General features: G+C 62.3%; 212 protein-coding genes, 8 tRNA genes, 7 pseudogenes and 1 riboswitch (1 of these 228 running past the window's edge). Of the genes and pseudogenes, 82 read left to right on the top strand and 145 right to left on the bottom strand.

Annotated features, from left to right (window positions below; genetic code table 11):
* Positions 1–365: 365 nt before the first annotated feature.
* The 13 genes from NUH87_RS25550 to NUH87_RS25490 form a co-directional block, all read right to left on the bottom strand.
* Complete coding sequence (locus tag NUH87_RS25550; protein ID WP_338523157.1) at positions 366–1,154, bottom strand: TatD family hydrolase; 789 nt, start codon at positions 1,152–1,154, stop codon at positions 366–368.
* A 13-nt stretch (positions 1,155–1,167) separates the two neighbouring features.
* Positions 1,168–1,524: a PilZ domain-containing protein gene (locus tag NUH87_RS25545; RefSeq protein ID WP_338523156.1), complete on the bottom strand. Its 357-nt coding sequence runs from the start codon at positions 1,522–1,524 to the stop codon at positions 1,168–1,170.
* Between the two features lie 43 nt (positions 1,525–1,567).
* A complete protein-coding gene (locus tag NUH87_RS25540) occupies positions 1,568–2,554 on the bottom strand; it encodes a DNA polymerase III subunit delta' (RefSeq protein ID WP_338523155.1) in 987 nt (328 codons plus the stop codon).
* Complete coding sequence (tmk, locus tag NUH87_RS25535; RefSeq protein WP_338523154.1) at positions 2,547–3,179, bottom strand: dTMP kinase; 633 nt, start codon at positions 3,177–3,179, stop codon at positions 2,547–2,549. The genes NUH87_RS25540 and tmk overlap by 8 nt, the downstream gene beginning before the upstream one ends.
* A gap of 19 nt (positions 3,180–3,198) precedes the next feature.
* A complete protein-coding gene (gene mltG, locus NUH87_RS25530) occupies positions 3,199–4,422 on the bottom strand; it encodes an endolytic transglycosylase MltG (protein ID WP_040065389.1) in 1,224 nt (407 codons plus the stop codon).
* Position 4,423: 1 nt separating this feature from the next.
* Positions 4,424–5,239 carry an aminodeoxychorismate lyase gene (gene pabC, locus NUH87_RS25525; RefSeq protein ID WP_338523153.1) on the bottom strand — a complete coding sequence of 272 codons (816 nt, stop codon included), beginning with the start codon at positions 5,237–5,239 and terminating at the stop codon, positions 4,424–4,426.
* Positions 5,239–6,483, bottom strand: coding sequence for a beta-ketoacyl-ACP synthase II (gene fabF / locus NUH87_RS25520; RefSeq protein ID WP_040065393.1), 1,245 nt, complete (start codon positions 6,481–6,483; stop codon positions 5,239–5,241). Before fabF ends, pabC begins: the two co-directional genes overlap by 1 nt.
* A 111-nt stretch (positions 6,484–6,594) precedes the next feature.
* On the bottom strand, positions 6,595–6,831 hold the full coding sequence (acpP, locus tag NUH87_RS25515) for an acyl carrier protein (RefSeq protein ID WP_004884578.1): 237 nt from the start codon (positions 6,829–6,831) through the stop codon (positions 6,595–6,597).
* Between the two features lie 197 nt (positions 6,832–7,028).
* Positions 7,029–7,769 carry a 3-oxoacyl-ACP reductase FabG gene (fabG, locus tag NUH87_RS25510; RefSeq protein WP_338523152.1) on the bottom strand — a complete coding sequence of 247 codons (741 nt, stop codon included), beginning with the start codon at positions 7,767–7,769 and terminating at the stop codon, positions 7,029–7,031.
* A 16-nt stretch (positions 7,770–7,785) separates the two neighbouring features.
* Positions 7,786–8,724, bottom strand: coding sequence for an ACP S-malonyltransferase (gene fabD / locus NUH87_RS25505; protein ID WP_040065399.1), 939 nt, complete (start codon positions 8,722–8,724; stop codon positions 7,786–7,788).
* A gap of 127 nt (positions 8,725–8,851) precedes the next feature.
* The gene (gene plsX, locus NUH87_RS25500) at positions 8,852–9,862 is read right to left on the bottom strand and encodes a phosphate acyltransferase PlsX (protein ID WP_338523151.1); all 1,011 of its coding nucleotides are present in this window, start codon (positions 9,860–9,862) and stop codon (positions 8,852–8,854) included.
* Between the two features lie 3 nt (positions 9,863–9,865).
* Positions 9,866–10,048 (bottom strand): 50S ribosomal protein L32, encoded by a 183-nt coding sequence (gene rpmF, locus NUH87_RS25495; RefSeq protein WP_003179396.1) that lies wholly within the window; start codon positions 10,046–10,048, stop codon positions 9,866–9,868.
* Positions 10,049–10,061: 13 nt separating this feature from the next.
* Positions 10,062–10,589, bottom strand: coding sequence for a YceD family protein (locus tag NUH87_RS25490; protein ID WP_040065402.1), 528 nt, complete (start codon positions 10,587–10,589; stop codon positions 10,062–10,064).
* A gap of 106 nt (positions 10,590–10,695) precedes the next feature.
* Between NUH87_RS25490 and NUH87_RS25485 the strand changes: the two genes are divergently transcribed.
* Positions 10,696–11,274 carry a nucleoside triphosphate pyrophosphatase gene (locus NUH87_RS25485; RefSeq protein ID WP_338523150.1) on the top strand — a complete coding sequence of 193 codons (579 nt, stop codon included), beginning with the start codon at positions 10,696–10,698 and terminating at the stop codon, positions 11,272–11,274.
* Between the two features lie 52 nt (positions 11,275–11,326).
* On the opposite strand, the gene sppA is transcribed toward NUH87_RS25485, so the two are convergent.
* The 3 genes from sppA to rluC are packed head-to-tail and all read right to left on the bottom strand — an operon-like array spanning position 11,327 to position 13,945.
* Positions 11,327–12,316: a signal peptide peptidase SppA gene (gene sppA, locus NUH87_RS25480; protein WP_338523149.1), complete on the bottom strand. Its 990-nt coding sequence runs from the start codon at positions 12,314–12,316 to the stop codon at positions 11,327–11,329.
* Positions 12,317–12,336: 20 nt separating this feature from the next.
* A complete protein-coding gene (locus NUH87_RS25475; protein ID WP_338523148.1) occupies positions 12,337–12,999 on the bottom strand; it encodes an HAD-IA family hydrolase in 663 nt (220 codons plus the stop codon).
* Positions 12,989–13,945: a 23S rRNA pseudouridine(955/2504/2580) synthase RluC gene (rluC, locus tag NUH87_RS25470; RefSeq protein ID WP_338523147.1), complete on the bottom strand. Its 957-nt coding sequence runs from the start codon at positions 13,943–13,945 to the stop codon at positions 12,989–12,991. Before rluC ends, NUH87_RS25475 begins: the two co-directional genes overlap by 11 nt.
* Before the next feature lie 713 nt (positions 13,946–14,658).
* Between rluC and rne the strand changes: the two genes are divergently transcribed.
* Positions 14,659–17,973, top strand: a complete 3,315-nt coding sequence (rne, locus tag NUH87_RS25465; protein WP_338523146.1) for a ribonuclease E — start codon at positions 14,659–14,661, stop codon at positions 17,971–17,973.
* An 89-nt stretch (positions 17,974–18,062) separates the two neighbouring features.
* On the opposite strand, the gene NUH87_RS25460 is transcribed toward rne, so the two are convergent.
* The 10 genes and pseudogenes from NUH87_RS25460 to NUH87_RS25415 form a co-directional block, all read right to left on the bottom strand.
* Positions 18,063–18,662: a nucleotidyltransferase family protein gene (locus tag NUH87_RS25460; protein WP_338523145.1), complete on the bottom strand. Its 600-nt coding sequence runs from the start codon at positions 18,660–18,662 to the stop codon at positions 18,063–18,065.
* Positions 18,655–19,641, bottom strand: a complete 987-nt coding sequence (locus NUH87_RS25455; protein ID WP_338523144.1) for an XdhC family protein — start codon at positions 19,639–19,641, stop codon at positions 18,655–18,657. Before NUH87_RS25455 ends, NUH87_RS25460 begins: the two co-directional genes overlap by 8 nt.
* A gap of 288 nt (positions 19,642–19,929) precedes the next feature.
* A complete protein-coding gene (gene murB / locus NUH87_RS25450; RefSeq protein ID WP_338523143.1) occupies positions 19,930–20,949 on the bottom strand; it encodes a UDP-N-acetylmuramate dehydrogenase in 1,020 nt (339 codons plus the stop codon).
* Complete coding sequence (locus tag NUH87_RS25445) at positions 20,946–21,410, bottom strand: low molecular weight protein-tyrosine-phosphatase (RefSeq protein ID WP_338523142.1); 465 nt, start codon at positions 21,408–21,410, stop codon at positions 20,946–20,948. The genes murB and NUH87_RS25445 overlap by 4 nt, the downstream gene beginning before the upstream one ends.
* On the bottom strand, positions 21,410–22,174 hold the full coding sequence (kdsB, locus tag NUH87_RS25440) for a 3-deoxy-manno-octulosonate cytidylyltransferase (RefSeq protein WP_040065420.1): 765 nt from the start codon (positions 22,172–22,174) through the stop codon (positions 21,410–21,412). The genes NUH87_RS25445 and kdsB overlap by 1 nt, the downstream gene beginning before the upstream one ends.
* Positions 22,171–22,356, bottom strand: a complete 186-nt coding sequence (locus NUH87_RS25435) for a Trm112 family protein (RefSeq protein ID WP_007931663.1) — start codon at positions 22,354–22,356, stop codon at positions 22,171–22,173. The genes kdsB and NUH87_RS25435 overlap by 4 nt, the downstream gene beginning before the upstream one ends.
* 25 nt (positions 22,357–22,381) lie before the next feature.
* The gene (lpxK, locus tag NUH87_RS25430; RefSeq protein WP_338523141.1) at positions 22,382–23,392 is read right to left on the bottom strand and encodes a tetraacyldisaccharide 4'-kinase; all 1,011 of its coding nucleotides are present in this window, start codon (positions 23,390–23,392) and stop codon (positions 22,382–22,384) included.
* Entirely contained in the window at positions 23,392–23,820 is a 429-nt protein-coding gene (locus NUH87_RS25425; protein ID WP_040065422.1) for an ExbD/TolR family protein, read from the bottom strand. Before NUH87_RS25425 ends, lpxK begins: the two co-directional genes overlap by 1 nt.
* A pseudogene (locus tag NUH87_RS25420) lies at positions 23,817–24,451 on the bottom strand (MotA/TolQ/ExbB proton channel family protein). The gene NUH87_RS25425 and the pseudogene NUH87_RS25420 overlap by 4 nt, the downstream one beginning before the upstream one ends.
* A 116-nt stretch (positions 24,452–24,567) precedes the next feature.
* Positions 24,568–26,784 carry a DNA internalization-related competence protein ComEC/Rec2 gene (locus NUH87_RS25415; RefSeq protein WP_338523140.1) on the bottom strand — a complete coding sequence of 739 codons (2,217 nt, stop codon included), beginning with the start codon at positions 26,782–26,784 and terminating at the stop codon, positions 24,568–24,570.
* 136 nt (positions 26,785–26,920) lie between these two features.
* Between NUH87_RS25415 and NUH87_RS25410 the strand changes: the two genes are divergently transcribed.
* The gene (locus tag NUH87_RS25410) at positions 26,921–27,442 is read left to right on the top strand and encodes a DUF2062 domain-containing protein (RefSeq protein ID WP_040065425.1); all 522 of its coding nucleotides are present in this window, start codon (positions 26,921–26,923) and stop codon (positions 27,440–27,442) included.
* 6 nt (positions 27,443–27,448) lie between these two features.
* On the opposite strand, the gene NUH87_RS25405 is transcribed toward NUH87_RS25410, so the two are convergent.
* The 3 genes from NUH87_RS25405 to NUH87_RS25395 form a co-directional block, all read right to left on the bottom strand.
* Entirely contained in the window at positions 27,449–28,228 is a 780-nt protein-coding gene (locus NUH87_RS25405) for an ABC transporter permease (RefSeq protein ID WP_040065426.1), read from the bottom strand.
* Entirely contained in the window at positions 28,225–29,157 is a 933-nt protein-coding gene (locus NUH87_RS25400) for an ABC transporter ATP-binding protein (protein ID WP_040065427.1), read from the bottom strand. The genes NUH87_RS25405 and NUH87_RS25400 overlap by 4 nt, the downstream gene beginning before the upstream one ends.
* Positions 29,158–29,290: 133 nt before the next feature.
* On the bottom strand, positions 29,291–29,914 hold the full coding sequence (locus NUH87_RS25395; protein ID WP_338523139.1) for a glutathione S-transferase: 624 nt from the start codon (positions 29,912–29,914) through the stop codon (positions 29,291–29,293).
* Between the two features lie 153 nt (positions 29,915–30,067).
* Between NUH87_RS25395 and NUH87_RS25390 the strand changes: the two genes are divergently transcribed.
* Entirely contained in the window at positions 30,068–32,515 is a 2,448-nt protein-coding gene (locus NUH87_RS25390) for an acyl-CoA dehydrogenase (protein ID WP_338523138.1), read from the top strand.
* 78 nt (positions 32,516–32,593) lie between these two features.
* Positions 32,594–33,001 (top strand): PA2817 family protein, encoded by a 408-nt coding sequence (locus NUH87_RS25385; protein ID WP_040065430.1) that lies wholly within the window; start codon positions 32,594–32,596, stop codon positions 32,999–33,001.
* Between the two features lie 27 nt (positions 33,002–33,028).
* Here NUH87_RS25385 and NUH87_RS25380 read toward each other — a convergent pair whose 3' ends face one another.
* The gene (locus tag NUH87_RS25380; protein WP_338523137.1) at positions 33,029–33,964 is read right to left on the bottom strand and encodes a LysR family transcriptional regulator; all 936 of its coding nucleotides are present in this window, start codon (positions 33,962–33,964) and stop codon (positions 33,029–33,031) included.
* A gap of 113 nt (positions 33,965–34,077) precedes the next feature.
* Here NUH87_RS25380 and NUH87_RS25375 point away from each other — a divergent pair, with 113 nt between their 5' ends.
* Both NUH87_RS25375 and NUH87_RS25370 read left to right on the top strand, forming a co-directional pair.
* Positions 34,078–34,716 (top strand): LysE family translocator, encoded by a 639-nt coding sequence (locus NUH87_RS25375; protein WP_338523136.1) that lies wholly within the window; start codon positions 34,078–34,080, stop codon positions 34,714–34,716.
* 178 nt (positions 34,717–34,894) lie between these two features.
* Positions 34,895–36,634: a dipeptidase gene (locus tag NUH87_RS25370; RefSeq protein ID WP_338523135.1), complete on the top strand. Its 1,740-nt coding sequence runs from the start codon at positions 34,895–34,897 to the stop codon at positions 36,632–36,634.
* Positions 36,635–36,759: 125 nt separating this feature from the next.
* Here NUH87_RS25370 and NUH87_RS25365 read toward each other — a convergent pair.
* From NUH87_RS25365 to NUH87_RS25350, 4 genes are all read right to left on the bottom strand, one after another.
* Positions 36,760–36,835: transfer RNA gene (locus tag NUH87_RS25365), tRNA-Gly, on the bottom strand.
* 3 nt (positions 36,836–36,838) lie between these two features.
* Positions 36,839–36,914 (bottom strand) — tRNA-Glu (locus tag NUH87_RS25360).
* Positions 36,915–37,019: 105 nt separating this feature from the next.
* Positions 37,020–37,095: transfer RNA gene (locus NUH87_RS25355), tRNA-Gly, on the bottom strand.
* 2 nt (positions 37,096–37,097) lie between these two features.
* A tRNA-Glu gene (locus NUH87_RS25350) sits at positions 37,098–37,173 on the bottom strand.
* Positions 37,174–37,518: 345 nt separating this feature from the next.
* On the opposite strand from NUH87_RS25350, the gene NUH87_RS25345 reads away from it, so the two are divergent.
* Positions 37,519–38,271: a hypothetical protein gene (locus tag NUH87_RS25345; RefSeq protein ID WP_338523134.1), complete on the top strand. Its 753-nt coding sequence runs from the start codon at positions 37,519–37,521 to the stop codon at positions 38,269–38,271.
* 66 nt (positions 38,272–38,337) lie between these two features.
* Here the strand turns inward: NUH87_RS25345 and NUH87_RS25340 are convergent, their stop codons facing one another.
* Positions 38,338–38,682, bottom strand: coding sequence for a YggL family protein (locus NUH87_RS25340; protein WP_338523133.1), 345 nt, complete (start codon positions 38,680–38,682; stop codon positions 38,338–38,340).
* Positions 38,683–38,912: 230 nt separating this feature from the next.
* On the opposite strand from NUH87_RS25340, the gene dacB reads away from it, so the two are divergent.
* Positions 38,913–40,367, top strand: coding sequence for a D-alanyl-D-alanine carboxypeptidase/D-alanyl-D-alanine endopeptidase (gene dacB / locus NUH87_RS25335; protein WP_338523132.1), 1,455 nt, complete (start codon positions 38,913–38,915; stop codon positions 40,365–40,367).
* 38 nt (positions 40,368–40,405) lie between these two features.
* On the opposite strand, the gene rlmKL is transcribed toward dacB, so the two are convergent.
* Positions 40,406–42,679 (bottom strand): bifunctional 23S rRNA (guanine(2069)-N(7))-methyltransferase RlmK/23S rRNA (guanine(2445)-N(2))-methyltransferase RlmL, encoded by a 2,274-nt coding sequence (rlmKL, locus tag NUH87_RS25330; protein ID WP_338523131.1) that lies wholly within the window; start codon positions 42,677–42,679, stop codon positions 40,406–40,408.
* 620 nt (positions 42,680–43,299) lie between these two features.
* Between rlmKL and rmf the strand changes: the two genes are divergently transcribed.
* Positions 43,300–43,515 carry a ribosome modulation factor gene (rmf, locus tag NUH87_RS25325; RefSeq protein ID WP_002553055.1) on the top strand — a complete coding sequence of 72 codons (216 nt, stop codon included), beginning with the start codon at positions 43,300–43,302 and terminating at the stop codon, positions 43,513–43,515.
* Positions 43,516–43,626: 111 nt separating this feature from the next.
* Here the strand turns inward: rmf and NUH87_RS25320 are convergent, their stop codons facing one another.
* The 13 genes from NUH87_RS25320 to ppsA all read right to left on the bottom strand — a co-directional run bounded on the left by NUH87_RS25320 (position 43,627) and on the right by ppsA (position 55,419).
* Positions 43,627–44,649, bottom strand: a complete 1,023-nt coding sequence (locus tag NUH87_RS25320; RefSeq protein ID WP_338523130.1) for a quinone-dependent dihydroorotate dehydrogenase — start codon at positions 44,647–44,649, stop codon at positions 43,627–43,629.
* Positions 44,650–44,736: 87 nt separating this feature from the next.
* On the bottom strand, positions 44,737–45,243 hold the full coding sequence (locus NUH87_RS25315) for a winged helix-turn-helix domain-containing protein (protein ID WP_338523129.1): 507 nt from the start codon (positions 45,241–45,243) through the stop codon (positions 44,737–44,739).
* 287 nt (positions 45,244–45,530) lie between these two features.
* On the bottom strand, positions 45,531–45,824 hold the full coding sequence (locus NUH87_RS25310) for an acyl carrier protein (protein WP_040065441.1): 294 nt from the start codon (positions 45,822–45,824) through the stop codon (positions 45,531–45,533).
* A 31-nt stretch (positions 45,825–45,855) separates the two neighbouring features.
* Entirely contained in the window at positions 45,856–46,275 is a 420-nt protein-coding gene (locus NUH87_RS25305; protein ID WP_338523128.1) for a SycD/LcrH family type III secretion system chaperone, read from the bottom strand.
* A 44-nt stretch (positions 46,276–46,319) separates the two neighbouring features.
* Positions 46,320–47,129: a helix-turn-helix domain-containing protein gene (locus tag NUH87_RS25300; protein ID WP_338523127.1), complete on the bottom strand. Its 810-nt coding sequence runs from the start codon at positions 47,127–47,129 to the stop codon at positions 46,320–46,322.
* 122 nt (positions 47,130–47,251) lie between these two features.
* Positions 47,252–48,232, bottom strand: a complete 981-nt coding sequence (locus NUH87_RS25295) for an OmpA family protein (protein ID WP_040065442.1) — start codon at positions 48,230–48,232, stop codon at positions 47,252–47,254.
* Positions 48,233–48,339: 107 nt separating this feature from the next.
* Positions 48,340–48,930, bottom strand: a complete 591-nt coding sequence (gene sigX / locus NUH87_RS25290; protein ID WP_157015878.1) for an RNA polymerase sigma factor SigX — start codon at positions 48,928–48,930, stop codon at positions 48,340–48,342.
* Positions 48,931–49,023: 93 nt separating this feature from the next.
* Positions 49,024–49,848: a mechanosensitive ion channel family protein gene (locus NUH87_RS25285; protein WP_040065444.1), complete on the bottom strand. Its 825-nt coding sequence runs from the start codon at positions 49,846–49,848 to the stop codon at positions 49,024–49,026.
* A gap of 2 nt (positions 49,849–49,850) precedes the next feature.
* Positions 49,851–50,102, bottom strand: a complete 252-nt coding sequence (locus NUH87_RS25280; protein WP_422393881.1) for a CrfX protein — start codon at positions 50,100–50,102, stop codon at positions 49,851–49,853.
* A gap of 58 nt (positions 50,103–50,160) precedes the next feature.
* Complete coding sequence (locus NUH87_RS25275) at positions 50,161–51,156, bottom strand: zinc transporter ZntB (RefSeq protein ID WP_338523125.1); 996 nt, start codon at positions 51,154–51,156, stop codon at positions 50,161–50,163.
* 25 nt (positions 51,157–51,181) lie between these two features.
* Entirely contained in the window at positions 51,182–51,673 is a 492-nt protein-coding gene (gene rraA / locus NUH87_RS25270) for a ribonuclease E activity regulator RraA (protein WP_040065447.1), read from the bottom strand.
* A 155-nt stretch (positions 51,674–51,828) separates the two neighbouring features.
* Positions 51,829–52,818, bottom strand: a complete 990-nt coding sequence (locus NUH87_RS25265; protein ID WP_338523124.1) for an alpha/beta fold hydrolase — start codon at positions 52,816–52,818, stop codon at positions 51,829–51,831.
* A gap of 225 nt (positions 52,819–53,043) precedes the next feature.
* Positions 53,044–55,419 carry a phosphoenolpyruvate synthase gene (gene ppsA / locus NUH87_RS25260; protein WP_338523123.1) on the bottom strand — a complete coding sequence of 792 codons (2,376 nt, stop codon included), beginning with the start codon at positions 55,417–55,419 and terminating at the stop codon, positions 53,044–53,046.
* Positions 55,420–55,595: 176 nt separating this feature from the next.
* Between ppsA and ppsR the strand changes: the two genes are divergently transcribed.
* A complete protein-coding gene (ppsR, locus tag NUH87_RS25255) occupies positions 55,596–56,414 on the top strand; it encodes a posphoenolpyruvate synthetase regulatory kinase/phosphorylase PpsR (RefSeq protein ID WP_040065450.1) in 819 nt (272 codons plus the stop codon).
* A gap of 154 nt (positions 56,415–56,568) precedes the next feature.
* Here the strand turns inward: ppsR and prpD are convergent, their stop codons facing one another.
* The 6 genes from prpD to NUH87_RS25225 all read right to left on the bottom strand — a co-directional run bounded on the left by prpD (position 56,569) and on the right by NUH87_RS25225 (position 64,834).
* Positions 56,569–58,053, bottom strand: a complete 1,485-nt coding sequence (prpD, locus tag NUH87_RS25250; protein WP_338523122.1) for a 2-methylcitrate dehydratase — start codon at positions 58,051–58,053, stop codon at positions 56,569–56,571.
* Between the two features lie 7 nt (positions 58,054–58,060).
* A complete protein-coding gene (prpF, locus tag NUH87_RS25245) occupies positions 58,061–59,245 on the bottom strand; it encodes a 2-methylaconitate cis-trans isomerase PrpF (protein WP_338523121.1) in 1,185 nt (394 codons plus the stop codon).
* A gap of 50 nt (positions 59,246–59,295) precedes the next feature.
* The gene (gene acnD / locus NUH87_RS25240; protein WP_338523120.1) at positions 59,296–61,890 is read right to left on the bottom strand and encodes a Fe/S-dependent 2-methylisocitrate dehydratase AcnD; all 2,595 of its coding nucleotides are present in this window, start codon (positions 61,888–61,890) and stop codon (positions 59,296–59,298) included.
* Between the two features lie 141 nt (positions 61,891–62,031).
* Positions 62,032–63,159 (bottom strand): bifunctional 2-methylcitrate synthase/citrate synthase, encoded by a 1,128-nt coding sequence (gene prpC, locus NUH87_RS25235; RefSeq protein WP_338523119.1) that lies wholly within the window; start codon positions 63,157–63,159, stop codon positions 62,032–62,034.
* A 56-nt stretch (positions 63,160–63,215) separates the two neighbouring features.
* A complete protein-coding gene (gene prpB, locus NUH87_RS25230) occupies positions 63,216–64,115 on the bottom strand; it encodes a methylisocitrate lyase (protein WP_040065454.1) in 900 nt (299 codons plus the stop codon).
* Positions 64,112–64,834 (bottom strand): GntR family transcriptional regulator, encoded by a 723-nt coding sequence (locus tag NUH87_RS25225; RefSeq protein ID WP_338523118.1) that lies wholly within the window; start codon positions 64,832–64,834, stop codon positions 64,112–64,114. The genes prpB and NUH87_RS25225 overlap by 4 nt, the downstream gene beginning before the upstream one ends.
* Before the next feature lie 306 nt (positions 64,835–65,140).
* Between NUH87_RS25225 and NUH87_RS25220 the strand changes: the two genes are divergently transcribed.
* From NUH87_RS25220 to NUH87_RS25200, 5 genes are all read left to right on the top strand, one after another.
* Positions 65,141–65,680, top strand: coding sequence for an ATP-dependent zinc protease (locus NUH87_RS25220; protein ID WP_338523117.1), 540 nt, complete (start codon positions 65,141–65,143; stop codon positions 65,678–65,680).
* A gap of 5 nt (positions 65,681–65,685) precedes the next feature.
* Positions 65,686–67,218: an inactive transglutaminase family protein gene (locus NUH87_RS25215; RefSeq protein WP_338523116.1), complete on the top strand. Its 1,533-nt coding sequence runs from the start codon at positions 65,686–65,688 to the stop codon at positions 67,216–67,218.
* Entirely contained in the window at positions 67,218–68,252 is a 1,035-nt protein-coding gene (locus tag NUH87_RS25210) for an alpha-L-glutamate ligase-like protein (protein ID WP_338523115.1), read from the top strand. The genes NUH87_RS25215 and NUH87_RS25210 overlap by 1 nt, the downstream gene beginning before the upstream one ends.
* 60 nt (positions 68,253–68,312) lie before the next feature.
* The gene (pabB, locus tag NUH87_RS25205) at positions 68,313–69,656 is read left to right on the top strand and encodes an aminodeoxychorismate synthase component I (RefSeq protein ID WP_338526934.1); all 1,344 of its coding nucleotides are present in this window, start codon (positions 68,313–68,315) and stop codon (positions 69,654–69,656) included.
* A gap of 62 nt (positions 69,657–69,718) precedes the next feature.
* Positions 69,719–70,453, top strand: coding sequence for a phosphoadenylyl-sulfate reductase (locus NUH87_RS25200; RefSeq protein ID WP_040065463.1), 735 nt, complete (start codon positions 69,719–69,721; stop codon positions 70,451–70,453).
* 74 nt (positions 70,454–70,527) lie between these two features.
* On the opposite strand, the gene cysB is transcribed toward NUH87_RS25200, so the two are convergent.
* From cysB to NUH87_RS25180, 4 genes are all read right to left on the bottom strand, one after another.
* Positions 70,528–71,502: an HTH-type transcriptional regulator CysB gene (cysB, locus tag NUH87_RS25195; RefSeq protein ID WP_040065465.1), complete on the bottom strand. Its 975-nt coding sequence runs from the start codon at positions 71,500–71,502 to the stop codon at positions 70,528–70,530.
* A 112-nt stretch (positions 71,503–71,614) separates the two neighbouring features.
* A complete protein-coding gene (locus NUH87_RS25190) occupies positions 71,615–72,115 on the bottom strand; it encodes a universal stress protein (RefSeq protein WP_338523114.1) in 501 nt (166 codons plus the stop codon).
* 126 nt (positions 72,116–72,241) lie between these two features.
* Positions 72,242–73,201, bottom strand: a complete 960-nt coding sequence (locus tag NUH87_RS25185) for a putative 2-dehydropantoate 2-reductase (RefSeq protein WP_338523113.1) — start codon at positions 73,199–73,201, stop codon at positions 72,242–72,244.
* Complete coding sequence (locus NUH87_RS25180) at positions 73,198–73,584, bottom strand: thioredoxin family protein (protein WP_338523112.1); 387 nt, start codon at positions 73,582–73,584, stop codon at positions 73,198–73,200. The genes NUH87_RS25185 and NUH87_RS25180 overlap by 4 nt, the downstream gene beginning before the upstream one ends.
* On the opposite strand from NUH87_RS25180, the gene NUH87_RS25175 reads away from it, so the two are divergent.
* Together NUH87_RS25175 and NUH87_RS25170 are read left to right on the top strand one after the other, a co-directional pair.
* The gene (locus NUH87_RS25175; protein ID WP_338523111.1) at positions 73,583–74,029 is read left to right on the top strand and encodes a PilZ domain-containing protein; all 447 of its coding nucleotides are present in this window, start codon (positions 73,583–73,585) and stop codon (positions 74,027–74,029) included. The two genes, NUH87_RS25180 and NUH87_RS25175, sit on opposite strands and share 2 nt — an antisense overlap.
* A 131-nt stretch (positions 74,030–74,160) precedes the next feature.
* Entirely contained in the window at positions 74,161–75,237 is a 1,077-nt protein-coding gene (locus tag NUH87_RS25170; protein WP_338523110.1) for a 3-deoxy-7-phosphoheptulonate synthase, read from the top strand.
* Between the two features lie 58 nt (positions 75,238–75,295).
* On the opposite strand, the gene NUH87_RS25165 is transcribed toward NUH87_RS25170, so the two are convergent.
* A complete protein-coding gene (locus NUH87_RS25165; protein ID WP_040065473.1) occupies positions 75,296–75,577 on the bottom strand; it encodes a GNAT family N-acetyltransferase in 282 nt (93 codons plus the stop codon).
* Positions 75,578–76,249: 672 nt separating this feature from the next.
* On the opposite strand from NUH87_RS25165, the gene oprI reads away from it, so the two are divergent.
* The gene (gene oprI / locus NUH87_RS25160) at positions 76,250–76,501 is read left to right on the top strand and encodes an outer membrane lipoprotei OprI (RefSeq protein WP_040065561.1); all 252 of its coding nucleotides are present in this window, start codon (positions 76,250–76,252) and stop codon (positions 76,499–76,501) included.
* Positions 76,502–76,772: 271 nt separating this feature from the next.
* Here the strand turns inward: oprI and NUH87_RS25155 are convergent, their stop codons facing one another.
* The 3 genes from NUH87_RS25155 to NUH87_RS25145 form a co-directional block, all read right to left on the bottom strand.
* The gene (locus tag NUH87_RS25155; RefSeq protein ID WP_040065474.1) at positions 76,773–77,741 is read right to left on the bottom strand and encodes a L,D-transpeptidase family protein; all 969 of its coding nucleotides are present in this window, start codon (positions 77,739–77,741) and stop codon (positions 76,773–76,775) included.
* 148 nt (positions 77,742–77,889) lie between these two features.
* Positions 77,890–78,183 carry a hypothetical protein gene (locus NUH87_RS25150; protein WP_191485136.1) on the bottom strand — a complete coding sequence of 98 codons (294 nt, stop codon included), beginning with the start codon at positions 78,181–78,183 and terminating at the stop codon, positions 77,890–77,892.
* A 55-nt stretch (positions 78,184–78,238) separates the two neighbouring features.
* On the bottom strand, positions 78,239–78,844 hold the full coding sequence (locus NUH87_RS25145; protein ID WP_338523109.1) for an arylesterase: 606 nt from the start codon (positions 78,842–78,844) through the stop codon (positions 78,239–78,241).
* 10 nt (positions 78,845–78,854) lie between these two features.
* Here NUH87_RS25145 and NUH87_RS25140 point away from each other — a divergent pair, with 10 nt between their 5' ends.
* The 3 genes from NUH87_RS25140 to greB are packed head-to-tail and all read left to right on the top strand — an operon-like array spanning position 78,855 to position 82,575.
* Entirely contained in the window at positions 78,855–79,538 is a 684-nt protein-coding gene (locus NUH87_RS25140) for an ABC transporter ATP-binding protein (protein ID WP_338523108.1), read from the top strand.
* On the top strand, positions 79,538–82,042 hold the full coding sequence (locus NUH87_RS25135; protein WP_338523107.1) for an ABC transporter permease: 2,505 nt from the start codon (positions 79,538–79,540) through the stop codon (positions 82,040–82,042). The genes NUH87_RS25140 and NUH87_RS25135 overlap by 1 nt, the downstream gene beginning before the upstream one ends.
* Positions 82,043–82,077: 35 nt before the next feature.
* Positions 82,078–82,575: a transcription elongation factor GreB gene (greB, locus tag NUH87_RS25130; protein WP_040065479.1), complete on the top strand. Its 498-nt coding sequence runs from the start codon at positions 82,078–82,080 to the stop codon at positions 82,573–82,575.
* On the opposite strand, the pseudogene NUH87_RS25125 reads toward greB, so the two are convergent.
* The 5 genes and pseudogenes from NUH87_RS25125 to NUH87_RS25105 all read right to left on the bottom strand — a co-directional run bounded on the left by NUH87_RS25125 (position 82,566) and on the right by NUH87_RS25105 (position 86,907).
* A pseudogene (locus NUH87_RS25125) lies at positions 82,566–83,464 on the bottom strand (LysR family transcriptional regulator). The gene greB and the pseudogene NUH87_RS25125 sit on opposite strands and share 10 nt — an antisense overlap.
* A 31-nt stretch (positions 83,465–83,495) precedes the next feature.
* Complete coding sequence (locus NUH87_RS25120) at positions 83,496–84,233, bottom strand: cysteine hydrolase family protein (protein ID WP_338523106.1); 738 nt, start codon at positions 84,231–84,233, stop codon at positions 83,496–83,498.
* Between the two features lie 152 nt (positions 84,234–84,385).
* Positions 84,386–84,694: a hypothetical protein gene (locus NUH87_RS25115; RefSeq protein ID WP_040065482.1), complete on the bottom strand. Its 309-nt coding sequence runs from the start codon at positions 84,692–84,694 to the stop codon at positions 84,386–84,388.
* 251 nt (positions 84,695–84,945) lie between these two features.
* On the bottom strand, positions 84,946–85,383 hold the full coding sequence (locus NUH87_RS25110; RefSeq protein WP_338523105.1) for a DoxX family protein: 438 nt from the start codon (positions 85,381–85,383) through the stop codon (positions 84,946–84,948).
* 102 nt (positions 85,384–85,485) lie between these two features.
* A complete protein-coding gene (locus tag NUH87_RS25105; protein ID WP_338523104.1) occupies positions 85,486–86,907 on the bottom strand; it encodes a transglycosylase SLT domain-containing protein in 1,422 nt (473 codons plus the stop codon).
* A 237-nt stretch (positions 86,908–87,144) separates the two neighbouring features.
* Here NUH87_RS25105 and NUH87_RS25100 point away from each other — a divergent pair, with 237 nt between their 5' ends.
* The 3 genes from NUH87_RS25100 (at position 87,145) to NUH87_RS25090 (ending at position 89,850) form a co-directional block, all read left to right on the top strand.
* A complete protein-coding gene (locus tag NUH87_RS25100; RefSeq protein ID WP_338523103.1) occupies positions 87,145–87,951 on the top strand; it encodes a TatD family hydrolase in 807 nt (268 codons plus the stop codon).
* A 97-nt stretch (positions 87,952–88,048) separates the two neighbouring features.
* Positions 88,049–89,527 carry a methyl-accepting chemotaxis protein gene (locus NUH87_RS25095; protein ID WP_338523102.1) on the top strand — a complete coding sequence of 493 codons (1,479 nt, stop codon included), beginning with the start codon at positions 88,049–88,051 and terminating at the stop codon, positions 89,525–89,527.
* Positions 89,528–89,610: 83 nt separating this feature from the next.
* A complete protein-coding gene (locus NUH87_RS25090; protein ID WP_338523101.1) occupies positions 89,611–89,850 on the top strand; it encodes a terminase in 240 nt (79 codons plus the stop codon).
* Between the two features lie 37 nt (positions 89,851–89,887).
* On the opposite strand, the pseudogene NUH87_RS25085 reads toward NUH87_RS25090, so the two are convergent.
* From NUH87_RS25085 to NUH87_RS25060, 6 genes and pseudogenes are all read right to left on the bottom strand, one after another.
* Positions 89,888–90,684, bottom strand: a pseudogene (locus tag NUH87_RS25085) (acyl-CoA thioesterase).
* A gap of 102 nt (positions 90,685–90,786) precedes the next feature.
* Entirely contained in the window at positions 90,787–91,551 is a 765-nt protein-coding gene (locus NUH87_RS25080; RefSeq protein WP_338523100.1) for a CHAD domain-containing protein, read from the bottom strand.
* A 7-nt stretch (positions 91,552–91,558) separates the two neighbouring features.
* Positions 91,559–93,529, bottom strand: coding sequence for a DUF3488 and transglutaminase-like domain-containing protein (locus NUH87_RS25075; RefSeq protein WP_338523099.1), 1,971 nt, complete (start codon positions 93,527–93,529; stop codon positions 91,559–91,561).
* The gene (locus NUH87_RS25070) at positions 93,526–94,509 is read right to left on the bottom strand and encodes a DUF58 domain-containing protein (protein WP_422393880.1); all 984 of its coding nucleotides are present in this window, start codon (positions 94,507–94,509) and stop codon (positions 93,526–93,528) included. The genes NUH87_RS25075 and NUH87_RS25070 overlap by 4 nt, the downstream gene beginning before the upstream one ends.
* On the bottom strand, positions 94,479–95,396 hold the full coding sequence (locus tag NUH87_RS25065) for an AAA family ATPase (protein ID WP_040065499.1): 918 nt from the start codon (positions 95,394–95,396) through the stop codon (positions 94,479–94,481). Before NUH87_RS25065 ends, NUH87_RS25070 begins: the two co-directional genes overlap by 31 nt.
* A gap of 69 nt (positions 95,397–95,465) precedes the next feature.
* The gene (locus NUH87_RS25060; RefSeq protein WP_040065500.1) at positions 95,466–95,744 is read right to left on the bottom strand and encodes a hypothetical protein; all 279 of its coding nucleotides are present in this window, start codon (positions 95,742–95,744) and stop codon (positions 95,466–95,468) included.
* A gap of 208 nt (positions 95,745–95,952) precedes the next feature.
* Here NUH87_RS25060 and NUH87_RS25055 point away from each other — a divergent pair.
* Positions 95,953–96,992, top strand: a pseudogene (locus NUH87_RS25055) (patatin-like phospholipase family protein).
* Here NUH87_RS25055 and NUH87_RS25050 read toward each other — a convergent pair.
* The 6 genes from NUH87_RS25050 to kdpF form a co-directional block, all read right to left on the bottom strand.
* The gene (locus NUH87_RS25050; protein ID WP_040065566.1) at positions 96,989–97,684 is read right to left on the bottom strand and encodes a response regulator; all 696 of its coding nucleotides are present in this window, start codon (positions 97,682–97,684) and stop codon (positions 96,989–96,991) included. The pseudogene NUH87_RS25055 and the gene NUH87_RS25050 overlap by 4 nt on opposite strands.
* Positions 97,685–97,720: 36 nt before the next feature.
* The gene (locus NUH87_RS25045) at positions 97,721–100,372 is read right to left on the bottom strand and encodes a sensor histidine kinase KdpD (RefSeq protein ID WP_338523097.1); all 2,652 of its coding nucleotides are present in this window, start codon (positions 100,370–100,372) and stop codon (positions 97,721–97,723) included.
* A 143-nt stretch (positions 100,373–100,515) separates the two neighbouring features.
* Positions 100,516–101,067, bottom strand: coding sequence for a potassium-transporting ATPase subunit KdpC (kdpC, locus tag NUH87_RS25040; protein WP_040065568.1), 552 nt, complete (start codon positions 101,065–101,067; stop codon positions 100,516–100,518).
* Between the two features lie 70 nt (positions 101,068–101,137).
* On the bottom strand, positions 101,138–103,186 hold the full coding sequence (gene kdpB, locus NUH87_RS25035) for a potassium-transporting ATPase subunit KdpB (RefSeq protein WP_422393958.1): 2,049 nt from the start codon (positions 103,184–103,186) through the stop codon (positions 101,138–101,140).
* Positions 103,187–103,202: 16 nt separating this feature from the next.
* Positions 103,203–104,897: a potassium-transporting ATPase subunit KdpA gene (gene kdpA / locus NUH87_RS25030; RefSeq protein ID WP_338523095.1), complete on the bottom strand. Its 1,695-nt coding sequence runs from the start codon at positions 104,895–104,897 to the stop codon at positions 103,203–103,205.
* Between the two features lie 11 nt (positions 104,898–104,908).
* Positions 104,909–104,998 carry a K(+)-transporting ATPase subunit F gene (gene kdpF, locus NUH87_RS25025; RefSeq protein WP_017128001.1) on the bottom strand — a complete coding sequence of 30 codons (90 nt, stop codon included), beginning with the start codon at positions 104,996–104,998 and terminating at the stop codon, positions 104,909–104,911.
* Between the two features lie 351 nt (positions 104,999–105,349).
* Here kdpF and NUH87_RS25020 point away from each other — a divergent pair, with 351 nt between their 5' ends.
* The 3 genes from NUH87_RS25020 to xopAW all read left to right on the top strand — a co-directional run bounded on the left by NUH87_RS25020 (position 105,350) and on the right by xopAW (position 108,179).
* Positions 105,350–106,114, top strand: a complete 765-nt coding sequence (locus tag NUH87_RS25020) for a response regulator (RefSeq protein WP_040065506.1) — start codon at positions 105,350–105,352, stop codon at positions 106,112–106,114.
* Positions 106,114–107,160, top strand: a complete 1,047-nt coding sequence (locus NUH87_RS25015; RefSeq protein ID WP_338523094.1) for a sensor histidine kinase — start codon at positions 106,114–106,116, stop codon at positions 107,158–107,160. Before NUH87_RS25020 ends, NUH87_RS25015 begins: the two co-directional genes overlap by 1 nt.
* 113 nt (positions 107,161–107,273) lie before the next feature.
* Positions 107,274–108,179, top strand: a complete 906-nt coding sequence (gene xopAW, locus NUH87_RS25010) for a XopAW family type III secretion system calcium-binding effector (protein WP_338523093.1) — start codon at positions 107,274–107,276, stop codon at positions 108,177–108,179.
* Positions 108,180–108,284: 105 nt separating this feature from the next.
* On the opposite strand, the gene NUH87_RS25005 is transcribed toward xopAW, so the two are convergent.
* From NUH87_RS25005 to NUH87_RS24985, 5 genes are all read right to left on the bottom strand, one after another.
* A complete protein-coding gene (locus NUH87_RS25005) occupies positions 108,285–109,328 on the bottom strand; it encodes an AI-2E family transporter (RefSeq protein WP_338523092.1) in 1,044 nt (347 codons plus the stop codon).
* Between the two features lie 125 nt (positions 109,329–109,453).
* The gene (locus NUH87_RS25000) at positions 109,454–110,272 is read right to left on the bottom strand and encodes a DUF4892 domain-containing protein (protein ID WP_338526932.1); all 819 of its coding nucleotides are present in this window, start codon (positions 110,270–110,272) and stop codon (positions 109,454–109,456) included.
* 147 nt (positions 110,273–110,419) lie between these two features.
* Positions 110,420–111,274 carry an alpha/beta hydrolase gene (locus NUH87_RS24995; protein WP_338523091.1) on the bottom strand — a complete coding sequence of 285 codons (855 nt, stop codon included), beginning with the start codon at positions 111,272–111,274 and terminating at the stop codon, positions 110,420–110,422.
* On the bottom strand, positions 111,271–112,080 hold the full coding sequence (locus tag NUH87_RS24990; protein ID WP_338523090.1) for an alpha/beta hydrolase: 810 nt from the start codon (positions 112,078–112,080) through the stop codon (positions 111,271–111,273). The genes NUH87_RS24995 and NUH87_RS24990 overlap by 4 nt, the downstream gene beginning before the upstream one ends.
* 104 nt (positions 112,081–112,184) lie before the next feature.
* The gene (locus tag NUH87_RS24985; protein ID WP_338523089.1) at positions 112,185–112,628 is read right to left on the bottom strand and encodes a hotdog fold thioesterase; all 444 of its coding nucleotides are present in this window, start codon (positions 112,626–112,628) and stop codon (positions 112,185–112,187) included.
* Positions 112,629–112,897: 269 nt separating this feature from the next.
* Between NUH87_RS24985 and NUH87_RS24980 the strand changes: the two genes are divergently transcribed.
* Both NUH87_RS24980 and NUH87_RS24975 read left to right on the top strand, forming a co-directional pair.
* Positions 112,898–113,290, top strand: coding sequence for a hypothetical protein (locus NUH87_RS24980; RefSeq protein ID WP_338523088.1), 393 nt, complete (start codon positions 112,898–112,900; stop codon positions 113,288–113,290).
* Entirely contained in the window at positions 113,236–113,715 is a 480-nt protein-coding gene (locus NUH87_RS24975) for a pentapeptide repeat-containing protein (protein ID WP_338523087.1), read from the top strand. The genes NUH87_RS24980 and NUH87_RS24975 overlap by 55 nt, the downstream gene beginning before the upstream one ends.
* A gap of 3 nt (positions 113,716–113,718) precedes the next feature.
* Here the strand turns inward: NUH87_RS24975 and sixA are convergent, their stop codons facing one another.
* From sixA to NUH87_RS24960, 3 genes and pseudogenes are all read right to left on the bottom strand, one after another.
* Complete coding sequence (gene sixA, locus NUH87_RS24970) at positions 113,719–114,171, bottom strand: phosphohistidine phosphatase SixA (protein WP_338523086.1); 453 nt, start codon at positions 114,169–114,171, stop codon at positions 113,719–113,721.
* Complete coding sequence (locus tag NUH87_RS24965; RefSeq protein WP_338523085.1) at positions 114,168–114,503, bottom strand: DUF4389 domain-containing protein; 336 nt, start codon at positions 114,501–114,503, stop codon at positions 114,168–114,170. Before NUH87_RS24965 ends, sixA begins: the two co-directional genes overlap by 4 nt.
* Before the next feature lie 24 nt (positions 114,504–114,527).
* Positions 114,528–115,552 (bottom strand): annotated as a pseudogene (locus NUH87_RS24960) (NAD(P)H-dependent glycerol-3-phosphate dehydrogenase).
* Positions 115,553–115,722: 170 nt separating this feature from the next.
* Between NUH87_RS24960 and NUH87_RS24955 the strand changes: the two are divergent.
* From NUH87_RS24955 to NUH87_RS24925, 7 genes are all read left to right on the top strand, one after another.
* Positions 115,723–117,879, top strand: coding sequence for a TonB-dependent receptor plug domain-containing protein (locus NUH87_RS24955; RefSeq protein WP_422393879.1), 2,157 nt, complete (start codon positions 115,723–115,725; stop codon positions 117,877–117,879).
* A gap of 2 nt (positions 117,880–117,881) precedes the next feature.
* On the top strand, positions 117,882–118,814 hold the full coding sequence (locus tag NUH87_RS24950) for an ABC transporter substrate-binding protein (protein WP_422393878.1): 933 nt from the start codon (positions 117,882–117,884) through the stop codon (positions 118,812–118,814).
* Positions 118,811–120,706, top strand: a complete 1,896-nt coding sequence (locus NUH87_RS24945) for an ATP-binding protein (protein ID WP_338523082.1) — start codon at positions 118,811–118,813, stop codon at positions 120,704–120,706. The genes NUH87_RS24950 and NUH87_RS24945 overlap by 4 nt, the downstream gene beginning before the upstream one ends.
* Before the next feature lie 236 nt (positions 120,707–120,942).
* On the top strand, positions 120,943–121,458 hold the full coding sequence (fabA, locus tag NUH87_RS24940) for a 3-hydroxyacyl-[acyl-carrier-protein] dehydratase FabA (protein WP_040065317.1): 516 nt from the start codon (positions 120,943–120,945) through the stop codon (positions 121,456–121,458).
* A gap of 11 nt (positions 121,459–121,469) precedes the next feature.
* Positions 121,470–122,690 carry a beta-ketoacyl-ACP synthase I gene (gene fabB / locus NUH87_RS24935; protein ID WP_040065310.1) on the top strand — a complete coding sequence of 407 codons (1,221 nt, stop codon included), beginning with the start codon at positions 121,470–121,472 and terminating at the stop codon, positions 122,688–122,690.
* Between the two features lie 175 nt (positions 122,691–122,865).
* Positions 122,866–123,282, top strand: coding sequence for an OsmC family protein (locus tag NUH87_RS24930; RefSeq protein WP_338523081.1), 417 nt, complete (start codon positions 122,866–122,868; stop codon positions 123,280–123,282).
* Between the two features lie 59 nt (positions 123,283–123,341).
* Positions 123,342–124,232, top strand: a complete 891-nt coding sequence (locus NUH87_RS24925) for a pirin family protein (RefSeq protein WP_338523080.1) — start codon at positions 123,342–123,344, stop codon at positions 124,230–124,232.
* 43 nt (positions 124,233–124,275) lie between these two features.
* Here NUH87_RS24925 and NUH87_RS24920 read toward each other — a convergent pair whose 3' ends face one another.
* The 4 genes from NUH87_RS24920 to NUH87_RS24905 form a co-directional block, all read right to left on the bottom strand.
* Positions 124,276–125,004: a dienelactone hydrolase family protein gene (locus tag NUH87_RS24920; RefSeq protein WP_338523079.1), complete on the bottom strand. Its 729-nt coding sequence runs from the start codon at positions 125,002–125,004 to the stop codon at positions 124,276–124,278.
* 65 nt (positions 125,005–125,069) lie between these two features.
* Positions 125,070–126,974, bottom strand: a complete 1,905-nt coding sequence (gene htpG, locus NUH87_RS24915; protein WP_338523078.1) for a molecular chaperone HtpG — start codon at positions 126,972–126,974, stop codon at positions 125,070–125,072.
* A gap of 88 nt (positions 126,975–127,062) precedes the next feature.
* A complete protein-coding gene (locus NUH87_RS24910; RefSeq protein ID WP_338523077.1) occupies positions 127,063–127,518 on the bottom strand; it encodes a PaaI family thioesterase in 456 nt (151 codons plus the stop codon).
* Positions 127,515–127,991 (bottom strand): PaaI family thioesterase, encoded by a 477-nt coding sequence (locus tag NUH87_RS24905; RefSeq protein WP_338523076.1) that lies wholly within the window; start codon positions 127,989–127,991, stop codon positions 127,515–127,517. The genes NUH87_RS24910 and NUH87_RS24905 overlap by 4 nt, the downstream gene beginning before the upstream one ends.
* 167 nt (positions 127,992–128,158) lie before the next feature.
* On the opposite strand from NUH87_RS24905, the gene NUH87_RS24900 reads away from it, so the two are divergent.
* Entirely contained in the window at positions 128,159–128,410 is a 252-nt protein-coding gene (locus NUH87_RS24900; RefSeq protein WP_338523075.1) for a hypothetical protein, read from the top strand.
* Positions 128,411–128,511: 101 nt separating this feature from the next.
* Here the strand turns inward: NUH87_RS24900 and brnQ are convergent, their stop codons facing one another.
* The 10 genes from brnQ to sdhC all read right to left on the bottom strand — a co-directional run bounded on the left by brnQ (position 128,512) and on the right by sdhC (position 141,549).
* Entirely contained in the window at positions 128,512–129,825 is a 1,314-nt protein-coding gene (gene brnQ, locus NUH87_RS24895) for a branched-chain amino acid transport system II carrier protein (protein ID WP_040065302.1), read from the bottom strand.
* Between the two features lie 293 nt (positions 129,826–130,118).
* Positions 130,119–131,000, bottom strand: coding sequence for a succinate--CoA ligase subunit alpha (gene sucD, locus NUH87_RS24890; protein ID WP_040065301.1), 882 nt, complete (start codon positions 130,998–131,000; stop codon positions 130,119–130,121).
* Positions 131,000–132,166, bottom strand: a complete 1,167-nt coding sequence (sucC, locus tag NUH87_RS24885) for an ADP-forming succinate--CoA ligase subunit beta (protein ID WP_040065299.1) — start codon at positions 132,164–132,166, stop codon at positions 131,000–131,002. The genes sucD and sucC overlap by 1 nt, the downstream gene beginning before the upstream one ends.
* A gap of 197 nt (positions 132,167–132,363) precedes the next feature.
* Positions 132,364–133,803 carry a dihydrolipoyl dehydrogenase gene (gene lpdA, locus NUH87_RS24880; protein WP_040065297.1) on the bottom strand — a complete coding sequence of 480 codons (1,440 nt, stop codon included), beginning with the start codon at positions 133,801–133,803 and terminating at the stop codon, positions 132,364–132,366.
* Positions 133,804–133,915: 112 nt separating this feature from the next.
* Positions 133,916–135,139 carry a 2-oxoglutarate dehydrogenase complex dihydrolipoyllysine-residue succinyltransferase gene (gene odhB, locus NUH87_RS24875; RefSeq protein ID WP_338523074.1) on the bottom strand — a complete coding sequence of 408 codons (1,224 nt, stop codon included), beginning with the start codon at positions 135,137–135,139 and terminating at the stop codon, positions 133,916–133,918.
* A gap of 42 nt (positions 135,140–135,181) precedes the next feature.
* The gene (locus NUH87_RS24870) at positions 135,182–138,013 is read right to left on the bottom strand and encodes a 2-oxoglutarate dehydrogenase E1 component (protein WP_338523073.1); all 2,832 of its coding nucleotides are present in this window, start codon (positions 138,011–138,013) and stop codon (positions 135,182–135,184) included.
* Positions 138,014–138,319: 306 nt separating this feature from the next.
* Complete coding sequence (locus NUH87_RS24865; RefSeq protein WP_338523072.1) at positions 138,320–139,024, bottom strand: succinate dehydrogenase iron-sulfur subunit; 705 nt, start codon at positions 139,022–139,024, stop codon at positions 138,320–138,322.
* Between the two features lie 12 nt (positions 139,025–139,036).
* Complete coding sequence (gene sdhA / locus NUH87_RS24860) at positions 139,037–140,809, bottom strand: succinate dehydrogenase flavoprotein subunit (protein ID WP_338523071.1); 1,773 nt, start codon at positions 140,807–140,809, stop codon at positions 139,037–139,039.
* A gap of 3 nt (positions 140,810–140,812) precedes the next feature.
* Positions 140,813–141,181: a succinate dehydrogenase, hydrophobic membrane anchor protein gene (sdhD, locus tag NUH87_RS24855; protein ID WP_103498762.1), complete on the bottom strand. Its 369-nt coding sequence runs from the start codon at positions 141,179–141,181 to the stop codon at positions 140,813–140,815.
* Complete coding sequence (sdhC, locus tag NUH87_RS24850; RefSeq protein WP_338523070.1) at positions 141,175–141,549, bottom strand: succinate dehydrogenase, cytochrome b556 subunit; 375 nt, start codon at positions 141,547–141,549, stop codon at positions 141,175–141,177. Before sdhC ends, sdhD begins: the two co-directional genes overlap by 7 nt.
* Before the next feature lie 363 nt (positions 141,550–141,912).
* Here sdhC and gltA point away from each other — a divergent pair, with 363 nt between their 5' ends.
* Positions 141,913–143,202 carry a citrate synthase gene (gene gltA, locus NUH87_RS24845; RefSeq protein ID WP_338523069.1) on the top strand — a complete coding sequence of 430 codons (1,290 nt, stop codon included), beginning with the start codon at positions 141,913–141,915 and terminating at the stop codon, positions 143,200–143,202.
* 154 nt (positions 143,203–143,356) lie between these two features.
* On the opposite strand, the gene NUH87_RS24840 is transcribed toward gltA, so the two are convergent.
* From NUH87_RS24840 to NUH87_RS24830, 3 genes are all read right to left on the bottom strand, one after another.
* The gene (locus NUH87_RS24840; protein ID WP_338523068.1) at positions 143,357–145,015 is read right to left on the bottom strand and encodes a cation acetate symporter; all 1,659 of its coding nucleotides are present in this window, start codon (positions 145,013–145,015) and stop codon (positions 143,357–143,359) included.
* Entirely contained in the window at positions 145,012–145,323 is a 312-nt protein-coding gene (locus NUH87_RS24835; protein ID WP_040065279.1) for a DUF485 domain-containing protein, read from the bottom strand. The genes NUH87_RS24840 and NUH87_RS24835 overlap by 4 nt, the downstream gene beginning before the upstream one ends.
* Before the next feature lie 230 nt (positions 145,324–145,553).
* Positions 145,554–146,402, bottom strand: coding sequence for a glycine betaine ABC transporter substrate-binding protein (locus NUH87_RS24830; protein ID WP_338523067.1), 849 nt, complete (start codon positions 146,400–146,402; stop codon positions 145,554–145,556).
* Positions 146,403–146,733: 331 nt separating this feature from the next.
* Between NUH87_RS24830 and NUH87_RS24825 the strand changes: the two genes are divergently transcribed.
* On the top strand, positions 146,734–148,326 hold the full coding sequence (locus tag NUH87_RS24825) for a beta (1-6) glucans synthase (protein WP_338523066.1): 1,593 nt from the start codon (positions 146,734–146,736) through the stop codon (positions 148,324–148,326).
* Between the two features lie 110 nt (positions 148,327–148,436).
* Here the strand turns inward: NUH87_RS24825 and NUH87_RS24820 are convergent, their stop codons facing one another.
* Positions 148,437–148,796, bottom strand: a complete 360-nt coding sequence (locus NUH87_RS24820) for a hypothetical protein (protein WP_338523065.1) — start codon at positions 148,794–148,796, stop codon at positions 148,437–148,439.
* A 236-nt stretch (positions 148,797–149,032) separates the two neighbouring features.
* Between NUH87_RS24820 and NUH87_RS24815 the strand changes: the two genes are divergently transcribed.
* The 3 genes from NUH87_RS24815 to NUH87_RS24805 all read left to right on the top strand — a co-directional run bounded on the left by NUH87_RS24815 (position 149,033) and on the right by NUH87_RS24805 (position 151,985).
* Complete coding sequence (locus tag NUH87_RS24815) at positions 149,033–150,331, top strand: serine/threonine protein kinase (RefSeq protein WP_338523064.1); 1,299 nt, start codon at positions 149,033–149,035, stop codon at positions 150,329–150,331.
* Entirely contained in the window at positions 150,324–151,112 is a 789-nt protein-coding gene (locus NUH87_RS24810; RefSeq protein WP_338523063.1) for a VacJ family lipoprotein, read from the top strand. Before NUH87_RS24815 ends, NUH87_RS24810 begins: the two co-directional genes overlap by 8 nt.
* 63 nt (positions 151,113–151,175) lie before the next feature.
* A complete protein-coding gene (locus NUH87_RS24805) occupies positions 151,176–151,985 on the top strand; it encodes a Cof-type HAD-IIB family hydrolase (RefSeq protein ID WP_338523062.1) in 810 nt (269 codons plus the stop codon).
* A 16-nt stretch (positions 151,986–152,001) separates the two neighbouring features.
* Here NUH87_RS24805 and NUH87_RS24800 read toward each other — a convergent pair.
* A pseudogene (locus NUH87_RS24800) lies at positions 152,002–153,179 on the bottom strand (patatin-like phospholipase family protein).
* A gap of 71 nt (positions 153,180–153,250) precedes the next feature.
* Positions 153,251–154,183 carry a lipid A biosynthesis lauroyl acyltransferase gene (locus NUH87_RS24795; RefSeq protein ID WP_338523061.1) on the bottom strand — a complete coding sequence of 311 codons (933 nt, stop codon included), beginning with the start codon at positions 154,181–154,183 and terminating at the stop codon, positions 153,251–153,253.
* A 121-nt stretch (positions 154,184–154,304) separates the two neighbouring features.
* Between NUH87_RS24795 and minC the strand changes: the two genes are divergently transcribed.
* The 7 genes from minC to NUH87_RS24760 all read left to right on the top strand — a co-directional run bounded on the left by minC (position 154,305) and on the right by NUH87_RS24760 (position 161,132).
* Complete coding sequence (gene minC / locus NUH87_RS24790; RefSeq protein WP_338523060.1) at positions 154,305–155,042, top strand: septum site-determining protein MinC; 738 nt, start codon at positions 154,305–154,307, stop codon at positions 155,040–155,042.
* 204 nt (positions 155,043–155,246) lie between these two features.
* A complete protein-coding gene (gene minD / locus NUH87_RS24785) occupies positions 155,247–156,059 on the top strand; it encodes a septum site-determining protein MinD (protein WP_040065266.1) in 813 nt (270 codons plus the stop codon).
* 3 nt (positions 156,060–156,062) lie between these two features.
* Positions 156,063–156,317, top strand: a complete 255-nt coding sequence (minE, locus tag NUH87_RS24780) for a cell division topological specificity factor MinE (protein ID WP_040065264.1) — start codon at positions 156,063–156,065, stop codon at positions 156,315–156,317.
* Between the two features lie 180 nt (positions 156,318–156,497).
* Positions 156,498–157,133: an RluA family pseudouridine synthase gene (locus NUH87_RS24775; protein ID WP_338523059.1), complete on the top strand. Its 636-nt coding sequence runs from the start codon at positions 156,498–156,500 to the stop codon at positions 157,131–157,133.
* 59 nt (positions 157,134–157,192) lie between these two features.
* The gene (locus tag NUH87_RS24770; protein ID WP_338523058.1) at positions 157,193–158,482 is read left to right on the top strand and encodes a M18 family aminopeptidase; all 1,290 of its coding nucleotides are present in this window, start codon (positions 157,193–157,195) and stop codon (positions 158,480–158,482) included.
* Between the two features lie 238 nt (positions 158,483–158,720).
* Complete coding sequence (locus tag NUH87_RS24765; RefSeq protein ID WP_338523057.1) at positions 158,721–158,897, top strand: hypothetical protein; 177 nt, start codon at positions 158,721–158,723, stop codon at positions 158,895–158,897.
* A gap of 63 nt (positions 158,898–158,960) precedes the next feature.
* Positions 158,961–161,132: a mechanosensitive ion channel family protein gene (locus NUH87_RS24760; protein WP_338526930.1), complete on the top strand. Its 2,172-nt coding sequence runs from the start codon at positions 158,961–158,963 to the stop codon at positions 161,130–161,132.
* Between the two features lie 53 nt (positions 161,133–161,185).
* On the opposite strand, the gene phnR is transcribed toward NUH87_RS24760, so the two are convergent.
* Positions 161,186–161,899, bottom strand: coding sequence for a phosphonate utilization transcriptional regulator PhnR (gene phnR, locus NUH87_RS24755; protein WP_040065256.1), 714 nt, complete (start codon positions 161,897–161,899; stop codon positions 161,186–161,188).
* Between the two features lie 386 nt (positions 161,900–162,285).
* Between phnR and NUH87_RS24750 the strand changes: the two genes are divergently transcribed.
* The 6 genes from NUH87_RS24750 (at position 162,286) to NUH87_RS24725 (ending at position 167,661) form a co-directional block, all read left to right on the top strand.
* Positions 162,286–163,353 (top strand): ABC transporter substrate-binding protein, encoded by a 1,068-nt coding sequence (locus NUH87_RS24750; RefSeq protein WP_040065253.1) that lies wholly within the window; start codon positions 162,286–162,288, stop codon positions 163,351–163,353.
* Positions 163,354–163,551: 198 nt separating this feature from the next.
* The gene (locus tag NUH87_RS24745) at positions 163,552–164,358 is read left to right on the top strand and encodes an alkaline phosphatase family protein (protein ID WP_338523056.1); all 807 of its coding nucleotides are present in this window, start codon (positions 163,552–163,554) and stop codon (positions 164,356–164,358) included.
* Entirely contained in the window at positions 164,355–165,200 is an 846-nt protein-coding gene (locus tag NUH87_RS24740; RefSeq protein WP_338523055.1) for an ABC transporter permease subunit, read from the top strand. The genes NUH87_RS24745 and NUH87_RS24740 overlap by 4 nt, the downstream gene beginning before the upstream one ends.
* Complete coding sequence (locus NUH87_RS24735; protein ID WP_338523054.1) at positions 165,187–165,987, top strand: ABC transporter permease; 801 nt, start codon at positions 165,187–165,189, stop codon at positions 165,985–165,987. Before NUH87_RS24740 ends, NUH87_RS24735 begins: the two co-directional genes overlap by 14 nt.
* Entirely contained in the window at positions 165,984–166,973 is a 990-nt protein-coding gene (locus tag NUH87_RS24730) for an ABC transporter ATP-binding protein (protein ID WP_040065245.1), read from the top strand. Before NUH87_RS24735 ends, NUH87_RS24730 begins: the two co-directional genes overlap by 4 nt.
* A gap of 34 nt (positions 166,974–167,007) precedes the next feature.
* Complete coding sequence (locus NUH87_RS24725; protein WP_040065243.1) at positions 167,008–167,661, top strand: HAD family hydrolase; 654 nt, start codon at positions 167,008–167,010, stop codon at positions 167,659–167,661.
* Between the two features lie 105 nt (positions 167,662–167,766).
* Here the strand turns inward: NUH87_RS24725 and NUH87_RS24720 are convergent, their stop codons facing one another.
* Entirely contained in the window at positions 167,767–168,729 is a 963-nt protein-coding gene (locus NUH87_RS24720; protein ID WP_040065241.1) for a zinc-binding dehydrogenase, read from the bottom strand.
* Positions 168,730–168,912: 183 nt separating this feature from the next.
* On the opposite strand from NUH87_RS24720, the gene NUH87_RS24715 reads away from it, so the two are divergent.
* Both NUH87_RS24715 and NUH87_RS24710 read left to right on the top strand, forming a co-directional pair.
* Positions 168,913–170,997, top strand: a complete 2,085-nt coding sequence (locus NUH87_RS24715) for a carboxy terminal-processing peptidase (RefSeq protein ID WP_338523053.1) — start codon at positions 168,913–168,915, stop codon at positions 170,995–170,997.
* Positions 170,998–171,133: 136 nt separating this feature from the next.
* Positions 171,134–172,909, top strand: a complete 1,776-nt coding sequence (locus NUH87_RS24710; protein WP_338523052.1) for a bifunctional diguanylate cyclase/phosphodiesterase — start codon at positions 171,134–171,136, stop codon at positions 172,907–172,909.
* Between the two features lie 41 nt (positions 172,910–172,950).
* On the opposite strand, the gene NUH87_RS24705 is transcribed toward NUH87_RS24710, so the two are convergent.
* From NUH87_RS24705 to NUH87_RS24690, 4 genes are all read right to left on the bottom strand, one after another.
* Positions 172,951–173,322 (bottom strand): hypothetical protein, encoded by a 372-nt coding sequence (locus NUH87_RS24705; protein WP_040065236.1) that lies wholly within the window; start codon positions 173,320–173,322, stop codon positions 172,951–172,953.
* Positions 173,319–173,660, bottom strand: coding sequence for a helix-turn-helix transcriptional regulator (locus NUH87_RS24700; RefSeq protein ID WP_338523051.1), 342 nt, complete (start codon positions 173,658–173,660; stop codon positions 173,319–173,321). Before NUH87_RS24700 ends, NUH87_RS24705 begins: the two co-directional genes overlap by 4 nt.
* A gap of 112 nt (positions 173,661–173,772) precedes the next feature.
* Positions 173,773–174,228 carry a YkvA family protein gene (locus NUH87_RS24695; protein ID WP_338523049.1) on the bottom strand — a complete coding sequence of 152 codons (456 nt, stop codon included), beginning with the start codon at positions 174,226–174,228 and terminating at the stop codon, positions 173,773–173,775.
* A 308-nt stretch (positions 174,229–174,536) separates the two neighbouring features.
* Positions 174,537–175,250, bottom strand: a complete 714-nt coding sequence (locus NUH87_RS24690; protein WP_040065233.1) for an FKBP-type peptidyl-prolyl cis-trans isomerase — start codon at positions 175,248–175,250, stop codon at positions 174,537–174,539.
* 267 nt (positions 175,251–175,517) lie between these two features.
* Here NUH87_RS24690 and NUH87_RS24685 point away from each other — a divergent pair, with 267 nt between their 5' ends.
* Together NUH87_RS24685 and NUH87_RS24680 are read left to right on the top strand one after the other, a co-directional pair.
* The gene (locus NUH87_RS24685; RefSeq protein ID WP_338523048.1) at positions 175,518–177,323 is read left to right on the top strand and encodes a di-heme-cytochrome C peroxidase; all 1,806 of its coding nucleotides are present in this window, start codon (positions 175,518–175,520) and stop codon (positions 177,321–177,323) included.
* Positions 177,324–177,360: 37 nt separating this feature from the next.
* Positions 177,361–178,497, top strand: a complete 1,137-nt coding sequence (locus NUH87_RS24680; RefSeq protein WP_338523047.1) for a catalase family protein — start codon at positions 177,361–177,363, stop codon at positions 178,495–178,497.
* 79 nt (positions 178,498–178,576) lie between these two features.
* On the opposite strand, the gene NUH87_RS24675 is transcribed toward NUH87_RS24680, so the two are convergent.
* The 4 genes from NUH87_RS24675 to NUH87_RS24660 form a co-directional block, all read right to left on the bottom strand.
* A tRNA-Asp gene (locus NUH87_RS24675) sits at positions 178,577–178,653 on the bottom strand.
* A gap of 18 nt (positions 178,654–178,671) precedes the next feature.
* Positions 178,672–178,747: transfer RNA gene (locus tag NUH87_RS24670), tRNA-Val, on the bottom strand.
* 166 nt (positions 178,748–178,913) lie between these two features.
* Positions 178,914–178,990 (bottom strand) — tRNA-Asp (locus NUH87_RS24665).
* A gap of 19 nt (positions 178,991–179,009) precedes the next feature.
* Positions 179,010–179,085 (bottom strand) — tRNA-Val (locus NUH87_RS24660).
* 160 nt (positions 179,086–179,245) lie between these two features.
* Between NUH87_RS24660 and rdgC the strand changes: the two genes are divergently transcribed.
* The 3 genes from rdgC to sugE all read left to right on the top strand — a co-directional run bounded on the left by rdgC (position 179,246) and on the right by sugE (position 181,804).
* A complete protein-coding gene (gene rdgC, locus NUH87_RS24655) occupies positions 179,246–180,166 on the top strand; it encodes a recombination-associated protein RdgC (RefSeq protein WP_040070175.1) in 921 nt (306 codons plus the stop codon).
* Between the two features lie 239 nt (positions 180,167–180,405).
* Positions 180,406–181,371 carry a bile acid:sodium symporter family protein gene (locus NUH87_RS24650; RefSeq protein ID WP_338523046.1) on the top strand — a complete coding sequence of 322 codons (966 nt, stop codon included), beginning with the start codon at positions 180,406–180,408 and terminating at the stop codon, positions 181,369–181,371.
* Positions 181,372–181,486: 115 nt separating this feature from the next.
* On the top strand, positions 181,487–181,804 hold the full coding sequence (gene sugE, locus NUH87_RS24645; protein ID WP_040070173.1) for a quaternary ammonium compound efflux SMR transporter SugE: 318 nt from the start codon (positions 181,487–181,489) through the stop codon (positions 181,802–181,804).
* Positions 181,805–181,825: 21 nt separating this feature from the next.
* Here sugE and NUH87_RS24640 read toward each other — a convergent pair whose 3' ends face one another.
* The 4 genes from NUH87_RS24640 to NUH87_RS24625 form a co-directional block, all read right to left on the bottom strand.
* Positions 181,826–183,703 carry an MFS transporter gene (locus NUH87_RS24640; RefSeq protein WP_338523045.1) on the bottom strand — a complete coding sequence of 626 codons (1,878 nt, stop codon included), beginning with the start codon at positions 183,701–183,703 and terminating at the stop codon, positions 181,826–181,828.
* Between the two features lie 91 nt (positions 183,704–183,794).
* A complete protein-coding gene (locus NUH87_RS24635) occupies positions 183,795–184,937 on the bottom strand; it encodes a TDT family transporter (RefSeq protein ID WP_338523044.1) in 1,143 nt (380 codons plus the stop codon).
* A gap of 104 nt (positions 184,938–185,041) precedes the next feature.
* Positions 185,042–185,353 carry a cupin domain-containing protein gene (locus tag NUH87_RS24630; RefSeq protein WP_338523043.1) on the bottom strand — a complete coding sequence of 104 codons (312 nt, stop codon included), beginning with the start codon at positions 185,351–185,353 and terminating at the stop codon, positions 185,042–185,044.
* Positions 185,350–185,976: a cysteine hydrolase family protein gene (locus NUH87_RS24625; protein WP_338523042.1), complete on the bottom strand. Its 627-nt coding sequence runs from the start codon at positions 185,974–185,976 to the stop codon at positions 185,350–185,352. Before NUH87_RS24625 ends, NUH87_RS24630 begins: the two co-directional genes overlap by 4 nt.
* Before the next feature lie 124 nt (positions 185,977–186,100).
* Here NUH87_RS24625 and NUH87_RS24620 point away from each other — a divergent pair, with 124 nt between their 5' ends.
* Positions 186,101–187,063 (top strand): GlxA family transcriptional regulator, encoded by a 963-nt coding sequence (locus NUH87_RS24620; protein WP_338523041.1) that lies wholly within the window; start codon positions 186,101–186,103, stop codon positions 187,061–187,063.
* Here NUH87_RS24620 and NUH87_RS24615 read toward each other — a convergent pair.
* Together NUH87_RS24615 and NUH87_RS24610 are read right to left on the bottom strand one after the other, a co-directional pair.
* On the bottom strand, positions 186,999–187,769 hold the full coding sequence (locus NUH87_RS24615) for a hypothetical protein (protein ID WP_338523040.1): 771 nt from the start codon (positions 187,767–187,769) through the stop codon (positions 186,999–187,001). The two genes, NUH87_RS24620 and NUH87_RS24615, sit on opposite strands and share 65 nt — an antisense overlap.
* An 89-nt stretch (positions 187,770–187,858) precedes the next feature.
* Entirely contained in the window at positions 187,859–189,055 is a 1,197-nt protein-coding gene (locus NUH87_RS24610; protein WP_338523039.1) for an MFS transporter, read from the bottom strand.
* 90 nt (positions 189,056–189,145) lie between these two features.
* On the opposite strand from NUH87_RS24610, the gene NUH87_RS24605 reads away from it, so the two are divergent.
* On the top strand, positions 189,146–189,685 hold the full coding sequence (locus tag NUH87_RS24605; RefSeq protein WP_338523038.1) for a TetR/AcrR family transcriptional regulator: 540 nt from the start codon (positions 189,146–189,148) through the stop codon (positions 189,683–189,685).
* A gap of 123 nt (positions 189,686–189,808) precedes the next feature.
* The gene (locus NUH87_RS24600) at positions 189,809–193,279 is read left to right on the top strand and encodes a NahK/ErcS family hybrid sensor histidine kinase/response regulator (protein ID WP_338523037.1); all 3,471 of its coding nucleotides are present in this window, start codon (positions 189,809–189,811) and stop codon (positions 193,277–193,279) included.
* 148 nt (positions 193,280–193,427) lie between these two features.
* Here NUH87_RS24600 and rmuC read toward each other — a convergent pair whose 3' ends face one another.
* Positions 193,428–194,792, bottom strand: a complete 1,365-nt coding sequence (rmuC, locus tag NUH87_RS24595) for a DNA recombination protein RmuC (protein WP_338526928.1) — start codon at positions 194,790–194,792, stop codon at positions 193,428–193,430.
* Between the two features lie 1,184 nt (positions 194,793–195,976).
* On the opposite strand from rmuC, the gene NUH87_RS24590 reads away from it, so the two are divergent.
* From NUH87_RS24590 to NUH87_RS24580, 3 genes are all read left to right on the top strand, one after another.
* Positions 195,977–196,201, top strand: coding sequence for a hypothetical protein (locus NUH87_RS24590; protein WP_040070161.1), 225 nt, complete (start codon positions 195,977–195,979; stop codon positions 196,199–196,201).
* Between the two features lie 291 nt (positions 196,202–196,492).
* A complete protein-coding gene (locus tag NUH87_RS24585; protein WP_040070160.1) occupies positions 196,493–196,975 on the top strand; it encodes a hypothetical protein in 483 nt (160 codons plus the stop codon).
* A gap of 144 nt (positions 196,976–197,119) precedes the next feature.
* Entirely contained in the window at positions 197,120–198,400 is a 1,281-nt protein-coding gene (locus NUH87_RS24580; RefSeq protein WP_338523036.1) for an OmpP1/FadL family transporter, read from the top strand.
* Between the two features lie 97 nt (positions 198,401–198,497).
* On the opposite strand, the gene NUH87_RS24575 is transcribed toward NUH87_RS24580, so the two are convergent.
* The 14 genes from NUH87_RS24575 to NUH87_RS24510 form a co-directional block, all read right to left on the bottom strand.
* Positions 198,498–198,620: a hypothetical protein gene (locus tag NUH87_RS24575; RefSeq protein ID WP_338523035.1), complete on the bottom strand. Its 123-nt coding sequence runs from the start codon at positions 198,618–198,620 to the stop codon at positions 198,498–198,500.
* Positions 198,617–199,816: an MFS transporter gene (locus tag NUH87_RS24570; RefSeq protein ID WP_167337451.1), complete on the bottom strand. Its 1,200-nt coding sequence runs from the start codon at positions 199,814–199,816 to the stop codon at positions 198,617–198,619. The genes NUH87_RS24575 and NUH87_RS24570 overlap by 4 nt, the downstream gene beginning before the upstream one ends.
* Before the next feature lie 61 nt (positions 199,817–199,877).
* Positions 199,878–200,291: a MarR family winged helix-turn-helix transcriptional regulator gene (locus tag NUH87_RS24565; protein ID WP_040070157.1), complete on the bottom strand. Its 414-nt coding sequence runs from the start codon at positions 200,289–200,291 to the stop codon at positions 199,878–199,880.
* A gap of 202 nt (positions 200,292–200,493) precedes the next feature.
* The gene (locus NUH87_RS24560) at positions 200,494–201,231 is read right to left on the bottom strand and encodes an adenosylcobinamide-GDP ribazoletransferase (RefSeq protein WP_338523034.1); all 738 of its coding nucleotides are present in this window, start codon (positions 201,229–201,231) and stop codon (positions 200,494–200,496) included.
* The gene (gene cobC / locus NUH87_RS24555; RefSeq protein ID WP_338523033.1) at positions 201,228–201,803 is read right to left on the bottom strand and encodes an alpha-ribazole phosphatase family protein; all 576 of its coding nucleotides are present in this window, start codon (positions 201,801–201,803) and stop codon (positions 201,228–201,230) included. The genes NUH87_RS24560 and cobC overlap by 4 nt, the downstream gene beginning before the upstream one ends.
* Entirely contained in the window at positions 201,800–202,855 is a 1,056-nt protein-coding gene (gene cobT, locus NUH87_RS24550; protein ID WP_338523032.1) for a nicotinate-nucleotide--dimethylbenzimidazole phosphoribosyltransferase, read from the bottom strand. The genes cobC and cobT overlap by 4 nt, the downstream gene beginning before the upstream one ends.
* The gene (gene cobU / locus NUH87_RS24545) at positions 202,852–203,373 is read right to left on the bottom strand and encodes a bifunctional adenosylcobinamide kinase/adenosylcobinamide-phosphate guanylyltransferase (RefSeq protein ID WP_338523031.1); all 522 of its coding nucleotides are present in this window, start codon (positions 203,371–203,373) and stop codon (positions 202,852–202,854) included. The genes cobT and cobU overlap by 4 nt, the downstream gene beginning before the upstream one ends.
* A 15-nt stretch (positions 203,374–203,388) precedes the next feature.
* Positions 203,389–204,843, bottom strand: a complete 1,455-nt coding sequence (locus NUH87_RS24540) for a cobyric acid synthase (protein ID WP_040070152.1) — start codon at positions 204,841–204,843, stop codon at positions 203,389–203,391.
* On the bottom strand, positions 204,840–205,832 hold the full coding sequence (gene cobD / locus NUH87_RS24535) for a threonine-phosphate decarboxylase CobD (RefSeq protein WP_338523030.1): 993 nt from the start codon (positions 205,830–205,832) through the stop codon (positions 204,840–204,842). Before cobD ends, NUH87_RS24540 begins: the two co-directional genes overlap by 4 nt.
* Positions 205,825–206,733, bottom strand: a complete 909-nt coding sequence (gene cbiB / locus NUH87_RS24530) for an adenosylcobinamide-phosphate synthase CbiB (protein WP_040070150.1) — start codon at positions 206,731–206,733, stop codon at positions 205,825–205,827. Before cbiB ends, cobD begins: the two co-directional genes overlap by 8 nt.
* Positions 206,730–207,380, bottom strand: a complete 651-nt coding sequence (gene bluB / locus NUH87_RS24525; RefSeq protein WP_338523029.1) for a 5,6-dimethylbenzimidazole synthase — start codon at positions 207,378–207,380, stop codon at positions 206,730–206,732. Before bluB ends, cbiB begins: the two co-directional genes overlap by 4 nt.
* On the bottom strand, positions 207,377–208,735 hold the full coding sequence (locus tag NUH87_RS24520; RefSeq protein WP_338523028.1) for a cobyrinate a,c-diamide synthase: 1,359 nt from the start codon (positions 208,733–208,735) through the stop codon (positions 207,377–207,379). The genes bluB and NUH87_RS24520 overlap by 4 nt, the downstream gene beginning before the upstream one ends.
* Positions 208,732–209,343, bottom strand: a complete 612-nt coding sequence (gene cobO / locus NUH87_RS24515) for a cob(I)yrinic acid a,c-diamide adenosyltransferase (RefSeq protein WP_338523027.1) — start codon at positions 209,341–209,343, stop codon at positions 208,732–208,734. Before cobO ends, NUH87_RS24520 begins: the two co-directional genes overlap by 4 nt.
* Positions 209,344–209,426: 83 nt before the next feature.
* Positions 209,427–209,647: riboswitch (cobalamin riboswitch) on the bottom strand.
* A gap of 128 nt (positions 209,648–209,775) precedes the next feature.
* Positions 209,776–209,949, bottom strand: a complete 174-nt coding sequence (locus tag NUH87_RS24510) for a hypothetical protein (RefSeq protein WP_338523026.1) — start codon at positions 209,947–209,949, stop codon at positions 209,776–209,778.
* 352 nt (positions 209,950–210,301) lie between these two features.
* On the opposite strand from NUH87_RS24510, the gene NUH87_RS24505 reads away from it, so the two are divergent.
* The 10 genes and pseudogenes from NUH87_RS24505 to NUH87_RS24455 all read left to right on the top strand — a co-directional run bounded on the left by NUH87_RS24505 (position 210,302) and on the right by NUH87_RS24455 (position 219,506).
* Positions 210,302–211,051: a HalD/BesD family halogenase gene (locus NUH87_RS24505; RefSeq protein WP_338523025.1), complete on the top strand. Its 750-nt coding sequence runs from the start codon at positions 210,302–210,304 to the stop codon at positions 211,049–211,051.
* Positions 211,052–211,074: 23 nt separating this feature from the next.
* On the top strand, positions 211,075–211,533 hold the full coding sequence (locus NUH87_RS24500) for a VOC family protein (RefSeq protein ID WP_338523024.1): 459 nt from the start codon (positions 211,075–211,077) through the stop codon (positions 211,531–211,533).
* Positions 211,534–211,976, top strand: a pseudogene (locus NUH87_RS24495) (DUF3291 domain-containing protein). It begins immediately after the preceding gene.
* An 11-nt stretch (positions 211,977–211,987) separates the two neighbouring features.
* Positions 211,988–212,866, top strand: a complete 879-nt coding sequence (locus tag NUH87_RS24485) for an iron-containing redox enzyme family protein (protein ID WP_338523021.1) — start codon at positions 211,988–211,990, stop codon at positions 212,864–212,866.
* The gene (locus NUH87_RS24480; RefSeq protein WP_338523020.1) at positions 212,863–214,095 is read left to right on the top strand and encodes an ATP-grasp domain-containing protein; all 1,233 of its coding nucleotides are present in this window, start codon (positions 212,863–212,865) and stop codon (positions 214,093–214,095) included. Before NUH87_RS24485 ends, NUH87_RS24480 begins: the two co-directional genes overlap by 4 nt.
* A 74-nt stretch (positions 214,096–214,169) precedes the next feature.
* Positions 214,170–215,438 carry a cation:proton antiporter gene (locus tag NUH87_RS24475; protein ID WP_338523019.1) on the top strand — a complete coding sequence of 423 codons (1,269 nt, stop codon included), beginning with the start codon at positions 214,170–214,172 and terminating at the stop codon, positions 215,436–215,438.
* Between the two features lie 72 nt (positions 215,439–215,510).
* Positions 215,511–216,368 carry a DMT family transporter gene (locus tag NUH87_RS24470; protein WP_338523018.1) on the top strand — a complete coding sequence of 286 codons (858 nt, stop codon included), beginning with the start codon at positions 215,511–215,513 and terminating at the stop codon, positions 216,366–216,368.
* 135 nt (positions 216,369–216,503) lie between these two features.
* On the top strand, positions 216,504–217,412 hold the full coding sequence (locus NUH87_RS24465) for a LysR family transcriptional regulator (protein ID WP_338523017.1): 909 nt from the start codon (positions 216,504–216,506) through the stop codon (positions 217,410–217,412).
* A gap of 335 nt (positions 217,413–217,747) precedes the next feature.
* Positions 217,748–218,737, top strand: a complete 990-nt coding sequence (locus NUH87_RS24460; protein WP_338523016.1) for a DUF6896 domain-containing protein — start codon at positions 217,748–217,750, stop codon at positions 218,735–218,737.
* Positions 218,738–218,927: 190 nt separating this feature from the next.
* Positions 218,928–219,506, top strand: a complete 579-nt coding sequence (locus NUH87_RS24455) for a hypothetical protein (protein WP_338523015.1) — start codon at positions 218,928–218,930, stop codon at positions 219,504–219,506.
* Between the two features lie 151 nt (positions 219,507–219,657).
* Here NUH87_RS24455 and NUH87_RS24450 read toward each other — a convergent pair whose 3' ends face one another.
* From NUH87_RS24450 to NUH87_RS24425, 6 genes are all read right to left on the bottom strand, one after another.
* Complete coding sequence (locus NUH87_RS24450) at positions 219,658–220,320, bottom strand: class I SAM-dependent methyltransferase (RefSeq protein ID WP_338523014.1); 663 nt, start codon at positions 220,318–220,320, stop codon at positions 219,658–219,660.
* A gap of 24 nt (positions 220,321–220,344) precedes the next feature.
* On the bottom strand, positions 220,345–220,881 hold the full coding sequence (locus NUH87_RS24445) for a C40 family peptidase (RefSeq protein WP_338523013.1): 537 nt from the start codon (positions 220,879–220,881) through the stop codon (positions 220,345–220,347).
* Positions 220,882–221,114: 233 nt separating this feature from the next.
* Positions 221,115–221,750, bottom strand: a complete 636-nt coding sequence (locus NUH87_RS24440) for a C40 family peptidase (protein WP_338523012.1) — start codon at positions 221,748–221,750, stop codon at positions 221,115–221,117.
* A 210-nt stretch (positions 221,751–221,960) separates the two neighbouring features.
* Positions 221,961–222,665, bottom strand: a complete 705-nt coding sequence (gene hda, locus NUH87_RS24435; RefSeq protein WP_017127762.1) for a DnaA regulatory inactivator Hda — start codon at positions 222,663–222,665, stop codon at positions 221,961–221,963.
* A 124-nt stretch (positions 222,666–222,789) separates the two neighbouring features.
* Positions 222,790–223,863, bottom strand: a complete 1,074-nt coding sequence (locus NUH87_RS24430) for an AI-2E family transporter (protein WP_338523011.1) — start codon at positions 223,861–223,863, stop codon at positions 222,790–222,792.
* A gap of 49 nt (positions 223,864–223,912) precedes the next feature.
* A complete protein-coding gene (locus tag NUH87_RS24425; RefSeq protein WP_338523010.1) occupies positions 223,913–224,977 on the bottom strand; it encodes a DUF2066 domain-containing protein in 1,065 nt (354 codons plus the stop codon).
* A gap of 376 nt (positions 224,978–225,353) precedes the next feature.
* Here NUH87_RS24425 and purM point away from each other — a divergent pair, with 376 nt between their 5' ends.
* Both purM and purN read left to right on the top strand, forming a co-directional pair.
* Positions 225,354–226,412, top strand: a complete 1,059-nt coding sequence (gene purM / locus NUH87_RS24420) for a phosphoribosylformylglycinamidine cyclo-ligase (RefSeq protein WP_040070142.1) — start codon at positions 225,354–225,356, stop codon at positions 226,410–226,412.
* A gap of 11 nt (positions 226,413–226,423) precedes the next feature.
* A protein-coding gene (purN, locus tag NUH87_RS24415) for a phosphoribosylglycinamide formyltransferase (RefSeq protein WP_338526924.1) crosses the window boundary here: on the top strand, positions 226,424–226,905 show its 5' portion. Its footprint extends 169 nt past the window's final position; the window shows 482 of its 651 coding nt (coding positions 1–482); it begins with the start codon at positions 226,424–226,426; its stop codon lies beyond the right edge, outside the window.

Below are 226,905 nucleotides of genomic sequence, written 5' to 3'. Positions count from 1 at the left end.
CGCGCCAAATTGCACGAATCATCCAAGGCCTTTCGTTTTCACTGACGACGAATCAGCCCGCGCCGGTCAGAAAGACTTCGTTCAAGTCACGGATCGTCGCACTAGACGGCCGCGAAAAGCGCCCGGGCGCGATGAGAACTCAACAGAAGCGCTTGTATTCCAAATCTGTTTAAAAAATGAGCAGTGGTAACTGGACGTCGGGCAATCCTGACCAATACTTGAACTGTCGGCGTGACATCTCCCCCAAGTGGCGCGCCGATAAAGGTGCCGAAGGACCGTGTGCCTTTGTTTTACTCCTAATGGTCTTAACCCGGATTCCCCCCCCAGAACCCGGGTTTTTTTTGACCACTTTTTGACCCGTCAGCTCAGTCGCGGCGTACGTGGGCCAGCGGAAACAGGCGCTTGAAGTTGTCGGTGGTCTGTTCGGCGAACTGCTCGTACGGCACCCCGCGCAACATCGCCAGGTAATCGGCGACATCGCGCACGTACTGCGGCAGGTTCGGCTTGCCACGATGGGGAATCGGCGCCAGGTACGGCGAATCGGTTTCCACCAGCAGGCGATCGGCCGGCACTTGCCGGGCCACATCGCGCAAGGCGTCGGCATTGCGGAAGGTCACGATGCCCGACAGGGAAATATAGAAGCCCAGGTCCAGCGCGGCCTTGGCCATCTCCCAATCCTCGGTGAAACAATGCAGCACCCCGGCCTGGGGCAGTTGTGCCTCGCGCAGCAGCGCCAGGGTATCGGCGCGCGCCCCCCGGGTGTGGACGATCACCGGCTTGCCGGTCTGCCCGGCCGCTTGCAGATGCAGGCGGAAGGACGCCTGCTGCAGTTCGGCCGCTTCCGGCTCGTAGTGATAGTCAAGGCCGGTTTCACCGATGGCCACGACCTTTGGATGCTCGAGCTCGCGCAGCAACCAGTCGAGGGCCGGCGCGGCGTCGGGCTTGATGTCCAGCGGGTGGACGCCGACCGAACAATCGACATCGGCATAACGCTCGGCCAGGGCCTTCACGTCGGCGGCATTGTCGGCACTCACCCCGATACACAGGAAGTGCCCGACACCGCGCTGGCGCGCCGCGTCTAGCGCCGCATCCAGGGAGCCCGAATGTTCGGCGAGATCAAGACGGTCGAGGTGGCAATGGGAATCTACAAGCATAAAAAGGCAACAACTACATCGTATGGGTGGGACGGTCGGACTTCAGGGCGCCGGCCAGGTGGGTTTCGATCTTGCTGCGGGCGGTGTTGTCGCCGTCGTTGAATTGCACGCCGACACCTGCCGCGCGGTTGCCCTGGGCCCCCTTCGGCGTGATCCAGGCGACCCTGCCGGCGACCGGGATCTTTTCCGGCTCGTCCATCAGGTTGAGCAACATGAACACCTCGTCGCCCAGCTTGTAGCTTTTGGAGGTGGGGATGAACAGGCCACCATTCTTGATAAAGGGCATATAGGCCGCATACAGCACGGACTTGTCCTTGATGGTCAGGGACAGGATGCCGTTGCGCGGGCCGGGACCAATGGGTTCGTTCATACTCGCTCCGGTCATGCAGATAGCCGATTCTAGGCCCATCGCCTCAGTGTTGGGTAGGTAAAGCTGCCCATTGCACCAACAGCGCCTCGAGCAACAGCACCCGGTTGAGGTTGGCCTTGCCCAGCACCTTCTGGCGCTGGGCGAGAATCCAGTCCTGGATCGACAGGACCTTGTCCCGGGCGGTTTTCTGCGCCAGGTATTGCACCACTTTGCGCATGTCGCCCAGACCCAGGCCGGCCTCGTCCTCGGTCAGTTGATAGCGCAGGATCAAATTCGACCAATCGCAGAACCAGTCGAACAGCAACAGCAACGGGATGGCATTCCAACCCTCTGCCAGTTGGGTGGCCGATTGCTGCTGCTTGAGCAATTTCTTCACCCCATCGACCACCTGCGCCCGCTGTTCGAGAACACCCTGTTCCTTGAGACTGACCGCGGCCAGGGGCGAGCCCGCCGCCAGGGTCAGCAATTCGACACGTTCTTCTTCGCTGCTGCCCGGCAAGGCACCGGCCAGCCATTGCAGGCTCATGGCCTCGCTCGGCAGCGGACAGGCCTGTTGCACGCAACGGCTGCGGATGGTCGGCAGCAAACGGCTGGACTGATGGCTGACCAGCAACAGGAAGGTATCGCCGGAAGGCTCCTCAAGGCTCTTGAGCAAGGCGTTGGCGGCGTTGATGTTCATCGACTCCACCGGCTCGATGAGCACCACCTTGCGCCCGCCCAGTTGCGCGGTCTGGACCACGAAGCCGACCAGATCGCGCACCTGGTCGACCTTGATCGCCTTGTCGGCCTCTTCCGGCTCCAGGATGTAGTTGTCCGGATGGCTGCCTGCGGCCAGCAACAGACAGGACTTGCAGTGCCCACAGGCCTCGAGGTGTTCCGGGCTCTTGCACAGCAGCAGGGCCATCAGCCGTTCGGCCAGGGCGCGCTTGCCGATGCCCGCCGGCCCATGGAGCAGGTAGGCGTGGGCATGCTGGGTGCGCCCGGCCAGTTGTTGCCAGAGGCCGTCCTGCCAGGGATAGGCTTCAGCCACGGTGCCGCTCCAGGATTTCCGGCAGCAGGCGGTCGAGGGACTGTTGCACCTGGGCCAACGGCTGGGCCGCATCCACCAGGCGATAGCGCGACGGATCGGCTTCGGCGCGCTTGAGGTAGGTGCTGCGCACGGCGTCGAAGAACACCCGGCCTTCCTGCTCGAAACGATCCAGCCGCCCACGGGCGCTGGCCCGGGACAGACCGACTTCCACCGGCAGGTCGAAGACCAGGGTCAGGTCCGGACGCAGTTCGCCCTGGACAAAGTTTTCCAGGGTGGCGATACGCTCCCCGGACAGGCCGCGACCGCCGCCCTGGTAGGCATAGGTGGCATCGGTAAAACGGTCGCACAGCACCACGGCGCCACGGGCCAGGGCCGGGCGGATCACCGTGGCCAGATGCTGGGCCCGCGCGGCGAAGACCAGCAGCAGCTCGGTGTCGGCACACATGGCTTCATCGCTGGTCGCCAGCAGCAGTTCGCGGATCCGCTCGGCCAGCGGCGTGCCGCCGGGCTCGCGGGTCAGCAGCACATCGATGCCGCGAGCCCGCAGGCACTCGGCCAGGTAGTCGCGGTTGGTGCTTTTGCCGGCGCCTTCCGGGCCTTCCAGGGTGATAAACAAGCCAGTCACGGGCAGTCCTTATTCAGGTTCATTGCGAGTCTTTCGCCTCGGCGTCGGTTGGCGCCGGTGCCGCGGGTGCAGGTGCGACGGTCGGCTCCGGGGCCGGTGCGGCGGCGGGTGCAGGCGCCGTCTCGGGCACGCCGACAGCCGGGGTCTGCACCGGCGCCGGGCCAGGTGCAGAGGCAGCCGCCGGAGCCGGTGTAGCCGCTGGAGCCGCCGTCGGCGCGGGGCTGGAGCGGTAGTCGGCCCGGCGCTTGAGCTGGAACTCGCGCACGGCGTTGTTATGCGAGTCCAGGTCGTCGGAGAAGACATGGCTGCCGTCGCCGCGCGCGACAAAGTACAGGCTGTTGCCCGGCACCGGGTTCAACGCGGCATGGATCGACTCGCGCCCGACCATGGCAATCGGGGTCGGCGGCAGGCCGGCGTTCACATAAGTATTGTAGGGCGTTGCTTCACGCAGGTGGGCACGGGTGAGCTTGCCGGTGTAGCGCTCGCCCAGGCCGTAGATCACCGTCGGGTCGGTCTGCAACAGCATGCCCTGCTGCATCCGCCGGACAAACACGCCGGCAATCAACCCACGCTCCTGGGGCACGCCGGTTTCCTTCTCCACCAGCGAGGCCATGATCAGGGCCTGGTAAGGCTCGGTATAGGGTGCATCGGCGGAACGTTTCTGCCACTCCTGGGCCAGGACGCTATCCAGGCGCTCGTAGGCCTTCTCCAGCAGCTCGGCATCGGTCATGCCGCGCACGAAGCGGTAGGTGTCCGGGAAGAAGCGGCCTTCGGCGAAGACATCCTTGTGCCCCAGCTTGGTCATGACTTCGCTGTCACTGAGGCCGGTCAGGGTCTGCTGGAGCTTTTCGGTCTTGGCCAGGGCACTGCGTACCTGGCGGAAATTCCAGCCTTCGACCAGGGTCAGGCTGTACTGCACCACTTCGCCACGCTGCCACAGGGCCAACAACCCGCGCACGTCCATGCCGGGAGTGAGTCGGTACTCGCCACTGTGGAACGGCACGCCGGCCGAATTGAAGCGCCAGTAGAGGCGCAGCCAGAAGGCGTCCTTGAGCAGGCCATCGGCCTCAAGGCGATTGAAGGTACCGCTCGGTGTCGCACCGGCCGGTACGTCCAGCAGTTGTTCCTGCGCCAGGTTGAGGGGTTGCTCCAGCGCCGAATGCAGTTTCCAGGCAGAACCGCCCAGCGACAAACCGCCCAGCACCAGAACGGATTGCAGCAGCACCAAGAATTTACGTCTCAATTCAAACTTCCAATAGCGCGCGAGCAATACTTTGCAGTTTACGGGTGAGCGGGCCAACCGACCAGCTCAGGTCGGCAAAAGCCCGGACGGGCCAGACGCCATAGACGCTGTTACAGAGAAAGACTTCATCAGCTTGCCGGAGTTGCTCCAGGCTGATATCGGAAATATCGACAGGGATCGCCAGCGCTTTCGCCTCTTCCAGCAGTTGCGCGCGCATCACCCCCGCCACGCCGCAACGACTCAGATCGGCGGTGAAGAGCACACCCTGATGCACCAGGAACAGATTGCTGAACACCCCTTCGATCACCCGACCCGAGGTGTCGAGCATCAAGCCTTCGGCATGCTCGGCATCCTGCCACTCGGCACGGGCCAGGACCTGCTCCAGGCGATTGAGATGCTTGAGCCCGGCCAGCAAGGGCTGTTCGGACAAACGCGTGGCACAGGGAAAAAGACGGATACCTTGTTGCTGGTACGCCTGTGGATAACTCGACGGCGGGTTGCCTTGCAGGATACGCCGCGCCGAGGCATCCGCCGACGCCGCGTAGCCACGCTGGCTATCGCCACGGGTGAGGATCAGCTTGAGCACGCCCTCCCCCAATGCGGCGCTGTAGGCGAGCAGCTCGCGGCGAATCAACGGGTGATCCGCCACGATGCCCAGGCGCCGACAGCCGTCCGCCAGGCGTTGCAGGTGCCGCTCCAGCAGCACCGGCTGGCCGGCTTTCACGGCGAGGGTCTCGAACAGACCGTCGCCGTAGGCCAGGCCACGGTCCTTGATGGACAACGCATCGCCCGGCTGGCCGTCGACCCAGCTGTCCATCACTCGGCGAACCGGCGGAACACCAGGGAGCCGTTGGTACCGCCAAAGCCGAAGGAGTTGGACAGCACCACGTCGATGGGCATGCGCCGGGCTTCGTGGGGCACGAAATCCAGGTCGCAGCCTTCACCGGGCTCGTCGAGGTTGATGGTCGGCGGCGCCACCTGGTCGGCAATGGCCAGCACACTGAAAATCGCCTCGACGGCACCGGCGGCACCCAACAGGTGGCCGGTCATCGATTTGGTGGAGCTGACCGCCAGCTTGTAGGCGTGCTCGCCGAACACCTGCTTGATCGCCTGGGCTTCGGCCAGGTCGCCGGCCGGAGTCGAAGTGCCGTGGGCATTGATATATTGCACCTGGTCCAGGTTCAGCTTCGCATCGCGCATCGCGTTGGCAATGCAGCGCGCGGCACCGGCGCCGTCCTCGGGTGGCGAGGTCATGTGATAGGCGTCGCCACTCATGCCGAAGCCGATCAGCTCGGCGTAGATGGTGGCGCCACGAGCCTTGGCGTGCTCCAGCTCTTCGAGCACCAGGGCACCGGCACCGTCGGACAGCACGAAGCCGTCACGGCCCTGGTCCCAGGGACGGCTGGCACGGGTTGGCTCGTCGTTGCGCGTGGACAACGCACGGGATGCGCCGAAACCGCCCATGCCGAGGCCGCAGGCAGCCATTTCGGCGCCGCCGGCAATCATCACATCGGCTTCATCGTAGGCAATATTGCGCGCGGCCATGCCGATGCAATGGGTGCCGGTGGTGCACGCCGTGGCGATGGCATAGTTCGGCCCCTGGGCACCCAGGTGGATGGACAGGAAACCGGAAATCATATTGATGATCGAACCGGGGACGAAGAACGGCGAAATGCGCCGTGGCCCCTGGTCGTGCAGCGTGCGGCAGGTTTGCTCGATATTGGTCAGACCGCCAATACCCGAACCCATGGCCACGCCGATGCGCTCACGGTTGGCATCGGTGACTTCGAGGCCGGCGTTGCGCACCGCCTGGAAACCGGCTGCCAGGCCGTATTGAATGAACAGGTCGAGTTTGCGGGCTTCTTTGGCCGACAAGTATTCTTCGACGTTGAAGCCTTTTACCGAGCCGCCAAAACGGGTGGTATAGGCAGAAAGGTCCGTGTGTTCGATCAGACCAATGCCACTGCGGCCAGCCAGAATGCCTTGCCAGGTACTCGGAACATCGGTACCCAATGGCGACAGCATCCCCATACCGGTGACTACGACGCGTCTACGCGACACAGCACTCTCCTTTATCCTGTTGACGACACTTTGCCTCACACCTAAAGAAAAAACCGCACGCCGTAATGGCAGTGCGGTTTTTCCATGACAGCAGGCAACGATTACAAACGATTAGGCCTGATGGCTGTTAACGTAATCGATAGCGGCTTGTACGGTGGTGATTTTTTCAGCTTCTTCGTCAGGGATTTCGGTCTCGAATTCCTCTTCCAGAGCCATCACAAGCTCAACGGTGTCAAGGGAGTCGGCACCCAGGTCTTCAACGAACGAAGCAGTGTTGACCACTTCTTCTTCCTTGACGCCCAGTTGCTCGGCAACGATTTTCTTGACGCGTTCTTCGATGGTGCTCATACCTTGTTTTCACTCCTAATGGAAAAATTCAGGCAGCTGGCCGGTGGGTAAGTGTATAGAAAGGCTTTTCAGCTTTTCAACCGAAAGCTTCAGCCTTCGTCCCCCCTTTGCCCCCTGCCCGTCAATAAGTTGCAGCTTTATAACGGATTTTAGACCGCTCGTATGACATTTTTTTGAAGCAATCCGTCACATTTGAATCACATGTACATCCCGCCGTTCACCGGGATTGTAGCCCCAGTCACGTAAGCCGCACCGTCCGAGGCCAGAAAAGCGACCACTTGCGCAATCTCTTGAGCCTGGCCCAGACGGCCCAGCGGAATCTGCGTCAGCAAGGCTTCACGCTGCGCCTCGGGCAATTCGCGGGTCATATCGGTGTCGATGAACCCTGGGGCCACCGAGTTTACCGTAATCGAGCGCGAACCGACTTCACGCGCCAGCGCGCGGCTGAAACCTTCCAGGCCGGCCTTGGCTGCCGCGTAGTTTACTTGGCCTGCGTTGCCCATGGCACCCACAACCGAACCAATATTGATGATTCGGCCCCAACGCGCCTTGGTCATGCCGCGCAGAACGCCCTTGGACAGGCGGAACAGGCTGTTGAGGTTGGTATCGACCACGTCGTACCACTCGTCGTCTTTCATCCGCATCATCAGGTTATCGCGGGTGATACCGGCATTATTGACCAGAATCGCCGGCGCACCGAACTGCTCGGTGATGCTGGCCAGTACCGCGGCAACGGATTCATCGCTGGTTACATTAAGTTCCAGGCCGGTGCCCTGAATCCCGTGCTCCTTGAGGGTTGCGGCAATACGCTCGGCGCCCGAGGCCGAGGTCGCGGTGCCGACGACCACGGCGCCGAGACGCCCCAGCTCGAGGGCGATGGCTTGGCCGATGCCACGGCTGGCGCCGGTGACCAGTGCAACTTTACCTTGCAGACTCATGCAGGCTTCTCCTGATTCAGGCCCGCGCCGCGCGCGTGGCGGCGAAGGCATCCGGGGTATTGAGGTTGGACGTGTTGACGCCATCGGCGCAACGCTTGTTCAGGCCGGCCAGCACCTTGCCAGGGCCGCACTCGACCAGTTCGGTGGCACCGTTGGCCGCCAGGCACTGGACCGACTCGACCCAGCGCACCGGCTTGTAGAGTTGTTCCAGCAGGTCGCGCTTGAGGGTCGCGAGGTCAGCGGCCACCTGGGCGCTGACGTTCTGCACCAGCGGGATCTGCGGGGCCTGCCAGTCGATGGCGGCGATGGACTCGGCAAAGCGCTCGGCGGCCGGACGCATCAGCTCGCAATGGGACGGTACGCTGACCGGCAGCGGCAGGGCACGCTTGGCGCCCTTGGCCTTGCAGGCTTCCATGGCGCGCTCGACGGCCGCCTTGGCGCCGGCGATCACCACCTGGCCCGGCGAGTTGAAGTTCACCGCGCTCACCACTTCGCCCTGGGCGGAGTCGGCGCAGGCGGCAACCACATCGGCATCGTCCAGCCCGAGGATCGCCGCCATGGCGCCCTGCCCGGCCGGCACCGCTTCCTGCATCAACTGGCCACGACGCTCCACCAGCTTCACCGCATCGCCCAGGCTCAGGCTGCCGGCGGCGACCAGCGCGCTGTACTCGCCCAGGCTGTGCCCGGCGACATAGGCCGGACGCGCACCGCCCTCGGCCAGCCACAGGCGCCACAAGGCAATGGAGGCCGTGAGGATGGCCGGCTGGGTCTTGTCGGTCTGGTTGAGCTGCTCTTCCGGCCCCTGCTGGGTCAGTGCCCAGAGGTCATAGCCCAGGGCATCAGAGGCTTCTTTGAAGGTCTCCAGGATCAGCGGGTATTGCGCGCCCAACTCGGCCAGCATGCCGAGGGACTGCGAGCCCTGCCCTGGAAAGACGAATGCGAGGGATGTAGACATGTAACAAGCCCCTAATGATCTTGTCGTCGAAGAATTGACGTCCCGCCTTGGCGGACGCAAGAAACTGTCAGTTTGGATGGCTGATCGAACTGAGCGGTCACATTTAAGCATTCCCGCGGGAAAACGCCTAAAGCAATAGATCCTCCAGGCGACCGTGAAGGCGCTCGGGGAGGTTTTCCTGGATCTCGATCAAGGCCCGGGCAATCGCACTCTGGAAACCCTCGGCCCCGGCGGAGCCGTGGCTCTTGATGACAATCCCCTGCAGGCCGAGAAAGCTCGCGCCGTTGTGCCGCGCCGGAGTGAGATCGGCCTTGAGGCGCTTGAACAACGGCAAGGCCAGGGCACCGACCAGCCGCGAAGCCAGGTTCTGCCGGAACAGCGTCTCGATCCGCGTGGCGATCATGGTCGCCAGGCCTTCGCTGGACTTGAGCAGGATGTTGCCGACAAAACCGTCGCACACCACCACATCGGCCTCGCCGCGATACAGCCCGTCGCCTTCGATGAAGCCGATGTAGTTCAGCCCCCGCGCCTGTTGCAACAGATTCGCCGCCAGCTTGACCTGCTGGTTGCCCTTGATGTCCTCGGTGCCGACATTGAGCAAGGCAACCCGGGGCCGAACCACGCCGAGGGCCTCGGCGGCCACCGCGCCCATCACGGCGAACTGGAACAGGTGCTCGGCACTGCAATCGACATTCGCCCCCAGGTCCAGCAACTGGCAATAGCCACGCTGGGTCGGGATGGCCGCGACCATGGCCGGACGATCGATGCCCGGCAACGTCTTGAGCACATACCGCGACAAGGCCATCAAGGCCCCGGTATTACCGGCACTGACACAGGCCTGGACCTTGCCGTCACGCAGCAACTGCAAGGCCACGCGCATCGACGAATCCGGCTTGCCACGCAGGGCCTGGGACGGACGCTCGTCCATGGTGATGACTTCGGCGGCAGGGGTAATGGTCAGGCGCGCGCGATCCACAGCCGGATGGCTGGCGATCAGGGGTTCAAGCTGGGAAGGTTGACCGACAAGGGTCAGGTGCAGCGAGGGCGTGGCGGACAGGCAGGCAATACTGGCCTGGACAATGCTGCGGGGACCGAAGTCCCCGCCCATTGCGTCGATCGCGATGATCTGAGCGGACAAGATTTACTCGTCAGCGCCCTTGTCGATCACTTTACGGCCACGGTATACGCCTTCTGGCGATACGTGGTGACGCAGGTGAACTTCACCGGTGGTCTTTTCCACGGACAGGGTGCTAGCCTCGAGAGCATCGTGGGAACGACGCATGTCACGGGCAGAGCGGGATTTTTTGTTCTGCTGAACAGCCATAATTGATTAACTCCTAAACGTTTGGGTCACGCTTTAACTGCGCCAATACACTGAACGGGTTGGACCGCGTTACCTCGTCCTCGCTCGGTTCGGGCTCATCGAGCCCCGCCGGCTGCTGGCATTCTTCCGGATGATGAGCAGGCACAATGGGCAAGGCGAGCAGAAGCTCTTCCTCGATCAATGCCTGCAGATCCAAAGGATCTTCGCCCAGTTCCAGCACGTCATAACCTTTCGGTAACGACTGGGTATTCGCACCCTCCTTCACCACAGCGTAACTGCATTCGCTGTGGATCGGCAGGGTGACCAGCTCAAGACAACGCTGGCAAACCATTTTGACTTCGGTGTCGATAAAGCTGTGAATCGTCACAGTTTTACGTTCATCTCGTTCAAAAACGAATTTAGCCTGCACCGTACCGACAGTGTCGGAAAGCGAGTCGCAGAGTCTCTCCAAATCGGCCAGCAGCAGTTCACCTTGAAGGGTGGTGCCACGATCAGCCAATTTGCGCGGGTCAACGTGAGGTGGAATCGGGTCATTCAACATAGGCGCAGCATTCTAGGGATGCCCCCCGCCACTGTCAAAGGAAATTAGGCCCTGTCCGTCAGCAGGAGAGCCGACTAGAATCGACGGCCTTCTTCAGGAGAACCGCATGCTGCCCCTGTTACTTGCCTCAAGCTCCGCCTATCGGCGGGAATTGCTGACCCGCCTGCGCCTGCCCTTCACCTGTGCCGCGCCGGATATCGACGAAAGCCAACGCCCGGGCGAAGCAGCCATCGAGCTGGTCAAACGCCTGGCCGAGGAAAAGGCCCGGGCACTGGCCGCCAGCCATCCGGCGCACCTGATCATCGGCTCGGACCAGGTCGCGGTACTCGGCGACCGGATACTCGGCAAGCCCCACGGCTTCGAGAAGGCCCGCGAACAGCTGCTGGCCGCCAGCGGCACCCGCGTGAGCTTCCTGACCGGACTGGCCCTGCTCAACAGCCGGACCGGGACCTGCCAGGTGGACTGCATCCCCTTCACCGTGCAGATGCGCCATCTGGATGTCGCCCGTATCGAACGCTACCTGCATGCCGAGCAGCCCTACGACTGCGCCGGCAGCTTCAAGGCCGAGGGACTCGGGGTCAGCCTGTTCCAGGGCACGGAGGGGCCGGATGCCACCAGCCTGATCGGACTGCCGCTGATTCGCCTGGTGGATATGTTGCTGGCCGAGGGCGTGCAGATTCCGTAAAGTCAATAAAAAACCGGTCGCTCGCGACCGGTTTTTCAATGCTACGCAAGCATCAGCGCAAGGTCGGCCCCTGGAAGCCCATCCACATCGCCAACTGCTCCGCGACACTGGCACCGAGCTTTTTCGAGAAACGATCGAAAGGCGACTCCTGGACAGTAAAGTCCACCAGCTCCTTCTCGCCGATCACATCCCGCGCCACCGAACTGGCACTGCCCAGGCCGTCCACCAGCCCCAGCGGCAACGCCTGCTCGCCGGACCAGACCAACCCCGAGAACAACTCGGGATGCTCCTTGTCCTTCAGGCGATCACCACGACCTTTCTTCACGCTGGCGATGAACTGGTTGTGGGTGGTGTCCAACACCCCCTGCCAGAACCGGGTCTCATCGGCCTTCTGCGGCTGGAACGGATCGAGAAACGCCTTGTGCTCCCCCGAGGAGTAGGCACGACGCTCCACGCCCAGTTTCTCCATGGTGCCGACAAAACCGTAGCCGGCCGCCGTCACACCGATGGAGCCGACCAGGCTGGACTTGTCGGCATAGATCTCATCCGCCGCGCTGGCGATGTAGTAGGCACCGGAAGCACCGAGATCGGAAATCACCGCATACACCTTGGTATCCGGGTGCAGGCCCCGCAAACGACGAATCTCGTCATACACATAACCCGACTGCACCGGACTGCCGCCCGGGCTGTTGATCCGCAGGATGATCGCCTTGACCTTCGGATCCTCGAAGGCGCTGCGCAGACTGCCGACAATATTGTCGGCGCTGGCCGACTCCTTGTCCGCAATCACCCCGCGCACCTCGATCAGCGCGGTGTAGCGGGCACCATGACCGGCACTCTTTTCCTTGCCGATCAGCGGCGAGAGCATCACCAGCGCGCCAAACAGATACAAAAAGGTCAACAGCTTGAAGAAAATCCCCCAACGCCGCGAACGACGCTGCTCCTGCACACCGGCCAGCAAGGTCTTTTCCAGCAGCTTCCAGCTCTTGTCGTCACCCGGCTCGGCATTCGCCTTTGGCGGCGCGCTCCATTCATCAGACATGCGTACTCACCCCAACGAATTCAATTGACCCGGCCATCGAGCCAGGCATGCAACTGTGGAAAACTGTCAATCGCCAAGCGCGGCTCGAACTCCCGCAGCTCATCCAGCGACAAGGCACCATAACCCACCGCCACTGAATCCATGCCAGCATTGCGCGCCATTTGCAAATCGAACGCCGAGTCCCCGACCATCAAGGCCTGGGAAGCCGGGACAGCGCAATGGGCGAGAATCTGCTCCAGCATCAGCGGGTGCGGCTTGCTGGCGGTTTCATCGGCGGCGCGGGTGATATCGAAATAATCCAGCCAGCCATGGGCCTTCAACACCCGGTCGAGCCCGCGACGGGCCTTGCCGGTCGCCACCGCCAGTTGATAGCCCGCGGCACGAAACGCCTCCAGCGACTGCACCACGCCCGGAAACAGCGGCGAAGGCACCGCCTCGAGGGCAATATAGCTGTCGGCATAGTGCTGACGAAAGACAATCAGCTCATCGTCGGTGATCGCCGGGTACAAGGTGCGAATCGCCTCCGGCAAGCCGAGACCGATAATGCCCTTGACCGCCCTTTCATCGCGCAGGGCGAACCCCGAACGAGCGGCGGCCACCCCCATCGCCTCGACAATCCGACCAATGGAGTCGGCCAGGGTGCCGTCCCAATCGAAAATCAGCAGCTTGTATTCAGACCGCACTCAGTCGCTCCACCGTCTTGGCCCACATTTCATCCACCGGCGCCTGCAACTTCAACTCGCCACCATCCGGCAGCGGCACGGTCAGCATGTAGGCGTGCAGAAACAGACGCTTGCCACCCAGGTCACGAATTTCCTTGGTGAAGTCGTCATCGCCATACTTGCTGTCACCGGCGATGCAATGCCCGGCGTGCAGGGTGTGTACGCGAATCTGGTGGGTACGGCCGGTCACCGGCTTGGCCTCGACCATGGTCGCGAAATCACCGAAACGGCGTAGCACCTTGAATACCGTGAGCGCCTCCTTGCCCTCTTCGTTGACCTCGACCATGCGCTCGCCGGAACGCAGGTTGCTCTTGAGCAAGGGTGCGCGCACCTGCTTGACGGAGGTGGCCCAGTTGCCGCGCACCAGGGCCATGTAGCGCTTGTCGACGCCATCGCCGCGCAGCGCTTCGTGCAGATGGCGCAACATGCTGCGCTTCTTGGCGATCATCAGCAGGCCGGAGGTGTCGCGGTCCAGGCGATGGACCAGCTCCAGCTCCTTGGCGTCCGGGCGCAACTGCCGGAAGGCCTCGATCACGCCGTAGTTCAGGCCGCTGCCGCCGTGCACGGCAATGCCCGCCGGCTTGTTGATCACGATCAACGCCTTGTCTTCGAAGACAATCGAGTCCTCCAGGCGCTGCAACAGGCCCTGGGCCAGGGGCACCGGCTCGTCGCGCTCGGGGACGCGCACGGGCGGAACCCGCACGACATCACCGGCCTGCAGTTTGTACTCGGGCTTGATGCGCCCCTTGTTCACCCGCACTTCGCCTTTGCGCAAAATGCGGTAAATCAAGGTCTTGGGCACACCCTTGAGCCGGGCGAGAAGGAAATTGTCAATGCGCTGGCCGGCATATTCCGGCGAGACCTCAAGCAGTTGTACGCCTGGAGTCGGGGGGGTAGTCGTCGTCATGTCGGCGATGATAACAATTTTTTATGGAATTGAAGCACTTAATCATTGCTGCTATAGTCGCGAACGCCGCCAAAAGCGGCTGGACAGAGGACCAACGGCCAACCGCCGGCCCTGACCAACGCAATTCATCAGGATGCGAGGCCGTCCTACGGGGCTTTCGCCGTTCGAGGAAAGGTTCGCGACCGTAACGAGCGCAGGTGACATGAGGCCTGAAGCGCGCCGGAAAACTGAGTCAACACTCGTTTCCCGAGCCGGTATTAACGGCCAGTTCACAAAGTGCAGTCGGTCACGAGTCACACCTGGGCGAAGGCTTCGGAAACAACGCCTAATTAGCCATGAGCGTGCTTTTCCCTTTCGGAGAACACGGTAAATGCCAACCCGCTGCGGATTCTGCGCGCGGCCGCACCCGAATTATCAGGGATACGTGTAGGGTGGAGATGCACAACCGTCGGACTGTGTAGCATTAGGCTTGATCAAGACGCTTCATATCGTCCACACCCGCGGTTGATTCCTCCTCCTGACAGAGCTTTTGCTTGCGAAGGTGTCGTTTGTCACCCTTCGAGCAGGACGCGTGAGTCGCGACTTCGCCCCCTTCTGGACGAACCTCGCCCGACACAGGAATGGCCAACCACTCCTGACGCACCTGACACCGACCGTGAGAAGTCGTGTGTGCCGAACGCCGTTTCCGGCAGCCCGGAAACCGACGGTACTACATGAAAAGAATGCTGATTAACGCAACTCAACCCGAAGAGTTGCGTGTTGCCCTGGTAGATGGCCAGCGCCTCTACGACCTGGACATCGAGTCCGGTGCCCGCGAGCAGAAGAAGGCCAACATCTATAAAGGCCGGATTACTCGCATCGAGCCAAGCCTTGAGGCTGCCTTTGTCGATTTCGGCTCCGAGCGCCACGGCTTCCTGCCGCTGAAAGAAATCTCCCGCGAATACTTCAAGAAGGCCCCCGAAGGCCGTGTCAACATCAAGGACGTCCTGAGCGAAGGCCAGGAAGTCATCGTCCAGGTCGAGAAAGAAGAACGTGGCAACAAGGGCGCCGCCCTGACCACCTTCATCAGCCTGGCCGGCCGTTACCTGGTGCTGATGCCGAACAACCCGCGTGCCGGCGGTATTTCCCGACGCATCGAAGGCGAAGAGCGCAACGAACTGCGCGAGGCCCTCAATGGCCTGGTCGCCCCGGCCGACATGGGCCTGATCGTGCGCACTGCCGGCCTTGGCCGCAGCAGCGAAGAAATGCAGTGGGACCTCGACTACCTGCTGCAACTCTGGACCGCGATCAAGGAAGCCTCCCTGGACCGTTCCGCGCCTTTCCTGATCTACCAGGAAAGCAACGTGATCATCCGCGCGATCCGCGACTACCTGCGCCAGGACATCGGCGAAGTGTTGATCGACAGCGTTGAAGCCCAGGACGAAGCCCTGACCTTCATCCGCCAGGTGATGCCGCAGTACGCCAGCAAGATCAAGCTGTACGAAGACAGCGTGCCGCTGTTCAACCGCTTCCAGATCGAAAGCCAGATCGAAACCGCCTTCCAGCGCGTCGTCGAACTGCCTTCCGGCGGCTCCATCGTGATCGATCCGACCGAAGCCCTGGTGTCCATCGACATCAACTCGGCCCGCGCCACCAAAGGCAGCGATATCGAAGAAACCGCGCTGCAGACCAACCTGGAAGCCGCTGAAGAAATCGCCCGTCAGTTGCGTCTGCGCGACATCGGCGGCCTGATCGTCATCGACTTCATCGACATGACCCCGGCCAAGAACCAGCGCGCCGTGGAAGAAAAAGTCCGCGAATGCCTGGAAGCCGACCGTGCCCGCGTCCAAGTGGGCCGTATCTCGCGCTTCGGCCTGCTGGAAATGTCCCGCCAGCGCCTGCGTCCGTCCCTGGGCGAAAGCAGCGGCATCGTCTGCCCGCGTTGCAACGGCACCGGTATCATCCGTGACGTCGAATCGCTGTCCCTGGCGATCCTGCGCCTGATCGAAGAAGAAGCCCTGAAGGACCGCACCGCCGAAGTCCGCGCCCAGGTGCCGATCCCGGTCGCGGCCTTCCTGCTCAACGAGAAGCGCAACTCGATCACCAAGATCGAACTGCGCACCCGTGCACGCATCGTGATCCTGCCGAACGATCACCTGGAGACGCCGCACTTCGAAGTGCAACGCCTGCGCGACGACAGCCCGGAAGCCCACAGCGCCCAGTCCAGCTACGAAATCGCCGCGGCCGCCGCCGAAGTCGAAGACGCCCAGCCGGCTGCGGCCACCCGCACCCTGGTTCGCCAGGAAGCGGCGGTCAAGACCGCTCCGGCCCGCGCCAACGCCCCGGTTCCGACCGAAGTGGTGGCGGCTCCCGTGGCCGCCCCCGCGCCTGTCGCGGCCGAGCCAAGCCTGTTCAAGGGCCTGGTGAAGTCCCTGGTCAGCCTGTTCGCCAGCAAGGAAGAACCGGTTGCCCCGGCCGTGGTTGAAAAACCGGCGGCCGAGCGCCCGGCGCGCAACGAAGAGCGTCGCAGCGGTCGCCAGCAGAGCCGCAACCGTAACGGTCGCCGCGATGAGGAGCGCAAGCCGCGCGAAGAGCGTGCGCCACGTGAAGAACGTGCACCGCGCGAGCCTCGTGAAGAACGCGCCCCACGGGAAGAACGTGCACCGCGTGAAGAGCGTGCGCCGCGTGAACTGCGCGAAGTCCGTGACGAAGCACCGGCCGTAGCCCGTGAGGAACGTGCTCCGCGTGCCCCGCGTGAAGAACGTGCTCCGCGCGCCCCGCGTGAAGATCGCAAGCCACGTGGCGAGCGTGAAGAGCGCGTGCGCGAACTGCGCGAGCCACTGGATGCCGCACCGGCCGTCGCCGCTGCTGCAACGGCAGCTGCCGTGGTCGCGGAAGAGCGTCCGGCCCGTGCGCCACGTGAAGAGCGCCAGCCACGTCCACCGCGTGAAGAACGCCAGCCGCGTGCCGAGCAGGCCGCAGCCGCCGGTGAAGAAGAAGTGTTGCAGGGCGAAGAGCAGCTGCAGGACGACGGCCAGGACAACGCCGAAGGTGGCGATCGTCCACGTCGCCGCTCCCGTGGCCAGCGTCGTCGCAGCAACCGTCGCGAGCGTCAGCGTGACGCCAACGGCAATGTGATCGAAGGCTCGGAAGAAGGCAGCGAAGAACACCACGAACCCGCCACCGCTGCCGAACTGGCTGCCGGCGTGGCCGTGACCGCCGCCGTCGCCGGCAGCGTGATCAGTGCTCCAGCCGAGGCCCAGGCGCATCGCCAGGCCGAACTGGCTACTGCCGCAACCCAGGAAGCCCCTGCGGTCGAAGCGCCGATCGTTGAAGCCACCACCCCGGTAGTAGCCCCAGTGGTACCGGAAGTGGAAGTTGCTCCGGTGCACGCCGCCGAGCCTGTGGTCGAAGCCGCTGTCGAACCGGCTGTTGTCGCTGAACCGCCGGTATTCGTGGCGCCTGAACCGGCCATCGAAACCCCGGCTGTCGCAGTGCCTGCCGTTGAAGAGCCGGTTGCCCAGGCCGCTGTCGCCGAAGCCGTGGTTGTTGAAGCTCCGGTTGCGCAAGCAGCAGAGCCGGCCCAGGAAGTCCAGGCCACGTTCCAATGGTCCGAGCCAGCAGTCGCTGCGCAGGCCCCGGTGACTGAACCTGTGGTGGCTGCAGAGCCGGCCGTGGTTGCACAGCCAGAGCCTGCTCCGGTAGTGGTCGAGGCTGCTGCACCGGTTGTCGAAGCGGCGCCAGCCAGCGCCCTGACCAGCAGCGGTCGAGCGCCGAACGATCCGCGTGAAGTGCGTCGTCGCAAGCGTGAAGCAGAGCGTCTGGCCCAGGAAGCCGCCGAACGCGCCGCTGCTGCCCCGGCAGTAGAGGCCGTGGTCGCTGTCGAACCGGCTCCTGCACCAGAAGCCGCTCCGGTAGCACCTGTGCACGCTGAGAGCGAGACGGTTGCACCGACCACCCTCGACGAAAACCTGCAGTCCGCCGAAGAAGTGGTTGAACACAGCCCTAAAGCCCCGGAAAAAGCCCACGAGCCTAAACCCCTCGTCTGATTCCGACGGCTGTTGAAAAGCCCCGCCTGCAGCGATGCAGGCGGGGCTTTTTTTGTCCGAATCTTACGGATTGCCGTTGCTGTTGCCTCTCAAGCTTTGCGCGAAAATGTCAGGCACTCAGGACTGTCCACATCCCAAAGCACACCAGGATCCTCGACAGACACCTCGCGCACTTTACCTCCCGCAAACAACGGCTTGGCCCCGCGATCCCCCGACAACCCCATCAAAGCCGGTCCAAACGAGCGCCCGAACCCCACCGGGTGCCCCTGCTCCCCCTGAAAAACCGGCACGCAGATCCCGTCATCTTCAATCCCCTCCATCACCCGCGCCACCGTCTCCGGCAGAATAAACGGCATGTCCCCCAGCAGTACCAGCCACCCTGCCTGATCGGCCGTCGCCGTCACGGCGGCGGCGAGGCTGTCGCCCATGCCCGTCGATTCGATCAGCAACACCCGACAGTCATAGGCCCGCGCCAGGCGAATCACCTCGACCCGATCCGCCGTCGTCACCAGCAATCGGGCTCCGGGCCCGTGCGGCAAACCCAGCAGCACATGCTCCAACACCGTCCGCTCGACACCCTCACGCCCAACGCAGAGCGCCAGCAACTTGTCCTGATCGGCACCCGCCACCTGCCGAAAGCGACTGCCCTGCCCCGCCGCCAGGACAATGGCCGCGACCGCCTCACTCATGGGTCGCCAACTCCGCCTTTTTCTGCCGCAATTCGACGCCGTTTTTGATCGCGACGATTTCCGCCATCAAGGACAAGGCAATCTCCGCCGGTGTATGGCTGCCGATATGCAGTCCGATAGGCCCATGCAGACGTCCGATAGCCTCGCGGCTCAAGCCCAGCAGCGCCAGATTGTCCCTGCGCTTGCGACTATTGACCTGTGAACCCAGTGCCCCGACATAAAACGCCCGGGAGTTCAGCGCCGTGAGCAGTGCCATGTCATCCAGGCGCGGATCGTGGGTCAGGGCGACAATCGCCGTACGCTCGTCGGTTTCAATACCGAGCACCGCTTCATCCGGCATGCCCGGCACAAAACGCCCGTGCTGCGCCTCCCAGCCCTGGACAAACTCCGCGCGCGGATCACAGATCAACACCTCGAAATCCAGCAAGCGGGCCACTTCCGCCACATAGCGCGACAACTGCCCTGCACCGATCAACAACAAGCGCCAGCGCGGCCCATAGATCGCGCGCAAGGTTCGCTCATCGAATGTCAGAACGTCCTGCCTGGTCGCCGGATGCAGCGTCACCGCCCCGCTGCGCAGGTCCAGTTCGCGAGCCACGATCTCATGGTCTTCGCAACGCCGCAGCAGCTCGGCGACCCATGCCGGATCGCCCACCCACTCCTCGGTCAGGCGCAAGGTGCCACCACAGGGCAGGCCAAAACGCGCCGCCTCGTCCCGTGTCACCCCATAGGTGATCAACTGCACCGCCGGCCCGGCCGCCGACAAGCGCCCATCCTGCAGACGCTGGATCAGGTCATCCTCGATACAGCCACCGGACACCGAACCGATCACAACGCCGTCCTCACGCAAGGCCAACATCGCCCCCGGCTGGCGCGGCGCGCTGCCCCAGGTCTGGACCACGCTGTACAGCACCACCCGCTGTCCCGCGCGGCGCCATTGCAGGACACTGCGCAGGACATTCAGATCCACGCTGTCCATCAGGCTTTCACCTGATGGTCTTGACCATTGAGTTTCAGGGTAATCATAAGCACGCCCACATAGTTCGAGGTTATGGCGTCGAGGTCTCTGCCAACGGCAGCCGCACGCACGACTCAGCAGATGAACCCAGGCTGATCGGTTTTTTCATGAAGTAAACGCTTCATGAATCCGTTATTGAAGTCAGTATTTACAGCGTTAATCGGCCCAGGGAAAGCCGTATCGATAAAAAAAGCCCCGTATACGCTACATATACAGGGCTTTCAGGATGAACCCGTCTTCAGCATAGCTTCAGTAGAGGTTCGGCTCCATTTCCAGATCGACGGAGAATCGTTGCAGGATGTCAGCCTGGATGCGCCGTGCCAGGGCCAACAACTGCAGGCCGCTCGCGGCACCGTAATTGACCAGCACCAGCGACTGTAAACGGTGCACACCCGCATCCTCTTCGCGAAAACCTTTCCAGCCCGCCGCCTCGATCAGCCAGCCCGCCGCCAGCTTCACCAGGCCGTCAGGCTGTGGATAACTTACCAGTCCGGGGTGAACCCGCTTCAACTCGGCCGCCTGGGCAGCCGACACCAACGGGTTCTTGAAGAAGCTCCCGGCATTGCCCAGCACGGCCGGATCGGGCAACTTCTCGTTGCGGATACTGCAGATCGCCCGACTGACATCGCTGGCGGTCGGCTGGCTGATGCCCTGCTCGGCCAGGCGTTGGGCCACCGGGCCGTAACCCAGGTGCAGGTGTTCGACACGGCTCAAGGCGAAGCGTACACGCAGGATCAACCAGCGCCCGGCGGCATGCTTGAACAGGCTGTCGCGATAGCCGAACTGGCACTCCTGCAGGGAAAACTCGCGCAACTCGCCGGTCTCGCGATCCAGGGCGGTCAGGCCGGCGAACACATCCTTGATCTCGACCCCGTAGGCACCGATGTTCTGCATCGGTGCCGCGCCCACGGTGCCGGGAATCAGGCTGAGGTTTTCCAGGCCACTCCAACCCTGGGCCAGGGTCGACAGCACAAAGGGATGCCAGGGCTCACCGGCCTCGGCTTCGATCACCACATTGACGCCGTCATCGTGCAGCAACCGAATTCCCCGGGTAGCCATGCGCAGCACCAGCGCCTGGATATCCGCCGTCAGCAGCAGGTTGCTGCCACCGCCGATCACCAGCAACGGCAGTCGATTCTGTGCCACATAAGCCAGGGCCTCGCGGACATCGTCATCGTCATGGGCCTCGGCGAACCACTGTGCGCGAACATCGACGCCAAAGCTGTTATAGGGCTTGAGGGACACCCCGGCTTGCAGTTGCAGGGTCATAGACGCCCCTTGAGTTCGATCACCAGCCGATCGCAGGCCTGTTCTATCAGGTCCAGCACCTGCTCGAAACCGTGTTCTTCGTCGTAGTACGGATCCGGCACTTCCTCCACCGCGCCGTCATAACGGCGCAGGAACAGGTCCAGCTCGGCCTTGGCCTGGGCCGGTTGCAGCAACTTGAGATTGCGCAGGTTGCTCTGGTCCATGGCCAGGATCAGGTCGTAGCGGTTGAAATCCGCCGCGGCGACCTGCCGGGCGCGCTGGGCCGACAGGTCGTAGCCGCGCATCCGCGCCGCCCGCTGGCTGCGACTGTCCGGCGGCTTGCCGACATGCCAGGGGCCGGTGCCGGCGGAAGCCACCTCGATCTGTTCGGCCAATCCGGCCTCACGCAATTTGTGCCGCAAGACACCTTCGGCCGTGGGCGAGCGACAGATATTGCCCAGGCAGACAAACAGAACCCGCATCAGGCCTCCAGCAACCGACGAACGCGATCGAGGTCTTCAGCCGTATCGACGCCGGTGGGCGGCGCCTCCAGGGCATCGGCGACGTGGATCCGCACGCCGTGCCACAACGCCCGCAGTTGCTCCAGGCGCTCGGTGGTTTCCAGCCAGCACGGGCCCCAACTGACGAAGTCATGCAGGAAGCCCGCGCGATAGGCGTAGATGCCTATATGCCGACGGAAAGGCACGCCTTGCGGCAGTTGCTCGCGACTGACGGCAAAGTCATCCCGCGCCCAAGGCAGGGTCGCGCGGCTGAAGGTCAGGGCCAGGCCGTTGATATCACTGGTCACCTTGACCACATTCGGGTTGAACAGCGCTTCGAGGTCATGGATCGGCTCGGCCAGGGTCGCCATGCGTGCTTCGCCGTGGGCCGCCAGGTTGGCCGCGACCTGATCGATCACCACCGGCGGAATCAGCGGCTCGTCGCCCTGCACGTTGACGACGATGGCATCGGCCGCCAGCCCCAGCAGGGTGGCGACCTCGGCCAGCCGATCGGTGCCGGACTCGTGGTCTTCGCGGGTCAGCAGCACTTCGGCACCGAAGGCCCGGCAGGCCTCGACGATACGCGCATCATCGGTGGCCACCACCACCCGCTGGGCGCTGCTTTTGCGCGCCTGTTCCCAGGTGTGCTGGATCATCGGCTTGCCGGCGATCAGTTGCAGCGGCTTGGCCGGCAGGCGGGTGGAGGCGAAACGCGCCGGGATGACAACGACGAACGGGGTGGTCATTTGTCCAGGCGCTCGTCGGTGCTCAGGGTACGGGCTTCGCTTTCCAGCATCACCGGGATGCCGTCGCGGATCGGATAGGCCAGACCCGCGCCCTTGCTGATCAGCTCGGTCTTGTCGGCGCTGAGCTTGAGGGGACCCTTGCAGATCGGGCAGGCGAGGATGTCGAGCAGTTTGGTGTCCATGAAGGTTCCCTGGATAAAAACGGGTTTAGGGCAAGAGACGGTCGGGCAACAGGCGCAGCAGCTGGGTGTCGAACCAGGCCGTGAAGGCCTCGGACGGCAACGCATCCACCGCCAGGTACCACCAGTCGGGTGCCGCGAAGGCCCGGCATTTCACCGCATCCTTTTCGGTCATCACCAACGGCAGCGCCGGTTCGAAACTCAAGGCCCGGGCGCTGTACTCGGCATGGTCGGCAAAAGCATGGGGCACAGGCTGCCAGTGTAGCGTTTCAAGGGTGTTGAAGAAACGTTGCGGGTTGCCGATGCCGGCGACCGCGTGCACGGCCTGCCCGGGCGGGAAATGATCGACGGGCTTGCGCTCGCCGCTCAGCAGGTTGATCAGCGCTGTCGGCTGCAGGCGAAAGGCGAAGCCGTTGTCACGGTCCTCGCGGGCACCGTTGTAGAGCACCCCATCGACGCTTTGCAGACGCTCGACCGGCTCGCGCAGAGGACCGGCGGGCAGGCAGCGGCCATTGCCCAGGCCGCGGGCGGCGTCGATCAGCACCAGTTCCAGGTCGCGGGCCAGGCGGTAATGCTGCAGGCCGTCGTCGGAGAGGATCAGGTCGAGTTTTTCCGTCGCCAGCAAGGCCCTGACCGCACGACCGCGATCCGGGTCGATCATCATCGGTACCCCGCTGCGCCGGACGATCAGCAGCGGTTCGTCGCCGGCGAGCGCCGCCGCCTGGTCGGCCTGTACCCGCCAGGGCAACTGCGGCGGCTTGGCGCCATAGCCGCGACTGACCACCCCGACCCGCAGGCCGCGGCGTCGGCAATGCTCGATCAACCAGAGAATCAGGGGGGTCTTGCCGGTGCCACCGACGGTGATATTGCCCACCACGATCAACGGCACCGACGGCTGGTAGATCGAGCCTTCGCCCGCGACGAAACGCGCGCGCTTTCCGTCGACCACCCGGCGATACAACCACTCCAGCGGACGCAGCAGGGTCAACGCCGGGTGACCGTCGTACCAGGCGGCGAGCAGATGCTTGGAAAAGCTCATCAGGGTGCCGGCGCCGCTTCGACAGTGGTCATGCGCAGATGGCTGAAGCCCAGCTTGCCGGCCGCATCCATCGCCGTGATCACCGCCTGGTGAAAGGTCTTGCCGTCGGCGCTGATCGACAGCGGCAGGCTGGTGTCGCCGCCGGACTCTTTCTGCAGCGCGTCCATCAGGCTGGCCAGGTCATTGGCCGGCAGGCGCTGGTTGTTCACCGTGTAGACGCCATCGGCGCTGATGGCGATATCCAGTTCCTTGGGGATATGGTCTTCGGCCGGCGAGCCGCTGACAGCCTGCGGCAGGTCGACCCGCAGCTCGGTCTGGCGGGTAAAGGTGGTGGTGGTGACGAAAAACAGCAGCAGGACGAACACCACGTCGATCAACGACGTCACGTTGATATCCACGGGCTCCAGAGGCTTGCGGCGGAACTTCACGCTTTACCCTCTGGCATGTCGACGTCGCGATCGCCCTGCACCACCTCGACCAGCTTGATCGCTTCCTGCTCCATGCCCATCACCAGCTCATCGACCCGGCGCAACAGGAAGCGATGGAAGAACACTGCCGGAATCCCGACCATCAGGCCCGAAGCCGTGGTGACCAGCGCCTTGGAAATCCCCCGGCGAGCACGGCGGCATTGGTGGTCATGCCCGTGCCCATGAACGAGCTGAAGATATCGATCATGCCCAGCACCGTGCCCAGCAGCCCGAGCAGGGGCGCCATGGCGGCAATGGTGCCGAGGGCGCTGAGGTAGCGCTCCAGTTCGTGGATGACCCGGGCGGCGGCTTCCTGAATGCACTCTTTCATGATCTCGCGACCATGCTTGGAGTTGGCCAGGCCCGCGGCGAGAATCTCGCCCAGGGGCGAATCGGCGCGCAGCTGCTTGAGTTTTTCCTTGTCCAGTTGCTTGTCCTTGATCCAGCGCCAGACCTGCCCGAGCAGATGCTCCGGGGTCACGCGGCTGGCCCGCAGCGTCCACAGGCGCTCGGCGACGATGCCCGTTGCGGCGATGGAGCTCAAAATGATCGGCAGCATCATCCAGCCGCCGGACTTGACCAATTCCCACACAGTGACAGTCCCCTCGAAAAAGTGCGCCACTCTAACATAGGGGTTGGGCTGGCCGAAGATCGTGATGTCGCATGCCCAGGTACTTTAATAACCCGGGGTTATTGAAGGGCTGCGGGCTATTGCCGCCAGAAACGCCGCTCGGCCTGCAGGGACCGCGGTTCGTCGAAACGCCCCAGCAGCAAGCGCAGCGCGCCCTGCTCCGCGCTGTCGTAGATCGCCATGTCCAGGGCTTTGTAACGGGCCATGACTTGCGGGTGGGGATGACCGAAAGCGTTGCCCCGCCCACGGGAAATCAGCACGCCACGCGGGGCCAGGCGTTGCAGGAAAACCATGGACGATGAACTGCGGCTTCCGTGATGGGGTGACTGCAGCCAATCGCTGGCAACCGCCAGCGGACTGTCGAGAAAGGCCCGCTCGGCCTCGACATCGATATCGCCGGTCAGCAGCAGACGCTCGCCATTGGCCTCGATCTGCAAGACGCAGGAGGATTGATTGCTGTCCCGGGCCTGGGGCCAGCGCCACAGTGCAAAGCGCACGCCATCCCACTCCCAGCGCTGGCCGCTGACACAGGGCCGGGCCTGCAACGCCGGGGACAAACCCTCGACATCACCGCCGAGCACCTCGCTCACCGGCAGGCCACGCCGCACGGCCAGGGCCCCGCCGGCGTGATCGGCATCGGCATGGCTGAGCAGCAGCCTGTCGAGTCGGCGCACACCCAGCTTGTGCAAGGACGGCAGCACCACCCGTTCGCCCTGGTCGAACTCGCCGACCCGCGGCCCGGCGTCGTACAACAGGCTGTGCTGGCGGGTGCGGACGAGGATCGCCAGGCCCTGGCCGACATCCAGCTGCCAGACCTCGGCTTCACCCTGGGCCACCTGCGCCGAGGGCGCAAACAGCGCCAGCGCCGCCAGCGGCCAGCCCAAAGGTCGCAGGGGCATGCCGGCGGGCAGCAACAGCAGCAGAATACCCAGGCTGCTCAGTGCCCAGGCCCATAAAGGAACGACCGCCGGGACCCAGGCCGGCACTTGCGCCGCCAGCCATCCGAGCCATTGAAACAACCCACCCAGCAGGCCGCCGGCCAACCACAGCAGCCCCTCTCCCAGCCAGGGCAACGGCAACAGGAAGGTTCCCAGCAAGGCCAAGGGCAATACCAGCAGGCTGATCCAGGGCACGGCGACCCAGTTGGCCAGCGGTGCACTGAGACTGACGGGCAGGCCCAGCAACAGCAGCGCGGGGAAGAGTCCGAGGGCAATCACCCATTGTGCACGGGTCCAGCTCTGCCAGAGGCTCCAGGCGCCCAGTCGACCGCTGAACGTGAAGATCAGCACTGCAACCGCGGCAAAGGACAACCAGAATCCTGTTTGCAGACTCACCAACGGGTCGAACAGCAGCACCAGGTTCACGGCCGCCAACAGCGGCACGACCGCCCCCAGGTGGCGATAACGCCAACGCCACAGCAGCACCATGGCGAGCATCACGCAGGCCCGGCGCACCGGTACACCGAAACCGGCCAGCAGCGCGTACCCCAGCGCCGCCGCAAAGGCCAGGCCGCAAGCCCAGGGCAACCAGGGCCAGCGGCCCGGCCACAGGCCATAACGCGCCAACCCGGCGATCAGCGCGTAGATAAGCCCCGCGAACAGCCCGATATGCTGGCCGGAAATCACCAGCAGATGCAGGGTGCCGGTGTCCTGCAGCACCCGCCAGGTCTGCGCCGACAGCCCCGAACCGTCACCGAGCACCAGCGCCAGCAAGGTGGCCGATTGCCCTTGGGCATCGACTTGCAGCAAGCGTCGCCGGATCGTATCGCGCCAACCGCCGCTGGCCGACGCCAGTAACTGCCCGTCCTTGATCGAGCCGACGCCGCCGATACCCCGGGCGAGCAGCCAGGCCTGGTAATCGAAACCGGCGGGATTGAGCAAACCCTGCCCGCGCTTGAGCTGGACCGCCAGGCGCCAGCGCTCGCCGCTGCGCAGATCCGGCCCGCCGAACCAGGACAGCCGCAAGCGCGTCGGCAGCCGCGCCCGACGCGAAGTCGCGTCCTCCAGTTCGAAGCGCACCCCCTGTTCGTCACGTTGCGGCAAACCGACCACCCGGCCTTCAACCCACAGCGTCTGGCCATCCAGCGCCGGCGCCAGCCGATCGTCCAGCGCCCGTTGCGCCTGAAAACAGGCCCAACTGAAGCCGAACAGAAACAACGCCAGCGGATAGGTGCGAAACGGCAACAGCATCAAGCCGATCACCGACAGCAGCACCAACAGTCCGCCGGGCGGCAGTTGCGGCAGGAAACGCAAGGCCAGAAGCCCCGCCGCCAGCGCCAACATCCCTGTGCGCATAAAATCATCCTTGAACCCGTTCAGCTCTCTGGATAGCCGGGTTACGCGGACGGTGCTTTATTTATTGTCACAAAGTCTGAATCGGCTGCCCTTAGAATCCGGGCATACTGCCCGCCCGAATCACCCGAGAAGCCTTATGCCGCGTCACTTATTCAAACGCTACATGCCGGACCCGACCCGCATCAGGGAACACAAACACTTACGCTTTTTCGGTCCCCTGCTCCACGATCCGAACCTCTGGCACCTCAATCGCCACTCGGTGGCGCGGGCCATGGCAGTGGGCTTGTTCGCGGCCCTGATGCCGATGCCCTTGCAGATGCTGCTGGCGGCTTTCCTGGCGATTCTGGTGCGCGGCAATATGCCGATTGCCGTCAGCCTGGTGTGGCTGACCAATCCGCTGACGATTCCGCCGATTTTCTATTGTGCCTACCAGCTTGGGGCCTGGCTGCTGCACGTGCCGCCACGCAGCCTGCCGGACGAGTTGACCTGGGCGTGGATCAGCGCGCAGCTGTCGACGCTCTGGCAACCGTTGTTGCTGGGTTCGCTGGTGCTGGGAGTGGCGCTGGGCGCCCTGGGTTATTACCTGACCATGAGCTACTGGCGCTGGTGGGTGGCCAGGCAATGGAAACGGCGCCAGGCACGGCGCCGTCATCCATGAAACGCCTTACTGGCGCATGCCGCGACCGCTGACCAGCAGCCGCGCGCAGCCGACGTACAGCACTGCCGTCGCCACGATCATGAAGGTGATGGCCACGCTGATGCGAATGTCCGAGACCCCGAGAATACCGTAGCGGAAGGCATTGACCATGTGCAGCACCGGGTTGGCCAGCGAAACGCTCTGCCAGAACGGCGGCAGCAGGGTAATCGAGTAGAACACGCCACCGAGGTAGGTCAGCGGGGTCAGCACAAAGGTCGGGATAATCGAGATATCGTCGAAGTTACGTGCAAATACCGCGTTGATGAACCCCAGCAGCGAGAAGATCGTCGCCGTCAGGATCACCACCAGCAGGGTCACGCCCAGGTGATGGACCTGCAACTGGGTGAAGAACAGCGAGAGCAGGGTCACGATGATCCCCACCATCAGCCCGCGCAGCACACCGCCGAGGGTGTAGCCGACCAGGATGGTATGGGGCGAGACCGGCGAAACCATCAACTCTTCGATCGAGCGCTGGAACTTGCTGCCGAAGAAGCTCGACACCACGTTGCCGTAGGAGTTGGTGATCACCGACATCATGATCAGGCCCGGCACGATGTACTCCATGTAGGTGAAGCCACCCATGGCGCCGATCTGCCGGCCGATCAGGTTACCGAAGATCACGAAGTACAGGACCATGGTGATGGCCGGCGGCAGCAGGGTCTGTGGCCAGATCCGGGTAAAACGCCGGACCTCGCGGTAAACGATGGTGTTGAGGGCGACCAGGTTGGGTTGCAGTTCCGAACTCATACCGCCACCTTCGACAGGTTTTTTTCCACCAGGGACACGAACAGCTCCTCCAGGCGATTGGTTTTGTTGCGCAGGCTCAGGACTTCGATCTGCTGCGTGGCCAATTGACCGAACAGCGCCGTGATCCCCACCGCCTTGTCGACCTGCACTTCAAGCGTGCGACTGTCCAGCAGCTTGCTCGGATAGCCGATCAACTGCGGCGCATGGTGCAGATCGCTCTTCAGGTCCAGGAGGAAGGTCTCCACATGCAGTTGGCTGAGCAACTGACGCATGCTGGTGTTCTCGACGATGGTGCCGTGATCGATGATGCCGATATTGCGGCACAGTTGCTCAGCCTCTTCCAGGTAGTGGGTGGTGAGGATGATGGTGATGCCTTTCTGGTTCAGCTCGGTGAGGAAGGTCCACATCGAACGACGCAGCTCGATGTCCACCCCGGCGGTCGGCTCGTCGAGAATCAGCAGGCGCGGCTCATGCACCAGTGCCCGGGCGATCATCAGGCGCCGCTTCATGCCGCCGGACAACGACCGCGACGGCACGTCGCGCTTGTCCCACAGGCCCAGCTGGGTCAGGTACTGCTCGGCGCGTTCCTTGGCGATTTTCGCCGGAATGCCGTAGTACCCGGCCTGGGTCACGACGATATCGAAAGTCTTCTCGAACTGGTTGAAGTTGAACTCCTGCGGCACCACGCCGATGGAGCGTTTGAGCAAGGCCGGCTGGCGATCCAGATCGTGACCGAAGACCTTCACACTGCCGCTGGTCTTGTTCACCAGGGTCGAGAGAATGCCGATGGTGGTGGATTTGCCGGCGCCGTTGGGGCCGAGCAAGGCGAAGAAATCACCTTCGGCGACATCCAGATCGATACCACTCAGGGCCTGGAAACCGTTGCCGTAGGTTTTGGTTAGCTGCCGGATGGACAGAGCGGAACTCATATCGGATTCATGCACCAAGAAGGGAAGAAAGAGCTAAATAAGGGCACGCCGGTTTGAATGCAACGGCGGCGAGCCAGCGTCATGTTGCTTGGCCCCGCCGCACAAGTACAGCAACCGGCGTTAATAGTGGCTATTAAGTCAACGCGGTCATGACCGCTCGCTGGTAGGCCGGACGCTGTTTCAGGCGCTCGTACCAGGCACTCAAATGGGGCATCGCCGGACGTTCGATGGGCATTTCGAACCAGGCATAAATGAAGCAGCCCAGGGGGATGTCGCCCATGCCGATCTCATCGCCCGACAGGTAGGGCGCCTCGGCCAGCGCCGCATCGACCATCAGCAGCAAGTCGGCGCAGGCTTTCAGGGAGGCGTTGATCACGGTCCAATCCTGTTGCTCGACGGGCGTGCGCAATACGCCCCAGAAAACATCGCGAAACGGTGTGGCAAAGGACGAAGTGGTCCAGTCCATCCACTTGTCCGCCCTGGCTCGCGCCTGTGGATCCGCGGGATACCAGTGAGACCCGGGTGCATGCTTGGCGGTCAGGTAACGCACGATGGCATTCGATTCCCAGAGTACGAAATCGCCGTCCTCGATCATCGGCACCCGCTTGTTCGGGTTTTTCGCACGATATTCAGGCGTATCGACTACGCCGAACGCGCCGCCGGCATTCACTGACTCGTAGGGCAAGCCAAGCTCCTCGGCACACCACAAGGCTTTTCTGACGTTCGACGAATTCTTCCTACCCCAGATCTTCAGCATGACAGCCTCTCTATGGATAAATGCCGACGCAGTCTACGCCCGAACAGCCGAGGCTCAAATCCTTGCATGCCTACAGATTTGGATACACAGCCCCCGCGCCCGGTTTACCCGATAGCGACTAAGCTTTAGCTCGGTCTTCACGGAGGATTGAATATGCTGTGGTTGTGGATACTGGTACTGGTGATCGGCAGCGCCTGGCTGGCCCATCGCCGAATCGCCCCGCTCCCCTTGCTCGGCATGGTGGCCATCTACCTTGTCGCAATGGGCAGGCTCGGCCATGGGCACGGCGCACTGATGCTGGCGCTGTGGCTGTTGCTGGCGATCGCCGCCGCCGCGCTGTTGCTGCCCGACCTGCGCCGCAGGCTGTTCAGCGCCCCGCTGCTCGCCTGGTTCCGCAAGGTGCTGCCGCCGATGTCCGAGACCGAGCGCGAGGCCATCGATGCAGGCACCGTCTGGTGGGACGGCGAGCTGTTCAGCGGCCGTCCGGACTGGAACAAGCTGCTGGCCTATCCCAAGGCCCAGCTGACCGAGGAAGAGCAGGCCTTCATCGACGGGCCGACCGAGGAACTCTGCGCCATGGTCAGCGACTGGCGGATCGGCCAGGACATGGACCTGCCGGCCGAAGCCTGGGCGCATATCAAGCAGCACGGCTTCTTTGCCCTGATCATTCCCAAGGCGTTCGGCGGCAAAGGTTTTTCCGCCTATGCCCACTCCCAGGTGGCGATGAAACTGGCGACCCGCAGCGGCGACCTCGCCTCCACCGTGATGGTGCCCAACTCCCTGGGTCCCGCGGAACTGCTGCTGCATTACGGTACCGAGGAACAGCGCAATCATTACCTGCCGCGCCTGGCCCGCGGCGACGATATTCCGTGCTTTGCCCTGACCGGCCCCCTGGCCGGCTCGGACGCCGGCGCCATGCCGGACACCGGGGTCGTCTGCAAGGGCCAATGGCAAGGCGAGGAAGTCCTCGGTCTGCGCCTGAACTGGGAAAAACGCTACATCACCCTGGGCCCGGTGGCGACCCTGCTGGGGCTGGCCTTCAAGGCCCATGACCCGGACCATCTGCTGGGCGAGGAAGAAGACCTGGGCATCAGCCTCGCGCTGATTCCCACCGACACCCCGGGGGTCGAGATCGGCCGGCGTCACCTGCCCCTGGGCGCGGCCTTCATGAACGGCCCGAACTCGGGCAAGGACGTGTTCATCCCGCTGTCGTTCCTGATCGGCGGCCAGGACATGCTCGGCAAGGGCTGGATGATGCTGATGAACTGCCTGTCGGTGGGCCGCTCGATCTCGCTACCGGCGGTGGGCACGGGCGCGGCCAAGTTCACCAGCCTGGTGACCGGCCAGTACAGCCAGGTCCGCGAACAGTTCAACGTACCGCTGGCCGCCTTCGAGGGTATCCAGCAAGCCCTGGCCCGTATCGGCGGCAACGCCTGGCTGATGGACAGCGCGCGGATGCTCACGGCCAATGCCGTGGACCTGGGCGAGAAACCCTCGGTGCTCTCGGCGATTCTCAAGTACCACCTGACCGAGCGCGGTCGCGAGTGCATCGGTCACGCCATGGACGTGCACGGTGGCAAGGGCATCATCATGGGGCCGAACAACTACCTGGGACGCAACTGGCAGGGCGCGCCGATCTTCATCACGGTGGAAGGCGCGAACATCCTGTCGCGCAACCTGATGATCTTCGGCCAGGGCGCGATTCGCTGCCACCCCTTCGTCCTCAAGGAAATGGCCCTGGCCGCACGCGAGGATCATGACCAGGCGCTGCTGGAATTCGACCAGCTGTTGCTCGATCACATCGGTTTTGCCATCGGCAATGCCGCCAGCACCCTGGTCCTGAATCTCGGGCTCGGGCACTTCGAGGCGGCGCCGGGCAACCACCTGAGCCAGGGCTATTTCCGCGCGCTGAACCGTCAGGCGGCGGCTTTCGCCCTGCTGGCGGACCTCTGCATGATGCTGCTGGGCGGCGAGCTGAAACGCCGCGAACGGCTGTCGGCACGCCTGGGGGATGTGCTCAGCCACCTGTACCTGGCGTCAGCGGCGCTCAAGCGCTACCACGACCTGGATTCCCCGGAGTATCTGCAACCGCTGTTCACCTGGGCCATGGAGGAGAGCCTCGGGCACTCGGAACGGGCCCTGGACGAGCTGCTGAAGAACTTCCCGAACCGCGTGCTCGGTGGCCTGCTGCGGGTGCTCGTGTTTCCGTTCGGTCGCCGGCATACCGGCCCTGACGACGCACTGGATGCCGAAGTCGCCGCCGTGCTCGGTCGGGCCAAGGGCGATCCGGCGCTGGAAGCCGTGCTCGAAGGTTGCTACCGCCCGCAATCGGCGAGCGATCCGGTCGGTGCCCTGCAACAGGCCTGCGACCTGCTGGGGGCCAGCCACGAGCTGCAGAAAAAGTTGCACATCGCGCTGAAGAGCGGCCAGGTCAAGCCACGTGCCGAGGAGTCGGCGATCGACGCAGCCCTGGAGGCCGGCGTACTGCAACCGGCCGAAGCCGAAACCCTGCGCCAGGCGGAAGCGGCGCGGCGCAAGGTCATCGACGTGGATGATTTCGGCAAGGAAGCACTGCGTCTCGGCAAGGGCAAGGTTCGCTAGCGGCCAAACGCCTGACACGACAACGGGCGCCGGGAGTCTTATACTCTCGCGCCCGTTTTACCCTTGAGGACCTCTGTCATGTCCAACATCGTTGCCGATCACCTGGTCCTGCTCGACCACCTGCGCGGTATTCTGGTCGCCGTCGGCGAAGCCGAGCAGGTACCCGAAGAAAGCCACGCGCTGTTCCTGGAGCGTTTCGATGAACTGCGCGCGCAACTGCCGGTCGACCCGATCGAAAGCCAGTACCTGGGACAAGACCTGCTGTGCCAGGTGATCCAGCGTTATCCGCAAATTGCCCACCTGGTACCACGCGACCTGCTGTGGTTCTTTGGCGGCGACTGCCTGCATTACATGCCGGATGAGGAACTGGACCTGTACCAGGCGCTGGAAGAACGCCGCTATGAAGCCGAACAGAACGACGAGCCGTTCGACTGGAACCAGGAAAAGCAGTTGCTGGCGCTCTCGGCCCAGGACAGCAAGCACTGATCCAAGCCGCTCCATCAGGCCGGGTGCCTACAGCGCCTTGCGCAACGTCGGCTCCCGGGCCAGGCGCTCCACCAGGTAGTCGATGAACACCCGCAGCTTCGGCGACAGGTAGGGCGTCGGCGTATACAGCAGCCAAAGGCCGCCATGATAGGAAGCCAGGAACGTCCAGGCCGGCAACACCTGGACAATCAAGCCCTGCTCCAGGGCCTGCCGCGCCGTGAAATACGGCAGGCTGCCAATGCCGATATGCTGTAGCACCGCATCCAGCCTCACCCCCGTGTGATTGGCCGCATAGCGCCCGCGCACCCCGACGGTCACCGACTTGCCGCCCTGCCTGAACTTCCAGCGCGCGTCGTTGGGCGTGTCCCCCACATAGATGCAACTGTGCTCCAGCAGGTCATGGGGATGCTGCGGTGTGCCGTGTTCGGCCAGGTACTGCGGCGTCGCGCAAAGCAGATGCTCGATGGGCATCAACTGGCGCCCCACCAGCCCGACCGGCGGATGGTCGGTAATGCGCAGGATCAGGTCGACATTGTCCTCGATCAGGTCCACGGGTCGGTCTTCGAGAATCATCTGCACATCCACCTGCGGATAAAGCCGGAGAAATCCCGGCATATGCGGATGTACCACAAAACGCCCCACCGCCTTCGGCACGCTCACCCGCACCAACCCCTGGGCCTCGTGGGTGTACTGACCGCTGATCTCCATCACCGAACGGGCCGCGTTGACCATCTCCCGGCAACGCTTGAAGGTCTCCTCGCCGCTGTCGCTCAGGCGCAATTTACGCGTGGTGCGCTGCAGCAACCGGGTCGCCAGGGCCTTCTCCAAGCGAGAAATCGACCGGCTCACCGCCGAAGGCGATGAACCGAGCTGGCGCGCGGCTTCCGAGAAGCTGCCGGTCTCGACCACCTTGACGAAAATCGCCATTTCGCTCAGCAAGGCCAGGGGTAGATTTATGCTCATGACGCACAGGTCCATTGAGATTTGATCGGATTATCACATGCCAGCAGCCTTTTTATACTGGCGACACCCACCTGATCCGAACCTGAATCCGATCATTCACCTCTGGAACCGCCATGCACTCTCAATACCTGAACGAATTCATCGCCCTGGCAAGCATCCACTTTCTCGCCGTGGTCGCCCCCGGCCCGGATTTCGCGGTCACCATCCGCCAGAGCGTACGCTTCGGCCGGTTGATCGGCGTGATCACCGCCCTTGGCATCGGCGCCGGAATTTCGGTGCACGTGCTCTACACCCTGCTTGGCGTCGGCGCTCTGATGCACAGCGCGCCCTGGCTGCTGAACGTCGCCAAGGTGATCGGCGGCGGCTACATCCTCTACCTGGGTATCAACCTGCTGCGCAGCAAAGCCCAGGCAGCACGCGCTGATTTCGGCCAAGCCGCCGGCGAACTCCAGCAGCAGAGCCTGACCAAGGCCTTTATGGTCGGCTTCCTGACCAATGCCACCAACCCCAAGGCCACCCTGTTCTTCCTGGCGATCTTCACCACGGTGGTCAGCGCCTCGACCCCACTGAAGATCCAGGCGCTGTATGGGCTATGGATGTGCAGTGTCAATGCACTGTGGTTCATCCTGGTCAGCCTGCTGTTTTCCAGCGAGCGGGTACGCCAGGCGTTTCTGCAGATGGGCCACTGGTTCGAACGCACCATGGGCGTGGTGCTGATTCTGTTTGCCGGGCGCCTGATGCTGTCTTTATAAGCACCCCACCGACGCCCTCCCCCAAGAGGAAAAAGATCCAAGGTGGTTTGCATTTCCCTGGGAAAAATCCCAGTTCAAGGACTCCCGTACCGCGGCCTTATGGTGTTAGTTTGGAAAAATATCTGTCCTATCGATCAGATATTTCTCACAAACCACCTGCAAAGGAATGCTCTCCGCAATGAATTTCCCACTCAAACACCTGGCCACCACCACCCTGATGCTGGCCAGCCTTTCGTCATTCGCCACACCCGCAGACGCCAACGTCACCCCGCAACAGAGCGCGGCCATCCTAGGTGCCTTCAGTAACGCCGCCGTAACGGATTTCAGGCAGTTCCTCGAACGCCTGGCCAAGAGCGACCTCGCCAAGAGCGACGACCTCGGCCCGGCAATCAGTGCCTTCCTCGACAACAAGAGCCTTTCCACCCAACAGCAGAACGAGATCCATCGCCTGCTCGGCCTCTACGCCCGGGTGAAATACGGAAACGCTGCCACCGAGAGCCTGCGTGAGCTGGTGGCCATCCCGACCTTCCGCGTGGACGGCGTTGCCCAGCACGAGAACCCCGAATTCATCAAGATCGCCGACAAACTCAAGGGCCTGGCCCAGTCCTTCAACCTGAACTTTCGCAACGTCGACAACCGCGTCTATGAAATCTCCCTGGAAGGCAGTGGCGATGAAGTGGTGGGCATTCACGCCCATGCCGATGTGGTGCCGGTGACGCCAGAGAACTGGGTGCTGAAGGACGGCACCCGCCTCGATCCGTTCAAGGTCACCCTGATCGGTGACCGCATGTACGGCCGGGGCACCGAGGATGACAAGAACGGCATCGTGGTGGCGCTCTACGCCATGAAGATCATCAAGGAAGAAAAACTGCCGCTGGCCCGGAATTTCAAACTGCTGGTGGACACCACCGAGGAGACCAGCGGCGACGCCATTCCCTATTACTTCGAACACAACCCGGTCCCCAACTACAACCTGGCGCTGGATGGCGGCTACCCGGTGGTGATTGCCGAGAAAGGCTACGGCACCGTCATGGCCAACTTTGCCCGACGCAAGGCCGAGGGCAAGGGTGCGGAAATCACCGCGATGACCGGGGGCATGGCCACCAACCAGATTCCGTCGACGTCGGTCGCCACCCTGGTGGGTGACAAGCCTGCCGAACTGGCCGCCAGCCTGCAGAAAGCCGGTACTGATTATGCCAAGCGCAATGGCGGCAACTTCGACATCACCGCCAAGGTCGTCGGCAAGGAGGTCAAGCTCACGGTCACCGGCGTCTCCGCCCACTCCTCCGAGCCAGAATCAGGCGTCAACCCGGTGGCCAGGATGCTGGATTTCATCAACAGCCTGGACGGCAAGATCGCGCTCAAGCACAACCCCATCACCGACGCCGCTCGCTACGCCGCCGACAACTGGGGCCTGGACTACCTGGGTGACAAATTGGGCGTGGGCTTTTCCGATGCCTTCATGGGCCCCCTGACGGCGTCCCTGACCTATGTCGGGATGGATGAAAAAGCCTTCAAGCTCGCCGTCAACCTGCGGGTACCGAAGGGCAAGTCCCCGCAAGTGCTGAAGAGCGAAATCGCCGACAAGCTGGGCGCCTGGAGCCAAAAGACCCACATTGCGCCAGCCTTCGATTACTCGATCGCCGAGCCGATGTACCGCAACCCCGAGGGTGAATGGGTCAAGGCGCTGCTGAGCGTGGCCAGCGAGAACCTGGGCATGGAACACAAGTTCGGCACCTCCGCCGGTGCCACCTCGGTCCATGATCTGCCCAATGGCGTGCAGTTCGGCCTGGCCAGACCCGAGGTCAAGTACACCGGTCACACCGACAACGAGTTCAAGACTGTCGACCAGTTCCTGCTGGACCTGCAGATCGTGACCGAGATGATGGGGCGCATCGGGCAGCTGCCGAAGCTCTGATCCCGTTCAGGACCCGCCCCTCTGGCGGGTCCACTGCCTTGATCCGCCACGAAGTCGAACAGCAACGGCCAAATCACGCACAAACAAAAACGCCGCTCATCACTGAGCGGCGTTTTCGTTAAATATGGAGCGGGAAACGAGACTCGAACTCGCGACCCCGACCTTGGCAAGGTCGTGCTCTACCAACTGAGCTATTCCCGCAAATGGCGTCCCCTAGGGGACTCGAACCCCTGTTACCGCCGTGAAAGGGCGGTGTCCTAGGCCACTAGACGAAGGGGACACGCTAACTGAAACACATGGTGTGTATTCCAGTGCCCAAACCCGCATCCGAAGATGTCGGTTCTGGTTTCACTCAGCCCCGCCCGAAAGCAGTGCTGTTTAAAATTGGAGCGGGAAACGAGACTCGAACTCGCGACCCCGACCTTGGCAAGGTCGTGCTCTACCAACTGAGCTATTCCCGCATTGGCGTCCCCTAGGGGACTCGAACCCCTGTTACCGCCGTGAAAGGGCGGTGTCCTAGGCCACTAGACGAAGGGGACACACTACAACATTCACTCCCTGCTGCGCTTCGCTGTGTGCTTTACGCTGCAAGTGGCGCGCATTCTATGGATGGATCGAAGGGTCGTCAACCCCCAAGGATAAATTTATTTAAATCAATGACTTCGCCCCCCTTTCCGGGCCTTTTGCCGGTGTTCTCGCGTCTGCCCCTTGGCGCCTATATTCTGGCGCTCGACAAGAGGCTATAGTTCACCTCGGGAACATAGTGGCGATGTGCTCTATCCCTGACGCCCTGCAACGCGTCGCTCAACGCTATCGGCGGGAACGCCAAGCCACTACACTCGTTAGCATTACACCTTGAAGAGGTCTTAACGGTGACACCACTCATGATCGCCCTGCTGGTCGCAGCCGGGATCTTTCTCCTGATCGCCATCGGCTTCCTCAATCATATGGCGGAGAACAGGAAGCTGGAGAAGGCCCGACTCAAGGTCGAACTCAATGACCGCCTGCGCCGCTGCGGCGAAATCACCGAGACGTTCCCCGGTCAGTTCATGAGTCCGGCACTCAAGCTGCTGCTGGCACGCCTGGAACTCAACGTGACCCAGCGGCTGTCGAACATGGAAAAGTCCAACCCCAAGCTCAAGACCCGAGTGGCCGAGCTGACGGGCCTGGTCGCCCAGGGGGAGTCGATCCCGGTCAACAACCCGCCCGGACCGATCCAGACCGAAGCCAAGGCCAAGGATGTGCGCTTCCTGCTGGAAGCCCTGCACAACCAGATCACTCGTGCAGCCCAGGACGGTTTCCTTCCCGCCGGCGAGGCCAAGCACTGGATCCGCGAAGTGCGGCATATCCTGGTGTTGCTGCATGTCGAATTCTTCAACAACCTCGGCCAGCATGCCCTGCAACAGGAACAACCGGGGCAGGCGCGCCTGGCCTTCGAACGTGGGGTGCAATACCTGCGCAAGCAACCGGAGCCGGCGATGTACAGCGAACAGCTGATCTTCATGGAGAAGCTGCTGGCCCGCGCCAACTCCATGGTGCTCACCAACATCGAGCCGACCGAGGAAGATGTCAACGAACTGACCCAGGGCCTGAAGGAAGTCGAGGCCGACTGGAAGAAGAAAGCTGTCTACGATTGAGGGAATCGCGGACATAAAAAAACGGACAAGCCAGGCTTGTCCGTTTTTTATGCGCTTACCGGGAAATCAGGCGACCGGATTGATCGGCTTTTCCGGGTACCAGACGTCGATCAGCGGGCTGACTTCAACGGAGGTCAGTTCGCTGCGTGCCTTGAGCCAGGTTTCAACGCTGGCGCGTTGCTCAGCGCTGACCGAGCCACGCTTCTGCAGGCAGACCAGACCGTAGTCGTCGCCGCCGACATAGCCCAGGCCGTTGGCTTCCATCGCTTCTTTCAGGAATGCGTCGAGGAAAGCGTCGATAGCCTCTTCACTCAGGTCTTCTTTGAAATCCAGGTTCAGCTCGAAACCCAACTCCTGAAATTCATCGACGCACAGTTTTTTGCGCAGACGCTGGGAACGGTTGGTCGCCATGAAACAATCCTCAAAAGTAATAACGGGCGGCACTTTATCAGTTTAAAGCTGCAATTGCCCGGCTCTGTGGCGACACCTCGTCGATCCGCGGAAAAAAATCAGCGATACCGACTCGGCCCAAGGCCCAAGTCCTCCGGCCTTGGGGCATAATGCCGACACTTTCACGACCATTGAGGGATTTTTGTCCACATGCCCTCGTATTTTCCCCTCGACGGTAGGGTTTACTTCCCATGATCAAATCTTTGCGTCCGCTGCTGCTCGCCAGCCTCTTTCTTCCCCTGACCCTCCCCGCCCATGCAGCGCCCGTCAACAACAGCCTCTCGCCCAAAGTCCAGCAGGCCCTCAGGGCCAGCAAGCTGCAAAACGATGCCCTGTCCGTGGTGATGCTGCCGCTCGACGGCCCCGGCACGCCCACCATCGTCAATGGCGACGCTTCGGTGAACCCGGCCTCGACCATGAAACTGATCACCACCTACGCCGCCCTGGAAATGCTCGGCCCCAACCACCAGTGGAAGACCGAGTTCTACACCGACGGCACCCTGAGCAACGGTGTCCTGCAGGGCAACCTCTACCTCAAGGGCGGCGGCGACCCGAAGCTGAACATGGAAAAGCTCTGGCTGCTGATGCGTGACCTGCGGGCCAACGGCGTGAACCAGGTGACCGGCGACCTGGTCCTGGACCGCAGCTTCTTCGTCCAGCCGCAGTTGCCGGAGTTCAACGACGACGGCAACGACGAGAACAAGCCGTTCCTGGTCAAGCCCGACGCGCTGATGGTCAACCTCAAGGCCCTGCGCTTCGTCGCGCGCAACGACTCGGGCAAGGTGCTGGTCTCGGTGGAGCCGCCGATTGCCAGTATCCGTATCGACAACCAGGTCAAGGTGGTCAATGCCAAGCAGTGCGCCGGCGACGTTCGCTACAACCCGGTGGCCCAGGACGATGGCTCGACCGTGGTCACCGTCAGCGGCCAACTGGCCGAAGGCTGCAGCTCCCAGACCTACCTGTCGCTGCTCGACCACCCGACCTACGCCGCCGGTGCCGTGCGCGCCATCTGGCAGGAGCTGGGTGGCAGCATTCATGGCAAGGATCGTTCCGACGTGGTGCCCAAGAGCGCCCGGCTGCTGGCCCGGGCCTTCTCGCCGGACCTGACGGAAATCATCCGCGACATCAACAAATACAGTAACAACACCATGGCCCAGCAACTGTTCCTGAGCCTGGGCGCGCAGTATCGCAACGATGCCGACGGCGACGACGCCAAGGCGGCGCAACGGGTGGTCCGCCAATGGTTGGCGAAAAAAGGCATCATCGCGCCGCACCTGGTGATGGAAAACGGCTCCGGCCTGTCCCGCGACGAGCGGGTCAGCGCGCGGGAAATGGCGAGCATGCTGCAATCGGCCTGGAAGAGCCCCTATGCCGCGGAGTTCATCAGTTCGCTGCCGATCGTCGGCACCGACGGGACCATGCGCAAACGCCTGAAGCAGACGGCCATGCGCGGAGAGGCGCATATCAAGACCGGGACCCTGAACACCGTGCGCGCCATCGCCGGCTTCAGCCGCGACGACAACGGCACGACCTGGGCGGTGGTGGCGATCCTCAACGATCCCAAGCCATGGGGCGCTTCGTCGGTGCTGGATCAGGTCTTGCTGGACTTGTATCGCCAACCCAGCGTGGCCGGCTCGGACGAATGACCAGGGCCCTGGAAATCAGGGCCCCGGATCCTTGCTGATCAGCGGGCGCTGATTTTCCAGGCGCGGTGGATCTTGCTGTTGCGGGCAAAATCCGGGTCCAGGGTCTGGGCGCTGATTTCCTCCACCGCATAGCGTGTCGCCAGGTGCTCATCGAGCTGGAACTTGCGGAAGTTGTTGGAGAAATACAGCACGCCGCCAGGTGCCAGGCGGGCCACGGCCAGGTCCAGCAACTGCACATGGTCACGCTGGACGTCGAACACGCCCTCCATGCGCTTGGAGTTGGAGAAGGTCGGCGGGTCGATGAAGATCAGGTCGAACTCGTCGCGACAGGTCTCCAGCCAGGCCATCACATCGCCCTGCTCCAGGCGGTTCTTGTCGGAGAAGCCATTGAGCGACAGGTTGCGCCGCGCCCAATCCAGGTAGGTCTTCGACAGGTCGACGCTGGTGGTGGTGCGCGCACCGCCCTTGGCCGCATGCACGCTGGCGGTCGCGGTGTAGCAGAACAGGTTGAGGAAGCGCTTGCCGGCCGCCTCTTTCTGGATCCGCAGGCGCATCGGCCGGTGGTCGAGAAACAGACCGGTGTCGAGGTAATCGGTCAGGTTGACCAACAACTTCACGCCGCCTTCGCTGACCTCGGTGAACTGCCCCTGGGCGCTCTGGCGCTCGTATTGCTTGGTACCGCTCTGGCGCTCGCGGCGCTTGATGATCACGCGGCTCTTGTCGACGTTCAACGCCTGGGGAATCGCCGCCAGGGCATCGAACAGCCGGGCCTGGGCCTTTTCCGGGTCGATGGACTTGGGCGCGGCGTACTCCTGCACGTGCACCCAGTCGTGGTAGAGGTCGATGGCCAGCGAGTACTCCGGCATATCGGCGTCATACACCCGATAGCAGTCGACCCCTTCGCGCCGGGCCCACTTGCCCAACTGCTTGAGGTTTTTCTGCAGACGGTTGGCGAACATCTGCCCGCCTTCGCTCAGGCGTGCCTGCTCGACCACCGGCGCGGGAATCGGCGCCGGCTTGATCGGATTACCGTTCTTGTTGAATTTCGGCGCCTCGGCCACCGCCTGCGCCTGTGCCTGTGCCTCGGCCTGTTCGCGCTCGAGCTGGCGCTGTTCCGGTGTGCGCCGCTCGCCGGTGACGAACTGATCCGGCAGCACCTTGATCAACAGCAGCTTGCACGGCAAGGCACCGTTCCAGAACGAGTACTGTTTGTGGCTGCGAATGCCCATGCGCTTGCCCAGGTCCGGGGCGCCGGTGAACACCGCCGCCTCCCAGTTCAGGCAGGACTGGCGCAGGCGTTCGCCGAGGTTCTGGTAGAGGTAGAGCAGGCTGGCTTCATCACCCAGGCGTTCGCCGTAGGGGGGGTTGCAGATCACCAGGCCTTTCTGGTTCTGGTCCGGGCGCGGCTCGAAGGTGGCCACTTCGCCCTGGTAGACCTTGATCCATTCGCTCAAGCCCGCCCGCTCGATGTTGTTGCGCGCGGGCTGGATCAGCCGCGGATCGGCTTCATAGCCGCGAATCCACAGCGGCGGCCGCGCCAGGCCGGCTTCGGCACGTGCACTGGCTTCCTGATGGAGCTTCTTCCACAGCGCCGGCACATGACCGAGCCAGGCGTCGAACCCCCAGTGCACACGGTTGAGGTTGGGCGCCATGTCGGCGGCGATCATCCCCGCCTCCACCAGGAAGGTCCCGACACCGCACATCGGGTCGGCCAGGGCCCCGCCCTCGGCGGCAATACGTGGCCAGCCGGCGCGGATCAGGATCGCCGCCGCGAGGTTTTCCTTCAGCGGCGCGGCGCCCTGCTGCAGGCGATAGCCGCGCTGGTGCAGGCTGTGGCCGGACAGGTCAAGGGAGAGGATCGCTTCGCCACGGTCCAGGCGCAGGTGAATGCGCAGGTCCGGGCTGATCTTGTCGATGGACGGACGCTCGCCGGTCGGGGTGCGCAATTTGTCGACAATCGCATCCTTGACCTTCAAGGCCCCGAAATGGGTGTTGTCGATGCCCGAACCATGGCCGCTGAACTCCACGGCCAGGGTCCCGTCGGCGACCATATGATCCTGCCAGTCGACGTCCAGCACGCCCTGGTACAGGTCCTCGGCGTCCTTCATGGGGAAACGCTTGAGCACCAGCAGCACGCGGTTGGCCAAGCGCGACCAGAGACACAGGCGATAAGCGGTCTCCATATCGGCCGAGCCGCGAATGGCCGAGGTGTGCTCGCGCGCCTCCTCAAGGCCAAGCCCGACGGCTTCCTCAATGAGCAGGCCTTCAAGGCCCTTGGGGCAAGTGAGGAAGAGTTCGTAACGATCCGACATGGGAATTCCAGGGCTTCAAGCCATCAGGGAACGGGCAAACGCATCGCCCGCTCGGTTTCGATCAAGCGCTTTTCTCGAAGAGCGCTCGTGTGGCGCACCATTGCGCCTGTCCACCCAGACAGATCCGCCAATCCAGGGATTGAAAGAACCTTAGAGGCCTGGGCAGCTCAATACTCTCGTCACAAGACACCTTCGTAACAAGATACTTCCGTAACAAAAAGTCACATCGCGACCCTTCGTCGAATAATACCCGACCAGAACAGGTCAGTAATCGCAGTAGAGAATGAAACTCATCATTCACCTAAAGGCTGATGATAGCTGGGTTTTCTCCCAGCGACCGAGCAAACCGCCAGCCTATCTTATGGCCTTAACACTATTATCGTTACGTCCTTATGACAAAACGATCATTCACACGCCCCTGTGCATTGGTTAGAACTCACTACAGGTTGACGTCGCAATGGCGTCAACACACCGCTCTGCACCACGAAACCGCCCTGGCGTGTTCGGAGCGGAGCGGAGCTCGCCACGCCGGCAGCGAGCACCATGGCAGATGCATTCTGCCCGGCCTCGACGAGAGGTCGACGGGAGATATAACAGTCAACCAGTGAGGGCAACACCCTATGAGAAGACTTAAGCGTGATCCGTTGGAAAGAGCATTTTTACGCGGATATCAATACGGCGTTCATGGCAAATCCCGCGAGCTTTGCCCCTTTACTCTACCGTCGGTACGCCAAGCCTGGATCAACGGCTGGCGAGAAGGACGCGGCGACAACTGGGACGGTATGACCGGCACTGCGGGGATCCACAGACTCAACGAACTTCACGCTGTCGGCTGATCAGGGCACATTCCGACACTACAATCCGAGCAACACACGACTTACCATGCGCGCCCCATCCGGGCGGCGGGCTTCGGCCCAGGGGGCTCCTTGACGGAGCCCCTTTTTATTTCAGCGGCGTAACGCGGCGATGGCATCCACCGACTCGCGAATCAGCGCCGGCCCCTTGTAGATGAACCCCGAATACACCTGCACCAGGCTCGCCCCGGCCGCGATCTTCTCGGCCGCGTGCTGGCCCTCGGTGATACCGCCGGCGGCGATGATCGGCAAACGCCCGGCCAGTTCGGCGGCCAGTACCTTGACGGTATGGGTGCTCTTCTCGCGCACCGGCGCGCCGGACAGGCCGCCGGCCTCGTCGCCATGGACCAGGCCCTCGACACCGACACGGCTCAGGGTGGTGTTGGTAGCGATCACCGCATCCATGCCCGACTCCAGCAGCGCCTGGGCCACCAGCACGGTCTCTTCGTCGGTCATGTCCGGGGCGATCTTGATGGCCAGGGGTACGTACTTGCCATGCTGCTGCGCCAACTGTGCCTGACGTGCGCGCAGGGCCTCGAGCAGTTGCTTGAGCGAATCGCCAAATTGCAGGCTGCGCAGGCCCGGGGTGTTCGGCGAACTGACGTTGACCGTCACATAGCTGGCATGGGCATAGACCTTGTCCAGGCAGATCAGGTAGTCATCGACGGCGCGCTCCACCGGCGTGTCGAAGTTCTTGCCGATATTGATGCCCAGGATGCCCGTGTAGCGAGCGGCGCGGACCCGGGACACCAGGTTGTCCACCCCCAGGTTGTTGAAGCCCATGCGATTGATGATCGCCTCGGCTTGCGGCAGGCGGAAGATCCGTGGTTTCGGATTGCCCGGCTGCGGCCGTGGCGTCACCGTACCGATTTCGACGAAGCCGAAGCCCAACTGGGCAAAGCCGTCGATGGCTGCGCCGTTCTTGTCCAGGCCCGCGGCCAAGCCCACCGGGTTGGGAAAGTCCAGCCCCATGACCGTCACCGGGCTCGACGCCGGGGCTTTGCACAACAGGCCGTTAAGCCCCAGGCGGCCGCCCGCGCCGATCAGATCCAGAGACAGGTCGTGGGAGACTTCCGGAGAAAACTTGAACAACAGCTGGCGGGCCAGGTTATACATGGGCGGGCTTGACTCGGATGGCGGCGATAGTGGGCGGCGATTATAGCCGGGCCCCGGCAAAAACCATAGGCGCACCACCACCGCGGATCACCGGCAAGGCGGCACGCGTGTCGCATCGCCGCAGCCCTGCAGGCTGGTCACTAGGGCCAGGCGGGCCAGGGCCTGGTGATTGCCGGCCTCCAGCTCAAGGACCCGGGCCACCGCCGCACGCGCCTGCTCGACACCCGCGCCCCGGTCACACAACCCCAACATCGACAACGCCAGCCAGGTATCGGCCAACTGCAACGCATCCCAGGGCTCGGAACAGGCGGCCATCCGCTCCACCGGCTCAATCAGACCGGGCACCAATGGCATGACCGGCGCGGTGAAGCGATAGCCCCTTCCGTAGACAGTGACAATGTAACTCTTGCTCTCCTCCAGCAATTTGCGCAGCACATAGATACAGCGTGTCAGCGACTCCTCGGCAGCGTCCATGCCTGGCCAGACACTGTCGAGCAAATGATCCTTGGTCACCAGCCTTCCAGCTGAACCCAGCAACAGGCGCAGCACCTGCAACTCCTTGGGCGGCAGATGAATGTCCCGGCCGCGGGTCACCAGGTTTCCGTCGCTTTGCAATATCCATTGACCAAAGACGAAGGCATGTCTCGGAGCCTTTCCAGTGGCGCTGTCCATAACCTCGACGCAATCCTCTATAGAGATGTACGACCATTCAAAAATAAACCCGGGAAAAGGGCTTACTCACGAGGAACGCAACGACTATAGGAATTCACACAGAGCCATGTCGGTAGGACATTTCCCGCATAAAAAAGGAATATTCAGCAAGGCTTAAGACTCGATAAAACCTACAGGTCTTAGCGCAATTCGCCCACGCACACTGCGCCTCAAAGCAGGAGATTTCGCCGCTCCCCGCGCGCTCCACGGGCGTTTCCTACACAGCGGCACATATCCGCCACGGTACGCCAGCGAACAGCCTCAGCGACCGACAGCTCGATACCGAACGCCGCATTGAACCGCCCCACCAGCTCGGCAAGATCCGCCTCGTCGATACCCAGGTCTTCCAGCATTCTCGACTCGAAGCGGATCTTTCTGCGCGACACTGAAAAATGCTCGGCCAGCAACACCATCACCTGCTGCTCGATAAAATAGTCACACCCTCCCGGATCCAGGTAACTCATATTTTCATTTTCCGAATACCCTGCCCGGATCTCACTGAATGGCACCCGCGTTCAAATCCTCGAGATAGGCCCGCGAGCGCCGAGACAGCTCGCCGTGAGCCGCCTGCTCAAGCACATATTCAAAACAGTCCCTGGCCTTGGCGTGCGCCCCGAGCGCCAGCTGGCACTCGCCGGTATAGAACATCGGCCGGTAGTCGTCCCGGCCCTGGGCAAACGCCACCGCATAGAGTTCGATGGCCTTGCGATAGTGCCCCGAGACCTGATAGACCGCCGCCAACCCCATCCAGTAATGGCTGTTGTAGAAGTCGTAGATACACAGGAAACGGAAGAGTTTTTCCGCCTCCTCCAGGCGTCCTTGCTCCTGGAACCGGCAGGCGTGGGCATAGAGTCCCTGCACCTGTTCGTTACCGCTTTCGCTCATCTCCTTGAGCGCCTCTTTCGAGCCACTCATCGCCACACTCCCGAGAAACACGCCAGTGGCTGACGTCTTGACTGTCACGAGACCATCGAGCCCATGGAGGCCTGGATATCGCAGAGGCGACTGGGCGCCACCCCCAGCAATTCACGCACCTCCTTGGAAAAGTGCGACGAAGAGGCATAACCGAACTCCAGCGCCACATCGGTCAACGAACACTCGCTGCCAATCATGCTCAGCAGCGCCTTGGCCGTCCGCCAGTCGCGCAACTCGGGCTTGGCCGCACAGCCCAGGGCCTGATGGCACAAGCGTCGAAAGTGCGAGACCGACACGCCATAACGCTTGGCCAGGCCGATCAGTTTCTCGCTGGCGGTGCCTTGCTCCAGGAGAAAACGCACCAGCCAGTAGTCAGGACTTTGCCGCAAGACTTCGGCAAAACGTTGATAGGAAGGATCGGCGCGCAAGGCGCACTCGATATACCAGGACTCCAGCAGGGTCCGGCTTGCCGATATCCCCGAGGCCAGGGACAAGGCCGCCCAGGGCGCGGCGACGGATCGCGCCCGCTCGAAGCTCATGCCCTGATCGATAAACACCTGCAGCTTGACCAGGCTGGCCTCCACGGGGCGCTCGGCGAGCAAGCCACCGTCAATGACCCGCAGCATGCCCCGCGCCACCAGCAAGCCCTGCCAGCGCGCCGGCAGGCACCAGGACACGTTCGCCTCTTCATGGGCCAGGCACACACCGGCCTCCCCCGCCTGTACCTGCACCACCTGTTCGCCACATAGCCATTCCGGACACCTGGTCGCGGATAGTTCATCGATCTGCACGCTGCGCCCCGTCTCGTTCTTATTGAGCAGTGCGATGATGGCCGGGCCGCGCCAGCCAATCATGATGAAAATCTGATGAACGGACATCCGAAAGCGCACAGGAGCAGGTCGGTGGCCGCGCCAAGCTCAAATCGCAGGCGAAAAAAAGCCCGGCCTGAGCCGGGCTTTTTCTTACCGCAAGCTAATTACTGAGCTTGGGCTTCTACGGAAGCTTCTACACGACGGTTCATCGCGCGGCCAGCTTCAGTGGCGTTGTCAGCCACTGGACGGGTTTTGCCGTAGCCAACCGAGGTGATGCGGTCAGCACGAACGCCGTCTTTGACCAGAACTTGTTTCACAGCGTCAGCACGCTTCTGGGACAGCTTCTGGTTGTAAGCGTCAGGACCGACGTTGTCAGTGTGACCCGAAACCTGGGTAGTGGTTTTTGGGTACTGCTTCATGAAGTCAGCCAGGCTCTTCACGTCGCCGTAGCTGTTAGGCTTGACCACAGCCTTGTTGAAGTCGAACTTCACGTCCAGCTGGACTTTAACAACTTCTGGAGCTGGAGCGGATTCAGCCACTGGAGCTGGAGCCGGCTCTGGAGCAGGAGCTGGAGCCGGAGCTACCTTGCCGCCGCTGCCACCGAAGTTCACGCCCAGGCCGATCAGAGCCTGGTAGTCCCAACGACCGTTGTCCAGCTTGTAGTCGGCTTCACCGCCGGCACGAGCGTACAGGTTGTCGGTGATGTACATCTTCACACCGGCACCGGTGGTCAGGTAGGTCGAACCGTCACGGCCAGTGTGACCGTCAGCAACGACGTTGCTCATGCTGCCGTGGGACACGCCACCTTCAACATACGGACGGAACATGTCGCCGACTTGACCGAAGTGGTACTGGGACTTCAGACCGAAGTGGTCACCGCGGATACGCTGGTTGCCAGTGTCGGCGTCCGAACGGGTGTACTCGTCCTTACGGTAGGTCAGGTTCACCGAAACGTCGTCGGTCAGGAAGTAGCCGATCGAGACGCCAGGTGTGCGACCGTTCTGGTAGGAATCGACGCTGTGGTTCCAGGTTTTGCCCCAGAACGCTTCACCTTCGACCGCGCCTTGGCCTTGTGCCAGTGCGCCGAACGAAGTAGCGGCAATGAGAGAACCAATGGCCAAGCCCAAGGTGTTTTTCAGTTTCATCCGTTAAATCCCCATCTGGTGATTGTATAGCAGTCCCGCAAACCGGGGGACAACTCGGCGGCAAGTGTAGCAGAACTTGCCTACACGTAAGAGACATTTGCGCTGAACTAAGTTTCAGCGATACCCGCAAATTTCTCACGCAATTTGTCAAGGGCCCGCTTATAGCGCATTTTCGTGGCGCTCAAGCCCATGTGCATGATGTCGGCAATCTCCTGAAACTCCAGCTCTGCGACAAAACGTAGCACCAGAATTTCCCGGTCAATTGGGTTCACATGCACTAACCATCGATCTAGTCCACCCTTCTCCTCGGGCTTCGGCGTCTTCTCTTCAGACGCTTCCTCAAGGGGGTCGAGACTCAAGGCATCCATCAAGCGCCGCTTCCTGCGCTCTTTGCGATATTGCGTAATGCACTCGTTGTACGTGATGCTATATAGCCATGTCTTGAACTTCGATTTACCCTCAAAGTTCTTGAGGCCATACAGCACCTTCAACATCACTTCCTGACAGACATCATCCGCGTCGCGTTCGTTCCCCAAATACCTTGAACAAACGCTGAACAAGGTTCGTTGATAGCGCCGCATCAACTCTTCATAGGCGCGGGTCACATGAAACAGCTCGGTATGCGCGCGCGCCACCAACTCCTCATCGGTGAGTTCACGGGGGTCGTAGCGCATGGAGAGCGATTGGGCTTTATTCAAAACGAGTCGGGCCGACAGTCAGGTCAATGTCCGCCGCAGCCCATATGGCTGCGGGCTTTTTTGCGGCGGCATAGATTAGCAGGGTTTGCCGGGTTAGCGGCTGCTGACATGCTGCTCCAGCAGGATCCGATTGGAGAGAGAGACTAGCTCACCCTCATCGGTCAGCAATGTCGTCTTGACCGTGCCGATCTCTTCGATCTGTCCTTCGACCTCTCCCACTCGCACTTGTTGCCCAACCTGATACAACTCACGCACATAGATTCCCGCAAGAATCTGCCCGGCGATTTCCCGACTGCCCAGCCCCATGGCCAGCGCAACCGCCAGACCAACGGTAATAAGCACGATGACGATCACATGGTTCAGCAGGTCGGTCTTGACCTCCAGCTGACTGATCGCCACCGAAATACTGATGATAATCACCAGGCCCTGGGCGATCCGGCCCAGACCCGAAGCGTAATCCAGACCGACCCCTTCGGCCGCGCCGCGCACCAGCCCGCTGACCACCTGGGCCAGCAAAACCCCCACCAGCAACACCAGGGCCGCGCCGAACACCTTCGGCAAATACAGGGCCAGCATGTCGAGCGTAGCTGAAACTCGCTCAAGTCCAAGGGATTCCGCAGCAGAAACCAGGAAAATCAGCAAAATGAACCAATAGACGATCTTGCCCACCAGCGTCGAGATCGGCACCTGGAGGCCGGCGCGGCTCAACAGCTTGGTCAATCCGGTACCGCCCATCAGGCGATCCAGCCCCAGCTTGGCCAGCAGCTTGGACAACAGGGTGTCCAGCAGCTTGGCCACCACGAACCCCAGCAGTACCACCACCAGCGCCCCGAACAGGTTGGGGATGAAATTCGCGACTTTGGTCCACAAGGCAGTCATTGCCGTGACGAGACTCTGGGTCCAGAGGTCAAGTTCCATATTCAGTCAGCCTTATCCGCGGAGCGAGCAATAGGGGTACGACGGGAGACCGGCGAAACATGGGCCGATCCGTTGTTCAAGGCGATCATCAGCGCCTGCAGCCAATGGCCCAGCAGCGTGAAGAGATCACCGGCGCCGACCTGCCGGTTGGCGGTTTTCAGGACACGCCCCAGGCAAGCGTCGTCGTCGCGGGTGGACGGCGAGGCCTTGAGCATGTCACGCAGAGATTGTTCGAACGGATCGTGCATACGCACCTCTCGGTATATCTGTGAAAGACGCGATCATTTTTTTGCAGGTCACATCAAACATGTTTCAAACCCAGCGCAAACGTCGGAAAAGCCACCATTGTCCGACGGCAACGGCGACGATCAGCAGACAGGCGATGACAAAACCGTAGGGGTTGCCGGACAACGGAATACCGCCGACGTTGATCCCCAGCAGGCCAGTCAGGAAGCTCATCGGCAGGAAGATCCCGGTGACGATCCCGAAGCGGTACATGGTCTTGTTCATGCGCACGTTCAGGCGCCGCTCCTCGGCCTCAAGCACAAGCCCCACGCGCTCGCGGGTCAATTCGAGCTCTTCCAGATAACGAGTCAGGCTGTTGTTCAATTCGTTCCAGTAACCGGCATCTTCATCGGCGAACCACGGCAGCTTGATCCGGCTCAATTGACCGAAGATGTCTCGCTGCGGTGCAAGGAAACGTTTCAGCCCGGCCGCTCGACGACGTATCTGCACAATGGCGCCGTGCTCGGGATTATACCGTTCGTCGGCATCTATCTTTTCTTCCTCGTCATCGACCACTTCCGAGAGGTCACTGACCAGGTCCTGCACCTTCAAGGTGAGGTACTGCCCGATGTAGAGAATCAGTTCGGCGGCGTTTTTCGGCCCCTTGCCCTGCTCCAGCTGCACCAGCAGCTCATCGGTCGCGCGCAATGGGCGCAAACGCAGGGAAATCACCCGCTGGTGCGCGGCAAAGACCCGCACCGAGACCATGTCTTCGGGCTCGGCACCGGGGTTGAGATTGACCCCGCGCAGAAACAGCAGCAGCTCGCTATCAGGCAGGGGCAGCAGACGTGGCCGGGTATTTTCTTCCAGCAGCAGATCGCAGTTGAATTCGCTCAAGCCACTGGATGTGCGCAACCAGGCATGGGTCTGCGGGTGGCTGCGATCCCAGTGCAGCCAGAGGCTTTCCTCTGGCTGCAATTGCAGATCATCCAAGTCCGTGCGAGCAATCGCGCGTGCACCGCCCTTGCCATCCAGCACCAGGGCATGGACCAGCCCCCACTGCGCGTTTTCTTCCGCGAACATCCTTACCCCATTGTGTTGCAAAAATTTACTCAGGCATCTTCAGCGGGCTCGGCGCAACGATCACACCGTTGTTGTCCGCATAGATATACTCGCCCGGGCGAAAGGTCACGCCGGCAAAGGTGACCGGGATATTGAGATCGCCAATGCCACGCTTGTCGGTTTTCATCGGGTGGCTGGCCAAGGCCTGCACCCCCAGGTCGGTCTGGGCGATCACGTCGACATCACGGATGCAACCGTAGATCACCAAACCTTCCCAGCCGTTCTTCGCCGCCTTCTCGGCCAGCATGTCGCCCAGCAGGGCACGGCGCAGGGAACCACCGCCATCGACCACCAGCACCTTGCCCCGACCATTGAGCTCAACCTGGTCCTTGACCAGGGAGTTGTCCTCGAAGCACTTGATGGTCACGATCTCGCCACCGAAGGAGTCGCGGCCACCGAAGTTGCTGAACATCGGCTCAAGCACCTGCACCAACTCCGGATAGGCGTCGCACAGGTCGGGGGTGATGTAATGATCCATGAGTAAACTCCTGTAGATGGAATCGAGAATGCCAGACTTCGCAGGTCGCGCTACAAGATGAAACGCTTGCCCCCGGTCGAATGTTTAGACAATGACCCAAAACGCTCAATGCGTCATATCTTAGCCTTTTACCACCCATTAGCGGAATGCCCTTGTCAGGCCGTTTCCTGAACGACGGCTGACTCACGGAGCAGGAAGGCCTGCTGATCCCGCAGCCAATCGGCCACCCGCGGCCAGACTTCAGCCTGCGCCGGCTTGCTGACCAGCATCTCGACATGACCGAAATCCGAGCTGAAACCCTGTTCCCGCCCCAGGCAGAGAAAGTGCTTGTGCTGCGATCCGATCTGCTCGAACAGCTTGCGACAGGCCCAGGTCGGGTCCTGATGATCACCCACCGCACTCACCGCCAGCACCGGCACCTCGACTTCCGCCAGGCCACCCCACCAGTCCCGCTCGGCATCCCGGAAACGCCCGAACAGGCCATACCAGCGCAGGCCTTCCAGGGCCAGGCCGATGGGCTCGTCCTCCGGGCCGCGCTTGAGACGCGAACCGGACAAATGGGCAAAGCGCCTGAGCAGCAAGCGACCGCCCCACTCCACCGGCGGAATCTTCAACGGCCAGTAGGTGCGACTGACCTGGCAACCGAAAAACGCCGCCGAGGCGACGGCGGGCGCGCCCAGGTACTGGCCGCCCAGGGCCGCCGCCAGGGTGATCCCCCCTAGGGAATGGCCGATCCAGTGGGGAACCTGCCCGCTCTGTTCACGCACGAACGCGGCGATGGCCGGCAGGTCATGGCGGGCGTAATCAGCCACGCGATTGCGCCGATAGTCCTGATTACGCGCCGACAGCCCGTGACCGCGCATTTCCGGGATCCACACATCGAACCCCAGACGCGTCAGATAGGCACCCAGGCCGATGCCCTTGGCGGAATACCAGAAACGCCGGTTGGAAAAGCTGCCATGCAACAAGACTACCGGCACACCCCGCGCCTGCGGCTCATCGGCGAGGCCCAGGCGGGTGACCGCCAGTTCGACCGTACCGTCAGGGCTGTTGCCCGGCTTCAAACGATAGACGTCTTCACACAGATCGCCGCGACGCTCGGCGCTGATCAACGCCACCGGAAAAAGATTGCTGCTGCTTTGCATAAGGCTCTTGAACAAAAAAGGGCGACCCATGTGGGCTCGCCCTGCAAATTGGATTTTACAACATAGGACACGGATTCTATTTACGACATAAGTCTGTAGGAAACGGGCTTGCCAGCCATGTTTTTACCGTCCTCAAGGACGCTATCGCCGCGCTGCAGCGTGCCGGCAAGCCAGCTCCTACAGAAGAAGGACGGCGCCAACCGTTTGGGTCGGCGCCGAACCCTATCAGGCCTGCGCCTGACCCTCAGCCAGGAAGAACCAGGTTTCCAGCACGGAGTCCGGGTTCAGCGACACGCTTTCAATGCCCTGCTCCATCAGCCAGCGCGCCAGGTCCGGGTGGTCGGAAGGCCCCTGGCCGCAGATGCCGATGTACTTGCCGGCCTTGTTGCACGCCTGGATGGCGTTGGACAACAGCTTCTTCACCGCCGGGTTACGCTCGTCGAACAGGTGCGCGATGATCCCGGAATCGCGGTCCAGGCCCAGGGTCAGCTGGGTCAGGTCGTTGGAACCGATGGAGAAACCGTCGAAGTACTCGAGGAACTCGTCGGCCAGGATCGCGTTGGACGGCAACTCGCACATCATGATCACGCGCAGGCCATTCTCGCCACGGGCCAGGCCATTGGCGGCGAGCAGGTCGACCACCTGGCTGGCTTCGCCCAGGGTACGGACGAAAGGCACCATGATCTCGACGTTGGTCAGGCCCATGTCGTTGCGCACGCGCTTGAGGGCGCGGCATTCGAGTTCGAAGCAGTCACGGAAAGACTCGCTGATGTAGCGCGAGGCGCCACGGAAACCCAGCATCGGGTTTTCTTCTTCCGGCTCGTAGAGCTTGCCGCCGATCAGGTTGGCGTATTCGTTGGACTTGAAGTCCGACAGGCGCACGATGACCTTTTTCGGCCAGAAGGCCGCCGCCAGGGTGCTGATGCCTTCCACCAGCTTCTCGACATAGAAGCCGACCGGATCGTCGTAACCGGCGATGCGCTTGTCGACGCTGTCCTTGAGCTCGGGCGGCAGGCCCGCGTAGTTCAGCAGCGCCTTGGGGTGCACGCCGATCATGCGGTTGATGATGAACTCCAGGCGGGCCAGGCCCACGCCGGCATTCGGCAACTGGGCGAAGTCGAAGGCACGGTCCGGGTTGCCGACGTTCATCATGATCTTGAACGGCAGCTCCGGCATGGCATCGACGGAGTTCTGCTTCACGTCGAAGCCCAGCTCGCCTTCGAAGATGTAGCCGGTGTCGCCTTCGGCGCAGGAAACGGTGACGCCCTGGCCGTCCTTCAGCAACTGGGTGGCGTTGCCGCAACCGACCACCGCCGGGATCCCCAGCTCACGGGCGATGATCGCCGCGTGGCAGGTCCGCCCGCCACGGTTGGTGACGATGGCGCTGGCGCGCTTCATCACCGGCTCCCAGTCCGGGTCGGTCATGTCGGAGACCAGCACGTCACCGGCCTGGACCTTGTCCATCTCGGACACGTCGCGAATGATCCGCACCTTGCCGGCGCCGATACGCTGGCCGATGGCACGCCCTTCCACCAGCACGGTGCCGGTTTCCTTGAGCAGGTAGCGCTCCATGACGTTGGCCTGGGTACGGCTCTTCACGGTTTCCGGACGGGCCTGGACGATGTACAGCTTGCCGTCGTCACCGTCCTTGGCCCACTCGATGTCCATCGGGCACTTGTAGTGTTGCTCGATGATCATCGCCTGCTTGGCCAGTTCGCTGACTTCGGCATCGCTGAGGCAGAAACGCGCGCGGTCTGCCTTGTCGACGTCCACGGTCTTGACCGAACGACCGGCCTTGGCCTCGTCGCCGTAGATCATCTTGATCGCCTTGCTGCCCAGGTTGCGTCGCAGGATGGCGGGGCGACCGGCTTGCAGCGTGCCCTTGTGCACGTAGAACTCGTCCGGGTTCACCGCACCCTGTACGACGGTTTCACCCAGGCCGTAGGCGCCGGTGATGAATACCACGTCACGGAAGCCCGACTCGGTGTCGAGAGTGAACATCACGCCGGCGGTGCCGGTTTCCGAACGCACCATGCGCTGGACACCGGCGGACAGGGCCACCAGCTTGTGATCGAAGCCCTGGTGCACGCGGTAGGAAATGGCGCGGTCGTTGAACAGCGAGGCGAAGACTTCCTTGGCCGCGCGAATGACGTTTTCCACGCCGCGGATGTTCAGGAAGGTTTCCTGCTGGCCGGCGAAGGAGGCGTCCGGCAGGTCTTCGGCGGTGGCCGAGGAACGCACGGCCACGGCCATGTCCGGGTTGCCCGCCGACAGCGTGGCGAAGGCCGCGCGGATCTCGCTGTTGAGCTTCTCGGGGAACTCGGCCTCCATGATCCACTGACGGATCTGCGCGCCGGTTCTGGCCAGGGCGTTGACGTCATCCACATCCAGCGCATCCAGCGCCGCATGGATCTGGTCGTTCAGGCCACTGAGCTCAAGAAAATCACGATACGCCTGAGCCGTAGTGGCAAAGCCGCCGGGGACCGATACACCGGCACCCGCGAGGTTACTGATCATCTCGCCCAGGGATGCGTTCTTGCCCCCTACGTGCTCCACATCATGGACGCCGAGCTTATCGAGGGAAACTACGTACTCTACCAAGGTGATCTCTCCACTAACTGTGTTGGAAAAGCTCAGGAGCGGGGCTGCTCTATGGGCAGGTTGATCCGCTCGGTGGCCTGGACCTGGAAAATAAGTGAGAATGCCAGCCGTTCCTGGCGTGCAAACCGCGCCTATCATATCCAAGAATCGTCACCAGCTTAAGGCCCAAGGCGCAAATGAAACGATCTGCTTTCTTTATCTCCGATGGTACCGGCATCACCGCCGAAACCCTGGGTCAAAGCCTGCTGGCGCAGTTCGAAAACATTACCTTCGCCAAATTCATCCGTCCCTACATCGACAGCGTAGACAAGGCGCGGGCCATGGTGCAGCAAATCAATATCGCCGCCGAACAGGACGGATTTCGCCCGATCATCTTCGATACCATCGTCAACCAGGATATTCGTGAGATCCTCGCGACCTCCAATGGTTTCATGATCGACATCTTTTCCACCTTCCTCGCCCCGCTGGAACAGGAACTGAGCGAGCACTCGTCCTACTCGGTGGGCAAGTCCCACTCCATCGGCGGCAACTCCAACTACATGGAGCGCATCGAGGCGGTGAACTTCGCCCTGGACAACGACGACGGCGCCCGCACCCACTATTACGACCAGGCCGACCTGATCCTGGTGGGCGTGTCGCGCTGCGGCAAGACCCCGACCTGCCTGTACATGGCGATGCAATTCGGTATCCGCGCGGCCAACTACCCGCTGACCGAGGACGACATGGAGCGCCTGCAACTGCCGTCGGCCCTGCGTGCCCACCGGCACAAGCTGTTCGGCCTGACCATCGACCCGGACCGCCTGACCGCGATCCGCAACGAGCGCAAGCCCAACAGCCGCTATTCCAGCTATGCCCAGTGCGAATTCGAAGTACGCGAGGTGGAAAACCTGTTCCGCCGCGAGAACATCGCCCATATCAATTCCACGCATTTCTCGGTGGAAGAGATTTCCGCGAAGATCCTTGTGGAAAAAGGCGTGGAGCGGCGTTTCAAGTAACGCTACAGAGCCTAGGGTCTGTACGAGAACTCGCCGAGCGGCGATCAGGCAAGGCAAAAACAGGCGAGGAAGCGCAGTTTAGTCCACTAAATGAGCGTTCCGAGCCTGTTTTTAACGCAGCATGATCGTCGCGCAGGCAGTTATCGTACAGGCCCTAGATCACGAACAGATCCATGAAGCGTTGCACCGGCGTCGCTTCCAGCCGCGCCTGGTCCTTGCACAGGGCCAGGATCTCGGCACTGCGCTGGGCGGTGAAGCGCGTCGCCAGATTGGCCTTGAACTTGTCCTCCAGCAACGGAATGCCCTCGGCCCGGCGGCGGCGATGGCCGATCGGGTATTCGACCGCCACCTGCGCGGTACTGCTGCCGTCCTTGAAGAACACCTGCACGGCATTGGCGATCGAACGCTTGTCGGCCTCCAGGTATTCCCGGCTGTAACGCGGCTCTTCGACGATCACCATCTTCTCGCGCAACACATCGATGATCGGATGGGCCGCGTGGAAATCATCCTCATAGTGCTCGGCCACCAGGTTGCCGAAGGCCAGCGGCACCGCCGTCATGTACTGCAGGCAATGGTCGCGGTCGGCGGGGTTGGCCAGCTTGCCGACCTTGGAAATGATGCGAATCGCCGATTCGTGAGTCGTAATCACGATCTTGTCGATCTCATCCAGGCGGTTGCTGACTTGTGGGTGCAGCATCACCGCCGCCTCACACGCGGTCTGGGCATGGAATTCGGCCGGAAAACTGATCTTGAACAGCACGTTCTCCATGACGTAGCTGCCGTACGGCTGGGAAAGGCTGAAAGCGCGCTGGTCTTCGGGCTTGAGCGCCAGGTCCTTGTTGGTGTGGCTGAACAGCACGTCGTAGAAGCCCCATTGCGGTGCGCTCAACACCCCCGGAATGCCCATTTCCCCGCGCAGGGCGATATCCGCCAGGCGTACGCCACGACTGGTCGCATCGCCCGCCGCCCAGGACTTACGCGAACCGGCATTCGGCGCGTGGCGATAGGTGCGCAGGGCCTGGCCGTCGACAAATGCATGGGACAGCGCCGCCAGCAGCTGTTCACGGCTGGCGCCCATCAGTTTGGCGGTGACCGCGGTGGAGGCGACCTTCACCAGCAGCACGTGATCGAGGCCGACCCGATTGAAGGAGTTCTCCAACGCGAGCACGCCCTGGATCTCGTGAGCCATGATCATGGCTTCCAGCACGGTACGCACGGTCAGCGGTGCTTCACCGTTGGCGACGCGCTTCTGCGACAGATGATCGGCGACTGCGAGAATCCCGCCGAGGTTATCCGAAGGATGGCCCCATTCGGCCGCCAGCCAGGTGTCGTTGTAATCGAGCCAGCGGACGATACAGCCGATGTCCCAGGCAGCCTTGACCGGATCGAGGCGAAAGCTCGTTCCCGGCACCCGGGCGCCAAAGGGCACCACGGTGCCCTCGACCAGCGGCCCCAGGTGCTTGGTGCACTCGGGAAAACGTAGCGCCAACAGGCCGCAGCCGAGGGTGTCGATCAGACAATTGCGCGCGGTATCCAGCGCTTCCGCCGACTCGATCCGGTAATCGAGTACATAATCGGCGATGTCCTGCAGGACCTGATCGTAATCAGGGCGCTCGTTCAGATCGACGTTGGCGCTCATCTTCGCTTCACTCCCCTGGCACGCGCACCCAACCTTCCATCAGGACGCGCGCGCTGCGGCTCATGATGGCCTTGACCACGGTCCATTCGCCATCGACCTGGGTGGCTTCGGCGCCCACCCGCAAGGCGCCCGACGGGTGCCCGAAACGCACCGCGCTGCGCGCGCCACCACCGGCCGCCAGATTCACCAGCGTGCCGGGAATCGCCGCCGCCGTGCCGATGGCCACCGCCGCGGTGCCCATCATCGCGTGGTGCAGCTTGCCCATGGACAATGCCCGTACCAGCAGGTCCAGATCGGCCCCCGCCACCGGCTTGCCGCTCGACGCGGTGTAGCTGGCCGGCGCAGCCACGAACGCCACCTTCGGCGTGTGCTGGCGCGTGGCCGCCTCGTCGATGCGCTGGATCAGGCCCATGCGCACCGCCCCGTAGGCACGGATCGTCTCGAACATCGCCAGGGCCTTGGGGTCGCCGTTGATATCGCCTTGCAACTCGGTACCGGTATAGCCGATATCCGCCGCGTTGACGAAGATCGTCGGAATCCCGGCATTGATCATCGTCGCCTTGAAGGTACCCACCCCCGGCACTTCCAGGTCGTCCACCAGGTTGCCGGTGGGGAACATCGAACCGCCCGCGCCCTCCTCCTCGGCCGCCGGATCCATGAACTCAAGCTGTACTTCAGCCGCCGGAAAGGTCACGCCGTCGAGTTCGAAGTCACCGGTTTCCTGCACCTGGCCCTCGGTGATCGGCACATGGGCAATGATGGTCTTGCCGATATTCACCTGCCAGATCCGCACCACCGCCACACCATTGCGCGGAATCCGCTCGGCAGCCACCAGGCCGGCACTGATGGCGAACGATCCGACCGCCGCCGACAGGTTGCCGCAGTTGCCGCTCCAGTCGATAAACGGCTTGTCGATGGAGACCTGGCCGAACAGGTAATCGACATCGTGATCGGCCTTGATGCTCTTGGACAGGATCACCGTCTTGCTGGTGCTGGAGGTCGCCCCGCCCATGCCGTCGATCTGCTTTTCATAGGGATCGGGGCTGCCGATCACCCGTAACAACAATGCGTCCCGCGCCGCGCCGGGCAGCTGTGCCGCTTCGGGCAGGTCGCTGAGGTTGAAGAACACCCCTTTGCTGGTACCACCACGCATGTAGGTGGCGGGAATCCTGATTTGCGCTGCATGAGCCATGAAATCGTGTCCTGTCATGGCCGGGGCGGACTGCCGCCCCGGCACGTCGTCTAGCCAGCCGTGGCCGATTGAAGGAAGTCCTGGGCAAAGCGTTGCAAGACACCACCGGCCTCGTAGATCGAGACTTCTTCGGCGGTATCCAGGCGGCAGGTCACTGGCACCTCGACCCGCTCGCCGTTCTGGCGCTGGATCACCAGGGTCAGGGTCGCCCGCGGTGTACGCTCACCGACCACATCGAAGGTCTCGGTACCGTCGATGCCGAGGGTCTTGCGATCGGTCCCCGGCTTGAACTCCAGCGGCAACACGCCCATGCCCACCAGGTTGGTGCGGTGGATACGCTCGAAGCCTTCGGCGGCAATCGCCTCGACCCCGGCCAGGCGCACACCCTTGGCCGCCCAGTCACGGGACGAGCCCTGGCCGTAGTCGGCACCGGCGATGATGATCAGCGGCTGCTTGCGCTCCATGTAGGTCTCGATGGCTTCCCACATGCGCATGACCTGGCCTTCCGGCTCGACCCGCGCCAGGGAACCCTGCTTGACCTTGCCGTTTTCCAGGACCATTTCGTTGAACAGTTTCGGGTTGGCGAACGTCGCGCGTTGTGCGGTGAGATGGTCACCCCGGTGAGTCGCGTAGGAGTTGAAGTCCTCTTCCGGCAGGCCCATTTTCGCCAGGTACTCGCCGGCCGCGCTATCGAGCATGATGGCGTTCGACGGCGACAGGTGATCGGTAGTGATGTTGTCCGGCAGCACCGCCAGCGGGCGCATGCCCTTGAGCGGCCGCGCACCGGCCAGGGCGCCTTCCCAGTACGGCGGACGACGGATGTAGGTGCTCATCGGCCGCCAGTCGTACAGCGGCGTGACCTTGGGACCGGTGTCCTCGTGGACGGCGAACATCGGGATGTAGACCTTGCGGAACTGCTCCGGCTTCACCGAGGCCTTGACCACCGCGTCGATTTCCTCGTCGCTCGGCCAGATGTCCTTGAGGCGGATTTCCTTGCCCTCGGCGTCCAGGCCCAGCACGTCCTTCTCGATATCGAAACGGATGGTACCGGCAATCGCGTAGGCCACCACCAGCGGCGGCGAGGCCAGGAAGGCCTGCTTGGCGTACGGATGGATGCGCCCGTCGAAGTTGCGGTTACCCGACAGCACGGCGGTGGCGTAGAGGTCGCGGTCGATGATTTCCTGCTGGATAACCGGATCCAGCGCACCGGACATGCCGTTGCAGGTGGTGCAGGCAAAGGCCACGACGCCGAAACCCAGTTGCTCCAGCTCGTCGGTCAGCCCGGCTTCGTCCAGGTACAGCGCCACGGTCTTGGAGCCCGGCGCCAGCGATGACTTGACCCACGGCTTGCGGGTCAGGCCCAGCTTGTTCGCGTTGCGTGCCAGCAGGCCGGCGGCGATGACGTTGCGCGGGTTGCTGGTGTTGGTGCAACTGGTGATGGCAGCGATGATCACCGCGCCGTCGGGCATCTGCCCCGGCACCTCCGTCCACTGGCCGGCAATGCCCTTGGCCGCCAGGTCGCGGGTGGCAACGCGGGCATGGGGGTTGCTGGGGCCGGCCATGTTGCGCACCACCGAGGACAGGTCGAAGCTCAGTCCCCGCTCGTAGTCCGCACCTTTCAGGCTATCGGCCCAGAGACCGGTGTGCCGGGCGTAGGTTTCCACCAGCTTGACCTGCTCGTCTTCACGCCCGGTGAGTTTCAGGTAGTCGATGGTCTGCTGGTCGATGTAGAACATCGCCGCCGTGGCGCCGTATTCCGGGGCCATGTTGGAAATGGTCGCGCGATCGCCCAGGGTCAGGGCGGAGGCGCCCTCACCGAAGAACTCCAGGTACGCCCCGACCACTTTCTGCTTGCGCAGGAACTCGGTCAGCGCCAGCACCATGTCGGTGGCGGTGATGCCCGCTTGCAGCTTGCCGGTCAGCTCGACGCCGACGATTTCCGGCAGGCGCATCCAGGACGCCCGACCGAGCATCACGCTCTCGGCTTCCAGGCCGCCGACACCGATGGCGATCACCCCCAGCGCATCGACGTGAGGGGTGTGGCTGTCGGTGCCGACACAGGTGTCGGGGAAGGCCACGCCGTCACGCGCCTGGATCACCGGCGACATTTTCTCCAGGTTGATCTGGTGCATGATGCCGTTGCCCGGCGGGATCACGTCGACGTTCTTGAAGGCCTTCTTGGTCCAGTCGATGAAGTGGAAGCGGTCTTCGTTGCGGCGGTCTTCGATGGCGCGGTTCTTGGTGAAGGCGTCCGGGTCGAAGCCGCCGCACTCCACGGCCAGGGAGTGGTCGACGATCAGTTGGGTCGGCACCACCGGGTTGACCTGGGCCGGGTCGCCGCCCTGGGAGGCGATGGCGTCGCGCAGGCCGGCCAGGTCCACCAGGGCGGTCTGGCCGAGGATGTCATGGCAGACCACGCGGGCCGGGAACCAGGGGAAATCCAGGTCGCGCTTGCGCTCGATCAGTTGCTTCAGGGAATCGCTCAGTGTCGCCGGGTCGCAGCGCCGTACCAGGTTCTCGGCGAGGACCCGGGAGGTGTAAGGCAGGCCGTCGTAGGCCCCGGGCTGGATGGCATCGACCGCCGCACGGGCGTCGAAGAAATCCAGGTGGCTGCCGGGCAGCGATTTGCGGTATTGGCTATTCATGGTCTGGGACTCGATCACGGTAAGGTCAACAGCAGACGGCAAACCCTCCGGAGCCGGACAGCGACCCGTGGCGAGTGGGCAAGCCCACCCGCCACAAATCCGGCCCGTCACAGCCCCTTGAAACGGTTTGCGCCTTCTTGATCAGCGTTGTTCGATTGGCACGAACTTGCGCTGCTCGACGCCGATGTACTCGGCGCTCGGACGGATGATGCGGTTGTGGCCGCGCTGCTCGAACACATGCGCGGCCCAGCCGGTCAGGCGCGAGCAGACGAAGATCGGCGTGAACAGCTTGGTCGGGATACCCATGAAGTGGTACGCCGAGGCATGGTAGAAGTCGGCATTGGGGAACAGCTTCTTCTGCTCCCACATGGTCTTGTCGATGGCTTCGGAGACCGCGAACAGCACGGTATCACCGACTTCATCGGCGAGTTTCTTCGACCAGCCCTTGATCACTTCGTTACGCGGATCGCTGTCTTTGTAGATCGCATGGCCGAAGCCCATGATCTTGTCCTTGCGCGCCAGCATGCCGAGGGTGCCTTCGACGGCCTCCTGCGGCGAGCCGAAACGCTCGATCATTTCCATCGCCGCCTCGTTGGCGCCGCCGTGCAGCGGGCCACGCAGGGAACCGATGGCGGCGGTGACGCAGGAGAACAGGTCGGACAGGGTCGAGGCACAGACCCGCGCGGTGAAGGTCGAGGCGTTGAACTCGTGCTCCGCGTAGAGGATCAGCGACACGTCCATCACCTTGCGATGCAGCTCGCTCGGCGCCTTGCCGTGCAGCAGGTGCAGGAAGTGGCCGCCGATCGAGGCCTCGTCGGTCACGCAGTCGATGCGCTTGCCTTCGTGGCTGAAGCGATACCAGTAGCACATGATCGCCGGGAACGCGGCCAGCAGCCGGTCGGTGGCTTCATGCTGGCGGGAGAAGTCGCCTTCGGGCTCGATATTGCCCAGGAAGGAACAACCGGTGCGCATCACGTCCATCGGATGGGCGTCGGCGGGAATCCGCTCCAGCACCTCCTTCAGCGCCTGGGGCAGGTCACGCAGGGTACGCAGCTTGCCCATGTAGGCCGCCAGTTCGGTGGCAGTGGGCAGCTCGCCGTACAGCAACAGGTAGGCGACTTCCTCGAAATGCGCCTCGGCGGCCAGTTCACGCACGTCGTAGCCACGGTAGGTCAGGCCGGCACCGGCCTGGCCGACGGTGGACAAGGCGGTTTGTCCGGCGACCTGGCCACGCAGGCCGGCACCGCTCAGTACTTTTGCTTCAGCCATTGCTCTCTCCAATTCTTGAATTTATTAGGGACCCGGCAACTCAGGGTAGTCAGGCCTCAGCCCTTCTTCTGGGCAAACAACGCATCGAGCTTCTGCTCGAAGGTGTGGTAGTCGATACGATCGTAAAGCTCCATGCGGGTCTGCATGGTGTCGATCACGTTCTGCTGGGTGCCGTCACGGCGAATCGCGGTGTAGACGTTTTCCGCCGCCTTGTTCATGGCACGGAACGCCGACAGCGGATACAGCACCAGGGACACATCGGCGGACTTCAGCTGTTCGGTGGTGTACAGCGGCGTCGAACCGAACTCGGTGATGTTGGCCAGGATCGGCGCCTTCACCCGGCTGGCGAACAGCTTGTACATCTCAAGTTCCGTGATGGCTTCCGGGAACACCATGTCGGCACCGGCCTCGATGCACGCGGCGGCACGTTCCAGGGCCGACTCCAGGCCTTCCACGGCCAGGGCATCGGTACGCGCCATGATCACGAAGCTGTCGTCGGTGCGGGCATCCACCGCCGCCTTGATGCGGTCGACCATTTCCTGCTGGGTGACGATTTCCTTGTTCGGCCGATGGCCGCAACGCTTGGCGCCGACCTGGTCCTCGATATGGATCGCCGCCGCGCCGAACTTGATCATCGACTTGACCGTGCGCGCCACGTTGAACGCCGAGGCACCGAAGCCGGTGTCGACATCCACCAGCAGCGGCAGGTCGCAGACATCGGTGATGCGGCGCACATCGGTCAGCACGTCATCCAGGCCGGTGATGCCCAGGTCCGGCAACCCGAGGGAGCCGGCCGCGACGCCGCCACCGGACAGGTAGATGGCCTTGAAGCCGGCGCGCTTGGCCAGCAAGGCGTGGTTGGCGTTGATCGCGCCGACCACTTGCAAGGGATGTTCGCTGGCGACCGCATCGCGAAAACGCTGACCGGGCGTGCTCTTGTTGGAACCCTGACTCATGACTCACCTCGCTGGGTAGCTGTCGGTTTGGCGGCGTCCTGGTAATGACGCGCAATATTGCGTTTCGATGCGCCGATATGGCGGCGCATCAACAGTTCGGCCAACTCGCCATCGCGATCGGCGATGGCGTCGAGAATCCGATGGTGCTCGGCGAATGCCTGGCGTGGCCGGTTGGGGGTGACGGAAAACTGGATGCGGTACATGCGCACCAACTGGTACAGCTCACCGCAGAGCATCTGGGTCAGGGTGCGGTTGCCGGCCCCCTGGATGATCCGATAGTGGAAGTCGAAATCGCCTTCCTGCTGGTAATAGCCGACGCCGGCCTGGAACGCCGCGTCGCGCTCATGGGTATTGAGAACCTGTCGCAATTCCTCGATTTCCTCGGCGGTCATGCGCTCGGCCGCCAGGCGACAGGCCATGCCTTCAAGGGACTCGCGGATTTCGTAGAGTTCGATCAACTCGGCCTGGCTGAGGGACACCACCCGGGCACCGACATGGGGAATGCGCACCAGCAGGCGCTGGCCCTCCAGGCGGTGAATGGCCTCGCGCAGCGGACCGCGGCTGATGCCGTAGGTGCGCGCCAGTTCCGGCTCCGAGATCTTGCTGCCGGGAGCGATCTCGCCCTTGACGATCGCCGCCTGAATACGCCGGAAGACGTTCTCGGACAAGGTTTCCGAATCGTCCTGGGCAGTTACCGGCGGCTCCAGCTCTTGCAGCATATTGTCGACACCTCATCCATCAGTGGCGCCAAAACTAGCCAATACGAGCGAATCAGTCAAAGAATTAATTGGTATTGTCGACAATAGTCTAAGACCCCCAAGATGGGTAGCCAGGCTCGGGCAACCAACACCGGCCTATCCGACAAGGGGGGCACCCGATGCTGGCGCCATAAAACCAGCATGCTAGAATGCCGCGCGCATCCGCCGATGCGCGGCCTGTCCTATTTTCCCGACAGACGTACGAGGATGTTTGCGCGATATTGCCAGTCCCCTTGAATCAAGATTGCTCGATACGCGCCAGGATTTATGAGACTCAAGCCTTCCCCCCTACTGCTTCTCTGCCTGTTTTGTCTGCCTGGCATGAGCCTTGCGACAGAGAAGACGGTGTACGGCCTGAACGAGTACGCCCACCTGGCCGGGATCGATCTGCAAGTGCCGGCCAAGCTCGACACCGGCGCCAAGACCGCCTCTCTCAGTGCCCGCGACATCCACCGTTTCAAGCGCAACGGCGAGAGCTGGGTGCGTTTCTACCTGGCGATCGACACCGCGCATTCGCACCCGATCGAGCAGCCCCTGGCCCGCGTCAGCAAGATCAAGCGCCGCGCCGGCGACTATGACCCGGACGAGGGCAACGCCTATACCGCGCGCCCGGTGATCACCCTGGAGATCTGCATGGGCAGCGTTTTACGCAGCATCGAAGTGAACCTGACCGACCGCAGCAGCTTCCAGTACCCGCTGCTGATCGGCTCCGAGGCACTCAAGCGCTTCGATGCGCTGGTCGACCCCAGCCTCAAATACGCCGCCGGCAAACCCGCCTGCAGCCACGACGCTCATACCGCCGAGTAATCCGAATGCGTTCTCTCACCCTCCACCTGAAAATCCTGATCGCCGTGCTGGTGCTGCTGGGTGTTTCGGTCACGGCCTATCAGATTCTCGTGCTGGGTATTCCGGTCACCGAGGATGCCACGGACGACTTGTGGAACATCGACGCCAAGGTCGAGTTCGTCGCCAACACCAAGGAACCGGTGAAGATCCAGATGTTCGTGCCGCCCCTGAGCCGCGACTACGTCAGCCTCAACGAGAGCTTCATTTCCAACAACTATGGGGTGAGCGTCAACCGTGCCGACGGCAACCGCAAGGTCACCTGGTCGGCGCGGCGGGTCAGTGGCAAGCAGACGCTGTATTACCGCCTGGTGCTGACCAAGCGCTATACCGGTGAGAAACCCAAGGTCAAGGGCCCGACCTTCCGCGACAGCATGGCCATCGAAGGCCCGGAGAAAATCGCCGCCGAGGCCTTGATCGCCCCCATCCGCCAGCATTCGGCGGATGTCGAGACCTTCATCGGCGAAACCATCAAGCGGGTCAACAACCTCGGCGATGACAACGTCAAGCTGCTGCTGGCGGGCGATCCGTCGACCCCGCACAAGGCGCAGATCATCGAGTTGCTGCTGTCCATCGCCCACGTGCCGATGGAACGGGCCCACACCATCCGCCTGGAGGCCGACCAGCCGCAGACCCCGGAACTCTGGCTGCGCAGCTTCAACGGCAGCGACTGGCTGTACTTCAACCCGGACACCGGCGAACAGGGCCTGCCGCCTGATCGCCTGCTGTGGTGGACCGGCCCCGACAACCTGATCACCGTTGAAGGCGGCAAGAAGGCCGGCGTCACCTTCAGCCTGAACAACAGCGAGATGAACGCGATCCGCCTGGCCAAGCTGACCGACGAGAGCTCCGACGCCAACTTCCTCGAATATTCGCTCTACGGCCTGCCGCTGCAAACCCAGCAGACCTTCATGGTCATGGTGATGATCCCGATCGGCGTGCTGGTGATCCTGATCCTGCGCAACCTGGTCGGCCTGCAGACCCTCGGCACCTTCACCCCGGTGCTGATCGCCCTGGCCTTCCGCGAAACCCAGCTGGGCTTCGGCATCGTGCTGTTCACCCTCATTACCGCCCTGGGGCTGTCGCTGCGCTCGTACCTGGAACACCTGAAGCTGCAGATGCTGCCGCGGCTGTCGGTGGTACTGACCTTCGTCGTGGTGCTGATCGCCGCCATCAGCCTGTTCAGCCACAAGCTGGGCCTGGAGCGCGGCCTGTCGGTGGCACTGTTCCCGATGGTGATCCTGACCATGACCATCGAGCGCCTGTCCATCACCTGGGAAGAGCGCGGCGCCAGCCATGCCCTGAAGGTCGCCATCGGCACGCTGTTCGCGGCGTCCCTGGCACACCTGATCATGACGGTGCCGGAGCTGATCTACTTCGTGTTCACCTTCCCGGCGATCCTGCTGATCCTGGTGGGCTTCATGCTGGCGATGGGACGCTATCGCGGTTACCGACTGACCGAACTGGTGCGCTTCAAGGCGTTCCTGAAGGAACACAACTGATGTTCGGCCTGTGGAAAACCTGGAAGGCCCTGGAAGCCCGCGGCATCATGGGGATCAACCGGCGCAATGCGGACTATGTGCTCAAGTACAACAAGCGCAGCCTCTACCCCATTGTCGACGACAAGATCATCACCAAGGAACGGGCCATTGCCGCCGGCATCCATGTACCGGAAATGTACGGGGTGATTTCCACGGAAAAGGAAATCGACCAGCTCGATTCGATCATCGGCGGGCGCAGCGATTTCGTCATCAAGCCGGCCCAAGGCGCCGGCGGCGACGGCATCCTGGTGATCGCCGATCGCTTCGAGGGCCGCTATCGCTCGATCTCCGGGCGCATCATCAGCCACGGCGAAATCGAGCACCAGATCTCCAGCATCCTCACCGGCCTGTACTCCCTGGGCGGACACCGCGACCGGGCACTGATCGAATACCGGGTCATCCCCGACCAGATTTTCCAGCAAATCAGCTATGAAGGCGTGCCGGACATCCGCGTCATCGTGCTGATGGGCTATCCGGTGATGGCCATGCTGCGCCTGCCGACCCGCCACTCCAACGGCAAGGCCAACCTGCACCAGGGAGCCATTGGCGTGGGCATCGACCTGGCGACCGGTATGACCCTGCGCGGCACCTGGCAGAACAACATCATCCGCAAGCACCCGGATACCACGCACCCGGTAGACGGCGTGCAATTGCCGAACTGGGACGGCTTCATGAAACTCGCGGCCGGTTGCTTCGAGCTCTGCGGCCTGGGTTATATCGGTGTGGACATGGTGCTGGACCAGGACAAGGGCCCGCTGATCCTCGAGCTCAACGCCCGCCCCGGGCTGAATATCCAGATTGCCAACGACTGCGGCCTGACCCATCGCAGCCATGCCGTGGAGGCGCGCCTGGCGGAACTGGCCGCCGCGGGTATCAGCGAGACGCCGAAGGAACGGGTGCGCTTCGTCCAGGAGTTGTTCGGCCACGTACCGTCGGTCGACGCCGGCCGTCCCAGGGCACCGGCGCCAGCCATCGATCCCGCGACATACCTCTAGGAGCAATGCAGGCAGGGGACTACAATCGCGCACCGCGCTTCCATGACTGACCCGCCCCCCATGCTGACCTGCACCGTACATCCGCTGCCCTACCACGCCAATCCCGCCCATTACTTCGCGGCGATTCGCCATGCGCCAGGCGCGGTTCTGCTTGACAGCGGCCGCCCCGCCGCCGAGCGCGGGCGCTACGACCTGCTCAGCGCCTGGCCGCTGGAGCAACTGGCGGTGTTGCCGAACGAACGCGGCGAGGCGTTCCTGCAGCGCCTGCGGGACAACCTGGCCCGACTGGGCGAGGCGCAACTCCCCGCCTCTTGCGAACTGCCCTTTGCCGGCGGCCTGATCGGCTACCTGAGCTACGATTTCGGCCGGCACCTGGAAAGCCTGCCCGCGCAGGCCCGGGACGACCTGCAACTGCCCGATGCGCGTTTCGGCCTGTACGCCTGGGCGCTGATCAGCGATCACCAGCAAGGCAGCAGCCAGCTGGTCTTCCATCCCAGCGTCGAGTCCGCCGAGCGCGAACGGCTGATCCGGCTGTTCAGCCAACCGGTCGGCCACGACAGTGCCGAATTTCACCTGAGCGGCCCGATGACCGCGGACCTCGAGGCCGCGGACTACCGCCAGGCCTTCGAACGTATCCAGCACTACATCCAGGCCGGCGACTGCTACCAGGTCAACTTCGCCCAGCGCTTCCGGGCGGCCTGCCAGGGCGATCCGTGGATCGCCTATTGTGCCCTGCGCGCCGCCTGCCCGACGCCCTTCTCCGGTTTCCAGAGCCTGCCCGAGCACGGAGCGGTGCTGAGCCTGTCGCCGGAGCGCTTCATCAAGGTCAGTCAGCGGCAGGTCGAGACACGACCGATCAAGGGCACCCGCCCGCGTGGCCGCGATGCTCGCGAGGACGCCGCCAACGCCGCCGAACTGCTGGCCAGCAGCAAGGACCGGGCGGAAAACCTGATGATCGTCGACCTGCTGCGCAACGACCTCGGGCGTACCTGCCGTATCGGTTCGGTACAGGTGCCGGAACTGTTCAGCCTGGAGAGCTACCCCAACGTGCACCACCTGGTGAGCAGCGTGACCGGCACCCTGGCCGACGACCGCGACGCCCTGGACCTGATCGCCGGCAGCTTCCCCGGCGGCTCGATCACCGGCGCGCCGAAGATCCGCGCCATGCAGATCATCGACGAGCTGGAACCGACCCGGCGGGCGCTGTATTGCGGCTCGCTGCTGTACCTGGATGTGCGTGGCGAGATGGACAGTTCCATCGCCATCCGCAGCCTGCTGGTCAAGGACGGACAGGTCAGCTGCTGGGGCGGCGGCGGTATCGTCGCCGACTCCGACTGGCAGGCGGAATACCAGGAATCCATCACCAAGGTGAAGGTGTTGCTCGATACCCTGCAAAGTCTCTGAAGGATTTTGTTACTATCATCCTTATTCGAGCGCAAAGCGCCACTGACCGTAGGAACCGCCTGATGAGCCAACCGTTCGACGTCGCTGAACTCGCCGCGACATACGCCAACAAGTCCGCCCAGGACATCCTCAAGCTGGCCTTTGCCCAGTTTGGCGACGACCTGTGGATATCTTTCAGCGGCGCGGAAGACGTGGTGCTGGTGGACATGGCCTGGAAACTGAACAAGAACGTCAAGGTCTTCAGCCTCGACACCGGCCGCCTGCACCCGGAAACCTACCGTTTCATCGATCAGGTGCGCGAGCACTACAAGATCGACATCGAACTGGTCTCTCCGGATCACACCCAGCTCGAGCCCTTCGTCAAGGAAAAAGGCCTGTTCAGCTTCTACAAGGATGGCCATGGCGAATGCTGCGGCATCCGCAAGATCGAGCCGCTGCGGCGCAAGTTGTCCGGCGTCAGCGCCTGGGCCACCGGCCAGCGTCGCGACCAGAGCCCGGGCACCCGCAGCCAGGTGGCGGTGCTGGAAATCGACAGCGCCTTCTCCACCCCGGAACGCACCCTGTACAAGTTCAACCCGCTGGCACAGATGACCAGCGAGGAGATCTGGGGTTATATCCGCATGCTCGAACTGCCGTACAACAGCCTGCACGAACGCGGCTTCATCAGCATCGGCTGCGAGCCCTGCACCCGTCCGGTGCTGCCGAACCAGCACGAGCGCGAAGGCCGCTGGTGGTGGGAAGAAGCCACGCAGAAGGAATGCGGCCTGCATGCCGGCAACCTGATCGCCAAGAGCTGACCGCCGCCTTCGGCAGAAACAAGCCCGCACAAAAAAGCCCCGAACCAGTCGGGGCTTTTTCATGTCCGGGCGACTCAGTGAACCGGCAGCTCGACACCGTCGAACAGCTCTTCCAGTTCCTGCTTGTTGTGGCACTGGATGGCCTTGGCCATGACTTCGCGAGTCAGGTGCGGCGCGAACTTCTCGATGAAGTCGCACATGAAGCCGCGCAGGAAGGTGCCACGGCGGAAACCGATCTTGGTCACGCTGGATTCGAACAACTCGCTGGCATCGAGCACCACCAGGTCCTTGTCGAGCACCGGATCCACCGCCATCTTGGCAACGATGCCGACGCCCAGGCCGAGGCGTACATAGGTCTTGATCACGTCGGCGTCCGCCGCGGTGAAGACCACCTTGGGGGTCAGGCCGCGATGGCTGAAGGCCTCGTCCAGCTTGGAACGACCGGTGAAACCGAACACGTAGGTGACGATCGGGTATTCGGCCAGGGTTTCCAGGGTCAGCTTCGGCAGCTTGGTCAGCGGGTGCCCCTGGGGCACGACCACGCAACGGTTCCAGCGATAGCACGGCATCATCACCAGGTCGCCGAACAACTCCAGGGCTTCGGTGGCGATGGCGAAATCCACGGTGCCGTCGGCGGCCATCTCGGCGATCTGCATCGGCGAGCCCTGGTGCATGTGCAGGGCCACGTCCGGGTATTGCTTGATGAAGCTGCTGATCACCGGCGGCAAGGCATAACGCGCCTGGGTGTGGGTGGTGGCGATCGACAGGGTGCCTTTCTTCTCGTTGGAGAATTCCTGGGCGATCTGCTTGATGCTCTCGACCTTGCGCAGGATCTCGCCGGCCGTGGTGATGATGCGTTCACCGGCCGGCGTGACGCGGGTCAGGTGCTTGCCACTGCGGGCGAAGACTTCGACACCCAGCTCGTCTTCGAGCAGGCGGATCTGTTTGCTGATACCCGGCTGAGAGGTGTAAAGGCTTTGGGCGGTCGCGGAAACGTTGAGGTCGTGGTGCGCCACTTCCCAGATGTAGCGCAGTTGTTGAAGCTTCATATGTATCCCTCAAAGCAGGTAGACGCCACAGGTCACGGCGGCGATATATAACTATATGAATGGTTTGAAGAATAAATCTAGAACTTTTTTATCAACTCAGTGACTTTCCGGCTCAGATATCGCCATAGCGACGGCGTTGCAGAAGCGGCACCAGGTAAACCGGCACCTTGGCCAACTGCAGGACCCGCGCGGCGGTGCGCCCCAAATGCGCCTCGCCACCGGTGCCATGGCTATGACTGCCGACAATCAGCAGATCCACGGAAAGGACCTGGGCCTGTTCGAGAATGACCTGCGAAGGGTCGCCCTGGATGACCTTGACCGATTGGATCATGCTCAGGTCCTGCTGCCCGTCCGCGCACTCCTCGCGAAAGCTGTCCAGCACCCGCTGCTCGATCGTCGCCATCACGGTGTTAAGACCCTGGCTGTGCAATTCGTTCAATGCCTGCTCGTCCAGGTAACTCTGCAACACCGATTCGGCGAACAAGCCCATGGGCTCGACCGCATGCACCACATACAAATCGGCCTTGAAGGTTCGCGCCAACTCCAGGGCGTGCTGCATGACATAAGGCGCATACAGACCGAGATCGGTGGCGTACAACATCGAACGGATCATGGGGCCTCCTCGCTTGCCAGAATGGCGGAGTTCCGTTGAGCTTAGCAGCGCCCCGGGGACCGCGGAGTCCGGCTGGTCGGGCCGGCTCCGGCGGCTGCGGGAGCGCTTTTAACCCGGCCCCGGGTCTCAGCGATTGTTCGCGTCGATGAACGCCAGCGCCTGGTACAGGGCCTGTATCTTCGGCAGCTCGCAACCGGCTGCGCGCGCGGCGGCCAAAGGGCGCACATAGACAGCGTCCAGCTCCAGCGCGCGCTTGTGCACGAAGTCGTGGTACATGCTCGGCCAATAGTCCGGCATCTTTTCCGTCACCTTGAACAGGTGCTCGGCATAGCCGGCCGGCAGCTCGTGACCACAGGCCAGGGCGCCGCGCACCACTTCGGCCATCAGCGCCTGGACCAGCTCGCGACTGTTGTCATCGCTCATCAGCGGCGTGGTGCTGGCCCGCAGCAGCACCGACAAGCCGTTGTAAGGCACGTTCCACACCAGCTTCTGCCAGCGCGCCTGCTGCAGGTTGGCCATGGCCTGGGACTCGATGCCCGCCCGCTGGAACAGGCCGGCGCCCTCTTCGACCAGGGCCTGGAGGGCCGTGGCGTCATGCTGCAGCGGGCCACTGTGATAGCCGATGTTCACCGCGCCGAGGGCCTGGTGCACGATGGCGCCGGGACCCGCGCGGTGCACGCAGATAAAGCACAACCCACCCAACAGGTGCAGGGAATCGGGCAGCAGCGTGCGCAGCTCGTCCTCCACCTCCAGGCCGTTCTGTAGCACCAGCACCTTCGCCCCCGGCGCGGCGGCCTGGGCGATCAGCGGCGCGAGACTGGCGTTGCTGGTGGTCTTGGCCCCCACCAGCAGCCAGTCGCAGGGCGGCATGTCGGCGGCCTGGGAATAGGCCTGCACCGCACTCAAATGCAGGGGGCCGTGCACCGCACTGTCGATATGCAAGCCGTTCTCGGCCACCGCCGCAAACTCGCTGCGCAGAAGGAAGTGCACGTCGAAGCCGGCCCGTGCCAGCATGACGCCGTAATATCCACCGATCGCACCGGTACCGATAATGCCGATACGCGGCCGGCTGATTGAACCTGTCATGGCAACTCCTCTGGTCCTAGACTCAAGGCTTGTCGAACACCTTCGGCAAGCTCGCTCGGGGTCAAACGTGACTGCACGGCGCCATGAAACCCACCGTCCCTGACGACAAACAGCGCGGGCAGATGAAACACGCCGTAACGCTGCACCGCCCCGCCGTTGTCGCCGGCATCGATCCAGCACAGGCGTTCGACCGGCAGGGCCAGGGTCGGCAAGACCTCCCGGGCAAAACGGCAGGCCGCACAGCCGACGCTGGTGAATATCAGCAATGAAACACCGGGCAAGTCCAATAGATTCCGATCGATATCAAAATCCGTCAACTCCAGGCTCTTCACTATACTGTCGGAAAGTTTTTCCACTGACCGACGCAGGGAGTCGTTGTTCATGGTGCGCTTTCTTCCTCATCCCGATGACGTTCCCGTCACGTTGACCCTGCTTGAGCATTCCTGCATTTCCCTTCACCAACTCGACCGCATCAGCCTCGGGGGTGTCTCCTGCCACTCACCCCGCGGCTGGCGCAAAGGCTCGGCCTTGCAAATGAGCATTCCGAGCCTCGGCGAAGCGGCCCGTTATCCCGGCTACGTGGCCTGGTGCCTGAAGCGCAAGCACGGCTACCGGGTGGGCATTGCCTTTGTCGACGAGCAGACCCTGTTCGGCGCCCGCATGGGTGAACAGGTCTGCCAGATCGAACGCTACCAGCGAACGCGCGAGCGACAAAGCGAAGATCGGCAAAACATCGAGGTCATCGCCCAGGAATGGGTCCGGCAACACGCCGCCGACTTCTCCCGGGACAGCCTGGAACGTCCCTATGTGCGGGCTTTGCTCGATTAAACCGGCCAGGCCATTGCCCGCGCCCCGCTTAACGCGCTAAGGTTCCGCTCTCCCCGACGCGCTTAAATCTGCTGCGCTCCGCCGCGCGGGGATCGCTGGCGGCCGGCACCCGTGACCTGACGAGTAACACGATGGCTGATTTACCGATCAACGACCTTAACGTCGCCTCCAACGAGACGCTGATCACTCCCGATCAGCTCAAGCGTGATATTCCCCTGAGCGAGACTGCCCTGCGCACCGTGACCAAGGGGCGCGAGGTGATCCGCAATATTCTCGATGGCACGGACCATCGCCTGTTCGTCGTCATCGGGCCTTGCTCGATCCACGACATCAAGGCCGCCCACGAATACGCCGAGCGCCTGAAGGTCCTCGCTGCCGAAGTGTCCGACAGCCTGTACCTGGTGATGCGCGTGTATTTCGAGAAACCGCGTACCACCGTGGGCTGGAAGGGCCTGATCAACGACCCTTACCTGGATGACTCCTTCAAGATCCAGGACGGCCTGCACATCGGTCGCCAGTTGCTGCTGGACCTGGCGGAAATGGGCCTGCCCACTGCCACCGAAGCCCTCGACCCGATCTCGCCGCAGTACCTGCAGGACCTGATCAGTTGGTCGGCCATCGGCGCGCGCACCACCGAATCCCAGACCCACCGCGAGATGGCCTCGGGCCTGTCCTCGGCCGTGGGCTTCAAGAACGGCACCGACGGCGGCCTGACCGTGGCGATCAACGCCCTGCAGTCGGTGTCCAGCCCGCATCGCTTCCTGGGCATCAACCAGGAAGGCGGCGTGTCCATCGTCACCACCAAGGGCAATGCCTACGGCCACGTGGTCCTGCGTGGCGGCAACGGCAAGCCGAACTACGACTCCGTCAGTGTCGCCGTCTGCGAACAGGCGCTGGCCAAGGCCAAGATCAAGGCCAACATCATGGTCGATTGCAGCCACGCCAACTCCAACAAGGACCCGGCCCTGCAACCGCTGGTGATGGAGAACGTCGCCAACCAGATCCTCGAAGGCAACCAGTCGATCATCGGCCTGATGGTCGAGAGCCACCTGAACTGGGGCTGCCAGGCGATTCCGAAAGACCTCGCCGACCTGCAATACGGCGTGTCGATCACCGACGCCTGCATCGACTGGAGCGCCACCGAAAAAACCCTGCGCAGCATGCATGCCAAGCTCAAGGACGTGCTGCCCAAGCGCCAGCGCGGCTGATCAGGGCACGCACACAAAAACGCCGGGCAATGCCCGGCGTTCTTGTGTGTGGAATGCTTCAGATCTTCGCGGCGTGCCGCTGATGACGTTCCATGTAACGTTCGACATAAGAGCAGGAAGGAATCACCGTGTAACCCATCTGATCGGCATAGGCCAACGCCTGCTCGGTCAACGCCGCCGCAATGCCCCGGCCGCGCAAGGCGTTGGGCACGAAGGTGCGATAGATATCCAGGGTCTGCTTACCCAGGTCCATATAGGTCAGGTAGGCACGATGACCGTCCACATTGGTCTCGAATTGATGACCTGCCTGGTCATGGTGGATGGACAACGCCTCGCTCATCACTACTCCTCGCGGGTCTTGGATTCTGACCCTACCTTACATGTTTTTCCGGCGAAGGAACCACCTGGCTACGTACGAAAAATCGCCGCAACAGCCAAATCGTCACAAAATCCTACACCACCCCGTGCCTGGTTGGACAACGAGAAGAGCCGTCAGCTCCCGAACAAGTAGGCACCTGACAGATAGTAGGCGCCCTGCCTCCCTTGCTCAAGGCACACTCGTCATGTGCTCCGCCAGGCGCATGGCAGCCCGGCCGGACGGGCCCTTTCGCTCGAAAACCTGAACAGCGACCGAAGATTGCCGGAATGTTATGTTGTAAGACGAACAGCGCTTCTTAAAGTCACTTTTCAATTGGCAAAGATGCCTCCCCGCCCCGGCGACGGTAGAAGCAAAGAGTCATTCGCCGCCACTAGTGCGACGCGGGTATCGATCGCGGACAGCACACTAGTGCAAATCGGACTTGCCCAAAGCGCCCGGATCACGCCCCTGTTGCTGCACATTTTTTATACAGGTTCATGAAAAGTTAGCCGAAAAGATTCTCTTCCAAAAATTTTTTTTACTTCTTGCGTTACGTCGGTTTACTTACTACAAGTAATGGGTAGTATGTACGCCGACTATATCCCCACTCTGGGGAGATGGTTATTTAATAGAAAGTCCTTGAAGGGGAACACGATGAACAACGTTCTGAAATTCTCTGCTCTGGCCCTGGCCGCCGTTCTGGCTACCGGTTGCAGCAGCGCATCCAAAGAAACCGAAGCTCGTCTGACTGCTACTGAAGACGCTGCTGCTCGTGCCCAGGCTCGTGCTGACGAAGCCTACCGCCACGCTGATGAAGCTCTGGCTGCTGCTCAAAAAGCACAGCAGACTGCTGATGAAGCTAACGAGCGCGCTCTGCGCATGCTCGAAAAGGCAAGCAAGAAGTAATAATCCTTCGGGGTTGTTATCAAGCCGATCCCTTGTTGGATCGGCTTTTTTGTGCCTGCCGGAAAGACCAGGGTCTGTACGAGAACTCGCCGAGCGGCGATCAGGCAAGGCAAAAACAGGCGAGGAAGCGGAGTGTAGGGGCCTACATGAGCATTCCGAGCCTGTTTTTAACGCAGCATGATCGTCGCGCAGGCAGTTTTCGTACAGAGCCTAGGCAGGCACAAAAAACCCACCTGAGCCGCAAGGCCCAGGTGGGTCGTTGTACAGCGCCTTACTGCTCTGGATAGAGCGGTGCGTTGGACACCAGCGACGGTGTCCCCGGCACGGCGATTTCCGTCGGCAGACCATCTTCGGCCGCGACTACGTCACGCACCTGATCCCAGTTGACCCGCAAGTTGTTCGCCAGGTCTTCACGCTTGAGCAAGGCATTGATCACCGCGGTGTGCTTGTCGACCACCGATGGATTGCCCTTGTCGTCCAGCGGTGTATGGGCTTCCAGGAACACCTTGCCGCCGCTCACGCCGAACTTGTAGGCCTCGTTGATGATGCGCACCGAAGTACCCACCGGCACCATGCTGGCCATCTCCAGCACGTTGTTGTTGAACATGCGGAAGCAACCGTGGCTGGTACGGGTACCGATACCGAACTTCATGTTCGAGCCGTGGATCAGATAGCCCGGTGTGCCCAGGGTGAACTTGAACGGGCCCAGCGGGTTGTCAGGACCGGCCGGCACCACGTTGGGCAAGGGATCACCCTCGGACGCGTGCTCGGCCTTGATCGAGGCCGGCGGCGTCCAGGTCGGATTCGGCGTCTTGGCGGTAATGGTGGTGTGGGCGACCGGCGAGCCCCAGCCTTCGCGACCGATCCCCAGCGGGAAGGTGTAGACCACGTTCCGGCCTTTGGGGAAGTAGTACAGGCGATACTCGGCCAGGTTGATCACGATGCCTTCGCGCGGACCCGGCGGCAGGATGAAGCGGGTCGGCAGGACGATATCGGTCCCCGCGCCCGGCAACCAGGCATCAACGCCCGGGTTGGCCGCGACCATTTCCGAATAACCCAGGTCGTAGGTGGTACCCAGGTCCGCGAAGGTGTCTTCGTACTTGGCCTTGATCACCTGGACCTGGCCGACGATATCCTCGCCAGGTGGCGGCAACGGTAGTTCCAGCGCCGAAACGGGGCCTGCCACACAGAGGGCGGCAACAGACAGGCAACGGGTAACGGCAGGAAAGCGCGACAACATCCGGGACATCCTTCGCATGATCGACGAAAATGAGTAGACAACAATTGTACACCGACACGGCGCCGGCAAGGGAGACCGTGTACCGGGACAATCGTAACGAGACAGGTACGGTACAGGTTGCCCCGCGCCTACACCTACAGAGGCAGGCTCAGAGTTCGAAGCGCAGCTCCGGCCAGATCGGCGGTGTACCGCGCTTCTGCGATTCGAGAATCGCCCGGCACAAGGGACACAGGCGCTGGTCGCGGAAAATCGAGCGGTCCACCCCCGACCACCGCGGCTGGGCCGGCAACAAGGTGCCGCACAGCGTCCGATCGGCCGAACCGCCCAGCTCCAGCTGTCGGGTGACCAGGTGCACGCGTACTTCCTGACAGGCGAACAGATCGAGCTGCTCGTCGGGTTCGATCAGTTGGTAGGCAAACAAGGACCAGGCGGGACGCTGCATCGGGGGCTCCAAATCGGGGGCGCCACATTAGCCCAAAGACAGCCGCTAGAAAAGCTCAAAGCAGCGGTTTGAGCCTCGGCCAGACGTTATCGAGCAGCTTGCCCTGACCAGCGGGCGCCGGATGAATCCCGTCGGCCTGCATCAGCTCGGGATGGCCACCGATGCCCTCGAGGAAAAACGGCACCAGCGCGATGTTTTTCTCCTGGGCCAGCTCGGTGTAGACCCGGGCGAAGGCCTCGTTGTAGCGGGGACCATAATTGGGCGGAAGCTGCATCCCGAGCAGCAGGACTTTTGCCCCCACGGCCTGGGACCTGTCGATCATTAATGCAAGATTTTGTTTCAATTGCGTTGGCAACTGCCCACGCAGGCCATCGTTGCCGCCCAACTCGAGCACCACCACCTGCGGCTTGTGCTCTGCAAGCAGCGCCGGCAGCCGCTCCCGCCCGCCCGCGCTGGTGTCGCCACTGATGGACGCATTGACCACCTGGTCGGCAAAACCTTCGGTTTTCAGACGTTTTTCCAACAGGGCGACCCATCCCACACGGGTATCCAGGCCGAAACCCGCGCTGATACTATCGCCGACGATCAGCACTGTACCCGCCGCCGCGCTCTGGGCCATGCACATCAAGGCCAGGCCGGCACTCAAAAACCACATTCGCATCGGATTCTCCATGGGCGAAAGCATTCTCACCGCGCAGAACCTTAGCAAAGTGGTTCCCAGCGCGGAAGGCGCACTGACCATCCTGCACCCCTTGAGCCTGACCTTGAACAAGGGCGACAGCCTGGCCATCGTCGGCGCTTCCGGTTCCGGCAAATCGACCCTGCTGGGCCTGCTCGCCGGCCTCGACCTGCCCAGCGACGGCGAAGTCACCCTGGCCGGGCGAGCCCTGAGCGCCCTCGACGAAGACCAGCGCGCGCGCATCCGTGCCGAGCACGTGGGCTTCGTGTTCCAGAGTTTCCAACTGCTGGACAGCCTCAATGCCCTGGAAAACGTCATGCTGCCCCTGGAGCTGGACGGTCGCTTCGATGCCCGCGAACGCGCCCGCGACCTGCTGGAGCGGGTCGGCCTGGGCCGGCGCCTGACCCATTCGCCCCGCCAGCTGTCCGGCGGCGAACAGCAACGGGTCGCCATCGCCCGGGCCTTCGCCGCCGAGCCGGACGTGCTGTTCGCCGACGAACCCACCGGCAACCTCGACAGCCACACCGGCGAGCGCATCAGCGACCTGCTGTTCGAACTGAACCAGGAACGCGGCACCACCCTGGTGCTGGTGACCCACGACGAACGCCTGGCCCATCGCTGCCGGCGCCTGATCCGTCTCGATGCCGGCCATCTGGTCGGCCCCCTGGAGCCTTGATGGCACGCCTGCCGCTGTTGCGCCTGTTCAGCCTCGCCATCCGCCAGCTCCTGCGCGACGCCCGCGCCGGTGAACTGCGGGTGCTGTTCTTCGCCCTGCTGGTGGCGGTCGCGGCCAGCACCGCGATCGGCTACTTCGGCGCGCGCCTGAACGGCGCGATGCTGCTGCGGGCCACCGAATTCCTCGCCGCCGACCTGGTGCTCGACGGCACCTCCGGCGCCCGCCCGGAACAGCTCCAGACCGGCCGCGACCTGGGACTTGCCCATGCGCGGGCAGTCGAATTCTCCAGCGTGATCGCCACGGACAACGGCATCCAGCTGTCGAGCATCAAGGCCGCGGACGAACACTACCCGCTGCGCGGCGAACTCAAGAGCGCCGCCGCGCCCTTCGGCGCCGAGACCGCCGGCGGCGGCCCCGCCCCGGGCGAGGCCTGGGTCGAGGCACGGCTATTGACCGCGCTGGACCTGAAGATCGGCGACAGCATCGATGTCGGCCTGAAGACCGTGCGCCTGGCCCGGGTCCTGACCTACGAGCCGGATCGCGCCGGCAATTTCTACAGCCTGACCCCGCGGGTGCTGATCAACCTCGCCGACCTCGACGCCACCGGCGTGGTCCAGCCCGGCAGCCGGGTCGACTACCGCGAACTGTGGCGCGGCTCGGCGAACGCCCTGGCCACCTACCGCGAACTGATCAAGCCAGGCCTGGCGCCGAACCAGCGCCTGCTGGACGCCCGCGACGGCAACCAGCAGATCGGCGGCGCCCTGGGCAAGGCCGAGCGCTACCTGAACATGGCCAGCCTGGTGGCGGTGTTGCTGTCCGGCGTCGCCGTGGCCCTCAGCGCCAACCGTTTCGCCGCCCGCCGCTTCGACGCCAGTGCGCTGCTGCGCTGCCTGGGCCTGTCGCGTCGGGAAACCATGAGCCTGTTCAGCCTGCAACTGGCGATCCTCGGCGTGCTGGCCAGCGTCAGCGGCGCCCTGCTCGGCTGGCTCGCCCAGTTGGGCCTGTTCTACCTGCTACATGAGCTGCTGCCTGCCGACGTACCACCGGGCGGGCTGATGCCGGCGCTCGCGGGGATCGGCACCGGGCTAGTGGCACTGGCCGGGTTCGCCCTGCCGCCCCTGGCCGCCCTGGGCCGGGTGCCGCCGTTGCGGGTATTGCGCCGCGACCTGCTGCCGATTCCGGCCAGCACCTGGCTGGTCTACGGCACGGCCTTGCTGGCCCTGGGCCTGATCATGTGGCGCCTGAGCCTGGACCTGCTGCTGACCTTCGCCCTGCTCGGCGGCGGCGTGGTGGCCGCGCTGGTTCTCGGCGGCCTGTTGCTGCTCGGGCTGCAAAGCCTGCGCCGGCTGCTGGCCAGGGCCTCGTTGCCCTGGAGGCTGGGCCTGGGCCAGTTGCTGCGCCATCCGCTGGCGGCGGCCGGACAATCCCTGGCGTTCGGCCTGATCCTGCTGTCCATGGCGCTGATCGCGCTGCTGCGCGGCGAGCTGCTCGACACCTGGCAGAACCAGTTGCCGAAGAACGCGCCGAACTATTTCGCCCTGAACATCCTGCCGGCGGACAAGGAGGGTTTCCGCGACCACCTGATCAAGCTCGCAGCTCAATCGGCACCGATCTATCCGGTGGTACCGGGGCGCCTGATCAGCATCAACGGCACGCCGGTGCAGGAAATCGTCAGCAAGGACTCCGGCGGCGATCGCGCCACCCAGCGCGACCTCAGCCTGACCTGGGCCGCCGACCTGCCACCGGGCAACAGCCTGACCGCCGGCAGCTGGTGGCCGGACAAACCCAGCGGGGACATTCCCGGCGTCTCGGTGGAAGCCAAGGTCGCCCTGAGCCTGAAGCTCAAGCTCGGCGACCACCTGGTGTTCAGCGTCGGCGGGGTCAACCGCGAGGCCGTGGTCAGCAGCCTGCGCAGCATCAACTGGGACAATTTCCAGCCGAACTTCTTCATGATCTTCCAGCCCGGCACCCTGCAGGACCTGCCGGCGACCTACCTCACCAGCTTCTACCTGGCACCGGGTCACGACAGGGACATCGTCGAACTGTCCCGGGCCTTCCCGGCGGTGACCATCCTGCAAGTGGAGGCCCTGCTGGAGCAACTGCGCAGCATCCTGGCGCAGGTCACCTTCGCCGTGGAGTACGTGCTGCTGTTCGTCCTCGCGGCGGGGATGGCGGTGCTGTTCTCCGGCTTGCAGGCGACCCTGGACGAACGTATTCGCCAAGGCGCCCTGCTGCGGGCGCTGGGGGCCGGACGGCCACTGCTGGTCAAGGCACGGCGGATCGAATTCGGCCTTCTGGGGGCGGTCAGCGGCCTGCTGGCCGCCCTGGGCGCAGAACTGGTGAGCTGGGTGCTCTACCGGTTCGCCTTCGACCTGCCGTGGCACCCCCATGCCTGGCTGTTGCTGCTGCCGCTGATCGGTGCGCTGATGGTCGGCGGCGCGGGCGTGTTCGGCACCCGCCGGGCGCTCAATGCCAGCCCGCTGACAGTGCTGCGCGAGGGCTGATAGACTCAACACCTTGTTTCGCCTGGGGAATGCAGATGAGTCGCTACCGCCCGCCGCGCACAGCCGGCACCGCCCTGATCACTCCCGAGGGCGAGGCCCGCATGCGCGCCGAGCTGCACGAGCTGTGGCATGTGCGCCGTCCCCAGGTCACCCAGTCGGTCAGCGAAGCGGCGGCCCAGGGCGATCGCTCGGAGAACGCCGAGTACACCTACGGCAAGAAGATGCTGCGCGAGATCGACAGCCGCGTGCGTTTCCTGACCAAGCGCCTGGAAAGCCTGAAGGTGGTCGGCGAACGACCCAGCGACCTGAACAAGGTGTACTTCGGCGCCTGGGTCACCATCGAGGACGAGGACGGCAAGGAATCGCGCTATCGCATCGTCGGGCCGGACGAACTGGACCTCAAGCAGAACCTGATCAGCATCGACTCGCCCTTGGCCCGCGCGCTGATCGGCAAGGCGCTGGACGCGGAGATTCGGGTCATGACGCCCACCGGCGAGCAGACCGTCTACATCACCGCCATCGACTATCCCTGAGCCTTGTCAGGCCCATAGAACTCGACCATGTAATCGACGAACACCCGGACCTTGGGGCCAGGTGCCGGGATTGCGGGTACAGCGCGAAATAGTGGCGTTCGCCCAGGGAATACTGGGGCAGGATCGCCACCAGCCGCCCCTGGGCCAGGTCGTTGCGCACCGTGGCGTGAGTGAACGACGCGATCCCCGCCCCGGCCAGCGTTGCCGAATGCAGCGCGCTGATGGTATTGGTCCTGAACCACCCCGCCGGGGCAATATTCATCGACTCACCCCGCGCCGAAGCCAGTTGCCAACCCGAGGTGGCGCCGATAAAGCTCAACAGGCGATGCCCCGTGAGTTCCTGCGCGGTGCGTGGCAGGCCGTGTTCGCGGACATAGGCCGGCGACGCCACCAGGACCTGTTTCGAGACCGTCAGGGTCCGCGCCACCAGCGTCGTATCGTCCAAGGCCCCGGCGATGCGCAGGGCCACGTCGAAGCCCTCGGCCAGCAGATCGACGAAGCGGTCATCGCAACACAACTCCAGCTCGATGTCCGGGTAGCGTTTCTGAAATCCGGGCAACCAGTGGGGCAGATCCAGGGTCCCCACCACCAACGGCACACTGACCCGCAACAGGCCTCCAGGCCGCTGGTGCTCCTGGGCCATGGCCCGGGAAGCCGCGTCGACCCGCTCCAGGATATCCACGCAGGCGTCGTAGTACTGCTCGCCCGCCCCGGTCAGGCTGAAACGCCGGGTATTGCGGTTGATCAGTTGCACGCCCAGCTCGCTCTCCAGCTGCTGCAACTGCCGTGACATCGTCGAGTGGGTGGTATCCAGGCGCTCCGCCGCCGCGGAAAAGCCTCCACTCTCGACGATACAACGAAAGGCACGCATCGCGGCGAGCTGGTTCATTCAAGCGTTGCCCCAGGGATTGGCGGGTGGATCAGCGTGTCGGCAAGGCGACGATCTGCGAGGTGCTCAGCACATCGCCGAAGGTGTCCTCGATTTCGGCCAGGGCCGCCTCGTGCAGCGCGTCCTTGCTCACGGACGGGCCATTGAAACGCTCGATGGCACGGGTCGCGGTGGCGTCGGATGCTACCACAACGTCATAGCCCAACGGCACGGCGTCACGGGCGGCACCGGCCACGCAGGCATGGGTCATGAGCCCGGTGACGATCAGGGTCTTGACCTTGGCTTTCTTCAGTTGGGCGTCCAGATCGGTGCTGGCAAAAACGCTGACGCTGGTCTTGCGCAGGACCTTGTCCTGGGGGCGCGGTTTCATCAGCGGATGGAAATCCACCGTCTGGCCATCCAGGGCGAACAGCGCGGAGCCCGCCGGGGCGACGTGCTGCACATGAATCACCGGGATCTTTTCCCTGTCGGCGAAATCGATCAGGCGCCGGGTGTTCTTCAGCGCCTGCAGGCCATCGGGAATCGGCAGCCGGCCGCTGAAGTATTCGTTCTGGAAGTCGATCACCAGCAGTGCGCTGGTCTTCGGGTCGAGGCGATCGATCGGCGTGACACCGGACAGGGCGCGCAGGGTCGGATGCGGGTTGACCGGTGTGTCGGCGGCGACCGCGAACGGCCCGCCCAGCAGCCCGAGGCCAACGGCCAAGGCCTTGAGGGTAGCGGAGAAAGAACGACGGGGTTGAGCGAGGTTGAACAGGCTGATGGTGGTCATGACGGGGCGTCCTGTTGAGCACATGAGTTGACTGGAGGGCCAGTCTAGGAAGGGCTCCCTGTCTCAACAACGCACAAACCGGCACAATATCTGTTTGAAAATCGCACAGATAAAGCCTGTCGAGTCCTGGTTCGAATGTCTCGGGGCAGACCTTAGCGTCGTGTGATCAAACCCTGGCGGGCAACGCGGGTGAGCTGGCGGATCACCGCTTCGGCGTGCTCGGCATCCGGTGCCTGGATCACCGCCAGGTCGAAGCTGTCATCGGCAAAACGGGCCAGGGAATCGCCGTCCTCGACGAACTGGATCAGGAAGGCCGAAGCTTGGCCCTTGCGTCGCGGCCAGCCATCGAGATAGCGCAGCAGCGTGGGCTGATGATTACCGCCAAGGAGGATTTTAGGGTTGCGAAAAGGCAGGTTCGCCGTGATCGGCGCAAGACGTACTACGGGGCGTGGATTGTTCAAAGTGCGTGTCTCCGCCTCAACGATCTGCCGGGCAGGTGTGAGGCAACACCGAACCAGCGCTTTAGCGGTATTTCGAAGCCTGTCGCAAGCTTCTGTCGGCAGTCTTTCGACCTGCCTGGCGCCCCGCAAGTAGCTGTTTAAATCGGCGCATGTCTCAATCCTAGAGAAGCCGGTAGCCGGCTGTCAAGAATCCTCCACAACGAAAAAGCCCGCAAAAATGCGGGCTTGGTTCAGTGCGTGGGCTCCAGCTCCTACGAGCGGGCGATGGCCGCGTCTGCCGAGAGCTTGCCCGCGCCTTCGACCAGCACCGCGAGCGTGCCGCCCAACAGGGCCAGGGCGAACTCATAACCATTGTTGGTCATGAACAGGCCGTTGTGGATATGCACCGTGAAGATCGCCACCAGCAAGGTGAAGGTCAGCCCCAGCGCGGCCGGACGGGCCAACAGGCCGATGATCAGGGCCAGGCCGCCGAAGAACTCGGTGCCGCCCGCCAGCAGGGCCATCAGATGGCCCGGCGCCAGGCCGATGCTCTCCATCCATTGTGCCGTCCCGGCCAGGCCGTAACCGCCGAACAGACCGAAGAGCTTCTGCGCGCCATGGGCGGCGAAGACGATCCCGACGACAATGCGCAGGGCAGTCAGGCCATAACCGGTGCGGGTACTCAGAACGCGGTTGATCAAGGTGCTCATGGGTGAATCCTTTTCAATGTAGGGGGTTGATGGGCCTCATATTAATCAGTTTTTAATAAGTAAAAAGCGCAAAAACCCTCACAAAACAATCGAATTATTCGATTACTTACCCAAGGCAATTTTCCGCGCATTCGGTTCCAGGGAGTCGCGCTCCCGGTCAAATGCCAGGTAGTACTTGTTCACGCTGTTCACATAGTTCACGGCATTCATCCCCACCTGCTCCATGGCGATGCGCTCGACCTGGAAGAACCACTGGTTGGGATTCAGGCCACGGCGGCGGGCCTCGGCGCGCATGCCCTGGACCCGCTCCGGGCCCATGTTGTAGGCCGCCAGGACAAAGGCCATGCGCTCGCGCTCGTTGAGCTTGGGGCTGGCAAAGAACTTGCGGCGGATCATCGCCAGGTACTTGGCCCCGGCCTGCACATTGTTATCGACATTCTGGATATTGCTGACGCCGACCCGTTGCGCCGCCGCCGGCGTGATCTGCAGCAACCCCATCGCGCCGCTGGCCCCCCGGGCGCCGGGATCCAGGGCCGACTCCTTGAAGGCCAGCGCCGCCAGGTTCAGCCAGTCGATGCCCTGGGCCTGGGCATGGCGCTGCAGCACCGGGCGCAGTTTTTCCAGCTTCTGCCGATCGGCGTGGCTCAACGGGTAATGCACCTGGTAGAGACGGCGATAGATCCGCAGAAAGGCGCTGTCCTGGTCCGAAGGGGCCTTGTAGGTCTTGAGGAACCGGTCGATGCTGGCTCGCAGCATCGACGCATCGTCGCGCACGAACCAGTGCAGTTGCCCTGGCTCGCTGACCAGCACCTGCTTGTCGAAACGCAGCTTGGGCATAATCCTGGCCCAACGTTCGGCAATCGGCTGCTCGACGATGGTCAGGTGGAAGATCCCGCCCTGGACCATCTCCAGCACATCTTCCACCGCCAGGCTCGGATCGACCCATTCGACCTTGACCGGCGGCAGCTTGTGCAACGCCAGTTTCTCGTTGATCCGGTTGACCGCCTCGCCCGCCGCGCTGCCGGGGGTCAGGGCCAGGGTGCGGCCGGACAGTTGCTCGAAACGGCTGAAGCGCTTCTCGCCCTTGAGCCCCACCAGCAACAACGGCACCGTACTGCCAATCGGATCGCTGGCGATCACCGCATGTCCCGGCTGGGCTTCGAGCAATTCCCCCGGGGCCACCAGGTCGCCCTCGCCGCGCTGCAAGGCAGCGAGCAACTGGTCCTTGGCCTTGGGAATGATCTTGAGGGTGATTTCCTGATTGTCGCGGGCCTGGCTGTTGAGGAACTGCTCAAAGGCGCGCAGGCGGTGGTATTCGATACCGATGGCCTCGCCCTGGACCTCGCCGCTGCTGTTGCGGCTCTGGTTGACCAGCACCCGCAGGACACGGCTGCTGCGAATCTCCGCCAGGTCGCGGACCTTGCCCGGCTGGACGATTTCCAATGGCCCGGCCAGCCGCGCAAGCGCCGGCAACGGCAGCAGCAGGGACAGGCACAGCAGGAGCAACAGCGAGGGTCGCTTCATCCGTTCTCCGGAAAGAATACTGCCCGGTCCCTGGCACGCTGGCCTGAAGTCGGACGACTGAAATCGAGCGTCTTTATCAACGCGAAAAGTACGGAAGACCGGCTACGACAGCAGGGTCGCGCCAACCGATGTTTTCTTCCGGCTTTAAGAGACAGTCATAACTCGTTGTAGTTCTTGGTTTTTATTATAAATCTACAGCTCTGGTATGCTTTTCGGCCTGTGGCCTGAGGTAGCACCATGCAACTCATCGATATCGGCGTCAACCTGACCAACCCCAGTTTTGCCGGCAAACAGCAGGAAATACTCGACCGTGCCTACGCCGCCGGCGTCTGCCAACTGATTGTGACCGGCACCAGCCTCGCGGGCAGCGAACAGGCGCTGGAACTCTGTCGGGAGCGGGATCCGAGCGGCCAGCGGCTGTTCGCCAGCGCCGGTATCCACCCCCATTCGGCCAGTGACTGGACAGCCGCCAGCGCCGTTCGTCTGAAAGCCCTGCTGAAGGAACCGAACGTGTGCGCGGTCGGCGAGTGCGGGCTGGATTTCAACCGCGATTTCTCCCCGCGCCCACAACAGGAAAAAGTCCTCGAGGAACACCTGGCCCTGGCCGTGGAGTTGCAGCGACCGGTGTTCCTCCACGAACGCGACGCCAGCACCCGGTTGCTGGAGATCCTGCGTGACTACCGCGACCGCCTGCCCGCCGCCGTGGTGCACTGTTTCACCGGCGAACAGAAGGCGCTGTTCGGCTACCTGGATCTGGACCTGCATATCGGCATCACCGGCTGGATCTGCGACGAGCGCCGTGGCAGCCACCTGCACCCGTTGGTACGGGAGATCCCCCGCGGCCGCCTGATGCTCGAAAGCGATGCGCCCTACCTGCTGCCGCGCAGCCTGCGGCCCAAGCCTAAGAAGGGTCGCAACGAACCGGCCTACCTGGGCGAAGTGCTGCGCGAAGTGGCCCTGCACCGAGGCGAAAGCCAGGAAGACCTGGCCGCCCACACGACCGCTTGTGCCCGGGCGTTCTTCCATTTGCCGAGCCTTGACTGAACCGGGATTGACGCACATCAACACTCGTCTTCCTGGGTAGCGGCACAATAATGGCACCTTGCCAAAACTGTTTCCGCTCAATCAGAGAAGACCTTCCATGGGTGCCTGGCTTAGCAATATCTCGCTGAAGTACAAGTTCTGGGCCGTGAACGCGGTCGCTTTCGTCACCACCCTGCTCCTGGTGCTGTACGCCGTGCAGTTGGAACAGCAGGCCCGCACCGACGCCGCGCGCGGCGCGGCCCAGGCCCAGGCCCGCCTGCTCGCCAGCTGGCCCGAAGGCAAGGCCTGGCCCGAGGCCGACAACCTGCTGGCGTTCAAGGCCGGCGAAACGCCTACCCTCAAGGGCCAGATGTTGCCGCGCCTGAAGGACGCCAGCGGCTGGGTCGCCTACGACTATATGCCGCTGTTCGGCGACAACCCGCTGCTCGGCGCGCAAGTGCTCGGCCATGGCGATCAGCAAGTGGCCGTACTCGCCTATGCCCCCAGCCTGGCCCAGGTGTTCACCGAGCGTTTCGCCAACTATGCGGTGGCGGTGTTCATCCTGATGCTGGCGATGCTCGGCGCCTCGCAGTTGCTGATCCGCTTCCTGCTCAGCCAGCTCAACACCCTCAAGGACGTGATGCTCCATGTGGAGAAGAGCGGTGACCTTTCGGCCCGTGTCCCGCTGGCGTGCAAGGACGAAGTCGGACAAATGGCCAGTGCCTTCAATGCCATGCAGGCCGGCTACCAGCGGGTCGTCGGCACGGTGGCGCGCACCGCGGCGCAACTGGATGTCGGCGCCGCGCGCCTGGCCTCGAGCATGAACGACGTGCGCCACGGCATGCTCGGCCAGCAGAGCGAAACCGACCAGGCCGCCACGGCCATCAACGAGATGTCGGCGACCGTTTATCACATCGCCCAGCACGCCGGTGCCACCCGTGACCTGTCGCAAACCGCCGACGGCCTGGCCGGCAGCGGGCAGGCGGTGGTCAGCCGGGTCCAGCAGTCCATCACCGGGCTGTCCAGCGGCGTGCAGCAGACCGCCGTGATGATCCAGCAACTGGCCGAGGACAGCCAGAAGATCAATGGCGTGGTCAACGTGATCCACAGCATCGCCGAACAGACCAACCTGCTGGCGCTGAACGCCGCCATCGAAGCGGCCCGGGCCGGGGAAATGGGCCGCGGGTTTGCGGTGGTCGCCGATGAAGTGCGCAACCTGGCCAAGCGGGTGCAGACCTCCACCGACGAAATCACCACCATGGTCTCCGCCTTGCAGGCCGGCACCCGCGACGCCGTGGACTTCATGCAGGAAAGCTCGTTCAAGGCCGACGACTGTGTGCAACAGGCCCAGGAAGCCGGGGAGGCCCTGGCGCAGATCACCGGCGCGGTGGCCCAGATGCGCGAAAGCAATACCCAGATCGCCGTGGCCGCTGAACAGCAGAGCCAGGTAGCGGAAGAAATGAACCGGGCGGTGGTGAGCATCCGCGACGTGACCGAGAACACCGTGCAACAGACCGTGGACTCGGCCACCACCAGCCATGACCTGGCCAAGCTGGCGGGAGAGCTGAGCAAGGCCATTGGCCAGCTCAAACTATAGGATCGATAGGAAGAGTTGATTCGCGCTGGCCGTCGGCCCGGCTTAATCTCTGTTCACCGACTACCCGAACAGAGGACAAGACCATGGGCCAACGTCACCCCAACTTCCCCGCCTGGCAATGGCGGGTTGCTCCCCAAGCGTCGCACGATGGCACTCGCGAAGGCATGCAAGTGCTGGCGGTGATCCTGTTCGCGCTGTCCTTCCTGCTGGTGAGTTCCGGGGCATTCGCCCAGAACCCGACCAACTTCGCCGTCGGCGTGTTGGGCCTGGTGGCCGCGTTCAGCCTGCGCAGCAAAGGCCAGCGCCTGGCGCTGGAAGCCTGAAGCACAGCGGTTTTCCATAAAGGCCGGCTTGCCGGCCTCAGCCGAACACGGTAACGGTCTGCCGGCTCAAGGCAATCAGCCGTCCATCCGCGCTCCACAACGCCGCCGCCACATGACCGTAGCCATCGCGAGCATGCTCGATCACCGCGCGGTATTGGCACCAGTCCAGGGTATCGAGCTCCAGCAACGGCTGGACGAACTCCACCGTCCAGGTCAGGGTGCTGCCCGCCGCCGGTCTGCTCAGGTGCGGCAACAAGGCCGGTGGCCACGCATCCACCAGCGCCAGCAGGTGCGCCTCGGTCAACGGTTCTTGCCGGATATACCCGCGCAAGCGCACCCAACCGCCCATCTCGCGGGATTTGTTCCCAGTAAAAGGCATGCCGCCGACGCCCCAGCGCATTGACAGATGACGCATGAATTCCGGCATCACACCGGGGACATGCGGCAGCTCCTGGCATTCGTCCCAGTGCTTGAACGACGGCGCCGGCTCGGCCGGCACATTCACCACGGATTCCCGGGAGGCGCCGAAGCTGCCCTGCACCAGCGTCACCACCTGGCCGTTCTGCACGGCCCGGCCCAGCACCTGGCTGACCGCCTTACCCTCGCGCAGCACCTCCACTTCAAAGTCGACGGCCAGCCCCGGCTCGACCGGCCCGACAAAGGTCACCGCCAGCGAACGCAACGGGCGCTCGGCCGGGACCCGGGCGCGCATCGCCTCGTATTGCAGCGCCACCACCAGGCCACCGAACGTGGCCCGCCCCTGCGCCCAATCGGCGGGAATGGAAAGCCCCTCGGCTGGCGACGAACCGCATCGAGCAAATCTGAAAAGCGCATGCACACCTCGGCTGGTAAAAGTCCTGCGCAATAGTAACCAGCTCATCCGGGGCACACAGCGCCCATACCAGCCAAAGCAGCCGCCAAACAGGCCGTCGCCCGTCAGCTGAAACAGGTCTCGCTCAACCGATCCAGCACCCGGTCGGCCCTGCTCTCGGCCAGGGTCATGGTCCTGCGCCATCCCGTAATGCAGGCTTGCAGGTCCGCTTCATGTTCCGCCCGGAGCAGCCATTGCCAGCAATCGTGCCAGTCACCCAGCGCCTCCTGCGCCGACTTCAGACCCTTGATCGCCGCCGCCGGTAACCGGTTCAGTTGCGGATAGGCTTCGGCGGCGTAGCGCACCCGCTTGATCAGCAGGCGCAGCCGATGACGGTCATGAAGTGGATCGTGCAAGGCTTCATCCAGCGCCTCCCACTGTTTGTCCAGGCGTTTTTCGATGCGTTTGCGCAACTTGCGCAACAGGCCCTGATGCTGCGAAGCGCGCAGGAATCGCGGGAAGGCATCGAGCATGTCGAATAGCTGTTTCAACTCCGTACTGCGCGCCACGGCCCAATAATCCTCGGACAACTGCGCCGTGCGCCGCGCCGCCGCCACGTGATGCCCCTGCCGGTGCAGGTAGGCGGCCAGCACTTCGCGGTCGCGGATCGGTGTGGTCAGGTTTCCGACCCGCTGCGCAGCCAGCTCGACCTGTTCGACACCCGGCAAGCCACGCAGGGGCCGCAACAGGCTGCGCAGGCGCCGTACCGTGGTGCGCAAGTCATGCAGGCCTTCCTCGTCGGTCAGCGCATCCACTCGCGCATGACACGCCAACAAGCGCACTTCGAGGCTCACGACCTGAGCCACCAATTCATCCACCAGGGCAGACATTCGACACTCACTCCCAAATCGAACTTCCAAGACTGCGACGCAATGACCGCAACGGCTGTTGCAATGCATCCATCGACGGGGTTCGTTCAGCATAGCGCCGGGCAACGAAACCCTGGACAAATGCACGGATATTTTCGGCCTGATGCGGCAACTGCAAGGCCGCCCGCTCGCCGAAAGCCAGCGGGCCCTCACCGGGTTCACGCACCAGCCCCTGCCTGCGCAGCAGCTTTTCAAAGATCGCGAACAACCGCAGCGCCGGATCGACCCGGCTCCGCCAGGGACGCAGCAACAGCAGCGAGAGCAAGCCCAGGATCAGCACCAACCCGACCGGCAGGACCCAACCGGCCAGGCCACCGAACCAGCGCCCCAGCAGTTGCAGTTGCTGTTCGCCCTGATAGCCGAGGACCCAGCGCTGCCAGCCGTAATTGAGATTATCCCAGCCCTGACGCAGGTCATTGAGCCAGGTCAGGTGGCGGTAGCGCAGCGGCGACAGGGGTGAGGCCCCGAGCATCTCCTCGTCAGTCGCCAGGGCCTGCTCCAGCCCCTGGTCGATGCGCTGCGGGGCCACCGCGTAGGTCGGATCGACACTGCGCCAGCCCTGCCCGTCCTGCCAGTATTCGACCCAGGCGTGGGCATCGAACTGACGCACCGTGAGGAAGCCGCCCGCCGGATTCCACTCACCGCCCTGATAGCCGGCCACCATCCGCGCCGGAATCCCCGCCGCCCGCAACACGTAGGTCATGGCCCCGGCGTAATGCGCGCAAAAGCCCTGGCGGCTGTCGAACAGGAAGCCATCGATACTGTCGGTGCCCAGGGTCGGCGGCTTGAGGGTGTAGTGATACGGCTCGTCGTGAAAGTGCCTGAGCAGGGCCGCCACCAGCGCCTGGGGCTGTGGATAACGTTGTCGCAGCTGCACCGCCCACTGACGGCTGCGCGGATCGCCCTGGGCCGGCAATTGCAGGGCCTGGCGCCGAACCCGTTCACTGAGCTGCGGATCGCGCACCACCTGCGGCCAGGATTCGACCCGATACAGCAACGCCTGCTGCAGCGGACGCTGGCGCTGCACGCGATAGTCCGCCAGCTGGTGCACATCCGCCTGATCGGTACGGGCCACATCCAGCGCCGGCAACCAGGGTTTACCGCTGGGCTGGAGGATGATGCTGTAGCGCCAGGACTCGCCATCGGCCTGCCATTTCGGGGCCTGGCTGTAGGCAACCGCCGGCGCCTGGCTCCAGCGCCGACCGTCGAATTGCTCCAGGGTCAGCGCCCGCCAGTACAGGTCGCGACGCGTCGGCGGGGGGCCGTCGAAGCTGGCGCGAAAGGCCAGTTCCGCGGAACGCCCAAGCTCGGCCACATCCCCCGGCGACATGCTCTCGGACAGGCCGCTCTGCGCCTTGTCGACGGCCAACGGCAACGACCAGAGCGGCGCGATACGGGGAAAGAACAGGAACAGCAGGAGCATCAGCGGCAAGGCTTGCAACAACAAGGTCGTGGACAGTCGCAAGGTCGCCAGGGGGCGGGTCGCCGGCCCTTGCTGCAAACCGATCAAGGCCGCCAGCAGCGCCCCCACCGGCAACAGGCTGTAGAACGCCCAGGGCAAGCTGTCCTCGAACAGGTAGGCCACCGCGACACAGAACAGCCCGAGGAAAATCAGGACCAGGGCATCGCGGCGGGTGCGGGTCTCCACCAGCTTGAGGATGAACATCGCCACCAGCAGCACCGCCCCGGCATCCAGCCCGATCAGGCTGCTGCGCGAGAGCCAGATGCCGGTGATGGTGCCCAGCAGCAGAAGCCCTTCCATCAGGCGCCCGGGAAAACGCGCACGCATGCGGTAGACCTGGACCCGCCAGACCGTGCAACCGAGCCACAGCGCCAGCATCCAGGGCGGGACATGAAACCAGAACGGCAGCATCACCAGGGTCTGGGCCACCAGCAGCCAGACCAGGCTGGCGCGGGAAATCGGCGGCGCGGCGCTCATGGGCTTTTCCCGAACAGCGCCAGGGCCCGCAGGCAGGATTCGCAATGGGCCGCGCCGCTGTCGCTGGCCAGCACGCGGTCGGGCAGGTGCAGGGAAAACGCCGCCTCGCGCCGGGACAGTTCCAGCACCCAATAGCACAGGCGCGACAGACGTTGCTCGACATCGCCCCCCAGGGCGAGGAAATCCAGGCACAGTTCACGGCCATCGAGCCGGGCGAACTCCTTGATCAACAGGCCCTGTCCCCGCGAGTAGGCTTTCCAGTGCAGCCGCCGCCAGGAGTCGCCGGCCTGGTAGGTCTTCAACCCCTGATAGTCGTCGACACCCAGGCCATGGGCACGGGCCCCCTCCTCGGGGTCATCGGTGCTGGCACTGGCCAGGGTCGGCAGCTCACCTTCCAGGGGCTGTGGATAAACCAGCACTTTCTGGCCCAGGTCGAGCCGGCTCCAGGTCCGCAGGATCCCCAGCGGGAAACTGCTCTCGACGCCGATGCGCGGCGCGTGCAGCCAGCCCCGGACCTGGGTCGGTCGATTCAACTCCAGTTCACGGAAGCCCGCGGCCGGCACATCGACGTTGTGCACGGTCTGCCTCGACCAGCCCAGGCCAATGGACTGATGGGCTTTCCCGGCACTTTCCAGGCGCACGACAAAACGCGCCTGCTCGCCGACAAACACCGCGGGCCCGGTCCCGGCGCTGAGCACCAGCCCCTGCAGGTTGCGCCAGGTATGCAGGATCGCCACGATGAACACCGACAGCAGCAGGAAGCACAGGGCGTAGGCCAGGCTGTTCTGGTAGTTGATGGCGACCATCAGGACCAGCGCCAGCAGGGCCGCAAACACGCCACCGGCGCGATTGGGCATGATGAAGATCTGCCGCTGGGTCAGTTGAACCCGCGCCGAGGGCGGCAGGCGCCGTACCAGCCAGGCTTGCCAGAACCCGCGCAGGCGCCGGATCAAAGCGCCGGCACCTCGCGCAGCAGCCACTGCACCAGGGCGCCGCCGCCCTGCCCGGCGGGGTCGGCGCGCTCGCGCAGGCGATGGCCGACCACCGAGGGCAAGACCGCCTGGACATCTTCCGGGATCACATAGTCGCGCCCGGCCAACAGGGCCCAGGCCCGGGCGGCGGCGAGGATCGCGAGGCTGGCCCGGGGTGACAGGCCCCAGGCGAATTGCGGCTGATCGCGGGTCGCGCCGACCAGACGCAGCACGTAGTCCACCAACGGATCGCTGGTGCGCACCTGCTTGGCCTGCTGTTGCAACGCCGACAGCTCGGCATGGCTGAGGATCGGCTGCAACCTTGGCAGCAGGTCACGCCGCGCCACGCCTTGCAGCAGGGCCTTTTCCGCAGCGCGGGCCGGATAGCCGAGGGACACCCGCATCAGGAAGCGATCGAGCTGCGACTCCGGCAAGGCGAAGGTGCCGCCCTGGCTACTGGGGTTTTGCGTGGCGATCACGAAGAACGGCGACGGCAAGGGACGGGTGGCGCCCTCGAGGGTCACCTGCCCTTCCTCCATGGCCTCGAGCAACGCGCTCTGGCTCTTGGGCGTGGCCCGGTTGATTTCGTCGGCCAGCACCAGTTCGGCGAAGATCGGTCCAGGATGGAACACGAACTGCCCGCTGTCCTTGTCGAACACCGAGGTACCGAGGATATCGCTGGGCAGCAGGTCGGAGGTGAACTGGATACGCTGGAAACCCAGGCCAAGGACCTTGGCCAGGGTGTGACCAAGGGTGGTCTTGCCCATGCCGGGCAGGTCTTCGATCAACAGATGACCGTCGGCCAGCAGGCAGGTCAGGGCCAGGCGAACCTGTGCGTCCTTGCCCAACACCACCTGATTGACGGCCTGCAGGCAGGCTTCCAGCTTACTGCGCATGGGCAGACATCCGAACTGGGGAAGAAGCCGGGGATATTACCGTGTTCGGCCATCAATCATCAGAGGGGCTCAACGCCCGGCGCGGGACTCACGAATGTAGAAGCGTGCCTTCTCAGCCTTGTTGGTGCAGCCCTCGTAGGCTTCGAACTGCTGCTGGGTCTTCGCCCCGGTCAACAGCGACAGCGCCTTGGAGTAGCTCACAGTCCCGGCAAAGCCCTCGGCCTTGGCCAGGTCCAGCTCACGCCAGGCGGCGTCCAGCTGTGTGCCACAGCTTTCTCGGTAGGCTGATTTACCCGCGCAACCGGCCAAGGCCAACGCGATCAATGGCACACAGATCCAGGCTTTCATCAATGACACCTCAGGAAAATAAACAATCGTGCAGGTTAAGACGGTGCGCCGGGCAAAAAGTGCCTTGGCCTGCCTCAAGCTTAACCAATCAAGATGAAGTTTAGTGCAGTCGATCCGCTCCCCCAGGCCAAAAAAACAGCCCACGTCCCGATTGTAGCCGCCGTCCTGGAGGTGCATTGTTAGCAAAGGGTTGTTCAAGGATCGAGTCATGAAAAAACGCGTCGCGCTGGTGTTGGGCTCGGGCGGGGCCCGGGTTATGCCCATATCGGGGTCATCGAGGAAATCGAGAGACGCGGCTATGACATCGCCTGCGTCGCCGGCTGCTCCATGGGCGCGGTGGTCGGTGGCATCTACGCGGCCGGCAAACTCGACCAGTATCGCCAATGGATCGAGAGCCTGGACTACCTGGATGTGCTGCGCCTGGTGGATGTGAGTTTTCGACTGGGGGCCATGCGTGGTGAAAAAGTCTTCGGGCAGATCCGCAAGATCGTCGGCGAGGTCAATATCGAGGACCTGCGCATTCCCTACACCGCCGTCGCCACCGACCTGACCAACCAGCAGGAAATCTGGTTCCAGGAAGGTTGCCTGCATCAGGCGATGCGCGCCTCGGCGGCGATTCCCAGCCTGTTCACCCCGGTGATGCAGGGCAACCGCATGCTGGTGGACGGCGGCATCCTCAATCCGCTGCCGATCGTACCGGTGGTCTCCAGCCACAGCGACCTGATCATCGCCGTCAACCTCAACGCCACCAACCAGAAGCAGTACAAGCTGCCGGTGATCCAGCGGCCGCCGGCGTTCAAGAGTCGCTTCAACAACCTGCTCAGCTCCATGGGCTCGCGCCTGCCGTTCCGGCGTAAACAGGCCGAGGAGCTGTTGCGCCTGGAACAGCAGACCCTCGCCAGAGAGGCCGCACAGCTGGACAATCCCTGGCTCGACAGCCCGGAACCGCAAGTCCGGCAGGCAGCCGCCGCAGCGCAAGACAACGGTGCGCCGAAGTCCGCCACCGGCTCGGTGATCATCGACAACGTCGGACCGGCCTCGTTGCTGGACCTGATCAACCAGAGTTTCGAGGTGATGCAGACCTCGCTGGCGCAATACAAGATCGCCGGCTACCCGCCGGATATCCTGATCAACGTGCCGAAAAGGGTGTGCCGGTTCTTCGAGTTCTACAAGGCACCGGAACTGATCGCCCTGGGGCGCGAGATTGCCAGCGATACGCTGGATCGCTACGAGGAAGAAGGCCGCTAGGCCTGGCTATCCAATAGCCGATAACCGACCCCCGCCTCGGTCACGATAAACCGCGGTGCAGTCGGATCGTCCGCCAGTTTCTGGCGCAGATGCCCGACCACGATCCGCAGGTAGTGGCTGTCCTCGACATGGGTCGGTCCCCAGATATCCTTGAGCAACTGCTGCTGGGTGATCACCCGCCCGGGATGCCGTGCCAGCTGCGCCAGTACCGCATACTCCTTGCGGGTCAGCGCCACCTCCGCGCCATCCAGCAGCACCCGCCGATAAGCCAGGTCGATGGTCAGAGGACCGAAGTCCAACGCCGCCTCCTGGGCCTCGCCGCTGGGCGCCTGGCGCAACAGGGCACGAATCCGCGCGAGGAACTCCTGGATGCCGAATGGCTTGGTCACGTAGTCGTTGGCCCCGCCGTCCAGCGCCTCGACCTTCTGCCCCTCGCCGGCCCGCACCGAGAGCACCAGCACCGGCGCCATGGACCATTCGCGAAACTCGCGCAACACCTGCTGGCCGTCCATGTCCGGCAACCCCAGGTCGAGCACCAGCAGGTCCGGTTTATTCAAGGCCGCATGGGCCAGGCCCTCGCCGCCGGTGCCGGCTTCCAGCACCTTGTAGCCCTGGGACACCAGGCTGATGCGCAGGAACTTGCGAATCTGCGGCTCGTCGTCGATGACCAGGATGGTCGCGGTCTGGGTCATGGTCTTGATATCGTGGCAATCGGTAGCCAAAGCATATCAGGCTTCACTTTCAATGCCCGGTTGCTCCTGCAGAGGGAGGAACAGGCTGATGCAAGTGCCGTGGCCGTCGATGCCGTCATCCACGCCGATATGCCCGCCGTGCGCGCCGACCATGCCCTGGCAGATCGCCAGGCCCAGGCCCGTACCCTGCCCGCCACGATCGCCGCGGGCGGCGGTGTAGAACATGTCGAAGATCTTGGGCCGCTCATCCAGTGGAATCCCCGGTCCTTCGTCACTGACGGAAAAGAACAGCTCCTTGTCGGTGATACCGACGCACAGTTGCAGGCGCCCCTGGGGCGGCGAGAAGCGCGCGGCGTTTTCCATGACATTGATCAGCGCCTGCTCGATCAGCGCCGCGTGCACATACAGCAGCGGCAACTGCGCCGGCAACTCGGTGCTGACCTGCAAGGGCGCCAGGACCGCCCGCAGCCGGTTCAGCGCACTGCCGATGATATCCGCCGGTGCGACCCAGTCGCGGGCGAGCTTCAACGCGCCGTGGCCCAGGCGGGTCATGTCCAGCAGGTTCTGGATATAGCGGTCCAGGCGCTCGGCTTCGTTACGGGTGCCTTCCAGCAGCTCCTGGCGATCTTCCGGGGGAATCGCCTCGCCCAGGGCCAACAGGCTGTCGATGCTGCCGCGCATGGAGGTCAGCGGGGTGCGCAGGTCATGGGACACCGAGGCCAGCAAGGCACTGCGCAGTTGTTCGGTTTCGCCGTGCAGGCGCGCGGCCTCGAGGTCGTCGGCCAACTGGGCCCGGGCCAGCGCCTGGGCCAGCGGCTGGCTGAGGGCGGTCAACAGGCGCCGGCGCTGCCCGCTCAGGGTCTGACCGTCTTTGGGGCGCACCCCCAACAGGGCCATCGGCCCCTCTTCCACCGACAACGGCCACCACCACCAACGCCCGAACGGCAAGGTCCCGGTGCCCATGCCCGCCGGCTGGTCATGCTGCCAGGCCCAGTCGGCGGCGGCCCGCTCGGATTCGGAGAAGGTCTGCGGGCCGCCGGTCTCGACTTTCCAGCCACCCTGGCCGTCGCGGTTGAGCAGGCACACTTGCAGCTCTTCCCAACCACTGAGGTGCTGGGAGGCGGCGCTGATCACCGCCTGGCGATCGGTGGCCGCCGTCAGTTTGCGCGACAGGTCGAGCAGTTCGCTGGTTTCTTCCTGGGTATCGCGCAGGGCCTCCAGCTGCTGCCGCTGGCGGGCAGCGAGGTTACCGGTGAGCACCGCCATCAGGAGGAAAAACAGCAGCGTCAGGACATCCTCCTCGCGCTGGATGGCGAAGGAGAATTTCGGCGGGGTGAACAGGAAGTCGTAACTCAGGAACGACAGCACCGCACAGGCCAGCGAAGGCCCCAGGCTGCTGCGCACAGCCACCAGCAACACGGCGGCGAGGAACACCAGGGAGATATTCGGCAACGGCAGGAGACTCGCCACGCCCCAGGCCAGGGCCGTGGCCAGGATCGTCGCCACCAGCGCCATCGCGTAGTCGAACCAGACCACCGTTTGCGGGGCGCGGGCCCGCGCGACATGTTGTTCTTCGTCGCGGTCCAGCACGTTGATTTCCAGCCCGTGGGAGCTGCGCAACAAACGCGCGGCCAGGCCTCCGCCAAACACGCGCCGACGCCAGCGTTGACGTGACTGCCCCACCAGCACCAGGCTGGCCCGACGTTCGGCGGCGTGTTGAATCAGGGTCTTGGCCACTTCCCCGGCACGCAGCAACACCACTTCGCCACCGAGGCGCTCGGCCAGTTGCTGGGCGCTTTGCAGGCGCAGGCGCGACTGCTCGTCGCGGACACTGCCGTTGTCTACATGCACCAGGCTCCAAGGTAGATGCCGGCGCTGGGCAACCCGACTGGCATGGCGCACCAGGCGCTCGGCCTGGGAATCGCCGTCCACCCCCACCAGCAAGCGTCCGCGCAGGGCCGGCGCCGACTGGCCGAGGGTCCGGTAACCCAGGGCCAGATCGTTGTCCACCTGGGCGGCGGCCGTTTGCATGGCCAGTTCGCGCAACGCGGTGAGGTTGGTCTGGCTGAAGAACGCGTCGATGGCGGCGCGGGCCTGCTCCGGCACATAGACCTTGCCGTCGCGCAAGCGCTCCAGCAGTTCACGGGGAGGCAGGTCGATCAGCAGCAGTTCGTCGGCCTCCTGCAGGACCCAGTCCGGCAGGGTTTCGCGCACCTGCACGCCGGTAATGCCGCGCACCTGGTCATTGAGGCTTTCCAGGTGCTGGACGTTGACCGTGGTGAACACGTCGATGCCGGCGGCCAGCAACTCCTGGACGTCCTGCCAGCGCTTGACGTGACGGCTGTTGGGGGCGTTGCTGTGGGCCAGCTCATCGACCAGCACCAGTTTCGGCTTGGCCTTGAGCAGGCCGTCGAGGTCCATTTCCTCGAGCATGACGCCGCGATACTCGGAGCGCACCATAGGCTGCTGCGGCAAACCGCTGAGCAGCACCTCGGTTTCCGCGCGGCCGTGGGTTTCCACCACCCCGGCCAGGAGCTTCACGCCCTGGCGCAGTTGGGTATGGGCGGCCTGCAACATGGCGTAGGTCTTGCCGACGCCGGGCGAGGCGCCAAGGAACACCTTGAGCCGGCCACGACCTTCGCGGGGCAGTTCTGCTAGGAGCGCATCGGCGCGACCGGAATCACTCATGTTGTCGGTTCTCACTTATGAAGCTGACACCACCGCCCCTTGTAGGAGCAGAGCTTGCTCGCGAATGGATTTCACAGCCGACTCAAGTGTCGGCTGACTCACCGCTTTCGCGAGCAAGCTCTGCTCCTACAAGGTTACGATGTTTATTTCGAGACTTCGGCCAAGGCCGCATTCAATGCAAGCACATTGACCACCGGCGGGCCAATCAATGGTTGCTCGATATGCATTTCAACCAGTCTCTCGACATCCGCCGCCGGCAGGTTGCGCGCCTGCGCAACCCGCGCCAGTTGATAGCGAATAGCCTCAGGTGGCAAGTGCGGATCGAGGCCGCTGGCCGAAGTGGTCAACAACGCCAAGGGCACCGGCCCCTGTCCGGGCACCGCCTGCTTGGTCGCGTCGTCGAAGATCCGCGTGGCCAGGGCCGGGTTGCTCGGGCTCAGGTTGCTGGACGAACTGGGCACGGTGGCGAAGGCCCCCGCCGAAGGCCGCGGGTGGAACCAGGCGTCACCGGTGAAATCCTGGGCAATCAGCGCCGAGCCACGGACCTTGCCGTCGGCATCGCGCACCAGGCTGCCATTGGCCTGTTCCGGGAACGCGACCTGGGCCACGCCAGTGACCACCAGGGGATAGGCGACGCCGGTAATCAGGCTCATCAGGACCAACAGGCTCAAGGCCGGACGCACTACACTGGACATGTTCAATTCCTCAAATTCAGGGGTACACAACCTGCAGGAGCCGGCTTGCCGGCCCCTGCAGAAAAACGCCTCACACCAGGTGCAACGCCGTCAGCAGCATGTCGATGGCCTTGATCCCCACGAACGGCACCGCGATCCCACCCAGCCCGTAGATCAACAGGTTGCGCCGCAACAGGTGCACGGCACTCGCCGCCTGCACCCGCACGCCACGCAGGGCCAGCGGGATCAACACCACGATGATCAGCGCGTTGAACACGATCGCAGACAGGATCGCGCTCTGCGGGCTGGCCAGGTGCATGATGTTGAGCACCCCCAGCTGTGGATAAATCGCCGCGAACAGCGCCGGCAGGATGGCGAAGTACTTGGCCACGTCGTTGGCAATCGAGAAGGTGGTCAAGGCCCCTCGTGTCACCAGCAATTCCTTGCCGATCTGCACCACATCCAGCAGCTTGGTCGGGTCACTGTCGAGGTCGACCATGTTCGCCGCCTCGCGTGCCGCCTGGGTGCCGTCGTTCATCGCCATGCCGACGTCGGCCTGGGCCAGTGCCGGGGCGTCGTTGGCACCGTCACCGCACATCGCCACCAGACGACCGTCGTTCTGCTCCAGGCGAATGCGCGCCAGCTTCTTCTCCGGGGTGGCCTCGGCCAGCACATCGTCAACCCCCGCCTCCGCGGCGATCGCCGCCGCGGTCAGCGGGTTGTCGCCGGTCACCATCACGGTGCGGATACCCAGCTTGCGCAGCTCGGCGAACCGGTCACGGATGCCCGGCTTGACCACGTCCTTCAGATGAATGGCCCCCAGCAGCTTGCCGTCGGCGCAGACCAGCAACGGCGTACCGCCACTCTGGGCGATCCGGTCGATCTCCCGGGACAGCACCGGCGACAGATCGCTACGCTTCTGGCCGACAAAGGCCAACAGCGAATCCACCGCGCCCTTGCGATACACCCGGCCCTGGTAGTCGACACCCGACAGGCGCGTCTCGGCGCTGAACGGCACGGCGGTCAGTTCGGCCGCCGCCGGTTCGTTCTGCGGATGCAGTTCGCGCAGGTACTCGACGATCGACTTGCCTTCGGCGGTGTCGTCCGCGAGCGAGGCCAGCAAGGCACCCTCGGCCAGCTCCTTGGCGCTGACGCCAGGGGTGGCATAGACCGCCGTGCAGCGACGGTTGCCGAAGGTGATGGTGCCGGTCTTGTCCAGCAACAGCACATGCACGTCACCCGCCGCTTCCACCGCGCGACCGGATTTGGCGATCACGTTCAGGCGCACCAGGCGGTCCATCCCGGCGATACCGATGGCCGAGAGCAGACCGCCGATGGTGGTCGGGATCAGGGTTACCAGCAACGCCACCAGGAACACCAGCGGCAGGCTGCCACCGGAGAAATGGGCGAAGGGCTGCAGGGTCACCACCACCAGCAGGAAGATCAGGGTCAGGCCGATCAACAGGATGTCCAGCGCCACTTCGTTGGGCGTCTTCTGGCGCTTGGCGCCTTCCACCAGGGCGATCATGCGGTCCAGGGTCGACTCGCCGGGGTTGGCGGTGATGCGCACGATCAACCAGTCGGACACCAGGCGAGTATTGCCGGTGACCGCCGAGCGGTCGCCGCCGGACTCACGGATCACCGGCGCGGACTCGCCGGTAATGGCCGCTTCGTTGACGGCGGCGATCCCTTCGATCACCTCGCCGTCGCCGGGAATCATTTCCCCGGCGGATACGCGCACCACGTCGCCTTTGCGCAGGTTGGCGGCCGGGACCGACTCGAAGCTGCCGTTGGCCTTGCGACGATGAGCCACCAGGCCTTCGCTGCCGGCCTTCAGGCTATCGGCGCGGGCCTTGCCACGGCCTTCGGCCAGGGCCTCGGCAAAGTTGGCGAACAACACGGTGAACCACAGCCAGAGGGCGATCTGGGCGGCGATAAAGGTCGAAACCGCAGAGTCCGGCACAAAGCACAGGAGCGTGGTCAGGACCGCCGTCAGTTCGACCACGAACATCACCGGGGCACGCTGCAACTGCCGTGGGTCGAGCTTGACGAAGGCTTGCACCAGGGCCGGACGCCACAGGGCGGAAATCGCGGTCTTGGGCTGCTCGACGACAGCCGGTTTTGTTGCGGGTAGAGGCATATTCATCATTGATTCCTCAGAAGCCCATGCTCAGTTGTTCAGCAATCGGTCCCAGTGCCAGCGTCGGCAGGAAGGTCAGGCCCCCCACCAGCAGGATGGTCACCGTCAGCAGCGTGACGAACAGCAGGCCATGGGTCGGAAAGCTGTTCTGGCCGACCGGTGCGGTCTTCTTCATCGCCAGGCTGCCGGCCAGGGCCAGTACCGGGACGATGTAACCGAAGCGACCGAGCAGCATGCTCAGGCTCAGCATCAGGTTGTGGAACGCGGTGTTGCCGCTGAAGCCGCCGAACGCCGAGCCGTTGTTGGCATTGGCCGAGGTGTAGGCGTACAGCAGTTGGCTGAAGCCATGCGCCCCCGGGTTGCTGATTGCGCCGGCAGGTCCTGGCAGGCTGGCGGCAATCGCGCCCAGTACCAGGGTGCCCACCGGCATCACCAGCAGGGTCACCACCAGCAGTTGCACTTCCCTGGCCTGGAGCTTCTTGCCCAGGTATTCCGGGGTGCGGCCGATCATCAGGCCGGCAAGGAAGACCGCGGTCAGCACATGCAGCAACATGCCATAGAGGCCCGCGCCGACACCGCCGAAGATCACCTCGCCGACCATCATGTTGACCAGTGCCACCATCCCGCTCAGTGGGTTGAGGCTGTCATGCATGGCGTTGACCGAACCGTTCGACGCCGCCGTGGTGGTCACCGCCCAAACCGTGCTGGCGGTGGTGCCGAAGCGGGTTTCCTTGCCTTCCAGCGGAGCGGTCTGCTCCACCAGCGGATGGTGCAGCGCCGGGTTCGGCTGATACTCGGCATACAGCGAGACCGCGCCGCCGATCAGCAGCAGGGCCAGCATGCAGCCCATGATTGCCCGGCTCTGGCGCAGGTCCTTGACGTAATGCCCGAAGGTGAACACCAGCGCCGCCGGAATCAGGATGATCGACACCAGTTCGAGCAGGTCGCTCAGGGCGGTGGGGTTTTCGAACGGGTGGGCCGAGTTGGCGCCGAAGAAGCCGCCGCCGTTGGTGCCCAACTGCTTGATCGCGATCTGGCTGGCCGCAGGTCCCAGGGGAATGACCTGGTCCACGCCCTGCATCGTCACGGCATTGACGTAGTGGGCGAAGCTCTGCGGAACGCCCTGCCAGACCAGGAACAGCGCCAGCACCAGGCACAGCGGCAACAGGCCGTAGAGCGTGGCGCGGGTCATGTCGACCCAGAAGTTGCCCAGGGTCGCCGCCGAACGCCGACCGATGCCACGGCACAATGCGACCAGCACAGCCAGGCCGGTGGCGGCACTGACGAAGTTCTGCACGGTCAGGCCGACCATCTGGCTCAGGTAGCTCAGCGAGGCTTCACCGCTGTAACTCTGCCAGTTGGTGTTGGTCATGAAGCTGATGGCGGTGTTGAACGACAGGGTCCACTCCAGGCCCGGCAGATTCTGCGGGTTGAGCGGCAGGTACTGTTGGAACAGCAGGATCGCGAAGAGCAGCACAAACCCCGCCAGGTTGAAGGCGAACAAGGCCAGGGCATATTTCTGCCAGCTCTGTTCACTGTTGGCATCCACCCCGGACAGCCGATAACAGGCCCGCTCCACCGGCCCGAACAACGGCGTCAGCCAGGTCCGCTGGCCCTCCATCACCTTGTAGTAGAACCGCCCCAATGCCGGTGCCGGCGCAAGCACCAGCACGAGAAACGCCAGGATCAGCAAATAGTCATAACTGTGCATACCTGCCGCTCCTAGTTCCGATCCGCGCGCAACAGCGCAACCAGTAGATAAATGAACAGCGCCACAGCCAACAGCAGTGACACCCCGTCCAGAATGCTCATGGAATTTTCCCCGTGGTACGGCAATGGCCGCGTGTGGGGTGCATTGTCGTGAGGGAGGCCGTAAAGGAACGAGGGCGACGCCCGGGGCGATGCGTAAAGAAGGCGTAAAGAGTGAGTTTACGCAGGCGTTACACCCTAGAATCCGTGGGCCCTCCAAGAAATGGACGACGCGAAGGAAACTCACTGTGTCGGTTTCGATACATAACCGACAAGCGGCCAACATGCGCCGCCTGTAGCTTCTTGCGCAGCTACACTTGAAAGGGACGCGCGCCTGCTGGCCGGGTACCTATCCTGCAACAATCTCGCGGCCCCTCTTGGTGGTTGGCCGCCTACCGGTAGATAATCGCACGCATGCAGAACACTCCCGCTCCTCTGGCTGATGTCAACAAGCCGCTCTCGCCGGGCGATGACAAGCGCTGGAATGTCCGCGCGCTGATCGTCGACGACGATATCCCGATCCGTGAACTGCTGATCGACTACCTGGCACGCTTCAGCATCCAGGCCACCGGTGTCACCGACGGCGCCGGCATGCGCCAGGCCTTGCAGCTCGAAACCTTCGACGTGGTGGTGCTGGACCTCATGCTCCCGGGCGAAGACGGCCTGTCGCTGTGTCGCTGGCTGCGCACCGAATCGGATATCCCGATCCTGATGCTCACCGCCCGTTGCGAACCCACCGACCGGATCATCGGCCTGGAACTGGGGGCCGACGACTACATGGCCAAGCCCTTCGAGCCCCGGGAACTGGTGGCCAGGATCCAGACCATCCTGCGCCGGGTACGTGACGACCGCACCGAGCAGCGGGCCAATATCCGCTTCGACAACTGGCGCCTGAACAGTGTGCTGCGCCAGCTGATCGCCGACGACGGGCTGGTGGTGCCGCTGTCCAACGCCGAGTTCCGCCTGCTCTGGGTGTTCATCGAACGCCCGCGCCGGGTACTCAGCCGCGAGCAGTTGCTCGATGCCGCCCGCGGTCGCTCCATCGAGGCCTTCGACCGCAGCATCGACCTGCTGGTCTCGCGGCTGCGACAGAAACTCGGCGACGACCCGAAATCGCCGCAACTGATCAAGACCGTACGGGGTGAAGGCTACCTGTTCGACGCGAGAGAAATCGGCTGATGCGCGCACGCTTCGACACGCTGTTCGGACGCCTGTTCGGTGTGTCGTTGGTGGCGATCATTCTCGCCCATCTGCTGGCTTTCCTCTGGTTCCATCATTACGGCGGCCCGCCTCCGCCACCGCCGCCGCCTCCCGGCATGATGGACAACTTCGACCCCGACAGTCCGCCGCCCCGCCCGCATCGTCCGCCCCGCCCCTGGTTTGGCGGGCCGCTGGTGCCGCTGACGTTCCAGATGATTTCCCTGGTGATTGCCGCCTGGTACGGTGCCAAGCTGCTGTCGCGGCCGATCCAGCGCCTGAGCGATGCCGCCGAACGCCTGAGTGAAGACCTCAACATCCCCCCGCTGGATGAGACCGGCCCGCGTGAAGCACGGCAGGCAGCCATTACCTTCAACCTGATGCAGCAACGCATCCGCGAACAGGTGCAACAACGCGCGCGCATGCTCGGGGCCGTGTCCCACGACCTGCGCACCCCGCTGTCGCGTCTCAAGCTGCGCCTCGAACAGATCGACGACCTGAAACTCCAGGGCCAGATGCGCCAGGACCTGGACGACATGATCGGTATGCTCGACGCCACCCTCAGCTACCTGCATGAGCAGCGCACCAGCGAGGCGATGCAATGGATGGATGTCCAGGCGCTGGTGGAGTCGCTGTGCGAAAACGCCCAGGACCAGGGTTCGCAGGTCCTGGCCAGCGGCCACTGCGCGCCCCTGCTGGTGCAACCCATGGCGCTGCGCTCGTGCCTGAACAACCTGCTGGACAACGCCCTGCGCTATGCCGGTGACGCCCTGATCACCCTGGAAGACAGCCGCCGGCAACTGCTGATCCGGGTCATCGACCATGGTCCGGGGATTGCCGCGGAGAAGCGCGAGGCGGTGTTCGAACCCTTCTATCGCCTGGAAGGCTCGCGCAACCGCAACTCCGGTGGCGTCGGCCTGGGCATGACCATTGCCCGGGAAGCGGCCCAGCGCCTGGGTGGCGAACTGACCCTGGAAGAAACCCCGGGCGGCGGCCTGACCGCCGTGGTGTGCCTGCCCCGGGCCTGAGTGCTCTGTGTAACAACCGGTACAAAACCCACATACCCACGACACCTGGGCCTTGGAGGCTGCACAGGCCGATGCACCGCCATCGGTTTTGCCAACACTTAGGGAGTGTGCACATGAGCACGATCAGTAGCGTCAGCAACTACTCGAGCTATACCGGTTACAACACCAGCAGCACGACGGCGACGCAACGCCAGCAACAATTCCAGAAGCAGCTGCTCGCCAAGCTCGACACCGATGGTGACGGCTCCATCAGCAAGGACGAACTGAAGGCGGCCCTGTCAAAGAACAGCGACAGCAAACTGCTCAACAACCTGAGCCAGAACTTCGACTCGCTGGACACCGACGGCAGCGGCACCCTCAGCCTGAGCGAACTGTCGGCGATGAAGCCGCCCGCCCATGGCGACCAGGCGCCCGACACCAAACTGGCCGATGCCCTGCTCAAGGCCCTGGACACCGACGGTGACGGTTCCGTGAGCAGCAGCGAGCTGGCCGCCGGGCTGACCAACGCCGGCATCACCACCGACAGCGCCTCGCTGTTCAGCGCCCTGGACACCGACAACAGTGGCAGCATCAGCACCAGCGAACTGGCCTCCGCCCTGTCCGCGAATCAACCGCCACCACCGCCACCCTCGATGTCCGCCAGTGACCTGTTCAGCCAACTGGACACCAATGGCGACGGCAGCATCAGCCTGGCCGAATTGACCAGCGCCTTGCAGGGCAGCTCGACCAGCAGCTCCACCACTGGCACCACCGCCAGTACCAGCAGTACCAGCAGCACCGATAGTACAAGCAGCACCAGCAGCAGCCTCAACGCCACGACTCTGTTGCTCCAGGCCCTGGCCAGTGCCAGCAGCACCAGCAACACCGGTACGGGCACGGGTTCGGGCAGCAACAGCCAGACCGCCCAGGAGAACATCGCCGAGGCGTTGAGTCGGTTGATGGTCAGCCTCAATAGCCAGACCGCAGACCAGAGCAGCACCAGCACCAGCACCAGCAGCGTCACCGCCGCAGCGGCCTGATCCGCTCTCTTGTAGGAGCGAGCTTGCTCGCGATGGTGGTTCTGACAACGCGGGGCATCAGATACCCCACGTCATCGTTGACGTCCATCGCGAGCAAGCTCGCTCCTACTCGCGCCGCGACTGGCTCGCACTCCAGTCGATCAACAGGCTGTAGGCCACCGCCAGCAAGGTCGGGCCGATAAACAGACCGATAAAGCCAAAGGCGATCAAGCCGCCGAACACCCCCAGCAACACGATCACCAGCGGCAGGTTGCCGCCACGGCTGATCAGGTACGGCTTGAGCACGTTGTCCACGCCACTGATGATGAAGGTGCCCCAGATTCCGAGAAACACCGCCATTCCATACTCGCCTTTCCAGGCCAGCCAGGCCGTGGCGGGAATCCATACCAGCGGTGGCCCCATGGGAATCAGGCTGAGCAGGAAGGTCGCGATCCCCAGCACCAACGCCCCGGGGATACCGGCAATCAGGAAACCGATCAGGGCCAGCAGGGCCTGGGCCGCCGCCGTGCCGATCACACCGTTGACCACCCGTTGCACCGTGCCCGCCACCAGTTCCTGGTAGTAATCGGCCCGTTCGCCGATCAGCCGCTCCAGCAGGCCGTGGATAAAGGCCGCCAGCCGCGGACCGTCGCGATAGAAAAAGAACACGAAGACGATACTCAGGGTCAGCTCGAGTATCCCGCCGCCGATCTGCGCACTGCGCGCCAGCAACCAGTTGCCGACCTGCCCCAGATAAGGCTTGATCGCCACCAGCATGGCCGCGCCCTGCTGGTCGATGGTGTTCCAGATGCCCACCAGCCGTTCGCCAACGATGGGCAAGGTACCCAGCCAGGCCGGTGCCGCGGGCAACCCGTCGACCTGGACATCCTTGATGAAGGTCACCGCATCGCGCACATGGTCCGCCAGGTTGAGCCCCAGCCACACCAGCGGGCCGGCCACCAGCAACATCCAGCCCAGGGTCAGCAGCCCGGCCGCCAGGGACTCGCGATTCCCCGTTACACGGGTCAACAGGCGCATCAACGGCCAACTGGCAAACGCCAGCACGGCGCCCCAGAACAGCGCCGACCAGAACGGCGCCAGCACCCATAGGGTGGCACCGAACAGCACAAGGAGCAGTATCTGCACCAGCAGACGATCATTATTGGGCATGGGTATTCCAGACAAAGAAGGGCAATGAAAGCGTAGGCCAAGCCTGGGTCAGGCGTTTACCGACAGACGATCCGGCTCAACCGGAAAACCGCATGATCGTCTCTCGGAGGCGCTTCGTACAGCCGCTACCGCAGTAATTCGATGTGCAAACCGCTGGAGGTGACGTTCCCCACTTCCAGGCGTGCCGCCCTCACCCCCTGGGCCATCAGCCCCTGACGCCAGGCCTCGGCGGACGCCCCCGAGAGGCTGACCCGCAAGCTCGTGTCCAGGTTCAGGCCCCGGGAAATCAGGGTGACCCAGGTGGCCTGGGGATCGCCGACCAACTTCGGCAAGTCGAGCTTGCCGGTATCGCGCAGTTCACGCAGCAAGGTCGCGGAGGTGGGCAGCAACTCCCCCAGCGGCGAGGCGGACGCGAACTGCTCCACATGCAGGTAGGCCCGGCGGTTGCCCCGGGTGATGCTGTACAAGGCCACCAGCGAATTGTCCGCCGGAGCCGCCAGGCGCAGCAGCAGGTAAGCCTGCTGGTCGTCCGCGCCGGACAAGACGGCATTGCCGAACACTTCATTGGCCCACAGGCTGTTTTCCCCGCAATCGCGGGCCTGGCACCAGAACAGCAACTGCGCGCCCTGCTTCTGCAAGGCTTCGCGCGCCGCGGTGAAGGCCTCGTCGGCCCCGTGTTCGGGCGGCAGCTCGTAGGTCACCGAGGTCATCTGCCCGCGAGCACTGACCTGGGCATCACTGCGCAGGCGGTTGCTGATCTTGCGGATCGCGCCCTGTGGATAAATCCGCTCCAGCTCGGCCGGCGCCCGATAATCGACGATCTGCGCATCGGCCAGGCGCGGCACCAGCGCCAGATCGTGGCTGCCCGGCACATCGGCGGCGAAAAGCGACGAACTGGAACAGGCCATCCCCATGGCACAGGCCAGGGCTGTGGATAACTTCATCATCGGATAGACAGGGCCTGAACGGTAAGCACGATGACCGGAACAGGACGTGCCGGAACAGGACGACTCAAGGTCGCGTGGAGGTCGAGGTCTGGCATGGTTGTCTCCCTTTCAACCCGCCAAGCCTCGACAGTTGCAGGTGACAAGTCAAGGCATGGAGAAAAAGCGATTGAAACAGTCTGCAACAAGGATCGCCCCGGCCTCATCGTTCAGGTGCAGATGATGCCCGCCCGGCAGGTGCTCCAGGTTGAAGGGTAGACGATCGAGCAAGTCCTTGTGCTGGGCCAACATGCCTTGCTCGGCCACCACCAGTTGGGCCGGGCAGGCGATGCGGCGGATAAAGGCCATGGCCTGCTCCTCGGTCAGGCGCAACGGCGACGGCAGGGTCAGGCGGTTGTCGCTGCGCCAGGTGTAACCGCCGGGCACCGGCATCAGGCCGCGTTGGGCCAACAGCTCGGCGGCTTCGCGGCTGACCGCCACCAGGCCCTTCATGCGCGCCTCGATGGCCCGGTCCAGGGTCGGGTGCACCGACTTGCGCTTGTCCTGCAACTCAAGCTGCGCCTGCAAGGCCATGCCCAGGCGCTCGGCGGCGTTTTCGCCGCTGCCGGTGGGTGGAATCACCCCGTCGATCAGGGCCAGGCGCGTTACCCGTTCCGGCAAGGCGCCGGCCAGCACGATCGAGACAATCGCCCCCAGGGAATGCCCCAACAGGCTGAAGCGCTTCCAGCCCAACTGCTCGGCGACCTGCAGGACGTCGTAAACGTAATCCCACAGCGCGTACCCCGCGCCCACCGGGCGATGCCCGGAATGCCCGTGCCCGGCCATGTCCAGGGCGACGATGCGCAGGCCGTGGAGTTTCGGCGCCAGGCGCGCGAAGCTGTTGGCATTGTCCAGCCAGCCGTGCAGGGCAATCACCGGCTGCCCGTCCTCGGGGCCGAACAGATGGGCCGCCAGCTCGATATGCGGCAGGCTCAGGCGCACCTCTTCCACCGGATGGCTCATGCGCAACGCCCCTGCCCGGCCTGGCGTTCCCAGCGGGCGAAAATGCTCTTGAGCAACTGCGCGGTGTCCTGGGGACGCTGCAGGGGAAACATGTGGCCGCCGGGCATGCTCAGGGATTCACCATGGGGCAGGCGATCGACACTGCGGGTGTGATGCGGCATGACCACGCGACTCTGCCGACCGCGAACCACCGCCAGCGGCACCTTCAGATGCCGGGCCAGACCCGGGCTGGTATGGGGGACGCCGCGATAGATGCTGATTTCCGTCGCCGGGTCGAAGCTCAGGCGCAGGCGGTCACCGTCCCGGCGCAGACCGTGTTGCAGATAAGCGTCGAAACACTCCGGATCGAAGCCGCGAAACAGGGTCTTGCCGGCAAAGTACTGGCGGGCCGTGTCGAGGTCGGCGAATTCTTCCCGTCGCCCCAGGGTCCGCCCGGCCGGCGTCAGGCGGTCGATAAAACCCAGGCGCTTGGCCGCACGGATCACCCACTGGTCGGTGCGGGTCAGCACCGGCGAATCGAGCATCACCACGCCCTTGTACAACTGCGGGCAACGCAGCGCCGCGTGCAGGTGCAGGACACCGCCCAGGGAATGGCCGACACCCCAGACCGGCTCGGGCTGCTGTTCCAGGTGATGGATCAGTTCGTCGACCAGGTTGTGCCAGTTGTCGTCCACCGGGAAACGCGGGTCGTGGGCATGCTGTTGCAGATGCGCAACCTGATACTCCGGCGACAGGGCGGCGAACAATTTACCGTAGGTCCCCGAAGGAAAACCGTTGGCGTGGGCGAAGAACACATGCTTCGACATACCGGACACATCTCGAAAAAAACCAGTGTTCATTGTCGGCAGGAGCCGGCCCCCGGCAATGACCGTAACTGCCAGGAAAGGTGACAGTCCGGCCATGGCTCGACTCAGCGGCCTGGCGGGGTCTGCCCCAGCGGCACCACGGCCATGGTCAGGCGCGACACGCAACTGGCCTTGCCCTCGTCGCTGCTCAGGCGGATATCCCAGACATGGGTGGTGCGACCGATATGGATGGCTTTGGCCACGGCCGTTACCCGCCCGCTGCGCAGGCCTCGCAGGTGGTTGGCATTGATTTCCAGGCCCACGCAATAGAACTGGCTCGTGTCGATGCAGAGGAAGCTGGCCATGGAGCCGACGCTTTCGGCCAACACCACCGAGGCGCCGCCGTGCAGCAGCCCGTAGGGTTGATGGGTGCGGTGATCGATGACCATGCTGGCCGTCAGCGACTCGTCATCAAAGGCTTCGAAGCGAATATCCAGCAGTTCGCCGATGGTGTTTTTCTGCAAGGCATTGAGTTGTTCGAGATTCGGTGCGGTGCGCCACAAGGCCATGGTGGATTCCCCTACTGTGGTTATTCGTCATGCCTGCGGCCAGGGGTCCGGTCCGCGCTCGCGCCGGGCGCCCACACGGATAGGCCCCGGCAAACCAAGCAGGCGCTCGGTTGACTATTCCACGGAAGAACAGAAGGTCGCAAGCTGAAAAAGGTCTTGCGGGGCGCAGGAGGCAACAGCCTGCGCCGGGAAAGCCGGGCGGAATCTGATAGTCGCCGCGGTGCATATCGCGTCGAATTTCCGCCCCCCAGCCCTTGCAAGAGATCTCCATGGCAACGATAGGCCGTCTTCTTCGCCGCTTCATGCCCGTGGGCAACGCCCAGGCCCCTGCGCCCTCGCCACACGCCGGCCCGGTCGACACTCACAGCGGCGCGCTCCTTGCGGCGACAGCCGACGACTGCTCGCAGCTCGAACGGGACCTGACCCTGCTGGGCCTGAAGGATTCGCTGGCCCAGGCGCGGCTTTTCCTCGGCAGCGCACCGTCCCTGCGCCAGTACCCGCTGGCCGACCTGCTGGAGCTGATGGTGGCCGCCGCCGCGCGCTTTACCGGGATCCTGAACAGTTGGGACGGTGTCCACCTGGACGGTGGCGGAGGGTTTCCCTGCATGTGCAGAAGAAACTGTTCGACTTGCGGGTACCGCCCGCCCTTTCCCCGCAACTGACCCATGCCCTGAAGCGCTGCGCCCTGAACATCGTCGCCGAGGACCGGCAGGCGATCCAGCATCTGCCGTTCCAGGACGATGAGACCTGCAGCGCCTTCAGGTACTGGAGCAAGGCGTCCATCTGCCAGGCCTTGCGGACCTTGCAGGTGACCAACGTCAACATGATCGGCGTTGACCTGAGCGGGGGCGACTTAAGGGGGGTGAGGTTTTTCGGGCAATACCAGGAGGCCGACTTCAGGGCCGCCAACCTCAACGGAGCGCTGCTGTCGAGTGGATTCAAAAGCAACGACTTCAGCCATTGCGACCTGCGCAACACCGTGTTGTCCGGTCACTTCGAGGCCTGCCTGTTCAAGGGCGCCAAGGTCAACGCCGCGACCCTGAAAAACACCAGGACCGACCTGCTCGGTGCGGTGCTGAGCCACTGAACCTCAGGGGTGGCGGATGCCCAAGAGCGTCATCCCGCCGTCCAGCGGCAACTCCCCTTCCAGCTCGGCCAGGCTGGCCGTCCCCATGGGCTCCGGCTGATACACATGCCCGTGCTGCAGCAGGCTGAGCAGATTGCTCACCAGCGGTTGATGGCTGACCAGCAACAGGTCCTGGCCAGCAGCGTCGAGCCGCAGGCTGACATCCCGCGCAGGGGTATCGGGGGTCAGCCAGGGCACGGTGATGATCTCGGCCTCGAAGCCCAGCACCTCACGCACCAGTTGCGCGGTTTGTTGCGCCCTCACGTAGGGGCTGGCGTAGATCGCCGACAACGGCTGGCCGATCAGGTGGGCGGCACTGTGCAGGACCTGCTTGCGCCCATGGGCCGTCAGCGCCCGTTCGGCATCGCTACGGGTCTGGGGCTCGGCTTCGCCATGGCGCAGGATCCAGACCTTCACAGCTTGGGCTCCTCGTCACGGGCCGGATGCGGCGCCGGCGGTACCACATGCGGCGCCTCTCCCTCTGGAGCCCGCGGCGCCGGCCAGTCGGCGAACGGCCAGGGCTTCTGTTCGGTATGAAAGCTGCCGAACCGGCCGATCTGGGCCAGGAACTGGCTCAGGCTGTCGCCGAAGCTCATCAGGTTGGCACTCGGCGCGCCATAGACCAGCCGATAGAGCAACTGCACCAGCACCAGCCCCCCGAGGAGGAGCTGGGCGACCTGCCAGACCAACAGGAACACCAGCATCCAGACAATGCGCAACACAATGGATTCGTACTTGGACTCGTTCATGACTCGCTCCCGTGGCGCTGAATTTCAGTTGAAACCGCTGGTGGAAATGAAATCGACATCGGTTTTCGGCTCGCCGCGCATCAGCAGCTCGATCACCTGGTTCAGGGTACGCCCTTCAAACAGAATGGCATGCAAACCGGCCACCAGGGGCATATAGACACCCACTTCCTGCGCCTTGACCTTCAACACCTTGAGGGTGTTGACCCCTTCGGCGACCTCGCCCAGGCGGGCGACGGCGTCTTCCAGGCTCAACCCCTGGCCCAGGGCGAAACCGACCTGATAGTTGCGGCTCTTCGGCGAGGAGCAGGTGACGATCAAGTCGCCCACCCCGGCCAGGCCCAGGAAGGTCATGGGGTTGGCACCCTGGCTGACGGCAAAGCGGGTCATTTCCGCCAGGGCCCGGGTAATCAGCATGCTCTTGGTGTTCTCGCCCATGCCCAGCGCCACCGCCATGCCGGCAATGATCGCGTAGACATTCTTCAAGGCACCGCCCAGCTCGACACCAAAACGGTCGGCGCTGGCATACACGCGGAAGGTCCGCCCATGCAGCGCGGCCTGGACACGGCTGCAGAGTTCCTCGTCCTCACTGGCCACCACCGTGGCGGTCAAGGCGTGCTCGGCCACTTCACGGGCCAGGTTCGGCCCGGACAACACGCCGATCCGTGCTTGCGGCGCGATGTCTTCGAGGATCTCGCTCATCAGCTTGAAGGTCTGCGCCTCGATGCCTTTGGTCAGGCTCACCAGCAACTTGCCGCCCAGGCGCTCGGCATGGGGGCCAGCGCACTGCGCAAGGCGCTGGAGGGCAAGGCGACAAAAAACAGCTCGCAGTCGTCGAGGGTCGCGCTCAGGTCCGTCACCGGCTCGACCGCCGGATGCACCTGGATGCCCTTGAGGTAACGCGGATTCTCGCGATTGACGCGAATGGCCTCGGCCTGCTCGGGGTCGCGCATCCATTGGCGCACGCGGTGGCCGTTCTCGGCCAGCAGATTGGCGATGGCGGTCCCGAAACTTCCGCCACCCAGAACCGCGATTGGGTACTGTTCAGTCATATGTAACCCGTCTATCCCTACCAATGGCGATGGTTGCATTATACGGAGCCCGTCATCGGCAGCCAGCCCCAATACGCCCCCACTGCCAGGACGAGCCTTGTGGGGCCTGACCGATTCAACCTATACAATGACGGCCAAACGCCATGGCAAAGCCGCCAAGCTCGGTTAACATGCACGGCTATTATTTTCCTCAAGGCTGTGCCGTGTCTTTTGGCCCTCCCACCGCTCGCTCCTCCGTCGCCCTGGCCCTGCTGTTCAGCGGCCCGCTGCTGGCTGACGACCTGTTCCTGGAAAACCAGCCCCTGCCCGAGGTGCTGACGGCCACCCGCCTGAAACAATCGCCGGCCGCCGTGCCCGGCAGCATGACGGTGATCGACAACGAACTGATCAAGGCCAGCGGCGCCCGGGATATCAGCGAGCTGCTGCGCCTGGTGCCGGGCATGATGGTCGGCTACACCAACGGCAACCAGGCCAGCATCAACTACCACGGCACCGACGCCGCCAACGCCCGGCGCATGCAGGTCCTGATCGATGGCCGCTCGGTCTATCGCGCGGGCCTGGCGACCGTGGACTGGAGCGATATCCCGGTGGCCCTGGAGGATATCGAGCGCATCGAGGTCTTTCGTGGCCCCAATACCGTCAGCTACGGCGCCAACGCGCTGATGGCGGTGGTCAACATCCTCACCAAGTCGCCGGGCAGTACCCACGGTTCGCAACTGAAGGTCACCCGCGGCGATCGCGGCATCAATGACTGGTACGCCAGCCAGGGCACGGGCTGGGGTACCGGCGACCTGCGCCTGTCGATGTCCGGCCAGGAAGACGAAGGTTTCCAGAGCGACCACCTGGGCGCGGACTACCGCGACGGCCGGCGCATCACCCGGGTCAACCTCTCGGTCAGCCAGACGCTCGATGAACGACAGAGCATCGATTGGCAATTGAACGTCAAGGACGGCACCAACCAGCGGCCCTACACCTACAAGGCGGTGTTTCCCGGCATCACTGCGGCCGGCGACAATTCCGACGTGGTCGCCAAGGACTATGCCGGCTCGCTGCGCTGGAACCTCGACCTCAATCCCCAGCACAGCCTGTATATCCAGGGCTCGGCCCAGCACTGGGATCGCCAGCAGGTCTGGCGCGCCTGCGATGCCAAGATCTCGTTCAGTCCGCAACTGACCCAGTTGTGGCAGTTGAATCCCAACTATGCCGAAACCTTGGCACGCAATATAACCAGTTACTCCCCTGGCAACCCGCCGGCGGGCAGTGCCGCCGAACAGGCGCTGGCCAACCAGGTCCTCGGCCAATGGGCCGGCGGTGCCAGCCAGACCGTCTGCGGCGATATCGACCAAAGCACCCGCGAGACCCGCTACGATCTCGAACTGCAGGACACCCTGAGCCTGTCGGACAGCCTGCGCCTGGTCAGCGGCATGAACTATCGTTATGACCGGGCAGACTCCGAGACCTATTTCAATGGCACCGCCGACGACACCACCTGGCGCCTGTTCGGCCAGCTCGAGTGGCGCGCCAGCGAACACTGGCTGGTACAGGGCGGCGCCATGTACGAAGATACGCAACTGACCGGCAGCTCCCTGACCCCGCGCTTTGCGGTGAACTACCTGATCAATCCCCGGCATGGCCTGCGCGCGGTCTATTCCGAAGCCATTCGCTCGCCGGACATGTTCGAGAACAACGTCAACTGGAGCTATCGGGTCACCAACCTGGACTCCCCCACCTACGGTCAGAACAGCGGCCAGTATTTCGTCCAGACCCGTGGCCCGGGAAACCTGGACAAGGAGCGCATGCGCTCGCGCGAACTGGGCTATAACGGTTTCTTCGCCGAGATCGGCCTGAGCCTCGACGTGAAGCTGTTCTACGACGAAATCAGCGACATGATCAGTACGCCGCTGCGCAACAACCAGTTCATCGCCAGCAACGCCAACAGCTCACGCTTTACCGGCAGCGAAGCCCAGTTCGACTGGCGCCTGGACAGCGCCGACCGCCTGCGCCTGACCTATGCCTATGTCGATGTCCAGGCCAGCAACCCGGTCGACGAGCACTTCACCGCACGCAACAGCGGCTCGGCCGGCTGGATGCGCGACTGGGGCGCAGGCTGGTCCAGTTCGGTCTTCTACTATGGCGACGACGCCATCAACCAATATCGCTTCGAACGGGTCGACCTGCGCCTCGCCAAGCGTATTCCCCTGGGCAGGGCCAGCCTGGAACTGGCCGGGATGCTGCAACAACGTCTCGACGACCAGCCCATCACCTGGGTCGACAACAATTACAACCAGCGTCGTGCCGTCTACTTCAGCGCAGAGCTGGAGTTCTGACAATGAGCACCTTTGGGTCAAGGATGACATCCGGATGGGGCCGCTGCCTGAGGACGCTGGGGCTGGCCCTGCTGGTGCTGTTGCCGAGCCTCCCGGCGCGGGCGGCCGAGGTGCTGTTGACCGGCGTCGAGGACAGCCCCGGGGTCCAGGCCTTCACCGCCGCGCTGGCGCAACAGCGCCCGAACGACCGTATACGCTTCGTGCCCCTGGCGCAGATGCCCGAGCCCAACCGACTACCGCCGGCCACCCGGCTGATCCTGCTGGACCCGCCCAGCCTCGACTGGCGACTGAAGGATAAACAAGGCCCCGCGACCCTGGTCCTGCGCATCAGCCGCCTGCAAGCGATGCAGCGCCTGGAAAACGGCCCGCCGGCCAATCTCAGCCTGCTGTGGAGCGACCCGCCGCTGCCCCGCCAGTTGCGCCTGATCCGCGAGGTCATGCCCCAGGCCCGCCGGATCGGCGTGCTCTATACCCGAAGCAGCGAGTTCCTGCTGGCCGAGCTGGACCAGGCGGCCCGCCCCCTGGGACTGGAGATCGTCCCCCAGCGCTGGGACGACACCAGCGACAGTCGCCCCCTGCAGAGCCTGCTCAAGAGCAGCGACGTCCTGCTGGGGCTGGACGATCCGACCTTGTATAACCCCAGGACCGCGAAGAACCTGTTGCTCAGCAGCTATGCCCGGCAACTGGCGCTGATCGGTCCCAACGCCGGCTTCGTCAAGGCTGGCAGCCTGGCCAGCACCTACAGCGACCAGAGCGACTGGCTGGCGATCCTCGACGAGTTGCTCGAGCGGCCCCCGTCCGGCTGGCCGGGCAGCCTGTATCCGCAACGGTTCAAGGTCCTGAGCAACCCGCAAGTCGCCCGTTCCCTGGGTATCGAACCAATCGACGAAGCCTCGCTCGCCCACCGGCTGGCCGAAGGAGAGACCCGCCCATGACCCTGCGACGGTATTGGGGCATCAGCGCCCGGACCCAGATGATCAGCCTCGGCCCCGCGCTGTTGCTGACCTTGCTGCTGATCAGTTTCTTCACCTTCGTGCGGATCCAGGACCTGCGCCAGGAACTCGACCACACCGGTCAGCTGATCGCCAACCAGTTGGCCCCGGCCACCGAATACGGGGTGATCTCCGGCAACAACGAAGTCCTGGAAAGCCTGATGCGGGCGACCCTGGCCACGCCCCACGTGCGCTTCCTCGAGGTCCAGGACCGCAGCAACAACATCCTGGTGTATGTCGAGCAATCCGCGCAGGAGCATGCCCGGCCCCAGTCGACCAAACTGTTCCAGGCGCCGGTGCGCCTGCAACGCATTCGGTTGGACAACGACTTCCTGCAGGAACACGGCAGCGCGGGCGTGACGACCAGCGAGGACTATCTGGGACGGGTGATTGTCGGCATGTCCAACGACGCCTTCAGCCAGCGGCAACAGGAGATCCTGCTCAAGGCCGGCATCCTGGCGCTGTTCGCCCTGCTGTTCACCTTTCTCCTGGCCCGGCGACTGGCGGCCAGCCTGTCGCAACCGATCAGCGCCATGGGCCACGCGGTCAAGGCGATTCAACAGGGCGACTACAAGACCCAGCTGCCGGTGGTGGACGACACCGAGCTCGGCGCCCTGTCGCGACATATCAACAACCTCGCCGGCGCCCTGGACCAGGCCAGCCGCGAACAGCACCAGGCCATTGCCCAGTTGATCCAGACCCGCGAGGAAGCGGAACGGGCCAACAATGCCAAGTCGGACTTCCTGGCCATGATGAGCCACGAACTGCGCACGCCGATGAACGGTGTACTGGGCATGCTGCAACTGCTCGAAACCACCGAGATGACCGAGGAACAGAGTGAGTACGCGGCCCTGGCCTCGGAATCCACCGAGCACTTGCTCAAGGTGATCAACGATATCCTCGACTTCTCGCGGATCGAGCGTTCGGCCCTGGAGCTGGAACACATTCCGTTCCGCCTTGCCGAACTGATCAACAGCTGCGCCCAGGCTTTCCAGCACAACGCGAGCCAACGCGGGTTGCGCCTGGACCTGCAGATCCCGGCGGACATGCAGGCCTTGCAGGTCAAGGGCGACCCGACGCGGATCCGCCAGATCCTGGTCAACCTGATCGGCAATGCACTGAAATTCACCGAACATGGCAGCGTCGGCATCGAACCGCACTGGCAGGCCCTGGACGACGACGTGCTGTGGTTCACCTGCACGGTCCGCGACAGCGGCATCGGCATTTCCAGCGAACGCCTGGAACTGATGTTCGATGCCTTCCAGCAGGCCGACAGTTCGATCTCCCGGCGCTACGGCGGCACTGGCCTGGGCCTGCCCATTGCGCGGACCCTGGCCGAGCGCATGGGCGGCACCCTGCACGCCCGCAGCGAAGAGGGCCAGGGCTCGGTCTTCACCCTGGAAATCCCCCTGGCCCTGCATCACCCGGCCGAGCCGGCCGCCTTGCCGTCAGCGCCCGCCGACCATGGCGAAGGGCGCAAGGTGCTGCTGGTGGAAGACAACCCGGTCAACCAGACCGTCATCAACGCCATGCTGCGCGGCCTGGGCTTCGACGTCAGCCTGGCCACCGACGGCGCCCAGGCCATCGACAACGCGAAAAACAGCCTGTTCGCGGCGATCCTGATGGACTGCCGGCTACCGATCGTCGACGGCTACGAAGCCACCCGGCAAATCCGCCAACTGCCCGAGTACGCCCAGGTGCCGATCATCGCCCTGACCGCCAACGCCTTGCAGGGCGACCGCGAGAACTGCCTGCGGGCCGGGATGAACGACTACCTGGCCAAGCCCTTCAAACGCATGGATCTGCAGCAGATTCTCCAGCATTGGCTGCCTTGAATACCATGTGTGACTGGCGTGAAAGACGAAAGTGCGGCAGTCTTAGACACCCGAATGAGCTGGAAAACCGGCTTGAATAAAAATTTCAGTGCACAAGTGTACATTCATGTCCTTGGCGCTGTGACTTTCACCACAACGCAATAGTCTATGAGTAGGCTGTCGAATCGAGGCGTGAACGCTTCGATCGGCCGGGAAGATTTGCCCCACCTGCCGCATGGGACTATTGAGGAGCTCGCATGACCAAACAAAACGCCTTTACCCGGGAAGACCTGCTGCGCTGCAGTCGCGGTGAGCTGTTCGGCCCAGGTAACGCGCAACTGCCCGCCCCGAACATGCTGATGGTGGATCGCATCACCCATATCAGCGAAGAGGGTGGCAAGTACGGCAAAGGTGAATTGGTCGCCGAGCTGGATATCAATCCGGACCTGTGGTTCTTCGCCTGCCATTTCGAAGGCGATCCGGTGATGCCGGGCTGCCTGGGTCTCGACGCCATGTGGCAACTGGTCGGTTTCTTCCTCGGCTGGCAGGGTCTGCCGGGCCGTGGTCGCGCGCTGGGTTCGGGCGAAGTGAAATTCTTCGGCCAGGTCCTCCCGACCGCCAAGAAAGTGACCTACAACATTCATATCAAGCGCGTCCTCAAAGGCAAGCTGAACCTGGCCATCGCCGACGGTTCGGTGACGGTCGACGGTCGCGAGATCTACACCGCCGAAGGCCTTCGGGTCGGCGTTTTCACCTCCACTGACAACTTCTAAGGGTTATTCGCATGCGCCGCGTCGTTATCACTGGTCTGGGCATCGTTTCGTGCCTGGGCAATGACAAAGAGACCGTCTCCGCTAACCTGCGTGCAAGCCGCCCTGGCATCCGCTTCAACCCGGAATATGCCGAAATGGGTCTGCGTAGCCAGGTTTCCGGCTCCATCGACCTCAATCTCGAAGAACTGATCGATCGCAAGATCTATCGCTTCGTCGGCCACGCGGCGGCCTACGCCTACCTGGCCATGAAAGACGCCATCGTCGACGCCGGCCTGAGCGAAGAGCAGGTGTCCAACCCGCGCACCGGCCTGGTGGCCGGCTCCGGCGGCGCCTCGACCCTGAACCAGATGGAAGCGCTGGATATCCTGCGCGAAAAGGGCGTGAAGCGCGTCGGTCCGTACCGCGTGACCCGCACCATGGGCAGCACCGTTTCCGCATGCCTGGCCACGCCGTTCAAGATCAAGGGCCTGAACTACTCGATCTCCTCCGCCTGCGCCACCAGTGCTCACTGCATCGGTACCGCCATGGAGCAGATCCAGATGGGCAAGCAGGACATCGTCTTCGCCGGTGGCGGTGAAGAAGAGCACTGGAGCCAGTCGTTCCTGTTCGACGCCATGGGCGCCCTCTCCACCCAGTACAACGAAACCCCGGAGAAGGCCTCGCGTGCCTACGACGCCAAGCGTGACGGTTTCGTCATCGCCGGCGGTGGCGGCATGGTGGTGGTCGAGGAGCTGGAACACGCCCTGGCCCGTGGCGCGAAGATCTACGCCGAAATCGTCGGCTACGGTGCTACCTCCGACGGCTACGACATGGTCGCGCCAAGCGGTGAAGGCGCCGTGCGCTGCATGCAGATGGCGATGTCCACCGTTGACGGCCCGATCGACTACCTGAACACCCACGGCACCTCGACTCCGGTCGGCGACGTCGCGGAAATGAAAGGTGTGCGTGAAGTCTTCGGCGACAAGGCTCCGGCCATCAGTTCGACCAAGAGCCTGTCCGGCCACTCCCTGGGCGCTGCCGGTGTTCACGAAGCGATCTACTGCCTGCTGATGATGGAAGGCAAGTTCATCGCCGGCTCCGCCAACATCGAAGAGCTGGATCCGGAAGTCGCCGACCTGCCGGTCCTGACCAAGACCCGCGAAAACGTCGAGCTGAACAACGTGATGAGCAACAGCTTCGGCTTCGGCGGCACCAACGCCACCCTGGTCCTGAAGCGCTGGCAGGGCAAGTAAGCCCGGCCTGATCGCAAGATGAAAAAAGCCCCGACTGGTTCGGGGCTTTTTTTTGCCCGCCGGGAGAGGAACGCTGCACAATCGGGCACGACCGCGAAAAAAGCTGAACACCTCCCTCGCCGAGTGTTCTATAAGGTTCAGGGTCTTTTCCCGTCACTCTCGCCACGAGGCTTTCATGACCATCACCATCAACACCGAATCCAGCGAAGGTTTCCGTCACAGCGTGCAGATCGATGATCACCAGTTGTTCGCCGATGTGCCCAAGGCGGCAGGTGGCGAAGGCTCCGCCCCGGAACCCCACGACTATTTCGACGCCGCCCTGGGGACGTGCAAGGCCCTGACGCTCAAGCTTTACGCGCAGAAGAAAGGTATCCCGCTGACCGGGGTCACAGTCGAGGTCAAGCGCGACAACAGCCAGGAACTGAAAGGCAAGTATGGCCTGCAGGTCAAGCTGACCCTCAAGGGCGCGCTCAGCGATGCCCAGCGCGAAGAACTGCATAAAGTCGCCGACCGCTGCCCGGTGCACAAGTTGATGACCAGCACCGAAGTCAGCATCGAAACCCTGCTGGCCGAAGGCGCCTTCAGCCAGTAAAGGCGCCGGCCAAAAAGCGGGTTATGCTTGACGCATTGCCCGCTGAGCCAGGAAGCCCCATGAACACACCACTGGTGATCCGTCCTCGCGCCGAGGATGTCGAAGGTCAACCGATCCTGCGCCCCCTGCCCTCGGCCCAGTGCCGCAGCGTCGGGCCCTTCGTGTTTTTCGACCATATGCTGGAAACCCGCTATCCGCCGGGGCATGGGATGAATGTGCGGCAGCACCCGCATATCGGCCTGTCGACCCTGACCTACCTGTTCGCCGGCGAGATCGTGCACAAGGACAGCCTCGGCTCCGACCAGCACGTGATGCCCGGCGATGTCAGCTGGATGACCGCCGGCAGCGCCATCGCCCATGTCGAACGCACCCCGGCCGCCCTCGTCGCCAGCGGCTCCAGCCTGCACGGCCTGCAGATCTGGCTGGCATCCCCCAAGGCCCTGGAGCAGGGTCCCGGTCACTACAGTCATCACCCCGCCGCCAGCCTGCCCTGCAGCGACAACCTGGGGGTGAAGATCCGCCTGATCGCCGGCAGCGGTTTTTGCCTGACGTCGCCGGTACCGGTGCTGTCGCCCACGCTGTATGCCGATATCCGGATGGAAAGCGCAACCACCCTGCTGATTCCGGATGAGTATGAAGAGCGCGCGGTCTATGTGCTGGAAGGCGAGGCGCAGCTGGAGGGCGAAGCGTTGGAGCCGCACAACCTGGTGGTGCTGCCCGCGGGGGCCAGCCTCACGCTGTTCGCCGAAAGCGAGTGTCATCTGGTGGTGATCGGCGGCGCACCGCTGGACGGGCCACGGCGGATGAACTGGAACTTCGTCGCCAGCGATCCGGCGCTGATCGACAGCGCCCGCCAGCGCTGGGCGGCCGGCGACTGGCCGAAGGTACCGGGGGAAAGCGAGCGGATCGAGCTGCCGACACGCCCGCAGCAGGCAGACGCAAACCTGTAGGAGCCGGCTTGCCGGCTCCTACAGGTCGGCCAGCGTGAAGCCATCAGCCCTTGAACACTTCTTCCAGCAGGTTGTGCATCGACACGAACGCGCGAGCGGCGGTCTTCGCGTCGTACATCATCATGCCCGCCACATTGGCGTGCGGATCAGTGAAGGAGTGGAACGCGCCGCCATAGCTCAACAACTGCCAATCGACACCCGCGGCATTCATTTCGTCTTCGAAGGCCGGCAGTTGCTCTTTCGGCACCAGCGGGTCGGAGGCGCCATGCAGCACCAGCACCGAGCCCTTGATGTTCTTCGCATCCGCCGGATTCGGCGTGTCCAGGGTGCCATGGAACGACACCGCCGCTTTCAACGGCGCGCCGGTACGGGCCAGCTCCAGCGAGCAGCAACCGCCAAAGCAGAAACCGAAGGTCGCCAGCTTCGCCGTGTCCACCGCCGCCAACGCCTGGCCTTGCAGCGCTTCGAACGCCGCCTGCATACGCTTGCGCAGCAGGGCGCGATCATTTTTCAACGGCATCATCGCCGCGCCGGCTTCATCGCCATTGCTCGGACGCACCGACTGACCGTAGAGGTCGGCGATCAACACCACATACCCCTTGGCCGCCACCGCCTCGGCGATCTTCTCGGCACCGGCGCTGACGCCCATCCAGTTCGGCGCCATCAGCAGGCCCGGACGTGGCCCCTTGTGACCGGCGTCAAAGGCCAGACGACTCTCATAGGACTGGCCATCGATCTGATAGACCACCGAACTCACAGTAACTTGGCTCATTTCGGACTCCGATAAAAACATCCAAGGATAAAAAACCCGCCGAAGCGGGTTTTCGTGCTACGTGCTTAAACCGACAGTTCAACCAGCAGCTTGTTCAGCCGGCGGACATAAGCCGCCGGATCCTTCAGGCTGTCGCCGGCCGCCAGGGCCGCCTGGTCGAGCAGGATGTGCGACAGATCGCCGAAGCGGTCTTCGTCCGGCTCGCCGTCGAGCTTCTCGATCAGCGGGTGCCCCGGATTGAATTCGAAGATCGGCTTGGAATCCGGCACTTTCTGCCCGCTCGCCTCGAGGATCTGGCGCATCTGCAGGCCCAGGTCCTGCTCACCGATGGCCAGGATCGCCGGGGAATCGGTCAGGCGGTGGGAAACCCGCACTTGGCTGACCGCGTCGCCCAGGGCAGTCTTGATGCGCTCCACCAGGCCTTCCTTGGTCTTGGCGACTTCCTCGGCAGCCTTCTTGTCCTCTTCCGAGTCCAGGTTGCCCAAGTCCAGGTCACCGCGCGCGACGTCGACAAAGCTCTTGCCGTCGAACTCGTTGAGGTAGCTCATCAGCCACTCGTCGATACGGTCGGTCAGCAGCAGCACTTCGATGCCTTTCTTGCGGAAGACTTCCAGGTGCGGGCTGTTCTTGACCTGGGCGTAGGTTTCGCCGGTCAGGTAGTAGATCTTGTCCTGACCTTCCTTGGCGCGGGCCAGGTACTCGGCCAGGGACACCACCTGCTCACCGTCTTCACCCTGGGTCGAGGCGAAACGCAGCAGGCCGGCGATTTTTTCCTTGTTGGCGAAATCTTCCGCCGGGCCTTCCTTCATGACCTGGCCGAAGTTTTTCCAGAAGCCCTTGTATTGCTCAGGCTCGTTCTTCGCCAGTTTTTCCAGCATGTCGAGGACACGCTTGGTCAACGCCGACTTCATCGAGTCGATGATCGGGTCTTTCTGCAGGATTTCCCGCGACACGTTCAGGGACAGGTCGTTGGAGTCGACCACGCCCTTGATGAAGCGCAGGTACAGCGGCAGGAAGGATTCGGCCTGGTCCATGACGAAGACGCGCTGCACGTACAGCTTGAGGCCTTTCGGCGCTTCACGCTGGTACAGGTCGAACGGAGCACGGGCCGGCACGTAGAGCAGCGAGCTGTATTCCAGCTTGCCTTCGACCTTGTTGTGGCTCCAGCTCAGCGGGTTCTCGAAGTCATGGGCGATGTGCTTGTAGAACTCCTGGTATTCCTCGTCCTTCACTTCGGTGCGCGGACGGGTCCACAGGGCACTGGCGCGGTTGACGGTTTCCCATTCCAGCGCCGGCTTCTCCTCGCCTTCGACAGCGGCCACTTCTTTCGGCAGCTCGATCGGCAGGGCGATATGGTCGGAGTACTTCTTGATGATGTTGCGCAGGCGCCAGCCATCGGCGAATTCGTTTTCAGCCGATTTCAGGTGCAGGACGATGCGGGTACCGCGGTCGGCCTTCTCGAGGGTGGCGACTTCGAACTCGCCCTCGCCCTTGGACGACCAGTGCACGCCTTCGCTGGCGGTCAGGCCGGCGCGACGGCTGAATACTTCAACCTGCTCGGCGACGATAAAGGCCGAGTAGAAGCCCACGCCGAACTGACCGATCAGGTGTGAGTCCTTCTTCTGGTCACCGGAGAGATTCTTCATGAAATCGGCGGTGCCGGACTTGGCGATGGTCCCCAGGTGGGTGATCACATCGTCGCGGCTCATGCCGATACCGTTGTCTTCGAGGGTGACGGTGTTGGCGTCCTTGTCGAAGCTCACACGGATTTTCAGTTCCGCGCCACCTTCCAGCAACTCGGGCTTGGACAGGCCTTCGAAACGTAATTTGTCGACAGCGTCGGAGGCGTTGGAGATCAATTCGCGAAGGAAGATTTCCTTGTTGGAATACAGCGAATGGATCATGAGGTGCAGCAGTTGCTTCACCTCGGTCTGGAAGCCCAGGGTTTCCTTTTGAGTTTCCACACTCATGGTCATCAAACTCCAATTGGATGGCAGTGGCCGCCCCGTGAGGGTTGGCGGCGGGTTGTCATCAGAGTTGGGGACGGTGTCGGGGATTTCAAGTGCCCGGGAGCGTTTCCTCGATCTTGAAGTGGGCCCGGGCGGTGGCAATCGGCTCGGCCACGGTAGCCTGCCAGGCGGTGATCGCGACGTTCGCCACTCGTCGCCCCTGGCGGCAGACCTGGCATTGGGCGTAGGTGTCGCGATATTGCCCGGCACGCAGGTAATCAACGGAAAAGTCGATAACCTTGGGCACGCCCGGCGAGCCGGTGAACACCAACAGATGCAGGGCGGCGGCCAGTTCCATGAAGCCGGCGATCACTCCACCGTGAATCGCCGGGAGCAAAGGGTTGCCGATGTTGTCCAGGTTGGCCGGCAGGCAGAACAACAGCTCATCGCCCAGCCGTGAGCACTGGATGCCGATCAACTTGGCATAGGGGATAAGCTGCAGCAATTGCCCGTAGTCGCCCTGCTGGTGGGCCTGCTGCAGCCGTTTCTTGAAGTCGTCGCTCATGCCGCACCACCGTTGATCGAGCCGCTGAAGCCCTGGGTGCCCTTGATCCCCTTGCCCAACCGCATGAAGGTGCCCACCACATGGGCGATGGGTCGTTCAGGGTCATCCTGGTAAGCAAAGCCGCGGGCGAAGATGATGTCGCGGGTGACCCGGTAGCACTCGGCGAAACCGTAGACATCCTGCTGGGGCGCGGCCGGATGCATGTAGTCGATGCGCAGGTCCAGCGTCGGACACACCTCGAACTCGGGCAGGACACACAAGGTGGCCATGCCACAGGCGGTGTCCATCAGGGTGCTCAGCGCCCCGCCGTGGATGACCCCGGTTCGTGGGTCGCCGACGATGTCGGCACTGTACGGCAGGATCAGGGTCAGCCCCTGGGCATCGGCGCTGTGCAAGCGCAGCCCGAGTACCTGGCAGTGCCGGATAGCGCTGAGAAAGCGGGTGGCGCGCTCGAAAAGGGGACTCTGGGTCATGAACTGATGGCTCTCATCCGGAGAAAAGTGCCCGATAAAACGAAACACTGGGAAAAAGTTCCGTTCGGTCGGTACTTATATATCTTTTAAAATCAAGGAACTTAACCCTGGGGGGTGTGTTCTGAATGGCCAGTAGTCAGTGATATTCACAAAGGAGCAACACCCCCATGCGTAAGACTTTAGCTATTGCCTTGATGTTGACCGCTTCCCTCGGTCTCGCCGCCTGCGATAAAAAAACCGAGGACAAAGCTCAAGACGCCAAACCAACCGCCGAGCAAGTTCAGAAGAGCCTGGGCCAGGCTCAGGATAAGGTGAACGAAGCCGTCAAGGAAAACGTCGAAGCTGCCAAAGCTCCGGCTGATTCCAGCAAAGCGCCGGTAGAAGCCCCAGCCCCAGCCAAGGCCGCCACCGGCTCCTGATTGGCCGAAGTTTCCTGCAAGCACCTGTTTGCAAAAACCGCCAAACAAAATAAAACCCGCCTTGCGCGGGTTTTATTTTGTCGGATGTCTGCAGGAGCCGGTCAGGCCAGGGCTTCGCTGCGCTTGCCGAGCAAGCGGTCGATCACCACCGCAATCACCAGCATCACCACCGAAGGCACCAGCCACGCCAGGCCCTGCTCGCTCAACGGCAGGTGCGACAGCTGCGTCGGCATCCAGTCCGCCAGCCCCGCCCCCTTGAGGGCGTCGATCATGCCGAACAGAAACGACACCAGCATCACCGGGCCGACGATACGCCCCTGCGCATGCCAGAACGATTGGCAGAAACTCAGGGCCACCAGGGCGATGCACGGCGGGTAGATCGCGGTCAGGACCGGGATCGAGAACGCAATCAGCTTGGTCAGCCCCAGGTTCGACACCAGCAGCGAGAACGCCGCCAGGATGATCACCAGGCTCTTGTACGACAGTGGCAGGATACCGCTGAAGTACTCGGCGCAGGCGCAGGTCAGGCCCACCGCCGTCACCAGGCACGCCAGGGAGATCAGCACCGCGAGGAAACCGCTGCCCAGGGAGCCGAAGGTATGTTGCACATAGGCGTGCAGTACCGCCGCGCCGTTGCTGGCACCGGCCGCCACTTCATGGCTGCCCGCGCCCAACCGGAACAGGCTGATGTACACCAGCGCCAGGCCGACACCGGCGATCAGGCCGGCAATGATGGCGTAGCGGGTGATCAGCCGTGGCGAATCGACGCCGCGGGAGCGGATGGCATTGACGATGACGATGCCGAACACCAGGGCGCCCAGGGTATCCATGGTCAGGTAGCCATTGATGAAACCCTGGGAGAACGGTGCCGCGACGTACTCGGGAGTGGCCGTGCCGATATCGCCGGCCGGCAAGGCGAACGCCGCGATCCCCAGGACCGCCAGGGCAATGATCTTCAACGGCGCGAGGAAACGGCCGACGGTATCCAGCAAGCGCCCGGGGTACAGGGAGATGAAGAACACCAGCAGGAAATACAGCGAACTGTAGATCAGCAGCGCCAGCGGGCTTTCGCCGGTCAACGGCGCCAGGCCGACTTCAAAGGACACGGTGGCGGTGCGCGGCGTGGCGAACAGCGGACCGACCGCCAGGTAGCAGGCAGCGGCCAGCAAGCCGCCGGCGACCTTGCCGATGGGGCTGCTCAGGGCGTCCATGGCACCGCCGACCTTGGCCAGCGCGACCACGGTGATGACCGGCAGGCCTACCGCGGTGATCAGGAAGCCCAGCGCCGCCATCCAGACATGGGGTCCGGACTGCAAACCGACGATCGGTGGGAAGATGATGTTGCCGGCCCCGACGAACAGGGCAAAGGTCATGAAGCCAAGCGCCAGGATGTCCTGGCCTTTCAACACTTTCATTTTAAGGAAATACCACACTGCTGAATCGGAATTTAGAGAGGGATTTCCCGTGGGGTGAGGGAAATGCTGTCGGCCCGTATGGGGTCGACCCGTTTAGCGCGCGGCGGCCTTGTGGGCAGCGGACGCAAAAAGAGGCGGCCACCCTAACAAATTCGGGTGAAAAACGCACTATTAGAGGGCAAATATTGTCCTGCCAGCGACGACCTTATGTCGTATTTATATATGAAGCCCAGAAAGCACAAAGGCCACCCGAAGGTGGCCTTTGCAGGTGGAGCGTCAGTTAAGCGCGAGGCTTACTTGACGGCCCAACCGGTCAGCTCGGCCAGGGCCTTGCCGATGTCTGCCAGCGAACGCACGGTTTTCACGCCGGCGTCTTGCAGGGCAGCGAACTTCTCGTCCGCAGTACCTTTGCCGCCGGAGATGATTGCACCCGCATGGCCCATGCGCTTGCCCGGAGGAGCAGTCACACCCGCGATGTAGGAAACAACCGGCTTGGTCACGTGAGCCTTGATGTAGGCCGCCGCTTCTTCTTCAGCCGAACCGCCGATCTCGCCGATCATCACGATCGCTTCGGTCTTCGGGTCTTCCTGGAACAGCTTCAGGATGTCGATGAAGTTCGAGCCCGGGATCGGGTCACCGCCGATGCCGACGCAAGTCGACTGACCGAAACCGGCGTCAGTGGTCTGCTTCACAGCTTCGTAGGTCAGGGTGCCGGAACGGGAAACGATACCGACCTTGCCTGGCAAGTGAATGTGACCTGGCATGATGCCGATCTTGCATTCGCCTGGAGTGATCACGCCTGGGCAGTTAGGGCCGATCAGGGTGATACCCAGCTCGTCGCACTTGACCTTGGCATCCAGCATGTCCAGGGTAGGAATGCCTTCGGTGATGCAGACGATCAGCTTGATGCCGCCGAAAGCTGCTTCCAGGATCGAGTCCTTGCAGAAAGGAGCCGGAACGTAGATCACGCTGGCGGTGGCGCCAGTGGCGGCTACAGCTTCTTTCACGGTGTTGAACACCGGCAGACCCAGGTGCTCGGTACCGCCTTTGCCCGGAGTTACGCCACCAACCATCTTGGTGCCGTATTCGATGGCTTGCTGGGTGTGGAAGCTGCCCTGCGAACCGGTGATACCCTGGCAGATAACCTTGGTGTCTTTATTGATCAGGACGCTCATTATTTGCCCTCCGCAGCTTTGACAACTTGTTGAGCAGCGTCGGTCAGGCTGGTAGCAGCGATGATGTTCAAGCCGCTTTCTGCCAGTACTTTAGCGCCCAGTTCAGCGTTGTTGCCTTCAAGGCGAACAACAACCGGGATTTTCACGCCGACTTCTTTCACAGCGCCGATGATGCCTTCGGCAATCATGTCGCAGCGAACGATGCCGCCGAAGATGTTGACCAGTACTGCAGCGACGTTGGTGTCGGACAGGATGATCTTGAACGCTTCGGTTACGCGTTCCTTGGTTGCACCGCCGCCCACGTCGAGGAAGTTGGCTGGCTTGCCGCCATGCAGGTTGACGATGTCCATGGTACCCATGGCCAGGCCGGCACCGTTGACCATGCAACCGATGTTGCCTTCCAGGGCTACGTAGTTCAGTTCGAACTTGGCAGCGTGCGCTTCGCGCGGATCGTCCTGGGACGGATCGTGGAAGGTTTTCAGCTTAGGCTGACGGTACATGGCGTTGGCGTCGATGTTGATCTTGGCATCGAGGCAATGCAGATCGCCGTCGGCCTTGATCACCAGCGGGTTCACTTCCAGCAGGGCCAGGTCGTGGTCCTGGAACAGCTTGGCCAGACCAACGAAGATCTTGGCGAACTGGGAAACCTGCTTGCCTTCCAGACCCAGCTGGAATGCCAGCTCGCGACCCTGGAATGGCTGGGCGCCAACCAGTGGATCGATAGTGGCCTTGAGGATTTTCTCAGGGGTGTCGTGAGCGATTTTCTCGATGTCCACGCCACCTTCGGTGGAAGCCATGAACACGATGCGACGGCTCGAACGGTCAACGACAGCGCCCAGGTACAGCTCTTTAGCGATATCAGTGCACGATTCAACCAGGATCTTGGTGACAGGCTGGCCATTGGCGTCAGTCTGATAGGTCACCAGACGCTTGCCCAGCCACTGCTGTGCGAAGGCTTTGGCGTCTTCTTTGCTGCGAACCAGCTTTACGCCGCCCGCTTTACCGCGACCACCGGCGTGGACCTGGGCTTTTACAACCCACTCGGAACCACCGATCTTGTCGCAAGCTTCTGCTGCTTCTTCCGGGGTGTCTACCGCGTAACCCTTGGATACTGGCAGGCCGTATTCAGCGAACAGCTGCTTACCCTGATACTCGTGAAGATTCATGCTTTTTACCGTCTTCGTTAGGTACTGCGCATTCGGTGCTGCACTGATTACAGTGCCGCACCACCTGTGACTGCTGCTTGCGTCGCCTTCCGGTCGCCCGGTGAAACAACGCAAGACTGCGTCCAGCGGACGTTCCGCGGTGAGTCTTGCGCGCAAGGCTCACGACGGGCGGGCCGCCGTGGTTTCTTATTATCCGCTTAGCGTTTTTTCTTGTTGGCCACGTGGATGGCGCCGCCATTCACTGCCAATGCCGCTTCGTGCAACGCTTCGGACAGGGTCGGATGGGAGAAGACCATCATGCCCAGGTCCTCGGCACTGGTGCCGAATTCCATACCGATCGCGCCTTGCTGTACCAGCTCGGCAGCGCTTGGGCCAATCACGTGGACGCCCAGAACGCGGTCGGTCTTGGCATCGGCGATGACCTTGACGAAACCGCCGGTATCGTTGGCTGCCATGGCACGACCACTGGCGGCGAACGGGAAGGTGCCGATGTTAACTTCAACGCCTTCTGCTTTCAAAGCCTGTTCGGTCTTGCCGACCCACGCGATTTCCGGATGGGTGTAGATAACCGAAGGGATCAGGTCGTAGTTCATCTGGGCCTTGTGGCCCTTGATGCGCTCAACCACCATGATGCCCTCTTCCGAGGCCTTGTGTGCCAGCATCATGCCACGAACCACGTCGCCGATGGCGTAGACGCCCGGTACGGCGGTCGCGCAATGGTCATCGACGTGCACGAAACCGCGCTCGTCTAGGACCACGCCGCAATCAGCGGACAGCAGGTCGGTGGTCACCGGACGACGGCCAACGGCAACGATCAGCTTGTCGAAGGTGATGGTCTGCTCGCCGGCGGAGTCGGTGTAGGTCACCACGACTTCCTTGCCCTTGTTGACCTTGGAGCCGGTCACGCGTGCGCCCAGCTTGATGTCCAGACCTTGTTTGGTCAGGGTTTTCAGCGCTTCCTTGGAAACGGCGGTGTCGGCAGCCATCAGGAAGGTGTCCAGGGCTTCCAGGACCGTGACCTGGGCACCCAGGCGGGACCAGACGGAACCCAGTTCCAGACCGATCACACCGGCACCGATCACGCCCAGGCGCTTCGGCACTTCCTGGAATTCCAGGGCACCGGTGGAGTCGACGATCACGTTCTGGTCGACCGGAGCCGGTGGAATGTCGATCGGACGCGAGCCCGGAGCCAGGATGACGTTCTCGGCCTCGATCACTTCAACCGTGCCGTCTGGCTTGGTCACTTCGACTTTCTTGCCGGCCAGCAGCTTGCCGTGGCCTTCGATCGAGGTGACGCCATTGGCCTTGAACAGCATGGCCACGCCGCCGGTCAGGTTCTTGACGATACCGGCCTTGCGACCGACCATCGCCGGCACGTCCATCTTGACGGCGCCGGTGGAGATACCGTGGACGGCGAACCCGTCCTTGGCTTCATGGTACTTCCAGGAGCTGTCCAGCAGCGCCTTGGACGGAATGCAGCCAACGTTCAGGCAAGTACCGCCGAGGGCCAGCTTGCCCTCTTTATCCTGGTACTTCTCGATGCAGGCAGTCTTGAGACCAAGTTGCGCTGCCTTGATGGCGGCTACATAGCCGCCAGGGCCCGCGCCAATCACTACCACGTCGAATTTCTGAGTCATGTGTCATTCCTTATCGAATCAAACCGGACGGCCCCTCGTGGGGACCGTCGTGGGACGAAGCTGATCGTTCACACAACGGGCAAGACGCAAGCGCCCTGCCCCTTGGGCGCAATCAGATATCCAGCAGCAGACGAGCCGGGTCTTCCAGCAGGTTCTTGATGGTCACCAGGAAAGACACTGCTTCCTTGCCGTCGATCAGGCGGTGATCGTAGGACAGCGCCAGGTACATCATCGGCAGGATCACCACTTCACCCTTGACCGCCATCGGGCGCTCATTGATGTTGTGCATGCCCAGGATGGCGGCTTGTGGCGGGTTGACGATCGGGGTCGACAGCAGGGAACCGAATGTACCACCGTTGGTGATGGTGAACGTACCGCCGGTCATTTCGTCGATGGACAGCTTGCCGTCACGGGCCTTCTTGCCGAAGGTGGCGATGCCGTTTTCGATCTCGGCCAGGCTCATCAGCTCGGCGTTGCGCAGCACCGGGACCACCAGGCCACGGTCGCTGGACACCGCGACACCGACGTCGGAGTAGCCGTGGTAAACGATGTCGCCGCCGTCGATGGAAGCGTTGACCGCCGGGAAGCGTTTCAGCGCTTCGGTGGCCGCTTTCACGAAGAACGACATGAAGCCCAGGCGCACGCCGTTGTGGGTCTTCTCGAACAGGTCCTTGTACTTCGAACGCAGGTCCATGATCGGCTTCATGTTCACTTCGTTGAAGGTGGTCAGCATCGCCATGTTCGACTGCGCTTCGACCAGGCGCTTGGCCACGGTGGCGCGCACGCGGGTCATCGGCACACGCTTCTCGACGCGGTCGCCGGCGGCGAACACAGGCGCGGCGGCGGCCGGAGCGGCAGCCTTGGCAGGAGCGGCGGCTGGCGCGGCTTTCTTGGCGGCAACAGCAGCCACCACGTCTTCCTTGGTCACGCGACCGCCCTTGCCGGTGCCGGCAACGGAAGCGATGTTGATGCCGTTTTCTTCAGCCAGCTTGCGAGCCGCCGGTGCAGCGACCGGATCGTCTTCGCCAGCAGCGGCAGGCGCGGCAGCCTGGGCAGCAGCCGCTGGAGCGGCGGCGGCAGGTGCAGCGGCGGCAGCGCCGCCTTCAACGATGGAGCCCAGGACTTCGTCGGACAGAACGGTGTCGCCTTCGCCCTTGACGATCGCGCCCAGCACGCCGTCGGCGGTCGCCAGTACTTCCAGGACCACTTTGTCGGTTTCGATGTCGACGATCAGCTCGTCACGCTTGACAGCGTCGCCCGGTTGCTTGTGCCAGGTGGCAACGGTGCCATCGGCAACCGATTCCGGGAAAGTGGGGGCTTTGATCTCGATAGCCATTATCTGTGGTTCCTTAAATTCGGTTTCAGGTGCGCGAAGGCGTTAAACAGTAAAAGCATCTTGCAGCAGTTTTTCCTGCTGCTCAGCGTGCATCGATGCATAACCACAAGCCGGTGCGGCAGAGGCCTCACGGCCGGCGTACTCAAGTACCAGCGACTTGTTGTGACCCGCAACGATACGACGCATGTGATGCTGGCTGCTGTACCAGGCGCCCTGGTTCATCGGCTCTTCCTGACACCAGACGATGTGCTTGAGGTGCTTGTACGGTGCCAGGACTTCGATCAGGTCGTCTTCAGGGAACGGATACAGTTGCTCGATACGCACGATGGCGATGTCGTCACGCTCTTCGGCACGGCGTTTTTCCAGCAGGTCGTAGTAGACCTTGCCGCTGCACAGAATCAGGCGCTGGACCTTTTTCGGATCCAGGGCGTCGATTTCCGGAATAACGGTCTGGAACGAACCTTCGGCCAGCTCTTCCAGCGTGGAAATAGCCAGTTTGTGACGCAGCAGCGACTTCGGTGTCAGCACGATCAGCGGCTTGCGCAGCGGACGGATGACCTGGCGACGCAGCAAGTGGTAGATCTGTGCCGGTGTAGTCGGTACGCAGACCTGGACGTTGTGCTCGGCGCACAACTGCAGGTAGCGTTCCAGACGGGCCGAGGAGTGCTCCGGACCCTGACCTTCATAACCGTGCGGCAGCAGCATGGTCAGGCCGCACAGACGACCCCACTTGTGCTCGCCACTGGTGATGAACTGGTCGACAACCACCTGGGCACCGTTGGCGAAGTCGCCGAACTGGGCTTCCCAGATCACCAGCGCATTCGGCGTGGTGGTCGAGTAGCCGTATTCGAATGCCAGTACCGCTTCTTCCGACAGGAACGAGTCATACAGGTCGAAGCGTGGCTGACCTTCGTACAGGTTCTGCAGCGGAATGTAGGTGCTTGCATCCTTCTGGTTGTGCAGCACGGCATGACGGTGCGAGAACGTACCGCGGCCGATGTCCTGGCCGGTCATGCGAATCGGGTGACCTTCGAACGCCAGGGTCGCGTACGCCATGGTTTCGGCGTAACCCCAGTTGATCGGCAGGCCGCCGGCTTGCATCTTCTGACGGTCTTCGTAGATCTTCGCGACCTGACGCTGGACCACGAAGCCTTCCGGGATCTCCAGCAGCTTGGCGGACAGTTCCTGCAGGGTCTTCAGATCGAAGCGGGTGTCGTGACGTGCGGTCCACGCGTGACCCAGGTATGGGCGCCAGTCGACGAACAACTCCTTGTTCGGTTCCTTGACCAGGCTCTTCACCACGTGCAGACCGTTGTCCAGGGCGCTGCGGTATTCATCGACCTTCGCCTGAACCCGCGCGTCATCCAGCACCTTGGCCTGAACCAGGCGCTCGGCATACAGCTCACGGGTGGTGCGCTGCTTGGTGATCTGCTGATACATCAGCGGCTGGGTACCGCTAGGTTCGTCGGCTTCGTTGTGGCCACGACGACGGTAGCAGACCAGGTCGATCACCACGTCGCGCTTGTACTGCATGCGGTAGTCGACCGCCAGCTGGGTCACGAACAGCACGGCTTCCGGATCATCGCCATTCACATGGAGGATCGGCGCCTGGATCATTTTCGCGACGTCGGTGGCGTACTCGGTGGAACGCGAGTCCAGCGGGTTGCTGATGGTGAAACCGACCTGGTTGTTGATCACGATGTGGATCGTGCCGCCCGTCTTGAAGCCGCGGGTCTGCGACATCTGGAAGGTTTCCATGACCACGCCCTGACCTGCGAATGCAGCGTCACCGTGGAGGGAAATCGGCAGAACCTTGTCACCGCTGGCATCGTTGCGACGGTCCTGGCGGGCACGTACCGAACCCTCGACCACCGGGGAAACGATTTCCAGGTGGGATGGGTTGAACGCCATGGCCAGGTGAACTTCACCGCCGGTGGTCATCACGTTGGACGAGAAGCCCTGGTGGTATTTCACGTCACCGGAGCCCAGCTCGACCTTCTTCTTGCCTTCAAACTCGTCGAACAGCTCACGCGGGTTCTTGCCGAAGGTGTTGACCAGCACGTTCAGGCGACCACGGTGGGCCATGCCGATGACGATTTCCTTGGTGCCGTAGGAGCCGGAACGCTGGATCATCTCGTCCAGCATCGGGATCAGGCTCTCGCCACCTTCCAGGCCGAAACGCTTGGTGCCCGGGTACTTGGTGCCCAGGTACTTTTCCAGGCCTTCGGCGGCGGTGACGCGCTCGAGCAGGTGGCTCTTGATGTCCGCGGAGAAGGTCGGACGGCCGCGCACGCTTTCCAGGCGCTGCTGGAACCAGTGGCGCTGCTCGGAGTCGACGATGTGCGTGAATTCAGCGCCGATGGTGCGGCAATATGTCTGCTGCAACGCTTCGTGAATTTCGCGTAGGCTCGCTTCCTCCTTGCCGATGAACAGGTCGCCGGCACGGAAGGTCGTATCAAGATCGGCATTGGTCAAGCCGTAATGATTGATCGACAGGTCTGCGGGTGCAGGACGCTGCCACAGTCCCAGCGGGTCGAGCTGGGCTGCCTGGTGGCCACGCATCCTGTAGGCCTGGATCAATCGCAGCACTTCAACCTGCTTCTTTTCGTGCTCACTGCTCACGCTGCCGGCGGAAACCGGTTGGGCGCGGCGCTGGTTCTTTGCCAGCAAGACGAAATGATCGCGGATTGTCGAGTGCGAAACATCAGTGGCAGCGTTGCCGTCAGCGGGCAACGTCTGGAATTTGGTGCGCCACTCTTCTGGCACAGCGTTAGGGTCGTGCAGGTAGAGCTCGTAGAGCTCTTCCACATAGGCAGCGTTACCACCTGAAAGATAGCCGCTATTCCACATGCGCTGCATCACGCTTTCTTGCATGCTTGGTCACCCTCGGTTAGGGGACACCATCGGCGAAAACACCGCGCAAGCTTGCAGAAGTCCGAATGCAGCGACAAAAACAAGCCACTTGGGATCACGCTGATAGTCCGGGTACCGGCCCGGATGCCCCTGCTGGTCTCATTTCTTCAAAAATAAGAGCCACAGCTTTATGAGCCGTTGCTCTGGTTATAGCCGGGGCGCGGGTTGAAGCCCACGCCCTGGCCTTTCTACGGTTACAGCGGTGCCACTTTTTACAACAATCGATTACAACAACCGATTTACAACAGCCGGGTTACAGCCGCTGAATCACACGCCGCTTTGCAGCAGCATGTTACGGATGTGACCGATAGCCTTGGTCGGATTCAGGCCCTTCGGACATACGTTGACGCAGTTCATGATCCCGCGGCAGCGGAAGACGCTGAACGGGTCATCCAGCGAAGCCAGACGCTCGGTGGTCTTGGTGTCACGGCTGTCTGCCAGGAAGCGGTACGCTTGCAGCAGGGCGGCCGGGCCCAGGAACTTGTCCGGGTTCCACCAGAAGGACGGGCAGGAGGTCGAGCAGCAGGCGCACAGGATGCACTCGTACAGACCGTCCAGCTTCTCGCGCTCTTCCGGAGACTGCAGACGCTCGATGGCCGGGGCCGGCGTGTCGTTCTGCAGGAATGGCTTCACCTTCTCGTATTGCTTGTAGAAGATGCTCATATCGACGACCAAGTCACGGATCACCGGCAAACCTGGCAGCGGACGCACCACCAGCTTGTTGCCCTTGACCACCGAGGACAGCGGCGTGATGCACGCCAGGCCGTTCTTGCCGTTGATGTTCATGCCATCGGAACCGCACACGCCTTCACGGCAGGAGCGACGATAGGAGAAACCTTCGTCCTGCTCTTTGATCAGGGCCAGTACGTCCAGCACCATCAAGTCCTTGCCACCGGTGTCGACCTGGAAAACCTGGGTTTTCGGCGCGGAATCGGTGTCAGGGTTGTAACGATAAACTTCGACTTGCAACATATCGATTACCCCTTAGTAAGTCCGGACTTTTGGTTCGAAAGTCGGAACGGTCTTCGGCGAGAAGTTAACGGCACGCTTGGTCACACGCTTCTCACCCGGGAAGAACAGGGTATGGCACAGCCAGTTTTCGTCGTCGCGCTCTTCAAAGTCTTCACGGGCGTGAGCACCGCGGGACTCTTTGCGATGCTCGGCGGCAATCGCGGTGGCTTCCGCCACTTCCAGCAGGTTTTGCAGCTCAAGGGCTTCGATACGCGCGGTATTGAAGGCCTGGGACTTGTCGTTGATCTTGACGTTGGCGATACGCTCGCGCAGGCCAGCCAACTGGGCGATACCCTTCTGCATGTATTCGCCGGTACGGAATACACCGAAGTAGTTCTGCATGCAGCTTTGCAGCTCGCGACGCAGGGTGGCGACGTCTTCGCCGTCGGTGCGCTCGTTGAGCTTGGCCAGACGGTTCAGCGCCACATCGATGTCGGTGTCGCTGGCGTTGCGGTATTCGATACCTTCGGACAGCGCCTTTTCCAGGTGCAGGCCGGCCGCACGGCCGAAGACCACCAGGTCGAGCAGCGAGTTGCCGCCCAGGCGGTTGGCACCGTGAACCGATACGCAAGCCACTTCACCGACCGCGAACAGGCCAGGAATGATGGTGTCGACGCCGTTGGCGTCCTGGGTGATCGCCTGACCATGGATGTTGGTGGCAACGCCGCCCATCATGTAGTGGCAGGTTGGAACGACCGGAACCGGAGCAACCACCGGATCGACGTGGGCGAAGGTCTTGGACAGTTCGCAGATGCCTGGCAGGCGGCTGTGCAGCACTTCCTCGCCGAGGTGGTCGAGTTTGAGCAGCACGTGGTCGCCGTTCGGGCCACAGCCGTTGCCGGCAATGATTTCCTTGACCATGGAACGGGCAACCACGTCGCGGCCAGCCAGGTCCTTGGCGTTCGGAGCATAACGCTCCATGAAACGCTCGCCGTGCTTGTTGATCAGGTAACCGCCTTCACCGCGGCAACCTTCGGTGACCAGTACACCGGCGCCGGCGATGCCGGTCGGGTGGAACTGCCACATCTCGATGTCTTGCACCGGTACGCCGGCACGCAAGGCCATGCCGATACCGTCACCGGTGTTGATCAGGGCGTTGGTGGTGGACGAGTAGATACGACCTGCACCGCCGGTCGCCAGTACGGTGGCGTTGGCGCGGATGTAGGAAGTTTCACCGGTTTCGATGCAGATCGCGATCACACCGACGAATGCGCCGTCCTGGTTCTTCACCAGGTCAACCGCGTAGTACTCGTTCAGGAAGGTGGTGCCCGCCTTCAGGTTGCCCTGATAGAGGGTGTGCAGCAGGGCGTGACCGGTACGGTCGGAAGCCGCGCAGGTACGTGCCGCCTGGCCGCCCTTGCCGAAGTCCTTGGACTGGCCGCCGAACGGACGCTGGTAGATGCGACCGGTTTCGGTGCGGGAGAACGGCAGACCCATGTGGTCCAGTTCGAAGACCGCAGCCGGGCCTTCCTGACACATGTATTCGATAGCGTCCTGGTCACCGATGTAGTCGGAACCCTTGACGGTATCGTACATGTGCCAGCGCCAGTCGTCGTTCGGGTCGGCCGACGCGATGGCGCAGGTGATGCCGCCCTGGGCCGACACCGTGTGCGAACGGGTCGGGAACACCTTGGTGATCACTGCGGTCTTGTGACCGCCCTGGGCCAGTTGCAGCGCGGCGCGCATGCCGGCACCGCCGCCGCCAATGATGATGGCGTCGAAAGAAATCGTTGGAATGTTAGCCATGAATCAGATACCCCAGAGAATCTGCACACCCCAGACGAAGTACGCGAACATCGCAACGCCGCACACTGCCTGGAAAAGGAAACGCACCGCTGTCGCGGACTTGCCCAGCGCCATCGGCGTCAGGTAGTCGGTCGAAATGGTCCACATGCCGACCCAGGCGTGAGCGCCCAGGGCCACCAGGGCCAACAGACTGAAGATGCGCATCCCGTTGTGAGCGAACAGGCCGTGCCATTGGGCGTAGCCCAGGCCCGGATTCGCCACGACGTATCCGATCAGGAAAATGAAATAAGCCGCGAGAACGACTGCGGATACGCGCTGCGCCATCCAGTCGTAGAGGCCCGAACGCGATAGGTTCGTAACGCTGGTTACCATATCCAAACTCCCGCCAGAACGATCAGCACCACGGAAATGGCGATGACGATTTTAGAGCCCAGTTTCCCGCCTTCCAGCGTTTCACCGATGCCCATATCCATGATCAGATGGCGTACGCCAGCCACCATGTGATACAGCAAGGCGGACAGAAGTCCCCATCCAACGAACTTGGCCAGAGGGCTGGTCAAGCACGCCTTCACCTCGGCGAAGCCTTCCTCGGAACCCAGGGATTTGCTCAATGCGTACAGCATGAAGCCAAGGCCCAGGAAAAGGATGATGCCGGATACACGGTGAAGAAACGACGTAACGCCGGTTATGGGGAGTTTGATGGTCCTTAGGTCTAGGTTTACAGGTCGTTGGCTTTTCACGGCTTTTTTTTCACTGATGAGCCCTAACGATCAGGGCAAAGTTGTTGGGCAAGTGCACTGGTCAGGTACCCACCACCCAGGGAGTGACGACCCCCAGTAAAACAGGCCCAAAAGCCCCTGGCGGTCGGCTGCCGAGTATAGACAGTTAGGCTACTAATGACAACGCAAAGGACTACCCCTAATGGTGCATTGCGTTAGCGGGATAAAAGGCGTAAATAGCCGTCAATTTCGAGGAAAAGCTCCGCCCGAAGCCGCCTACAACAAGACTTTTGGCAAATTGACATTCGAATTTATCTCACTATAGTGGTGCGGGCCCTGCGTGGGGGGCCTGTCTGATGATTTCAAGCATAAATAGGAGGCCACATGGCTGACAAAAAAGCGCAGTTGATCATCGAGGGCGCAGCCCCCGTCGAGCTGCCCATTTTAACCGGCACCGTTGGTCCCGATGTAATCGACGTGCGGGGCCTGACGGCCACGGGCCGGTTCACATTCGACCCTGGCTTCATGTCGACCGCTTCCTGCGAGTCGAAGATCACCTATATCGACGGCGATAACGGCATCCTGCTGCACCGCGGCTACCCGATCGAGCAACTCGCCGAGAAATCGGACTACCTGGAAACCTGCTACCTGCTGCTCAACGGCGAACTGCCGACCACGGAGCAGAAGGCCCAGTTCGTCAGCACCGTGAAGAACCACACCATGGTGCACGAGCAGTTGAAGAGCTTCTTCAACGGCTTCCGTCGCGACGCCCACCCGATGGCCGTCATGTGCGGCGTAGTCGGCGCCCTGTCGGCCTTCTACCACGACTCGCTGGACATCAATAACGCCCAGCACCGCGAGATTTCCGCCATTCGCCTGGTCGCCAAGATGCCGACCCTGGCCGCGATGGTGTACAAGTACTCCATGGGCCAACCCATGATGTACCCGCGCAACGACCTGTCGTACGCGGAAAACTTCCTGCACATGATGTTCAACACCCCGTGCGAGATCAAACCGATCAGCCCGGTGCTCGCCAAGGCCATGGACCGGATCTTCATCCTCCATGCCGACCACGAGCAGAACGCTTCGACCTCCACCGTGCGCCTGGCGGGCTCTTCGGGTGCCAACCCGTTCGCCTGTATCGCCGCCGGTATCGCCGCACTCTGGGGCCCTGCCCACGGCGGTGCCAACGAAGCGGTATTGACCATGCTCGATGAAATCGGCGATGTCTCGAACATCGACAAGTTCATCGCCAAGGCCAAGGACAAGAACGATCCGTTCAAGTTGATGGGCTTCGGTCACCGGGTCTACAAGAACCGCGACCCACGCGCCACCGTGATGAAGCAGACCTGCGACGAAGTGCTCAAAGAGCTGGGCATCAAAAACGATCCACAGTTGGAACTGGCCATGCGTCTCGAAGAGATCGCCCTGACCGATCCGTACTTCATCGAGCGCTCGCTGTACCCGAACGTCGACTTCTACTCGGGGATCATCCTCAAGGCAATCGGCATTCCAACCAGCATGTTCACCGTGATCTTCGCCCTGGCGCGGACCGTGGGCTGGATCTCCCACTGGAAGGAAATGCTCTCCAGCCCGTACAAGATCGGCCGTCCGCGCCAGCTGTACACCGGCTACGAGTCGCGTGACATCACCAAGCTGGAAGACCGCAAGTAAGGTTTGCCTCGCGGTAACGCCTTAGCTGCAGCTGAAACGGCCTCTTGATAGAGGCCGTTTCTGTTTGTGCAGAGCCTGTTACGCAGCCCAATAAAAAATGCCCCGATCTCTCGACCGGGGCATTTCGTTTCAGCGCAGCTTATATAGACAACCCTTAGTGGGGAACCGCCCCGCTCGCCCCCAGGCCCGTCTGCGAACGCACGAACTGCGGGAAGAACAGCGCCCGCTCGTTCTCGGCCGCCGTCGACTTGTCGGTGATGGAGAAGAACCAGATCCCGACGAAGGCAATGGCCATCGAGAACAGCGCCGGATACTCATACGGGAAAATGGCTTTCTCGTGATGCATGATCTGCACCCAGATAGTCGGGCCAAGGATCATCAGCCCCACCGCACTGACCAACCCCATCCAGCCACCGATCATCGCCCCCCGGGTGGTCAGCTTCTTCCAGTACATGGAAAGCAGCAGCACCGGGAAGTTGCAACTGGCGGCAATGGAGAACGCCAGGCCGACCATGAACGCGATGTTCTGGCTTTCGAACAGGATGCCCAGGACGATCGCCAACACGCCGAGGAGGATGGTGGTGATCTTCGAGACGCGGATCTCATCCTTTTCGTTGGCCTTGCCCCTCTTAATCACGTTGGCATACAGGTCATGGGACACCGCCGACGCACCGGCCAGGGTCAGACCGGAGACCACCGCCAGGATGGTGGCAAAGGCCACGGCCGAGATAAAGCCGAGGAAGACGCTGCCACCCACCGCATTGGCCAGGTGCACTGCTGCCATGTTGTTACCGCCGAGCAACGCGCCCGCGGCATCCTTGAACGCCGGATTGGTGCTCACCAGCAGGATCGCGCCAAAACCGATGATAAAGGTCAGGATGTAGAAGTAGCCGATGAAACCGGTGGCGTACAACACGCTCTTGCGCGCTTCCTTGGCATCGCTCACGGTGAAGAAGCGCATCAGGATGTGCGGCAGGCCGGCGGTGCCGAACATCAGTGCCAGGCCCAGGGAGAAGGCCGAGACCGGATCCTTGACCAGGCCACCGGGACTCATGATCGCCTCACCCTTGGGGTGAACCTTGATCGCTTCGGCAAACAGCATGTTGAAGTCGAAGTTGACGTGCTTCATCACCATCAGCGCCATGAATGAAGCACCGGACAGCAACAACACCGCCTTGATGATCTGCACCCAGGTGGTGGCCAGCATGCCGCCGAACAGCACATAGAGGCACATCAGGACCCCCACCAGGATCACCGCCACGTAGTAGTCCAGGCCAAACAGCAGCTGGATCAGCTTGCCGGCGCCGACCATCTGGGCGATCAGGTAGAACGCTACCACCACCAGCGAACCGCAGGCCGACAGCGAGCGGATCTGGGTTTGCCCGAGGCGATAGGAGGCGACGTCGGCAAAGGTGTACTTGCCCAGGTTGCGCAGGCGCTCGGCGATCAGGAACAGAATGATCGGCCAGCCCACCAGGAAGCCGATGGAGTAGATCAGGCCGTCGTAGCCCGAGGCGTAGACCAGCGCGGAAATCCCCAGGAAGGATGCCGCCGACATGTAGTCGCCGGCAATCGCCAGGCCGTTCTGGAAACCGGTGATCCTGCCACCCGCGGCATAGTAGTCGGCCGCCGAACGGTTGTGCTTGGCAGCCCAGTAGGTGATGCCCAGGGTTGCGCCGACGAACACCACGAACATCGCAATGGCCGACACGTTGAGAGGTTGCTTGTGCACTTCGCCGGTCAGGGCGTCAGCCGCCAGGACCAGGGGCGCGAAGGCCGAAGCGGCCAATACCGCCAATAGACGTCGGATCATTGCCGGGCCTCCTTGAGAATCTCGTTGTTCAGGTCGTCGAACTCGCCATTGGCGCGACGCACATAGATGGCCGTCAGGACGAACGCCGAGACGATCAATCCGACACCCAACGGGATGCCCCAGGTAATGGAAGAGCCAGGGCTGATTTTCGCGCCCAGGATCTGTGGTCCATAGGCGATCAGCAGGATGAAAGCCGAGTAAAGCCCGAGCATGATCGCCGAGAGTATCCAGGCGAAGCGTTCCCGTTTCCTGACCAGCTCCTTGAAGCGGGGGCTGTTTTGAATCGAGAGGTAAATGCTGTCGTTCATTGTTTTTATCCTCGCAGCACAGATGAGTTGGAACGTATTCCACTTTAGGCGGCTATCGAACGGATTCCAGACGACCTTAGTATTAGAACGACATTACCTTTTCGCCAGTTTTTGGCCGAACAAACCCTTCTTCATTGTAGGAGCAACGGCGGTGCCTGGGCGCCAGATGCAAAAAAGCCGCATGACGTGATGTCATGCGGCTTTTTCAGGGTATTACAGCGACGGGAGGGTTACTGGGTCCACTCAGCCACGCGGTCCGGGTGCTTGGCGACCCAATCCTTGGCCGCGGCATCCGGCTTGGCGCCGTCCTGGATGGCCAGCATGACTTCGCCGATCTCATCCTTGGACGACCACTGGAACTTCTTCAGGAACGCCGCCACTTCCGGCGCCTTCGTCGCGAGCTCCTTGCTGCCGATGCTGTTGACGGTCTCGGCCGCGCCGTAGACGCCTTTCGGGTCTTCCAGGAAGCGCAGTTTCCACTTGGCGAACATCCAGTGCGGCACCCAACCGGTCACGGCAATGGATTCTTTCTTCTCTTCGGCACGGGTCAACTCGGCGATCATCGCCGCACCCGAACTGGCTTGCAGTTTGTAGTCCAGGCCGTAGTCCTTGATCGCCTGGTCGGTCTTGAGCATCACGCCCGAGCCCGCATCGATGCCGACGATCTTGTTCTTGAAGGTGGTGTCGGTTTTCAGATCGGCGACGGATTTGGCCTGGACATACTCAGGCACGATCAGGCCGATCTTGGCATCCTTGAAGTTGGGACCGTAGTCGACCACCTTGTCCTTGTTCTTGGCCCAGTACTCGCCGTGGGTCACCGGCAGCCAGGCCGAGAGCATGGCATCGAGCTTGCCGGTGGCAACGCCCTGCCACATGATCCCGGTCGCCACGGCCTGCAGCTTCACGTCGTAACCCAACTTCTGCTTGATCACCTCGGCCGCCACGTTGGTGGTGGCAACGCTGTCGGACCAGCCATCGACATAACCGATGGTCACTTCCTTGGCCGCGGCACTCACCTGGGCGGAGCCGATTGCAAGCGCCAGAACGGCACCTGCACCTAAGAGTCGTCGCATCTTCATCGTTACTTCCCCGAAATGCTGCACCCGACGACTGCCGGGCGACGTCAACGTATTGTTATGGTGCACAGCGCCCCCATCACGCCTCATCGCCAAACCCGTTCGATCATCAGCGGAGTACTGACGCCCTGATCATCAACCTGACTCACCCATCGACCTGCTCTGACAGCGACCTCAAGACAGCGAGAAACGACATCAGAACGCCAGTAATCGGGGGGCCTGAGAATGCCCCTCATTTGTTGCGCCCGAACTTTGCATGACAAAATACTGCGCGGCCCGACAGCCTGGGGAAATCCGGGTAATATGCGCGGCTTTGTTCCCATACGGCCCGACCATGTCCGCCACTGTCCGCTTCCCGCTCCTCGCCTATTTGTTCGCCTGCCTGCTCGGCCTCCTGGCTCTCGGCGGCTTCTGGTATGGCCTCGGCCAGCCGGTGATCCTGCCCGATGCAGCGACACCGACCCACAAACTGCAATGCGCCTCCTATACCCCGTTCGACAAGGACCAATCGCCCTTCGACCAGCCGTTCACCCCGCGCCTGGAACGCATGGACGCCGACCTGGCCCTGCTGGCGACGCGCTTCGAGTGCATTCGCACCTACTCCATGACCGGCCTCGAAGCCCTGCCGGAACTGGCGCGCAAGCACGGCCTGAAAATGATGATCGGCGCCTGGGTCAGCAGTGACCCGCTGGCCACCGAGAAGGAAGTCGACGCCCTGATCGCCTCGGCCAACGCCAACGCCGATGTGGTCAGCGCGGTGATCGTCGGCAACGAAGCGCTGCTGCGCAAGGAGGTCACCGGCGATCAACTGGTCAAGCTGATCCACAAGGTCAAGGCCCATGTGCAGCAGCCGGTGACCTATGCCGACGTCTGGGTGTTCTGGCTCGAGCATCCGCAGGTCGCCCCCGCCGTGGACTTCCTGACCATTCACCTGCTGCCGTACTGGGAAAACGATCCCTCCAGCATCGACGACGCGCTCGAGCATGTCGCCCAGGTGCGCAAGGTGTTCGGCATGCGGTTCGCGCCCAAGGACATCCTGATCGGCGAAACCGGCTGGCCGAGCGAAGGCCGCCAGCGGGAAACCGCGCTGCCGAGCCGGGTCAACGAAGCCAGGTTCATTCGCGGCTTCGCCGCCCTGGCCGAGCAGAACGGTTGGCACTACAACCTGATCGAGGCCTTCGACCAGCCGTGGAAACGCGGTAGCGAAGGCGCCGTCGGCGGCTACTGGGGCCTGTTCGATGCCGATCGCCAGGACAAGGGCGTGTTGGCCGGCCCCGTCTCGAACCTGCCGTACTGGCCTCAGTGGCTGGGGCTGGGTGGGCTGATCCTCCTCGGCACGCTGCTGCTGGCCGGGCGCGTACGCAGCACGCGGGCGGCGCTGCTGCTACCGTTGCTGGGGGCGTTGGCGGGCTGTTCCATTGGCGCCTGGGGCGAACTGGCGCGGATCACCAGCCGGTTTACCGGCGAGTGGATCTGGGCCGGCTTGCTGCTGGCGCTGAACCTGCTGGTACTGGCGCATGCGGCGCTGGCCCTCGGTCGCCAGGCCGGCTGGCGTGCCGGGTTGTTCAAAGGGTTGGAGCAACGCGCCGGTTGGCTGCTGGCAGGCGCCGGCTTTGCCGGGGCGGTGATGATGCTGGAACTGGTGTTCGATCCGCGCTACCGCAGCTTTCCGAGCGCGGCCTTGCTGTTGCCGGCGTTGGTGTTCCTGGTGCGTCCGGTAGCGGGTCCGCGTCGGGAGATCGGTCTGCTGGCATTGATCATCGGGGCCGGCATTGCCCCGCAACTGTACCGTGAAGGCCTGGAAAACCTGCAGGCCTGGGGCTGGGCGCTGGTCAGCGTGATGATGGTTGCGGCGCTGTGGCGTAGCGTGCGGGTGGGTAAATTACAGGTAGATCTTGCTTCCAGGCTCGACGCTATTTCGCGCTGAAGCACCGCCTATTGCAGGAGCGGCCGGTCGACGCTCGATTGCTGGCGCCTGCAATTGACCGCGCCGGCAGCAGTGGTGAGTCGAGGGTCGAGACCGTACCTGCATTCACATCAAGCCGATCGCACCAACCGCAACCCCGCAATCACCAGCGCAAATACCGCGAGGCTGGTGTTGTACAACGCCAGCGCCGGAAACCCGGCCAGCAGCGCCAGCACCGCCAAAGCCCGGCCCAAGCGCCCCGGCGCCACAAAAGCCAACACCGCCGCGACCAGCGCCGTCCAGCCCAGCGCCTCGAAGTGGATCAACCAGCCCAGGTTGGAACGCGCCTGGCATTGCCAGCGCAGCGCCTCATCCACGCACACCCCGACCCACTGGCCGTCCTCCATCAACCCGTAACGCACGCCATAACTGGCAGCCAACCACAACGGCAGGACAATAAGCAGCAGGACCAGCGGCAAACGGCGAGACATGGACAACTCCGATAAACGAAAACGGCGCCCAGCATAATCGCCAGAATCGCCTATGCAAGCTCCCGCACCACATAACTGCCCGGCAAACTGCGGCAAAGTGTATCGTTGCGCGGGAATTATCCATGGCGCGCCTGGCTAAAATGCTTTTTTAGCGTCGGGACATGGCACTTCAGCAGTAGCCCGGTGGTCATAACCTGCGGAACTCAATCAGCATTTTCCTTCAAAGGGATGTAGTCATGCTCCTTTCTCTGCGCATCGCCGCCTTTCTCGGCGGTCTCATCCTGAGCGCGTCCGCCCTGGCCGTCGATGTCGACGCCGCCAGCTATGGCTTCCCGTTGACCAACCCGTTCGAAGCGACCATCGCCACCACGCCGCCGAACCTGCGACCGAAACTGCCCGACGACGACAGCATCCGGCAAGCGGACTACAGCCTCAAACTGCGCCCGGAACGCGACTTCATCCTCCCGGACAATTTCTGGGCGGTGAAGAAACTCACCTACCGCCTGGCCCGACAGGATCACCCCGCCCCGCTGATCTTCCTGATCTCCGGCACCGGCGCGCGCTACGACAGCAGCATCAACGAATACCTGAAGAAGCTCTACTACCAGGCCGGCTACCACGTCGTGCAGTTGTCGTCGCCCACCAGCTTCGACTTCATGAGCGCCGCCTCGCGCTTCGCCACCCCCGGCGTCAGCAAGGAGGACGCGGAAGACCTGTACCGGGTCATGCAGGCCGTGCGCGCCCAGCAGCCGAACCTGCCGATCACCGACTTCTATCTCAGCGGCTACAGCCTCGGTGCCCTGGACGCGGCCTTTGTCAGCAAACTGGATGAAACCCGGCGCAGCTTCAACTTCAAGAAAGTCCTGCTGCTCAATCCGCCGGTCAACCTCTACACCTCGGTCACCAACCTGGACAAGCTGGTCCAGACCGAAGTCAAGGGCGTCACCAACACCACCACCTTCTATGAACTGGTGCTCGGCAAGCTGACCCGCTACTTCCAGAAAAAGGGCTATATCGACCTCAATGACGCCCTGCTCTACGACTTCCAGCAGTCCCGGCAACACCTGAGCAACGAACAGATGGCCATGCTGATCGGCACCACCTTCCGCTTTTCGGCGGCGGACATCGCCTTCACCTCGGACCTGATCAACCGCCGCGGCCTGATCACCCCGCCGAAGTACCCGATCACCGAAGGCACCAGCCTCACGCCGATGCTCAAGCGCGCCCTGCAATGCGATTTCGACTGCTACCTGACCGAACAGGTGATCCCGATGTGGCGCGCCCGCACCGACGGCGGCAGCATCTTGCAACTGATCGACCAGGTCAGCCTCTACGCCCTCAAGGACTACCTGCACGACAGCCCGAAAATCGCCGTGATGCACAACGCCGACGACGTGATCCTCGGCCCCGGCGACCTGGGCTTCCTGCGTCGCACCTTTGGCGATCGCCTGACGGTCTACCCCCATGGCGGCCACTGCGGCAATCTCAATTACCGCGTCAACGCCGACGCCATGCTGGAGTTCTTCCGTGGCTAAATCTCTCCTGCTGCTCGCGGCGTTGTTCTGCGCAGCCCCTGCCCTGGCCGACAACAGCAAGGCGCACGATCCCGTGGTGCCGGACCCGGACGGTTTCACCGAACCGTTGAAACAGCTCAAATTCAATCCGGGCCTGGACCAGCGTGAATTCGAACGCTCGACCCTCAACGCCCTGAGCGTCTACGACCCGTTGGAGTCCTGGAACCGTCGGGTCTACCACTTCAACTACCGTTTCGACGAATGGGTGTTCCTGCCCGTGGTCGACGGCTATCGCTACGTGACACCGACCTTCCTGCGCGAGGGCGTGAGCAACTTCTTCAGTAACCTGGGGGATGTCACCAACCTGCTCAACAGCCTGCTCCAGTTCAAGGGCAAGCGGGCACTGGACACCACCGGACGCCTGCTGCTCAACACCACCATCGGCGTCGCCGGCCTGTGGGACCCGGCCACCAAAATGGGCCTGCCGCGCCAGGCCGAGGACTTCGGCCAGACCCTGGGCTTCTATGGCGTGCCGGGCGGGGCGTACCTGATGCTGCCGTTCCTCGGTCCGTCGAACCTGCGCGATACCGGTGGGCTGGTGTTCGACTTCGCCGCCGCATCGCAGATCAACTTCCTCAACGTCTCGCAGGTCAGCTCGGACCACCCGGAAATCTATCTGTTGGAGGCCATCGACAAGCGCTACACCACCAACTTGCGCTACGGCCAGTTGAACTCACCGTTCGAATACGAGAAAGTCCGTTACGTGTACACCGAGGCGCGCAAGTTGCAGATCGCCGAATAACCCCGGACCTTGCAGGGCCTGCCCCGGATATTAAAGACCAACGGGCTTAACAAGGACTCAAGCATGTACCACCTGATCGCCACCGACCTGGACGGCACCCTGCTGCTACCGGACGACCGCATTGGCGAGTATTCCCACGGGGTGCTCAAGCGCCTGCTGGACGCCGGCAAGCAGGTGGTCATCGCCACCGGGCGCAGCCAGCCCGATGTCGAGTCGATCCTGCGGCCCTATGACTTGCCGGTTCACCTGATCACCGCCAACGGCGCGCGGATCAGCAGTGCCTGCAAGGGCCTGGACACCAGCGAGTACCTGGCGCCGCAAGCGGTGCGGGTCCTACTGGATGCCACCCGGCACGAGCCGAACCTGGTGACCAACCTGTATTGCCAGTCCCGCTGGATCAGCAACGCCGATGGCCAGTTGCTGGAGGCGTTCAACCGGCACGAAGGGTTCCGCCCCACGGTGCTGGACCCTGATGAATTCCCGAGCGAGGCAGTGGAGAAGATCTTCTTTATCCACAAGGACCATGACCACGAGGCCCTGGTGGTGCTCGACGAACAGCTCAAGCGCCGGCTCGGCGCCCAGGTGCACAGCACCTTTTCCTCGCCCTGGTGCCTGGAAATGATGGCCGGCGGCGTATCCAAGGGTCATGCCCTGAAGAAACTCGCGCAGTTCCTGCAAGTGCCGCTGAGCCAGTGCATCGCCTTTGGCGACGGCATGAACGATGTGGAAATGCTCTCGAGCACCGGCAAGGGCCTGGTGATGGGCACGGCGCACGCCAAGGTGTTCCAGGCCCTGCCCGGGCATGAAAGCCTGGGCAGTTGCAGCGAGGAATCGGTGGCCCGTTACCTGGCGGCGCACCTGCTGGCGCAGTAACGCGCAGGCCCGGTGCCTAAAGCACCGACGCCGCCTGCGACACCAGCGAAGCCTGCGGCAACCCCAGAAACCGGCACAGCTCCTCGCGCTTGGCCATCGCATCGCGACGCCCCAGCTCGATCAATTCGCTGCAATAGGCCGCCTCGAACAGCAGGTAACTCAAGACCCCCGCACCGCTGGTCCGGGTCGCACCCGGCCCGCGCAGGAAAAACCGCAACGCCGCCGGCAACTCATGCCGATGCCGCGCGGCGATTTCATCGATCGGCTGACTGGGCGCGATCACCAGCACATCCACCGGCGCCAGACCCAGGCTGCGCGGTTGCGGCGGCAACAGCCGGCTGAACTGATTCAAGCGCTGCAACAGCTCGATATCGCTTTCCAGGCTGTCAATGAAGGTACTGTTGAGCATATGCCCACCGATCTGCGCCAGGCTCGGCTGCTGCCCGACATAGGTGCGCTCGGTGTCGGTGTCGACACCCCGGGGGTTGCCGCTGACGCCCACCACCAGCACCCGGCTGGCCCCCAGGTGCAACGCCGGGCTGATCGGCGCGGACTGGCGCACCGCCCCATCGCCGAAATACTCCCGGCCGAGCTTGACCGGAGCGAACAGCAGCGGGATCGCCGAACTGGCCAGCAAGTGCTCGACGGTCAGCCGAGTCGGCATGCCGACCCGCCGATGGCGCAACCAGGAGTCGATGGCCCCCTTGCCCTGATAGAAGGTCACCGCCTGGCCGGACTCATAGCCAAAAGCAGTCACCGCCACAGCGCGCAACTGCTGTTGCTCGATGGCATGGTCGATACCCGGCAGGTGCAGTTTGTCATTCAGCAAGTCGCGCAGGGGCGAACTGTCGAGCAGCGCCACCGGCACCTGCGCGCCCATGCCCAGCAGGCTGTGGCTGACGAAGCGGCTGGCCTGGCGAATCACCCCCGGCCAGTCGCTACGCAACACCAGGTGGCTGCGAAAGCCCTGCCAGAACGCGGTCAGGCGTTCGATGGCGGCGGTGAAGTCCATCGCCCCGCTGGCCAGGCTGACCGCATTGATCGCCCCCGCCGAAGTCCCGACGATCACCGGAAAGGGATTGGCCGCCCCGGCCGGCAACAATTCGGCAATCGCCGCCAGCACACCCACCTGATAGGCCGCTCGCGCGCCCCTCCGGAAAGAATCAGACCGGTGACCGGTTCAGCTGGGCTCATCGCGACACTCCATCAATCAGGTAACACCCTGATACACCAGGCCCGCCCCCTGCGGCAACACCCGGTTGATTCTAGCCGCGTTTCGGGTAGAGCTTGGGCTCGCCCGGCGGCCGGCTCTTGAACCGGCGATGGGCCCAGAGGTACTGCTCCGGGCATTGGCGCAGCGCCACCTCGACCCATTGGTTGATCCGCAGGCAGTCGGCCTCTTCGCTTTCCCCCGGGAAGTCGCTCATCGGCGGATGAATCACCAGCTTATAGCCACTGCCGTCCGCCAGGCGCTCCTGGGTAAACGGCATCACCAGCGCCTTGCCCAGGCGAGCGAACTTGCTGGTGGCGGTCACGGTCGCCGCCTGGATGCCGAATAGCGGCACGAACACGCTCTGCTTGATGCCGTAGTCCTGGTCCGGTGCGTACCAGATCGCCCGACCGGCGCGCAGCAGCTTGAGCATGCCGCGCACGTCGTCGCGCTCCACCGCCAGGGAATCGAGGTTGTGCCGCTCGCGTCCACGGCGCTGGATAAAATCGAACAGCGCATTGTTGTGCTCACGGTACATGCCGTCGATGGTGTGCTGCTGGCCGAGCAGGGCCGCGCCGATTTCCAGGGTGGTGAAATGCAGGGCCATCAGGATCACGCCCTGGCCGTCGCGCTGGGCCTGCTGCAGGTGTTCAAGGCCTTCGACATGGGCCAGGCGTGCCAGGCGGGGCTTGGGCCACCACCAGCTCATGGCCATTTCGAAGAAGGCGATCCCGGTGGAGGCGAGATTCTTGCGCAGCAGGCGGTCGCGCTCGGCGTCGGACAACGCCGGAAAGCACAACTTCAAATTCAGAGCGGCAATCGTCCGTCGGTCGGCCGACACCCGGTACATCACGGCGCCGAGAAAACGCCCGAGAAACAGCAGGCACCCGTAGGGCAGCTGGACAATCAGCCACAGCAAGCCCAACCCCAGCCATAGCAGCCAGTAACGGGGATGAAGAAAAGCAGCTCGAAAACGCGGGCGATCCATGGGTGATTCCGGACAGACAACAAGGCCGCGCATTCTACAACGGTTCGCGCCGGCTTGCGGCCCGAGGGCGTTCTCGTTATAAGTCTCGGCACTTTTAGTGACAAGCTGCGTTATGCCGACCATGAGCCAAACCGAACCGCTAGACCAGGATCCCGTGTTCCAGCTGAAGGGCAGCATGCTCGCCATCACGGTGCTGGAACTGGCGCAGAACAACCTCGACGCCCTCGATCGGCAATTGGCGGCCAAGGTCGCCCAGGCCCCGAACTTCTTCAGCAACACCCCGCTGGTGCTGGCGCTGGACAAACTACCGGACGGCCAGGGCCCCATCGACCTGCCCGGCCTGATGCGCGTCTGCCGCCACCACGGCCTGCGTACCCTGGCGATCCGCGCCAACCGCATCGAAGACATTGCTGCCGCCATTGCCATTGACCTGCCGGTGCTGCCACCGTCCGGCGCCCGGGAACGCGCGGTCGACCCGAGCGAAGGCCTGGAAAAGAAAAAACCGGAAAAACCACCGGAGCCGGTGGTCAAGCCGACGAAAATCATCACCTCGCCGGTGCGCGGCGGCCAACAGGTCTACGCTCAGGGCGGCGATCTGGTGGTGATCTCTTCCGTCAGCCCCGGCGCGGAACTTCTGGCCGATGGCAACATCCATGTTTACGGCCCCATGCGCGGTCGCGCCCTGGCGGGCATCAAGGGCGACACCAAGGCACGGATTTTCTGCCAGCAACTGAGTGCCGAGCTGATCTCGATCGCCGGACAGTACAAGGTTTCCGAGGATTTACGCCGCGATCCGCTGTGGGGCGCCGGTGTTCAAGTCAGCTTGTCCGGGGACGTGTTGAACATCATCCGTCTTTAACGGATACTTGCCGCCATTTCCAAAATGTCACCTTCTCGTAGCGAAAACAGCTCGAACGGTGTGGGAAATCGCGAAAGGTAAGAATAACCCGAGGTACTTCAGACTTTTCCTCGCTTTCCAACCGACGCTGCACGACTACAGTTATTTTTTTAGTGACGTTCTTCAGGGGCTGAAAGTCCTTTATTCCTTTAGGGGTGATACACCTTGGCCAAGATTCTCGTGGTTACATCCGGCAAGGGTGGTGTGGGCAAGACCACCACCAGCGCCGCCATCGGTACCGGCCTCGCGCTGCGGGGCCACAAGACAGTGATCGTCGACTTCGACGTCGGCTTGCGTAACCTCGACCTGATCATGGGTTGCGAGCGTCGCGTGGTGTATGACTTCGTCAACGTCGTCCAGGGCGAAGCCAACCTGCAGCAGGCCCTGATCAAGGACAAGCGCCTGGAAAACCTCTACGTGCTGGCCGCCAGCCAGACTCGTGACAAGGAAGCGCTGACCAAGGAAGGCGTGGAAAAGGTCCTGATGGCCCTCAAGGAAGACTTCGAGTTCGTCGTCTGCGACTCCCCGGCCGGTATCGAGACCGGTGCCCACCTGGCCATGTACTTCGCCGACGAAGCCATCGTCGTGACCAACCCCGAAGTGTCCTCGGTGCGTGACTCCGACCGTATGCTGGGCCTGCTGGCGAGCAAATCGCGCCGCGCCGAGAACAACGAAGACCCGATCAAGGAACACCTGCTGCTGACCCGCTACAACCCCGAGCGCGTGAGCAACGGCGAGATGCTGGGCGTCGAAGACGTCAAGGAAATCCTCGCAGTGACCCTGCTCGGCGTGATCCCCGAATCCCAGGCGGTGCTCAAGGCCTCCAACCAGGGTGTGCCGGTGATTCTCGACGACCAGAGCGATGCGGGCCAGGCCTACAGCGATGCGGTCGACCGCCTGCTGGGTAAAACCCTGGAACATCGCTTCCTCGATGTGAAGAAGAAAGGACTCTTCGAGCGCCTGTTTGGAGGCAACTAAGCAATGAACCTTTTTGACTTCTTTCGTGCCAGCAAAAAAGTAAGCACCGCGTCGGTCGCGAAAGAGCGTCTGCAGATCATCGTGGCGCACGAACGCGGCCAACGCAGCACCCCGGATTACCTGCCCGCCTTGCAGAAGGAACTGGTGGAGGTGATCCGCAAGTACGTCAATATCGGAACCGACGACGTGCACGTGGCGCTGGAAAACCAGGGCAGCTGCTCGATCCTGGAACTCAATATCACCCTGCCCGATCGTTGATCGATCCGGCTGGAGCTACGGCGGCCCGGGACCTGGCCTTTTTGTAGGAGCGAGCTTGCTCGCGATAGTGGTTTATCAGGCGACACCTTAGTCGACTGTCGAACCGTATCGCGAGCAAGCTCGCTCCTACAAGGGGCTTGGCCTCGGGCCGCCGTTGGCGTTTGTCACGAGACTGTTTTAATGCCGCTGTCCAATATCCGCATCCTCCATCAGGACGCCGCCGTGCTGGTGGTGGACAAGCCGACCCTGCTGCTCTCCGTTCCGGGCCGGGCCGATGACAACAAGGACTGCCTGATTACCCGCCTGCAGGAAAACGGTTACCCCGAAGCCCGTATCGTCCATCGACTGGACTGGGAGACCTCGGGGATCATCCTGCTGGCCCGCGACCCGGACAGCCATCGCGAACTGTCGCGACAGTTCCACGACCGGGAAACCGAAAAAGCCTACACCGCCCTCTGCTGGGGCCAGCCGGAGCTGGACAGCGGCAGCATCGACCTGCCGCTGCGCTACGACCCACCGACCAAGCCACGCCACGTGGTCGACCACGAGTTCGGCAAGCACGCGCTGACCTTCTGGAAGGTGCTGGAGCGTTGCGGCGACTGGTGCCGCGTGGAACTGACCCCGATCACCGGGCGCTCGCACCAGTTGCGGGTGCACATGCTGTCCATCGGTCATCCGTTGCTGGGCGACGGCCTGTATGCGCATCCCCAGGCGCTGGCCGCCTGGCCACGGCTGTGCCTGCACGCCAGCATGCTGAGCTTCACCCACCCGCAAACCGGCGAACGCCTACGCTTCGAGTGCCCGGCGCCGTTCTGAGCTTGTGGGAACCGTCCGCAAATACGGTAAACTCCCGACACTGCTGTCTGGAGTTACTTATGCGCGAAGAGTTGAACCAAGGCCTGATCGACTTTCTCAAGGCCTCCCCCACCCCGTTCCATGCCACCGCCAGCCTGGTTCAGCGCCTGGAAGCGGCGGGTTACCAGCGCCTCGACGAGCGCGAAACCTGGCACACCGAGGCCAACGGTCGCTACTACGTCACCCGCAACGACTCTGCGATCGTCGCCATCAAGCTCGGTCGCGCCTCGCCGTTGCTCGGCGGCATCCGCCTGGTCGGCGCCCACACCGACAGCCCGTGCCTGCGGGTCAAGCCGCAACCGGAACTGCAACGCCAGGGTTTCTGGCAGCTGGGTGTCGAAGTCTACGGCGGTGCCCTGCTCGCCCCCTGGTTCGACCGCGACCTGTCGCTGGCCGGGCGCGTCACCTTCCGTCGCGATGGCAAGGTCGAAAGCCAGCTGATCGACTTCAAGCTGCCCATCGCCACCATTCCCAACCTGGCGATCCACCTCAACCGCGAAGCCAACCAGGGCTGGGCGATCAATCCCCAGAACGAGCTGCCGCCGATCCTGGCCCAGTTCGCCGGTGACGAGCGGGTCGACTTTCGCGCCGTGCTCACCGAACAACTGGCCCGCGAGCACGGCCTGAACGCCGACGTGGTGCTCGATTACGAGCTGAGCTTCTACGACACCCAGGCCGCCGCGGTCATCGGCCTGAACGGCGACTTCATCGCCGGTGCGCGCTTGGACAACCTGCTGTCCTGCTACGCCGGCCTGCAAGCGCTGCTCGGCGCCGATAGCGAGGAAACCTGCGTACTGGTCTGCAACGACCATGAGGAAGTCGGTTCGTGCTCGGCCTGCGGCGCCGACGGCCCGATGCTGGAACAGACCCTGCGCCGCCTGCTGCCCGAAGGCGACGAGTTCGTGCGGACCATCCAGAAGTCCCTGCTGGTCTCGGCGGACAACGCCCACGGCGTGCATCCCAACTATGCCGACAAGCACGATGCCAACCATGGTCCGAAGCTCAATGCCGGCCCGGTGATCAAGGTCAACAACAACCAGCGCTACGCCACCAACAGCGAAACCGCCGGGTTCTTCCGTCACCTGTGCATGGCCGAGGAAGTACCGGTGCAAAGCTTCGTGGTGCGCAGCGACATGGGTTGCGGCTCGACCATCGGTCCGATCACCTCCAGCCACCTGGGGGTGCGTACCGTGGACATCGGCCTGCCGACCTTCGCCATGCACTCGATCCGCGAGCTGGCCGGCAGCCACGACCTGGCGCACCTGGTGAAAGTCCTGAGCGCGTTCTACGCCAGCCGCGAACTGCCATAGGACCTGAAACGACACAAAACCTGTAGGAGCTGGCTTGTCGGAACGCCGCACCGCAGCGATGAGGCCCGCAAGGGCGATGCCAGTCACAAGGGCCCCATCGCCGGCAAGCCGGCTCCCACAGTGGCCGTGTTGACCGTAAGAGAATATCCACAGCCCCTGATCTGCGCAGATACACATAACCCCCACCTGCGCCAAACCGACCTAGACTCAAGGTAACCCCCTCGACCAGGTCGTTGTCATGATCTCGCCCTTCGCTTTCCACACCATGCTCATTCCCATCCTGGGCGGTATGTTGATGCTGGCCGTCGGGTTCAACTTCCGCGAGCGCAACGGCGGGGTCCTGCTGCTCTGGGTCGGCATGCTGTTCATCCTCGGTACCGTGGTCTACAAGATCCTCGCCCAACTGAGCGATTAAATGCATTGGCCCCACGCCTGACGTACACTTCGTCGACCCGTATCGTCCATGGTTGACTGCCTAGTGTTCGCCCGCCTTTTCGCCCTGCCTGCCCTTCTGTTCACCTGCCTGCTGACGCTGATGCCGCTGGCCGGCGCCGAGGCTGCCGGCCTGCCGAGCCTGCTCTCCAACGCGGAAAAAGCCCAGCCGACGCCCAGCGAACCCCTGGCGCAATCGCTGGATGAAGTGATCAAGAACCTGGAGAACGACCAGCAGCGCGCCAAGCTGCTGAGCGACCTGAAAAAACTCCGCGACAGCACCAGGAAAGCCCAACCGGCCACCGAGGAAGGCGTACTGGGGTTGATCGGCAGCACCCTCGCCGGCTTCGAAAAGCAGTTTTCCGGAGACGACAGCCCCCTCAGTCGCTGGTCGACAGAGTTCGACCTGGCCAAGGGAGAGCTGATGGACCTGATGCTGCCGGCCAGCGAATGGCTGCCGATGGTCTTCGCCTTCGCCCTGATCCTGGCGCTCTGGAGCTTCCTCGCCTGGGCCATGATCTGGCTCGGTCGCCAGGTCCGCCTGCGCTTCGGCCTCAGCGAAGAACTGCCGCAGCATCCGCGCACCGTCGACCTGCTGCGTTTCGCCCTGCGCAAGCTCGGACCCTGGCTGATCGCCCTGCTCATCACCGTGTACATGAGCTATGCGCTGCCCTCGTCCCTGGGCAAGAACCTGGCGATGGTGCTGGCCTATGCCCTGGTGGTGGGCACCTGCTTCTCGGCCATCTGCGTGATCGCCTTCTCCGTGCTCGACGGCCAGCATCGCCACCAGGCCCTGTACATCCTGCGGCGCCAGGCCTTCCGCCCGCTGTGGCTGATCGGCAGCTTCGCCGCCTTTGGCGAGGCGCTCAGCGACCCACGGATGATCGCCAGCCTCGGCGGCCACCTGGCCCACACCGCCGCCACCTTCGCCAACGTCATGGCGGCGCTGTCCAGCGGCCTGTTCATCGTGCGTTTCCGCCGGCCCATCGCCCACCTGATCCGCAACCAGTCGCTGTCCCGGCGCCTGACCCGCCGCGCCCTGAGCGACACCCTGTCGATCCTCGGTACCTTCTGGTTCGTCCCGGCGCTGATCCTGGTGGCGATCTCGCTGGTCGCCACCTTCGTCTCCGCCGGCGATACCAGCACCGCCCTGCGCCAATCGCTGATCTGCACCGTGCTGGTGGTGTTGTGCATGGTGATCAACGGCCTGGTCCGCCGTCATGCCCTCAAGCCCGAACGTGGGAACAGGCGTCACGCCCTGTACTCCGAGCGCCTGACCAATTTCGGCTACACCCTGGTGCACCTGGCCGTGTGGCTGGTGTTCATCGAGTTGGGGCTGCGGGTCTGGGGCATGTCGCTGATCCGCTTCACCGAGGGCGAGGGTCATGAGGTCAGCGTCAAGCTGTTCAGCCTGGGCGGCACGCTGATCTTCGCCTGGCTGGTGTGGATTCTCAGCGACACCGCCGTGCACCACGCCCTGACCCGCTCGCGCAAGGGCCTGGCCAATGCCCGGGCGCAGACCATGATGCCGCTGATCCGCAACGTGCTGTTCGTGGCGATCTTCATCATCGCGCTGATCGTCGCCCTGGCGAACATGGGCATGAACGTCACGCCGCTGCTGGCCGGTGCCGGCGTGATCGGCCTGGCCATCGGTTTCGGCGCGCAGTCGCTGGTGGCGGACCTGATCACCGGCCTGTTCATCATCATCGAGGACTCGCTGGCCATCGACGACTACGTCGACGTCGGCGGCCACCTCGGCACGGTGGAGGGGCTGACCATCCGCACGGTGCGCTTGCGCGACATCGACGGCATCGTCCACACCATTCCGTTCAGCGAGATCAAGAGCATCAAGAACTACTCGCGGGAGTTCGGCTACGCGATCTTCCGGGTGGCGATCCCGTACAACATGGCCATCGACAGCGCGATCAAACTGATGCGCGATGTCGGCCAGAAGATGCGCACCGACCCGCTGCAACGGCGCAATATCTGGTCGCCACTGGAGATCCAGGGGGTGGAGAGTTTCGAGTCCGGCAGCGCGATACTGCGTGCCCGCTTCAAGACCGCGCCGATCAAGCAGTGGGAGGTTTCGCGGGCGTTCAACCTGGCACTCAAGCGCACCATGGACGAGGCCGGGCTGGACCTGGCGACACCGCGCTTGAGTGTGCAAGTGGTCACCGCCGGTGGTGATCCGGAGACGGAATCCACACCGAAATCCTGAACCCGCCACCGAACCTGTAGGAGCGTCGACCGGCTGCTCCTACAGGGGAATGGTTACACCACATCCACCCCGACATGAATCGCATCATGTCGCCAGAACTCCAGGTCGCAGTCGATCAGCCGTCCGTGCTGGTCGTAGTTGACCCGGGCGATACGCAGGCCCGGACTCCCCACCGATACCCGCAACGCCGCTGCCGCCTCGACCTGCAATGAGGTCGGCACGATCTCGAACCTGACCCGCCCGTAATGCAGGTCGTAATGCCGGGCATACAGCTCGGTGATCGACTGGTTCAGGTCGAACTCCAGGATCCCCGGAAAGTACTGCGGGTTGAGGTAATGCTCGACATACAACACCAGCCGCTCGTCGATCCGCCGCGCCCGGCAGATCTGGATCACGCTGGACAACGCCGGCAACTGCAACCAGTCACACACCGCCGCCGACGCAGGCTGCAAACGTGCCGAAATCACCTGGGTCGACGGCACCCGCCCCTGGGCACTGACCATCGCGTGGAAGTGGCTACGCTGCATCAGGTTGTAGGCCAGCCGCGGCGGCGAAATGAACCAGCCGCGACGCTCCTCGCGATAGATCAGCCCCTGGGCCTCCAACTGCAACAAGGCCTCGCGCACAGTGATCCGGGTGGTACCGAACAACTCACTGAGCTTGCGCTCGGCGGGCAACTTGCTACCCGGTGGCAGCAGGCCGTGTCCGATCTGCTCATGCAGGGCCTGACCGATGGCTGTCACCGCCTTTGGTGCCTCTTCACGCATCAACGTTACCTATCTGGACTAGACCAGCACTGTTTGAGGGCAGAACCGCGCAGGATCGCGGTCTCCAGTTGTAGCGCTCAGCCTAGGCAATGCACATGACTGATATGTGACAAAGCGACGAAACGGTGCACATGGACGGCCGTACCATAAAGATAAATTCCTTAAATATCAGTTAATTACATATTGTTTACGCTTGAGGAAGTGCTCATGAGCAGCACTGGTAAAAAACCTTGCAGGACTGATGCCGACATCAAAGTGTCATCCAGTAGGCTTAAATTGGCTCAGGTATTGCTGACCTAGACCAATCAAGATCCAACCAACCGCACCACGTTCATAACAACCACCGATAAAAATCGCCGCGTTGAAAACGCCCAAAGGAGCTTCGGATGAAACAGCTTTTCCTGGCATCACTGTTAGGCTCGACCATTGCCCTGTGCACCTCCGCCATGGCCGCTGACACCGATTTGAAAGCACTGGAAGCCGCCGCCAAGAAAGAAGGCGCCGTGAACAGCGTCGGCATGCCCGATGACTGGGCGAACTGGGCGGGCACCTGGAAAGACCTGAGCGACAAGTACGGCCTCAAGCACATCGACACCGACATGAGCTCGGCCCAGGAAGTGGCCAAGTTCGCTGCCGAGAAAGACAACGCCAGCGCCGACATCGGCGACGTCGGTGCCGCCTTCGGCCCGATCGCGGTCAAGCAGGGCGTGACCCAGCCGTACAAGCCGAGCACCTGGGAGCAGGTCCCGGCGTGGGCGAAGGACAAGGACGGCAACTGGGCACTGGCCTACACCGGCACCATCGCGTTCATCGTCAACAAGAAGCTGCTGCACGGTTCCGAAGCCCCGAAAAGCTGGGCTGACCTCAAGACCGGCAAATACAAGGTCTCCATCGGTGACGTGAGCACCGCCGCCCAGGCCGCCAACGGTGTACTGGCCGCCGCCCTGGCCAACGGCGGTGACGAGAAGAATATCCAGCCTGCGCTGCTGATGTTTGCCGAGATCGCCAAGCAAGGTCGCCTGTCGCTCGCCAACCCGACCATCGCCACCATGGAAAAGGGTGAAGTGGAAGTCGGCGTGGTCTGGGACTTCAACGGCCTGAGCTACAAGGCCAAGATGGCCAACCCGGACGACTACGTGGTGCTGATCCCATCGGACGGCTCGGTGATTTCCGGCTACACCACCATCATCAACAAATACGCCAAGCACCCGAACGCGGCCAAGCTGGCTCGCGAGTACATCTTCAGCGACGCCGGCCAGACCAACCTGGCCCGTGGCAACGCACGTCCCATCCGTGCCGAGCACCTGACCCTGCCGGAAGACGTGAAGGCCAAGCTGCTGCCTAACGAGCAGTACAAGAAAGTCACGCCGATCAAGGACGCCGATGCCTGGGAGAAGACCTCCAAGGCGCTGCCGCAGAAGTGGCAGGAAGAAGTCATCATCAACATGCAATAACCCACGACCCTTGTTCCCGCACGGTAGCGGGAGCAAGGGACTTCCTTGTAGGAGCAGCCGGTCGACGCTCGATTGCTCGCGATGGTAGTCAGGGCACCGCGGGGTATCAGGTACCCCGCGTTATCGTTGACGTCCTTCGCGAGCAAGCTCGCTCCTACAAGGGAGGTTGATATTCCCCTTCATGACGAGGTCTGGTTTATGCCGCACAACGTTATCCTGGTCGTGCTCGATGGCCTGAACTACGAGGTCGCCCGGCACGCCATGGGCCACCTCCAGGCTTACGCAGGCGCAGGACGCGCGGCGTTGTACAAACTGGAATGCGAGTTACCCTCGCTCTCCAGACCACTCTACGAATGCATTCTCACCGGTGTGGCTCCGATCCGGAGCGGCATCGCGCACAACCACGTCTCGCGCCTGTCCAACCAGCGCAGCGTGTTCCATTACGCCCGCGACGCCGGTCTGCGCACCGCCGCGGCGGCTTATCACTGGGTCAGCGAACTCTACAACCGCTCGCCCTTCGTCGCCGCCCGCGACCGACATACCCGGGATGAAAGCCTGGCGATCCAGCACGGCCATTTCTACTGGGTCGACCACTACCCCGATTCCCATCTGTTCGCCGACGCCGAAAGCCTGCGCCTGCAACACGCGCCGAACTTCCTGCTGGTGCACCCGATGAACATCGACGACGCCGGCCACAAGCACGGCCTCGACAGTGCGCCCTACCGCAACAGCGCGCGCTCGGCCGACATCATCCTCGCCGACTACCTGCAAGGCTGGCTCGACGCCGGCTACCAGGTCTTGGTAACCGCCGACCACGGCATGAACAACGACCGCTCGCACAACGGCCTGCTGGCCGAAGAACGCGAAGTGCCGCTGTTCGTCCTCGGCGACGCCTTCAGTTTCAATCCCGATGCCACGCCCGCGCAGACGCAACTCTGCGGCACGATCTGCGAACTGCTGGGCGTCCCCCATGACAAACCTGTATGCCGGGAGCTGTTGAAGTGAATTCACTCACCCGTGGCAAATGGCTCGCCGTGCTCTGCCTGGTGCCCTTTGCCCTGTTCTTTATCGTGTTCGAGATCGCGCCGCTGGCCTGGGTGCTGATCAACAGCCTGCAATCGGAAGAAAGCGGCTGGGGCCTGGCCAACTTCAGCAAGATCTTCAACTCGAAGTTCTACCTGCAAGCGATCCAGTACAGCCTGGAAATCAGCTTCTGGTCGAGCGTGTTCGGCATGCTCATCGCGGTGCTCGGCGCCTATTCCCTGCGCCGGGTCGACTCGCGCCTGCGGGATTTCGTCAACGCCTTCGCCAACATGACCAGCAACTTCGCCGGTGTGCCCCTGGCCTTCGCGTTTATCATCCTGCTGGGCTTCAACGGCACCATCACCATCATGCTGAAGCAGGCCGGGATCATTCAGGATTTCAACCTGTACTCGAAGACCGGCCTGATCATTCTCTACACCTACTTCCAGATTCCCCTGGGCGTGCTGCTGCTCTACCCGGCCTTCGACGCCCTGCGCGAAGACTGGCGCGAGTCCGCCGCGCTGCTCGGCGCCGACGGTTGGCAGTTCTGGCGGCATATCGGCCTGCCGGTGCTGACCCCGGCGCTGCTGGGCACCTTCGTGATCCTGCTGGCCAACGCCCTCGGCGCCTACGCCACGGTGTATGCACTGACCACCGGCAACTTCAACGTGTTGCCGATCCGTATCGCCGCCATGGTCTCCGGCGACATCAGCCTCGACCCGAACATGGCCAGCGCGCTGGCGGTGATCCTGGTGGGCATGATGACCTTCGTGACCGTGATCCATCAGTGGCTGTTGAAGAGGAGCTACCATGTCGCGCGCTGAACCCGGCTCCGCCGCCCTGTACCACCGCGTGGTGGTCCGCCTGCTGTTCCTGATCCTGTTGCTGCCGCTGGCCGGCACCCTGGTGTACTCGATTGCCAGCAGCTGGTCGGCAACCGTCCTGCCCAGCGGTTTCACCTTCAAGTGGTACCTGCAACTGTGGAGCGATCCGCGTTTCCTCGATGCGTTCGGCCAGTCGCTGATCGTCTGCGTCGGCTCGCTGGCGTTGTCGGTGGCGCTGATCCTGCCGCTGCTGTTCGTGGTGCACTACCACTTCCCCAAGCTCGACGCGCTGATGAACATCCTGATCCTGCTGCCCTTCGCGGTGCCGCCGGTGGTGTCCTCGGTGGGCCTGTTGCAGCTGTACGGTTCCGGGCCGTTCGCCATGGTCGGCACGCCGTGGATCCTGATCGGCTGCTACTTCACCGTGGCCCTGCCGTTCATGTACCGGGCCATCACCAACAACCTGCAGGCGATCAACCTGCGCGACCTGATGGACGCCGCCCACCTGCTCGGCGCCAGCACCTGGCAGGCCGCCTTCCTGGTGGTGTTGCCGAACCTGCGCAAGGGCCTGATGGTCGCGTTGCTGCTGTCGTTCTCCTTCCTGTTCGGCGAATTCGTGTTCGCCAACATCCTGGTGGGTACCCGCTATGAAACCCTGCAGGTGTACCTGAACAACATGCGCAACAGCAGCGGCCACTTCACCAGCGCCCTGGTCATCTCCTATTTCCTCTTCGTGCTGGTGCTCACCTGGGTCGCCAACCACTTGAACAAGGACAAAAGCCAATGAGCTTCATCAGTGTCCAGAACCTGAAAAAAACCTACGCCGGCACCACGGTGTTCAGCGACATCAACTGCGAAATCGCCAAGGGCGAGTTCGTCACCCTGCTCGGCCCGTCCGGTTGCGGCAAGTCCACCCTGCTGCGCTGCATCGCCGGCCTGACCCCGGTGGACAGCGGCCAGATCCTCCTCGACGGCCAGGACATCGTCCCGCTGAGCCCGCAGAAACGCGCGATCGGCATGGTCTTCCAGAGCTACGCGCTGTTCCCCAACATGACCGTGGAACAGAACGTCGCCTTCGGCCTGAAGATGCAGAAGGTCAACGCCGACGACAGCCACAAGCGGGTGATCGAAGCCCTCAAGCTGGTGGAACTGCACGACTTCGCCAGCCGCTACCCGCACCAGTTGTCCGGCGGCCAATGCCAGCGCGTGGCCCTGGCCCGCTCGCTGGTCACCCGTCCGCGCCTGCTGCTGCTCGATGAGCCGCTGTCGGCGCTGGATGCGCGGATTCGCAAGCACCTGCGCGAACAGATCCGGGCGATCCAGCGCGAGCTGGGGCTGACCACGATTTTCGTCACCCACGACCAGGAAGAAGCCCTGACCATGAGTGACCGGATCTTCCTGATGAACCAGGGCAAGATCGTCCAGAGCGGCGACGCCGAATCGCTCTACACCGCACCGGTCGATGTGTTCGCCGCCGGTTTCATCGGCAACTACAACCTGCTCGATGCCGACGCGGCCAGCCGCCTGCTGCAACGACCGATCAACAGCCGTATCGCCATCCGCCCGGAAGCCATCGAGCTGCGTACCGAGGGCGTGCCGGACGCGCTGATCCGCGGCCACAGCCTGCTGGGCAACGTCATCCGTTATCGGGTCGTGGCCCGGGGCGTGGAACTGGTGGTGGATGTGCTCAACCGCTCGGCCGCCGACTTGCATCCCGAAGGTCGGCGTTTGTCGCTGTCTATCGATCCCAGCGCGCTGTGTGAGGTAGCCTGATGTCCTTGGCACGTTTGAAGAGAGAGCGGTACTGATGGCCCTGGCAATTTTTGATCTGGACGAAACCCTGATCCACGGCGACTGCGCCACCCTCTGGAGCGAGCAGATGGGGCGCCTGGGATGGGTCGACCCGGAGTCGTTCATGCAGCGCAACAACGAGCTGATGGACGCCTACGGCAGGGGCGAACTGGCCATGGAAGACTACATGCTGTTCAGCCTGGAGCCGATGGCCGGACGCACCCCGGAGGAAATCGCCCACCTGGTGGCGCCCTGGGTCGAGGATGTGATCGAGCCGCTGATCTACAGCGACGCGTGCAAGGCCATCGCCGCCCACCGCGCGGCGGGTGACCGGATCCTGGTGATCTCGGCGTCCGGCATTCACCTGGTCAAGGCGATTGCCGAGCGCGTGGGCGTCGACGAAGTGCTGGGCATCGACCTGGAAGTGCTGCACGGCGTCTATACCGGCCACACCGTCGGCACCCTCACCTACCGCGAAGGCAAGATCGTGCGGTTGCTGGAGTGGCTGGATGCCGAAGGCGAGAACCTGGAAGGCGCGAGTTTCTACTCGGACTCGCGCAACGACCTGCCGTTGTTGCGCAAGGTGGACCACCCGCATGTGGTGAACCCCGATCCGCTGCTGCGCGAGCAGGCGGAAAAGGCCGGCTGGCCGGTTCATCACTGGCAGTAATCACAACGCGAACGGCAGGAGCGGGACCTGGTCCGGGCGGCGTTCCGACGCAGAGCCCCAGATCCCTGAAAGCGTCGCCAGCAAGCGACGCTCCTGCAGCGAGGACTATCCCAGCGTCTCGTCGATCACCAACACCAGCTTCCCCGCCACCTGATTGCTCGCCAGCGTCTCGAACGCCGTCTCGGCATCCCGGATCGGGAAGGCCTTGGCCAACTGCGGGCTCAGGCGCTTCTCGGCAAACAACGGCCAGACATGCTCACCCAGGTCACGCAACAGATCGGCCTTGAACTGATCGCTGCGACTGCGCAACGTCGAGCCCAGCAACTGGATCCGCTTGGCGAGGATCTTCGCCAGGTCCAGTTGGGTTTCCCGACCGCCCATCAGGCCGATCAGCACCCACCGTCCGTCAGCTGACAAAAGTTTCACGTTCAGCGCCGCGTAGTTCGCACCGACCGGATCGAGGATCACATCGAAGGGGGCGAAGTCGCTCAGGCCCTCGATATCGTCGCCCCGCACCGCACCGCCCTGGGCGCCCAGGGCCTCGCAATAGGCCAAGCGATCCGCCGAACCGACACTGACCCAGCAGGGGTTGCCGAAGGCCTTGCACAGCTGGATCGCCGCCGAACCGACACCACTGGCACCGGCATGCAACAGCACTTTTTCACCCGGCTTGAGCCCCGCCAACTGGAACAGATTCAACCAGGCCGTGGCGTAGACCTCAGGCAGCGCGGCCGCTTCGACCAGGCTCAGGCCCTCCGGCACCGGCAACACATGCCGTCCGTCGACCACCACTTCCTCGGCCATGCCGCCGCCGGCCAGCAGTGCGCAGACACGGTCGCCGACCTGCCAGGACGCTCCCGGCCCGACTTCGCTGATCACCCCGGAGCACTCCAGGCCCAGCACCTGGCTGGCCCCGGGCGGCGGCGGATACAGCCCGGCTTTCTGCAACAGATCGGCGCGATTGAGCCCCGCGGCCGCCACCCGGATCCGAACCTGTCCCACGTCGCACGTCGGACTCGGCTCTTCAACCCACTCCACTTGACCTTCAACGCCTTGCAATGCTTTCACAGTGCCTCCATAGTGAGTCTGGACTGAGCCCGAAGCTGTAGCACCGGGCTTTTTGCATTATGCGACCGGACCGAGGGTCGTACGAAAACTCGCAAACGCAGTTTTTGGTACACATTCCCGCGGAACCGGCGACTTTAAAGACGGCCTAATATGCGTTATCAATTGCCCCCGCGTCGACTCAGCATGAAGCATCTGTTCCCCAGCACAGCACTTGCTCTTTTCATTGGCCTTGGCTTATGCGCGCAGTCGGCCAATACGTTCGCAGCCAATAGCTGGGACAATCTTCAGCCCGACCGCGACGAGGTGATTGCCAGCCTGAACGTCGTCGAGTTGCTCAAGCGTAATCACTACAGCAAGCCGCCGCTGGACGACGCGCGCTCGGTGATCATCTACGACAGCTACCTCAAGCTGCTCGACCCGTCGCGCAGTTATTTCCTGGCCAGTGACATCGCCGAATTCGACAAGTGGAAAACCCACTTTGACGATTTCCTCAAGAGCGGCGACCTGAACGCCGGGTTCACCATCTACAAGCGCTACCTGGACCGGGTCAAATCGCGTCTGGACTTCACCCTTGCCGAGCTGAACAAGGGCGTCGACAAGATGGACTTCACCAGCCAGGAATCCTTGCTGATCGATCGCAAGGACGCCCCGTGGCTGAAGACCACGGCCGAACTCGACGACCTGTGGCGCAAACGCGTCAAGGACGAAGTGCTGCGCCTGAAAATCGCCGGCAAGGAACCCAAGGCGATCCAGGACCTGCTGACCAAGCGCTACAAGAATCAGTTGGCACGCCTGGACCAGACCCGTTCCGAAGATATCTTCCAGGCCTACATCAATACCTTTGCGATGTCCTACGACCCGCACACCAACTATCTGTCACCCGATAGCGCGGAAAACTTCGACATCAACATGAGCCTGTCCCTGGAAGGCATTGGCGCCGTGTTGCAGAGCGACAACGACCAGGTCAAGGTCGTGCGCCTGGTGCCGTCGGGCCCGGCCGACAAGACCAAGCAGGTGGCCCCGGCCGACAAGATCATCGGTGTCGCCCAGGGCGACAAGGAAATGGTCGACGTGGTCGGTTGGCGCCTGGACGAAGTGGTCAAGCTGATCCGCGGTCCGAAAGGCTCGGTGGTGCGCCTGGAAGTGATTCCGGCGAGCAATGCGCCGAACGACCAGACCAGCAAGATCGTGTCCATCACCCGTGAATCGGTGAAACTGGAAGACCAGGCGGCCAGCAAGTCGATCCTGCACCTCAAGCAGGACGGCAAGGACTACAAGCTGGGGGTCATCGATATCCCGGCCTTCTACCTGGACTTCAAGGCCTTCCGTGCCGGCGATCCGGACTACAAGAGCACCACCCGCGACGTCAAGAAACTGCTGGGCGAGTTGCAGAAGGAAGGTGTAGACGGCGTGGTCATCGACCTGCGCAACAACGGCGGCGGTTCCCTGCAGGAAGCCACCGAACTGACCAGCCTGTTCATCGACAAGGGCCCGACCGTGCTGGTGCGTAACGCCGAAGGCAAGGTCGACGTCCTCGAAGACGAAAGCCCCGGTGCCTTCTACAAAGGTCCGATGGCGCTGCTGGTCAACCGCTTGTCCGCCTCGGCTTCGGAGATCTTCGCCGGCGCCATGCAGGACTACCACCGGGCCCTGATCATCGGCGGCCAGACCTTCGGCAAAGGCACCGTGCAGACCATCCAGCCGCTCAACCATGGCGAGCTGAAGCTGACCCTGGCGAAGTTCTACCGGGTTTCCGGGCAGAGCACCCAGCACCAGGGCGTGCTGCCGGACGTGGATTTCCCGTCGATCATCGACACCAAGGAAATCGGCGAGAGCGCGCTGCCGGAAGCCATGCCGTGGGACACCATTCGTCCTTCGATCAAGCCGCCGGTGGATCCGTTCAAGCCGTTCCTGGCCCAGCTCAAGGCTGACCACGAGGCGCGTGCGTCGAAGGATGCGGAGTTCATCTTCATTCGCGACAAGCTGGCCCTGGCCGAGAAGCTGCTCAAGGAAAAAACCGTGAGCCTGAACGAGACCGAGCGTCGTGCCCAGCGCACCGATATCGACGCCAAGCAGCTGGTCATGGAGAACGCCCGTCGCAAGGCCAAGGGCGAAGAGCCGCTCAAGGAACTGAAGAAGGAAGACGACGACGCCGCGCCGGTGGATCCGGACAAGAAGATCAAGCCCGAAGACGACGCCTACCTGAGTGAGACCGGGCGTATCCTGCTGGACTACCTGCGTCTGAACACGGCAATCGCGAAACATTGACAGATGATGGCAATTTAATGTGAAGCTGCTTCTGAGCGTCATCAAATAGTCATCATTCTGTCGTGAAATAAAGGACTGGGCATTGCTCTTGTAGAAAGGGCCATGCCCGGTCCTTTTTTTATCGATCGAGACAGCCATGACCATGACCGAACAGCTGAACGCCTTGAGTTCAATCCTGGCTCAGAATGGTCTGCACAGCCTGTTCCAACCGATCATCTCACTGTCCGAACGACGGATCCTCGGCTATGAGGCACTCAGTCGGGGACCGTCCAACAGTCCGCTGCACTCGCCTATCAGCCTGTTCGCCGTGGCCCGCCAGGCCGGTCGCCTCAGCGAGCTGGAAATGCTCTGCCGCCTCAGCGCCTGCCGACGTTTCAGCGAACAGAAACTGCCGGGCAAACTCTTTCTCAACGTCTCTCCGGAATCCTTGCTGGAGCCGACCCATCAGCCGGGCCGCACATTGCAGCTGCTGCAGGACTTCGGCATCGATCCCAGCAACGTGGTGATCGAACTCACCGAACAGACCCCCACCGACGATTTCCAGCTGCTGCAAAACGCCTTGCACCACTATCGCGCCATGGGCTTTTCCATCGCCCTGGACGATCTCGGGGCCGGCTATTCGAGCTTGCGCCTGTGGTCGGAGCTGCGCCCGGACTATGTGAAGATCGACCGGCACTTTATCGACGGTATCCACCAGGATGCCCTCAAGCGCGAATTCGTCGGTTCCATCCTGCAGATCGCCAAGGCCTCCCGGGCCCTGGTGATCGCAGAGGGCATCGAGCTGCCGGAGGAACTGGCGGTGCTCACCGAGATGGGCGTCGACCTGGTCCAGGGCTATCTGCTCTGCCGTCCCCAGGAACATCCGCCGCAGGAAGCCCGCGCGCTCCTGCCCAAGCTCGAGGCCACTCCGATGGCCCTCAGCGAGGAAGGCAGCGACCTCGGCGCCCTGCTCAACGAGCAACCGGCGGTGGCCCTGGATACCCCCACGGCGAACGTGCTGGAAGCCTTCCGCCGCCAGGCCAACCTCAACTCCCTGGCCGTCCTGGACGAGCATGGCCACCCGTGCGGCATCGTGCACCGGCATTCGCTCTCGGACGTGCTGCTCAAGCCCTTTGCCACCGACCTGTTCGCCCGCAAGCCCATCAGCCGGCTGATGAGCGAGGACTTCCTGGCGGTGGAGTCGAGCCAGTCCCTGCAGCAGGTCAGCCGCTTGATCACCAGCCGGGCCCGGCAGCGTATCGAGGAAGATTTCATCATTACCCACCAAGGCCGGTATCTGGGGCTGGGGCGGGTCATCGATGTGTTGAAACTGATTACCGAACTGAAGATCCAGCAAGCCCGCTATGCCAATCCGCTCACCCTGCTGCCGGGCAACGTGCCGATCCAGCAATGCCTGACACGGCTGTTGCAACAGGCCCGGGAGTCGGTGATCTGCTACGTGGATATCGACAGTTTCAAGCCGTTCAACGATATCTATGGCTACGGTCGTGGGGATGAAGTCCTGCTGTGCCTGGCGCAATGCCTGAACGATCGCGTCGACCCGAGCCGGGATTTCGTCGGCCATATCGGCGGCGACGACTTCCTGCTGGTGCTGGGCGAGGAGGATTGGCGCAAGCGCCTGAATCAGTTGCTGGAGGATTTCCAGAGCCAGAGCCGGCGCTTCTACCGCGCCGAGCACCTGGAGGCCGGCTGCTTCATCGCCTCGAATCGGCAGGGCCAGCGCCAGGAGTTCCCGCTGTTGTCCCTGTCCATCGGCGTGGTGCATCTGAAGCCGCAGTCCTGCACGCTGCTGGACCCCGCGCAGCTGGCGGAGCTGGCCTCCCAGGCCAAGCACCACGCCAAGAATGTGCCGGGCCACAGCATTCACGTGATCGACTGCTGTGCAGTCACTTCGCCTGAACAACCATTGTAGGAGCGTCGACCGGCTGCTCCTACAAACGGCATTGGGGCGTGTCAGGCCTCGGCCGACTCCGGGTAATCGTACTCGAACACCCGCACCACTTCGGACGCATGCCAGGACGCCGCCGCCACGCCGTCGGACGGGCCGGAAAAGCGCCCCAGACGCTCGACACACTCGAAGAAACCGGTACGCGGCAAGCGGCTCGCGCCCTGGCTGATCACCAGGGAGCTGCGCAGCGGCTGTTCGGCCTTGGCATCCAGGGCCGCCAGGTGCTCCAGCGCCGCCGTCAGGGTTTGCATGGCCGGGCTGGGCAACTGCAAGCGCTCCAGCAAGGCGCGATAGGTCAACAGATGACGCTGGCGACGCGCCTGGTCGAGCTCGCCCAGCAGTCCGTCCCAGTGCTGACGACTGATGCGTACGCTCACGATGCGTCCCTCCAGCCGGCCACACCCAATTCCCAGGCCAGGCTGCGACGAATCGCAGCATCAGGCTCGCGCTCACCGCTTTCGATCAGCCCCAGGTACGAAGGGCTGATACCCACCGTACGCGCCAGGGTCTCGACCGCCAGGCCCTTGGCTTCGCGCAGGCTGCGCAGCTGCTCGAACGCCGGCAAGGCATCCGCCGCTGGCGCCGGGTTGGCAGGGGGAGATTGCGAAGGTTGCGGGCTGCTCAAACCGGCAGCCTTGAGTAACGATTGATACTGAGCCCAAGGCAGAACCGCATATTCCGGTTCGCCGTCACGTGTAATTATTTGAAGATCCATTACCACACCCCGTAGGACTTTTACACATAGCAAGTCGGCGCTTTCCTTGTAGCTTAATCTTAACAGCCGCCAAGGTCGCTAGTGTGTTGTTCTTCAAGGGAACGGATCGGCTTCAGTCCTTTTCGTGACGTTGCAGTTGCAACTGCCCGGGCGTATCCGGCAGTTGCTCGATCGCCCGCAGCCGTTCCGGCGCCTGGCGTTCGAGCCAGAGCCGGAAAGCACTCAGTTCCTGGTCCAGGGTATTCATCACCCAGGCCAATACCGCGATGTCGTCAAGCATGCCGAACACCGGGATGAAATCGGGGATGGCGTCGAGCGGACTGAGGAAGTACATCAGGCCGGCCACCACGATGATCATCGACTTGACGCTGATATCCCGGTACTCACCGCGCCAGTAGGCCAGGCACAGGACCTGCAGCAGTCTCAGGTCCTCCTTGAGCTTGCCCAGCCGGGCGCCTTGAAGGGCGCTTTTGCTCGCCACGGCGAACAACAGCGCCGGCAGGCGGCCACGCAGCAACAGCCGTTGCGCCAAGGGCAGGAAGCGGACGAAACTCCAGGGTGCTTTCATGATCACTCCACTCCCCCTCTCTTCACTGAAAAGCCGTGCGAGGTTATCCACACATCTTGTGGATAACCTTGTGAACAGAGCCACTTTTCAACGCTGAAAGCCCCGCTTTACAAGGGCCCAACTCAGATCGGGCGTTTTTTACTCACTGAAAAAAAGCCATTATTTCATTGACTTGGCATCAGTCTACGATTAGGCCGATTAGCCGAATGTTAAGACTATACCTGCCTGTAGATGTTCGTTTTCTTACAGCTTACAACCCCCAGAAACGACAACGCCCCGATAACGGGGCGTTGTGCTGAGGGCGCGCCTTACTTGGCGGCGCCTTCCTTGGCCTGATCCTTGATGGCCAGCAGTTCCAGGTCGAAGACCAGAACCGAGTTGGCCGGGATCGCCGGGCTTGGGCTTTGTGCGCCGTAGGCCAGGTCGCTCGGGATGTACAGCTTGTACTTCTCGCCGACGTGCATCAGTTGCAGGCCTTCGACCCAACCTGGAATCACACCGCTGACCGGCAGGTCGATGGGGCTGCCGCGATCCACGGAGCTGTCGAAGGTGGTGCCGTTGGTCAGCTTGCCGGTGTAGTGAACGGTCACCACGTCGGTCGGCTTGGGCTGAGGACCATCGGCTTTCTTGATGACTTCATACTGCAGGCCCGAAGCGGTGGTCACGACACCTGGCTTCTTGGCGTTTTCCTCGAGGAATTTCTTGCCGGCAGCCGCCGACTCTTCGCTCAGCTTGGCCATGCGCTCTTCGGCACGTTTCTGCAGAGCGGCAAAGGCTTCGACCAGTTCGTCGTCCTTGAGCTTCTGTGGCTTCTTGCCGACGGCATCTTCGATGCCCTGGGCCACGGCCTTGGAATCCAGATCATCCATGCCTTCCTGGGCCAGGCTCTTGCCCATGTTCAGGCCGATGCCGTAGGAAGCTTTTTGCGCCGGGGTTTTCAGCTCTACGCTGGAATGCGAGTCGCAGCCCGCAAGTACCAGGCCAACCAGGGCCACCGCCGCCGCCAACCGATGCTGTTTCATGCTATTTCCTTGTTCATGCGCCTAAAGGGCAATCGTATAAAGCCGCGAGCTTATCAGGCCGCCACGACCAATGGCTACCGGCATGAGAGGCTCAAACCGCCAATAAGTTCAGGTGTTTGGCGCATTTTACAAAACCCTGACAGTCTGCTTACGTCTGTCCTGATCCGGCTGCGGCGCCACGGGCCAGTAGTCACGGCCATCATGGCCACTTGATACCAGGCAATGGCTCAGGCATAACAAGGAAACAACTCGACAAGGATAGTGATCTTGCGCATTTTTTACCGTGTATTACTGGCAGCGATTCTCCTGCTTTGCCTCGGCATCGCGGTGCTCCTGTACTACGTCGTCAATCCGAAACTACCGGCTTACGTACCGGCCCAGGTGCGCTATCTGGAGCAATGGAGCGAAGCCGACCGCCAGACCTACTACTACACACCGCAAGGCACACAGGTCAAAGGCCTGCGCTATGAGTGGTTCACCGCCCTGGAGTTGCCGTTTTCCGAACAGCGCTTTGCCGAACCCGAATATCTGGCGCGCTTCGGCTTCCTGATCGACCCCCAGCGCAAGGCGAGCGCGAACAACCCCGGCAACCTGCCGGTGGGTTTCGCCCGTCACCAGGACCCCGGCAGCCACGAGCAGTACCTGGATATCACCTGTGCGGCCTGCCATACCGGCGAACTGCGCTACAAGGACCAGGCATTGCGGATCGACGGCGGCTCGGCCCAGCATGTGCTGCCTTCCAGCGTGCCGACGCTGCGCGGCGGCAGTTTCGGCCAGGCCCTGGTGGCGAGCCTGGCCGCCACTTATTACAACCCCTGGAAATTCAAGCGCTTTGCCCACAACGTCCTGGGTGACCACTATGACGCCCAGTACGACCAGTTGCGCACGGACTTCAAGCAGTCGCTGGACACCTTCCTGCGGGTGGCCTGGAACGATACCCATCGCGGCCTCTATCCGACCGAGGAAGGCCCGGGCCGCACCGACGCCTTCGGGCGAATCGCCAATGCCAGCTTCGGCGATGCCCTTTCCGAGAAGAACTACCGCGTCGCCAACGCCCCCGTGGATTACCCGCAGCTCTGGGATATCTGGACCTTCGACTGGGTGCAGTGGACCGCCTCGGCCCAGCAGCCCATGGCGCGCAATATCGGCGAAGCACTGGGGGTCGGCGCGCCCCTGAACCTCTTCAACGCCAACGGCCAGCCGCTGCAAGGTGCGGACCGCTACCCTTCCGGCGTGCGCGTGCGCGACCTGCAGCGAATCGAGGAAACCCTCAAGCACCTCCAGCCGCCCAGTTGGCCGGAGGACCTGTTCGGCAAGGTCGACCTGGCGCTGGCCGCCAAGGGCCGCGGGCTGTTCGCGGAAAACTGCGCCGGCTGCCATGTGCCCCCGGTTACCACGGAGAACGGTCGCCCGGTGAAACACCTGGTCTCCATTGCGCTCGCGGCGATTGGTACCGACCCCAATACCGCCAACAACATCGCCGACAATCGTTACGACCTGAGCTCACTGCAATGGGACCCGGCGGAACTGGCGAAACTGCCGGTCCATCTGCACCCCACGCCCGGCAAGCCGCTGGACATGACGCAACTGTCGGTGGCCAAGGGCCTGGCCTACGTCACCGCCTTCGTCGAAGAGCGCGCCTATCGCGAAGCCAAGGTCACGCCTGAAGAGCAGCCGGCGATGGATGGCTTCGGCCTGCCCATCGGCGTACTCGAGCAACGCGCCTACAAGGCCCGGCCGCTGGCCGGCGTGTGGGCCACCCCGCCGTTCCTGCACAACGGTTCGGTGCCTTCGCTGTATCAACTGCTCTCGCCCCAGGACGAACGCCCCAGCACCTTCTATCGCGGCACCTTCGAATACGATCCGCGTCATCTGGGTTATCGCCCGGAAGCCTTCCCCAATGGCTTCCTGTACGACACCCGTATCAGCGGCAATCACAACAGCGGCCACGAATTCCGCACCGGCAAGCGTGGCGATGGCGTGATCGGTCGTCTGTTGCAGCCCGAAGAACGCTGGGCCCTGCTCGAATACCTGAAGGTATTGGGCGGCCCGCTGGAGGCGCAACTGCCATGACCCCCACCCTTCGTGCTCACGTCAAAAGGAAGCCTACATGCTGACCCGACTCTGGCTACGCCTCGGTGCTTTTCTGGGCAAGAGCCTGCTGATCCTGATCGGCCTCGGGCTGGTGGGGTGGGCCCTGGCCAGTGGCTGGTACGCCTGGCGCCAGAGTGGCCCGGTGTCCGCCGAGGAACAGATTCCACCCGGTGAATCGGCCAGGACCCAGGCCATCATCCAGACCGCCATACGCGTCGTCGACCGGCATCGCGAGAGCACCCGCTACCTGCGCGATGCCCACGCCAAGGCCCACGGCTGCGTGAAGGCCGAAGTCCAGGTCCCCGCCGACCTGAGCGCGGATCTGCGCCAGGGCGTGTTTGCCGAACCGGGCAAGACCTGGCAGGCGTTGATACGGCTGTCCAATGGCAACGCCTATCCGCAGTTCGACAGTATTCGCGACGCCCGTGGCATGGCGCTCAAGCTGCTCGACGTCCCGGGCAAGCAACTGTTGCCGGGGCAACAGGGGCGCAACGAGCAGGACTTCGTGATGTTCAGCCATCCGAACTTCTTCGTCAGCGATGTCGCCGAGTACCAGCAGAACATCGATGCCCAGGCGGAAGGCAAGCGGGTGATGGCGTTTTTCCCGAACTGGAACCCGACCACCTGGCAGGTTCGCCATCTGTTCATCGCCCTGGCGACCTTGGCACCGGCGCCGGACAGTCCGACACAGACCACCTACTTCTCGGTCTCGCCCTACAAGTTCGGCAATGACAACGCCAAGTTCCGCGTGGCCCCCGATCCCCAGAGCTGCCCGGAATATGCACTGCCGGAACAGCAGCAGGAACTGCCGAACTTCCTCCGTAGCGCCCTGATCCAACAGCTGTCCACGGATCGCGTCCCGGCCTGTTTCGTCTTGCAGATCCAGCGGCAGAACGCCCATCTGTACATGCCGATCGAAGACACCAGCATCGAGTGGAAGGAGAGCGACGCGCCATTCCAGACCGTGGCACGGATTCGGATTCCGGCCCAGGATTTCGATACGCTGGAACAGAACATCGCCTGTGATAACCAGTCGTTCAGTCCCTGGCATGGGCTGGAGGCACATCGGCCGATCGGTGGCATCAACCGGTTGCGCAAGGCGGTGTACGACGCGGTCAGCGACTACCGGCACAGCCGCAACGCCGAGCAATAAAAACGGCAGACGACAAAAAGCCCGCACAAGGCGGGCTTTCTGTAATGACCTGGCGTTCAGTGGTCCAGATCATCGAATATGGCGCAGCGGACGGGACTCGAACCCGCGACCCCCGGCGTGACAGGCCGGTATTCTAACCGACTGAACTACCGCTGCGCGTAGCGTTGAAGCGAATGGTGGGTGATGACGGGATCGAACCGCCGACCCTCTGCTTGTAAGGCAGATGCTCTCCCGGCTGAGCTAATCACCCTTTCGTTTCGGTGCGGGCGCATTATGCCACAAAAAATCCATAACGCACTGATTTAAATAATCTTTTTTTCAGCGCATGGATTTCTCCAATGCCCACACAGCAAAAAGCCCGCACAAGGCGGGCTTTCTGTGATGACCTGGCGTTCAGTGGTCCAGATCATCGAATATGGCGCAGCGGACGGGACTCGAACCCGCGACCCCCGGCGTGACAGGCCGGTATTCTAACCGACTGAACTACCGCTGCGCTTAACACTGATCACGAATGGTGGGTGATGACGGGATCGAACCGCCGACCCTCTGCTTGTAAGGCAGATGCTCTCCCGGCTGAGCTAATCACCCTTCGCTTTCGGTGTGGCGCGCATTCTACGGAGCGATCCACACTCTGGCAAGCACTTTCTTTAATATTTTTCTCAGGCCTTCCAAAGACTTAGCAGAGGGTTGGCCTATGGGGCCGTGAAGAGAATAATGCCCTCCTTTGTATAAAGGAGAGATGCACCCCATGTGGTTCAAGAACCTGCTGATCTATCGCCTGACCCAAGATCTGCCTTTTGATGCCGAGGCGCTGGAGACCGCACTGGCGAGCAAACCGGCCCGCCCCTGTGCAAGCCAGGAGTTGACCACTTACGGTTTCGTCGCGCCCTTCGGCAAAGGCGAGGACGCACCGCTGGTTCACGTCAGCGGCGACTTCCTGCTGGTGGCCGCGCGCAAGGAGGAACGTATCCTGCCGGGTAGCGTGGTGCGCGATGCGCTGAAGGAAAAGGTCGAGGAGATCGAAGCCGAACAGATGCGCAAGGTCTACAAGAAGGAGCGCGACCAGCTCAAGGATGAAATCATCCAGGCGTTCCTGCCCCGGGCCTTTATCCGTCGTTCCTCGACCTTTGCCGCCATCGCGCCGAAACAGGGCCTGATCCTGGTCAACTCGGCCAGCCCGAAACGCGCCGAGGACCTGCTGTCGACCTTGCGTGAAGTGCTCGGCACCCTGCCGGTGCGGCCGCTGACCGTGAAGACCGCGCCAAGCGCGATCATGACCGACTGGGTGAAGACCCTGGCTGCCGCGGAGCACTTCTTCGTCCTCGACGAATGCGAGCTGCGTGACACCCATGAAGACGGCGGCATCGTGCGCTGCAAGCGCCAGGACCTGACCGGCGAGGAAATCCAGCTGCACCTGAGCACCGGCAAGGTGGTTACCCAACTGTCCCTGGCCTGGCAGGACAAACTGGCCTTCGTGCTCGACGACAAGATGGTGGTCAAGCGCCTGAAGTTCGAGGACCTGCTGCAGGACCAGGCCGAACAGGACGGCGGCGACGAAGCCCTGGGCCAGTTGGACGCCAGCTTCACCTTGATGATGCTGACCTTCGGCGAATTCCTGCCACAGCTGTTCGACGCCCTGGGTGGCGAGGAAATGCCGCAGGGTATCTGATGCCGACTGGGCGGTAGGGACCAAACGCGGTCCCTGTGTAGGAGCCAGCTTGCTGGCGATGGACGTCAACGATAACGCGGGGTATCTGAAACCACGCGGCGCTCTTGGGTTCATCGTCGGAACGCCGCCCGCAGCAAGCAGGCTCCTACAGGTTTCGTGGCGCTCTCAAGATCCCATTTATCTGGCTGGCCCGCATTGGGGCAAATCCGCTTGACACCTTATATAACAAGGAAAACACCATGCGCGCACTGGCCACGCTCAGCCGCTTCGTCGGCAATACCTTCGCCTACTGGGTGCTGATCTTCGCCGTGCTGGCGTTCCTCCAACCCACTTGGTTCATCGCCCTGAAAATCGCCATCGTGCCGCTCCTCGGGCTGGTGATGTTCGGCATGGGCCTGACCCTGAAGCTCGACGACTTCGCCGAAGTCGCCCGCCATCCCTGGCGCGTGGCCCTGGGCGTGGTCGCCCACTTCATTATCATGCCGGGCGTCGCCTGGCTGCTCTGCCGGACCTTCCAGCTGCCGGCGGAAATCGCCGTCGGGGTGATCCTGGTCGGCTGCTGCCCGAGCGGCACCGCCTCCAATGTCATGACCTGGCTGGCCCGGGGCGACCTGGCGCTGTCGGTGGCCATCGCCGCCGTCACCACCCTGCTCGCCCCGCTGCTGACTCCCGCGCTGATCTGGCTGCTGGCCTCGGCCTGGTTGCCGGTGTCGTTCACCGAGCTGTTCTGGTCGATCCTGCAGGTGGTGTTGCTGCCGATTGTGCTGGGGGTCGTCGCCCAACGCCTGCTGGGTGAGCGGGTCCGGCATGCGGTGGAAGTCCTGCCGCTGGTGTCGGTGGTGAGCATCGTGATCATCGTCGCCGCCGTGGTCGCTGCCAGCCAGGCGAAGATCGCCGAATCCGGCCTGCTGATCATGGCCGTGGTGGTGCTGCACAACAGTTTCGGCTTCCTGCTGGGCTACTTCACCGGCCGCCTGTTCAAGCTGCCACTGGCCCAGCGCAAGTCACTGGCGCTGGAGGTCGGCATGCAGAACTCAGGGCTGGGCGCCGCCCTGGCCAGCGCGCACTTCTCGCCACTGGCGGCGGTACCCAGCGCGTTGTTCAGTGTCTGGCACAATATTTCCGGAGCCCTGCTCTCGACCTGGTTCCGGCGCATGAGTGAAAAGCAGGACCGCGAACAGGCCGCTGACAGCGCCCTGAACTGAAGGAAACTTGATCATCGGGACAAGCATGGGCACTATAGTGCGCAGCACAGGGACGACCCTGTGGCTTTAGGCATTATCCATCCGGGGACGACCCCATCCATAGATGGAGGTCTTCATGTCCTGGATCATTCTGTTTTTCGCCGGTCTCTTCGAAGTCGGCTGGGCCGTTGGCCTCAAGTACACCGACGGCTTCAGCCGCCCGCTCCCCACCGCACTCACCGTCGCGGCCATGGCCATCAGCCTCGGCCTGCTGGGCCTGGCCATGAAGGAATTGCCGCTGGGCACCGCCTATGCGATCTGGACCGGGGTCGGTGCGGTGGGCACGGTGATCGCCGGGATCATCCTGTTCGGTGAGTCCATGGCGTTGTTCCGCCTGGCGAGTGTTGCCTTGATCATTACCGGGTTGGTCGGGCTGAAGGTCTCAGCCGCCTGAGACCCTCCTCGACCCAATCGCCTATCGACGCGCCATGCCCCGCAACTGCAACACCTGCTCACGCAGTTGCGCCGGCACCGCCACCTCGGCCAGCACCGGCGCCCCCGCCACCAGGGTCACCCGCGACCACAGGCGGCGGAACAGGCCCTTGCTCGGATCACGGCTGAAGAAACTGCCCCACAAGCCTTGCAGCGCCAGCGGAATCACCGGTACCGGGGTTTCCTCCAGCACCCGGGTCATGCCACCCTTGAACTCGTTGATCTCGCCATCGGTGGTCAGCTTGCCCTCGGGGAAGATGCACACCAACTCGCCATCCTTCAGGTACTCGGCAATTTTCCTGAACGCCCGCTCGTAGATCTCCAGGTCTTCACCCCGCCCGGCAATCGGGATGGCCCCGGCCGTGCGGAAGATGAAGTTGAGCACCGGCAAGCGGTAGATCTTGTAATACATCACGAAGCGAATCGGTCGCCGCACCGCCCCGCCAATCAGCAACGCATCGACAAACGACACATGGTTGCAGACCAGCAGGGCCGCCCCCTCATCGGGAATCGACTCCAGGTTGCGGTGCTCGACGCGGTACATGGAATGGCTGAGCAGCCAGATCATGAAACGCATGCTGAACTCGGGCACGATCTTGAAGATGTAGGTGTTGACCGCGATGTTCATCAGCGACACCACCAGGAACAACTCGGGAATCGACAGCTTCGCCACACTCAGCAGCAGGATCGAGACAATCGCCGAGACCACCATGAACAGCGCGTTGAGGATGTTGTTGGCGGCGATCACCCGGGCCCGCTCGTTCTCGGCGGTACGCGACTGGATCAAGGCATACAGCGGCACGATGTAGAAACCGCCGAAGATACCCAGCCCGAGGATATCCACCAGCACCCACCAGGCCTGGTGAAAACCCAGCAGCGTCAGCCAGTCGTTGGCCTGCACGTTCTGCGGCAGATGTCCGGAATGCCACCACAACATCAGGCCGAACAGGCTCAGCCCGAACGAACCGAAGGGCACCAGGCCGATTTCCACCTTGCGCCCCGACAACCGTTCGCAAAGCATGGAGCCGGCGGCGATACCGACAGAAAACACCGTGAGGATCAGTGTCACCACGGTTTCATCGCCATACAGCCACTCCTTGGCGTATGCCGGGATCTGCGTCAGGTAGATCGCCCCGACGAACCAGAACCAGGAGTTGCCGACGATCGAACGCGACACCGCGGGCGTCTGCCCCAGGCCCAGGCGCAAGGTGGCCCAGGACTGGCTGAAGATATTCCAGTTCAGCCGCAACTGCGGACTCGCCGCCGCCGCCCGGGGAATACCTCGACTGGCCAGGTAGCCGAGCACTGCCACCAGCACGATGGCGGTAGAAACCACCGGCGCGTAGTGCGCCGAAGACATCATGATCCCGGCACCGATGGTTCCCGCCAGGATCGCCAGGAAGGTACCCATTTCCACCAGGCCGTTGCCGCCCACCAGTTCGTCTTCGCGCAAGGCCTGGGGCAGGATCGAGTATTTGACCGGGCCGAACAGCGCCGAGTGCGTGCCCATGGCGAACAGCGTCAGCAGCATCAGCGACAGGTGATCGAACACGAAGCCCACGGCCCCTACCGCCATGATGACGATTTCACCCAGCTTGATCACCCGGATCAGCGCGTCCTTGGCGAACTTTTCGCCGAACTGGCCGGCCAGGGCCGAGAACAGGAAGAACGGCAGGATGAACAGCAAGGCACAGAGGTTGACCCAGATGCCGCGATCCCCTGTGAGGGCGAGCTTGTAGAGGATGGCGAGGATCAACGACTGCTTGAACAGGTTGTCGTTGAAAGCGCCGAGGGACTGCGTCACGAAGAACGGCAGGAAGCGCCGTGTACGCAGCAGATTGAACTGTGAGGGGTGACTCATCTTCCCTGTACCTGAGTGGCGCCGAGAGCGGCTTTCTTGTTGGAAGGCGGATCACCGCCCCCGGGCCACAACCTTACCTAATATCGGGCAACTATTTCGCTATTCCTGCCAGGCAGGGTGAAACAAAAAGCTCGCCTTTGTAGGCCCCGCGCAGGGTCCGCGCACCGACAATCAGCCACAGCACCGCCAGCAAGGCCACCAACACCAGGCCTAAGCCGCTGAAAAAGCCCAGGTGCAAGGTACTGCCCAACTTCAGCGTCGCCAGGGAGTAAACACCCAACGGGAAGGTGAAGCCCCACCAGCCGAGATTGAACGGGATACCCCGGCGCAGATAACGCAGGGTGATCAGCACCGCCATCAGCATCCACCACAGACCAAAGCCCCAGAGGATGATCCCGGCGACCAGGCCCAGCCCGCTGGCGATTTCACCGATACCGGCGAAGCCATTGGCGGCAAAAATCGCTGGCGAGTCCGCCCCCAGCAACAGCATGCCCAGCGCCCCGGTACCGATCGGGCCCAAGGCCAGCCAGCTCGAGGCCGCCATGCTTTCATGGGGCAGTTTGTGCAGCGCCATGCGCAACAGCAGGATCACCAGGATGCTGAACGCCACCGGCACCGAGAAGGCCCAGAGCACATAGCTGGTGATCAACACGTTGAACTGCAGGTGGCTATCGAGCAGGTGCGGCGCCAGCAGGCCACCACTGGCCGCCGCCACTTCCGCGGCCACCACCGGCAACAGCCAGACCGCCGTCATCTGGTCGATACTGTGCTCCTGGCGGGTGAACATCAGGTAAGGAATCAGCACGCCGCAGGCCAGGGACATGGCCACGTCGATCCACCACAGCACTTCGGCGACCTGAACCGCGCTGTCGCCCCAGCGCGGCACGCCAAACAGCAGGAAACCGTTGATGATGGTCGCCAGCCCCATGGGAATGGTGCCGAAGAACATCGAGACCGTGGAATGCCCGAAAATCCGCCGCGCTTCATGGAAGAACAACACCCAGCGCGCCCCATAGAGCAGGCTGAACACGGCGAACAGCAGGATATTGAACAACCACAGGCCTTCGGCAAAAGCCCGCTGGCCCGGGACTTCAATCGGCAACTGGGCCAAGGCCAGTGCCAGGACACCAGTGCCCATGGTGGCGGCGAACCAGTTGGGGGTGAACTGGCGAATGACTTCACGGCGGGGCCGCGACGGGATTTCGGGGTTGACGCTATTGGGACATGTTTGCATGACTGACTCCTGTCCTCGGGTGAGGTTGCAGTCATCATAGAACCGTATCGAATATCCATATAACGGGTATTTTCTCTAACTGTTATCTGTTTTATAGATAAGCGTCAGCAACTGCCCTCGGCTTCGATCACCAGCACCCGCGCTTCTCCCAGGGGTTCGGCCAGGTGCTCACAGCCGATTTCAGCGTAGAAGATGTCGCCGACTTCCAGCACCACGGCCTGCTCGATCCCGCCCTTGCGATAACGCATGCGCACCCGACCATCGAGCACCACAAACACCTCCTGCCCGTCATTGATGTGCCAGATATAGGGCTGGTCGGTCCAGTGCAAACGGGTACCGATGCCATTCATGCTGGCGATATCCAGCGCCGCCCAGGGACGGCTGCCGGTAAAGTCACGGCTACGGATAATGGTCATGAGCGTTGCAGCGCCTGTTGATTGGAAGCCAGGATCGAAGAGCGGGGCAAGGCCACGCCCTCCTCCACAGCGGACTGCCAACGCGCGGTGCTGACCACGGCGGCAAAGCGCGAATGGAAGACCACGCTGAAGACCCGGTGGATCTCCTCGGCACTGGCCTGCCCCGCCTCATTGGCATACGGCAGGGAGCCGGTGGCATCGCTGAGAAACTCGACCGCCAGGCCCCGATGGGTGGCTTCGAAGATCGTCGAGGCATCGCAGTTGTGGGTCATGTAACCCACCACGCTCAGGGTGTCGATCCGGCGCGCCTCCAGCCATTGCGCCAGGTCGGTTCCGGCAAAGGCACTGGGCAATGTTTTGTGGATAAGATGATCGTGTGGCCGTGAACCGACCACCGCATGCAACTCCCAGCCCGGCGAGCCGATCGCGAACAGCGACGACCCCACCGGACTGTCGTTTTGCACGACCACCACCGGAATCCCCGCGGCGTTCGCCGCATCGATGGCCCTGCCGATATTGGCCAGCGACTCACTCACCGGCGGGTATTCGATCAGCAGGTTGCCCGTGACGTATTCGTTCTGCACATCGATGACGATCAACGCACGGCGTGGTGACTGGGACATGGTCTGGCTCCTGGGTGAAAACGCTTGAGACCTCATGATTGCCCGCCGTCTGCAAATCAATAAGTGGCCCGAAGGACAATCTTCGATAAGATCAGGCCAAACCGCTGCCCCGAGTCCACAGCAGATGAGCACGATCCATATCGCCGTGATCGCCTTCAACGGCATCAGCCCTTTTCATTTGTCCGTGCCGACACTGGTATTCGATGAGCAGCGCAAAGGCATCGAGATGCCGCGCTTCTCCCTCAAGGTCTGTGGATTCGAGCCAAGTCCACTGAGTACCTCCGCAGGTTTCGATATCCAGGTTCGCCATGGTCTTGAGGCCCTGGACCAGGCCGACGTGATCATCATGCCGTCCTGGCGCGACACCGAAGAGCAGCCACCCGAACCATTGCTGGAAGCGCTGCGCCAGGCACACCGCCGAGGCACGCGCATCGTCGGCCTGTGCCTGGGGGCCTTTGTCCTCGCCGAAACCGGGCTGCTGGACGGACGCAAGGCCACCACCCACTGGCACTGGGCCGCGGCCTTCGCCCGCCGCTACCCGCGGGTGCTGCTGGATGCCGACGTGCTGTATGCCGAATCCGATCACTTGCTGACCTCGGCCGGCACCGCCGCCGGCCTGGATTGCTGCCTGTACCTGATGCAGCAACTGTGCGGTGCCGAGGTCACGCACAAGGTGGCCCGGCGACTGGTGGTCGCGCCTCATCGCTCGGGTGGACAGGCGCAATTCATCGAGCGACCGCTGCCCATGGCCGCCGAGCAGGATCGCATGGGGCAACTGTTGCAATGGCTCGGGCGAAACTTCACCCGGAACCATTCCCTGGATGAGCTGGCGGACCGGACAGCGATGAGTCGTCGCTCATTCACCCGGCACTTTCGGCAACTGACCGGGACCACCGTTGGCCAGTGGCTGCTGGGGCAACGCCTGAGTCATGCCCAGCGCCTGCTGGAAAGCAGCGACCAGAGTATTGAAGCCATTGCCCTGGAGGCGGGCTTCGGCAGCGCCCTGTCGTTGCGCCAGCATTTCAACGCCTCGCTACGGATTTCGCCGTCGGCTTATCGGGCGCAGTTTGTCGGACGCCAAGCCTGATGCCGTCAGCTAATGTCGGATACTGTCCCTGCAGGAACCAGCCAGCATCCAGCACGGGCTCCGCACCCGGCACCGGTCGCTTGATTTCATCGCCGCGCACCAGCGCACTGCGCAAAATCGCAAAACGCGCCCGGTTGATGTGCCCGCCGGAGCCATAGGTGGCGGCCTTGCCCAACTTCGCGGCGACCCCGGTTTCGCCACCGAACCAACCGGCACCGATGCCCAGGCGCGCCATGACGAATGCATGATCGCGGAGAATCGCCGCACAGGCCTGGATCAGTTCGATAAACCCCTGGGTCGCGACATCCATGGCCTCCAGGCCATGCAACTGGGCAATGCGCTTGCCGATCCACACCCCCTGGGTCCTGAGCAGCAGCGCATCGACGCAGTCATGGGCCAGTTCGACCCGACGCCGCGGATCGGACTCTTGCAACATCGCCTGCCTGAGGGTCCGCAGGGCAAACGCCATGGGCACCGCCCCCTGGGGCCGCATCCGCCGCGAGGGCAGCACATGGGAGAGCAATCGATGCAAGCCGAACAGGCTCTCGGGCTGCAGGAACAAGTGTGCCTGGGCGGACAACGGTTGCCAGGCCACCTCCTGCAACAGGCTGAGCATTTGCGTCAGGTCGGCGGACTGGAGCTGCAAGGCCAACCGAGCGGACGCCGGCAATGGCGTCCGGGTGCCGGGGCGTGGGGGAGTCGTCATGGCGCGCCGTGGTCATTCCGCTAAAAGGCCTCAGTCTGACCAGCGCCCCGCCTTCGATCTTGCAATAACCGATCAGCCGGACCACCGGCTCAGACCACCAGGTCCCGCGCCGGACGGCGCCACGACAACATCAGCAAGGCCCCCAGGGACAGCCCGATCAACATCGCGGCATAGCCATCCGTCGTCGCGATCAGACCAAAATGGTGGCTCAGGTTACCCGCCAGCAACGCCGGCAGGCAGAATGCCAGGTAGCTCAACACATAAAAGGCCGCCATCAGCCCTGCCCGCTCATGGGGCAAGGCCAGCGGCAGCACGCTGCGCAAGGCGCCGAGGAAGCCCGAACCGAAACCGCTGCCCGCCACCAGGGTCGCGAAGAGAAACAGCGGCAGACTGGCGCTGTGCACGGCCAGCAGGATCAGGCTGACACCGGTCGCCAGCAAAGCGGCCCCCAGGCGCAGGACTTTTTCCCCAGGACGATTGCGCAGGGTGAAGATGGCCAGCGCCCCACTGAGGGTCAGCACCGCCACCAGGACGCCGCCGATCAGGTTGGAGGTCGAGCCGGTGGCGGCCCGTACCAGCGAAGGCGCGAGCGACAGGTAGAAACCGCCCACGGCCCAGACCGCGACGTCCACCGGCAACGACAGCCACAGGGCCCGACGCGCTTGCGGCGGCACATGCAGGGTCGGGCGCAACGACGCCAGGGCGCCCGGCTGTGCACTGACCGTTTCCGGCAGGCGCCAGACAAACAGCGCCTGTGCCACCAGCAGGCCGAACAGAATCCAGTACACCAACTGCATCGGGTGAGGCGCGAACTCCACCAGCAGCCCGGAACCGAGACCACCGCAGGCCATCCCCAGCAGGGGGGCAAGACTGTTGATCAACGGTCCCTTGCGGTTGTCGTTGTCCAGCAGGGTCGCACCCAGTACGCTGGTGGCCATGCCGGTGGCAAAGCCTTGCAGCGCCCGCGCGGCGATCAGCAACGCGGCGCTGTCGGCCAGGATGAACAGCAGCATCGCGCCGATATCCAACAGCAGCGCGGCAAAGATCACCGGCCTGCGGCCCAGGTGGTCGGACAGCGAACCGACCGTCAGCAGCGCTGCCAGCAGACTCAGGGCATACACCCCGAAGATCAGCGTCAGGGTGGCCGCGGAAAACTGCAGGGTTTCCTGGTACAGGTGGTACAAGGGCGTCGGCGCGCTGGAGGCGGCCAGAAAGGTCAACAAGGTGATCGACAGGAACACCAGGCTGGCACGGTTGGAAACAGGCGTTTCGACGCTACTGGACATGGGCACGCTCCATAAAAGCTAAAATTTTGCTTTTGCGGAGTGTGCTACGGCTTTTCGCTTAAAGCAAATTCTTTGTGTTAAGGTTTTGGCATGGCGATCAAAGAAAGTGTACGCCCGGGCGGCCGCAGCGCCCGGGTGCAGGAATCGATTCATCAGGCCGTCCGTGCGCTTCTCGAAGAGCAGGACCGCGCGAGCCTGACCGTCCCGCAGATCGCGGCGCGGGCCGGCGTCACGCCCTCGACCATCTATCGGCGCTGGGGCGACCTGGCGGCGTTGTTGGCGGATGTGGCGTTTGCCCGCATGCGTCCGGAGGCCGAACCGGCCAATACCGGCAGCCTGCGCGGCGACCTGCAGGCCTGGGCCGAGCAGTACCTGGATGAAATCAGCTCGGAACCGGGTCGGCAGATGATGCGGGATGTGCAATGCCGCGCCACCACCGGCTATTGCACGACCATCCTCGGCGGGCAGCTGCAGAGCATTCTCGATCGTTACCCGGATGAAACGCAGCCCGGCGTCGAGCACCTGCTCGACCTGATCGTCGCGCCGACGGTGTTCCGCGTGCTGTTCTCGGACAAGGCGTTGAGTGTCGAAGCCTTGCACCGGCAGATAGACATCGCCCTGCAAGGCTGAACAATCGCCTGCGGCACTCGGCCGCGCTGCGACCTTGGTCGACACTGACGCCGCCCGGCCATCGTGCGAGACTGTAGTGCCAGGGCCGGACTGCCCTGGGAATGTCTTTTGCCCGGAGTTTCCATGTCACTGTCCAGCGGGCTGATCGCCGCCGTCGCCCTGGCCTATATGGCCATCATGTTCGCCATCGCCTTTTATGGCGACCGCCGCAGCGCGCCCTTGCCGCCGCGCATGCGGGCCTGGGTGTACAGCCTGTCGCTGGCCGTCTATTGCACCAGCTGGACCTTCTTCGGCGCGGTCGGCCAGGCCGCCGACCAGCTCTGGGCATTCCTGCCGATCTACCTGGGACCCGTGCTGTTGCTGGTGTGCGCGCCCTGGGTCCTGCAAAAGATGGTGCTGATCAGCAAACAGGAAAACATCACCTCCATCGCCGACTTCATCGCCGCCCGCTATGGCAAGTCGCAGACCCTGGCGGTGGTGGTGGCGCTGATCTGCCTGGTCGGTGTGCTGCCGTATATCGCCCTGCAACTCAAGGCCATCGTCCTCGGCGTCAACCTGCTGATCGGCGCCGGTGCCGATGCCATGGGCGTGCGGGCCCAGGACACGGCGCTGGTGGTGTCGCTGATCCTGGCGCTGTTCACCATCGTCTTCGGCACCCGCAACCTCGACGCCACCGAACACCACCGGGGCATGGTGCTGGCGATCGCCTTCGAATCGCTGGTCAAGCTGTTGGCCTTTCTCGCCGTCGGGGCCTTTATCACCTACGGCCTGTATGACGGTTTCGACGACCTGTTCGACCAGGCCCGCACCTCGGCGCTGCTGGCGCAATACTGGGAGGAAACGGTCAACTGGCCGTCCATGGTGGTGCAGACCGGCGTGGCGATGATGGCGATCATCTGCCTGCCCCGGCAGTTCCATGTCACCGTGGTGGAGAACATCGAGCCGCAGGACCTGCGCCTGGCCAAGTGGGTGTTCCCGGCCTACCTGATCCTGGCGGCCCTGTTCGTGGTGCCCATCGCCCTGGCCGGGCGCATGATGTTGCCCACGGACGTATTGCGCGATTCCTACGTCATCAGCCTACCCCTGGCCCAGGCCCATCCGGCGCTGGCCTTGCTGGCCTTTATCGGCGGGGCCTCGGCGGCCACCGGCATGGTGATCGTCGCCAGCGTCGCGCTGTCGACCATGGTCTCCAACGACATGCTGCTGCCCTGGTTGCTGCGTCGGCAGAACTCCGAGCGGCCGTTCGAAGTCTTCCGCCACTGGATGCTCTCGGTGCGCCGGGTCAGCATCGTCGCCATCCTCCTGCTGGCCTACGTCAGCTACCGCCTGCTGGGCTCGAACGCGAGCCTGGCGACCATCGGCCAGATCGCCTTCGCCGCCGTGACCCAACTGGCGCCGGCCATGCTCGGCGCGCTGTACTGGAAACAGGCCAACCGCCGCGGTGTGTTTGCCGGGATCGCCGGGGGCACCTTCCTCTGGTTCTACACCCTGGTCCTGCCGATCGCCGCCCATAGCCTGGGCTGGTCGCTAGACAGTTTCCCTGGCCTCGCGTGGCTGCACGCCAACCCGCTGAACCTGCCGATCAGCCCCCTGACCCAAGGCGTGGTGCTGTCCCTGGCGGGTAACTTCACCTTGTTCGCCTGGGTCTCGGTGCTGTCGCGCACGCGGGTCTCCGAGCACTGGCAGGCCGGACGCTTCATCGGCCAGGAACTCCACGCCCGCCCCGGCGGCCGCTCGCTGCTGGCGGTGCAGATCGAAGACCTGCTGACCCTCGCCGCACGCTTTGTCGGCGAGGAGCGCGCGCAGCAGAGCTTTATCCGCTTCGCCTATCGCCAGGGCAAGGCTTTCAACCCGAACCAGAACGCCGACAGCGACTGGATCGCCCACACCGAACGCCTGCTGGCCGGGGTACTCGGGGCTTCCTCGACCCGGGCAGTGGTGAGGGCCGCCATCGAAGGGCGGGAAATGCAGCTCGAAGACGTCGTGCGTATCGCCGATGAAGCCTCCGAAGTGCTGCAGTTCAACCGGGCCCTGCTGCAGGGCGCCATCGAAAACATCACCCAGGGCATCAGCGTGGTCGACCAGTCGTTGAAGCTGGTGGCCTGGAACCGTCGCTACCTGGAACTGTTCAATTTCCCGGACGGCCTGATCAGCGTCGGCCGGCCGATTGCCGATATCATTCGCTACAACGCCGAACGTGGCCTGCTCGGCCCCGGCGAGGCCGAAGTGCATGTCGCGCGGCGCCTGCACTGGATGCGCCAGGGCCGCGCGCATACCTCAGAGCGCCTGTTCCCCAACGGACGGGTGATCGAACTGATCGGCAACCCGATGCCCGGTGGCGGTTTCGTCATGAGCTTCACCGACATCACCGCGTTCCGCGAGGCCGAACAGGCCCTCACCGAGGCCAACGAGGGGCTGGAGCAGCGCGTCGCCGAACGGACCCACGAATTGTCGCAACTGAACGTCGCCCTGACCGAGGCCAAGGGCACGGCGGAAGCCGCCAACCAGTCCAAGACCCGTTTCCTGGCGGCGGTCAGCCATGACCTGATGCAGCCGCTGAATGCCGCCCGACTGTTCTCCGCCGCCCTCTCCCACCAGGACGACAGCCTGTCCCGGGACGCCCGGCAACTGGTCCAGCACCTGGACAGCTCGCTGCGCTCGGCCGAAGACCTGATCAGCGACCTGCTGGACATTTCGCGCCTGGAAAACGGCAAGATCACACCCAATCCGCAGCCCTTTGTCCTCAACGAGCTGTTCGACACCCTGGGGGCGGAGTTCAAGGCCCTGGCCCAGGAACAGGGCATGAGCTTCCGGGTTCGCGGCAGTCGCCTGCCGGTGCACAGCGACATCAAGCTGTTGCGCCGGATCCTGCAGAACTTCCTGACCAATGCCTTCCGCTACGCCAAGGGTCCGGTCCTGCTCGGGGTACGGCGCCAGGGCGGGCAGCTGTCGCTAGAGGTCTGGGACCGCGGGCCGGGCATTCCCGAGGACAAGCGCCAGGTGATTTTCGAAGAATTCAAACGCCTGGACAGCCACCAGACCCGCGCCGAAAAGGGCCTGGGCCTGGGCCTGGCGATTGCCGACGGGCTGTGCCGGGTGCTGGGGCATCGCCTGCAAGTGCGCTCCTGGCCCGGGCGCGGCAGTGTCTTCAGCGTCAGCGTGCCGCTGGCCCGCCAGCAGGCCAGCGCGGCCGGCGAGCGCGCGCCGGTCAACGGCCAGGCACTGAGCGGTGCGCAGGTGTTATGCGTGGATAACGAGGACAGCATCCTGATCGGCATGCACAGCCTGCTGACCCGCTGGGGCTGCCGGGTATCGACCGCGCGCAATCGCGAGGAATGCGCCACGTTGCTCGATGGCGGCCTGCGTCCGCAACTGGCGCTGGTGGACTATCACCTGGATGACGGCGAGACCGGTACCGGCCTGATGACCTGGATGCGCACGCGCCTGGCGGAGCCGCTGCCCGGGGTGGTCATCAGCGCCGACCTGCGCCCGGAGACCGTCGCGCAGGTGCATGGGGCAGGATTGGAGTACCTGGCCAAGCCGGTGAAGCCGGCGGCATTGCGGGCCTTGTTGAGCCGGCATCTGCCCCTCTGAAAGACCGGTTCACTGTAGGAGCAGCCGGTCGACGCTCGATTGCTCGCGATGGATGTCAACGATGACGCTGGGCACCTGATACCCCGCGGTGTCCTGACTACCATCGCGAGCAAGCTCACTCCTACAGGGACCAATGTTCGCCTTAAGATCAGTCCGGCAGTTGCACCACGCCGTCCTCGTCGGTCATCGCCCGCTCCAGCAGCTCCGCCGGCAGGCTCTTGCTCGCCCGTGCGCCCAGCAGCTTGAGTTGTTCGCTGCGGCTGATCAGGTTGCCACGCCCGTCGGTCAGCTTGTTCCGCGCGGCAGCGTAGGCCTTGTCCAGTTGCTGGAGGCGATTGCCCACCTCGTCCAGGTCCTGGATGAACAGCACGAACTTGTCGTACAGCCAGCCGGCCCGCTCGGCGATTTCCCGGGCGTTCTGGCTCTGCCGCTCCTGCTTCCAGAGGCTGTCGATCACCCGCAATGTGGCGAGCAAGGTGGTGGGGCTGACAATCACGATATTGCGGTCGAAGGCTTCCTGGAACAGGTTCGGCTCAGCCTGCAGGGCCGCCGAAAACGCCGCTTCGATGGGCACGAACAGCAAGACGAAGTCCAGGCTGTGCAAGCCCTCCAGGCGTTTGTAGTCCTTGTCGGACAGCCCCTTGACGTGATTGCGCAGAGACAGCACATGCTGCTTGAGCGCCGCCTGGCCAATCACCTCGTCGGCGGCGCCCACGTAGTGCTGATAGGCGGTCAGGCTGACCTTGGAGTCCACCACCACCTGCTTGTCACCGGGCAGCAGGATCAGCACATCCGGCTGGAAACGCTCGCCGTCCGGCCCCTTCAGGCTGACCTGGGTCTGGTACTCGCGGCCCTTTTCCAACCCGGCATGCTCAAGCACCCGCTCGAGGATCAACTCGCCCCAGTTACCCTGGGTCTTCTGGCCCTTGAGCGCCCGGGTCAGGTTGGTCGCCTCATCGCTCAGGCGCAGGTTCAACTGCTGCAGACGCTCCAGTTCCTTGCCCAGGGAGAAGCGTTCACGGGCTTCTTGTTGATAACTTTCTTCCACGCGCTTTTCGAAGGACTGGATGCGTTCTTTTAACGGGTCGAGCAATTGTCCGAGGCGTTGCTGGCTGTTTTCGGCAAAACGCGCCTCGCGCTCGTCGAAGATCTTCCCGGCCAGTTCGGCAAACTGCGCACGCAGTTCGTCCCGCGAACCTTGCAGGTCGTTCAGGCGCTGCTGATGGCTGTCCTGCTGTTCGCGCAGCTCGGCACCCAAGGACGCTGCCTGGGCATCCAGCCGGCGTAGTTCGACCTCTTTCTGCGCACGCTCCAGGTTCCAGGCGTGGGCGGCGTCGCGGGCGTTGTCGCGCTCGATCTGCAGCAATTCGACTTCCCGGCGCAACGCGGCCAGCTCCGCCTGCTTGACGGTATTGGCCTGGCTCAGGTCGCTGACCTCGTCGCGGCAGGCATCCAGCTGCGCGTTGACACCGTCCAGCCCCAGGCGGGCACTGCTCAAACGCTCGTCCAGCAGCACCAGCTCGGCCTGGGCGGCACTTGCCCGGCGCTGCAACTGCCAGGCCAGCGCCAGCAACGGCAGCGCCGCGCCCGCCAAACCCAGCAAGAGACTGGTCAGATCCAACGCCATAAGAACTCCCAAGCAGCCAACAGGTGGTAAAGAATCAAGGGTAACGAAGGTGATCGGCGACGGACAGCTCGGGGCGAGGAGAAATCCTGTCGGATGTGAATGCAAGCAAGGCAACTGACCGAAGTTTCATGTGGCACTGCACGCCAGATCGCAGGGCGCGCCACTCTACGCTCTTTTTCGCACGGGTAAAGTCGAAAAAACGCAGCATGCCCGGGCTAGAGCAAGCGCTTGGGACAATCCACAGAAGCTGTGGATAACTCAGTGGACAACCCCTCTCCAACCCTCGCAAAGCCGCATGGAACGGGGCTCGCAGTCAAACTGTCGATTTTTTCACCAATAAAAAAAGACGATATTTTTCATTGACTTGTATGGGCGATACAGGCATTCGAGCGACAGATTGCCCAGGTGACAGTCAGGTGACAAGCCGTGCCGTAATTGTGCACAAGTAGTGCGATAACGGTTATATCGACGCACCGTTTTTGCACAGGCAGGGGCAACCCGCCCTTTCCACCCGCCCTGGCACCGGTCCGTCCGCCTAGGCGAGCGGAGGGTCCGCAGCACCCTGTCGACGAGATCCAGCCTCGACGGAAGACAGCGTCCCCGATGGATATTTTTTCGCCAGAACCCTTCCCTTATCCGTTTCAATGCGATAGTATCCGCGCCGTTAGTACCAAGCTGAAAGTCAATTCCGGTCGAATATATCCCCACAAGCACGCTCCGAATGGATCAGTCGCTCGAAAAAGGGATCGACCCCTCGATGGTTTCCAGGTAAATCTTTCCCCGCACAGCCTTTTGAAAGGCCGCTGCCGAATGTTGTTACTCTGACCGAACCAACCTGCAAGATTGATCAGGATCTTCACCCCGGGCCCAGAACCTTTGCCCTTGTCGTGATTGCCTGCCCTCCTGAGTACCTACCTGCCAGCCCAAGCGCCACTTATTTCATGCGCTGCAAACTGGCTGCTTTGTTCCAGTCAGGTTCTTCGTCCGCCCCATTGTGGTTCGACGCTACTGGAACGTTTTAACGTTACACGGATCAGATTCCGTGTCATTTGCAGGGACACCTAATAATTATGTCGACTCAAATCCAGACCCAGGATGCCATTCGCACCCTCACCAACGCCTTCGCACCGATGAACTGCCTGATCATGGCCGCTCGCAAAGGCAGTTTCAGCTTCACGCTGGTCAACGAACACGGTATCGCCCGTCACAGCGAACGCCTGTATCCAGACCAGTATTCCAGCGCCGAACCGCTGCAGGCAGTGATCGAACGCACGCGCCAGGCCCTGGTCGCCTGAAGCCCGAAACAAGCAGTAACTCAAAAGCCCGGCACTTATCGCCGGGCTTTTTATTGCCTGAAGTTTCGCGATTTTGGCTGTATAGCTAAGTACGAATAAATATATAAGCCGCATGCTCATGGCTTAAATATTTTAAAAACAGTCCTTTACAGCGAAGATATGACACTACACTTCAACTCAAGCGGCCCGGGCCGCTTCCGGCGGGCCTGAACGCCTCCATCGCTGCCAGGGGCCAGGCCACGCCGACCAATAAAAAATCGCCGATCACACGGCAGGAGCATCGAGGGTGTCATGGGTATCGCCGCCAGGGAACTGCGCCTTTATGTGATTCGTCCGACCCTGATGTATCTGGGCCGCCACAGCCCGAGCGCCGAAGCCCTGCTGCTGGGCATCGCCGCCAGCCAGTCGGACCTGGGCTCGGCCCTGCATGATCGCCGTGGACACGGCCTGTATTGCATCGACGAAAGTCGCCATGCCGCGCTCTGGGACCGTTACCTGGCCACGGACCCGGAATTGGCCAGCCTGGTTCGAGGCTTGGCCAGCCAGCACGCTTTTTTCAGCAACCCGAACCTCGAACTTGCCGTGAACCTGCGCTACGCCACCGCCATCGCCTGGTTGCTGGTGGAAGAACACCACCCTCACCTGCCCGCCATCGACGATCTGCTCGGTATGGCGCGGATCTGGCGACAGATTTTCCACCCACAAGGACGCCTGAGAGATTTCACCCGAGCCTGGCAAAGCTGTGACCCATCAGTCACTCCGATCGCTTGCTAGAGCAAAGGAACAGTATCTGAAAAAACCTACCGAACCTGGTCGGATTGTCCTACAAAACCGCTCTATCTCCTGCGATACAGCCTATAGCGCCGAAGCGAAAATGTTGGTAGTTTTCGCCTCGGTGATCACCACGGAGTTCTAATAATGAAAAAAGTAATGCTCAAGACCACACTCAGCCTTTCTGTTGCCCTGGCATCCACCCAGCTTTTCGCAAGTGGCTTTGCCCTTAACGAACAGAGCATCAGCGGGATGGGGACTGGTTTCGCAGGTCGATCTTCTTCTGCCGAAGATGCAAGCACCGTCTACGGCAACCCTGCCGGTATGTCCCTGCTCAAGCGTGACCAAGTAACTGCCGGCGTTGCCGCGATTGATGCCAAGACCGACATCAAGACTGTCCGCGGCGGCCCTCCAGGTGGCACCAGCGACGGCGATATGGTCCCATTTACCGCTGTACCCAATGCCTTCTTCGTCAAACAGCTGGGTAACGGCTGGGCATTGGGTCTGGGTGCCTACGCGCCTTTCGGCCTGATAACCGATTATGAAAGCAGCTTTTCCGGTCGTTATTACGGCCAGAAGAGCGAAGTCAAGGTTGTCACCCTGCAACCGACTGTCAGCTATGCCTTCAACGACGTGGTTTCCGTCGGCTTCGGTCCGACCTTCAACCGTATGAGCGGCGAACTGAGTTCCGCAACCCCTTTTGCACCGACTTTCGGGCGCAATGACGGCTCGATAGACGTCAAGGGCGACGACACCGCGATTGGCTATAACATCGGTGTCATTGTCCAACCCACCGACACCACCCGCCTGGGTCTGACCTACCATTCCAAGGTCAGTTACAACCTGGATGGCCACACCAACGTCAGCGGTGTCGGTTTCGGTCCTTTCAACGGCACCCGCTACAAGGGCTCCCTGGATATCACCACGCCAGAGAACGTGGACTTCTCGATCACCCAGAAACTGGATGATCAGTGGACCGTCTATGCCGGTAGCACCTGGACCCGTTGGAGCCGCCTGAAAAACATCACCATCAACAACGAAGGTGTTCCAGCAGCGCTTGGTGGCTCCGCCGGTCCGATCGGTACCATTGTCGAGCAACAGAACTGGCACGACACCTGGGCTTCGGCTATCGGTGTTTCCTACCGGGTCAACAAGGAATGGGTCCTGCGCAGCGGCTTGTCGGTTGACCAGGCGCCAACCAACAACACCGATCGCTCCGTCCGTATCCCTACGGGTGACCGCCGGGCCATCAGCTTTGGTGCTGGCTACAGCCCAACCGACGACCTGACGATTGACCTCGCTGTTTCCTACCTCAAGGAAGAAGACGTCAACGTCAACCTGAACAACCCGCAAAGAGGTGGCGCCTACACCGCCCGGTACGAAAACAGCGCATGGGGCTACGGCCTGGGCGCCACGTACAAGTTCTGATTCACCACGGGCCTGAACCGCTCGTAGCTGGATAGAAAAAACCCGCATCGTCCGATGCGGGTTTTTTATTGCGCGTGAAAATCCTCTTTCGGAGCTCCTAGCAAGCCCCCATGCCCAGTTGCATCAGCGCCAGGCCGCCCTGATGCCAGCCCCACCAGGCCAGCGCCAGCAGCACGGCGATCACCGCCAGGGCCAGGAGCCGCGACCAGAATGCACTCATGCCAGCCCCGCCTGCGCCTGCAAGCGCGCCACGGGCCGCTCACGCACCGGCCAGTTCAAGGCCGCCGCCAGCAGGCTGAGCAGGATAGACACCTGCCAGATCAAGTCGTAGCTGCCAGTGCGGTCATACACCACCCCACCGAGCCAGCCGCCGAGGAAGGAGCCCAACTGATGGAACAGGAACACGATCCCGCCGAGCATGGAGAGATTGCGCACGCCGAACAGGGTGGCCACGGTGCCATTGGTCAGGGGCACCGTCGACAGCCAGAGAAAGCCCATTGCCATACCGAACAGGTAGGCACTGAACTGCGTGACCGGTACCCAGAGAAACACCGTGATCACCAGCGCCCGCGCCAGGTACAGGGCGGTCAGCAGCCGTGGCTTGGAGATCCGTCCGCCCAGCCAGCCGGCGGTGTAGGTGCCGAAGATATTGAACAGGCCGATCAGCGCCAGCACCGTGGTCCCGACGGTGGCCGGCAGATGCTGGTCCACCAGGTAGGCCGGCAAGTGCACGCCGATGAATACCACCTGGAAACCGCAGACAAAAAAGCCGAATGCCAGCAACCAGAAGCCGGAATGGGAACAGGCCTCGCGCAGCGCCTCGGACAAGGTCTGCTCGCCCGCCAGCTTGGGCAGCGGCTTATCCTTGAGCATGCTCACCAGCGGCACGATCAGCGCCACCAGCACACCCAGTACCAGCAGCGCCGTCGACCAGCCGAGCCAGCCGATCAACCCCAGGGTACCCGGCAGCATGGCGAACTGGCCGAAGGAGCCGGCAGCGCTGGCGATACCCATGCCCATGCTGCGTTTCTCCGGTGGCAAGGCGCGCCCGACCACACCGAGGATCACCGAGAACGAGGTCCCCGACAGGCCGATACCGATCAACAGGCCGGCACTCAGGGACAGGGTCAACGCGGAGTCGGACAGGCCCATGCACACCAATCCGATGGCGTACAGCAGGCCACCGATCAACACCACCTTGGCTGCACCGAAGCGATCGGCCAGGGCCCCGGTGAACGGCTGGGCCAGCCCCCAGATCAGGTTCTGCAAGGCGATGGCAAAGGCGAACACCTCGCGGCCCCAGCCGAATTGCGCGCTCATGGGTGGCAGGAACAGCCCGAAACCATGCCGCACCCCCAGGGACAGCGCCAGAATCAGCGCGCTCCCGAGCAGAATCCAGCCACTTGCACGCCACATCGATGTCATTGTTATGCTCCATTTGCGGGTATATACCCGCTTTATATCAATAAAACGGCGATTACTCGCCGCTTGCCAACTCTTCCAGCAACGCCAGCAGCGCCCTGCGCTTTTCATCCCCCAGGCGCTCCGCCAGACGTTGCTGCGCGGCTTGCCATGCAGGCCCGGCGGCCACCAGCCGCTCGGCCCCGGCATCGGTGAGCCTGACCAGGCGGTTACGCTGGTCGGCGCCTTCGGTCAGAGTGACCAGGCCGTCGCACTCCAACACCCGCAGGTTGCGCCCCAGGGTACTGCGATCCAGGCCCATGGCTTCGGCCAGGCTGGAAATGCTCGGCTGGTCCAGGCGCTGGAGATTGCACAGCAGAGAATACTGGGCGACGTTGATCCCGAAGCCGTCGAGAGCGCCGTCGTAATGCCTGCTGACGCCACGAGCGGCGCGACGCAGGCTGATGCACAAGCAATCGGTTGATAACATGATGTGTGTATATACCCGTAACACTTTGAAAACAAGTTTTTGAGTGATATTCGAGGGTGCGATGACCGACGCCATCGTCGGAACGCCGCCCGCAGCAAGCCGGCTCCCACAAAGTGCCGGGCACTACGATATTCTGCGGTGAAACACGATCTGTGGGAGCCGGCTTGCTGGCGATAGCGGTCGCAGGGCTGGCGTAGAACCATCAAACCAACGCCAAGCCCACCAACACCGCCACTTCCAGCAACTCCAGCAACGCCCCCGCCGTATCGCCTGTAGTGCCTCCCAGGCGCCGCATCATCAACTGCCGCAACCAGCAGAAGCCCAACACCGCCAACAACACCGCCCAGGCGCCCTTGGACCCGGCCAGCAGGCCGCAGAACAGCGCACTCGCCAGCAGCACATACCAGCCGGCCCGGCGTGGCAGATGATCGGCCAACGCCTGCCCCAACCCTCCGGCGCGCACATAAGGCGTGGTCAGGAACAAGCCGAGCAAAGCGCTACGGCCGATCAGCGGTGCGAGCAACAACACCAGCGTCTGCCGCTGCTCGATCAACGCCAACAAGGCACAGAACTTCAACAGCAGCACCAGCACCAGCGTGACCACGGCAATCGGCCCGCTGCGCGGGTCCTTCATGATCAGCAAGGTCCGCTCACGGTCGCCGAAGCCACCCAGCCAGGCATCCGCGCTGTCGGCCAGGCCGTCGAGATGCAGGCCGCCGCTGAGCAGCACCCAGGCCGTCAGCAACAAGGCTGCGTGAAGCAACAGCGGCGCGCCCGCCAACAGGCCATCGAGCGCATAAAGCACGACGCCGAAGAGCAGCCCCACCAACGGGTAGCAGAGCAGCGAACGCCCCATTTCCCGAGGAGCCGGCATCCCCGGCAAGCGAATCGGCAGGCTGCTGAGAAACTGCAAGGCGATCCAGAACGGCAGGCGGTTCACGGCGTCTCCCTCAGCCCACCGTCGGCCGTCGCCTGCAAAGCGAACAAGGCACCGTGGGCCACCTCGATCTGCAACAACTGTTCACGCGGCAACCCACGGGCCCGGGCCAGCAAGACCTTCATCACGCCACCATGACTGACCAGCAGCACGCGCTGACCGGCATAACGCTGCCGCAGGCGCGACACCGCTGTCAGCACCCGCGCGGCGAACTGCTCCACCGGCTCGCCGTCAGGCGGTGTGAAACCATAGGGATCGGACCAGAACCGCCCCAGATCATCGGCGTCCGTCTCCATCAACGCCGCCGCGCTCTGCCCTTCCCAGGCACCGAAATGCAGTTCCCGCAGGTCGCTCTCGATCTCGACCGGCACCCCCAGGCGCGCGCCCAGCTCTTCGGCAAAACGCGCGCAACGCTGCAAGGGCGAACTGATCACCCGGTCCCAAGGCCCTTGTTGCGCCACACCGGCCCGCATCTGCTCCCAGCCCCGGGGCGTCAAGGCGTCGTCCAGGCTGCCGCGCAAGCCGCCGCCCAGTTCGGTTTCGCCGTGACGCAACAGGTCCAGGCGCAAGGTCATGCCGGGCGATCCGCCACGGCCGCCTCGGCAAAGGTCGCCATCTGCCCGTGCAGGTCGCAGGCCAGGCGCAGCAACGGCACCGCCAGCGCCGCGCCGCTGCCCTCGCCCAGGCGCAGGCCCAGATCGAGCAAAGGCTCGGCCAGCAGGCTTTCCAGGACATGCCGATGCCCGCGCTCGGCACCACGATGGGCGAAGATCAGCCACTGCCGGCACTCGGGATTCAAGCGCACCGCCACCATCGCCGCCACGCTGCAGATAAAGCCGTCGACCAGCGCCGCCACGCCCTCCTGGGCACAAGCCAGGTAGGCCCCGACCAACGCCGCGATCTCGAAACCACCCAGGCGGAACAACGCCTGCAAGGGGTCGTCGGTGTGTTCGGCATGCAGCGCCAGCGCCCGCTCGATCACCTGCGCCTTGTGGCTGACACCGGCGGGGTCCAGCCCGGTGCCGGGGCCGGCCAACAGCGCCGCCGGGCATTTCAACAGCGCGCAGGCCACGGCGCTGGCCGAGGCCGTATTGCCGATGCCCATTTCGCCGCCGACAAACAACTCGCTGCCCACCGCCAGCGCACGCCGCACGCTGTCACGCCCGGCCTCCAGCGCCAAGCGGCCCTGGGCTTCGGTCATGGCCGGGGCCTGGGTGAAGTTCGCGGTACCGGCACCGAGCTGCAGATGACGCACACCCGGCAGGTTGAGCATCGGCGTGACGGTGCCGAGGTCATTGACATCCAGCTGCGCGCCCAACTGCCGCGCCAGCACGCTGATCGCCGCACCGCCGCCGACGAAGTTGGCGAGCATCTGCCCGGTCACTTCCTGCGGATAAGCCGACACCCCTTCGGCCACCACGCCATGGTCACCGGCAAAAATCGCGATCCACAGCGTGTCGACCCGCGGCTTGAGCCGCCCCTGCAAACCCGCCAGTTGCACCGCGACCTGCTCCAGCTGGCCCAGGGAGCCGGTGGGCTTGGTCAGTTGCTGCTGACGCTCGAAGGCCGCGTCTTGCGCCTGAAGATCAATTGCCTTGCACGGATTCAGCCACCACGATTCACTCATAACGCAGTTCCTTTCAAAGTCATAGGCAGGCCGGCGACCGTCAGCACCACACGCTGACAACGCTCGGCCAGAGCTTGATGCAGCCAACCGGCTTCATCGACATAACGACGAGTCAATTCGCCCAGCGGCACGATACCCAGACCGGTCTCGTTGCTGACAAAAATGATCTCTCCCGGCAATTGCGCCAGGCTTTGCAACAGGGCTTCGCGCTCGACCTTCAGGCGCTCGGCGTCGTCCAGCATCAGCAGGTTGGTCAACCACAGGGTCAGGCAATCCACCAACAGACAGGCGTCGGCCGCCGCGTTCTCGCGCAGTACCCGGGCCAGTTCCAGCGGTTCTTCGATCAGCTGCCAATGGGCCGGGCGACGCTGGCGATGCAGGGCGACCCGCTCATTCAATTCGCCGTCCAGCGGCTGGCTGGTGGCGATGTAGGTCACCGGCAGCGCGCTTTCAGCCGCCAGGCGTTCAGCCAGGCGACTCTTGCCGGAACGGGCACCGCCAAGGATCAGTTGCAGCATGGTCCGTAGACGTCCTTATTCAAGACCGCAGAGCTGACGCAGGCGGTCGGTATCCAGATGTTTTTCCACCAGGTCGGCCAGGCGTTCGATGTCGCGCTCGCGCAGGGCGTGATAATCCACCTCCTGCACCTGAGCCAACCCGGCCCAGCGTAGCAGTGCACCGCACGCTCGGGGTGACTCGAACAGACCGTGCAGGTAAGTCCCGAGCACCTGTCCGTCGGCGCTGCGGGCACCGTCGCAACGACCATCGTCCAGATGCACCGCCGGTTGCTCCAGCGCCGCCCCGACCGTCACCCCGGCATGGATCTCATAACCGCTGACCTCGGCGTCTTCCAACGCCAGGCGGCCACGCACATTGCGCAGTTGCTTTTCCTGCTCCAGCTCGGTGCTCAGGGCCAGCAGCCCGAACCCGGCACTCGAGCCCGGCGCCCCTTCCAAGCCCAGGGGATCATGCACCTGCTCACCGAGCATCTGCAGGCCGCCGCAGATTCCCAGCAGCTTGCCGCCATAGCGCAGGTGACGGTTGATCGCCGTGTCCCAGCCCTGCTGGCGCAGATAGGCGAGGTCGCTGCGCACGCTCTTGGAGCCGGGCAGGATGATCAGGTCCGCCGCCGGAATGGCCTGGCCGGGACCGATGAATTGCAGATCGACCTGCGGATGCAGGCGCAAGGGATCGAAATCGGTATGGTTGCTGATGCGCGGCAGCACCGGCACCACCACGTTCAGCACCTGGTCGGCCTTGTCGGCCTGGCGCCGGTCGAGGCCGTCCTCGGCTTCCAGGTGCAGGTCCGACACATAGGGCAGCACGCCGATCACCGGCTTGCCGGTGCGCTGCTCCAGCCAATCCAGCCCGGGTTGCAACAAGGCGATATCGCCGCGAAAGCGGTTGATGATGAACCCCTTGACCCGCGCCTGCTCGCTGGGTGACAGCAGTTCCAGGGTGCCCACCAGATGGGCGAATACCCCGCCGCGATTGATATCGGCAATCAGCAGCACCGGGCAATCCACCGCCTCGGCGAAGCCCATGTTGGCGATATCCCCGGCGCGCAGATTGATCTCCGCCGGCGAGCCCGCGCCTTCGACCATCACCACCGGATACGCGGCGCTCAGCCGTTGGTGCGAGGCCAGCACCGCTTGCATGGCGATGGCCTTGTAGTCGTGATAGGCCACGGCGTTCATGGTGGTCACGGCGCGGCCATGGATGATCACCTGGGCACCGGTATCGCTGTTGGGCTTGAGCAGTACCGGGTTCATGTCGGTGTGGGGCGCCAGGCCCGCCGCCTGGGCCTGGACCGCCTGGGCCCGGCCGATCTCGCCGCCGTCGGCGGTCACCGCGCTGTTGAGCGCCATGTTCTGCGGTTTGAACGGCACCACCCGCACACCCTGGCGGGTCAGCCAGCGACACAGGGCGGTCACTAGGGTGCTCTTGCCGGCATCGGAGGTGGTGCCTTGCACCATCAGGGTGGTCATGGCTGCCCCTCGTCGAAGGCGCGCAATGCCTGCTCCAGACGCAGCCAATCCGCTTCATTGGCCGGCAGACCGAAACGCAGGCTGCTGTTCTGGCTGAACAGGCGCAGCAGAATGCCGCGACGGGCCATGAACTCATGGAGCTGCTCGGCCCGCGCCGTCAGCAACCACTGAAACAGCGCGCAACCGCCCTGGGGCGCCAGGCCGAAACGCGTCAGCAGCTCCACCAGGCGCTGGCTGGCCTGCTCGCTGCGCACACGCTGGCGCTCATGGCCGGCGGTATCGCCGAGGCACACCTGCCCCAGCACCCGCGTCGGCCCGCTGACAGCCCAGGGTCCGACCTGTTCGGCCAGCAACTTGAGCAGTTGGCCTTCGGCCAGGACAAATCCCAGGCGCACACCGGCCAGGCCGAAGAACTTGCCGAACGAGCGCAGGACAATCAGGCCGATCTTGTGACTGTGGGCGGCCAGGCTGCGCTGCGGCGTGTTGTCCATGAAGGCTTCGTCCACCACCAGCCAGCCACCGCGCTGGGCCAGCCGGGCGTGCCATTCCAGCAACTGCTCCGGGGCCAGGCTCAGGCCGGTGGGATTGTTCGGGTTGACCACCACCAGCACATCGAGGCTGTCGAGAAAAAAGTCGACTTCGTGCTCCAGCACTTCGCGCACGACGTAGCCATTGCGCCGCCAGGCTTCGGCATGTTCGGCGTAACAAGGCGACAGCACGCCGACCTTGCCGGAACGGCGCAGGCGCGGCAGCAACTGGATCGCCGCCTGGGAGCCGGGCACCGGCAATACCTGGGGTGCGCCGTAATAGGCGCAGGCGGCCCGCTCCAGGCCGTCATCGGTTTCCGGCAGGCGCGCCCAGGCACGCTCGGGGATAGGTGGGATCGGCCAGGGCCAGGGCGCGAGACCGCTGGACAGGTCCAGCCAGTCGGCCTCGGCAATCCCGTAGTGCTCCACCGCCTTGCGCAAGCGCCCGCCGTGCTCAAGCATAGATCTCAGCTCCCAGACAGAGAATCAGCAACCACAACCACACCCCTCGTTGCACCAACTGCCAGCCGCGGTCGATGGAATCGGCACTGGCCGGGTCGCCTTCGCCCAACTGCGGGCGCTGATGCAATTCACCGTGATAAATCGCCGCTCCGCCCAACTCGACCCCCAGCGCACCGGCTCCGGCCGCCATCACCGGCCCGGCGTTCGGGCTGTCCCAGGTCGGTCCCTGGCGGCGCCAGCACTGCAGTGCCAGTCCGGTCTTGCCGAGCACGGCGTAGGTCAGGGCCACCAGCCGTGCAGGAATATAGTTCAAGACATCGTCGATCCGCGCCGCCGCCCAGCCGAAGCGCTCGAAACGCTCGTTGCGATAGCCCCACATGGCGTCCAGGGTGTTGCTCAGGCGATACAGCACCACGCCGGGGGCCCCGGCCACGACAAACCAGAACAGCGCGGCGAACACCGCATCGCTGCCGTTTTCCAGGACCGACTCGGTGGCCGCGCGGGCCACTTCGGTGTGATCGAGCTCCGCGGTCTGGCGACTGACCAGATAGCCCACGCGCTGGCGCGCGCGGTCCAGGTCATCGCTGCGCAACGCCTGGGCCACCGGGGCCACGTGTTCACCGAGGCTGCGCAGGCCGAGGGCGCAATAGAGCGCGAGGATCTCGACGATCCAGCCGACATAGGGCGCCCACGACAAGGCCGTGGCCAGGAGCGTCAGCGGCACCACCGCCATCACCCAGGCGGTGACCCCGTGACTGCGCCAGCCCCGGCCAGCGGAATTGAAACGTTGTTCGATACGGTCCGCCAGACGGCCGAACGCCACCAGCGGATGCCAGCGTTTGGGTTCGCCCAGCAGCGCATCCAGCGCTACTCCAGCGACACTCAACAACGCCACACTCATTGACTCACTCCCCAATAATTTTCATATAACAGTTCACTCAAGGGCCGCGGCCGCGCCCAACCTTCCAATGCCAGCATCGGTGCCGGATAGAAGGCCTCGACCGGTCCCAGGCACAGCACCGCCAGCGGCTTGGCCCCCGCCGGCAGACCGAGCAGTTGCGCCAGTGCCAACGGCTCGAACAGCGAGACCCAGCCCATGCCCAGTCCTTCGGCACGGGCCGCCAGCCAGAGATTCTGGATGGCGCAGGACAAGGACGCCAGGTCCATTTCCGGCAAGGTGCGCCGACCGAAGATATGTCGCTCGCGGTCATCCATCAGCGCGGCGACCAGCACCTCGGCACAGTCGTTGATCCCCTCGACCTTCAATTTCATGAATTCGTCGGAACGCTCGCCCAGGGCCTCGGCGGTGCGTACCCGTTCTTCTTCCACCAACTGCTGGATCCTGACGCGCAATTCGCGCTGGGTAATGCGAATGAAGCGCCAGGGTTGCATCAGACCGACGCTGGGCGCCTGGTGCGCCGCTTCCAGCAGGCGCGAGAGCAATTCGGGGGCTACGCTGCCACCGGCAAAGTGGCGCATATCGCGGCGCTCGCCAATGACGCGGTAGACCGCCGCACGTTCTTCAGGGGTAAAAGCGTTGTCGGTCATGGCCTCTGCGCGGGCAAGTCCGCGCTCTCCGAGAGTGCGCCGGCCTTGGCAGGGTGGATATCAGGTGCCAGAAGCGCGGCGATCGCCCGCGGATTCGACGGAAAATAAAAATGCACGTAAGAGGCGGTCATCCGCCCCTGGCGATACACCACCTCGGCGCCGCGCCCGCCATTGGGGCTCAGGCCCCGGGCAATCGGTTCCAGCGCCGTGGTGGTCAGCGAATGGTGATAGGTGTGACCGCGCAACAGTCCTTCCGGCAAGGTCACCGCCTGCAAGGCCAGGGCCGCCAGGCGCTTCTGCATCACCGCCTCGCCCGGCAGCAGGCCCAGCAGATCGGCGCGCTGCCCTTCGACATCGGTCAACGCATCGAGCAGATAGAGCATGCCGCCGCACTCGGCGAGCAAGGGTTTTCCGGCCTGATGATGGGCACGGATCGCCGCCAGCATCGGCGCGTTCTGCCCCAAGGCCAGGTGATGCAGCTCCGGATAACCACCGGGCAGGTAAAGGCTGTCCGCCTCGGGCAAGTGCCGATCGTGAATCGGTGAGAAAAACCGCAACTCGGCGCCCATCTCCCGCAACAGATCCAGGCTGGCGCCATAGGTGAAGGCAAAGGCCTCGTCACGGGCCACGGCGATGCGCACGCCGGCCAGCAGCGGTTCGACGGCGACCGGTTCAGGCGCCTCAAAGGCCACCGGCGGCGGCAGCGCAACCTCGCAACTGCCGGCCAGAGCCTCGGCGGCGGCGTCCAGGCGCCGGTCCAGGTCATTCAATTCACTGGCCTGTACCAGGCCGAGATGGCGGCTCGGCAACTCGATCCCGGTCTCCCGGGAGAGCGCGCCGTACCAGCGCAGGCCTTCGGTCAGGCTGCCTTCGAGCAATTGCGCATGACGCTGGGTGCCGACGCGGTTGGCCAGCACCCCGGCGAACGGCAGGTCCGGCTGGTAACGCGCCAGCCCCAGGGCCAGGGCGCCGAAGGTCTGGGCCATGGCCGTGCCGTCGATCACCCCGAGCACCGGCACGCCGAAATGCCGAGCCAGGTCGGCGCTGGACGGCGTACCGTCGAACAGCCCCATGACCCCTTCGATCAGGATCAGGTCGGCCTCACCCGCCGCCTCCCAGAGCAGGCGGCGACTTTCCTCGGCGCCGACCATCCACAAATCCAGCTGATAGACCGGCGCACCGCTGGCGCGCTCGTGAATCATCGGGTCGAGAAAATCCGGGCCGCACTTGAACACCCGGACCTTGCGTCCCTGGTTGCGGTGCAGGCGCGCCAGGGCCGCGGTCACCGTGGTCTTGCCCTGGCCGGAAGCCGGCGCGGCGATCAGCACCGCCGGGCAATGACGGGTTTGCCTCATAGCTCGATGCCCTTCTGGGCCTTGATCCCGGCCTGGAACGCATGCTTGAGCAGGCCCATTTCGGTCACGGTGTCGGCCAGCTCGATCATTTCCGGCTTGGCGCCGCGTCCGGTGACCAGAACGTGCTGCATCGGCGGGCGGGCTTGCAGGTCGGTCAACACCTGGTCGAGGTCCAGGTAACCGTGCTTGAGGGCGATATTCAGCTCATCGAGCACCACCAGGCCGATGCCCGGATCACGGAGCATTTCCCGGGAAACGGCCCAGGCGGCTTCGGCGGCGGCGATATCGCGCTGGCGGTCCTGGGTTTCCCAGGTAAAGCCTTCGCCCATCACATGGAAGCGCACCTGCTCGGGGAAGCGCCGGAAGAACAGCTCCTCGCCGGTGCTGTTGCGGCCCTTGATAAATTGCACCACACCGCACTGCATGCCATGGCCCATGGCCCGGGCGAGCATGCCGAAGGCCGAGCTGCTCTTGCCCTTGCCGTTGCCGGTCAGTACCAGCAGCAGGCCGCATTCGTTCGGGGCACTGGCGATACGCTCGTCGATCACTGCCTTTTTGCGCAGCATGCGCGCCAGGTGGCGTTCGTCGCGATCGGGGGATTCGTTCATGGCAGCTCTCCGTTGGGGCTGGATAAGGCAAACGGGGGGCAGGGAAAAACGCGGCCGGAGCCGTCCAGCATCGCCCGCCGTGACGCTGTGGGATGGATCAGGCCGGTCTCCGGGCTCATGAGCGCGTATGCGCGGGACCGCGCGCCTTCCCATGTCGGCTGGACACAGTGGCTCAAGGCGCGGTCTTGACTCATTTACCGTTGCGGGGGCAGCGCCGGAATCGCACCTGTCGAAGGGCTCACCGGCTTCCCTGTTTCACCCTGTCGGCCGTCGGCCACAGAGCACCTGAAACAATCGGCGAAGGTTAGAGGGTTGGGGGTGGAGCGTCAATTAAAGCCGCCACTACAAAAGCAAACGCCCCAAAGCAGCCGGGGCGTTTGCAGAGAGTTTGGGAAGGTGCTTTTTGTCAAAGATGATCGTTAGAAACCGGTGTCAGGAACGAGCACCTGCGAGCACGCCCGTAGGTTCAAGCTCCTTGCCACGGCTCAAGCCGACCTTGAGAAAACGGCGCTGATTTTCAGAAATACCCACTGCCGCCACAGACACGGCCTCAGCGGTGAACTTCGCAATCATGGCTGCTTTCGCAGCATTTTTAGTCGTTTTCATAGACACCTCTGTGTCATGACAATTGAAGACATCGTAATGGCGAGCTACAGAACTCACAAGGCGGCCATCCGCGCTGCTATGCACTCAGCTCAATGAGAATGTTTCCAAAGCAAAATCTCTTGTTTGAGATCAATCGCTATTCATACCCGCGGCAATTGAAACTCTAACCCCCGCTTACCCCTTACTCAAAGAGCGCCGCCCAACGCGATAGTAAGCCGTACCTCTCGTTCAATTCCTTCATTCCAGGAATGACTGTAGTACCCAACCACTGTTTATCCACCCTCAAAAGAAAGATAGGATCCTGATCAGGACAAAAAGTTCACCACTCAAAAATGGACACAAGGAAATTTTTATGAATCTAAAGCCCGAATTCACAAACATTAACGAAACACATATAAAAATCCTCGACAGCGACCCATATAAAGGTAGAGATTTTTTTTGGGAACATCACAGATTTGCTCGTGATGGGTATTTAAAAATAAACCACCTAATAGATCAAAGCATACGAGACGCAATCATAGCGGATGTGAAATACCTACTAAAAAACCATGCCAAACGGCGCGATTTTTTAATTGAATCGACGGGCAACACCCCCCGATACTTGAGCAATGTGAGCAGGGATAACATCGAGGAGTTCGGAAAATACATTCCGCTAGCTTATAACTCGAAATACTTAATGAGTCTGATTGGACATATTGTAAAAGAAGAGATCATCCCTACGCCTTGGAAGTGGGACAACTACATCATAAACAGCCAGCACAAATCCGGTGATACCCATGGATGGCACTGGGGGGACTACCCCTATACGATTATTTGGATTATTGAGGCACCCAGCATTGAATCTGGCGGATTGCTAGAATGCGTACCTCATACCTATTGGGATAAAAAAAACCCACGGGTCGAGAATCTCCTGGTGGAAAACACCATTGACTCATATTTTCACATGACAGGTGACGTCTATCTATTAAAAGCAGATACCACCCTACACCGAGTGAAACCTCTGACTCAAGATGTGATGCGAATCATCCTGAACACAACATGGGAGCGCGCACGAGATCGAGATCGCCATGTAGAACACGAAACCTTTGTTTTTCGGGACTAACATTTAAGACCTGGATAAACAACATGAACACAGTTAAATATAGCCATACCAACCTTATTGCAACAGACTGGAAAAGACTGGCAAAGTTTTACTGCGACGTATTCGGCTGCGTACAGGTCGGCCCGCGACGGACTCTATCCGGAGATAAATTATCCGACGGTACCGGAGTCGAGAATGCTCAACTTGAGGGCGTGCATTTAAGACTCCCGGGATTCGGGAATCAAGGGCCGACCCTAGAGATATTCCAGTATCTCAACAATAGGGATCGTGAGGCAGCACATGCCAACTCAAAAGGGCTGACACACATTGCGTTTGAGGTATCGAACATTGATGACATTTGTTCAAAGATAATCCAGGGAGGAGGATGGATGCTAGGCAAGTTAGTAGATTATGAAATAGAAGGTGTTGGAACCTGCACATTTATTTACGTTCGAGATCCAGACAGAAACATCATTGAAATTCAAGCATGGAATAAAACATAAATGGCTATCCTTGCACAATTTGACTTAGTGAGGCCCCGACACCCTAAAGCAGACCCTAGAATGGAGAGCTTTTACTCTTCGACTAAATATATTAACGATTTAGCAGAACGCCACGCCGGCTTCATATGGCGAGAGACAAATGAAAATCAAAAATTGCTGGATGAGCTTTGGGGCGAGGGCTACCTCTATACTCTTTCTTTGTGGCGAAGCCCAGAAGCACTAAAAGATTTTTTATATAAGACACCTCACAATGAATTTCGCAAGAGGGGGAAGAGTGGTTTTTACCAATCAGCAGACCCCGGGTTGTTATGTGGTGGGTAGATGACCATCACATTCCAACCTTGGAGGAAGCTCATAAAAGAATGCAGATCTTATACGAACTCGGCCCCTCCAACCAAGCATTCGACCTTAAATCATGCGAACTTCCTATGGCTCTTTATTAAGGGACTGATATATGAATTTTGAAAAATGCGAAAACCAGCAACACCTTGCAAACTATTATCGGAAGTTCTTGAGCGATCCCGCCATGCTGGTCGGGCAAGGAAAACATCTTCATACCCTACGCGATAACGTTGAGCATATTGAGGACGAGTGGACAGCAGCAGAGGAGGCCAAAATTGACCGTCACACACTGCCCACAACCAAAGAAAATTTTCTACCATGGTATTTAAATTATGAAAAGAAAATAAATGAAGAGATCGCTCCCTTTCTTAACCACCTAAAAAACAACGCAACACTGGAGCAAATAGCCTATTACATCTGCATGGAGGAAATGGTCGACGGTTCATTTGATGACCTCATGGCTGTTGTTCAACTAGGGATGCCTATAAATTGCAAAATGGTAGCCGGTGAAAACTACTGGGACGAAATGGGAAACGGAAATTTCGAGTTCGTTCACGGCTCAATGTTCAAGACCTCATCGGCCTATATGCGTAAAGTGCTCAAGGAAAAAGATATAACCTTGGAAAGCCCACCTAAAGAATGCTTGATGAACGGCAATATTCTTTTAATGTGGGCCGTGCGGCGTGAATACAATATTCGTTTGATCGGTGCAATGGGACTCGTTGAAGGATCTGCGCCTATAAGATTTGGAGCCACCACTCATGCACTGGAGCGTTTGCAGCAGCCCACAGAAGTCATTGCTTACCACAAAGCCCACATAGGCATAGATACACACCATAGCGAAGCTTGGTTCGATATTGTGCTACAACATTACTCACAAGGAGGTGTCAAGGTAATTCAAGAACTGGCATTAGGTGTACTCATTCGATACAACGTAGCGGTTCGCTATTACCAGCATATCCATGAAACCATGAGGAGAATGGTGTCATGACGCATAGGCAATCCATAGTCGTTATCGACCCCATCAGTTCTGGCCGACTCTATGGTTCTGAGATATCAAAGAAAGGATTCCACTCAGTCGCCCTGACCACGCGGGACACATTCCCAGGCATGCTAGATCGATTGCACTGTTGCGAAGGTTTCACTGAATCCATCAAGGCTTATACCTTTGACGAAGCAATTGAAAAATTAAATAAATTAAATATCAAAGCAATTATACCCGGTTCAGACTCGGCATTAAAACTGACTGACCGTCTAGCCCAGCATTACGCACTGATTGGTAATCCAGTCGAAACACAACATGCTAGATTCAACAAACTGGCAATGAAATCTCAACTGCACCTAAAAGGTGTTCCGGCGACTCAGTCCACCGATATATCTTTGGAGCGTTTACTCAAAGAGGGATCAAACGAATTTGAGTTTCCAGCAATAATCAAGCCTGCACAGGGAACCGGCAGCAAAAACGTCAAGATATGTCACAACAAAAACGATATCCATATAGCATTGACTGCTATCGAGTCCGCCAACACTGGATATCTGGACGAAGAAAAAAGTGCACTTATTGAAGCCTTTATCGACGGACCAGAGTACTTCATCACCACAGCGAGTTTCGGAAAAAATAAAAAAAGGCAAATACTATGCTTTGCAGAGTACGAAAAAATCAGCATCGGAAACAACCCAAGCGTCTATAAAAACATCCGATCTCTTCCTCTCTCGAGTGAAAAAGCCTCAAGGGCATTTGAGTATACAAACAACGTAAACGAAGCACTGGAAGTAGATTACGGAATCAATGATATCGAATTAAAAATCAACAAAAACGGACACTTCATCATTGAGCAGAATGGCCGACTTCCGGGTGCAGGTGTACCTTCCCTAATTGAAGTTTGTACCGGCCTGAACTGTTACAATCTAAACATCGATATCTTTTTAGGTTGCGTCCACAACACGGCTCAAGAAATTTATTACAAGAAGCACTTTTGCATTTGTTGCCTAATAAACAATCAAGCAGGAAAAATCCAAAAAATATCAGGCATCAGTGAAATATCCAATCTGTCGTCACTGCACAATATAAATTTATTGGTGAGCGAAGGGGAATACGTACAGGACACTCAAGATTTTTTATCCACCTGGGGATTCGTTTACCTAATTCATGAAGATCCAGAGGTATTGATCGAACACTCCAGAATCGTGCATGAAACGCTTCAGCTAAATTACAAATAACACACCTTATAAAAATATACGCCGCACATCACTCGAGCACGAATACACTATTTTTTCACCCTATGGTGGATCACATGTCGCACTGGATGATTCAACTTTTCTTGATCCTTATTGTTTCCGGTCTTTTAGGGCAACTGGCGAAAAAAATGGGGCAAAGCCAAGTTATCGGCGAAATCACGGCCGGTCTATTATTAGGACAATCTGTACTAGGAGCCTTTTCCCCGGAGATATTCAGCGCTTTATTTTACAATGAGGCTTTAAGCAACCTAAAAGTACTATCAGAGCTTGGGCTAATATTTATCACATTCGAAATCGCCTGGCATACCTCTTACAAGGGGCAGGCCGGAAAAGCGCTGATCGCAAAGTCAACCCCATTAACGATCACTTTATTCGGAACGCTATCATCATTCATGACGGGATGTTCAATAGCTATTTTGGCTAAAGACAACATGGCTCCAGATCAACCTTTTTGGCCCTATACACTGTTCTGTGGCTTGGCATTTTCGGTTACTGCACTTCCGGTGCTTATACGAATCATAGCGGACTCAAAGAAACCCATTCATACGTCGGCTTCATACGCTCTCTCCTCTGCCATCTATAGCGATATAATTGCATGGTTGGGCGTTGCCTTGCTGGTAGCACTCCACTCTGCGACAGAAAAAAACCTGGTCGACTCACTAATAAAAACTTTTATCCTAGCGGCTTTTTTCTGCTGTTCATTTTATGTCGTACGCCCTTTGATATCTTACTTGCATCGCATATGCATAAAGGTGAAAAACGAAAACATCCAGGTATCTGTCGCACTGTGCTACTGCCTTATATCCTCCGAAATCACGGCAAAACTTGGATTCCATCAAGCTATCGGCGCGGTCATTTCAGCCTATGTATTCTGCAAAATCCCAGAACTTGAAGCCCATTGGAACATCGTGATTGGTCGTTTTACAAAAGCAATTCTCGCGCCTTTGTTCTTTGCATACTCCGGGCTCCAAGTATCTTTTGGTTTTCTTTCGGAAAGTGCCGCCTGGGTCTGGCTATTTATATTTATCACAGGTAGCTCTCTAAGCAAAATAGGAGGAACGTATATAGGTAGTCGGGCGTGCGGAATCCCCCACAAGACAGCAATAGACGTCGGCATCCTGATGAATACCAAAGGACTGGCTGAAATTATCATGATCAATATTGGCCTTGAGCTCGGAGCCCTTTCACAATCAACATACAGTGTACTACTGATTCTCGCAATACTCTCAACAGCCATGACCACACCACTATTAAACATCAGTCACGGATATTTCCTACAAAAAAACAGGCGAGAACTCACAAGCAACCTGAAAGTAAAAAATTGACTTATTCATTTGCGCCATTCATCGTTAAAGCAAGCCAAGAAAAACAATCAAGGGATCAGCGTGGATATAATAATGGGTTTTATTGCTGCACTGTTCTGGGGAGGAACAGACTTTCTTGTTGGATTAAATGCCAGAGCAGTGGGGGTCAAGAGAGCTGTTTTTTTTGGTCAAATCCTGGGCTTTGTCTTGATGAGCGCCCTACTTGCGCTTTATCCCATCTATCTTATTAAACTGATATCAGCGTCCTTGCAGACATGGGTTCTAGGTACGATTGCTGCTGCCTTTACGGTAGCGGGTGCGCTGGCACTCTCAAAGGCTTTTGCCCTGGGCAAGGCGGTGATTATTGCACCACTGGTCACGTCTTACGGTGTATTTACTACAGCGTTGGCCTGGGCGAGCGGTGATACGATCTCTGCTAGCCAGTTTATTGGTATTTCTATATGCGTGATAGGTGTATTGCTGACAAGCGCTCATCGTCATTCAGAGGACAAAGAACTAAAATACAAGAACAAAACATCCATCAGCTACGGTTTACTCGCAGCTCTACTATATGGCTCCAGCTTCTGGATTCAAGGAAAATACACACTTCCAGAGCTAGGTGCAATTACAATGCTGTGGTTGAGCTACACAATCGGCTTAATTTTACTATTCTTTTTAGTACTAAGAACGAAATCGGGCTTAAAGCTACCCCCCATGAAGAATTGTGGCGCCCTGACAAGTGCAAGCCTATTAAACCTTGGTGGATTTTCGGCATTTTCCTGGGGAGCTATTAACGGCTCTGTATCTGTAGTGACTGTTATCAGCACCTTGTCGGGAGGTATAGCAGCAGTGCTGGGTTATTTATTTCTCAAGGAGCGATTAAGTTCAACTCAAGCCTCTGGCATCACTCTAGTTCTTGCAGGCGCAATAATATTACACCTGTTCAAATAGCATTTAACTCAAACCTCGACTCGCATTACTGGACGAGCAATTTCCGCACCTTTAAAAATCCCACTCCACACTTAAACAACAAACACTTTCACACAAAAAAAATAATAGCATTCTTAATGGACTGAGAACAACTATATGCATAAGGGACATATTGAAATACTCCCCTATATGGCCGCCTTTGCGGTTGTAGTGGATTGCGGTAGCTTCGTTGACGCTTCCATAAAACTTGGGGTCTCCGCATCGGCTGTCAGCAGGCAAATTTCGAAATTAGAACGCGCTTTATCGCTGCGCCTTATTGAACGTAGCACCCGACAACTCAAAGTCAACGCGGATGGCGCAAGAATATACTCTTACTGCAAAGAGCTATTACATTCCTCATCAAAAGTCCTTGAGCTAAAGGAAGAGCTTTTACAGCCTCAGGGGCTTATACGAATTTCTGCCCCAAAGACGCTCAACATCACTCTAAATCAATTGATCCCCGAGTTCCTCCAAAAACACCCCGACATCAACATCCAATTAATATTTGACGACACTGAATTAAACCTAATAACCAACGAGCTAGATCTAAGCATAAGAATTACAAACTCACCACCTCCGGGTCTTATTGGCAGAAAACTGTTCAAGGTGAAATATGTGCTTTGCACCTCCCCTGAATATATAGCCGAACATGGCATCCCGCTGCATCCCTCCGAATTGATCCGTCATAGCTGTATAGCGATGACAGATAATTCGGAAGGTGAGAAGTGGGAGTTCACTAATGGAATCGAGAAATATGCACTGACTGTAAAAGGGCGCTACTGCTCAAACGATAGTGAAGCAGTCCTTAATGCAGCGCTTAGCAACCTGGGTATAGCGTGCTTACCTACAACGGCAGCTGAGTTTTCGCTCGAGGGAAAGCATCTGTATGCTGTTCTACCGGACTGGGATTATGTAGGGCCTTCTCAAGGCATGGCATGGTTGCTGTATCAACCCAATAAGCACGCTTCCAAAAAGCTCAAGCTTATGATCGATCACCTCATTTCAAAACTTCAAATCAGCACTTAGTCATACATCCTACTGGACCACTAAAACAATTACTAGCATACCAGCCTTATATTTCAAAACAATACCACCTGAACACCAACTAATACCTCCCCTCTATGCGAAGAACGCTGCGATAATAATTTGAGCTTCGAGTCTAGACAGTACGGACGGTCGAGCGAATTTGCTGGGGATCGGCAAACGGGGAGACAAGAATCTGAGGCGACCCTTGGTTCAGACCCTTTACCCATGCGAGTAAAACACACAGTTGCGTCTCGCGACTGTAGGGATTAGTCTCGTTTCCGTTCTGTTCGACTACGAAATATTTTCGCCCCCCTAACTATACAGTCTGAGGCTGCATGAATAACCAACTCGTTCGCTTGATTACCGACTACCAAACAAGTGTCAAGACTGCGGTAGCCCTCATGCAACGGTCTGGCATTCGCATGCCTTTCAGTTTCACACACTGGATTGAAACAGACATTCCCCAGAGTGGAGAGCTTGACGGAGGTGCGCACTACTTCAAACACGGCGCCGGATGTACGGTGAGTTTCACTACCGGCGAAGTTGATTTCGATTTTGGGGAACAGGGAGAAATTGGAGGGTTCGATTTATGGCGGCTTGTTCGATTTGCTGGAAGCAGACTGGCGGACTATTATTTTGACAGCAAAGACGAAGTCAAGCGGTGCTTCGAGGCTGCAGTGACCGATGGATCGCTAGTCTACTCAGGCTGCGACCTCTACTATGTCGCTAATACCCCACGCTTACTAGCAGTGGACGTAGATTGTAGATTGCCAGGCGACATGCTTCCGAGCCGGAATCAAGATCGAGTCCTGGTGCTTTACGCACATTATTTTTTAGCGGCGGACCTCATGCGAAAAAACTATGAAAAACTCACTAGTAAGTGGAGTGAGGCCGGGCAGCTTAGTCAAGGTAATGAGGTTAAGATTGGGGTTTATTTTTCCTCTTGGCTTGGTTTTTTGGGTGTGACTTGCGAGGGGCTCAAAAAACTAAATATGCGTCTTTTATTGCAGGGGGAGCGCCCAGAAAATTTTAGAGAGTTGATCTCAAAATCAGATGAGATAGGGAGGATGATGAAGAAGCATTCTAATGCGCTCAGGGAATTTAGAAATAACGTCTTCCACCTCCGTGAGGATCCAGAGGTAATATGTCGGTTCTTTGCCAATGGAGCAGAGCGTCTTCCATGGGCACGTGAGCTGCACTCAGCTATTGCCAGATTTCTTTCTGAATACCATGTTCTGTGTGAGGTGCACTATATGACGCATGGCCGTAAAAGCGAGATGGACTTAAATAGGAAACGAAAGCGCCGTAAGCTGAGTCCTTCTTAGTACGACCGAATCGATTGGATCGTCCATGCTGAGCTACTCCCCCCGCCTTCCCCGCACAGCAAGCTCATGCCAGCCCACAAAATCGTCCAAAGTGCCCATCCACAAAAAACCGGCGCCAGAATTTGTGCTACGTTGAGGAGAGCGATATCAAATAGCCACATCCCATCCAATCATAAAAAAGGGAAGCCCCATGCAAGGCCTGATCATCAGCAATCCGAAACTGGAATTCCTGCGCCCCGCCCTGGAACGCTGGCCCGAGTGCATTGATCGCTACAACCAACTCCTCGGGGATGGTCAGGCGCCCTACTGGTTCAACGAGCGCGCCAACCTCGGATTGCTGTCGGCAGCGGCCTGGGCGGCGGAGATGGTCACCCTGGAGCATTTCCAGACCAAGAAACAGCTCGAAGAGGGCGACCGCAGCGGACGTTGCGACCTGCAGATCGCCACCGCGCAGGAGTCGGTCTATATCCAGGCCACACAACGCTGGCCCAAGGTCAATAACCTGAACCCGATGCCGGCCCTGCTCGATGTGGTAGGCGAGGCGAAGAAGGTCAGTCATCCCCACCACCTGAAGCTCGGCTGCCTGTTCGTCTCGCCGTTCAAGGCGCAGCAGAGCCCGAGCCCGGAAGACCTGCAGGACATGGTCGACGACCTGCAAAAAGCCCATACCTGCGCCGTGGCCTGGTACTTCCCCTACCCTTATCGCAAGTTGCACAACGAAGCGGGTCAGTATCACCCCGGCATCGCCATGTTGTTCAAGGAAGCCTGAACGAACGCCTAGGGTCTGTACGATAACTGCCTGCGCGACGATCATGCTGCGTTAAAAACAGGCTCGGAATGCTCATGTAGGTCCCTACACTCCGCTTCCTCGCCTGTTTTTGCCTTGCCTGATCGCCGCTCGGCGAGTTCTCGTACAGACCCTAGCGCTTACGGCACAGGGTCAGCCCGTCGCCCAGCGGCAACAGCGACAGATCCACCCGCGCGTCATCCTTCAAGGCCCGGTTCAGTGCCTGGATGGCCCGGGTGTCCGCGCTCTCGGCATCCGTCTCCAGCACCCGCCCGCTCCACAGGGTGTTATCGAAAATCGCCAGGCCGCCCGGACGCAGCAAGCGCAGGGCACTTTCCAGGTACGCCGGATAATTGGCCTTGTCGGCATCGATGAACGCCAGGTCGAACTGCCCGCCCTGCCCTTGCTGCTCCAGCTGCGCCAGAGTCTCCAGCGCCGGCGCCAGGCGCAGTTCGATGCGCCCGGCCAGACCCGCCTCCTGCCAGTAGCGCAGCGCCGTGGCGTTGTAATCCCCGGGAATATCGCAGCACAGCAGGCTGCCGCCCTCCGGCAAGGCCGAGGCCATGCACAAGGCGCTGTAGCCGGTGAAGGTACCCACTTCGAGCAAACGCCGGGCGCCGGTCAGCTTGACCAGCAGTGCAAGGAACTGGCCCTCCTCGGGCGCCACCTGCCAGCGCGCCATGGGCAGCGCCTGGGTTTCGTCACGCAGACGCTTGAGCAAGGGCGTTTCGCGCAGGGAAACGTCCAGCAGATAGCTGTAGAGGGCATCGTCCAACTTGAGGGTGCGAGCGGTCATGACAACCTCGCGGCAACACGCTGTTTAAGGATTGCTCGCCAGATGCCCGGCCGGCAACACACGCTTGGCATTCAGATAGGCGTGCTGCCAATAGGCCTTGGACAGGCTGTCCAGCTTCACCGTGCCACCGGTGGCCGGCGCATGGACGAAGCGACCTTCGCCGACATAGATGCCGGCATGGCTGACCTGGGAGCCGCCGCTGGTGGCGAAGAAGATCAGGTCGCCGGTCTGCAGTGCATTCTGCGGCACGTTCGGCGCCCGCATCACGATCATCTCACGGGTCGAACGCGGCAGGTTGATACCGGCCATGTCGCGATACACATAGCTGATCAGGCCACTGCAATCAAAACCCGAATCCGGTGTATTACCGCCCCAGCGATAGGGCGTGCCGACCAGACCCAAGGCACGGAACAGCACGTCTTCGGCTTCTGGCGAGGAGGGTTGCTGAGGGGCAAAGACCAAGGGACGAGCCACGGGCGCAGGCGGCGGTGGCGCATGACCGGCACAGGCGCCGAGCAGCGCTGTGAGGGCAATCAAGGCAATACGGGCCGAGGTCGACATGTGCAGAAATCCTGACTGAATGCGGCTTTCTCTGCCGTGGCGTAGAGAAATCAAAACCGCGCAAGGGGGGGCTTGCGCGGTCAGATACTCGACAATATGTCAGGATTCTAGCGGCTATACACCAAACTTCAAGTATCACTTTAACTTCGGACGTTTTTTGTACAGCCTTGCCTGGCACGGAGCTTGGCATTTAGCCATCAGCGGGGCCGATGGCACTGAAAACGTCCGGATGATTACTTGTTGCTGGCTGTGACCACGGTCGGAGCCATCGCCAGGGCGCGCTTGGCTTCGATGAAGGTCTTGCTCCAGTAACTGTCGCCCAGACTGTCGATCCGGACGCCACCGCTACGGCGGCTGCTGGAGTGGATGAACTGGTCATCGCCCAGGTAGATCCCGGCGTGGCTGACACGACCGCGACGACCATTGGTGGCGAAGAACAGCAGGTCACCCGGCTTGAGCTTGTTACGCGCAACCAGCGGCGCCTTCACGTTGATCATCTCACGGGTGGAACGCGGCAGGTCAAGACCGGCTTCCTCACGGAACAGATAACCAATGAAGCCGCTGCAGTCAAAGCCGGAACTCTCGTTGGTGCCGCCAAAACGGTAACGGGTACCGATCAGGGACATGCCACGCTCGAGAATGCTGTCGGCAAGGGCAGGCAACTGGTAAGGCTTGCCGTCGGCGAACTCGGCGAGTTCTTTTTCCGTGGCCAGCTCGTCGTCCAGCACGGACGAGGATTTGACGCCAGAAACCGAGGCGGTTTTGAACGAATTATCGACCTGCTGTTGCGAAACTGGCGTATGCGCCGCGCAACCAAACAACAGGGTAACAAGTGCGAGAGGCACGAGGGGTGCGAAGCGATTTAGCATGGGCACGACCGTGGCTGATTTGTTAGAAGGCGTGACTATGCCCTCTATCACCCTCATTTGCAAATTTTATGGCACAAGATGTGACTCGGACGTTTCTTGAAAACATCTAAGCACTTAATACCCAAACGGTTCCCGCGCGCCTGAAAAAAGCTTCCGGCGTGGGTTTCATGACGTCTGGAATTTGGCGAAAAAGCGCTGAAAGCCCCGGTTTTACCAGCCCAGGGTCTCTTTGAGAAAGGGGATGGTGAGCTTGCGCTGGGCCTGCAACGAAGCCTGGTCGAGCCGTTCGAGCAACTCGAACAAGGCGCTCATGCTGCGAGTCCCACGGGTCAGGATGAAATGCCCTACTTCGTCGGTCAAATGCAGACCACGTCTTGAAGCACGCAGTTGCAAAGCCCGCAGCTTATCTTCATCCGAGAGAGGGCGCATCTGGAAAATCAGCGCCAGGGTCAGGCGCGATTTCAGGTCGGCCAGCTTGACCGGCAGTTCTCGCGGCGAAGTCGACGCGGCAATCAGCAGGCGCCGCCCGCTGTCGCGCAGACGGTTGAACAGGTGAAACAGCGCCTCTTCCCAATCGGCGCGCCCGGCAACCACTTGCAGGTCATCCAGGCAGACCAGCTCGTACTGCTCGAGGTTATCCAGCAACTCGACACCGCGATCCATCAACTCCGCCAGCGGCAGGTACACCGCCGGCTCACCCAACTGCTCGAAACGCAGGCAGGCCGCCTGCAACAGGTGGGTACGCCCCACGCCGTCCTTGCCCCAGAGGTAGATCAGGCTTTCGGTCCACCCGGCGTCGGCTTCGCATAGCCGCTCGACATAGCCGAGTGCAGCGGCATTGGCGCCTGGGTAGTAGTTGATGAAGGTGGCGTCATCACGCAGACGCACACCTAGGGGCAGCTGAATCGGTTTCATGCTGACTGAACGGTTACCGGGAACCGTTAGTGGCCTCTGTGTAAAGTCTGCAAAGTTTATACCCGTGAGGCTGGGCGCACAATGCAGCAGACCACAAGCAAAATCAAAGGTTTGCGTGCGCTCATCAGAGCTCGGGGCCTTCCTGGCCACCGTACATGTCCGAGCGTTTGTACAGATCGTGCATATGGCGCACCAATACCATGATCACCGCCGCCACCGGCAAGGCCAGCAATACGCCAGTGAAACCGAACAGCTCACCACCGGCGAGGATCGCGAAGATCACCGCCACCGGGTGCAGGCCGATGCGGTCCCCGACCAGCAGCGGGGTGAGCACCATCCCTTCCAGGGCCTGACCGATCATGAACACCGCGACGATGCCGATCATCGGGTACAGCTCGCCGCCAAACTGGAACAGGCCGGCGACAATCGCCGCGCCGATACCGATCACGAAGCCCATGTAGGGAACGATGGCCGCCAGCCCGGCCAGCAGGCCGATCAGCAGGCCCAGTTCCAGGCCGACCAGCATCAGGCCACCGGCATAGATCACCCCCAACGCCAGCATCACCAGCAACTGACCGCGCATGAAGGCACCGAGCACGTCATGGCATTCGCCCGCCAGGGAGACGATGCGCGCCTCGCGGTCACGGGGCAGCAGGCTGCGGATCTTCGCCATCATCAGGTCCCAGTCCCGCAGCAGGTAGAAACTCACCACGGGCACCAGCAACAGGTTCGCCGCGAAGCCGATCAGGGCCAGGCCCGAAGCCGTCGCCTGGGACAGCACCACGCCGACGATATCGGTGGTCTGCCCCATGTGCTCGCTGATGGCCGCCTTGACCTTGTCGAACTTCCAGAAACCGTCGGCCAGGCCGAACTTGTGCTGGGCCCAGGGCATCGCGGTGTGCTGCAGCCAGTCGAGCATCTGCGGCGCCAATTCGTACAGGCGGAAGAACTGCTTGGCCAGCATCGGTATCAGCACCAGCAGCAAGGCCATCAATACCAGGACAAACAGCGCGAACACCGACACCACGCCCCAGGTACGGGACATCCCGAGTTTTTCCAGGCGCCCGACCACCGGGTCGAACATATAGGCCAGCAGCAGGCTCACCAGGAACGGCGAGAGTATCGGATGCAGCAGGTACACGAACGCGCACAGCAGGATCGCCGCGCCCAACCAGAACCATTGACGTGTGTCGGTCATGGACGACTCCAGCCTTATATATAGAAAGAAATTCGATAGAACCGAAAACCTACCAACGGAAACGCAGCTGCGCCTTCGCCGGCGCCACTGCAACAGGGGCCGCAGCCGGAGCGCCAGGAGCGGGCGCCGGAGCACTGGCCGGCACCGCCGGCAAGGCTTCGCCGGCCGGGATCTCCTGCAACTTCGCCAGCCCCAGCTGCGCGCGCAACTGCTCCGCGCTGCCGCTGACCTGATAGACGATCCGGTCGCCGTCCACGCTTTGTGGCCGAGCGCCAAAGGGTTCGAGCAAATGCCCCAGGACCGCGTAGCGCTCCAGGTTCATACCCTGCACTTCCAGCAGTTGTTCGGTGGCCACCCCGGGCTTGGCCGCGAAGCGCGGCGCCAGGCGCTCGCTCACCGCCAACAGCACGGCATCCGCCAGCGCGGCGGTATCGGCGCCCTGGGCCGTGCCCTGTTCTTTCTGGTTGCCCAGCCACAAGCGCCACTTCGCCTGCCACTGGCCGCCGTCCTGATGGGCGTGCACCGCCAGCAGCGCATCGGCGCCGTAGCGCTCGGAGGCCGCGTGCAACGGCGAGGCATCGCTGCCCTCGAGATTCTTCGCGGTACCGACGATCTGTTCATCCAGGTCGGCCAACGGCAGACGCAGTGGCAGGCCGCGGTGCTGTGCCGCCCGGCGCAGCGGTTCGGCCGCCGCCTGACCGTCACCGACCAGGTTGGCGCCCTCGGCCGAATCGTTCAGCCACCAACCGAGAATCGCCGGCCGGTTGCTGCCCCACAGTGCCAACCCGGCACCGCGCAAGGCGCGGTCGGTGCTCGCCGGGTCAAAATCCACCTGCAGGCTCTCCGGCGGCCCGGCGTCGTAGCCATACTGGCTGATGATCTGCTGCGGGTCCTTGCGCACCTCGGCCAGACCCGGGCTCTGCAGCGCCTTGGGATCGCCGGTCAGGCGCAACACCAGGGTTTCCAGGGCACGCTGGGTGGCCTGGTTGCGTTCATCCGGCGCCTGGCTGGCGACCGGCTCGCGGACCTGGTACAGGCCATTCAGGGTTTGCGCGTGAATGGCCAGGCTCAGCAGGGAAAGACAGCCGACACTCAATAATTTGAACAGACGCATGAAAAATTCCCGAACGGCAGAAAGCGGTAGCCAAGACCGCATGAATACAAAGCGACAGGTTTAAGACCACGGCGCAGTGCCATCATTCACACAATCACTGAAAAGTTTTCCCCTGTCATAAAAGACAGCAGGTTGAAGGCTATACCTTATACAGCCGCATCAATTGCAGCCAGCACGAGCGCACAGGGATTTTTTTAACACGATATGACCCTGCCGTCGGCCCGAGGATGGCCGCTGCTGCCCAAGCCTGATAAAATCGCGCGCCTTCGCAGACCGGCAAGCGTCAGCCCCCCCAGGAAACTCGAACCCGTTCGTTTTCCCCATGGGCGCAACCGCTTCCGGTCGATACCCCTGAATCCCCCTAAAGGCCTGGATCATGAGCAAGCAACCCTCCCTGAGCTACAAGGACGCCGGTGTAGACATCGACGCCGGTGAAGCATTGGTCGAACGCATCAAGAGCGTGGCCAAGCGCACCGCGCGCCCGGAAGTCATGGGCGGCCTGGGCGGTTTCGGCGCCCTCTGCGAGATCCCGGCCGGTTACAAGCAGCCGGTCCTGGTCTCCGGCACCGACGGCGTCGGCACCAAGCTGCGCCTGGCGCTGAACCTGAACAAGCACGACAGCATCGGCATCGACCTGGTGGCCATGTGCGTGAACGACCTGGTGGTCTGCGGTGCCGAACCGCTGTTCTTCCTCGACTACTACGCCACCGGCAAGCTCAATGTCGACACCGCCGCGCAGGTGGTGACCGGTATCGGCGCCGGCTGCGAACTGTCCGGCTGTTCCCTGGTGGGCGGCGAAACCGCTGAAATGCCGGGCATGTACGAAGGCGAAGACTACGACCTGGCCGGCTTCTGCGTCGGCGTGGTGGAAAAGGCCGAGATCATCGACGGCTCGAAAGTCGCCACCGGCGATGCCCTGCTCGCCCTGCCGTCTTCCGGCCCGCACTCCAACGGCTACTCGCTGATCCGCAAGATCATCGAAGTGTCCGGTGCCGATATCGAAAACACCCAGCTCGATGGTAAACCGCTGACCGACCTGCTGATGGCTCCGACCCGCATCTACGTCAAGCCATTGCTCAAGCTGATCAAGGACACCGGCGCGGTCAAGGCCATGGCCCACATCACCGGCGGCGGCCTGCTGGACAACATCCCGCGCGTACTGCCCAAGGGCGCCCAGGCCGTGGTCGACGTGGCCAGCTGGCAGCGTCCGGCGGTCTTCGACTGGCTGCAGGAAAAAGGCAACGTCAATGAAACCGAAATGCACCGCGTGCTGAACTGCGGCGTGGGCATGGTGATCTGCGTGGCCCAGGAACACGTCGAGACAGCGCTGAAAGTGTTGCGTGAAGCCGGTGAACAGCCATGGGTCATCGGTCAGATCGCCGCTGCCGCCGAAGGCGCTGCCCAGGTCGAGCTGAAGAACCTCAAGGCGCACTGATGTCCGAGCCAATGACCTCGACCTGTAACGTCGTGGTGTTGCTGTCCGGCACCGGCAGCAACTTGCAGGCCCTGATCGACAACGTGCGGTCCGGAGACAATCCGGCCCGCATCGCCGCGGTGATCTCCAACCGCGCCGACGCCTACGGCCTGCAACGCGCCCAGGACGCGGGGATCGAAACTCGCGTCCTGGACCACAAGGCCTTCGACGGCCGCGAAGCCTTCGATGCCGCCCTGATCGAACTGATCGACGCCTTCAATCCGCAACTGGTGGTCCTGGCCGGCTTCATGCGCATTCTCAGCGCTGACTTCGTCCGGCACTATCAGGGTCGCCTGCTGAATATCCACCCTTCTCTCCTGCCCAAGTACAAAGGTCTGCACACCCATCAGCGCGCACTGGACGCCGGTGATCGGGAACACGGCTGCAGCGTGCACTTCGTCACCGAGGAACTCGACGGCGGGCCTCTGGTCGTACAGGCTGTGGTTACGGTAGA

The sequence above is a fragment of the Pseudomonas batumici genome (assembly GCF_036585405.1).
Classification (GTDB): Bacteria; Pseudomonadota; Gammaproteobacteria; order Pseudomonadales; family Pseudomonadaceae; genus Aquipseudomonas; species Aquipseudomonas batumici.
Note: the sequence above shows the minus strand (reverse complement) of the source record. Positions and strands in the feature narration are given on the sequence as shown.

Bases quoted from the DNA above. Each gene is read 5' to 3' on its own strand.
- NUH87_RS25550 (WP_338523157.1), bottom strand. From the start codon at position 1,154: ATGCTTGTAGATTCCCATTGCCACCTCGACCGTCTTGATCTCGCCGAA.
- NUH87_RS25545 (WP_338523156.1), bottom strand. From the start codon at position 1,524: ATGAACGAACCCATTGGTCCCGGCCCGCGCAACGGCATCCTGTCCCTG.
- pabC (WP_338523153.1), bottom strand. From the start codon at position 5,239: ATGGACAGCTGGGTCGACGGCCAGCCGGGCGATGCGTTGTCCATCAAG.
- acpP (WP_004884578.1), bottom strand. From the start codon at position 6,831: ATGAGCACCATCGAAGAACGCGTCAAGAAAATCGTTGCCGAGCAACTG.
- fabG (WP_338523152.1), bottom strand. From the start codon at position 7,769: ATGAGTCTGCAAGGTAAAGTTGCACTGGTCACCGGCGCCAGCCGTGGC.
- fabD (WP_040065399.1), bottom strand. From the start codon at position 8,724: ATGTCTACATCCCTCGCATTCGTCTTTCCAGGGCAGGGCTCGCAGTCC.
- rpmF (WP_003179396.1), bottom strand. From the start codon at position 10,048: ATGGCTGTTCAGCAGAACAAAAAATCCCGCTCTGCCCGTGACATGCGT.
- NUH87_RS25490 (WP_040065402.1), bottom strand. From the start codon at position 10,589: ATGTTGAATGACCCGATTCCACCTCACGTTGACCCGCGCAAATTGGCT.
- NUH87_RS25485 (WP_338523150.1), top strand. From the start codon at position 10,696: ATGCTGCCCCTGTTACTTGCCTCAAGCTCCGCCTATCGGCGGGAATTG.
- sppA (WP_338523149.1), bottom strand. From the start codon at position 12,316: ATGTCTGATGAATGGAGCGCGCCGCCAAAGGCGAATGCCGAGCCGGGT.
- rluC (WP_338523147.1), bottom strand. From the start codon at position 13,945: ATGACGACGACTACCCCCCCGACTCCAGGCGTACAACTGCTTGAGGTC.
- rne (WP_338523146.1), top strand. From the start codon at position 14,659: ATGAAAAGAATGCTGATTAACGCAACTCAACCCGAAGAGTTGCGTGTT.
- NUH87_RS25460 (WP_338523145.1), bottom strand. From the start codon at position 18,662: ATGAGTGAGGCGGTCGCGGCCATTGTCCTGGCGGCGGGGCAGGGCAGT.
- NUH87_RS25455 (WP_338523144.1), bottom strand. From the start codon at position 19,641: ATGGACAGCGTGGATCTGAATGTCCTGCGCAGTGTCCTGCAATGGCGC.
- murB (WP_338523143.1), bottom strand. From the start codon at position 20,949: ATGACCCTGCAACTGCAAGCCGGGGTGTCCCTCAAGCCCTATAACAGC.
- NUH87_RS25445 (WP_338523142.1), bottom strand. From the start codon at position 21,410: ATGCGGGTTCTGTTTGTCTGCCTGGGCAATATCTGTCGCTCGCCCACG.
- kdsB (WP_040065420.1), bottom strand. From the start codon at position 22,174: ATGACCACCCCGTTCGTCGTTGTCATCCCGGCGCGTTTCGCCTCCACC.
- NUH87_RS25435 (WP_007931663.1), bottom strand. From the start codon at position 22,356: ATGGACACCAAACTGCTCGACATCCTCGCCTGCCCGATCTGCAAGGGT.
- lpxK (WP_338523141.1), bottom strand. From the start codon at position 23,392: ATGAGCTTTTCCAAGCATCTGCTCGCCGCCTGGTACGACGGTCACCCG.
- NUH87_RS25415 (WP_338523140.1), bottom strand. From the start codon at position 26,784: ATGCGCACAGGGATGTTGGCGCTGGCGGCGGGGCTTCTGGCCTTGCGT.
- NUH87_RS25410 (WP_040065425.1), top strand. From the start codon at position 26,921: ATGCCGCGTCACTTATTCAAACGCTACATGCCGGACCCGACCCGCATC.
- NUH87_RS25405 (WP_040065426.1), bottom strand. From the start codon at position 28,228: ATGAGTTCGGAACTGCAACCCAACCTGGTCGCCCTCAACACCATCGTT.
- NUH87_RS25400 (WP_040065427.1), bottom strand. From the start codon at position 29,157: ATGAGTTCCGCTCTGTCCATCCGGCAGCTAACCAAAACCTACGGCAAC.
- NUH87_RS25395 (WP_338523139.1), bottom strand. From the start codon at position 29,914: ATGCTGAAGATCTGGGGTAGGAAGAATTCGTCGAACGTCAGAAAAGCC.
- NUH87_RS25390 (WP_338523138.1), top strand. From the start codon at position 30,068: ATGCTGTGGTTGTGGATACTGGTACTGGTGATCGGCAGCGCCTGGCTG.
- NUH87_RS25385 (WP_040065430.1), top strand. From the start codon at position 32,594: ATGTCCAACATCGTTGCCGATCACCTGGTCCTGCTCGACCACCTGCGC.
- NUH87_RS25380 (WP_338523137.1), bottom strand. From the start codon at position 33,964: ATGAGCATAAATCTACCCCTGGCCTTGCTGAGCGAAATGGCGATTTTC.
- NUH87_RS25375 (WP_338523136.1), top strand. From the start codon at position 34,078: ATGCACTCTCAATACCTGAACGAATTCATCGCCCTGGCAAGCATCCAC.
- NUH87_RS25370 (WP_338523135.1), top strand. From the start codon at position 34,895: ATGAATTTCCCACTCAAACACCTGGCCACCACCACCCTGATGCTGGCC.
- NUH87_RS25345 (WP_338523134.1), top strand. From the start codon at position 37,519: ATGATCGCCCTGCTGGTCGCAGCCGGGATCTTTCTCCTGATCGCCATC.
- NUH87_RS25340 (WP_338523133.1), bottom strand. From the start codon at position 38,682: ATGGCGACCAACCGTTCCCAGCGTCTGCGCAAAAAACTGTGCGTCGAT.
- dacB (WP_338523132.1), top strand. From the start codon at position 38,913: ATGATCAAATCTTTGCGTCCGCTGCTGCTCGCCAGCCTCTTTCTTCCC.
- rlmKL (WP_338523131.1), bottom strand. From the start codon at position 42,679: ATGTCGGATCGTTACGAACTCTTCCTCACTTGCCCCAAGGGCCTTGAA.
- rmf (WP_002553055.1), top strand. From the start codon at position 43,300: ATGAGAAGACTTAAGCGTGATCCGTTGGAAAGAGCATTTTTACGCGGA.
- NUH87_RS25320 (WP_338523130.1), bottom strand. From the start codon at position 44,649: ATGTATAACCTGGCCCGCCAGCTGTTGTTCAAGTTTTCTCCGGAAGTC.
- NUH87_RS25310 (WP_040065441.1), bottom strand. From the start codon at position 45,824: ATGAGTTACCTGGATCCGGGAGGGTGTGACTATTTTATCGAGCAGCAG.
- NUH87_RS25305 (WP_338523128.1), bottom strand. From the start codon at position 46,275: ATGAGTGGCTCGAAAGAGGCGCTCAAGGAGATGAGCGAAAGCGGTAAC.
- NUH87_RS25300 (WP_338523127.1), bottom strand. From the start codon at position 47,129: ATGATTGGCTGGCGCGGCCCGGCCATCATCGCACTGCTCAATAAGAAC.
- NUH87_RS25295 (WP_040065442.1), bottom strand. From the start codon at position 48,232: ATGAAACTGAAAAACACCTTGGGCTTGGCCATTGGTTCTCTCATTGCC.
- NUH87_RS25285 (WP_040065444.1), bottom strand. From the start codon at position 49,848: ATGGAACTTGACCTCTGGACCCAGAGTCTCGTCACGGCAATGACTGCC.
- NUH87_RS25275 (WP_338523125.1), bottom strand. From the start codon at position 51,156: ATGTTCGCGGAAGAAAACGCGCAGTGGGGGCTGGTCCATGCCCTGGTG.
- rraA (WP_040065447.1), bottom strand. From the start codon at position 51,673: ATGGATCATTACATCACCCCCGACCTGTGCGACGCCTATCCGGAGTTG.
- NUH87_RS25265 (WP_338523124.1), bottom strand. From the start codon at position 52,818: ATGCAAAGCAGCAGCAATCTTTTTCCGGTGGCGTTGATCAGCGCCGAG.
- ppsR (WP_040065450.1), top strand. From the start codon at position 55,596: ATGAAACGATCTGCTTTCTTTATCTCCGATGGTACCGGCATCACCGCC.
- prpD (WP_338523122.1), bottom strand. From the start codon at position 58,053: ATGAGCGCCAACGTCGATCTGAACGAGCGCCCTGATTACGATCAGGTC.
- prpF (WP_338523121.1), bottom strand. From the start codon at position 59,245: ATGGCTCATGCAGCGCAAATCAGGATTCCCGCCACCTACATGCGTGGT.
- acnD (WP_338523120.1), bottom strand. From the start codon at position 61,890: ATGAATAGCCAATACCGCAAATCGCTGCCCGGCAGCCACCTGGATTTC.
- prpC (WP_338523119.1), bottom strand. From the start codon at position 63,159: ATGGCTGAAGCAAAAGTACTGAGCGGTGCCGGCCTGCGTGGCCAGGTC.
- prpB (WP_040065454.1), bottom strand. From the start codon at position 64,115: ATGAGTCAGGGTTCCAACAAGAGCACGCCCGGTCAGCGTTTTCGCGAT.
- NUH87_RS25225 (WP_338523118.1), bottom strand. From the start codon at position 64,834: ATGCTGCAAGAGCTGGAGCCGCCGGTAACTGCCCAGGACGATTCGGAA.
- NUH87_RS25220 (WP_338523117.1), top strand. From the start codon at position 65,141: ATGAGACTCAAGCCTTCCCCCCTACTGCTTCTCTGCCTGTTTTGTCTG.
- NUH87_RS25215 (WP_338523116.1), top strand. From the start codon at position 65,686: ATGCGTTCTCTCACCCTCCACCTGAAAATCCTGATCGCCGTGCTGGTG.
- NUH87_RS25210 (WP_338523115.1), top strand. From the start codon at position 67,218: ATGTTCGGCCTGTGGAAAACCTGGAAGGCCCTGGAAGCCCGCGGCATC.
- pabB (WP_338526934.1), top strand. From the start codon at position 68,313: ATGCTGACCTGCACCGTACATCCGCTGCCCTACCACGCCAATCCCGCC.
- NUH87_RS25200 (WP_040065463.1), top strand. From the start codon at position 69,719: ATGAGCCAACCGTTCGACGTCGCTGAACTCGCCGCGACATACGCCAAC.
- cysB (WP_040065465.1), bottom strand. From the start codon at position 71,502: ATGAAGCTTCAACAACTGCGCTACATCTGGGAAGTGGCGCACCACGAC.
- NUH87_RS25190 (WP_338523114.1), bottom strand. From the start codon at position 72,115: ATGATCCGTTCGATGTTGTACGCCACCGATCTCGGTCTGTATGCGCCT.
- NUH87_RS25185 (WP_338523113.1), bottom strand. From the start codon at position 73,201: ATGACAGGTTCAATCAGCCGGCCGCGTATCGGCATTATCGGTACCGGT.
- NUH87_RS25175 (WP_338523111.1), top strand. From the start codon at position 73,583: ATGGTGCGCTTTCTTCCTCATCCCGATGACGTTCCCGTCACGTTGACC.
- NUH87_RS25180 (WP_338523112.1), bottom strand. From the start codon at position 73,584: ATGAACAACGACTCCCTGCGTCGGTCAGTGGAAAAACTTTCCGACAGT.
- NUH87_RS25170 (WP_338523110.1), top strand. From the start codon at position 74,161: ATGGCTGATTTACCGATCAACGACCTTAACGTCGCCTCCAACGAGACG.
- NUH87_RS25165 (WP_040065473.1), bottom strand. From the start codon at position 75,577: ATGAGCGAGGCGTTGTCCATCCACCATGACCAGGCAGGTCATCAATTC.
- oprI (WP_040065561.1), top strand. From the start codon at position 76,250: ATGAACAACGTTCTGAAATTCTCTGCTCTGGCCCTGGCCGCCGTTCTG.
- NUH87_RS25155 (WP_040065474.1), bottom strand. From the start codon at position 77,741: ATGTTGTCGCGCTTTCCTGCCGTTACCCGTTGCCTGTCTGTTGCCGCC.
- NUH87_RS25150 (WP_191485136.1), bottom strand. From the start codon at position 78,183: ATGCAGCGTCCCGCCTGGTCCTTGTTTGCCTACCAACTGATCGAACCC.
- NUH87_RS25145 (WP_338523109.1), bottom strand. From the start codon at position 78,844: ATGCGAATGTGGTTTTTGAGTGCCGGCCTGGCCTTGATGTGCATGGCC.
- NUH87_RS25140 (WP_338523108.1), top strand. From the start codon at position 78,855: ATGGGCGAAAGCATTCTCACCGCGCAGAACCTTAGCAAAGTGGTTCCC.
- NUH87_RS25135 (WP_338523107.1), top strand. From the start codon at position 79,538: ATGGCACGCCTGCCGCTGTTGCGCCTGTTCAGCCTCGCCATCCGCCAG.
- greB (WP_040065479.1), top strand. From the start codon at position 82,078: ATGAGTCGCTACCGCCCGCCGCGCACAGCCGGCACCGCCCTGATCACT.
- NUH87_RS25120 (WP_338523106.1), bottom strand. From the start codon at position 84,233: ATGACCACCATCAGCCTGTTCAACCTCGCTCAACCCCGTCGTTCTTTC.
- NUH87_RS25110 (WP_338523105.1), bottom strand. From the start codon at position 85,383: ATGAGCACCTTGATCAACCGCGTTCTGAGTACCCGCACCGGTTATGGC.
- NUH87_RS25105 (WP_338523104.1), bottom strand. From the start codon at position 86,907: ATGAAGCGACCCTCGCTGTTGCTCCTGCTGTGCCTGTCCCTGCTGCTG.
- NUH87_RS25100 (WP_338523103.1), top strand. From the start codon at position 87,145: ATGCAACTCATCGATATCGGCGTCAACCTGACCAACCCCAGTTTTGCC.
- NUH87_RS25095 (WP_338523102.1), top strand. From the start codon at position 88,049: ATGGGTGCCTGGCTTAGCAATATCTCGCTGAAGTACAAGTTCTGGGCC.
- NUH87_RS25090 (WP_338523101.1), top strand. From the start codon at position 89,611: ATGGGCCAACGTCACCCCAACTTCCCCGCCTGGCAATGGCGGGTTGCT.
- NUH87_RS25080 (WP_338523100.1), bottom strand. From the start codon at position 91,551: ATGTCTGCCCTGGTGGATGAATTGGTGGCTCAGGTCGTGAGCCTCGAA.
- NUH87_RS25075 (WP_338523099.1), bottom strand. From the start codon at position 93,529: ATGAGCGCCGCGCCGCCGATTTCCCGCGCCAGCCTGGTCTGGCTGCTG.
- NUH87_RS25065 (WP_040065499.1), bottom strand. From the start codon at position 95,396: ATGCGCAGTAAGCTGGAAGCCTGCCTGCAGGCCGTCAATCAGGTGGTG.
- NUH87_RS25060 (WP_040065500.1), bottom strand. From the start codon at position 95,744: ATGAAAGCCTGGATCTGTGTGCCATTGATCGCGTTGGCCTTGGCCGGT.
- NUH87_RS25050 (WP_040065566.1), bottom strand. From the start codon at position 97,684: ATGACCCAGACCGCGACCATCCTGGTCATCGACGACGAGCCGCAGATT.
- NUH87_RS25045 (WP_338523097.1), bottom strand. From the start codon at position 100,372: ATGAGTGATTCCGGTCGCGCCGATGCGCTCCTAGCAGAACTGCCCCGC.
- kdpC (WP_040065568.1), bottom strand. From the start codon at position 101,067: ATGTCCAGTGTAGTGCGTCCGGCCTTGAGCCTGTTGGTCCTGATGAGC.
- kdpB (WP_422393958.1), bottom strand. From the start codon at position 103,186: ATGCCTCTACCCGCAACAAAACCGGCTGTCGTCGAGCAGCCCAAGACC.
- kdpA (WP_338523095.1), bottom strand. From the start codon at position 104,897: ATGCACAGTTATGACTATTTGCTGATCCTGGCGTTTCTCGTGCTGGTG.
- kdpF (WP_017128001.1), bottom strand. From the start codon at position 104,998: ATGAGCATTCTGGACGGGGTGTCACTGCTGTTGGCTGTGGCGCTGTTC.
- NUH87_RS25020 (WP_040065506.1), top strand. From the start codon at position 105,350: ATGCAGAACACTCCCGCTCCTCTGGCTGATGTCAACAAGCCGCTCTCG.
- NUH87_RS25015 (WP_338523094.1), top strand. From the start codon at position 106,114: ATGCGCGCACGCTTCGACACGCTGTTCGGACGCCTGTTCGGTGTGTCG.
- xopAW (WP_338523093.1), top strand. From the start codon at position 107,274: ATGAGCACGATCAGTAGCGTCAGCAACTACTCGAGCTATACCGGTTAC.
- NUH87_RS25005 (WP_338523092.1), bottom strand. From the start codon at position 109,328: ATGCCCAATAATGATCGTCTGCTGGTGCAGATACTGCTCCTTGTGCTG.
- NUH87_RS25000 (WP_338526932.1), bottom strand. From the start codon at position 110,272: ATGAAGTTATCCACAGCCCTGGCCTGTGCCATGGGGATGGCCTGTTCC.
- NUH87_RS24995 (WP_338523091.1), bottom strand. From the start codon at position 111,274: ATGAGCCATCCGGTGGAAGAGGTGCGCCTGAGCCTGCCGCATATCGAG.
- NUH87_RS24990 (WP_338523090.1), bottom strand. From the start codon at position 112,080: ATGTCGAAGCATGTGTTCTTCGCCCACGCCAACGGTTTTCCTTCGGGG.
- NUH87_RS24985 (WP_338523089.1), bottom strand. From the start codon at position 112,628: ATGGCCTTGTGGCGCACCGCACCGAATCTCGAACAACTCAATGCCTTG.
- NUH87_RS24980 (WP_338523088.1), top strand. From the start codon at position 112,898: ATGGCAACGATAGGCCGTCTTCTTCGCCGCTTCATGCCCGTGGGCAAC.
- NUH87_RS24965 (WP_338523085.1), bottom strand. From the start codon at position 114,503: ATGAACGAGTCCAAGTACGAATCCATTGTGTTGCGCATTGTCTGGATG.
- NUH87_RS24955 (WP_422393879.1), top strand. From the start codon at position 115,723: ATGCACGGCTATTATTTTCCTCAAGGCTGTGCCGTGTCTTTTGGCCCT.
- NUH87_RS24950 (WP_422393878.1), top strand. From the start codon at position 117,882: ATGAGCACCTTTGGGTCAAGGATGACATCCGGATGGGGCCGCTGCCTG.
- NUH87_RS24945 (WP_338523082.1), top strand. From the start codon at position 118,811: ATGACCCTGCGACGGTATTGGGGCATCAGCGCCCGGACCCAGATGATC.
- fabA (WP_040065317.1), top strand. From the start codon at position 120,943: ATGACCAAACAAAACGCCTTTACCCGGGAAGACCTGCTGCGCTGCAGT.
- fabB (WP_040065310.1), top strand. From the start codon at position 121,470: ATGCGCCGCGTCGTTATCACTGGTCTGGGCATCGTTTCGTGCCTGGGC.
- NUH87_RS24930 (WP_338523081.1), top strand. From the start codon at position 122,866: ATGACCATCACCATCAACACCGAATCCAGCGAAGGTTTCCGTCACAGC.
- NUH87_RS24925 (WP_338523080.1), top strand. From the start codon at position 123,342: ATGAACACACCACTGGTGATCCGTCCTCGCGCCGAGGATGTCGAAGGT.
- NUH87_RS24920 (WP_338523079.1), bottom strand. From the start codon at position 125,004: ATGAGCCAAGTTACTGTGAGTTCGGTGGTCTATCAGATCGATGGCCAG.
- htpG (WP_338523078.1), bottom strand. From the start codon at position 126,974: ATGAGTGTGGAAACTCAAAAGGAAACCCTGGGCTTCCAGACCGAGGTG.
- NUH87_RS24910 (WP_338523077.1), bottom strand. From the start codon at position 127,518: ATGAGCGACGACTTCAAGAAACGGCTGCAGCAGGCCCACCAGCAGGGC.
- NUH87_RS24905 (WP_338523076.1), bottom strand. From the start codon at position 127,991: ATGACCCAGAGTCCCCTTTTCGAGCGCGCCACCCGCTTTCTCAGCGCT.
- NUH87_RS24900 (WP_338523075.1), top strand. From the start codon at position 128,159: ATGCGTAAGACTTTAGCTATTGCCTTGATGTTGACCGCTTCCCTCGGT.
- brnQ (WP_040065302.1), bottom strand. From the start codon at position 129,825: ATGAAAGTGTTGAAAGGCCAGGACATCCTGGCGCTTGGCTTCATGACC.
- sucD (WP_040065301.1), bottom strand. From the start codon at position 131,000: ATGAGCGTCCTGATCAATAAAGACACCAAGGTTATCTGCCAGGGTATC.
- sucC (WP_040065299.1), bottom strand. From the start codon at position 132,166: ATGAATCTTCACGAGTATCAGGGTAAGCAGCTGTTCGCTGAATACGGC.
- lpdA (WP_040065297.1), bottom strand. From the start codon at position 133,803: ATGACTCAGAAATTCGACGTGGTAGTGATTGGCGCGGGCCCTGGCGGC.
- odhB (WP_338523074.1), bottom strand. From the start codon at position 135,139: ATGGCTATCGAGATCAAAGCCCCCACTTTCCCGGAATCGGTTGCCGAT.
- NUH87_RS24870 (WP_338523073.1), bottom strand. From the start codon at position 138,013: ATGCAAGAAAGCGTGATGCAGCGCATGTGGAATAGCGGCTATCTTTCA.
- NUH87_RS24865 (WP_338523072.1), bottom strand. From the start codon at position 139,024: ATGTTGCAAGTCGAAGTTTATCGTTACAACCCTGACACCGATTCCGCG.
- sdhA (WP_338523071.1), bottom strand. From the start codon at position 140,809: ATGGCTAACATTCCAACGATTTCTTTCGACGCCATCATCATTGGCGGC.
- sdhD (WP_103498762.1), bottom strand. From the start codon at position 141,181: ATGGTAACCAGCGTTACGAACCTATCGCGTTCGGGCCTCTACGACTGG.
- gltA (WP_338523069.1), top strand. From the start codon at position 141,913: ATGGCTGACAAAAAAGCGCAGTTGATCATCGAGGGCGCAGCCCCCGTC.
- NUH87_RS24840 (WP_338523068.1), bottom strand. From the start codon at position 145,015: ATGATCCGACGTCTATTGGCGGTATTGGCCGCTTCGGCCTTCGCGCCC.
- NUH87_RS24835 (WP_040065279.1), bottom strand. From the start codon at position 145,323: ATGAACGACAGCATTTACCTCTCGATTCAAAACAGCCCCCGCTTCAAG.
- NUH87_RS24830 (WP_338523067.1), bottom strand. From the start codon at position 146,402: ATGAAGATGCGACGACTCTTAGGTGCAGGTGCCGTTCTGGCGCTTGCA.
- NUH87_RS24825 (WP_338523066.1), top strand. From the start codon at position 146,734: ATGTCCGCCACTGTCCGCTTCCCGCTCCTCGCCTATTTGTTCGCCTGC.
- NUH87_RS24820 (WP_338523065.1), bottom strand. From the start codon at position 148,796: ATGTCTCGCCGTTTGCCGCTGGTCCTGCTGCTTATTGTCCTGCCGTTG.
- NUH87_RS24815 (WP_338523064.1), top strand. From the start codon at position 149,033: ATGCTCCTTTCTCTGCGCATCGCCGCCTTTCTCGGCGGTCTCATCCTG.
- NUH87_RS24805 (WP_338523062.1), top strand. From the start codon at position 151,176: ATGTACCACCTGATCGCCACCGACCTGGACGGCACCCTGCTGCTACCG.
- NUH87_RS24795 (WP_338523061.1), bottom strand. From the start codon at position 154,183: ATGGATCGCCCGCGTTTTCGAGCTGCTTTTCTTCATCCCCGTTACTGG.
- minC (WP_338523060.1), top strand. From the start codon at position 154,305: ATGAGCCAAACCGAACCGCTAGACCAGGATCCCGTGTTCCAGCTGAAG.
- minE (WP_040065264.1), top strand. From the start codon at position 156,063: ATGAACCTTTTTGACTTCTTTCGTGCCAGCAAAAAAGTAAGCACCGCG.
- NUH87_RS24775 (WP_338523059.1), top strand. From the start codon at position 156,498: ATGCCGCTGTCCAATATCCGCATCCTCCATCAGGACGCCGCCGTGCTG.
- NUH87_RS24770 (WP_338523058.1), top strand. From the start codon at position 157,193: ATGCGCGAAGAGTTGAACCAAGGCCTGATCGACTTTCTCAAGGCCTCC.
- NUH87_RS24765 (WP_338523057.1), top strand. From the start codon at position 158,721: ATGATCTCGCCCTTCGCTTTCCACACCATGCTCATTCCCATCCTGGGC.
- phnR (WP_040065256.1), bottom strand. From the start codon at position 161,899: ATGCGTGAAGAGGCACCAAAGGCGGTGACAGCCATCGGTCAGGCCCTG.
- NUH87_RS24750 (WP_040065253.1), top strand. From the start codon at position 162,286: ATGAAACAGCTTTTCCTGGCATCACTGTTAGGCTCGACCATTGCCCTG.
- NUH87_RS24745 (WP_338523056.1), top strand. From the start codon at position 163,552: ATGCCGCACAACGTTATCCTGGTCGTGCTCGATGGCCTGAACTACGAG.
- NUH87_RS24735 (WP_338523054.1), top strand. From the start codon at position 165,187: ATGTCGCGCGCTGAACCCGGCTCCGCCGCCCTGTACCACCGCGTGGTG.
- NUH87_RS24730 (WP_040065245.1), top strand. From the start codon at position 165,984: ATGAGCTTCATCAGTGTCCAGAACCTGAAAAAAACCTACGCCGGCACC.
- NUH87_RS24725 (WP_040065243.1), top strand. From the start codon at position 167,008: ATGGCCCTGGCAATTTTTGATCTGGACGAAACCCTGATCCACGGCGAC.
- NUH87_RS24715 (WP_338523053.1), top strand. From the start codon at position 168,913: ATGAAGCATCTGTTCCCCAGCACAGCACTTGCTCTTTTCATTGGCCTT.
- NUH87_RS24710 (WP_338523052.1), top strand. From the start codon at position 171,134: ATGACCATGACCGAACAGCTGAACGCCTTGAGTTCAATCCTGGCTCAG.
- NUH87_RS24700 (WP_338523051.1), bottom strand. From the start codon at position 173,660: ATGGATCTTCAAATAATTACACGTGACGGCGAACCGGAATATGCGGTT.
- NUH87_RS24695 (WP_338523049.1), bottom strand. From the start codon at position 174,228: ATGAAAGCACCCTGGAGTTTCGTCCGCTTCCTGCCCTTGGCGCAACGG.
- NUH87_RS24690 (WP_040065233.1), bottom strand. From the start codon at position 175,250: ATGAAACAGCATCGGTTGGCGGCGGCGGTGGCCCTGGTTGGCCTGGTA.
- NUH87_RS24680 (WP_338523047.1), top strand. From the start codon at position 177,361: ATGCTGACCCGACTCTGGCTACGCCTCGGTGCTTTTCTGGGCAAGAGC.
- rdgC (WP_040070175.1), top strand. From the start codon at position 179,246: ATGTGGTTCAAGAACCTGCTGATCTATCGCCTGACCCAAGATCTGCCT.
- NUH87_RS24650 (WP_338523046.1), top strand. From the start codon at position 180,406: ATGCGCGCACTGGCCACGCTCAGCCGCTTCGTCGGCAATACCTTCGCC.
- sugE (WP_040070173.1), top strand. From the start codon at position 181,487: ATGTCCTGGATCATTCTGTTTTTCGCCGGTCTCTTCGAAGTCGGCTGG.
- NUH87_RS24640 (WP_338523045.1), bottom strand. From the start codon at position 183,703: ATGAGTCACCCCTCACAGTTCAATCTGCTGCGTACACGGCGCTTCCTG.
- NUH87_RS24635 (WP_338523044.1), bottom strand. From the start codon at position 184,937: ATGCAAACATGTCCCAATAGCGTCAACCCCGAAATCCCGTCGCGGCCC.
- NUH87_RS24630 (WP_338523043.1), bottom strand. From the start codon at position 185,353: ATGACCATTATCCGTAGCCGTGACTTTACCGGCAGCCGTCCCTGGGCG.
- NUH87_RS24625 (WP_338523042.1), bottom strand. From the start codon at position 185,976: ATGTCCCAGTCACCACGCCGTGCGTTGATCGTCATCGATGTGCAGAAC.
- NUH87_RS24620 (WP_338523041.1), top strand. From the start codon at position 186,101: ATGAGCACGATCCATATCGCCGTGATCGCCTTCAACGGCATCAGCCCT.
- NUH87_RS24615 (WP_338523040.1), bottom strand. From the start codon at position 187,769: ATGACGACTCCCCCACGCCCCGGCACCCGGACGCCATTGCCGGCGTCC.
- NUH87_RS24610 (WP_338523039.1), bottom strand. From the start codon at position 189,055: ATGTCCAGTAGCGTCGAAACGCCTGTTTCCAACCGTGCCAGCCTGGTG.
- NUH87_RS24605 (WP_338523038.1), top strand. From the start codon at position 189,146: ATGGCGATCAAAGAAAGTGTACGCCCGGGCGGCCGCAGCGCCCGGGTG.
- NUH87_RS24600 (WP_338523037.1), top strand. From the start codon at position 189,809: ATGTCACTGTCCAGCGGGCTGATCGCCGCCGTCGCCCTGGCCTATATG.
- NUH87_RS24590 (WP_040070161.1), top strand. From the start codon at position 195,977: ATGTCGACTCAAATCCAGACCCAGGATGCCATTCGCACCCTCACCAAC.
- NUH87_RS24585 (WP_040070160.1), top strand. From the start codon at position 196,493: ATGGGTATCGCCGCCAGGGAACTGCGCCTTTATGTGATTCGTCCGACC.
- NUH87_RS24580 (WP_338523036.1), top strand. From the start codon at position 197,120: ATGAAAAAAGTAATGCTCAAGACCACACTCAGCCTTTCTGTTGCCCTG.
- NUH87_RS24575 (WP_338523035.1), bottom strand. From the start codon at position 198,620: ATGAGTGCATTCTGGTCGCGGCTCCTGGCCCTGGCGGTGATCGCCGTG.
- NUH87_RS24570 (WP_167337451.1), bottom strand. From the start codon at position 199,816: ATGTGGCGTGCAAGTGGCTGGATTCTGCTCGGGAGCGCGCTGATTCTG.
- NUH87_RS24565 (WP_040070157.1), bottom strand. From the start codon at position 200,291: ATGTTATCAACCGATTGCTTGTGCATCAGCCTGCGTCGCGCCGCTCGT.
- cobC (WP_338523033.1), bottom strand. From the start codon at position 201,803: ATGACCTTGCGCCTGGACCTGTTGCGTCACGGCGAAACCGAACTGGGC.
- cobT (WP_338523032.1), bottom strand. From the start codon at position 202,855: ATGAGTGAATCGTGGTGGCTGAATCCGTGCAAGGCAATTGATCTTCAG.
- cobU (WP_338523031.1), bottom strand. From the start codon at position 203,373: ATGCTGCAACTGATCCTTGGCGGTGCCCGTTCCGGCAAGAGTCGCCTG.
- NUH87_RS24540 (WP_040070152.1), bottom strand. From the start codon at position 204,843: ATGACCACCCTGATGGTGCAAGGCACCACCTCCGATGCCGGCAAGAGC.
- cobD (WP_338523030.1), bottom strand. From the start codon at position 205,832: ATGCTTGAGCACGGCGGGCGCTTGCGCAAGGCGGTGGAGCACTACGGG.
- cbiB (WP_040070150.1), bottom strand. From the start codon at position 206,733: ATGAGTGTGGCGTTGTTGAGTGTCGCTGGAGTAGCGCTGGATGCGCTG.
- bluB (WP_338523029.1), bottom strand. From the start codon at position 207,380: ATGACCGACAACGCTTTTACCCCTGAAGAACGTGCGGCGGTCTACCGC.
- NUH87_RS24520 (WP_338523028.1), bottom strand. From the start codon at position 208,735: ATGAGGCAAACCCGTCATTGCCCGGCGGTGCTGATCGCCGCGCCGGCT.
- cobO (WP_338523027.1), bottom strand. From the start codon at position 209,343: ATGAACGAATCCCCCGATCGCGACGAACGCCACCTGGCGCGCATGCTG.
- NUH87_RS24510 (WP_338523026.1), bottom strand. From the start codon at position 209,949: ATGAAAACGACTAAAAATGCTGCGAAAGCAGCCATGATTGCGAAGTTC.
- NUH87_RS24505 (WP_338523025.1), top strand. From the start codon at position 210,302: ATGAATCTAAAGCCCGAATTCACAAACATTAACGAAACACATATAAAA.
- NUH87_RS24500 (WP_338523024.1), top strand. From the start codon at position 211,075: ATGAACACAGTTAAATATAGCCATACCAACCTTATTGCAACAGACTGG.
- NUH87_RS24485 (WP_338523021.1), top strand. From the start codon at position 211,988: ATGAATTTTGAAAAATGCGAAAACCAGCAACACCTTGCAAACTATTAT.
- NUH87_RS24480 (WP_338523020.1), top strand. From the start codon at position 212,863: ATGACGCATAGGCAATCCATAGTCGTTATCGACCCCATCAGTTCTGGC.
- NUH87_RS24475 (WP_338523019.1), top strand. From the start codon at position 214,170: ATGTCGCACTGGATGATTCAACTTTTCTTGATCCTTATTGTTTCCGGT.
- NUH87_RS24470 (WP_338523018.1), top strand. From the start codon at position 215,511: ATGGGTTTTATTGCTGCACTGTTCTGGGGAGGAACAGACTTTCTTGTT.
- NUH87_RS24465 (WP_338523017.1), top strand. From the start codon at position 216,504: ATGCATAAGGGACATATTGAAATACTCCCCTATATGGCCGCCTTTGCG.
- NUH87_RS24460 (WP_338523016.1), top strand. From the start codon at position 217,748: ATGAATAACCAACTCGTTCGCTTGATTACCGACTACCAAACAAGTGTC.
- NUH87_RS24455 (WP_338523015.1), top strand. From the start codon at position 218,928: ATGCAAGGCCTGATCATCAGCAATCCGAAACTGGAATTCCTGCGCCCC.
- NUH87_RS24450 (WP_338523014.1), bottom strand. From the start codon at position 220,320: ATGACCGCTCGCACCCTCAAGTTGGACGATGCCCTCTACAGCTATCTG.
- NUH87_RS24445 (WP_338523013.1), bottom strand. From the start codon at position 220,881: ATGTCGACCTCGGCCCGTATTGCCTTGATTGCCCTCACAGCGCTGCTC.
- NUH87_RS24440 (WP_338523012.1), bottom strand. From the start codon at position 221,750: ATGCTAAATCGCTTCGCACCCCTCGTGCCTCTCGCACTTGTTACCCTG.
- hda (WP_017127762.1), bottom strand. From the start codon at position 222,665: ATGAAACCGATTCAGCTGCCCCTAGGTGTGCGTCTGCGTGATGACGCC.
- NUH87_RS24430 (WP_338523011.1), bottom strand. From the start codon at position 223,863: ATGACCGACACACGTCAATGGTTCTGGTTGGGCGCGGCGATCCTGCTG.
- NUH87_RS24425 (WP_338523010.1), bottom strand. From the start codon at position 224,977: ATGCGTCTGTTCAAATTATTGAGTGTCGGCTGTCTTTCCCTGCTGAGC.
- purM (WP_040070142.1), top strand. From the start codon at position 225,354: ATGAGCAAGCAACCCTCCCTGAGCTACAAGGACGCCGGTGTAGACATC.